Genomic DNA, 223,739 nt, shown 5'->3' with positions numbered 1-223,739 from the left:
ATGCTGCTGACCACGAACGAGCCCGGACCGCAGGCGGTACGGCAGGTGCTGACGCAGCTCATGGACTTCGACGAGGTCAACCGCTACATGATCGAGAAGGTCACCGCGATCAGCATCAGGTACGACGTCGGCGAGGGTCATCCTCTGCTCGGGCGGCGGCTGCGCGACGTACCGCTGCCGCAGGGACGCCTGTACGAGCTGATGCGTACCGGCAGGGGGTTGTTGCTGGACGGGACCGGGAAGCTGTCGGTGGACGGCTGGGCCGACCGGGTCGGGCTCGTCGCCGGCACCGGCGACGAGCTGGACGTGCCCGCGGCGCTGCTGCGGCCGGACGGTCACGTGGTCTGGGTGGGCGACGACCAGCGGACGCTGGAGGGCGCGCTGACCAGATGGTTCGGCGGCGGGACGGTTCGCGGGTAGCGACGGCGCACGGACTCGGCAATGATCAGCTTCATGTCCGACGACAACCTGGCCGACACCTGGCGTCGCATCATCCTGGGAGACGGCAAGTCCTGGGTCGTGTTCGCGCACGGCACGTGCGTCGTCCTGCCGGACCCCGCGCCGGGCGTCGACCTCGCCGCACAGGCCGTCGAGATCCTGCGCGAGTACGGCCCCGTCCACGTCGGCTCGCCGTCCGCGGACTTCGGTACCGTCACGCTCGATCCCGGCCCCGGCTGGGCGGTCTACGGCCATCACCACGACGTGTTGACCTACGTCGGCCCGGACGAGGTCTCGGACGACAGCGACCTTGCTGTCGGTCTGTACGGGCGCCACAAGCGAGATCGAGACGGCCATGAGCTGACCGTCGTCCACGTCGAGGACAAGCGGCCCCGCTGACGCGCGTCGGCGCTGCGGGTTCAACCGACAGCGGCGAAATAGGCTCCAGTCCGTGCACGGATTCACCGATGTCGACCGGCAGCCGGACCCGAAATCGTGGGTGGGCGTGCTCGACCGCCTGAGCGGCGAGCCCTTCTACCAGGCATACCAGCAGCGGGTACGCGAGTTGCTCCGCCCGTCGCCCGGCCGGCGCTACCTCGACGTCGGTGCGGGCACCGGGGCGAGCGCGGTCCGCCTGAGGGACGATCACGACGTCACCGTGCTGACGGTGGATCGTTCCCTGACCATGGCCGTCGCCATGCGAGCCCGTGGCTTGACCCGGTGCGCCGTCGCCGACGCCCACCGGCTGCCGTTCCTCGACGACTCGATCGACGGTGCCTGGGCCGACCGCACCGTGCAGCACCTCGCCGATCCCCGCGCCGCGATCAGGGAACTCGCCAGAGTCGTCCGCCCGGGTGGCCGGATAGTTCTCGCCGACCCCGACTACGACACGCAGGTACTCGACATCGCCGACCAGGATCTGGCCCGGCGCGTGCTGAGATTCCGGGCCGACGTCATGCTCCGCAACGGCACCCTGGCTCACCAGCACGCCGGCATTCTCGCCACGCTCGGCCTGGCCGAGGTCACCGTCGAGCCCCGGACGCTGCTGGTTCGGGACCCGAACGCCGCCGACAACGTTCTCGGCCTGCGCAGCTGGGCCGGTACGGCGGCTCAGCGCGGCGTACTCGACCCCGCCGAAGCTCGCGCGTTCGAGGAGCAGTTCGACGAGGCGGTCGAGGCAGGCCGGTTCACGTACGCGGTCACGTTCTTCCTCACCGCGGCCACCGTCTACTTCCACGAGCCGTCGCCGTAGCGCATCCCCGTTGACGTCGGTGCTTAGCATCGCGACGTGGACGAAAGTTGGGAACAACTTCACCCGCGACAACGCAAGCTGATTGGCGCGTTGATCATCCTCACCGCTTCTTCCGCCTTCATGTGCTGCGCCGCCTTCTATAACGGCACGACCGCGATTGGCCTCGCGAACCGCGGCCTCACCACAGACGCCACAGTCGTCGACGTCGACCGTCATGGACGCGCCAGCAAGGTCACCGTGGAGTTCACACCTCGTAGCGGCGAACCCCTGAGCGCGGAGTGCACGAGCTGCAGCCCCGAGCTCGACGAGGGCGACCGAGTACGCATCCGATACAACCCCGACGACCTCGCGCCGGGGGTGGAGGACGCCGAGAACCACGGCGCGCAGCGCGTCGCGGTATTCAACCTCGTGGCCGCCACCGCCCTGCTGTCGGGCGCTGGGTTTGCCGGGTGGCGCCTTCACCGAGACCGCCCAGTCTGATTCTGGGCACCGCCGGCTTGTGGCCGGTGTCAGCCGCCACACGGACGTCCCTGCCGGGTGTAGGCAGGCGGGATGCCGGGTACCTCGCGCCCCAACCCCGCACCCCTGCACAGGAGGACCCCATGACCGTCGTACTCGCCGTTGTCTGCAGCGACGGGGTGGTGATCGGCGCGGACTCCCAGATCACCGAGAGCGACCGCGGTCTGAGCTTCCCCGCGCAGAAGCTGCACCCGCTCGGCGACTGCGCCGCCTGGGGCGGCAGCGGCGCGCGCGGAGTGCTGAACGACCTGCGCCCCCTCCTCCAGGACTCGGCCACCGCCATCCTCGAAGCGCCGGACATCGGCGGCGAGCTGCAGGAGCGCGTCCTGCCCGTCTTCAAGAAGCACTACGAGAACTACATCCCGGACGTGCCCGGCGAGGGCTCCGGCGGCGGAGTGTCGGCCTACCTGCTCGCGGCCGGCTTCAGCCAGGGCGGGCCGTGGATCGTGGAGATCAACCCGAACGGGCTCATCGGCCGCTACGAGGACGTTGGCTTCCACGCCATCGGCTCCGGCGCGCCGATGGCTCAGCAGGCCGGCGCGCTGCTGTCCCACTTCCGGATGACCACGCGCACCGTCGAGTACGGCGTGGTGGGCGTGGTGCGGGTGCTGGAGGCGCTGGAGCAGACCTCGCCGTCGGTCGGCAGGCCGTTCAGCGTCGCGTGCATCCGGGAGGAAGGCGCCCACCATCTCGACGAGAAGGAGATCGCCAAGGCGCTGAAGGACGTCCAGCGCTGGCGTGACCTCGAACAGAAAGCGCTCGACCAGCTGTTCGACTGACGCGAGCGGGTTCGAAAAAGGCCGCCTCCCACCAGGGAGACGGCCTTTGAACCGGGTGGAGCTGAGGGGAGTTGAACCCCTTACACCTTCTCCGGGCAGAGATCATCGCGAGTCGGGCACTCCTGCGGCGCGACCTGCACAACCGTCCTCAAGACCTCTCGACGTTTTACACGGTTTGTCGCTCTGATTTGTGCCGGATCTGGGCCCGATGATCTTCACGACAGGGGCTCGCCTCAGCTCTGCCATCGGCGGCCACCACGACCGCTTGACCCCCAGAGATCGGCAGCCAGGTCCCGTCCGATGGCCACCGCTGGCCGGTGGTCCGGTACCGCTCCTAGCCGCTCTGCTTAGTCCGGTCGGTTGCTGTACTTCGCTGCTGTACCGCTCCGCCGACCTGCGGTCATGCTGGCCGGCTATTTCTTAAAGAGCCCGATGATGCTGACCACAGTGCCAACCACGAAGCTCAGGGTGGCGATCTTTGCTTGACCTCCGGTCCAAAGTCCTTCGGTCTTCTGACGCCACCCCAGGGACCACCACTCGCGCCCCAGCTTCTGCCACTTGTGCTGCCGGAGGTGGCACCCCAGGACCAACCCAGTTGAGTTGTTGCGGCAGAACTCAACGACGCTGCCGCGCTTCCGGTTGATCGCGCCGCAGTACACCGGAGCCTGGAAGAGGACGAAGAAGAGCAGAAGGCCCAAAAGCACCCCGTATGTGGCCGGACCAAACTTGGCGTTGCCCAGGGATAGGAGGAGCACGGCCAAGACCGCGTAACCCCAGTACTGCCAAAGCTTTGACTTACCGCGGGACGCCATGTCGCAGACGGTACTGACGTCTGCGCGGAACGTGAAGATCTTCCAAGCGTCGATGATCTGACAGACACAACCACTTCCAGCGGTATTGATCGCGTTGGCAGGCAGAAGCGATCAACGGGGCTTCACGCCTCCCGACCCGGGACTCAGGCAGCCAGCGTTGGTCAACCTCTGTCGCTACTGGTTTTCCTTCAACGGCCTGGCAACGGCATGATCTTGGCGCAAGGAAAAGTAGGTGCCGCCAGACAGCCTGGCGGCACGGTCGGCCAGCGGCAGCAGCGGCGATCACTTGCGCCAGGCCGCCGCTGCCGCCTGAACAGCCAGCGTGGCCCCACTCCCCTGTGCCTGTCGATGTGCTCACACAGATTGCCGATGTCATGGGCCGCCTTGCGCCCGAAGATCTTGTCTAGCCATCGTGCGTTGTCCACGTCCCGTCCGCCTGATAGGCAAGGCTGACGGCCCGATCGGGCACGGATCGGGCACGCCTTCCCGGGAGTACCCCATGACTGGCGCACGCGCAGTAGAGTCGGGGTGTGACCGAGCCCGCACCCTTCGTCGAGCTGCGCATGAAAGGACAGCGGTTCGATCACCCTGGCATGCCCGTGGAAGCCCTCTCCGAGCTGGTCGCATACAGAGAGCTTCTCGTCGAGGTGGCAAAAGCCTTGTTCCTCCGCAACAATCCCGGCAGGCAACGCGTCCCGAAGGGATTTGTTGAGCGACTGCGTCTGCGCTTGAGGCGGGTGGACGAGGGCAGCGCGCTACCGGTGCTCGAACGACTTGATACCGACGCTGAGGGATTTTTCCCAAGGGAGGACGAGTTCGTAGTTGCACGCCGTCTGATAGAGGCTGCAATTTCATCCGTCGCAAGTGAGGACACTCTCCCATCGGACTTTCCCGAGGATGTTGTCGGATACTTCAACAGATTCGGGCGCAGTCTGCTGCCTGGCGATTCCATCGAACTGCGAGAGCCCGGACACGAGCGGGGCGCGGTCTACACCGCCAATGTTAGGCGCCGCTTGCTGTTGTCGCGCTCCAGCACTTATCGCGTCAATGCAAACCTCCTGGGCCGGATCGTTGAAATAGACGCCGAAGACTCGGCCTTCAACCTTCGCACGCTGACAAATAACGTGGTCCGGTGTCATTTCGAGTCGGAACTATTCCCGTTCATTCGTAATGCACTGCTACCCGATGGCGCGGGGCCCGCAGTTAGAGTTAGCGGTGAAGCGGTCCTCGATAGGATCGATAAAGTCGTTCGCATGGAGGTCACGGAAGCGGGATACGCGGATGAGGCCGACGAAGCATCGGATACGTTGGACTTCGATGGCGATGCGGAGGGCATACCCCCGCAGCGGACCTTCCGTGCTATCCCGCGTCAAAGCGACCCCGCAGCTAAGGTAAACCGGCGGATCGATGAGCTCGAGTCGTTGGGGCCGGGATGGCTGGATGGCGAAGGAGAGCCCCCGGCACAAGAGGTGCTAGCCCATCTCCGTCAGCTCGCCCTCGTGCTGGCTGCCCCAACCCACCCGCCGGTACGCATCTATCCCACCCCGGAGGGCGGAGTCCAGCTGGAGTGGACGAACGGAACACACGAGTACAGCATTGAGGTCCACGCAGACCTAAGCGCATACGTCGTCCAGGTTGATACGGCAACGGACGACTTGCGCGAACGACTGTACAAGTCGCTAAATGAAGAATCCCTCACCAACATTCTCCTCGGCGGTGTGACCGTATGACTCAACCCGGCCCCTCAGTTCGGCTGGACGACGACGAACTTCTCGTGGAGGACGCTGCCGAGTTTGTTTGGAGACAGGTTCACCCGCAGTTTCTGTCGGACGGCCAGCCGTCGAGCCAAGCCTTCAAACCCACTCCGAAGGATGAGGGCAAGCTCTCGGTGAGTCGGCAGTCGGTGACCGCGGAAGAGGCCTTCGAGCAGTACGAGCACTCTTCCGCTGGCACATGGGGCGTTCGAGTCGGCGAGGTAGCGGAGGCTGGGACCCGTGTAGTAGATGACTCTGCGAAGCCTGAAACACCGAAGGCCCATGCCTATATCGACTTTCGCGGCTTCACAAGGGGTCAGGTCGAACGGATCGCAAAGACGCTGAGGTCAGCTGCCAACGCACACGGCTGCCGGTACTCACCGCCAGCCAGGACCACTATTGACGGGTGAGTCCCCTCCCACCTGATCTGCGCAGGTAGCCGAGAATCTGGTTCGCTCCCGCCATCGACGGTCGTGCCTTGATTACTGTCTGGGCTCCCGCTCGCGCTCGTTCTCTTCCCCTTCATCGGCCTGCTAGCCATCCCGTCGGCCTTCGTCCGCACCTCGGTGGAGTGGGTGGGGCCTGCCCGGTCAAGGTGGAGCACCCCACTGTCTGACCGACCTTGACCGGGCAGGCCCCACCTGCTCGGCTTGCCCGGACGAAGGTTGTCGGGATGGCGCCACCATCCCAGAGCGCCTGAGCGCCCCGCCGGAGGCACTGTCTGTGTCTCGTTCAACGTGAAGCCCCGGAACTGCCATCGATCATGGCGGCCCGGGGCTTCTTCGTATGTCGCGCCGCCGGCGGGCTGTCACCGTCGCGCTGGCGGCCGAAGGCCAGAGGCGCGGCGGCGGGCCATCGGCCCGGCCCAGGTTCGGGGGCGCGAGCGGCCTGCGAAGCGGGCCGCCTTGATCCCGTAAAGAAAGTTCTCACACCTGCTCAACACCGCTCAGCACTCAGCAGCACTCAGCACTGATGGTCTGAACCAGCCCCAGGTCCGCTACATCAACCTCGCTGGTCAGTAATCCATGTTGTCAATCACGGCCTGCCGGTATTCGTGGTACTCCAGGAAGCCCCCGAAGTCGTTCTCCTGCTGAGCTTCTGCCAACACCGTGCGGAACACCTCGTCGAAGCGGACGTCTAGGCCTGAATCGATCCATCGCATTGCGTCCGGGAGTTCGGAGGCCAGCCATGCATCGAATTCGTCAAACAAGTCGAAGACATCCGCGATCTCGGTTTCGGTCACCGGAAGGAACGAGAACATCGGACTACTGCGCACCTTGGTCAGCCCGACCGGGACAGCTCCTAGGCCAGGCGTATGGAGGTATATCGTCGCACCATGGCCCTTCTCGAATCCCCCGTGTGAGTATGGATTTCGCCACCTCTCGACAACATCGGTGAGGCGCTGTCGGAAACGAGCCGCTTCACCCTGCGTGCCCAGCAGACGCTCGAACTTCTCACCCCACCGCGAGCCGATTACGTGCGTAAGGTCGTCTGCAGCGGGGTCAAACCCGCTGAATGCCAACGCAAGTACGAGGTCGTGCTCTAGCCGACTGAGATACGCAGTAATCGCGGCGACCATGTCGTGAAACGCGTTCATTTGCATCTGGAACTTGCCGCTCTTGAACGTTATGGCTGCGCCCAGGAGCGAACCTTCGACCGGCCCGTGCACAATCCGCTCGTCCTCGATGACGGCCGGCTCAATCGCGCGCTCACGGAAGTACCTATACGCCCGGTCAAGCGACATGTGCTGGTTCACCACCGTGGCGTCACCCTTGCCCAGCAGCTGCGGCGCTGCATCTAGGATCAGCGTCTCGACGGTACGCATCGATGACCGAAGCTGCTTGATAATTTGGGCCTGAGTCTTCCGCGCTTCCTCCTTTCGGGCCTCCGTCTGAAGGTAGAGCCGCAGGCCAAACTTTTGGTGCGCCAGCTCGCACCACTCACCGCGGTACGTAAAGTTCACCCACCACGCGACCTTCTCCGCGGGCCCGTGCGCCTCGATGCCGATGAGGTTGAGTGCAAATTTGAGCAATGCTGGGAGCGGCGCCTCGTGCGGGTCAAGCGTGACTTTGTAGGACGTCCCTTGCCGCACGTGGTGGTCGGCAACCGGACCGAAGTCTCGCAACGCGGTCCTTTTCAGCCGTTCTCCTGCTTGTGCAGCCCCTGGCAGTGAATCCACCCCGACAGTATCTCGACGCTTCGCAACCCTGTTTCCGATGACCCGGACTGCCCAAGTGAGGGGAAGGTCCTCCGTGGCGGAGAGCCCTGGTCCTCAACGTCGGCAGAGATCCGCCCGGGCGTGCACCCACACCCAAGCGCCGGTTGGTGCCGCTGCTGTTCACCGACGAGCTGGGCCGGCCGATCCATGACCAGCGCTGGTCCACGATGTGGCGGAGGTGGTGCAGGGCGGCAGGCTGACCCGATGAGGGCACCTTCCACTCGCTGCGGCACTACTTCGCCACCCGCCTGATCACCTCGGGTGCCGACCCCACGGACGTGCAGAACGCGCTACGGCACTCCAGCCTGCGGATCATGCTGGAGACCTACGTCCACTGGTGGCCGAAGAAGGACCGCCGCCGCAACATCATCAGCGGCGCGCTGCGGGAGGCGAGCGCCAAACGAAAGCGGGGCCCGAAGGCCCCGGATTCTCGCTGAGTTGTGCCGGATCTGTGCCCGCTGATCTTGCTAGCGGCATTTCCCCTGGTCAACGGTGTTACTGGTGGAGCTGAGGGGATTTGAACCCCTGACCCCCTCGATGCGAACGAGGTGCGCTACCGGTCTGCGCCACAGCCCCTCCGCCGGCGAACCGGCGTCGGTCCCACCCAGCTTTCACCGGGTGGGCCGGCGACAAGGCTAACAGGTAGCGCCCCCACGACGCGAACCGCCCCACCGCCCACGTAGATCTTGGAAGAAAGCGGCTCCCAGAGCGACCCATTTCTTCCAAGATCGCCCGCCGCGGGCGACGAGGGCCGCGCCGGGCGAGGGCGTCAGGCGCCTCGGCCGGACTGGTAGGGGCGTCCGCGCAGGCCACCCGCCCGCCGGTAGGACACCGAGCCGCCGCTCGCCGCGGGCGGCAGGTCCGCGGGACGGTCCAGCCCCATCGCCGTACGCCGGACCGCCTCGCGCTGGGCGGCCAGCCGGCGCTGCGCCTCCCGCCGGGCCGCCGCGCGCCGGGCCTGCTCGCGGCGCACCTCGGCCTGGCGGGCGGCCAGCCAGGCCGCCTCCCGGGCGTCCGCGCGCCGCCGCCGACGTTCGGCGAGGGCACGCTGCCGCAGGTGTACGACGTACGCAACGAGCAGCGTGCCGGTGACCGAGACGCTGATCCAGAACCCGGGTCCGACAAGTACCACGCCGCCCAGTTCCACCAGGTTGAGCAGCAGCAGCGCGGCGAGCACCCGGCGCCGGCGGTAGATCGCCGGGGTGTGCCGCCGCCGGGGCGAGTTCCGTCGGCGGGACTGGGCCGGGACGGCGGAGACGGGCCGGAGCCGGCCGGAACGGCGGCGCAGCGGTGGCGCGGAGACCGGGCGGGCGAGACTACCCGTGTCGGAGTCTTCACTGAGGGTCACCACGAGGGAGCGGGGCGGGTGCAGCGGCCGTCGCCCGGGCACGGTGCGCCGTCGACGCTGGCGCTGGAGCACCCGCGCCGTCGACTGCGCCCGCTCCGCCACCAGCCGCTCGGTGGCGTCGTACCGGCGGACCAGCGCCGGAGCGAGGGCGAGCAGACCGGCGGCGGCGAGGACGGCGAGGAGCACCGACGTGGGCACCCTCACCCCTCCCGTCACCAAAGTTCTCCGGCGAGCGCCGCCCGCCGCAACTTGTTCCGTCGACCGTCGTTTACGGCGCACTTCATGCGGGCGGGCAGCGCTTGCCGCAGCTTGCAGTTACTTGAGGTTACGGGCCGTCGACCCAGTTCACAGTGCGCCGCGCCGTGCGGGCGCGTCAGCGGCGGTTGTCACGTACGCGGTGCCACCGCGCCAGCAAGCCGCCCTCGGCGACTACTTCCTCGCCGGTCATCGCGTATCCGATGTGGTCGCGCCACGCGCCGTCGATGTGCATGTAGCGCACGTGATAGGCCTCCTCGCGGAAGCCGAGCTTCTCCACCACCCGGCGGGACGGCATGTTCTCCGGCCGGATGTTCACCTCGATCCGGTGCAGGCCACCGGGACCGAAGGCGTGGTCCACGGCGAGCGCGACAGCGGTCGGGATCACGCCCCGGCCGGCCACCCGGGAGTCCACCCAGTAGCCCACGTACCCGGAACAGAACGCCCGCCGCACGATGCTGCCGATGTTGACGTGGCCGACCAGCCGCTCGCTGCCGTCCTCCCGCAGGCACACCGCGAACGGCATGCCCTCACCGCTGCGCGCGGACTTGCGCTGGTCCGCGTGGACCAGCCGGAACGCCGCCGGCGAGTTGGTCTCGTACCAGCCGCCGGGCACGTGCGACTCCCACGGCGCCAGCCACTCGCGGTTCGCGCGCCGGATCTCCGACCAGGCGCCGGCGTCCGATCGCCGGTACGGCCGCAGCACCACCGGGCCGTCCACGAGCACCGCCGGCCACCCCGGAGCCCGCCAGAACCTCACCGGGCTTGCCTTTCGCTCGCGACTACGGGGCTCGCAAGCTCACTCCTCGCGCTCACCGGCGCCGGTCCAGCAGGAGCACGTCGACGGTGGACCCCGCGGCGGCGGTGGTGACCCGCTCGCCCAGCACCAGCAGACCGTTCGCGTCGGACAGGCCGGAGAGCGTGTACGGGCCACCGGCGAGCGGCTGCACCGTGTACCCGCCGCCACGCCGCTCGGCCACGTGCGCGGGCCGGAACTCGCGCAGCCCCACCGGGGACGAGACCGTCTCCAGCAGGTGCGCGCGGACGCTCGGCCGGAACACCGGCTCGGCGCCGGCCAGCAGCTGGATCGCCGGGCGGGCCAGCACCTCGAAGCCGATCAGCGCCGCGCCGGGCTCACCGGGAAGACACACCACCGGCACCTCCTCGGCGCCGACCGTACCGAACCCGAGAGCCGTTCCCGGATAGAGGGCCACCTCTGTGAAGGTGACCGGCCCGGCCCGGCCGCCCTCGCGGCGGGACAGGATGCGGCGCACCATGTCGCCCGGGCCGGTACCGGTGCCGCCGGTGGTGATGATCAGGTCGGCCCGCAGCGTCTGGTCGTCCAGCAGGCCGCGCAGCGCCTCCGGGTCGTCGTCGCAGATCCCCACCCGGTACGCGAGCCCGCCCGCCTCGGCCGCCGCAGCGGTGAGCGCGTGCGAGTTGGTGTCGACCACCTGCCCGGGCTGGCTGCCCCGGCCCACGTCGACCAGCTCGTCGCCGGTGGCCACGATGACCACGCGCGGACTGGGCCGCACCACGACGTGCCCGATGCCGGTGGCGGCGAACACCGCCACCAGCGCCGGTGAGACGTACGCGCCGGCGCGGGCGAGCAGTGTGCCGGCGACCAGTTCCTCCCCGGCGCGGCGCAGCCCGTACCCCCGTTTGGGGGCGCGGAAGATCTCGACGGCGGCCATGCCCTGGTCGGTCCACTCCACCGGGACGACCACGTCGGCGCCGATCGGCAGCGGCGCGCCCGCCGCGACCGAGAAGCACGATCCGGGGGTGAGCCGAACCGGCCGCCAGCTCGCCGCGCCCAGGTCACCGACGACGTTGAGCCGGATGCTGCGGCCACCGGGCATACCGGAGGGGCCGGGACGTAGCCCGGCCCCCGACTCCCACCGGAGATGTCCTCCCAGCGCGCGGCGTACCCGTCCACCGCCGCCTGGTCGAAGGCGGGGTACGAGTGCGGGGCGACCACGTCCTCGGCGAGCACGTTGCCGTACGCCTGGGTCAGGTCGAGGTCGAGTGGAGGCAGCGCGCGTAACCTGCGCAGCACACTGCCCAGGTAGTCGGCGAGCGGCGTCAACTCGTTCGCGGCCGCCTCGGCGTCGGCCGTCGCGGTCATGTATCGGCACCGCCGGACGCGTCACGCATGCCGTTGAGGATCGCCGCCGTGACCGTCTCGTCGCCGTTGTTGACGAACTCGGCCAGCCACTTGCGGAACTCGGCGCCCAGGTCCTCCCGCTCGGCCGCGATCTGCACCACAGTCTGCAGGTAGCCCAGCGGCATGCCGGTGTCGTAGCGGGTGCCCCGGTAGACGATGGCGTGTACCGGCACCCCCTCGGTACGCAGCAGCTCCATCGCGTCGGTCAGCTGGATCTCGCCGCCGCTGCCCGGGTCGGTACGCCGGATCGCGTCGAAGATCTTCCCCGGGAGCACGTACCGCCCGAGGACCGCCAGGTTGCTGGGCGCTTCCTCCGGACTGGGCTTCTCCACCATGCCGGTGACCTTGACGACCTCGGCGATGTCGCCGTACTCCGACTCGGCGGGCTCGACCGACGCGATGCCGTAACGGCTGGTCTCGGCCGGGTCGACCTCGAAGAAGGCGAGCACCACGCCACCGGTGCGGGCCTGGAGCTCCAGCATGGCCGGCAGCAGCGGCTCGGAGGGCTTGACGAACTCGTCGCCGAGCAGCACCGCGAAGGGCGCGTCGCCGACGTGCGACTCGGCGTACCCGACGGCGTGGCCGAGGCCGAGCTGCTCCGGCTGGCGGACCGTGTAGATCGCTGCGAGTTCCTCGGTGCGCTTGACCTCGGCCAGCAGCTCGGGCTTCTTGGCGAGCCGTTCCTCCAGGTCGGGCCGGCGGTCGAAGTGGTCGACCATCGAGGTCTTGCCGCGACCGGTGATCAGCAGGATGTCGTCGATGCCGGCCTGCGCGGCCTCCTCGACGATGTACTGCAGCACCGGCCGGTCGACGACCGGCAGCAGTTCCTTGGGAACCGCCTTGGTGGCCGGCAGGAACCGGGTGGCCAGGCCGGCGGCCGGGATCACGGCCTTGACCGCGCGGGAGCGACCGCGGGTCGCTGAGGGGTTCGCTGAGTGCTCCGACATGTCGCGAGACTATCGGCCACGGCTCTGCCGCGGCGGGTGAGGACCGGAAGACGCGCCGCCCTGGACGGTGCCCGGCGCGTCCGCCGTGCCCGCCCGGGGCAGCCCGTCCGGCGGGCTGACGGTCACGGCCACCACCGGGATCTCCTGGGTGGGAACCGGATCGGGCGCGGGGGCCAGCCGGTAGCCGTCGCGTCCGGCGGCCTTCGCCGCGTACAGCGCGTCGTCGGCGGCGTCGAGCACCTGCTGGCCGTCGACGGCGTGGTCCGGGTAGACGGCGATGCCGATGGAGACGGTCACCGGCACGTGCACCGGTTCGTCGGTGCTTCCCTCGACAGTCACCGGCTGGTCCCGTACGACCGCGCCGAGCCGCTCGGCGACGATCGTGGCGCCCCGCGCGTCGGTCTCCGGCAGCAGCACCACGAACTCCTCGCCGCCCTGCCGGAACGCCAGGTCCACCTCGCGGATCACGCCGCGTACCCGGCGCGCGAACTCGACCAGCACGGCGTCCCCGGCGGCGTGCCCCCAGGTGTCGTTGACGCGCTTGAACCGGTCGAGGTCGAGCGCGAGCACGCTGAGCATCCGGCCGAACCGGTTCGCCCGCTCCACCTCCCGGCGGATCGACTCGCGCAGGTAGCGGTAGTTCCACAACCCGGTCAGCGGGTCGGTGAGGGAGAGCCGCTGGGCCTCCTCGTGCACCCGGACGTTCTCCACCGCGACCGCCGCGTGCCCGGCGAACGTCCGCAGCGTCACCACGTCGTCGTCGTGGAACTCGGGACCGCCGAGCCGGTCGTAGAGCACGAGCACGCCGAGCGCGGCGCAGGCCGAGCCGGGCGGGTCGCCGTCGGCGGGCGGGTGGCCGGGACGGTCCGGGCCGCGCGACTCGGCGCCGCCGGGCGTGGCGAACGGCACCGCCACGTACGTCTCGCAGGACGGCTCCCCGGTCGGGGCGTCGGGTGGGGTCCACCGGCCGCGCAGCGGCTCACCGGTGGCGGCGACCGCGCCGAGCACCCCGGCGCCGACCGCGACCCGCAGCGTCGCCGGGTCGGCCGGGTCGCTCGTGGGCCAGCGTCCCGTCAGCCCTTCGACGCACCGGCCGACGAGCACGCCCTCGGCGTCGACGAGCAGCACCGCGCCGGCCCGGGCGCCGGTGGCGGCGATCGCGCTGTCCAGGATCACCCGCAGGATGCGTTGCAGGTCGTGCGTGCTGGCGAGCGTGTCGCCGAGCACGGCGAGGTGGTTGCGCAGCTGGTCCCGGCTGCTGGTCAGCGCCGCCACGTAACTGCCGGTCTCCCGGGCCATCCGGTTGAACGCGCTGGCCAGCCGCCCGATCTCGTCCCGGCTGCGCACCGGCACCCGGGCGCTCAGGTCGCCCTGCGCCACCCGGTCCACCGCCCCGGCCAGCTCGCCCAGCGGCCGGGTGGTCACCCGGGCGAGCCGCCACGCGGTCAGCACGGCCAGCAGGGCGGCCAGCGCCACCGCCGCGATCAGCGCGCCGTACAGGCCGGGTGGGCGCTCGCCGGGAATCGAGAGCACCAGCGGCAGCGGTTGACCGGGCATCGGGCCCACCCGGCGCACGTACCGGCCGTCGCCCGTCCCGGCCACGCCGTTCCCGCGCGCCTTGCCGGCGGCGGCCAGCACCGCTGCGCGTACCCCCTGCTCTTCGGTCGTGTGGGTGATCTGCCCGGGGGCGTCGAGGAGGGTGACCGCGACGCCGGTGACGGCGGCGAGCCGCGCCACGAAGGCCCGGTCGACGGGCTGCGCGGCGGCGACCGCGCCGAGGTCGGCGCCGGCCGGGTCGCGCAGCCGCACCTGGGCGGAGAGCGCGCCGATCGGGGTGGCGGGGGCACCGGCGCAGTCCTGCCAGCGCCCGGGCGGACCGCCCGCCGTGGCGTAGCTGGTGCGGCCGGCGGCGTCGGCGATCAGCACGCCGGCGGCGAGCCCCCGGCCGACCACCTGGTCGGCCGCACGCGGCCGGGCGACCGGGTCGGCCACCAGCGCGACCGCGTCGGCCGCCGCGCGCAGTTGCTGGCAGAGCGCGTCGATCGAGGTACGCACACCGGCCGCGGCCAGACCCAGTCGCTCGGTGGCGCGGCTCCGGTCGACGGCGCTCAACGTCGCCCCGACGAAGAGCGCGCCGAGCAGGACGGGGCCGAGCACCACCGCGAGGAAGGCTGCCGTCAACCGCCCGCGTAGCGTCAAGCTTCCCCCCGGAAGTTCCGCGCCCCTTGGTGCGATGCTGACACAGAGCGACCATTAGGCAAGCGTTGCGTCAGGAGTGTTGCGTGCCGGAATTTTCGGATGAAGCGCACGATGCGAAGCAGAAGATGCGCGTCGCGCTGCTCGCCGCCCGCCGGTCGCTGTCCGCGCCCGAGCGCGCGGTCGCGGCGGCCGCCGTCCAGGCCGAGCTGGTGACCCTGGTACGCCGGCTGCGACCGGCCAGGATGAGCGCGTACGTGCCGGTCGCCTCCGAGCCCGGCGGGGACGACCTGCCCGAGGTGCTGCGGGCCGCGCTGCCGCCCGACGCCGAGCTGCTGCTGCCGGTGCTCTGCGACGACCTGGACCTGGACTGGGCCCCCTACACCGGGCGGGAGTCGCTGCGCGCCGCCGGCCGGGGCATGCGCGAGCCGACCGCGCCGACCCGGGGCCGCGCCGCAGTGGCCGCGGCGGGACTCGTAGTGGTGCCGGCGGTAGCGGTGGACCGCCGGGGCATCCGGCTGGGCCGCGGCGGCGGCTCGTACGACCGGGCGCTCGCCCGGGTGCCCGCCACCGTGCCGACGGTGGCTCTCCTGCACGACGGCGAGCTGGTCGAGGCGGTCCCCGCCCAGCCGCACGACCGCCCGGTGCACTGTGTGATCACTCCGGCGGACGGGTTGGTGGCCGTCCCGGGTGTGGGCCCGGGCGCTTCCGCTGGACGAACCCGGGGGTCATGACGCACCATTGGCACTCGAATACCACGAGTGCCAACAGGCCGTGCCAAGATCCGGAGGAGAACGTGCCCACGTACCAGTACGCCTGCACCGCGTGCGGCCACCAGCTCGAGGCGGTGCAGTCCTTCTCGGACGACCCGCTGACCGAGTGCCCGGCGTGTGAGGGGCGGCTGCGAAAGCTCTTCAACTCGGTGGGCATCGTGTTCAAGGGCTCCGGCTTCTACCGCACGGACTCCCGTACGTCCGGGTCCGACAACGGGAGCAGCGCCGCGAACAAGCCGGCCAAGTCCGAGTCGTCCTCGTCGTCCGGTTCGACGTCGTCTGGTTCGTCCTCGTCCGGTTCGTCGTCGTCCTCTTCTTCGGGGTCGTCGTCCGGTTCGGGTTCCGGCTCTGGTTCGGGTTCCGGCTCGGGTTCGGGGTCGACGGCGAGCAAGGCGCCGGCGGCTTCCAGCTCTTCCTGACCAACGCTTTCGCGCTCGTGGCCGTCCCGTTTCCGGGGCGGCCACGTTGCGTATGGCCGCCGTGTCCGTGCCAGGGCTCACCACCTCGGCGAAGTGGCTGCATCAACCCGCCCGGAAAACACCACTTCCCCGAACTGGCGGCCCCGGCCGCCCCGGATGCGACCACCTCCCCGAAGTGGTGAGGTCTGGCACCGCCCGGGCGGCGGGTTATCCACAGGGGCAGACGACGGGGCGGCGGGAGACTGCGGCCCGGTTCTAGCCTGCGGGTCGGATGGTCGGCTGACAGCGGGAGGCAGCGGTGGCGGGTGGCGAGGCGACGTTGCGTCCGGTCCGCTGGCGCGGATTGCCGCGACGCCGGACGCTACTGCGGGTGGCACTCGTCGCGGTGCTGCTGGGACTGGCCGCGGCGGTGCTCCAGACACCTCCGTCCTGCCAACCCGGGGCTCCCCCGGCCGCCTCGACGACGCCGGCCGGTCCGCCGCCCGACGGGCCACGCGCGTTGCCGGCCGGTGCGGTCGGTGTGCCGATCCGGCTGGCCGAGCCGGCCGCCCTCGCGGTGCTGCGTCCAGGTGCCCGGGTCGACCTGATGGTGGTGCCCGCCGGCGGGTCGGCTGACCCCACGCTGCTGGCGCCGCGTGCGCTGGTGCTCGACGTGGTCGGCGCCGCCGGGGCGGTCGACGGGTCCTCCGCGCTCTACCTGGCGCTGCCGCCCGAGCAGGCGCGCCGGGCGGTCGGGTTGCCGGAGGGCAGCCGCTTCGCCGTGGTCGTACGCGGGTGACGCGGAGCCGCGGTCAGTCCCAGTGCGGCGGGCGCTCGGCGAGCAGCCAGTCGTCGTTGCCGCCGGGGCGCTCGCCCCAGCCGCGGTCGGTGTCGTCGGTGGTCTGTTCGGGCAGCACCACGAAGTCTTCGCTGAGGTCGACCACGCGGTCGTCGTCGCCGCGCGGTGCCCGGATGCCGGGGTCGGTCACGAGCAGCAACGATACCGCCGGAACGGCGGCCACCTCGACCCCGCGACGTCCGGCGCCGCCAGGGCTGCGATCGGGAACAGCCCGGCGCGGACTGCACCATGATCCCGAACAGCCAGACAAAGACCGGGCGCGACCCTGAACGGCCACTCGATCCCGTCGGGCCCGGCAGCGGGTCGGAGCCCCGCCGCCAAGAGGTACGCGCCGAGGTGTCGGTGTCGGGCGGCCGACCGGCCGGGGCGTTGGTAGCGTCGGACGGCGTGACGACGCCGAGCGGTGGCAGCCCCGACGACGAGACCTGGCGACGCCCGGAGCAACAGGCCACGGGCGAGGAGAACGACGCCGGGGCGTCCCGCCCGGGCGGGTCGGGCTCCGGCCAGGCCGCCCCAGGGCCTGTGGGCGACCCAGGGCCTGTGGGCGACCCCGCCGATTCCGGACCCGTGGGCCGCCCGGCCGACCACGGACCCGTGAGCCACCCCGCCGACCACGCCGGGTGGGACGCGCCCGGACCCGGCGAAGCCGGGAGCCAGCCGGCCGGGGTCGGCGCCGCTGGAACGGGAGTCACCGCCGCCGACACCTCCGGGGCGTCCGGGCCGAACAGCCCGTGGTCGCGCGAGGCGGCCACCGAGAGCCCGTGGGCCAAGCCGGAGTCGGCCGGCGGCTGGACGGTGGCCGGCGGGCCCTGGCCGGGCCGGTCCGCCGGTGACCCGGCTGCCGGTGGCTACGCCGGACCGCCGCCGAGCACGCCTCCGCCGCCCGGCTGGCGGCCACCGGTGCACGTCCAGCCGGCGCCGCCCCGCCGGCTTCCGCCGCAGGACATGGCCGCGATGGATCAGGCGGAGCAGCGCGCGCAGCGGCTCACCTACGGCGTCGGGGCAGTCGTCGCCGTGGTGCTGGTGCTGCTCACCTGCCTGCTCTGCTCGCGGCTGCTGTTCTGAGCGGCAACGCTCAGACGATGCCGTCCCACACCATCTTGGCGCCGCTGTCACCGGTCAGGTAGACGTACACGAGCGCGAAGCCCGCCAGCACCGCCACCGCGACGGTGAGCACGATCGGCAGCCAGCGGGGCAGGTTCCGGGCGCGGGCGAACCTGCTCGCCGACAGCACCAGCAGCAGCGCCGCGGCGCCGAGACCGAGCGAGAACCAGAACAGGGTGTCGCCGTACTCGGCGTGCTCACTGATCTGCTGGAGCCGGTCCGGCGGGTAGCCCTTCGCGCGCAGGATCCCCTCCAGCTCCTCGCCGGACTCCGTCGCGACCCAGGCGACCGCCGGGGTGATCACGGCCAGCGCGGCGACCGCCCAGTCCAGCCGGTGCCGCCAGCGCGGCAGCAATCCGTACGCGATGGCGAACAGCGCCAGCAGCGGCACGAGCACCACCACCGCGTGAATGACGAGCACGTGCAGCGGCAGACCGTTGAATTCCCTGAACACCGACACCTCCGGCGAGTGGGTGGTTAGGCGCGCACAGCGTACGTCGCGAGGCTGTGTAACCCCACACACGCAGACGCGGCCCCGCCGGTTCACCTGTGGCCCCGGCCACCCGCGAGCACGCTCGCTTGTCGGCCTGTCACCTGCGTGCTGTCATGGATTCATGTCCACGGGTGAGGAACTGCTCCGGTCGAGGGGCCTACGGGTCACGCGACCGCGTCTCGCCGTGCTGGACGTGCTCTCCGCCGGTGGGCACCTGGAGGTCGACGAGATCACCCGCCGGGTCCGTCAGCGGATCGACTCCGTTTCCACCCAGGCCGTCTACGACGTGCTCGGCGCGCTGTCCCGGGCCGGGCTGTCCCGCCGGATCGAGCCGGCCGGCAGCCCCGCGCGGTACGAGGCGCGGGTCGGCGACAACCACCACCACGTGGTGTGCCGGGGCTGCGGCGAGATCGCCGACGTCGACTGCGCGGTGGGCAGCGCGCCCTGCCTCGACCCGAACGTGGCGCACGGCTTCGAGCTGGACGAGGCCGAGGTGACCTTCTGGGGTCTCTGCCCGGCCTGCCAGTCGCGCCGCTCCGCCGACGACTGAGCGAGCACCGAGGGCGCCGCACCGAGGACACCGACCCGGGGGTGACCGGCGAAGACCGTGGCACTCTTGATCGGTGGACACTGACGACCTCGGCCTGTTCGGTCCGGGTTCGGTCACGTGGAAGGTGCACGAGGAACCGATCCTGATCGTCGCCGGCCTGCGCTCGCTCTACCTCCAGGCGCTGCATCCGCGTGCGATGGCGGGCGTCGCGCAGAACAGCAACTACCGCTCGGACGCCTGGGGCCGGCTGGTCCGCACGGCGACGTACGTGGGGACGACGATCTACGGCACCACGGCCGAGGCGCAGGCGGCCGGGCGGCGGGTGCGTGCGCGGCACGCCCGGATGCGCGCCACCGACCCGTTCACCGGCGAGGAGTTCCGCGTCGACGAGCCGGAGCTGCTGCGCTGGGTGCACGTCACCGAGATCGAGTCGTTCGTGAGCACCGCCCGGCGTGCCGGTCTGGCGCTCACCGACGACGAGGTGGACGGCTACTACACCGAGCAGCGCCGGTCGGCGGCCCTGGTGGGGCTGGACCCGGACGACGTGCCGGGCACCGCCGCCGAGGTGGCCGACTACTACCGGGACGTACGCCCGCAGTTGCGGATGACCCGGGAGGCGGCCGAGACGGCGCTGTTCCTGACCGCGCCGCCGATCCCGTGGAAGCTCAGCCTGCCGGCGCGGGTCGGTCTGAATCTGGGGCCGCCGCGCTGGGCGTACCTGGGTATCGCCGCCACCGCGCTGGGGATGCTGCCGCCGTGGGCGTTGCGGCTCTACGGCGGGCTGGGCCTGCCCACCACCGCGCTGTCGGCGGACCTGAGCGCGCGGGCGCTGCGGCTGGCGCTGGCCGCCGTGCCCCGGCGCTACCGCGAGGGCCCGTTGCAGCAGGCCGCGAAGGAACGCGCCGCGCGCCTGGCCGCGGCCTAAAGGCGACCCGCGTTCAGGCCGGGTCGGCGAATCGCTCGACGGCGGACCAGGGCTCCTTGCCGGGGGTCTGCGCGCCGGTCGGGCAGGTGCGCCGGTAGTCGCACCAGCCGCACCGCGGCCCCGGCTCGGTGGGGAACGCCGCGTCGGGGTCGGTGCCGTCGGCCACCGCGCGTTCGGCGGCCATGATGTCGCGGGCGGTGTCCTCGGCGCGGGTGAGCTGCCGATGCAGGGACTCCGGCGTGTGCTCGTGCGCGGCGACGGTGCCGGTGGGCAGGTGGTGCAGCTCGACCCGGCGGCACGGCTTGCGGAATACCCGCTCGGCCGCGTATGCGTAGAGCGCGAGCGCCTGCGAGCCGCGCGCGTCGTCGGTGTCGAGGCCGGTGCGACCGGTCTTGTAGTCGACGATGACCAGCTCGGGCCGCCCGTCCGGGCCGGGGCGCGAGTCGATCCGGTCGGTGCGGCCGTTGAACGCGAGCACCGCGGTCTTCACCGCGACGACCCGTTCCACGCCGACCGGCTCGTCGGCCGGGTCGAGGCCCGCCACGTAGCTCTCCAGCCAGGTCAGCGCCCGCCGGAAGGCGTCGCGTTCCTGCTCGTCGTCGCGGTAGCCCTCGCGGACCCAGGTGCCCTTGAGCAGCGTGCCGAGCACCTCGGGGCGGCGGCGGTCGGGGGCCAGCGCGTACCAGTTCTTCAGCGCGGTGTGGACGCTCGCGCCGAGCGAGTTGTGCGCCCACGGCGGGCCCTTGGGCGGCGCGGGCCGGTCCACGTAGGCGTAGCGGTAGCGGCGGGGACAGTCCGCGTACGCGCCGAGTTTGCTCGGTGTGCAGACGAACAGGCGCTCCGGCATGCCCTCGAAGCCGAGCTGCTCGGACTGCTCGGCGCGCGGTCGGGGAGCCCGGGAGCCACTGGCTGCTGACTGTCGTCGCACCCCTGAGATCCTGCCACCCCGGTACGACAGCGGACGAAGCGCTCAGGCGTTGTTGAGGTACTGGGTCACGAACGCGGCGATCGCGTCGGCGATGAGCTGCACGGCGATGGCGGCCAGCAGCAGGCCGGCGATGCGGGTCAGCACCTCGATGCCGCCGGGGCGCAGCACCTTGACGATCCCGCCGGAGAAGCGCAGCACCACCCAGACGGTGACCATCACCGCGACGATGGCCAGCCCGATGGCCAGGTAGTCGACGCCGCCGCCGGCCTGCTGGACGAAGAGCATGGTGGCCACGATGGCGCCCGGCCCGGCCAGCAGCGGGGTGCCGAGCGGCACCAGCGCGATGTTGGAGGTGACCTGCTGGCTCGGGTCGTCCGACTTGCCGGTCAGCAGTTCCAGCGCGACCAGGATCAGCAGCAGGCCGCCCGCGGCCTGGAGCGCGGGCAGGTCGACGTGCAGGTACGCCAGGATCGTCTGCCCCGCCACCGCGAAGATCACGATGACCCCGAGCGCCAGCGCCACGGCCTGCCAGGCGGCCCGGTTCCGGTCGCGCGCCGTCAACGGCCCGGTGAGCGCGAGGAAGATGGGCATCATTCCGGGCGGGTCGACGATCACCAGCAGGGTCACGAAGACCTCGCCGAAGAGCTTGAGATCCACGCGGACACGGTAGCCGTGCCGCCGGAGCGCTTCAGCTCGAAGCGACAGGGGTCACCCCGCGGGCCAGCGCGACGATCCGCTCGTACGCCTCGGGTCCGGTGGTGTGCGCGCCGAGCCGGACGGTCTTGTGCGTGCCGTGGAAGTCGGACGAGCCGGTGACCAGCAGCCCGAGCTCGGCGGCGAGCCGGCGGACGTGCTCCCGCTCGGCCGCGTCGTGATCCTCGTGGTCGGCCTCCAGGCCGGCCAGGCCGGCCGCGGCCAGGTCCGCGATCAGCTCGTCCGGCACGATCCGGCCGCGCCGGCTGGCTCTCGGGTGGGCGAAGACGGGCACGCCGCCGGCCGCCCGCACCAGCGCCACCGCGCGGAACACCTCGATGTCGTCCTTGGGCAGCCGGTACCGCTCGCCGAGCCAGTCCGGCCCGAACGCCTCGCTCGTGGTGGCGACCAGTCCGGCCCGGATCAGCGCCTGCGCGATGTGCGGGCGGCCCACGGTGCCGCCGTCCGCGCCGGCCAGGATCTCCGTCCAGCTCACCTGGATGCCGTCGGCCTGGAGCAGCCGCACGATGCGCTCGCCGCGTTCCTCGCGGGCCTGCCGGACCCGGGCCAGCTCCGCGGCCAGTTCCGGCTCGGCCGGGTCGAAGAGGTACGCGAGCAGGTGCAGCGGGATCGCCGGCTCGACGCCGAACCAGCGGCAGGAGATCTCCGCGCCGCGGATCAGGGTGAGGCCGGGCGGCAGCGCGGCGACAGCCGGCGCCCAGCCGGCGGTGGTGTCGTGGTCGGTGAGCGCCACCACGTCGAGCCCGGCGTCGGCGGCGGCCCGGACCAGCTCGGGCGGGGTCAGCGTGCCGTCGCTGGCGGTGGAGTGGGTGTGCAGGTCGATGCGGGCCGGATCGCTCACCCGCCCGACGCTACGCGCCTTCCGGAGCGGCGGGGACGTCGGCCACCACCACCGGCCGGTCCCCCGGCGCCAGCCCTTCGACAGGCGACGCCGTGGGCCGGTCCCCGGCCAGCACCCGCTCCGGCTTGACCCGGACCAGCCCGCCGGTCGCGTCCACGTGCAGCGCCACGCCCGCGTGGGTCCAGGCCACGTCGCCGGCCAGCACCGGGCCGGCCGGGTGCGCGGCCGGGGAGGCGCCCGGGTCGGCCAGGTCGACCAGCAGGGCGGAGCGGGCGTTGCCGTTCGCGAGCAGCCACCGGCCGTCGGCGGACACCCCGCCGAGTCCGTCGGCGGCCAGCTTCACCCCGCATCCGGTACGCACCGGCGCGAGGTCGCGGGCCGGGTCGAGCAGGGCCAGGCAGTGCTGCCCGGGCCGGTCGGCGGTGATCAGGCCGACCAGGCGGCCGTCGGGCCGGGTGCCGTAGACGGCGCGCACGTCCGGGTTCGCGGGCGCCGGCTGCCCACCGAGCGCGCGTTCCCAGACGCTCACCCCGCCCTCGCCGGGCTGCTGGATCAGCACGGCGTCGCCGGCGAACCCGACCGGCACGGCGCCGTCGGGCGCGGGGGTCCGGACCGGCGCGATGAGCTGCCCGGCGACCACCCCGGCGGCGATCACCTCGGGGCCGTCCCGCCAGGCGACCTGCCGCCCGTCCGGGGAGATCGCGACCGCCTCCGCGGCGGCGAGCATGACCTGCGGCGCGGTGCCGTTGGCCGGCACCCACCAGAGGGTACGACCGGCGGCGGTGGCGGCCGAGGTCATCAGCCAGCCCTCGCGGTCGTGGACGCGCTGCGCCCGTTCGACGCCGCTGACCCCGGTCAGCTGCCGCCGTTCGCCGCCACTGGTGTCCAGCCGGTCGCCGACGAGCAGGTCGAGTTCGGCGCGGACCGGCCCGAAGCGGGTGATCGGGGGCCCCGAGGCCAGCGGGGACGGGGTGAGCCCGGGCGGGTCGCCGAGCACGACTGTGGGGGTGCCGCCGTCGCCGCCGGAGGCGCTGAACTGGGCCACGCCGGTGGTGACGAACACGGTGGCGACGCCGGCCAGGGCCAGGCCGGTGAGCGTACGCCGCCGGCCGGTGCGGCGTGCCCGGCGCAGCACCTCTCCGGCCGGGTCGACTGGTAGCGGCCGGGACGTGGCAACGCGGCGGGACAGCGTCTCCCGCAGCGCCCGCTCCAGCTCGTCGTCGCTCACGGCCAATGGACGCTCCGGGCCACCGGTCCGGTTGTCACAGTCGTGCCGGATGCCGGTCATCGGCTCTCCGCCGGGATCGGAACGGCGGGGCGGACCGGGGCCGCCGGTGGCGGTACCGGCCGCGGCACCCGGGCTGCGGGTCGCGGCGCCGGGGTCCTTGGCACGGACTGCTCGTTTCCGCGCGCGGGCGGCCCCGGCCGGCCGGCCGGGGCGGGCGGCGGAGACGCGGGCTCGGGCAGGCTCAGGGCCGCCTCGGAGCCCAGGCGGCGACGCAGCGTGTTGAGCGCCCGGGAGGTCTGGCTCTTGACGGTGCCCGGGGAGATCTCCAGCAGCGCGGCGGTCTGCGCCTCGGACATGTCCTCGTAGAAGCGCAGCACCAGTACGGCCCGCTGCCGGGCGGGCAGCGCCTGCAGGTGCCGCCAGAGCGCGTCCCGGTCGAGTTGCTGCTCGATCTCGTCGACGCCGGCGTGCTCCGGCAGCACCTCGGTGGGGCGCTCGCCGTGCCAGCGGCGCCGCCACCAGCTGGTGGACGTGTTGACCAGGACCCGGCGGGCGTACGGCTCGATGGCCTCGATCCCGCCGAGCCGCTTCCAGGCCAGGTAGGTCTTCGTGAGCGCGGTCTGGAGCAGGTCCTCGGCGGTGGCCCAGTCACCGGCGAGCAGGTAGGCGGTGCGCAGCAGCGCGCCGGACCGGGCCGCGACGAATTCGCGGAACTCCTCCTCCAGCGGATCTCTGCTCACCACGCTCATCTCCCCCCGTCCTGCCTGGCAGGATGCCACGGCCCGGTCGGTCAGGTCGATGGCGGAAGGTGTGCAGTTCATCCGATGTTCGGACGAAAACTTTCAAGCTCCGTCGTCGGCCTTCGCCTCGTCGGCCTCCTTGCCCAGCCGTGCCTCGACCGCCTGCGGCTCGTACATCTCCTCGACCACGCGCAGGTAGAGCTCGTTCGGGTTGGGCAAGTTCTTGATCACCCGGAGTGCCTGTTCCTGGCCGGCGGACTCCAGCACGAACGTGCCGTAGTTGAGCGCGCGGCCGGTCGGGCTCTGCTCGTACTTCATGTCGGTGACCCGGGTGAGCGGCATCATCGCGACCTGGCGGGTGATGATCCCGTTGACCACCATCACCCGCTTGTTGGTGAGGATGAACCGGTCGTACCACCAGTCGGCGACCTTCCAGGCGACCCAGCCCATCACGCCGAACCAGAGCAGCACGGCGACGGTGGTCAGCGCGCCGACGTCCCGCCCGGCGAGGAAGCCGGAGAGGTAGCCGAGCACGAACGTGGCCGCCACGCCGACGATGATCGGGGTGGTGAGGTGGATCCAGTGCCGCTTCCACTCGCCCCGGTAGCGCTCGGTGGGGAAGAGGTAACGCGCCACGAGCGAGCTGGGCTCGTCCTCCAACGGCAGCACCCGGCGGGGTGCCATGCCGGTGGCGTCGGACCGCAGCCCGGCCAGCTCCTCCTCGGAGATCGGCTGGTCCGGGAAGCCGTCCGGATCCCGTGCCCAGGCCCGGCCGGACCGCCCCTCACCGGTGTACGCGCTGCCGTAGCCGGCGTCGTCCGCGTCCGCGTACGGGCCGGGGCCGTAGGCGCTGGGCGGCTCGTCCGGGTCGATCCGGGGGATCGGCTCGGTGTCGCGCTCCCGGCGTGCCCGGTCGGGGTCGTCCGGGTCGAAGGGTGGACCGGAGGGGCTTCCCATGGGCGGCTAGGCGACGAGGTTGGTGAAGAAGTCGCCGAAGCCCTGCGCGATGTCCATGATGCCGCCGCCGAGAGACTTGAAGACGTCGGCGGCGGAGTTGGGCCGGTACGCAACGAAGAAGATCAAGAATGCGATGCCGGCCCAGGTGAGGACCTTCTTGACCATAGCGGGCCATCCTCTCGCGCGGCGCCGGGTCCGTTTACCGCAGCGGCACCCAGAGTATCAGCATGGTGTCTTACCGTGAATATCTGCGTCCGCTCTCCGACTCACCGGTGCGGGCGGTCAGGCCCGTCCGTGCAGGTACGGAGACGGTGCGCCGTACACGAGTTCGGGCGGTGTCCACTCGGTGAGGTCGTGCAGCACGACTTCTTCCGCGAGGAGGTGACCCGCACTCGCCGGCCAGGCTATCGCATGGAGCCACATTCCCCGAGCCTCGCCGGCGTACGCGCTTCGATCCGTTTCGGAGCGTACGAGCCACAGTGGAGTCGGATGGCCGCCCACGCGGATCTTCGCGTGCGGCAGCCGCTCGGGATGACCAGGGCCGGGATCGGTCAACGCCTCCTCCACCTGGGGACCGGGATCGGGGCCGGGCAGTCCCGCGAAGCGGGAACCGAGACCGATGCCGGGTTCCTCGGCGACGAAGATCAGGTCGGCCGGTCCACCGTCCAGCGGGGCCGGTCCGGCGCAGGCGACCAGCGTGGCCCGGACTCCAGCGCGTTCGTCGCCCGCCCAGGCCACGCCGGTGAGCGTCCAACCCGGTGGGAGCGGCCACGGGCACCACAGCGGCATCCGGAGCCGGCCGGTCGGGTCGGGGTCGGCCGCCATCCGCTCGACCACGCTGGCCATGATCTCGTCGTTGATGCGCTCGGGCACGTGCAGCGGCGCGACCGGGCCGCAGCGCAGGCACCGGTGCTCGGCGTGCATCAGGTCCGGCTCGCGTACCGGCCCGGCGCATCTCGGACAACTCACCGCGACAGTCACACCCTCACCGTCGCCCCCGCACGGCGGGGCGTCAAGCGGGGCGGGCCGACCGGCGTGGGATTTCCGTCCGGTGGTGGAACCGCGGCGTCAGTCCGGCGGCGGCCCGGCGTACGACCGGATCCAGGCGTGCATGGCGATGCCGCTGGCCACGCCCGCGTTGATGGACCGGGTCGAGCCGTACTGGGCGATCGAGAAGAGCGCGTCGCAGGCCGACCGCGCCACCGGGGACAGGCCGGGTCCCTCCTGACCGAAGAGGAGCACGCAGCGGCGCGGCAGCACGGCGGTCTCCATCGGCCGTGAGCCGGGCAGGTTGTCGATCCCGACCACCGGCAGGCTCTCGTCCCGCGCCCAGGCGACGAACTCCTCGATCGTCGGGTGGTGCCGGACGTGCTGGTAGCGGTCGGTCACCATGGCGCCCCGGCGGTTCCACCGCCGCCGCCCGACGATGTGCACCTCGGCGGCGAGGAAGGCGTTGGCGTTGCGGACCACGGTCCCGATGTTGAAGTCGTGCTGCCAGTTCTCGATCGCCACGTGGAACTCGTGCCGCCGCCGGTCCAGATCGGCCACGACCGCCTCGCGCCGCCAGTAGCGGTACCGGTCCACCACGTTGCGCCGGTCACCGGCGACGAGCAACTCCGGGTCGTAGCGCGGGTCGTCCGGCGGGTCACCGGGCCACGGTCCCACACCCACGTCGAGCTGGTCGTCGGTCACGGTTGCCGAGGGTACGGCCCGGCGGCGCCGCGCGTCAGCGCAGGTCGAGCGCGCCGCCCAGCCGGTCGAGGAAACGCCGGTCGGCGGGACTCGGCGTGGTCTGCCCGGCGCGGCACACGCGGGCGGCGACCGACTCCACCCACTGCCGGTACGCCGCCGAGTCGGCCGGATCGGCGCGGCGGCGCAGCACCCGTACCGCGGCCCGGGCGGCGGCCAGCAGGTCGACCAGGTCGGTCAGGCGCTCGTCCCGCTCGGTTGCGCCGTCGTGGCGGGCGTAGATGGCGGCCACCACGGCGCGGACGAGATCACTGTCGAAGGCGCGTCCGGCGGCCACCGCGTCCAGACCGGCGAGGCCGGCGGCGACACCGCGCGGCGGACGCCCGGGCCCGGGCGCCGCGGCGGCGACCAGCACGCGGCCGGGCAGGTCGGTGAGCAGGTCCCACTCCGTCGCGGAGTACGCGGCGGTGGTGAGCGGCGCGGCGCGGCGACCGGCGGAAGGCGGCTCTACGGCTTCGGAGTGGCTCATGGGCACCTCCAGCCCGAGCATATGCCTCCGGACGAGATCCGGGCCCCGTCCCCGCCGAACGGAGAACGAGGCCCGGTGAGCCGGACGGACGCGGGTCAGCGCGGCTCGGGGAAGCTGGGACGCTCCGGGTCGACGCCGTCCGGGACGGCGGCGGCCGCGTACTCCTTCTTGGGGACCATGACCTTGCGGCGGAACACGCAGACCAGCGTGCCGTCCTGGTTGTAGCCGCGGGTCTCGACGGCGACCACGCCCCGGTCGGGCTTGGAGGCCGACTCCCGCTTGTCCAGGACCGTCGTCTCGCCGTAGATGGTGTCGCCGTGGAACGTCGGCGCGACGTGCCGCAGCGACTCGATCTCCAGGTTGGCGATCGCCTTGCCGCTGACGTCCGGCACGGACATGCCGAGCAGCAGCGAGTAGATGTAGTTGCCGACCACCACGTTGCGCTTGAACTGCGAGGCGGACTCGGCGTAGTGCGCGTCCATGTGCAGCGGGTGGTGGTTCATGGTGAGCAGGCAGAAGAGGTGGTCGTCGTACTCGGTGACCGTCTTGCCCGGCCAGTGCCGGTAGACCGCGCCGACCTCGAACTCCTCGTAGTAGCGGCCGAACTGCATCCTTGTCCCCTTCGACAGGCGGCGATGGAGTTCGGCACAGCATGCCTTATCGCTTGTTAAGGCGAGGTGCGGGGCGCTCACGCGGCGGAAATGTCACACCGGGGGCCACCGAGGTCCGGACGCAATGAGCGGCGGGGCCCTCCCCGGCACCCGCCGCCCACGCTCTGATGCGAAGAATTCTGCCGTACGGCGCACCACATCAACAGAGACGGAGGTCACATTTACCTTTTCGTAACACTACGGAAAGTCACCGACGCACTGTCGGTAAGCGATCTCCGCAGGCTGGATAGATGCTCGTCAAGCCCGAAGTTACTGATTCGTAGCCAGAACTGTGCGTGATCTCCTTGGAAACGCTCCCATCACGTCCCGTCACGCAAGTGCGGCATGCATTTGCGTTCCGCACGAGCGGCCCGCACAGATAGAGTTCGATGTGCCCAGGGTCACCGTCCGGGCGCTGTGCGTTTCGCCCCCACCGTGCCGGGAATTCGGACGGACTGACCCTGGTTCCACCGGGCGTACGACAATCCGCGGTGATCGGAGAGAGCAATGGCAACGGTTGAGCTGACCACGGCCAACTTTGACGAGGTGACCGGCCAGGACGGGATCGTCCTGCTCGACTTCTGGGCGGACTGGTGCGGCCCGTGCAAGCGCTTCGCCCCGGTCTACGAGCGGTCCTCGGAGAAGCACCCGGACATCGCCTTCGGCAAGGTCGACACCGAGGCGCAGCAGGAGCTGGCGGCGAAGTTCAACATCAGCTCCATCCCGACGATCATGGCGATCCGTGACGGCGTGATCGTGTTCGCCCAGCCGGGCGCGCTGCCGGAGTCCGCGCTGGAGAACCTGATCGAGCAGGTCCAGGCGCTGGACATGGACGACGTCCGCAAGAAGCTGGCCGAGCACAACCACTGACGTACCCGACGCCGCCGGACGACCCCGCCAGGGGCCGGCCGGCGGCGTTTCCACGCCCGCCGCACCGCCGGGACGGACAGTGAGGAATGGCCGACTGAGGGACACTTTCGGCCGCTTCACTCCCGTATCGTCACCATGCGATGGAGACCTTGACCGCCCGCGGGCGCGCGGTCCGAGTGGGCGCCACCCTGCTCGGCCTGGCGCTGCTGCTCCTGGGCACCGTGCGCGGCACCGACGACGACTTCCCGTTCGGGCCGTTCCGGATGTACTCCACCTCCGACCCGCCGAACGCGCCCGCCCCGGACACCCGGGTCGAGGGCGTGGACCGCACCGGCGCGGTGGTCCCGCTCGGCCAGGACGCCACCGGCATCCGCCGCGCCGAGATAGAGGGCCAGCAGAACCGCTACGCCGCCGACCCGAGCCTGCTGCGGACCGTCGCCGACGCGTACGCCGAACGCCACCCCGACGCCCCCGACCTGGTCGAGGTGCGCATCGTGGTCCGCTGGTTCGACATCCAGGGCGGCCGCCCGACCGGCAGGTGGACCGACGAGACGGCCGTGCGCTGGGAGACCGGCGGATGACCGCCTGGCTGACCGAGGCGGTCCCGCGCGGCCGGATCGCCGCGTTCCGCACCCTGGTCTACCTCTTCGTCGCCGCCGACCTGGTGGTGTTCACACCCTGGGTACGCACCCGGGTCGACGTGCCCGGCGACCTCTACCAGCCGCTGCTCGTCGGCCGGCTGCTCCCGCTGCCCACCCCCACCCCCGCCCTGGTCGGCGTGGTGTTCTGGGCGCTGCTGGTCACCGCGCTGCTCGCCGCCACCGGCCGGGCGCACCGGCTGCTCGGCTGGACGGTCTTCGCGCTGTACTTCGAGTGGATGATCGTGGCGATGAGCTACGGCAAGGTCGACCACGACCGCTTCGCGCTCCTCGTGGCGCTGGCCGTGCTGCCCACCGCCGGCCGCGCCCGGCACGGCGACCCGACCCGTACCGAGGCGGGCGGCTGGGCGCTGCGGGTCACCCAGATCTCGGTCATCTGCACGTACTTCCTCGCCGCCTGGGCCAAGTTCCGCTTCGGCGGCCTGGACTGGGCGAACGGTTCGGTGCTGGCCCGCGCGATCATCCGGCGCGGCACCGACCTCGCCGACCTGATCGCGCAGGTGCCGCACCTGCTGATCGTGGCGCAGTTCGGCATCCTGGCGTTCGAGCTGCTCAGCCCGCTGGTGTTCGTGCTGCCGGCGCGGTGGCGGACGATGACCGTCGGCTTCTTCTACTCGTTCCACCTGGTGACCATCGCGACGATCACCATCTCGTTCGCGCCGCACCTGGTGGCGATGACCAGCTTCCTGGCGCTGGAGAAGGTCCGTCCGGTGGTGTTCGTCCGGCGCCTGCTCGGCCGTCCGCCGCCCGCCGCGCCGACGGCGCCCGCGACGGCGCCCCTCTCGCCGGCACCGGCCCCCGACCCGTCCTCGACCGCGCCCGCCTGACCACGGCCACCCGGCCGGTCAGGCGGTCGGGCCCGGGCGTCCGGTCGGGCCGTACAGCCGTTCCCGGGCCTCCTGCGGCAGCGCGCACGCGGCCGTGCCGCCCGGCAGCCGGTGCCGGTTGCGGGCCACCCAGCGGTACGCGGGCCAGGCCGCCGCGCGTACCGGGGGAAGGCGCAGTCCGGCCCCGGCGAACCGCCAGAGCGGGCCGCTGTCGCCGAGCAGCCGGGCGATGGCGTCCGGCCCGGCGGCGCGGGAGCCGTCGGCGCCCACCCACTGGACCGCCTCCTCGCACTCGGCCTCCGTCAGGCCCAGCGCCGCCAGGTCGGCGAACTGCCACGGGACCACCCGGGCGCCGGTCGGGATCCGACGCTCGATGAACTGCGCGCACCGGGTGCAGAAGGCGCAGTCGCCGTCGTAGACGAAGGTCGACGTCTCCATGCCCCCATCCTGCCCCGCCCCGGGGCGCGGCGGCGCGCGGTGTCCGCAGCGTCACTTGCGCTTTGTTCGTACACGTGTTCGAATGAGCTCCATGCGCTGGGACAACCTCTCCGCTCCCCCGGACGAGGGGACTCCCGATCGGGCGGCGCCGGCGGCTCCACCCCTGCCGCTGGCGCTGCCCGGCGCCGTCGCCCGCACCTTCGACACCCCGGGCTTCGCCGGCATGACGTTCTACGAGGTACGCGCCAAGTCGATCATCAACCGGGTGCCCGGCCAGTCGCGTGTGCCGTTCGAGTGGACGATCAACCCCTACCGGGGCTGCTCACACGCCTGCGTCTACTGCCTGGGCGGGGACACGCCGATCCTGATGGCCGACGGGCGCACCAGGGCGATCAGCGAACTGGAGCCCGGCGACCGGATCTACGGCACCCGGCGGCGCGGCGCCTACCGCCACTACGTCGTCACCACGGTGCTCGACAAGTGGTCCACTGTGAAGCGCGCCTACCGGGTCACCCTGGCCGACGGCACCACGCTCGTCGCCAGCGGCGACCACCGGTTCCTGACCGAACGCGGCTGGAAACACGTCACCGGGAGCATGCGGGGCGGCGGCCGCCGTCCCCACCTGACCACCCGCAACCGCCTGCTGGGCACCGGCCGGTTCGCGGTGGCGCCGAAGCGCTCGGCCGACTACCGCCGGGGTTACCTGCACGCCCTGATCCGCGACGACGACCGGGCCGCCGCCCGGTTCCGGCTGGCCACCGCCGAGGCGGAGGCGCTGGAGCGGGCCGAACGCTACCTGGCCGACGCGGGGGTCACCGTCGAGCGGGCCACAGTCACCCGGGTCGGCCGCCGCCCGACGACCACAGTGGTACGCACGTCCGGGCCGGCCGAGGTCGTCACCGGCCTGCTGCGCCCGCCGGGCGAGACGACAGACGACTGGTCGCTGGGCTACCTGGCCGGCATGTTCGACGCCACCGGCACCTGCCACCGGGGCGTGTTCCGGATCAGCGTCGCGGACGACGGGAGCCAGGCCCGCACGTCCGGCGCGCTGGAGCGTTTCGGCTTCCGGTGGGCGCTCGACGTGCCGGGCATGCCGGGCGCAGCGCGTCAGCTCCGGCTGACCGGCGGGCTGCCCGAGCGGCTGCGCTTCTTCCACCTCACCGATCCGGCCGTCACGGCCCGGCGCTCGATCGAGGGCATGGCGCTCAAGTGCGGGGCGCACCTCCAGGTGACCACCGTCGAGGATCTCGGCCTGGAGCTTCCGCTGTGGGACATCACCACCGGCACCGGCGACTTCATCGCCAACGGCGTGGTCAGCCACAACTGCTTCGCCCGCAACACGCACACCTACCTCGACCTGGACGCGGGCGCCGACTTCGACCGCAAGGTGATCGTCAAGGTCAACGCGGGCGAGTTGGTCCGCCGCGAGCTGGCCGCCCCGCGCTGGCGCGGCGCGCACGTCGCCATGGGCACCAACGTGGACTGTTACCAGCGGGCCGAGGGGCGCTATCGCCTGATGCCGCCGATCATCGAGGCGCTGCGGGACTTCGCGAACCCGTTCTCGATCCTGACCAAGGGCACGCTGCTGCTGCGCGACCTGCCGCTGCTGCGCCAGGCGGCGGAGGTGACCCGGGTCGGGGTGTCGTACTCGGTGGGATTCGTGGACGAGGCGCTCTGGCGGGCGGCCGAGCCTGGTACGCCGAGCCCCCGCCGCCGCCTCGACGCGGTCCGTCAGCTCGCCGACGCCGGCTTCGAGGTGGGTGTGCTGATGGCGCCGATCCTGCCGGGCCTCAGCGACGACGAGGAGTCGATCGACGCCACCGTCGCGGCCGTCGCCGCCTCCGGCGCGGCAAGTGTGACGCCGTTGCCGCTGCACCTGCGGCCCGGCGCCAGGGAGTGGTACGCCCGCTGGCTGGCTCGGGAGTTCCCCCACCTGGTGCCCCGCTACCGGCGGCTCTACCAGGCCGGCTCGTACGCGCCGCAGGCGTACCAGCGGGAGGTGACCGCGCGGGTGCGGATGGCGGCACGCCGGCACGGGCTGCACCGGGGCGAGACCGGCGACAACAGGCGGCTGCCCGAGACCCCGCCGCCCGCGCCGGCCGCCGAACAGCTCTCCCTGCTCTAGCGGTAATGCCCCTGAGGTTGACCCCTGAACTTCCGTGTGTTGACCCACTCCAGCGCCAAGTGTGCGATTATCGCACCATGGCTGATGGTTGGGTCTGGCCCCTCGTCGGTGAGCAGGTACGGCGAGCCCGGTTGTCGCTGGGGATCTCGCAGCAGGATCTCGCGGCGATGGTGGGGCTGGACCGCACAATGCTGGCCAAGGTTGAGGCTGGCAGCCGCCGTTTGGACGGCATGGAGCTGGCTCGGCTTTCCAGGGCACTAAGAGTGTCGATGGAGTACTTGATTCAGCCGCCGCCGGCGGTGTTGTCCCGACGAGCGGCCCCGTTGACCGAGGAAACGGACACTCAGGCAGCACGATCGTCGGAACGCCTCGAAATCGCCATGGTTGAGTGGCTGCGCAACGTCCAGCAGTTGCTGGATCTTGGCGTATTGCTTACCCGTCCGCTGCTTCGCTACCCGCACTCAGTGGAATCCGAGGATGATGCGCGTCAGACAGCCCGGTGGCTGCGACAGCGGTTCGGGCTCGGCGATGCACCGATCGGCAGCATCATGGACGTCTGTGAGCGCGCAGGTCAGTGGGTACTGGTCACCGACCTTCCAGGCGACGGAGCATCGCTCGTCGAGGGCGACATCGCGGTTGCTGTCGTAAGCACTACGGGCGACCCTGGCCGCCGTCGGGCTACCGCTGCACACGAGTTGGGGCATCTCATCATTGGTGATGAGTATTCTGCCGACCTCGGCGTGAGTGCCTCGCGTGCAGAACGGGAGGCGGTGATTGATGCCTTCGCCGCAGAACTGCTGCTGCCCGTGCAAGCGATTGCCGCAGCCGGAGCCCCCGGGACGGTGAGCCGGGACCAGATCGTGAGCTATGCGGCTCGATACCGTACCTCTTGGTTGCTGGCGTTGCGGCAGGCTGAGCAGGCAGGGACCATCGACGCAGAGACGCGTAGATCCTGGAGCCAGGTTCGGCCCACGCATGTGGAGTTCATGGAGGCATTGGGCTGGGCGCCGCAGCCCGACCTTGTGTCGGTGCGGGTACCGCCCGCCTACGCACAGGCCGTGATGGACGCGTGGCGGAACAGGCGCATCACCCGGGCGAGGGCTCTGGAGTTGATGCATGGCCACATCGCCGACGAGGATCTGCCGCAGGAGGACGACCTGGAGGTCGCGCCGTGAGCCTGTCGGCGCAAGCCAACCCCGTCCTTGTACTCGACACGATGGTTCTCAGCCACTTCACTCTCGCTGACCGGCTGGACGTCTTGCAGGACCTGCTGCTCGATGCCGATTGTTGGACGACTCAGGTGGTTCGGGAGGAGTTGCGGGCGGGATCTGCGGATCATCGTGAACTGGCCGTCGCTTGCGAGGCGGATTGGCTGACCACTGCCCAGTTAGACACCCTCGATGAGGTGCGGTGCTTCACCAAATGGGCCGCGCGGCTCGGCTCGGGTGAGCGCGACCTTGGGGAGGCGTCCGTCCTCGCTGCCGCCGAACTGCGATGCTCGTCTGCCCTGCTCGGGAGCTGAGTTTCCCGCCTTCGCCCGTAAGCACAACCTCCTATAGTCACTACTGAAAGCTTCTTGACCTAACGGGAGGGTAGCGACTCGCGCGACGCGGCGGCTTCGGACTCCTTGTAGAACAACGTCCTGAACCGCCGATCATGGGCCACCCGCCAACAACTACGGATCGCGATCGTGACCTGGATCGAACGGACCTATCACCGCCGCCGACGCCAGCGGTCGCTGTCCGGGTTGACCCCGTTGAATTCGAGGCCATCATGCACCCACCGGCCAGTCAGGCCGCGTGACTACACCTGTCACCTGCCGGTGCAGACCCACAACGCTGCTGAGCATTACCTCTAGCGGGGAGGACCCGCGCCGGCGGGGCTAGGCTCGGGGAATGCGTTCCGCTCAGCAGATCCTCGCCGACTCCGCCGTGATCGCCGTCGTGGGCGCCTCCCGCGATCCGGGCAAGGCCGCGCACCGCGTACCGCTGGAGATGCAGCGGCACGGCTGGCGGATCATTCCGGTCAACCCGACTGTGGACGAGCTGTTCGGCGAGAAGGCGTACCCGACGCTGGCCGACATCCCGCACCCGGTCGACCTGGTCGACGTGTTCCGCCCGGCGCGGGACGCGGTCGACGTGGTCCGGCAGGCGGTGGCGATCGGCGCCCCGGCGGTGTGGTTGCAGCTCGGCATCTTCTCGGACGAGGCGCGCCGGATCGCCGAGGAGGCGGGCCTCGACTACGTCGAGGACAGGTGCCTCATCGTGGAGCGGGCCGCCGCCGGACTGACCCGTACCTCCGGCCCGACGGCCGACTGACGGCGCGGCACGCGGCGCGTACCCTTCCGGGCATGTCCGGTCCCGGCCCGATGGCTGCGGCGGTGCCCGACCGCGACGGGTTGTGGTCCCGCCGGTTGTTCGCGCTCCTGGCCGGTACGGCGGTGGCCGCGGTGAGCGGCCGGGTTCTCCTCGCGCTGGATCCGTCGCACCTCGACGCGGCTCGTGGCGTGGTGTGGCTGGTGATGCTGGGGCACCTGGCGCAGCGGTACTGGCGGCCACGGCGGACCGGCCGGCTGATCTGGCGGCCCCGGGTGGCCGGGCCGCACGGCGCCGAACCGGGGCTGGTCGCCCGGCGGTCGGCGGCGGGATGGCTGGGGCTGACCGCGGACGTGACAGCGGGTGTCGTGGTGGCCCTCGGCGGTTTCTCGGTCCTGACCGAGCGCTGGCCGCAGGTCGAGGCGGGGCGACCGCCGGTGCTGGCCGCGGTGGCTCTCGGCCTGGGCTGGGTGGTCTACGCGGAGACGCGGTTCACCGGCCGGCTGGCGTTGACCGGCGGCGGGCTCCGGTACGGCGGGGACTGGTACCCGTGGTCGGAGATCCGGGGCGTCCGGCGCTCCGGCGAGCGCGCCGGCGGTGTGCACCTCCGGCTGGAACCGGAGCGGCTGCCCCGGACGGTGGTCGGCGGACGCGACCTGGCCGTGCCGGACGAACGGCTCATCGCCGCGATCGAGGCGTTCCGGACCACGCCGGAGGCGCTGGCGGTGGGGTTGCCGGTGACACCCCCGGCGCCGGCCCCCGGCGTGGCGGAACGCTGAACGCTACTGCTTGTACTGCTTGAGCAGGCCGCGCGAGATGATCGTCTTCTGGATCTCCGAGGTGCCCTCGCCGATCAGCAGGAACGGCGCCTCGCGCATCAGGCGCTCGATCTCGTACTCCTTGGAGTAGCCGTAGCCGCCGTGGATCCGGAACGCCTCCTGGACCACCTCGGCGCAGTACTCGGAGGCGAGCAGCTTGGCCATGCCGGCCTCGACGTCGTTGCGCTGGCCGGCGTCCTTGAGCCGGGCCGCGTTGACCATGAGCGCGTGCGCGGCCTCGATCTTCGTACCCATCTCGGCGAGCTTGAACGCGACGGCCTGGTGCCGGGCGAGCGGCTGGCCGAAGGTGTGGCGCTGCTGGGCGTACGCGACGGCCAGCTCGAACGCCCGGATCGAGATGCCGCAGGCGCGGGCCGCGACGTTGACCCGGCCGACCTCGATGCCGTCCATCATCTGGTAGAAGCCGCGGCCGACCTTCTCCTCGCCGCCGAGCACGGCGGAGGCGGGCACGGTGACGCCGTCGAGCACCATCTCGGTGGTCTCGACGCCCTTGTAGCCCATCTTGTCGATCTTGCCGGGGATGGTGAGGCCGGGCGCGGTCTCACCGAAGCCGGGCTCCTTCTCCAGCAGGAAGGTGCTCATGTTGCCGTAGACCGAGTCGGCCCCGGTGTCGGTCTTGACCAGGGTGGCCACCACCGACGAGTACGCGCCGTTGGTCAGCCACATCTTCTGGCCGTTGAGGACGTAGTTGTCGCCGTCGCGGACGGCCTTCGACTTGATCGCCGAGACGTCCGAGCCGCACTCGGGCTCGGACATCGAGAACGCGCCGCGCACCTCGCCGGTGGCCATCCGGGGCAGCAGCCGGGCCTTCTGGTCGGCGGAGCCGTGCTGCGAGATCAGGTACGCCACGATGAAGTGCGTGTTGACGATGCCGGAGATCGACATCCAGCCCCGGGACAGCTCCTCGACCACGAGCGCGTAGGTCAGCAGGGACTCGCCCAGCCCGCCGTACTCCTCGTCGATGGTGAGGCCGAACAGCCCCATCTCGCGCATGCCGTCGAGGATGTCGCTCGGGTACTCGTCGGCGTGCTCCAGCCGCTGCGCGTGCGGAATGATCTCTTTGTCGGCGAACTCCCGGACAGTTTCCAGAATCGACCGCTGCACGTCGGTCAGTCCGGGCGTCTGGGCGAGTCGGGCCATCTCAGCCTCCGGGGTCGTCGGCGCATTACTCAGGGGTAACTGAACGCTCGGTCAGTATCGGCCCCGGGACCGGCGCAGCCAAGGTGACCAGTCCCTACAACCGCTGTGAAAAGGTTCACCGCTACGGGTAGCGTCCGCAAGAGAGAGGGCCCGTTCACCTGGGGAAAAGGGGCGCGCGTGACTGACGAGCAGCCACCCTCACCGTACGAGCCGCCGCCGCACGGCCAGCCGTACGGGCAGCCGCAGTACGGCCAGCAGCATCCGCAGTGGGGCCAGCAGCCCCCGTACGCCCCGCAGCCGCCCTACGGCCAGTACGGCCCACCCGGGCCGGGGCCACGCCCCGGCGGCACGAACGTGCTCGCCATCCTGTCACTGGTCTTCGCGTTCGTCTTCGCGCCCGCCGGCATCGTCTGCGGCCACCTGGCGAAGCGGCAGATCCGGCAGACCGGCGAGGACGGCGACCAGCTCGCCACCTGGGGACTGATCCTCAGCTACATCTTCACCGCGATCGGCCTGGTGGCCTGCTGCGGCTGGATCGGGCTGGCGATCTGGGCCAACTCCGACAACGGCACCTACTGAGGCTCAGCGGAACTGCGCCTCCCGGACGCTGTTGCCACCGTCGACCACGAGCATCTGCCCGGTGATGTACGACGCGGCCGGCGAGCAGAGGAACGCGATCGCCGCGGCCACCTCGTCCGGCGTGCCGGGACGGCCGACCGGCGTACCCAGGCCCTGCTTGATCTCGGCCATGGTGGACGCCGCGGTGTGGATGATGCCCGGCGCCACCGCGTTCACAGTCACCCCGTCGGCGATCATCTCCATCGCCAGCGCCCGGGTCAGCCCGACCACGCCGGCCTTGGCCGCCGCGTAGGCCGCCTCGGTGGGCAGCGCGTTGACCGGCCCGGCGGTGGCGGCCAGGTTGACGATCCGGCCCCAGCCCCGCTCGGCCATGCCACCGATGAACGCCCGGCTGCACAGGAACGCGGTGGTCAGGTTCCTGTCGATCTCGCCGCGCCACTCGTCGTACGTCAGCTGGGCCACCGGCCGCAGCACCTCCGGGCTGGCCCGGCTGGCCAGGCCCGCGTTGTTCACCAGCACCTCGACGTCGCCGAGCTGCTCGGCCACCGCGTCGGCGAGCGCGCCCACCTCCGACTCGTCGGTGAGGTCGGCGACGAAGCCGGTGACGCCCAGCTCGCCCGCGCGCTCGTGGATGCGCCGGGTGGTGGAGACGATCGCCACCCGGGCGCCCAGGTCGGACAGCCGGCGCGCGGTCGCGTACCCGATGCCGTCGGCGCTGCCCGCGCCGGTGACCAGCGCGACCCGGCCGTCCAGCCGCATGGTGGCCGGTTCCGGCAGCGGCGCCGACCGTTCGGAGTCGGCGGCGCCGACCGGCTCGCCGCCACGCGGGCGCCGCACCGACCCCGGCCGGCTCATGTCCCGTCGCGACCGACCCCCACGCGCGTCAAGTGCCATGCCGAGGATCCTGCCCGGTACCGACCCGCCGGGCAACGCGCGCCCGGAAAGAGGGTGCTCCGTGTCGCGAGCCGGTGGCTACCCTGAGCCGACCACGTACCTGGAGATGATCAGATGAGCTATCCCCCACCGCCCGGTGGTTGGCAGGACCCCTCGGCGGCCGGGCCGCACTCGGCGCCGCCGGCCGACCCGATCATGCCCGCGATCCCGAACCAGCCGGGCCAGGCCGACCCGTACGCGCCGGTCGCCGATCCCTACGCGCCGGTCGCCGACCCGTACGCGGGCGTGAAGTCCCCGTACGCCCCACCCGGCGGCGACCCGTACGCCGCCGCGATGCCCGGCTACCCGCCCCCGGGCACCTACCCGCCGCCGGGGGCCTATCCCGGCTACGCGATGCCGCCGGCCCGCACCAACACGATGGCCATCGTGGCGCTGGTCCTGTCGCTCGTCGGCTTCGCCTCGTGCATCACCGCGCCGATCGGCGCGATCATGGGCCACGTCGCGCGCAAGCAGATCCGGGAGACCGGTGAGCAGGGCGAGGGCATGGCCACGGCGGCCATCATCGTGGGCTGGATCCTGACCGCTCTGCTGGTCGCCGGCATCATCTTCTACATCGTGATGATCGTGATCGCGATCGGCGCGTCCAGCGCCAGCAGCAGCTACTGACGCCACCGGGCCGCCCCCGGGCGCGGGGGCGGCCCGACGCGCGATCAGGCCGAGGGCGGCGTGAACGAGGACGTACGGGACATACCGGCGGCGCGGCCCTTGGCGGCGATCACCAGGGCCATCTTGCGGGACGCCTCGTCGATCATCTCGTCGCCGAGCATCACCGCGCCGAGCTTCCCGCCCGCCTCCGAGGTGTAGTAGTCGTAGGCGTCGAGGATCAGCTCGGCGTGGTCGTAGTCGGCCTGCGCCGGCGAGTAGACCTCGTTCGCCGCGTCGATCTGGCCGGGGTGCAGCACCCACTTGCCGTCGAAGCCCAGCGCCGCCGAGCGCTTCGCCACCTCGCGGAACGCGTCCACGTCGCGGATCTGCAGGAACGGGCCGTCGATGGCCTGCTTGTCGTGCATCCGCGCGGCCATCAGGATGCGCATCAGGATGTAGTGGTACGGGTCGCCCGGGTAGTCCGGGATCAGCGCGCCGACCACCAGGGACTTCATGTTGATCGAGGCCATGAAGTCGGCCGGGCCGAAGATGATCGTCTCGACCCGGGGCGAGGCGCCGGCGATGGCGTCCACGTTCACCAGCCCGGCCGCGTTCTCGATCTGCGCCTCGATGCCGATCCGGCCCACCTCCAGGCCGAGCGTCTTCTCGATCTGGGTGAGCAGCAGGTCCAGCCAGTGCACCTGCTCGGCGTTCTGCACCTTCGGCAGCATGATGCAGTCCAGGTTCGCCCCGGCGCCCTCGACCACCTCGATGACGTCCCGGTAGGTCCACGGCGTGGTCAGGTCGTTCACCCGGACCACGCGGGTCTTGCCCGCCCAGTCGCCCTCGTTCAGCGTCGCCACGATGTTCTTGCGCGCGTCCGGCTTGGCCAGCGGGGCGACCGCGTCCTCCAGGTCCAGGAAGACCTGGTCGGCGGGAAGGCCCTGGGCCTTGCCGAGCATCTTGACGCTGGAGCCGGGCACCGCCAGGCAGGATCGGCGGGGACGACCGACAGCGGTCATGGGTGCGCTCCTTCCAGCGTCCGGCGCAGGCGCCGGCGCAGCGGTGGATTTCGAGAACTTAACGATCCCAAAGGGCGTGGTGACGCCACGGTAACCTCGTGCCGTGACCGGGGTGAATGGACCTGTGGAAGATCTCACTGAGCGTCGGATCGTGGTGCTGACCGGGGCGAGCTCCGGCATCGGCCTGGCCGCCGCGGAGGAGCTGGCGCGCCGCGGTGACCAGGTGGTGCTGGTCGGCCGGGACCCGGCCCGGCTGCGCGCCGCGGGCGAGCGGGTCCGCGAGTGCTGCGGCGAGCAGCCGGAGCTGTTCCGCGCCGACTTCGCGGTGCTCGACGACGTACGCGGGCTCGCCGAACGCCTGCGCGAGCGCTACGACCGGATCGACGTGCTCGCCAACAACGCCGGCGCGATCGTGCTGGAGCCGATCACCACGGTCGACGGTTTCGAGCTGAGCATGCAGGCCAACCACCTCGCCCCGTTCCTGCTCAGCAACCTGCTGCGGGACCGGATCGGGCGGATGGTGGTCACCGGCTCGGACGCGCACCGCAGCGGCGTGCTCGACCCCGACGACCTCAACTCCGCGCTGCGCTCGTACCGGCCGTTCCGCGCGTACGGCACCAGCAAGCAGGCGAACATCCTGTTCACCGCCGAGGCGGCCCGGCGCTGGCCGGAGGTGCCCGCGCACGTGTTCCACCCGGGCGTGGTGCGGACCCGCTTCGGCAACGAGAGCCGGATCGTGGCGCTCGGCATGCGGCTGCTGCCGTTCCGCAGCCCGGAGAAGGGTGCCGAGACGCTGGTCTGGCTCGCTTGCCAGGATCCGTCCCGGCTGACGAACGGCGGCTACTACGCCGACCGCATGCCGCACCGGCCCCGGCCCAAGGCGGCCGACCCGGCGCTGGCCGCGCGGCTCTGGACGGCCAGCGCGAAGGCCGTCGGCGTCGACGCCTGAGCGGGTCACCACGACCGCCGGTCCGCTGGGACACTCGACGCCATGACGACGGGAAACGAGGTCCTGCTGGTCGCGCTGGTCGACCTGAGCGCCGACGCGGACGCCGGGCGGCGGTACGAGGACGCGGTGCTGGCGCTGCTCGGCCGGCACGGCGGCGAGTTGCAACGGCGGCTGCGTACCGGCGACGGGGAGACCGAGGTGCACGTGATCCGGTTCGCCGCCCGCGCCGGGCTGGACGCGTTCCTGGTCGACCCGGACCGCGTCGCGCTGCGCGCCGAGCTGGGCGACGCCGCGCCCGCCACCCGCGTGCTTGAGGTACGCGACGTCTGAGCTGCGCCTTCTCCCTCACTTCATCACGCGGGGACGCCGAGAACAAGACTTGATCTTGGGGCTGGCGAGGCGCAGTGTCGGGGCATGGACTTCGATCCTCTGGCCACCGCCCGCCGCGCACTCTGGATCGGCGGCGCGCAGTGGGCCGGCAAGACGACACTCGCGGTCACGTTGGCACTGCGGTACGGGCTGACCGCGTACCTCTACGACCGCCACGACGCGCGAGGGCACGACGACCGGCGGATCGCCGACCGGATCCGACGGGGTGAGCCGCCGGACGGCCCGGACGCGGAGGCCACCTGGGTGACGACCGACCCCAAGCGGATGGCAGCCGAGACCCTCGCCGGATTTCCGCGCCGCTTCGAGTGGGTGCTCGACGACCTGAGCGCGCTGGTGAGCGGTCGCCGGGTGGTCGCCGAGGGCTGGGGGCTGCGGCCCGAACTGGTTGCCCCGATCGTCGAGTCGACAGGGCAGATGGTGGTGCTGGTGCCGACGCCGGAGTTCCGCGCGTACCAGGTGGAACGGCTGCCGCGGGCGATGGCCCGGCATCCCGGCGTGAGCGACCCGGAGCGGGCGTGGCGTCATCGGATCGCGCGCGACGAGCTGGTCGCCGCCGACGCGGTCGCCGCCGCCCGGGCGCTCGGGGTACGCGTGATCGAGGTGGACCTCGACCGGGACGCCGAGGCGGTTGCAGCGCTGGTCGCCGACCACTTCGCCGGATACCTCTGAGCGTCACCGCGACACGTGCACCGGAACGCTCGTCACCACCACGCCGGGCAGCGCCCGCAACGCGGTCCGCAGCCGCTGCTCGGCGCGGCTGTGCAGCAGCCGGTACCGACGTCGGCGCAGCACCACCTCCGGCACGATCACGGTGAGCGTCAGGTCCGGGCTCGCGGCGTGCAGCGCCTCCAGGTAGTGCGCCAGCGGGCCGATCACCGACCGGTACGGCGACACGATCGTCTCCAGCTTCAGGTGGTCGCCCCAGGCCCGCCACTGGTCCCGGAACCGGTCCGCCTCGTCCTGCGCCGGAGCGAGGTGCACGGCGAGCGTCGGCCGCCCGAGCGAGGTCGCGTACGCCAGCGCGCGCAGCGACGCCCGGTTCAGCCGGGCCACCGGCACCACCACCAGGTGGCGTACCTGCTGGGGCAGCTCGTCGCACTCGGCGGGCGGCGCGGACGGCGGCGAGTGCAGCACCAGCGCGCGGTGCAGCCGGTCGTAGTGCCCGTGGATCCGGCGGAACAGCAACACCAGCAGTGGCACCGCGAGCACCACCACCCAGGCGCCCTCGGCGAACTTGGCTACCGCCGCGGTCAGCAGCACCAGGCCGGACAGCGTCGCGCCGACCGCGTTGACCGCTAGCCGGCGACGCCAGCCCGGCCCCCGGCGGCGCCGCCAGTGCACCACCATGCCGGTCTGGGACAGCGTGAAGGCGAGGAAGACGCCCACCGCGTAGAGCGGGATCAGCCGCTCGGTGTGCCCGCCGAACGCGACGAACACCACCGCTGCGGTCAGCGCCAGCGCCACCAGCCCGTTGCTGAACGCCAGCCGGTCGCCCATGTGCAGGAACCGGCGCGGCGCGTGCCCGTCCCGGGCCATGAAGAACAGCAGCCGGGGAAAGTCGTTGAACGCCGTGTTCGCCGCGAGCAGCAGGATCAGCGCGGTCGTGGCCTGCAGGATCGCGTACCCGGGACCGCTGGGGAACGTGACCCGGCCGAGCTGGGACAGCAGCGTCTCGTCCGCGCGGGGCGCCAGACCGTCGAGGTGGATCAGCCCGATCAGGCCGGCGAACAGCGTCACCAGCATGGCGACCATCCAGCCCAGCGTGGTGCGGGCGTTGCGCCACTCCGTCGGGCGGAACGCGGGCACCGCGTTCGAGACCGCCTCGATGCCGGTCATCGACACCGCCCCGGAGGAGAACGCCCGCAGCACCAGCAGCAGGCCCAGCCCCTCGGCCGCGGGCGCCGAGGGCGGCGGCAGCGGCGCGAAACCCCGCGAGGCGGCCTTCGCGTACCCGACCGCCAGCACCACGAGCAGCACCACCACGAACGCGTACGTGGGCAGCACGAAGATGTTCCCGGCGGTGCGTACGCCACGCAGGTTGCCGGCGAGCAGCACGGCGATCACCAGCACCCCGAGCGGCACGGTCCACCGGCCGAGGCCGGGCAGCGCCGACGTGACCGCGTGCACCCCGGCCGCGATCGACACCGACACGGTCAGCACGTAGTCGAGCATCAGCCCGGCCGCGGCGGCGAGTCCCGGCGTACGCCCGAGGTTGTCCCCCGCGACGATGTACGAGCCGGCGCCGTGCGGATAGGCCGGGATGGTCTGCCGGTAGGACAGGCCGACCGCGACCATCAGCACCACCAGCACGGCGGCCAGCGGCAGGGCCAGCCCGAGCGCGGCGCTCCCGGCCAGCACCAGCACCGCGAGCATCGCCTCCGGCCCGTACGCGACGGAGCTGAGCAGATCCGAGGAGAGCACAGGCAGCGCGACCAGCTTGCGCATCCGCTCGTAGAGCACCGACGCGCTGGACAACGGCGGACCGATCAGGGTCCGGCGGACCCGGGCGACCGACCGGCCGGCCCGGTTGCCGGGCAGGTCCGCCGCGCCGGTGGCGACCAGTTCCCCCGGCTGCGCCACGGTGAACATGTCGATCGGCGCCAGCCGGCCGAAGCGGGTGGGCGCCGGATGGTGGTCGTGCCGGCCCAGCGTCGGGTCGACCGGCAGGTCGTCGGCGCGGCGCGGGCCGCGCCACCGCTCGCCGATCCGGCCGAGGGCCGCCCGTTCCTCGTCGCCGAGCGGCGGGAACTCGGCCGAGGGCGTGACGACCGTGCCCGCCTGTGCCGCGTCGTCCCGCTCCGCCCCCACCCTGAGCACTTTCGTGCAAACGGGACCGTCCAGGGGCCGGAACGGCGCGACTTCGCCCCGACCGGCTCAGTCGGGCGCGTCGCCGGGTCGCCGCGCCCGCTCCGCGTCGCCCAGCGGGTCCGGGTCGGCGGGCGCCGCGACCGGCGTGGCACGGCGACCGGCCCGCGCCCCGCCGAGCACCACCACCGCCACGCCGGCCAGCAGCAACGCCAGGCCGGGCAGGGCCAGCGGCCGGGGCAGCTGGCCCAGCCACACCCAGCCGATCACTGCCGCGCCGGGCGCCTCCAGCAGGATCAGCACGCTCACAGTGGTCGCGGAGACCCGGTGCAGGGCGTAGTTGAACATCGAGTGGCCGAGCAGTTGGGCGCCGGCCACCAGTCCGAGGATCGCCAGCCAGGTCGTGCCCTCGAAGCCGTGCAGGCGTACCCCTCCGACCAGGCACACCACCAGCAGGACCAGCGCGCACACGCCGTAGCAGACGGTGGTGTAGGTGGTGGTGCTGATGCTGGCCCGGGCCCGCTCACCGAAGGCGGTGTAGACGGCCGCGAACAGGCCGCCGACCACCGCGAGCAGGTCACCGGCGAACGCCCGGCCCGAGACGCCGAAGTCCGCGCCGGTGGCGAGCGCCGCGCCGAGCACGGCCACCGCGATGCCGGCCCACACCGCCGCCGGCAGCCGCCGCCCCTGCCAGCGGGCGATCAGGCCCTGCCAGACCGGCTGCGTCGCGCCGAGCGCGGTAGCGGCCGCGACCGAGGTGAGCTGCGCGCTCGGCATCCAGGTGGCGAAGTGGGCAGCCAGCGCGACCCCGGCGAGTACGCAGTAGAGGCCCTCACGCCGGCCCGGCCCGACCGTCAGGGCGCGCAGCTCGGCCCGTCGACGGGTCAGCGCCACCGGCCCGAGGACCGCAGCCGACAACGCGGTACGCCAGAACGCGACAGCGAGCGCCGAGGCGGCGGCGAACGCCACGAGCGGTGCCGAGGACGACACCGAGGCGACAGCCAGGGCGAGCGCGCCCACCGTCAACACGTCGAGCGGCGGGCGATGCGGAACGGTCGGCACGAGCGGTAATCCTCACACGAACACCCGACCGACACGGAAAGTCAGCACTCCGTTACGATCATGCGTCCCGGCGATCTCCCCCCTCGACGTCCGGAGGCGTTCCCTCATGCCCAGATTCCAGGCCGTGCTGTTCGATTTCTTCGGCACCCTGACCCACGGCGCGCGGCGTGGAGCCGCCCACATCGCCACCGCCGAACTGCTCGGCTGCTCCCCCGAGGCCCTGATGGAGGTGCTGGACAGCAGCTTCTACGAACGGGCCAGCGGCTCCTTCGGTAACGCCGAGTCCACCATGCGCCGGGTGTGCGCCCGGCTCGGCGTCCACCCGTCCGACGCGGCGGTACGCGCCGCCGTCGCCTCCCGGCACCTTGCGGTACGCGCCGACACCCGGCTGCGCGCCGAGGCGGTCCCGGTGCTGGCCGCGCTGCGTCGCCGGGGCGTCGGCACCGGGCTGGTCAGCGACTGCACGCACGAGCTGCCGGCGTTCCTGCCGCAGCTCCCGGTCGCGCCGCTGCTCGACGCCCAGATCTTCTCGGTACGCCTCGGGCGCTGCAAACCGGACCCGGAGCTCTACCTCGCCGCGTGTTACCGGCTCGGCCAGGCGCCGGCCGACTGCCTCTACGTCGGCGACGGCGACAGCCAGGAACTGACCGGCGCGGAACGGGCCGGGCTGAGCGCGGTCCGGCTGGCCGCGCCGGATCTGGCCGGCCATGTGGTCCTCAACGCCGACCACGGCTTCGACGGGCCGTCGCTGACCTCGCTGACGGACGTGCTCGGCCTGCTCGACCCGGTCCCCGTCGCCTGACCGGGCCCGTCGGACGCGGGGCGTCGGACGTGGCCGGGTCGGATCGGGCGGCCGCCTGACGCCCCGGCGGTTCGCGGTCAGCGGCGGCGGACGCGGTGCAGGCGGAACGGCTTGCGGACGGCCCGCACCACGGGGGCCGGCCGGGGCTGCTCACTCAGCGAGCTGTCCGGCAGGTCGGCGCCGGTCACGACGGCGCCGACGGGCGCGAGCCGGTTGAGCGCGCATCCCTGCGCCACCCATCGCTCCACCAGCTCGGCGGCGGCCCCTGAGGCGTTGAGCCGCTTCGCCGCGACCAGCGGCGCGGCCGTGTCCCACTCCTCGGTGCCGGGTCGCAGCCGGGTCACCCGCGCCGACCAGGTGACGATCCGTCCGCCGTGGTCGCCGCGCAACGTGACCTCGGCGGTCTCGCTGTCGGCCAGCCCGGGGGCGGCCTGCTCACCGGGGCCGGTGACCACCAGCAGCGTGCCGTCCAGCGGGAGGCACCACAGCGCGTACGCCGGGCCGCCGCCACTGCTCACCCAGCAGACAGCGGCCTTCTTCACCGCCTCGTCCACCAGCGGAGGAGTCACCCGCTCGTCCACCTCGTCACTCACCCCGCCATCCTCCCCCATCCCGGCCCGTCCCACCCCATCCCGCCTTGTTGATCAAGGAGTTCGTGTCCTCCAGAGGCCCGTTCGCCGACACGAACTCCTTGATCAACAAGGCGGGATGGGGTGGGGTGGGGTGGGGTCAGCCGATGAACGGGGGGACGGTGATCTCGCCTCGGGCCACCGGCATCACCTGGCCGGAGACGGTCGCTCCCAGCGCCAGCCCGCCGGAGGCGGTCACCGTGCAGGTCAGCGTGGAGGGGCGGTGGATCTCGATGCCCTGCCGAACGGTGTACTCCGCGCGCCCCTCGCCGGGCAGCAGCCCGCTCGCGACCAGCCACACGCCCAGCCCGAGAGCGGCCGAGCCGGTCGCCGGGTCCTCGGGCACGCCGAGCCCCGGCACGAAGACCCGGGCGTGCGCGGTTTGCGAATCGGCGTCCCAGGAGAAGAGGCTGACGTGCTCAACGCCGTACCGCTCCGCCGCCGTCGTGTTCAACCGTGCCCGGGCCACCGCGTCCGGGCGTACCGGAAGGTAGGGGAACTCCAGGCCGCACCCGGCGACGCGCGGCGGCGGGCCGACGTGGTCGGGGCCGGTGAGGCCGACCATCTCCAGCAGCGGTTCCGGGTCGAGTTCCGGGCCGAGCGTGGGCGTGCCGCCGGTGAGCGTCGCGCCGGTGGCAGTCACCTCGATCGGCAGGACGCCGGCGCCGCACTCCTGGGTGACCCGGCCCGCGCCGAAGACGCCACGCCGGCTCGCGGTCACCGCGGCGCCGACGCTCGGGTGCCCGGCGAAGGGCAGTTCGTCGGCGGGGGTGAAGATCCGCGCCCGGTAGGTGGCGCCGACCTGTGTCGGCGGGAGCACGAAGACCGTCTCGGACAGGTTGAACTCCAGCGCGAGCGCCTGCATCTGCTCGGTGGCCAGCCCTTCCGCGCCGAACACCACAGCCAGCGGGTTGCCGGCGAAGGGGCGGTCGGTGAAGACGTCCACGATCTCGTAGCCCAAGGTCGACATGCTGTTAGAGAGTAGGCCCTTAGGCTGGTGCCCGTGAGCACGCCGAACCGGGTCTACCTCGCTCGACTCGCCGGAGTCGCCGTTTTCGACCCGAACGGCGATCAGGTCGGCCGCGTCCGGGACGCGGTGGCGCGGATGCGCGCGACCCAGCGACCGCCGGAGGTGGTCGGCCTGGTCGCGGAGATGCCGATGCGACGGCGCATCTTCCTGTCCATCAACCGGATCACCTCCATCGATCCCGACGGGGTGGTGCTCGGCAGCGGCACGCTCAACCTGCGCCGGTTCGAGAAGCGCCCGAACGAGCTGCTGGTGCTCCAGGAACTGCTCGACCGCCGGGTCCAGGTCGAGGGCGGCCGGGCCGGCTCCGTGGTGGACGTGGCCATGGAGTGCAGCCGCGGCGGCGAGTGGACGCTGAGCCGGGTCGCCGTGCGCGAGCACACCGGCCGGCTCACCCGGCGCGGCCACCTCCACCAGGTCGAGTGGGACCGGGTGCACGGCCTCGGCGCGGTCGGCGACAACCGGGGTACGGCGAACCTGCTCGCCGTCCTGGAGGACATGCGCCCCGCCGACCTCGCCAACGCCCTCCAGGACCTGCCCGACGCCCGGCGCAACGAGGTGGCCGCAGCGCTCGACGACGAGCGCCTGGCCGATGTGCTCAGCGAGCTGCCCGAGCACGACCAGGTGGAGATCCTGGCCGCGCTGGACCGCCAGCGCGCCGCCGACGTGCTGGAGGAGATGGAGCCGGACGACGCCGCCGACCTGCTCAACGAGCTGCCCCCGCCGGAGCAGGACGTGCTGCTCGACCTGATGGAGCCGGACGAGGCCGACCCGGTACGCCAGTTGCTGCGCTACGCCTCCGGCACCGCCGGCAGCGTGATGACCTCGGAGCCGGTGATCCTGCCGCCAGACGCCACGGTGGCCGAGGCGCTGGCCCGGATCCGGGAGCCGCAGCTCTCGCCGGCGGTGGCCGCCCAGGTCTTCGTGACCCGCGCCCCGCTGACCACGCCCACCGGCCGCTACCTGGGCATGGTGCACTTCCAGCGGCTGCTGCGGGAACCGCCGGCGGATCTGCTCGGCGGGATCGTGGTGAACGACATCGACCCGCTGCGGACATCGACCCCGCTGCCCGAGATCACCCGCCGGATGGCCACGTACGACATGGTCGGCATGCCGGTGGTGGACCGGAACAACCGCCTGGTCGGCGCGGTGACAGTGGACGACGTGCTCGACCACTCCCTGCCGCGGGACTGGCGGGACCGGGACGCGGTATCCCCCTCGTCCGCCACCGACGACGGCCCCCTGGACGGCGACGATGAGTGATCAGCGACGGGGCGACCGGCTGGACCAGCCGCGCACCCCACGGAACCTGCGCCTGCGCCGAGTCGACGCGGAGACGTTCGGCCGCTGGGCCGAGGGCATCGCCCGGGGCATGGGCACGGCGAACTTCCTCGTCTACATGACGCTGATCCTGGTGGCCTGGTTCCTGTGGAACACGCTGGCCCCGGCGAACCTGCGCTTCGACCCGTACACCTTCACGTTCTTGACCTTGGTCCTGTCCCTGCAGGCGTCCTACGCGGCGCCGTTGATCCTGCTCGCGCAGAACCGGCAGGCGGACCGGGACCGGATCGCGCTGGACGAGGACCGGCGGCGGGCCACGCTGCAGAAGGCCGACACGGAGTACCTGGCGCGGGAAATCGCCGCGCTGCGGATCGCGATGGGTGACGTGGCGACCCGGGACTTCCTCCGCTCGGAGCTGACCCGGCTGGGCGAGGAACTGGACGAGGCGGCCGAGCGGCGGCGCAAGCTGGAGCGGCGGCAGCAGGAGCGGGAGGCCCGCAGGACGGCCGGCACCGAGCGGCTGGACGAGCCCCGGGACGAGCTGGACGGGGACTTCGCGCGGGACGGTCGCTACGAGGGCTGACCGGCCATCGAATCGCTCACACCGCCCCCGCCAGCGGCGGTGGCCGATGACCCGCGACGTAGCATTGCGGGCATGTCAGCACCCGTCAGCACCGTCTCCGACGCGATCCAGGCCGCCCTGGCCACCGTCAACGACCCGGAGATCCGCCGGCCGATCACCGAACTCGGCATGGTCCAGTCCGCCGAGCGGGACGACGACGGCGTGGTCCGGGTGGAGCTGCTGCTCACCGTGGCCGGCTGCCCGCTGAAGGACAAGCTGCGCAGCGACATCACCGCCGCCGTGGGCGCGGTGCCCGGCGTGAGCGGCGTGGAGATCGTCTTCGGGGTGATGAGCCCGGAGCAGCGCCAGGAGCTGCAGTCGAAGCTGCGCGGCGGTGGCGCCACTGCCGAGCCGGTGATCCCGTTCGCCCAGCCCGGCTCGCGGACCCGCGTCTACGCGGTGGCCAGCGGCAAGGGCGGTGTCGGCAAGTCGAGCGTGACCGTCAACCTGGCCGCCGCGCTGGCGTCGCGGGGACTGTCGGTGGGTGTGGTGGACGCGGACATCTACGGCCACTCGGTGCCCCGGATGCTCGGCGCCGACGGCGCGCCGACCCGCGTCGAAGACATGATCATGCCGCCGCAGTCGCACGGCGTGAAGGTCATCTCGATCGGCATGTTCACCCCCGGCAACGCCGCCGTGGTCTGGCGCGGGCCGATGCTGCACCGGGCGCTCCAGCAGTTCCTCGCCGACGTCTACTGGGGCGACCTGGACGTCCTCCTGCTCGACCTGCCGCCGGGCACCGGCGACATCGCGATCTCGGTGGCCCAGTTGCTGCCGAACGCGGAGATCCTGGTGGTCACCACGCCGCAGGCGGCCGCCGCGGAGGTGGCCGAGCGGGCCGGCGCGATCGCGTTGCAGACCCACCAGCGGGTGGTCGGCGTCATCGAGAACATGTCGTGGCTGGAGATGCCGGACGGCTCCCGGATGGAGGTCTTCGGGGCCGGTGGCGGCGCGGCGGTGGCCGAGTCGCTGACCCGGACCATCGGCGCGCAGGTGCCGGTGCTGGGGCAGATCCCGCTGGACACCCGGGTACGCGAGGGCGGCGACGCCGGTCAGCCGATCGTGCTGGCGCAGCCGGACGCTCCCGCCGCGAAGGCCCTGTTCCAGGTCGCCGACCGCCTGGCCGTACGCCGCGAGTCCCTGCTCGGCAAGCCCCTGGGCCTGAAGCCCGCCGGCCGCTAGCTCCCACCGCTCCCCAACCGCCCCTTCCCGCCGCACGCGAGAGGGGGCGGTCCCTTTTCCGGCTCAGGTGGCGTCGTCGTAGGACGGGCGGGGGGCCGGCGGGGTGGGGGTGCTGGTCGCGACGCTGGGGGTACGCAGGTCGGCGGCCTTCGCGACGTCCTTCAGCTCGTCGTGCACGCCGGTGACGTCCGAGCGCAGGTTGTCGTACATGCTCTGCAGCGGCTTGCGGATCGCCTGCTCGTCGTCCTCGCTGAGCAGGTGCTTGCGGATGAACGCCTTGGGGTGCAGGTCCTCCAGCTGGATGTCCGTACCCAGCTCGCGGCTCAGGTCGCCGGTGGCGTTGCGCGCCATGCTGCGCAGGTTGCGGACCATCCGGAGACCGTCGTTGATGACGTTGGGCAGCCGGTCCCCGAAGATCAACAGCGCCAGGAGCAGCAGGACGCCGATCTCCCACCAGTTCAGGTTCTCGAACACCGCGGCCTCCTCGTCCGTGTCCACGGCAAGACTACGCACGTCAGGTGACCATCCGGGAGGGGGTGACCGGTGCTCACTTCGCGTCGGCGGCGAGCGTCACCGAGGCGTTCTGCCGCGCCGACCCCCGCCGGTACTCGACAGTCACCACCGACCCGGGCGCGTACTTGCGCACCAGCGCCACCAGATCGGTCGGGTCGGTCATCGGATGGCCGTCCAGCCGCAGCACCACGTCCCCGGTGCGCAGCCCGGCGGCCGCCGCCGGACCGGCCGGCTCGACCGCGTTGAGGCGTACCCCGCCGCCGGTGGCGCCGGTGCCGCCGACCTGGGCGCCGATCACCGTACGCCGGGCCTTGCCGGTGCCGATGATGTCCTCGGTGATCCGCTTCGCCTGGTTGATCGGGATGGCGAAGGCGAGACCGATGTTGCCGGCCTCCTGCCCGTCGGCCACCAGTGACTTGATCGTCGAGTTCACCCCGACCACCCGGCCGGCGCCGTCCACGAGCGGGCCGCCGGAGTTGCCGTGGTTGACCGCGGCGTCGGTCTGGATCGCCGCGTAGTAGCGGGTCGGCCCGCCCGGCTCGCCGGCCTGCATCGTCCGGTCCAGCGCGCTCACGATGCCGGCGGTGACGGTGTTGGCGAGCGACAGCGGCGAGCCGATCGCGAGCACCGGGTCACCGACAGCGAGCGCGTCGGAGTCGCCGAACTGCACCGGCGTCAGCCCGGAGCGGGAGACCTTGATCACTGCGATGTCCGACTCCGGGTCCTGCCCGACCACGGTGCCCGCGGCGGTGCTGCCGTCGTTGAACACGACCGTCGCCTTTCCGGGGCCGTCGGCGACCACGTGGTCGTTCGTGACGATGTGCCCCTCGGCGCTGACCACGAAGCCGGAGCCCTCGCTGGTGCCGCCGAGACTGACCACCCGGATGGTGACCACGCTGGGCAGGACCCGCTCGGCGACGCCCGCGAGCGACTCGGGCTTGCGCTGGGCCAGCGCCGGGGCCTGCCCCGACTGCGCGCCGAGCGTCGGCACGTCACCGCCGCGCAGGAGGGCGTACGTCAGGGCGCTGCCCAGGGAACCGGCCAGCAACGCGGTGACCAGGGAAATCAGCACCATCTGGCGCAGTCCCGGCCGGGTCGGCAGGTCCGGATCGGTGACCGGCTCCGGCTCACCCGCGCCCGGTGTCGGTGCCGCCGGAACGACCACGGCGGCCGGCGCGTACGGGTCCCGCCACGGGTCGGCGAGCGCGTCCGACCACCACGGCGACGTCGCCTGACCCGGGGCGTCCTGCGCGGGTCGTCCCGGCGCCGGTCCACCCGGTGCCGGTGATCCGCCGGGCCGGCGCCAGTCCCAGCCGTCGGTCACGTCGGTGCCTCCCACTCCGTCCCCCTCGCCCCGCGCCGGAGACCGGCGGAGCCGGACGACCGTGACGCGCGGGACGCATCCAGGATTACACGGATGACGCGAATGGAGTCAGGGGTTGCCCTCCGTGACCGCTTCACAGCGGACTCGCGGCTGCGCGGGTACCGGCCCGCCTCTACGCTCACAGTGCATACCGCCCCTCGCACCAGTCCGCCCCCGGAGGTGTCCCATCGCCACGGTCGCCGGTCACGGCAGTTCGACGGCCCAGGCGCTTCACTTCGCCGAGTCGTACGTCACCGAGGACCTCGTGCTGCGCACGGCCCGCGCCCTCGCCCACGAGGTGGGCCTGGAGGCGGTCACGCCCGGGTCGGGAGCCGCCCTGCGGCTGCTCGCCGCCGCCGGCAACGCCCGGGCGGTGGTGGAGATCGGCACCGGCACCGGGGTGAGCGGCATCTGGCTGCTGCGCGGCATGCGCCCGGACGGGGTGCTCACCACGATCGACGTCGAGGTGGAGTACCAGCGCATCGCCCGGCGGCTGTTCCAGGAGGCGGGTTTCCCGTCGGGGCGTACCCGGATCATCACCGGCCGGGCCCTCGACGTGCTGCCCCGCCTCGCGGACGGCGCCTACGACCTGGTCTTCGTGGACGCGGCGGCCACCGGCTTCGCCGCGTACGTGGACGCGGCGCTGCGGCTGCTGCGCCCCGGCGGGGTGCTCGCGCTCAACGGCGCGCTCGCGGCCGGCCGGGTCGGCGATCCGGCCGCGCGGGACGTCGAGACGGTCACCGTGCGGGAGGCCATCAAGGCGATCCGCGAGTCGGAGAACTGGGTGCCCGCGCTGCTGCCGGTCGGCCACGGCCTGCTCGCCGCCGTGAAGAGCTGAATCATGCCCCGGCACGCCTGATTCAGCCCAGCGTCGCCAGCCAGCGCAGCAACCCGCGTACGCCCCAGCCGGTGGCGCCCTTGACCAGTTCGCCGTGCGTGTCGTCGGACCACGACGGCGCGGACATGTCCAGGTGCGCCCACCGGTCCCGCAGGTCACCGGTGAACTCCCGCAGGTACAGCGCGGCCACCACCGAGCCGGCGCCCTGCGCCGGTGAGCTGTGCAGGTCGGCGACGTCGCTGGCCAGGTGTTCGACGTAGTCGTCGGCGAGCGGCATCCGCCAGGCCCGCTCACCGGCCGCGGTGATCGCGTCGAGCAGGTCGCCGGCCAGGGCGTCGTTCTCGCTGTAGAGCGCCGCGTGCCGCTTGCCGAGGGCCACCGCGTTCGCGCCGGTCAGCGTGGCCAGGTCGATCAGCAGGTCGGGCTTCAGCTCGCGGACCGCGTACGCCATCGCGTCGGCGAGGACCAGCCGGCCCTCCGCGTCGGAGTTGGTGCTCTCGCTGGTCAGCCCGCCGTAGTGCCGGATCACGTCGCCGGGGCGGAACGCCGACCCGCTGACCATGTTCTCGGCGAGCGGGGCCAGCGTGGTGACCCGTACCGGAAGCCCCAGTTCGGCGGCGCCGAGCGTCGCGGCGATCACCGCGGCGGCGCCGGCCATGTCCTTGCGCATGAGCTTCATGGCGGGCACCGGTTTGATCGAGATGCCGCCGGTGTCGAACGTGATGCCCTTGCCGACGAGGACCACGTGGGTGCGCGCGCCGTCGGGCCGCCAGTCCAGCTCGACCAGGCGGGGGCCGCTGGCGGAGCCGCCGCCGACGGCCAGGATGCCGCCGAAGCCCTCGGCCGCCAGCTCCTGCGGACCGCGTACCCGCAGGTGCAGGCCGGTCCGGCCGGACGCGGCGCCGGCCACCTGCTCGGCGAACCACTCCGGGTTCTTGGTGGACGAGGGCGTGTTCGTGAGGTCCCGGGCCAGGCGGGTCATCTCGGCGGTGGTCCGGGCGGCGTCGAGCGTGCCCGCGAGCGCCTCCGGGTCGTCGACGAGCACCAGCGCCTCGGCCAGGGCCGGGCGTCCGCCGGACTCGGTGAGGCGGAAGCGGTACGAGCCGAGCAGCAGGCCCTCGGCCAGGCCGCGCAGCGCCTCGGTCGCCTCGCCGGGAAGCGCGATGGTGATCTGCGTCTCATCCTTCGCCGCGCGGGCCAGCGCGGCGCCCGCGGTGCGCCAGTCGCGCTCGTCGCCGGACCCGACGCCGAGCAGCCACAGCCGTGCCGGAGCGCCGCCGGGACGCAGGTGCTCGCGTACCTCACCGGCGGCGCCGGTGAGCCGGGTGGCGGGCAGCAGGGCGGCGGCCTCGGCCCGGACGTCGTCGCCGGGCGCGACGGCGGTCGGGACCAGTTCGGCCGGAGAGCCGGACGAGTCCACGGAGTCGGGCTTCCCGGGACGGACGGGCAGGACGAGAGCGTCGGACCCCGCGGGCCCACTCACCAGACGAATGACCAGCACGCTGGACCGTACCTCCGAAATGGTTTCAACGGGGACGTTTCATCGCTCACCCGCAGAGAAGGCCCTGAGCCACCGGCGGTGCCGGTGGCTCAGGGTATGACGAACCGCCCGCGCGGCGGACGCCACGCGGACACTCCTCGAATCAGCCCGCTGCCGCCTTCAGCGCGTCACCCAGCGCGGTGGCCTCGTCGGGAGTCATCTCGACGACGAGCCGGCCACCACCCTCCAGCGGGACACGCATGACGATGCCCCGGCCCTCCTTGGTGACTTCCAGCGGACCGTCGCCCGTCCGCGGCTTCATCGCCGCCATGTTGTCTCCCCTCAGACCTACACCAGGGTCGGTGAGTTGCCCCACAGCCACTTCGCCAACGCCAACCGCAACCATCACGGGAGGCTCGACCAACGATTTTCCCTGATGAACACCGCCGGACCCAAACCGAAGCAGCATTGATGTAACAGCATCTAGCTTATCTTGGATAGGCCTGTCACAATGTGCGGTCATGCAGGCACGGTCGGCACTCTTCGACCTGTACGGCGACCACCTCCGGGCCCGAGGTGGCCGCGCACCCGTCGCCGCCCTGGTCAAGCTGCTCGCCCCGCTCGGGATCGCCCCACCGGCGGTGCGCACCGCGGTCAGCCGGATGGTCCGCCAGGGCTGGCTGGAACCACTCCGGCTCGCCTCCGGACCCGGGTATTCGATCACCCCGAAGGCGGCCCGTCGACTCGACGAGGCGGCGTCGCGGATCTACCGGACCGGACGGCACAGCTGGGACGGACGGTTCGACCTCCTGGTGCTCACCCCGCCCGCGTCCCGCCGCGACCGGCAGCGGCTCGCCGCCAACCTCAGCTTCCTCGGCTACGGCACGCTCGACGACTGCACCTGGGTCGCCACCCGCGCCGGCGAGGACGTCGACCTGCTGCTCGACGAGGCGGGCGTGCGCTACGAGCGCTTCACCGCCGCCCACACCTCCGGCACGCCCGGCGCGATGGGCGTGGTCCGCCGCGCCTGGGACCTGGCCGAGATCGGCCGGGCGTACGAGCGTTTCGTCGCCGAGCAGAAGCCGCTCCTGTCCGGCGTCACGGTGCGCAGCAGCGACGAGGACGCGTACGCGGCCCGGTTCCGGCTCGTGCACGCGTGGCGTACGTTCCTGTTCCGGGACCCGCAGCTGCCACCGGCGCTGCTACCCGAGCGGTGGCCGGGCACCAGCGCGGCCAGCTTCTTCGACCGGCACGCCGCCCGGCTCCGGCCGGCCGCCGACCGGTACGTCGAGCAGTGCCTCGACGCGAGCAACCGCCTGGCACGACAGAAGGGTCGTTAGAAACGTGACCGAGCCGCTGCTCGTCGACCGCACCGACGCCGTCGTCACCCTGACGCTGAACCGCCCGACGGCGATGAACTCGCTCGACGTGGCGCTCAAGGAGGCGCTCCGGGACACCCTGGCCGAGCTGGAGACCGACCGCTCCTGCCGGGCCGTGGTGCTGACCGGCGCGGGCGGCTCGTTCAGCGCCGGGCAGGACCTGCGCGAGCACGTGCAGACGCTGGACTCGGCCGACGCCGACCCGCTGGGCACGGTCCGGGCGCACTACAACCCGATCGCCGCCCGGCTGGCCAACCTGCCCAAGCCGGTGGTCGCCGCGGTGCGCGGCATGGCCGCCGGGGCGGGCGCCTCACTGGCCCTGCTCGCCGACTTCCGCATCGGCGGCCCGAAGACCCGTTTCCTGATGGCCTTCGCCGGGGTGGGGCTGGCCGCCGACACCGGCGCGTCCTGGACGCTGCCCCGGCTGGTCGGCCACGCCAAGGCCGTCGAGCTGCTGATGCTCGCCGAGCCGGTGAGCGCCGACGACGCCTGCCGGCTGGGCCTGCTGAACCGGCTGGTGGACGACGACGAGCAGGTGCTCCCGGCCGCGCAGGAGCTGGCCGCGCGGCTCGCCGCCGGCCCGACCGTCGCGTACGGGGCGATCAAGCGCCAGCTCTCCATCGCCGACGCCGGCACGCTCGCCGACGCGCTGGCCGCCGAGGCGCAGGCGCAGGCGATCTGCGGCGCCACCGCCGACCACCACGCCGCCACCAAGGCGTTCGTCAACAAGCAGAAGCCGGTCTTCGAGGGCCGCTGAACCGGGCCGGGGCGGGCGCCGGGCACCCCTCGCGCGCCCGCTCAGCGGGCCACGTAGCCGCCGTCGATGGGGATCGTGTGCCCGGTGACCCAGGCCGCGTCGTCGGAGGCGAGGAAGAGCACCACGCCCGCCACGTCGTCGGCGGTCGGGATGCCGGGCTTCGGGTTGAACGACTCCATCTGCCGGCGCATCTGCTCCGGGTCCGGCGCGTTCGCGATGAAGTGCTCCACGAGCGGGGTCATCACCACTGTCGGGGCGACCGCGTTGACGCGTACGCCCCGGGCGGCGTACTCGACGGCCGCGGACCGGGTCAGCCCGACGATGCCGGCCTTGGTGAACGTGTACGGCGAGATGTTGTCCTGCGCGGTCAGCCCGGCCGTGGACGAGGTGTTGACGATCGCGCCGCCGCCGGAGCGCAGCATCGCGTCGATGCCGTACCGCAGCACGTAGAACACGCCGTCGCCGTTGATCCGGCGGACCTTCTCCCAGTTCGCCAGGTCCATCTCGTGCAGCGCCTGCTGCTGCCCGTCGATGCCGGCGTTGTTGAAGATCACGTCGAGCCGGCCGTACCGCGCGACCGCCTCGGCGATGCCGCGCTCGACGGAGGTGGCGTCGCCGGTGTCCATGGTCACCGCGAGCGCGTCCGGCAGGCTCGACGCCACCCGTTCGGCGCCCTCGGTGTTGATGTCCGCGATCACCAGCTTGCCGCCCTCGGCGGCGAACCGGCGCGCCGTCGCCTCGCCCAGGCCGGACGCTCCGCCGGTCACCAGCACGACCCTGTCCCGGAACCGCATGGCACCCCCTTGACCACGCCGGCCGGCGCCGGCCCTCGTCCCGGACGCTACCGCCCGGGACGGGGGGTCAGTCGTCCTCTTCCGGATCCTGGTTGGCCTCGACGCCGAGCACGAACGCCTGCATGGCCAGCTCGTCGCCGTAGGGCGAGACGAACGCCGGCAGCTCCCGCGGGCCCAGCTCCTGCACGTAGGACCAGAAGATCCGGACCGCCTCGGCCCGCGACGCCGCCTCGATCGGCAGGTCCAGGCTGACCAGCCAGGTGCTGCGGGCCGGCGGCGGGCCGAGCCGGTCGGCCAGCGCCCGCCAGCGGGCCGGGTCGAGCGCGACCACCGGTCCGTCCGGCGCCGGGCCGTCGACCGGAACCGGCTCGTCCAGCGCCCGCCGGGTGTACGCGACCACGAGCGGCCCGGCCGCCAGGTCGGACTGCGGATCGTCCGGGTCCTCCCGGGTCCCGGACGCCGCGAGCGCGACCCGGCCGAGCGCGACCAGCCGCAGCGGCTCGTCGACCAGCACCGCCACCCGGTCGCCGGGGCGCGGGCGAGCCGCTGCGGCCGGCCCGGTCAGCTCCAGCACGTCGTGGTGCACCAGCCGCTCGGCCTCGAAGCGCTCGGCGGGCAGCAGCACCGCCCAGGCGCCGGTAGTGGTCTCACCGTCGGTCGTCCCGCTCGTACGCGGCTCGGTGTCGGTCATGTCCCAATCCCATCACGCCGGAGGTGGCGCGCTCGGTCACACCCCGGCCCGGTCACCGCTCACGTGACAGTCGGCCAGGTGGTCGTCGACCATGCCGGTGGCCTGCATCAGCGCGTAGGCGGTGGTGGGGCCGACGAACCGGAAGCCCCGCTTCTTGAGCGCCTTGGCCATCGCGGCGGACTCCGGGCTGGTGGCCGGCACCTCGGCGAAGGACCGGGGGCGCGCCGCCCGGGGCGGCGGCGCGAACGACCAGAGCAGCGCGGAGAGGCCCTCGGGCAGCTCCGACGCGGCCCGGGCGTTGGCGATCGCCGCCTCGATCTTGGCCCGGTTGCGGACGATCCCCGCGTCGGCCATCAGCCGGGCCACGTCGGACTCGCCGTAGCGGGCCACCGACTCGATCCGGAACCCGGCGAAGGCGTCCCGGAACGCCTGCCGCTTGCGCAGGATGGTCAGCCAGGACAGGCCGGACTGGAACGCCTCCAGCGTCAGCCGCTCGTAGAGCGCGTCGTCGCCGCGCAGCGGCCGGCCCCACTCCTCGTCGTGGTAGACGGCGTAGTCGGGGGTGCTCGCTCCCCACGCGCAGCGCGGCAGCCCGTCGGGGCCGTTCACCAGGTCAGTCACGGCGTCCACGATAGGCCGGGCCACCGACAGCCCCGCCGCGCCGACCGCCGGTCAGGGCAGCCGGCCCTGCTCGACCAGCCGGGCGAACTTCTTCAACGCCTGGGTGAGGCTGAACTTCGAGCCGGGCCAGAGCACCGGCCAGGCCACCCGCCCGGCCGGGCCACCCGGCAGGTGGAACCACTCGTGCCAGACCACCTGGGTGCGGTCGCGGTCCATCGGGGTGCAGCGCAGCACGCCGGGGCCGCGCAGCAGCTTGCCGCAGTGCACCACGCCGACCTCGTACGGGGCGTCGACCCGGACCACACGCATCTCGTCCCGGAGCACGGCCGGGCCGAGCGCGGTGACCGCCTCGACCAGGCTGCCCTCACCGCCGTCACCCTCGACCACCCGGACCCGGGTCAGCGGGATCCAGTCCGACTGGCGTTCCCAGGCGGTGAGCGCGGCGAAGACGCGATCGGCCGGCGCGTCGACGATCACGGTGGCGGTGACCTCGCCGGCGCCGCGCCGGGACGCCTCGGTGAAGTCGTCGGCCGGGCGGCCGGCGCCGGTCACGCGGACTCCGACCGGACCACCGAACCGCGCTCCCGGTCGTCGTCGGCCGAGCCGGCAGCGATCCCGTTCGCCGGGGAGACGGTGTCCTCGGTCGCCGCGGCGGCGGGGGCCTCCGCCACGCCCGGCTCGGCCGGGGTGCCTCCCGGCTGTCCGTCGGCGTCGGTACGGGACGGCTGCTCGGGCGCGGACAGGTCGATCACCACCGGCTCCGGGTCGGACGGGTCGACCGCCTGCTCGGTCTCGGGCCGGGTCGCGGCGGCCTCCTCGCGCGCCCGGCGCAGCGCGTCGGCGTCCTCGGTGCGGCCGTCGCGCAGGGCCGCGTTCTCCGCCTCCAACACGCTGATCAGCTCGGACTTGTAGCCGATGTCGTACGCCGCGCGGCGCAGCGCGGAGTCGACCTGGGCCATCCGGTAGCCGCGCAGCGCCGTGTCGAAGCGGACGCCTGTCACGTCCGACTCGTCGAGCGGACGGCTGCCCGGCAGGGGCACGGCCCGCCCGTCCGGCTCGGCCGGTGTCAGGCCCGGATCCTTGCCGGAGACCAGCACCGTCACGCCGAACACCACCGCCGCGACTGTCAGCGCGACGACCAAGAGGAGCAGAACCTCACCCATGCACAGATCGTGGCATGCGGGCCGGGATCGGGCGAGCCCTCCGGGACGTCCGGTCGGTAAATGCGTCCGACGCACGGGACCGGCAGGGGTGGCGCACACGGGACCGGATAGCGTCGGACCGGCCGGCGAGCGCGGGCGACGAGGAGGCGGGCATGACCGGGGCGTTGCGGCTGGGCGGACGGACGTTCGGCCCCGGTGAGCTGGTGGTGATGGCGATCGTCAACCGCACGCCCGACTCGTTCTTCGACCGGGGCGCCACGTTCGCCCAGGACAGCGCGCTGCGCGCGGTGGAGCGCGCGGTCGACGAGGGCGCCGAGATCATCGACATCGGCGGGGTGAAGGCCGGCCCGGGCGACGAGGTGGACGTGGCCGAGGAGATCCGGCGGACGGTGGACACCATCGCCGCGGTCCGGTCCGCCTTCCCCGAGGTGGTCGTCTCCATCGACACCTGGCGGGCCGAGGTGGCGGTGGAGGCGGTGGCGGCCGGCGCGGACCTGCTCAACGACACCTGGTCGGGGGCGGATCCGGCGCTGGCCCGGGTCGCCGCGGCGACCGGCGCCGGGCTGGTCTGCTCGCACGCCGGCGGGCTCGCGCCGCGTACCCGGCCGCACCGGGCCCACTTCGACGACGTGGTGGCCGACGTGCTCACCACGGTGACCGGGCTGGCCGAACGCGCGGCCGGGCTGGGCGTACGCCGGGACGGCATCCTGATCGACCCGGCGCACGACTTCGGCAAGAACACCCGGCACTCGCTGGAGATCACCCGGCGGCTGGCGGAGCTGTCCGACACCGGCTGGCCGCTGCTGGTGGCCCTGTCGAACAAGGACTTCATCGGCGAGACGCTCGACCTGCCGGTGCCCGAGCGGTTGGAGGGGACGCTCGCCGCCACCGCGGTCTCGGCCTGGCTCGGCGCCCGGGTGTTCCGCGCCCACCAGGTCCGCGAGACCCGCCGGGTGCTGGACATGGTGGCCTCGATCCGGGGCGACCGGCCGCCGGCGGCGACCCGGCGCGGGCTGGCCTAGGAGGTCAGGTGACGCGCGGCGCCTGACGGGTCAGGTCCAGCGCAGGACGCCGCGCCGCCAGGCGTAGAGGATGCCGAGCGCGACGATCGCCACGAAGACGCCCATCTCGACCACGGTGGTGGCGCCGAAGCCGGGCCGGTCGAACACCAGCGCCCAGGGGAACAGGAAGACCGCCTCGACCGCGAAGAGCACGTACAGGTAGGCGTAGACGTAGTAGCGGATCTGCATCTGGGCCCAGTCGCCGCCGACCGGGTCGATGCCGCACTCGTACGTGGCCCGTTTGCCCCACGGCTCGGCCGGGCGGCTCGGACGTAACACCCGGTTCGCGGAGAACGCCGTCACGAAGAAGAGCACGGCGGCGAGCAGTAGCAGACCGAGCGTGGCGTACGAGCCGAGATATCCGGTCACGAGCGGAGCGTACCGGTCCCGTCCAGATGTCCCGGACACGTTACGAATTCGTTTCCTGGCAGGACTAGTGCCTGAAGGCAAGCATCACCGAATAATGGGACACCTTGACCCGCCCCGGAGGACAGATGGCCCGCCTGCGCGTTCGACCCGTTCGGCGGGCCGCGCTCCGTCGTACCCTCGCACTGCTGGTGCCCGCGTTGGTCGCGGCGGCGGTGGCGGTGGCGCCGGCCGGAGCCACGGCCGCCGCCGGAGGTCCGGCCGGCCTGGCCCGGGTGATCGAACCCGCCGATCCAGCCGGCGAGCCGACCGAACCGGTCCCCACCGCGGACCCGGGAACCAGCTCGCCCGCACCGCCGCCCACCGAGGCGCCGCCACCCCCGAGCACGCCTCCGCCGCCGGTCACCACCGCGCCGGCCCCGCCGGTCAGCAGCCCGCCCGCCGAACCGGCGCCGACCAGCGCGGCCCCGAACACCACCAGCGCGCCGCCGCCGGTCGTGCCGCCGGTCCAGCCCCCGCCGCCACCCTCGGCCCAGCCGCCCGGCGGGCCGCTCGGGGTACGGGTGAACACCGAGGACGTGGTGCTCACCCCCGACTACTGGAATGCCGACAGCACGGTTGCCACGCTGCGGGTGACGGTGACGAACACCGGCGGCCGGGCGGAGCGGATCACGCTCGCCTACACGCTGCCGCCCGGGCTGACCGACGCGGGCACGCCGGGCTGCCAGCCGACCGGCGGCGCCAACCACAGCTGCGTCGGGTGGGACGCCGAGCCGGGCGCCCGGTTCAGCGCGACCATCCGGGTACGGGTCGACGGCGACGCCTGGCGGACCATGCCGCTGACCGGTTCCGTGCAGGTCACCGCCGTCGCGCCGGGGGTCAGCGGAGCGGCGTACGACGACGAGGGCTTCCCGGTGCTCTTCCCGCCCGGGCCGCCGGTGCCCGGGATCTCGCTGCGCGCCGACGAGGTGCTGTTCGACATCAGTGGCGCGCCCAGCACGCTCACCGTCCGGCTCGGCAACACCGGCGAGGTCGACGCCGCGGGCCGTGTCGAGGTGCTCCTGCCGGCCGGTGTGACTGCCGGCGACACCGGGAGCGGCTGCGCCGCGGTGACGCCCGACCGGACCCGGTGCGAGCTGGGCGTCCTGCCGGCCGGGCGGACCGCGACCCTGCGGTTGACGCTCGCCGCCTCGGCCGAGGCGCAGCGCCGTGCCCCGCTGGCCGGCGCGGTGATCGGCCGGCTGGACCCGCGCAGCGGGCGGGAGCGGCAGGTGCAGATGAGCTTCCGGATCAGCGCCGCCGCGGCGGACGCCACCCCGCCGGTGGGCGTGCCGGGTCCGACCGCCTCGCAGGGCGTGCTCGCCGCCGGTGGCGGGCCGGCCGACGACGACGCCTCGACCCGGCGGACCGCGATCGCGCTGATCGCCGTGTCCGGCCTCCTGGTCGTGCTCGCGCTGACGCTGGCGACCCGCTCGCTGCGCCGCCGCAGTGACATCACGGTGCCGGAGCGGCCGGCAACCGACCGGTGATCATGAATACGTGGTGATCTGGGTTACGGACCCAGGTACTAAACGCTGCAAAGCGGGGCATACAGCGGCCCGAACCAGTCCCATACGTCGGACCTCGACCAAGGTGGCCCTAACGTGGCGACGTAGGCTCTGACGTGAGAATCGGAGCGGGCCGGGCCGGCAGGGGCGACGGCGCTCAGCGAAGCGAGGTGCGGGTGTGACCAAGCAGATCCGTCAACTGGACCGGGTGGTCATCCGGTTCGCCGGGGACTCCGGCGACGGCATGCAGCTCACCGGCGACCGGTTCACGTCGGAGACGGCGCAGCTGGGCAACGACATCTCCACGTTGCCCAACTTCCCGGCCGAGATCCGCGCCCCCGCCGGCACCCTCCCCGGCGTCTCCAGCTTCCAGGTGCACTTCGCCGACTACGACATCCTGACCCCGGGTGACGCGCCGAACGTGCTGGTGGCGATGAACCCGGCCGCGCTCAAGGCCAACCTGGCCGACCTGCCGCGCGGGGCGGACATCATCGTCAACACCGACGAGTTCACCCGGCGCAACCTGGCGAAGGTCGGCTACGCGACCAGCCCGCTGGACGACGACTCGCTCGACGGGTACGCGGTGCACCCGGTGGCGCTCACCTCGATGACGATCGGCGCGCTGGCCGAGCACGACGTCTCCAAGAAGGACGCCGAGCGCGCCAAGAACATGTTCGCGCTCGGGCTGCTGAGCTGGATGTACTCCCGCCCGTACGAGTCCACGCTGCGCTTCCTGGAGCGCAAGTTCGCGGCCCGCCCCGAGCTGGTGGCGGCGAACGTGGCCGCGTTCCGGGCCGGCTGGAACTTCGGCGAGACCACCGAGGACTTCTCCGTCCGGTACGAGGTCAAGCCGGCCAAGATGCTGCCCGGCACCTACCGGAACATCACCGGCAACGCGGCGCTGTCGCTGGGCCTGGTCGCCGCCGGGGTGCGCTCCGGGCTGCCGGTGTTCCTCGGCGCGTACCCGATCACGCCGGCCTCGGACATCCTGCACGAGCTGAGCAAGCACAAGAAGTTCGGCGTGGTCACCATGCAGGCCGAGGACGAGATCGCCGCGGTCGGCGCGGCGCTCGGCGCGTCGTACGGCGGCTCGCTCGGCGTCACCACGACGAGCGGTCCCGGTGTGGCGCTGAAGAGCGAGACGATCTCCCTCGCGGTGGCGCTGGAGCTGCCGCTGGTCATCGTCGACGTGCAGCGGGCCGGGCCGTCCACCGGCATGCCGACCAAGACCGAGCAGGCCGACCTGAACATGGCCCTGTACGGCCGGCACGGCGAGGCGCCGGTCGCGGTGATCGCGCCGAAGTCGCCGTCGGACTGCTTCCACGCGGCGCTGGAGGCGGCCCGGATCGCGCTGACCTACCGCACGCCGGTGATCCTGCTGTCGGACAACTACGTCGCCAACGGCTCCGAGCCGTGGCTGCTGCCGGACGTGGAGTCGCTGCCCGACCTGCGGGTCGAGTTCGCCACGAAGCCCAACGGCGAGGACGGCACCACCTTCCTGCCGTACCTGCGCGACCCGCAGACGCTGGCCCGCCCGTGGGCGGTGCCCGGCACGGCCGGTCTGGAGCACCGGATCGGCGGCCTGGAGAAGGCCGACAAGACCGGCGACATCTCGTACGACCCGGCCAACCACGACTTCATGGTGCGGACCCGCGCGGCCCGGATCGAGACCATCCCGGTGCCGGCCGTCGAGGTGGAGGACCCGGACGGCGACGCCCGGGTGCTGGTGCTGGGCTGGGGCTCCACGTACGGCCCGATCGGCGCGGCCTGCCGTGGCCTGCGCCAGCGCGGGCACTCGGTGGCCCAGGCGCACCTGCGGCACCTGGCCCCGATGCCGGCCAACCTCGGTGAGGTGCTGGCCCGGTACGACAAGGTGGTCGTGCCGGAGATGAACCTCGGCCAGCTCGCCCACGTGATCCGGGCGAAGTACCTGGTCGACGCGATCGGCTACAACCAGGTCCGCGGTCTGCCGTTCACCGCCGCCGAGCTGGAGACGATGCTGGAAGAGGTCCTGAAGAATGTCTGAGCCCGTCGCCCTCAAGCTCACCGCCAAGGACTTCAAGTCCGACCAGGAGGTGCGCTGGTGCCCCGGCTGCGGCGACTACGCCATCCTGGCGGCCGTGCAGGGCTTCATGCCGGAGCTGAACATCCCCCGGGAGAACATCGTCTTCGTCTCGGGCATCGGCTGCTCGTCGCGCTTCCCGTACTACATGAACACGTACGGGATGCACTCGATCCACGGGCGCGCCCCGGCGATCGCCACCGGCCTGTCGGTGTCCCGGCCGGACCTGTCGGTCTGGGTGGTCACCGGTGACGGCGACGCGCTCTCCATCGGCGGCAACCACCTGATCCACGCGCTGCGCCGCAACGTCAACCTGAAGATCCTGCTGTTCAACAACCGGATCTACGGGTTGACCAAGGGCCAGTACTCGCCGACTTCCGAGGTCGGCAAGATCACCAAGTCGACGCCGGTCGGTTCGGCGGACGCGCCGTTCAACCCGCTGTCGCTGGCGCTCGGCGCCGAGGCCACGTTCGTGGCCCGGACGATCGACTCGGACCGCAAGCACCTCCAGTCGGTGCTGCGGGCCGCCGCCCAGCACGAGGGCTCCGCGTTCGTGGAGATCTACCAGAACTGCAACATCTTCAACGACGGCGCGTTCGACACGCTGAAGGAGCCGGCCACCCGGGACGACTTCCTGATCCGGCTGGAGCACGGGCAGCCGATCACGTTCGGCAAGGACGGGCAGTTCTGCGTCGTCCACCCGCCGGGCGGCTTCGGCCTGGAGGTCCGGGAGACCGCGAACACGCCGGCCGAGGAGATCGTGGTGCACGACGCGGGCGTGGCCGACCCGGCGTACGCGTTCGCGCTGTCCCGGCTGCCCGGCCTGGATCTGAGCAACACCCCGATCGGCGTGTTCCGGTCGGTGGGCCGCCCCTCCTACGACAGCGTGGTGCAGGAGCAGGTCGCGGCCGCCAAGGCGAGCGTGGACAAGACCCCGGAGCAGCAGCTCGCCGCGCTGCTCGGCAGCGGCGACACTTGGACGATCCTCTGATCCGCCGCTGACGCGTCACGCGAGAGGGCGGGCCGTTCCCCCGTGGAGCGGCCCGCCCTCTCGCGTGTGACGCAGCCCGGTCAGGCGGCCGCCGAGGCGGGCACCCACAGGTCGTCGACGGCCCGCTCGGCCGCGGCGAGGCTCTGCTCGAACAGCGGGATCAGCTCGGCCATCGCCGGGTTGACCGGGGCCAGGGTCAGCTCGGCGCAGATGAACCGCGGCTCCAGGCCGGTCAGGGACAGGCCGTGCGGCAGCCACGGCTCGGCGTGGTCCCAGCCCTCGCGCGGGGTGCCCGGGCCGTACCCGCCGCCGCGGCTGACCAGGACGACGAACTGGCGGTCGCCGAGCAGCCCGGCGTTCGTCACCGGGTCGTAGGCGATGCCGGGGGCGATCAGGTGGTCGACCCAGGACTTCACGCTGCTGGGCGCGCCGTAGTTGTAGAGCGGGAGCCCGAGCAGGACCGTGTCGGCCTGCTTCACCTCGGCCACGACCTCCTCGGTCAGCCGCCAGGACGCCGCCTGATCGGGGGTGTGCTGATCCGGTGGCACCATGCGCGCGAGGCCGCTCGCGGTGTTCAGGTGCGGCAGCGGGTTCTGTCCCAGGTCCCGGTAGGTGACGGTGCCGTCCGGGTGGGCGGCGCGCCAGGCGGCGGCCGCGCGGGCGGTGAGCCGCCGGCTGATCGACCGCTCCCCGGTGATGCTGGAGTCGATGTGCAGCAGGTGTGCCATTGGTGATTCCTCCTCCGACGATCGTTCGTGTAGAACCAACTATTTATAGCAGGTCGATGTTCCTCGGAGCGCGTAAACTGGGTCACATGTCCGCCGCACCGGTCGAGGAGTCCGAGCGCCGCTCCGGGCCCCTGCTCGACCACCTGGCCCGGCGGATGCGGCTGCGCTCGGAGTCGGTGCTGGCCCCACTGGGCCTGCGCCCCCGCCACCTGGTGGCGCTCACCGTGCTGCGCGACTCCGGCGGCATCAGCCAGCAGGCGCTCGCCGGCACGCTCCAGCTCGACAGCACGAACGTGGTCGGGCTGCTCAACGACCTGGAGGCGGACGGCCTGGCCGAGCGCCGCCGCTCCCCGGAGGACCGCCGCCGGCACGAGGTACGCCTCACCGAGGCGGGCACGAAGCGACTGCGCGAGGCCGAGTGCGCGCTCGCCGGAGCCGAGGAGGAAGTTCTCGGCGCGCTGGCGCCCGGCGAGCGGGACCTGCTCTACGACCTGCTGCGACGGGCCACCCAGGGCCGGTCGTCGACCTGCGGCGAAGTGATGGCGGAGGGCGGCCCGGGCGCCTGCTGACCGCCGGCGCTCAGCGGAACCGGGTCAGAGCGCCGTGGTGGCCTGCGGCCGGTCGTCGCGGACGTGGACCAGCATGTCGCCGGTCTCGATCACCGCTCCGGCACGGTCGTTGAGCGTAACCACCTTGCCCCGGCGGACCAGCGCGATGACCAGCGACTCCAGCTCACGCGGAGAACGGCCCACCTCGTCGCGCTCGGCCGACCGCATCGCCAGCGCCATGCCCTGCCCCGGGGTGAGCAGGTCCTCCACCACGTCGATCAGGGGCGGGGCCGAGGTGGACAGGCCGAGCAGCCGCCCGGCCGTGGCCGACGAGACGATCACGTGGTGCGCGCCGCTCTGCTTGAGCAGCGGCGCGTTCTCCGCCTCGCGTACCGCCGCGATGATCCGCACCTGACCGGCGGTGAGCTGCCGGACCGTGAGCGCCACCAGCACCGAGGCGTCGTCGCTGTCGGTCGCGATGATGACCGACTTCGCGGTACGCACGTGCGCCTGCTCCAGCACCGACGAGCGGGTCGCCGAGCCCTCGATCGTCACCAGGCCGTTCGAGGTGGCCTGCCGAAGCGCTGGGCCACTGCGCTCGACCACCACGATCTTGGACTTGTCCGTGCCGTTCTCCAGCAGGGCGGAGACCGCGCTGCGGCCCTTGGTGCCGTAGCCGCAGATGATGACGTGGTCCTTCACGGTTCTCCTCCACCGCGACAGGCGACGCCCGGTGCGGTACTGCTCGGTCAGGACTTCCAGGGTGGTGCCGACCAGGATGATCAGGAAGAGCACCCGGGCGGGGGTGACGAACAGGACGTTCGCCAGTCGCGCCGACGAGCTGACCGGCGTGATGTCGCCGTACCCGGTGGTGGAGAGCGAGACCACCACGTAGTAGAAGCAGTCGAGCAGGCTCAGGCCGCTGTCGTCGACGTCGCGGTAGCCGTCGCGGTCGAGCCACACCACGAACACCGTGGCGAAGACCAGGCCGAGAGCGGCGAGCAGGCGCAGGCTCAGCGCGCTCAGCGGCCCTCGCCGCTGCGCGGGAAAATGGATCACCGTCGGTCCTGCTCCGCCACCTGCACGCCCACAAGATAACGGGTACGCGGGGACGCGGCCCGCCGGGTGACGATCGGAACCCGTCGGGGCCGCTGCCGGAGGCGTGGAGAGGGCATGATGGGTAAGTCCGGGGCGCCCGACCGCGAGGAGGCCGGTATGTCGTTGCTGCGACGGGTGATCGGTGGGGTGCTCCGGCGCATCCGCCTGCGCCAGGGCCGCACGCTGCGCGAGGTGGCCCAGGCCGCCGGCGTCTCCCTGCCCTACCTCTCCGAGGTCGAGCGCGGACGCAAGGAGGCCTCCTCCGAGGTGCTCGCCGCGATCTGCCGGGCGCTCGGGATCCACCTCGCCGACCTGCTCGAAGAAGCCCGTGACGAGCTGCGCCGCGAGCGGCCGACGCCGGTCGTCCCCGGAGTCTCGGCGGCCCGGTTCGACCGGGTGCCGGTCGCCCGCACCGGGCCGCAGCTGCGGGTCGGCCCGCCCCGGCTGTCCGTCACGCGCCGTCCGGCCGTGTCGTCCCGGCCGCCCGTGTCCCGCCGGCCCGCCGTCTCGCTCCGGCCGCACGTCGCCCGTCGGCCGGTCACCGCCACGCCGCTGCTCGGCGGCACGCTGCGGCCCCTGGGCCCCGGGCCGGCGCCGCTCGGCGCGCCCCTCGGCGCCGCCACGCCGATCGGGTTCGGTGGCGGCATCCGGATCTGGCCGGCCCCCTCCGCCCCGACCGCCCGCCCCCGTCCGCGTACCTCCGTCACGCTGGCCCGGCGGCGGGCCCGCGCGGGCCGGCGGCGGCCGGTCGCCGCGTAGCTTCTGCCGAGGGCGGATCTGCCCCGGGCAGAAAGCCTGGGCCGCGACCGTGCGCCCGGCGGACGCTGGAGACCGCCGGGTTCCCGGGCGGTCCACCGTCCACCGGCGGTACGGAGGTGCGCGGTGATGGGTGGCATCTGGATGCTCGACGATCGGCAGGCGGTGTTCGACGACCGGGTCTTCGAGCGGCTGCTGAAGGAACGGATCATCTTCCTCGGCACCGAGGTCACCGAGGCGTCGGCGAATCAGATCTGCGCGCAGATCCTGCTCCTCGCGGCCGAGGACCCGGAGCGCGACATCTTCCTCTACATCAACTCGCCCGGCGGCTCGGTGAGCGCCGGCATGGCCATCTACGACACCATGCGGTACGTCAAGAACGACGTCGCGACGCTGGCGCTCGGGATCGCCGGCTCGATGGGGCAGTTCCTGCTCTGCGCCGGGACGGCCGGCAAGCGGTTCGCGCTGCCGCACACCCGGATCCTGATGCACCAGCCCTCCGGCGGGATGGGCGGCACGGCCTCCGACATCACCATCCAGGCCGAGAACATGCTGCACGTGAAGCGGACCATGCAGGAGCTCATCGCGCGGCACAGCGGGCGCACGCTGGAGCAGATCCAGCGCGACTGGGACCGGGACCGCTGGTTCACCGCCGAGGAGGCCCGCGAGTACGGCCTGATCGACCAGGTGCTCTCCCGCGTCGACCAGCTCGCCGGGTGAGCCGGGCGGCCCGGCCGGATCACCGGCCGGGCCGCCGCTGACGTCACGGGTAGCTGACCACGGTGCTGGTGCCGTACGAGCCGACGACCGGGGTGCCGACGTCGTTTATCGTGCGCTCGATCCCGCCGCTGCCGTCGAGGAACACGGTGATCGCGTCGTGGAACCGCACCCCGGCCCGGCGCGGCGCCTCGATCCCCCTGTCACAGCGGATGTCCACGCCCTGGTTGAAGTACGAGTAGACGCCCAGTCCCCACGCCTCGTGCGTGCGGACGTGGTCGGCCACCTTGTACGAGGCCCAGCCGTTGCCGGTCGGGCTGCGCCAGGCCGCCTGGCTCGGCGGGTCGTAGGGCAGCTCGCTCTGGTAGAACACGGTCCGGCCGCGCTCGCCGTTCCAGATGGTCTGCCAGCGCTGGTAGTGCTCGACGAAGAGCCCGTACGCGGTCACGTCGTCGCCGTTGACGATCACGCCGGTGGCGGCGGTGTTCACGGTCCAGCCGATCGTCCCGGCCCGGCCGTGGTCGCCGCGCCAGGCCCAGATGTTGTCGATCAGCGTGTGCCGGCTGTGCACCACCAGGCTGGTCACCGCCCGCCCGGCGTACGGGCCGCCGATGCGGAAGAAGACGTCCTGCAGCGAGATCGGGTTCGTGGCGTGCGACCGGTGGCAGTGCCGCGTACCGACCTCGACCAGCACCGGCGACTCGACCGGCCCGGCGTCCACCAGCACCCCGGCGATGCGGACCCCGTCCACGTCCTCGATCCGCAGCGCCGCGTCCCCGCGGTCCGGCACCAGGCTCGGCATGCCGAGGCCGAGCACGACGGTGTCCGGACGGCGTACCCGCAGGGCCCGGTCCAGGTGGTAGACGCCGGGGGTGAGCAGCAGGTGCCGGCCCCGGGCCAGTTCCGCGTTGATCCGCTTCGCCGAGTCGGTGGGCCGGGCCAGGAAGAACGCGGACAGCGGCAGCGACGGCACCGGCGCGCCGCCGGTGGCCCAGGTGGTGCCGGCGGTGTTCCGGCGCAGACGCGGTACGGCGACTCGCCAGGCGCCCCGGGCGTCGACGAACAGGTACGGCTTCTCCCGGGTCACCGGGCTGGTCGGCAGCGTCGTGTACGGCGGGTCGGGGAAGCCCTGGGCGGGCGCGCCGATCACGCCGGAGAAGACCTGGTTCCACACGCCGTTGGTCCACTCGCCGCCGAGTTCGCTGTCGCGGGTGAGCCACTGCTGCTGGGAGCCGTTGATGGTGATGCCGTCCACCTTGGAGTCGGCGATGTAGCCGCCGCTGGAGTAGCCGCCGTTGCCGGGTTCCAGCCACAGCACACCCTTGACGTGCACCCGGCGCATCGGCGACGCCTGGGAGACGGCCCATTGGTTCGACCAGTCGGTCGGGGTGACCGCGAGGTTCTCCGCCGAGCGCCAGAAGTTGGTGAGCGCGGAGATGCCGGCGGGCGAGTTCGGGTCCGGCTGCCCGACCACCCGGACCGCGCCGTGGATCTCCACGTCGTCCGGGTGGGCGCCGAGACCAGCGACAGTCGTGTAGTAGCCGAGCCGGGCGTCCACCTCGTAGCGGCCGGGCTTGAACAGCACGGCGTACCTGTCGAAGCCCATCTCGTTGCGTTCCTGGGCGGTGAAGAGCCGGTCCAGCGTGGACTGGATCTCCTCCACCGGCGTGCCGGGGTCGTACACGAAGACGTTGGGGCCGAAGTCGGGCTCGCGTGCCGGGCGCGCGGCCGGGGACGCGGCGGCGGCGCCGGCCGGGAGGCCGAGGGCGGTGAGCGAGGCCGCGGAGGCGGTGAGCGTGAGGAAACGGCGGCGGGAGGGGTCGGGTGATCGCATCTGCCTGCCTGTTCGGTGGATGGGACGGGAGAGCGCTCTCTCGGCTGTTCCTACCTCATCACCGTCGATACCGCCAGAGCCCCGCCGGTTCCGGAACCGGCGGGGCTCTGCGTCGTACGTCGGTCAGGCGCGCCCGGCGCGCTGCTTCACCAGGTCGTCGACGAGCCGCTCCACGTAGTCGGCGGTGTCCTCCCACCGGGTGACCGCGTGGCAGCGGATGTCCATGGCCTTGACCGGGTAGTCGTTGCCGCCCACGTCCAGCCGGTCCCCCACGAAGAGCACGTTGTCGATGGTCAGGTCCAGGTGCTCCAGCAGCTTCCGCATGCCGTACGCCTTGTCCACACCCTTGCGGGTGACGTCGATCGAGGTCGAGCCGCCGCCACGGACCTCCAGGTCGGGCAGCTTCGCCGCGACCGCGTCCCGCAGCCGCCGCTTCTTGTCGCCGTCCGGGTCCCAGCCGTACTTCTCGGCCGGCGGCGCGGACTGACCCAGCGCGGAGAACGTGATCTGGCTGCCCCGGTCCTCGATGATGTCGCCCCAGGTCTTTGTTTCCCACAGACCCAGCGCCTGCGCCGACTCGGTCAGCGCGGCAACGACACGTGCCTTGTCGGCCTCGCTCAGATCCTCGGCGTAGACCTGCCGCCAGTCCCCGTCGGACCAGCGGTAGTACCGGGTACCGCAGGTGGGCATCAGGTGCAGCCGCTCGCGCTGCTGCTCGGTGAGGTCGAGGTGGGCCAGCACCTGCGACTGGAACTGCTCGAACCGACCACCGGAGATGATGAGTACGTCCACCTCGGTGAGCAGGTGGCCGAGCAGCTCCGCCATCCGACGATCGATCTGGGACTTGGAAATCGCCAGGGTGTCGTCCAGGTCGAACGCCACCACTCGAAGATCGTTCACGAATACCTCATGTCGTCGCGGACAGGCCAGAACTAGCAGGGTACCGACGCACCCTGGCGCCGACCTGGAGGGCCCGGACCGGAGGGCTCACCAGACCACGCGGCCCTCATGACGGAGCGTAACAGCGGCTCCGCAGCGGGTTCGGGCCTTCCGGAACCGGGCTCGACGGTGAAATGCGGTCGACAGCGTCCGGCGCCGATCGCCATGGTGAGCGGATGCGCCAGGACGAGATCTGGAACGGCGAGACCGCCGAGCGGTACGACACACCGGGCACGGGGATGTTCGCGCCGGAGGTGCTCGACCCGGCCGTGGACCGGCTCGCCGCGCTCGCCGGCGACGGGCCGGTGCTGGAGTTCGCCATCGGCACGGGCCGGGTGGCAGTCCCCCTGGCCGGACGCGGCGTGCGGGTCAGCGGCATCGAACTCTCCGCACCGATGGTGGAGCGACTGCGGACGAAGGCCGATGCGGCGACGATCCCGGTGGTGATCGGCGACATGGCCACCGCCACCTCACCCGGGGAGTACAGCCTGGTCTACCTCGTCTACAACACCATCTCCAACCTGCTCGAACAGGCCGAACAGGTGGCGTGCTTCCGCAACGCCGCCCGCCACCTCAAGCCCGGCGGCCGGTTCGTGATCGAGCTGGAGGTGCCGGAGCTGCGCGTACTGCCGCCCGGGCAGCGGGCGGCGGTCTTCGCGAGCGAGCCCGGATACGTCGGCGTGGACACCTACGACGTGCTGCGGCAACACCTCGTCTCGCACCACTTCGAGTTCGGCGACGGCCGCGAGGCGCGCGTCTTCCGCAGCCCGCACCGCTACGTCTGGCCGTCCGAGCTGGACCTGATGGGCGAGTTGGCCGGCTTCACCCTGGAGCATCGGTACGCGGACTGGTCCGGCACGGAGTTCACCGCCGAATCGCGCTCCCACGTGTCGATCTACCGGCTCCCGGCCCGACCCACGCACCTCGCGTCGCATTGATTCATTGACTTCGATCACTCACCGTCGATAGCCTCGCGTCGACAATTACCTTCATCGATGGAGGCTGAGCGGTGAGAATTTTACGACTGCGCGAGGCGCTCGTCGCGCTCGTGACGACCGCCCTGGTGACCACCACAGCGGCAACACCCGCCACGGCCGCGCCCGGCAGCGGCCTGTCCACGCTGGCGAGTTCGTCCACCTTCCCGCTGGCCGACCCGGACACCCTGCTGGCGAAGGACGGCTCCTACGTCACCTACGGCACCACAGTCGGCGCCGGCACCGGCGCGCGCTGCGGCGCGACCGGCAGACTGTACGTACCCGTCCTCGTCCACGGCTCCGGCAGCAGCGTCGGCATGGCCGACTGCGCCTCGCACGACGCGCTGCCCTCCGGCCCGGGCGCCTGGGCCGAGCCCGGCGGCGCGGTCTGGGCACCCGGCGTCGCCCGCTTCGGCAACCGGTTCTTCATGTTCTACACCGCCTCCCGCAAGGGCTCCGGCCAGAAGTGCATCGGACGGGCCGTCTCCGACAGCGCCCGCGGCCCCTTCCAGAACCAGGGCGAGTGGGCCTGCCCGGACGCCGGGCGGTGGGCACTCGACGCGAACCCCTTCGTGGCCGGCGGGAACCTGTACGTGACCTACCGGGACGACGCCATCGCCTCCGGCGCCGAGACCGGCATCTCCACGGTCCGCACCGATAGTGAGGGCCGCGCGATCTGGGACACCCGCCGGGACATGCTCAAGAGCACCGACATCACCTGGGACACCGCCAAGATCAGCGGCGGTACGCACGTGGTGGAGAACCCGGCGATGTGGAAGGCCGCCGACGGCGACTGGTACCTGATGTACTCGGGCAACAACTGGGACAGCGCGCGCTACTCCACCGGCATCGCCCGCTGCGGCGCGACTCCCCTGCCCGGCTCCCGCTGCACCCCCATCCGCGAAGGCGTGTCCCGGCCCTTCTTCGGCTACACCGGCAGCGCCGGACTCAACCCGATCCGCGGCCTGCCCGGCAACCACCAGGGCCCCGGCGGGATGGACGTCTTCGACGCCGCCGATGGCACCGCGCGCGTCGTGTGGCACTGGTGGAACGGCTCCACCCGCTTCCCGATGACCGGCGTCCTGACCCGCCCCTCCACCGGCTTCCTCGTCTCGTAGTCGGCGCGCTTGCCGACACGACTGCTCACCGTAAGCTTCGGGATGGTCACGTTCGGTAGAACTCGTTCACGGAAAATTGCATTTGGCAAGAGGTGGCACCGAAATTTTCTCGATGCGATGCATCTGCTTGTCAGGTACCCGACAGTGAATTGCCCGCTCTTGTGCTAGCTGTCCGGCGAGAGGATGCTCGAACCGTCGAACGGCACTGCGTCGCCTCACACAGAGGGCGGCGCCCGGCTGCCACCGGACGCCGCATTCGACTCCACCGCTGCAACGGAAGGAGTCACGTTGACTGTAATCCCTCACGGGTCAGACTTCGAGACACCAGAGGACGAGGACGAAACCGTTGCCGAGCCGACCGACCGGCACCGGCTCATCCTGGCGTACATCAAGACGCTCAGTCCGATCATCGCCGCCGTCGTCGCCTGCATCGGGACGCTGGTGGCAGCGCTGGTCCGCTGACCCGCCGGCCCCGCGCTCCGGCTCCGGCCGGACGCGGGGCCGTCCGCGTCACCGCCTCGTCGCCGGTTCGTCGTCCAATGTCGCCGGCGCGCCGCGTCGCGGCCACTGTCACCGGCGGGCTGCGTCGCCGTCCGGCAGCCGCCGGGACCTGACCTCCGCCAGGATCAGGACCGCCAGGAGCACCACGAACAGCCCTGCCGACCCGGCCACCAGGGGATTGACGTAACCGGGCACCAGGTCGGGGCCGCACGTGGTGTCGCGCAGCGGCCACATGCTCGACGACCCGTCAGCCGACGCGCCGATGCGGTGGCTGTAGCCTTCCGGCCGCCGCAGCATGCAAGCGTCATCGGGATCCAGGATCCCGAAGGTCGTCGCCGCCAACCCGCGACCGTAAGCGGCGGCCCCGGTGAACGCCGCACCGGCGGCCAGGAACCATCCCGCCCGCCTCAGCGCCCATGCCCTGCCCCGGAGGTGCGGGTCGCGACGGAGCGCCAACAGTGCGACCACCACGAACACGAGGGCAGCGGCCGCGAACACCGGCCAGGCCAGAGCGAGCAGCACAAGTGCGAAGAAGACGAGAAACATCGACGTGCAACCTACCGCTCCAGGCGTCGTCGTACCGGCCCCGATCACCTCGCCGGATGGTCAGCATGCGCAACTCTTGTCGCCGGGCTCGGACTTGACCGTGTGCGCATCGGCTATCTGGCCGCCCACCTCACCTGGCACCTCGCGACGGGCACTGTCACCTTGCTCGTTTGTGGCCCGGGAGAGTCGCCTACTCGCCGCTGGAACCCCGGGTGAGCACGTGAGCCGGGACGGCCGAACAGAGCGTGCCCCGCCGCCCCGGCCATGATCAGAACCGCGACGAACGGTCGGGAAATGAGTGAATGCAGGCACCGCCGGCAGGGTTTTCACCCGCTTCCGCACTGACCGGCAACGATTCCGAGACGGAGCCCCTTCGCGCGTCCTCTACACGGGTGGACGCTGCCGTCCCGTCGGGAACGAAGTGACGTACGGCAATCGCAACCGCACGTCCCGCGCCGGCCAACTCATGCAGCAGAACGCGTCAGCGGTCGGACGACATTCCACCAGCAACGGCTGAGGAGATCATCGGCTGAAGCGGGGATGGTTATAGATGGCCCGGCTGAGCAGACTCGCCGTATACGCGGTTACGCACAGTCTCCCGAAGGGTCCCATCAGTGAGCTACAGCGCTCCGCCGCCCCCCGGTTACCCAGCTACGCATTTGCAGCAGCCTCCGAAGAAGCGCCCCGTGCGGCTCATCATCGCAGCGGCCGTCGGCGGTGTCTTGGTGCTCTGCTGCGGCGGAGTGACCATCGCTGCGGCAGTCGGCGGTGGCGACTCACCCCCCGCAAGGAGCGCCGCCGCGGAGGCGACCGCTGCCGCGTCCGTCCCGGCAGAAAGCCCTACAGCAGCACCGTCGGTGGAGATCACCACCGCAGCACCCACTACCCCAACACCCACCACCGCAGCTCCTACGACAACAACACCGAAGCCGAAGCCGAAGGCCACCACCAAGGCGCCGACCGAGCCGAAGGTGTCCGTAGAGCAGGAGAACGCCATCAGGGCCGCCTCCGACTACCTGCAATATCAAGCGTTCTCCCGCTCCGGCCTGATCAAGCAGTTGGAGTTCGAGGGCTACCCGAGGAAGATCGCAACCCAGGCCGTGGATTCTCTGAAGGTTGACTACAAGAAACAGGCTGCCAAGATGGCGAAGGACTACCTCGACACCCAGCCGTTCTCTCGTTCGGGCCTGATCAAGCAGTTGGAATTCGAGGGGTACACGCACGCACAGGCCGTCTACGGTGTCGATCAGGTGATGTGAGAAGGGCATGCGGGTGCCTGTTGCGGCTTTGTCCATGGCGGGTGGCAGGCTCTGGCATGGCTCGCCGTGTCACCTACGGTCGACCGCAGACCATGTCAGTCGGTCGTAGGAGCGCCCCGCATCCGGCGCCTGCCTCGCGCCTCCGGCCAGTTCAAGGCCAGGTTCATCTAGTGGCGGCCGTTGGCGTCTGTGCGGAATTCGGGGTCAGCAAGGACGACCTGTTGCAGTTCTTCGAACGGGTCAGCGACGAGCGAGGGTGGCCGCTGCTGTCAGTCCCGCTCACACAACCGCGTTGCTGCAGCAGATCTCGGCGAGGCGATCGGGCACGCAAGCTCCGGAAGGCGGCACAGTGATCGTTGATCAAACACCTGACCTGGTGCCCCCGGCAGGATTCGAACCTGCGACACACGGTTTAGGAAACCGATGCTCTATCCCCTGAGCTACGAGGGCGCGAGGGCCTAGTCTAGCGACCTGGGGGTTCACCTGGGGTGGCAGGGAGTGGCCCGCGTTCACCCACGTTCCCCAGAACCCCGTTCGCCCAGCCCAGGACCACACCCGGAGTCTCAATGTGACTCCGGTTGATCTTGGCGGGCACGGTGGAGTAGCCGGCGGGATCACGGTCTCGCCGACGGGGAGCAGTCTGGTTCAGGCAGCCGCGCGGATCGCTAGTGCCGGTCGGATGAAGGTTTTGCGGTCGCGGATGAGTGCCCAGAGAACGTCGACACGTCGTCGCGCGAGGGCGAGTATGGCTTGACGGTGGTTCTTGCCTTCGGCGCGTTTCTTTTCGTAGTAGGAGCGCGATGTGGGGCATTCTCGAGCAGCGGTGAATGCGGCCATCCAGAGAATGTGCCGCAACCTGCGGTGGTAGCGGCGGGGCTGCCGATGGTTGCCGGAGACCGTTCCGGAGTCGCGGGAGACGGGTGCCAGGCCGGCGTGGGCGGCGAGTTTGGTGGGGCTGTCGTATTCGGTCATGCCGGCGGTGTGGACGAGTAGTTCGGCGGTCAGTAGTGGGCCCATGCCGGGCAGGCTCCCGATGATCGGCGCGAGGGGGTGCTGGTCGAGCTGTTCGGCGATGAGGTCGTCGACGGCGGCGATGCGTTGGTCGATGGCGAGGATCTCGGTGGCCATCTGCCCGACGACCACGGCGGCGGCACGCTGGCCGGGCAGGGTGACGGTTTGCTGCCGGGCGGCGGCGACCATCGCCTCGGCGACTTGGACTGCGTTCTTGACGTGCCCGCGCCGGAGCAGGGCGGTGATCCGGTCGACGCCGGCATGGCGGATCGCGGCCGGTGTCTGCCAGCAGGCGAGGACCATCATCGGGGCTTTGCGGTTCAGGTCCACCGCCCGCTCCAGGGCAGGGCTGATCCCGGTGAGCAGCTCCTGCAACCGGAACAGGGTGGCGACACGCTGCCCGACGAGGTCGGCGCGGTAGCTGGTCAGGACGGTGAGTTCGGCGAGGAGCCGGTCGGAGGGTTCCAGGATCGGAATGTCGGGGCGCATACGGATGGTCTGGGCGATGACGACCGCGTCGCGGGCGTCGGTCTTGTTCTCTCCGGCGAACGCCGCGGCCATGTGGAACGCGACGGTGCCGGAGACGTAGCGGACCTGGACCTGCCGCCGCCACAGCAGGGTCAACAGCAGGGCGGACAGGCCGGTGGTGACGTCGACCGCCCAGCACACCGGCCGGCCGTGCGTCGACACCTCCGCCATGACCGCCAGGAGGGCGGTTTCGTCGTTGGCGACCCGGCGGGAGTAGACGAGCTGGCCGTCGCCGTCGACGGCGGCTACATGGTGGTGGGTCTTGCCGATGTCCACGCCGATCCACAGCTTCGCCACCGTCGTGCTCTCCTTCGTCGGTCGGTTTGCTCGAATGTGCCTCGTCTGGGATTCGGGTTTGCCGGCATCTTCTAACGATGCGAACGCAGGTCGCGGGTCTCCATCAGCGGTCTACCGAATCTCGCAGACGACGAAGCGGCGGGTGGCATCTCCTACCGTGAGCCAAGCGATCTGGGCGAAACACACGCAGCCATACCCACCGCCTCCGGGCATCAGGGTCTACGGCCACCAGGGCCGCGCCCGTTCAACCAGCCCGTCCGCAAGGCGAGAGCGGGCGGCACCTCGAAGTTCAGCCACGATCACGGCGGAACACACACAGCCATACCCACTCCCGGCCCCTGCGGGCACGGCGACCCCAGCCTCCCGCCGTCGCCAGCCTGCGCCTCGGACACGATGTGCGAGACCTGCGAGCATCAGCGCTCCATCGAGCGCTGGGCAGGCGTACAGCATGGCTGCCCATGGTCGCCGGTCCACCGGCCGCCGATCCCGCGACCAGGCTGATTCCCACGCCAGCCGTCGTTGCAGCGGCTTGAATAGCGGTGTGCAGATCAGCAAGGACGGGCGGGACTGGCGCATCGGGACCGCCGCCGACGTGGGTTGGATCGCTGGTAACACGACTGCCGGCGTCTCGATCACCACCGCCATCCCGCCGGTCTTCGACGCCTATGCCGCCACGTACCAGACCGACGAAGTCACCGCCGCCGCCTACGAGCACGCCCTGGTCGAGGACCTCGGCGCGCACACCCCCGACCAGCCGTGGTGGTTGGCATACCTCGACACCGGCGCCCACGACGTCGTCTTCCCGCACGCTCGGAGGGTGTTCCTCTACTGGAACTGGCCGTACGTGCTGGTCGAGGCCGGCCCCGAGCAAGCCCTCACCTGGCGCACCGGTGGGCACATCCGCCATCCGCACGGCGCGCTACCCGACCTGTTCTTCCCGGCCGACCGGTCATGGCTGGTCTCTGCCCTCTGGGACGACACCTGGACCTGCCTCGGCGGCCCGGAACAACTGATCCGCACCCTCGAACGTGACCCCCTGGCCAACGCCCGTCAGGTCCGACTCGACGAAGACGCGCTGCCACCGGGGCTGACCCGCGAGTGAGACCCAACGCCCAACCCGATTGCGCCACCCTCTCTGCCTTATCGCCCCAGCCATCTGCCGAAGCCGCACGTGTCGCCGCGAGGGGCCGACACGCCGGCAGTCGTCTACATTCAGGTGAGCTGTATATAAAGATGGTCTATAGTTCCGGTCATGGCGATGCAGGAACCGACGTTTTTCATCCTGACCGCGCTGGTGCGCGCCACCCCGCTGCACGGCTACGGGATCATCCAGGCCGTCGATCAGCTGTCGGACGGGCGGGTGAAGCTGAAGGCCGGGACGCTGTACGCGGCGCTGGACCGGCTCAGTGCGGAGGGCCTGATCGCCGTCGACCGGGAAGAGGCCGTGGGTGGGCGGCTGCGTCGCTACTACGTGCTGTCCGACGACGGCCGGGCGGCGCTCGAAGCCGCGGTGGCACGGCTTGAGTCGAACGCCCAGGTGGCCACGTCCCGGCTGCGCGAGGCGTTCGGCTTCACCGGGGGTGTTCGGCATGCGTGACCTGGAGCGCGCCTACCGTCGTCTGCTCTGGGCGTACCCCGGCTTCTACCGGCGCGAACGCGGACCGGAAATCCTCACCACTCTGCTCGACGCGGCCGAACCGGGGCAGGTCCGGCCATCGCGCGGCGAGGCGGCCCACCTGTTGGTGAACGGTCTGCGGTACCGGTTCGTGCCGCCCACCTGGATCGGCCGGCTCGCGACCGGCCTCGTCGCGATCTGGGCGGCCGTGGTGCTCAGCGGGGCCGGCGCCCTCGCCGTCTGGGCGCTCGCCAACCCCGAGGAACCCGACCTTGCCGCCTTCAGCGACGAGTTGGTCGGCCGCCCGGCCTCGTCCGCTTACGAGCTCCCGGGCGGCAACCTCCTCGACATGGCCTACGCCTACCGCACGTACGGCGAGTTCCAGGATTTCGCGATGGAGGGCTGGGGCGGCGGGCGGCCGGCGCCGATGGGCCGGAGCCGGATCTACGAGCAGGTCACCGACACATCGGCCGTCCTGGCCGACGTTCACCAGCAACTGACGAGCGCGGGCTGGCGCACCGGCGCCCTCAACCAGGTCGGAGCCAGCAGCCAGGACGACGTGAACAGCGCGCGCGGAGTCTTCTGGGCCTCTCGAGACGGGGTGCTGTTGCGCGTGTCCGGATACGACAACCAGACTGGTGTCACGGTCGGCGCCTACCCGGTCGAGCCTCGCGGCGTGCTCGCCGGCGCGGTCACCGGGTTTCTCATCGGACTGATCGTGGTGTGGCAGGCGATGACCTGGATGGCTCACCGGATCGCCCGCACCTCACGGCCGGCACGGCGGCTGATCCTGCTGCTCGGCCTACCGGCCCTCCTGGCCTGCACGGTGAACACCCTGGACAACGTGCTGAGCACGCTCCCCGATCCGGGCAGCGCCAACGTGCTGTTCGCGGCCGATCACATGTACCCGCTGGCCAACCAGATCGCTAACCCACTGGCGGCCACCGTCATCGCGCTCGCGCTGACCGGCATCCTCAGCGTGATTGCTGCGGCAGCCCGAATCAACCAGCTTCGACCCGCGAGCACAGCAACGTGACCGCTGAGGTCACCGAAAGCTGAGCCAAACTTCCCGCTGTCCAACCGCCCGATTGCCTGATTCGGGTTCGACCACGATCTGGTGGGGCCACGAGTCGTTCGAACTTCGCGCGTAGCGCGTCGGCGTGCTTGGCGGTGGCGCCGTCGCCGATGCCCTCGACGCGCCTCCCGCCGATGGTGGTATTTGCCTGCGGCAAGGATCGGCCGGTCTGCGGGGCAGAAGACAGTCTTGGTCATGCCCAGCGTCCTGCGTCTAATCAGGACGGGGTGGTAGTGCCGGTCAGCCGTCAGAATCGCAGGTACCGTCGTGCCCACGGTTCCTCAGGCGGTCACTTCTCGCAGCACGTTCCGGGTGAGCCGTACGTATTCCGGGCTGCACGCCCCGTCGATGCCGGCGGTATCAGCGCGCCGGCTGAGTTCGGCGAGGAAGTCGTCGATCGAGGCGAACCCGGGCGGCGGCTTCAGCAGCCACAGCCGGCCCCGAGGCCGGCCGGTGATGCCCGCGTCGGCCAGCAGGGCATCGTTGTCGTTCTCGACCTCGTTGCGGGACTCCCAGCTTGACCGCACGGTCCGCTCCCGCAGCACCTCGTACGTCTTCGGGTCCAGCTCAGTCCAGGTCTCGTAGCGGCTTGCCCGGTCCGGCACCCAGGTGCGCAGCTGCGGGGGCCACACCGCGGGAAGGAAGACCAGCATCGGAGCATCGGGGGCCAACTGCCAGCCCCGCGCGGTCAGTTCGCGTACCTCCGGCAGCTGCTCCGGTGTCAAGCCATCCGCGTCCGTGTCGGCGGCCCTGGCCACAGCGGGATCAGGCGGTTGGTCGATGCCCCAGGCGTATCCGGTGTCCATTTTCGCAGCGTACGGCCGTGCCTGCGCCACCACGGCCGACGTCCGATGAGGCCAGTTCCGTAACGGCGACGGGCTGCCTTCGTACGGCGGCGAGAACCTCGGTGGTCATGTCCTGGCGGCTCAGACTCCGTGCTGACGCAAGGCGGGGCCCCCGATCAGCGTCTCGGACGGTGGCGGCGGCCAGCCGAGGCACGGGACCCTCGGTGCAGGTATGCGGCGACACCGATGACGAAGATCGTGGCAGCGGCGAGCCAGGACGTTGTGGAGGTTGAGGGTTGAATCGGCCAGGCCCACGCAGCAACGGCGGTGCCGGTCTGACGCGGAGCGGCGGCGTAGACGGCGCACACGTAGACGAAGGCGGGCAGCCACGCCAGCCGCGCGCCGAGCAGCACCGCCCCGCCGGCGACCAGTCCGATACAACCGAGAGCATTGCGCACCAGTGCATGTGCACCGTACGTGTCGGGTGCCCGCAGTCCGGCAAGGCTGAGCACCGTGGCGGTGACGAAGGCGGCGACGAGTAGGTGACCGGCTCGCCAGGCCCGCCACGGCAGGGGTGTGCTGCGTTCGAGGTCCTCGTCGGCGCCGGCGAGGGTGGGGCCGAGCAGGAGTGCGGCCAGCAGCGGTGCGAGTGCGACCACGGGGACGCGGGCGGCGGGCCCGTCGAAGTAGGGCCGGCTGGCGAGCCATGTTCCGGCGGCCCAGGCGAGCAGCGCGATGACGCCGACATCGACCACGAACGTGGTCGCGCCGCGGGAGCGCAGATGAAGCGTGAGCAGGCGGCTGGTCACGGCTGCTCGCCGAGGCGAATCAGCGCCGGGATGTCGCATCGGTGGGCGGCGTCGAGGTAGGCGGCGAACCAGGAACGCTGCGCCGGCTCCGGCAGTGCGCGGAGCACGGTGAGGGGCACGTCGTCCGGGGTGGCTGCCTCGTCGAGCATCCAGTCGGTGGCCAGGGTGTCGGTCCGGTACACCCGCATGTCGATGTTGCGTGTCCCGGAGGGGTCCTCGCATCTGGTCCGGGTCACCTGCCGGAAGTCCGCCCGCAGGTTCTTGCGGCTGGCCAGGCCGCCCAGGGCGGTGGACTGGTAGTCGAGGTTGAGCCAGACCGTGCCGTCGTCCCGTTCGATGGACTGACCGGCCGGCTGCGCGGCCTGGTCGGCTGCCCGCCGGGGTGCTCCGGGTATCCCGTCGAGACGTCCCAGGATCGGCTGCACGACTGTGGCGACGTCGTCGATCAGGAACGCGTTGATCCGGGAGAGGCACATCTGCGGGCCGCTGCTCGTGCACACTAGCTCGACCGCGGCCGGGTCGGCCGGGAGGCGGTGGGTGCCCGGGCCGGTGGTGATCGGCACGGCGACGGCGAGTCCGCCGGCCAGCAGGGCTGCTCGCTGCTGCCGTGCGGCGGCGGCGAGCAGCAGGACCGTCAGGGCCACCAGCCAGGCTGCCTGCAACGCGGTGATCCGGCCGGGGACGCGCGAGTACACCGCCCAGCCGCCGTAGACGGGCGAGAGCCACGCGCCGGGCGTGCCGTCCCAGTAGGTGATGATGGCCAGGCCCAGGTAGGTGGCGAGGCCGGCGATCGGGGCCGCCACCCGAAGCGGTACGAGCCGCCCGACGAGGACGCCAATCGCGGCGGCGGCGGCCAGGGCGAGGACACCGACGGTCAACGTCCACCACCAGCCTCCGCCGGCGTAGGTCGCGACCCGGGCGACCAGCACCGCCGCCCCGGCGAACGCGACCAGCAGCCCGGCGACACCGGCCACGGTGACGGCGAACCAGGCCATCACCAGTGGTTGCCAGCCCGGGCGGGGGGTGGAGGCGATCAGCTCGTCGATGTCGCGCCGCCGTTCCCTGCCGGACTGCCACGCCCCGGCAGCGATCATGAGAGCGCACAGGATCAGCAGCGACACCCGCAGGTAGTTGGCAAGGCCCGCCCACCGGCCGGCCCAGTCGTCCGGGTGCACGGCCAGCATCCACACTCCGGCACCGAACATCGCCACCGCAGCAAGTGGTGCAGTACCCCGGCGTAGCTCCACCCTCAGCGCGCGCCTCACCGCGGTGCCGTCCGCGCGCCACGCAGCACCGCCGTGTAACCGCGCTCAATCGGGGAGTCGCCGCTGTCGCCGTCCCCACCGGCGGCGATCAGCTCGTCGGGGAGGCCGGTGAAGACCAGCCGTCCCCTGTCGACCAGGTTGACCCGGGTGCACGCCGCCACGACGTCCTCGACCAGGTGCGTGCTGACCAGGACCACGGCATCCAGGCCCAGCTCCCGCAGCAGCGCCCGGAACTGCACCCGCTGCTCCGGGTCCAGACCGGCGGTCGGCTCGTCCAACAGCAGCAGCCGAGGGTCGTTCACGATGGCCTGGGCGATGCCAGCGCGGCGCAGCATCCCGCCGGAGAGGTGCTTCATCCGGTCGTCGGCGCGCTCCAGCAGACCGACCCGCTCGATCACCCGGTCCACCGCCAGTGGAATCCGCGCCGGCGGCATCTCCTTGAGCCAGGCGAAGTACTCAACGAACTCCCGCACGGTGAAGCGCGGGTAGAACCCGAATGCCTGCGGCAGGTAACCCAACTGGCGGCGCGCCTGCCGCAACGCCGATGGGTCGCCGAGGTGGTGGCCCAGCAGCCGCACCTCGCCTCGATCGGGGCGCAGGACCGTGGCCAGGACCCGCATCAGGGTGGTCTTCCCGGCGCCGTTCGGGCCGAGCAACCCGTGCACCCCCACACCGAGATCGAGGTCCAGGTCGTCGAGGACGATCCGCTTGCCGTAGCTGACCCGCAGGCCGTCGACGCTCACCGTCGTCATGCCGGTTGCCTTCCCACGCGTTCCCGACGCACGTACACCACCGCCGCGGCCGCCGCGGTGACGCCCAGCCAGCCCGGGCCGGCCGACACCAGGACCGCCAGACCGCCGACCGGCGGCGCCAGCACCACCACCGCCCACGCCCCCGCCACCACCAGCGCGGCGTACGCGGGCTCGACCAACGAGCCGAGCGCCAACGTCAGTGCGGTCAACGCGACACAGGGAAGCAGCCACCACCCCGGCGTACCGATACCCGTCACCGCGCCGGCCAGGACCGCGACGGGCGCGGCGACCGCGAGGACCGCCAGCGTGCGCCACAGCACGATCCGCAGGCCGCCCTGCGGTGTCCCCGCGATCAGCTCATGCAGCGGATCCGTTCGCGGCCCGTACGACAGGGCCGTACCGACAGCGGGCAGTGCCGGCGCGATCAGCAGGAGCAACCACGGCGGAACCACCGTCGGGCTGACCGCCAACCCCGCGGTGAGCACCCCGGTGACCGCCACCGACAGCAACCACGCCGCCCGCGCTGCGGGCCCCGCACCCACCAACACCCTGATCCGCCGCCACCCGGTCGCCCGTCGCACCCGCCCCTGCCGCGGCAACCGGCCGCCCAGCGACACCGCGACCGCCTCCACCACAGAAGCCGTCGACGCGTCCGAGGCGATGCTCGTCCGGCAGGCCGCACAGCGGTCGAGGTGCGCCTCCACCGACCACGCGTCCACGTCAGCGAGACGTCCCTCGACGTACGCCGCCAGCACCCCGGCGTCAACGTGAAACCCGGTCATGACAGGGCCGCCCTCAACTCGCGGCGCGCCCGCATCGCCCGGGTCTTCACCGTGCCCTCCGGCACACCCAGCAACACCGCGGCCTCCCGCACCGTCAGACCGTCCAGCACCGTCGCCTGCAACACCGCCCGCAACTCCGGAGCCAGCCGATGCAGCGCACGCTCCAACTCGGCGTCGTACGCGCCCGCCAAGACCTCGTCCTCCGCCGACGGAGACCACGCCAACACGTCGTCGCCCGGCACCCCCACACTCTGCGGACGGGCCAACGCGCGACGCCGCGCGTCGATCAACCGACCGGCGGCCACCGACCACAGCCAGCCCACCGCCGCACCGTCCCCGCGGTAGCCGGCCGCGGCCCGCCACACCGTCAGGAACGTCTCCTGCACCACCTCCCGGACCAACTCCGGATCCCGGCACCGGCGGCGCAGACGCAGCACCAACCACGGCGCGTTACGCGCATACAGCACGTCGAACGCCCCACGGTCACCCTTCCCGACGAGACGCAACAGCTCCTCGTCGTCCACGTCCATCACGCAAGGTTAGGACGCATCACCCGGCGAAACGGTTCTCTCCACCGCGCCACACCCATCGCGGACACCCATGACGGTCTGCGTTCTCTACGCTGCTCCCATGGCAGCGTGTCCCGAGCTGACCAGGCCGCTCCCCCACGCGGGGTCCGGTCACGGTCTCTCCGGGGCAACCCCGGGGACGCGACACTCACCTCGGCAGCACACCACAGGTGCGTCGGCACGCTCCGCGAGCCTGTGCACCCGCACGACCGGGCATCGTCGGGACACGCTGCCACCATCGGCCCGATCGTGACCACCAATCACGCCCTGGCCACCGCGCTCGCCGACGCGTTCCTCGCCGGCAAGGGCTGGCGCCGTGCCGATCTCGTCGACCAGGGTGGGCTCGTCCTCGGCGTGCGACGCCGCTGGCTGTGGCCGGTCGCCGACGCGGTGCTGGCCGCCTACCCACGCCCACCCACCGACCGGCCACGCGAGCTCGCCACGTTCCTGAGCACCCTCGACCCGCTGCGCGCGGCAGTCGCCGCCGCCCGCCAGCACCAGCGGCCGATCGTCCTCCACACGCGCCCAGTGACGCCGACCCGCACCGTCCGCCGTCCCTGGCACAATCCGGTCATCGACACGGTCGGCGACCTGGCCGCGACGCTCGACCTGAGCATTGAGTACCTCGACTGGTACGCCGACCGACGCGCCATGAACCGACGCGCCACCGCCCACCGGCTGCACCACTACCACTACCGCTGGACCGCGGGTGGCCGGCTCATCGAGGCACCGAAGTCCCGGCTGCGCGCCCTGCAACGCCGGCTCCTCACCGAGGTCCTCGGCCCCATCCCGGTCCACCCCGCCGCCCACGGCTTCGTACCCGGCCGCTCCGCCCACACCTTCGCCGCCGCCCACACCGCACAGCCGGTCGTCGTCCGGATCGACCTGCTCGCCTTCTTCACCCACATCCCCGCCACCCGCGCCTACGGACTGTTCCGCACCGCCGGCTACCCCGAACCCGTCGCCCACACCCTCACCGGACTCTGCACCACCCGCACCCCGAACCCCGTCCTGCGCCGCGCACCCACCGACCTACCGGAGCGGGCGGCGCGGCTCGCCGCGCTGCGCACCGGTCACCTGCCCCAAGGCGCGCCCACCTCACCCGCGCTGGCGAACCTGTGTGCCTACCGACTCGACCGACGCCTCACCGGCCTCGCCGACGCCTTCGAGATCACCTACACCCGCTACGCCGACGACCTCGCCTTCTCCGGCGACCTCACCACCCGCCGCATCCACGACCTGATCGCCGCCGTCACCCACATCGCCCGCGACGAGGGCTTCGAAGTCCACACAGGTAAGACCCGTGTCCGTGGCCGAGCCGACCGGCAACTCCTCGCCGGACTCGTCGTCAACCACCACCCCGCCACACCACGCGACGACTACGACCGGCTCCGCGCCATCCTCCACAACGCCGCCCGCACCGGCCTCGCCGCGCAGAACAGGACCGGCCACCCCGACTTCGCCCAATACCTCATCGGGCGAGTTGCCTGGGTCGGTCATCACCACCCGGCACGCGCAGCCAAACTCACCGCGCTACTGGCCCAGGCACTCGCGGCACCGTAGACTGACGCGGCGCGGCAACTTCGCGAGATTTGGCAAGGACGCGTCGAACCGACCGAGGCAGGACCTGAGCAGGACTTACGCCTATTCTGCTGATCTTCAGCAAGCGAGCACAGCAAGGACCGCGTGCGACCCATTAATATGCAAGAAGAATAGGAACCGGCAGGTAGTCAGCCTCCGGGTACAGATAGAGCGTCGTCTTAGGAAACCGATGCTCTATCCCCTGAGCTACGAGGGCGCGAGTGCCCAGTCTAGCGGCCTGCCGGTTCACCCGGGGTGGCAGGGAGTGGCCCACGTTCACCCACGTCGTCGCCCTGGTCAGGGCCGACCGATGACCACACCCCGAGCACACGGACCCCGGCAGCGACCCGGCCCGTTGACCCGCCGTGGCATCCGGTGGCACCGGTTGCCCCACGGTGGCATCCGCTCTCGAGCACACACCGCGCACATCATCGAAGGTCCGGAGTCGGGTCTCGGGTCGCCCGCCGATAGACGTTGCTCGGCGCGGACAAGGACGTCGGCGCCGGGGTTGTTGAGGCGCTGGCCGGTTCTGGCGGAGATCGGTTACGGTAACGTCGCTTTGCGTCAATGCAGCCGTCGTGTCCGTACGGGGTTGTGAAGGGACGGGCGTCATGATCGATCCGCAGCGGGTAGACGATGCGAAGCGGGCACTGGGTGCAAGGCTTGCCGCCTGGCGCAACGTGCGTGGGCTGACCCAGTTGGCATTGGCGAGGCGGGTGCCGGTTTCCCGGACCACGATCGCGGGCGTCGAGCGCGGGCAGCAATGCCCGGACCGGATCTTCTGGCAGCGCTGTGAAGCGGCCCTAGCCGCTGGTGGAGAGTTGCTGGCCGACTACGACGACTATCGGCGCCTGAAGCAGCAGCTTGATCAGGAGAAAGTCGAAGCGGCACAACGCATGCGGTGGGGCGAAGTCGAGGACCGCTCACTACCGGCTGGCACTCACGGTGTCCCGGTGACGGATCCGGCACGGGAGTCGTTGCGCGACCTCGCCGCCACGGATCTGACGGCCGGTGGTCCGAACGGCCTGACGGCACCACTCGCGCGGGTCGCCGGTGCCGCGGTGGCAGGTGAGACGGACTTTCACGATGGTGACGCGGTTACGCTTGCGGTCATGTCCGATGGGCAGGCGATGTCATTGCGGGTAAGCCGGAGGGCTCTGCTGGAACTGGCCGCTGGCCTCACCGCCGTGCCGGTTGTCACCACCACAGGCGTTTCTCACCCACGGTCCGTCGACCCTGCCGTTGTCGATCACTTCGCGGAGCTTCGCGCGCTCCTCGTACAAGCGGACGACCTGCTGGGTGGCCTCACCATCCTGTCGACCGTCGAACAGCAGATCGCGCTGATCGCCGCCCTGCGTCGGCAGACACGTGGACAGCTTCGTAACCGGCTTCTCAGCACCGAGGCACGGTGGAGCGAGTTCGCGGGTTGGCTCAGCGACGATCTCGGCGACCGGGCCGCGGGCGACCGCTGGCTGGACCGCGCGGGAAGCATGGCGCAGGAAGCCGACGATCAGGAGTTCTGGGCGTACGTCCTGACCCGTAAGGCACAGCGGATGGTGGGAACCGGGGACGAGGACTGTGTCGTCGGGCTGGCCCGTGCCGCTTCCCGCCTGCCCGACACGCCCCCGCTCCTGCACGCCTTCGCCGCCATCCAGCAGGCGCACGGCAGCGCCATCGCGCAGGACGCCTCCGCTTTCCAGGCCGCGGTCGAGCGTGCCCACACACTCGTGGCGACCGCCAGGCCGCCGAGCGGGGGAAGCAGTGCCCTCGGTTCGTTCTGCACCCGGCCGTACCTTGCGGCGCAGGAGGGCGAGGGATGGCTCCGCCTCAACCAACCGCGTCGGGCCATCGACAGCTTCACCAACGCCGTCAACACGTGGCCCGACCGCTACCGACGCGAACGGGGCGTGTACCTCTCCCGCACGGCGCACGCCTACCTGGCGGCTTCGGAACCAGGCCAGGCCGCCACCGTCGCGGCTGAAGCGTTGACCACGGCTACCACGACGGGCTCGGTTCGGGTCCGCCGAAACGTCACCACCCTGGCCCGGCGACTCGAACCCTTCTCCAGCCAGCCGGAAGTGCGACAGCTCCTCGACCAGCTGGCCACCAGCGGATGAGTCACCAACTACCCGATCAGGTCCGTACGCCGCATGTCGCCTTCGTCGGCCGCGCCAACATCGACATCACCGTGCGGATCCCCCAACGGCCCGTCGCTGGCCGGACGACGTTCGCCTCGTCACCCGCGACGACCACACCGGGCGGCAAGAGCCTCAACCAGGCTTTGGCCGCACGACAAGCGGGCGTCCGCGCCAGCCTGATCACCAACGTCGGCGACGACGAATGGGGCGCCTCCCTGAGCCGAGCCCTCACCAACGCGGCCATCGACATGTCCTTCCTTCAAGTCGTGCCATCGGCTCCGACCGGTACCGCGATCATCGAGATCACCCCCGACGGCGAGAACTACATCGTCCTCGCACACTCCACAGAGACTGAGCTCGCCAGCGAGCATGTGCGCAACGCACTTCAGCAGCTACGAGCTCCGATCGTGGTAACCCAGCTCGATCTCCAGCCCGATGCCGTTGACGCCGTCTTCCGGCATCACCACGCAGAGACGCTCATCGGCAACCTCGTGCCACATCCCTCGCTCGGTCTGACCGCCCTGGCCCCACTCGACCTGTTCGTTTCGAACGAGGCCGAAGCGGCAGCGATACTGGGCCGCCACCATGCCAATCCGTCGATCGCAGCGCAGGAACTCCGCAAGCTGGGCCCACGAGCGGTGGTGGTGACCGCTGGCGCTCGCGGCGCCGCCTACAGCGATGCCGACCACACCGCACTCGTCCCCGCATCACACGTCAAGGCCATCAACACCAGCGGGGCCGGTGACGCCTTCCTCGGCACCCTCGCCGCACGACTCGCTCACAACGTGCCGCTACCCCACGCAGTCGCCAAAGGCGTCGCCGCCGCAACAACCTTCGTGCAGGTCGACAGACGCTAGGCGACTAGGTCGGGACGACGGTGACATCGCTGGCCTTCATGGTTGCCAGACGCCCGCACTGATCCGAGTCTCCACAAGATCGCGAGGGACGATCGGTTCGAACTCGAGTGCGTATCCGACAAGGCCTCTGGCAGCGGCATGCCTGGCACACCGACTGCGGTCAGCAGAACGGCCAGCCTCCCAGGGTCCTGCTCGAAGAGGATGTCGCTGAAGGCATCGAGGCTTCCGCTCGGGTTGCGTGACAGAGCAGCTGCGAGAACTCGTAGACGAAGCCGGCAAAGTCGACGAGCGACGCTCCGTCGATTACGAGCACAGGGGTTTACAACGATGCCGCAAGGGGTCTCGCCGGCAAGAGGGCCTCCAAGGCAGGATAATGCAGCGCTGCGCGCGGCCACGACTACAACGGACAGACGGAATGGACTTTCCCCAGCAGCCGTGTCGCCAATGGCCGCCGCCGCGAGATGGTCAGCCCTGCCTACTTTCTATACCCGGCGGTGACTGCTCCTGCTCTACCCTTGGGAAGAATTGGTGCCATTCAAGTCCAACATCTGCCCGAATGCGTTAAGAGCCGAGCGGCTAGTCACATCATTAGCAGGCGCTCGCATTCGCCATTCGGATACTTGATCAGCAGGCTTCGGCCATCGCCGCGCTTTAGGACATCTTGCACTAGATCATATACTTGAATTGCGCGGTTGATGGTGTCCGTTCTGGTATCTCCCGACTTCCGGACGGCACTATCGAGCGCCAACATTGACCTTTGAGTAAAATTGACGGTTACACGGGTTAGCGGCCCGCTGCTCCCACTCGCACCTCCAGACGCAACTGCCGGAGGGGTGATGCCGCCATCGGACTCACGCCGTTTCGGAACGCCGCCATTGCCCGCTTCAACAGACCCCTTCGCTGGCATATATATCCCCTTCTCCCATGCCCGGTACTCTTTATCGCTGCTGACAGTTCCCAGGAAAATTTAAGACACTTCGCGTTACCAATGGGCGCCCGTCAACAGACTCACGGGTTCAGGGCTGCTAGTCAACCGTCCCTCCAAGCTGGAACATCGCACACCATGTGCGACGGGTCTTGCGATGCACGTTGAGACCATGACAATGGGCCTAGGAGTCTCGTCCTACGACCCATGTCGGTCAGTCTTTATGCACAGCGACCGCACCCGATCCAACACGCAGGAAGGAAGTGAAGCTTGTTCGCTTGCACGATTGGGGTTATGCAGTGAACCAGGGGCGTTGCCCGTCCCAGCAGATTGACCAAGAGCTCAACCTGGCCGATCACACTGACCCCATCGAGTCCGAACCGTCGGACAAGGCACGCGTCTGGGCGCATCACCGAACAGAAAGATCAACGGAAGGGAATTTCTTCGCAACCTGGTGGCGATTCGCCATTGAGATAAAGTTTCTGCCTTCGAAGCGAACGGCTCGACACGCCCTAACCCTATCCGGGCTACTGGTAGCCGCAATCGCCGCAGCGGTTACATGGGTTGCCGCTTCGGTGAATGAAATTCCCGACGCCATTTCCGTGCCTACACCGATACTGGTCCCGTTGATCCTTCTAGCAGTTAGGGCAATCGTGACGAAAGGTCGGCGATAACTGGCCCGACTGCACACTTCGGACGCCAAGGCCAGGATCGACCGAAGCGGTTCAACCATCACGCACCAGCACTTTACTTGGGGCCGGACGATGTGTCCGGCCCCGCCAGCGCTTCACGACCATTGGGCACTAGCCCCCTCTGTGAGGAGTCTGCTGTGTCTTGAACTTGCAAGCGCCGCGCGACTGGGCGCATCGACCTCTGTTGGCGGTACCGCAGATGGTGGTACGGGTTCGACCGGGCGTGGCCACTGCTCGCCTGGCGGCACGGGGGCACGGCCGAAGATGGCTTCCGCGGCTGCTTGGGCGAGGACGGCCTGGGTTGTGGCGGGTATCCCGATCCGGTTCCAGTGGAAGATCACGTGCTCTGCGATCACGGCGCGTAGCCCACGGGTGAGTTTTCCTGTGTCGCGTAGGTGGCGGAGGGCTGTGCCGGCGTTCTCGAAGGCGGTCTGCCAGTCGCTGGTGGTGCGGGTGGTGCCGAGTTGCAGGTGACGGACCTTGCCGGTGAAGGCTTCCCAGGTGGCGGGGTCGGCGGCGGGGGGCCAGGTGCGGTGTTCCAGGCGGTGTCGGGCGACTCGCGCCCATACGTCGCCTTGTTCGTTGAGGTCGAGTCCGGTGGCGCGCATGAGTGCCGTGCACAGGATGAGGGAGCGTTCCCGTCGGTCTGCCGGCTGATGGTGAAGGTAGGTGAGGAGGTGGCGGCTGTCGTGGTGGAACAGGGTGTGTGCGGTGTCCATCGCGTCGGGGCCGCCGAAGGCGTGGATCTCGGGTTCGTAGATGTCGCTGGTCCAGGCGCGCGTTCCGGTGAGCAGGTCGTGTACCGGGCCGGGGTCGGTGTCGGGCGTGGTGGGCAGGTAGCGGATGCGCCACGGTCCTTTGCGGATGAACCACCAGGAGGTGATGAGGCCGGCGGTCTCGGCGGCGGGTAGGACGCGGTGGAGGTGGGGTATCGCGTGTTGTTCGCGTTCGTGGCGGCTCTGGCCAGGGTAGGTGATGTTCACCTGTTGCCAGGGGGTCTCCTTCATGGCGGGCCTTTCGTCAGCTGAGTAGGAGGCAGGCGTCCCACGAGGTTGAGGTTGTGGAGGCTGCGGCCAGGGCGTGACCGGCTGTGCCGTCAAGTAGTCCGGTGGGTTCGTCCGCGGCGGGGGTGGCGTGCAGGTGGAGGCGGGTCAGTGGGGCGAGGGGTGTCGGGGTGAGTGCGTCGGCGGCGATGCGCCGGCCGGTGGCGAGGAGGCCGGCGGTGCCGTGGCAGAGGCTGCGGTCGGTGAGACGGCGGATCTGTGCGGGGTCGTTCACGCAGGTGGTGAACGCCGTCTCGGCGAGGAGCTGCCGGGCGGTGTCGTGCAGGGCGAGGGCGGCCAGTTGTTGGGCGCGGGCGATTCCGGGGGTGCCGTAGCACCAGGAGGGGCGTAGTGGGTGTTGTTGTGCGGGTGCGCCGTGGTGCAGGTCGTCGAGGGTGAGGGTCTGCGGCCACCAGATGGTGTCGGCGGTGTGCTGCTGCCAGGTGTCCAGCCATCGGCATATCCGCAGGATCGCCTCGGTGTGTCCGTCGACGGTGATGCCGGCGCGGTGGGTGAGGGCGAGTAGCGCGAGTGGGCCGGTGATGCCGTGGGCGATCCCGTGGTTGGCGTGGCCTCCTGGTGGTGGTGGCTGGTGTCGGTCGGGTCCGTTCGCGCACCACCAGCCGGGGAGGTCGTTGACCGGTTCGGTGAGCCGGACCAGGTAGGTGAGTACCTGGCGGAGCAGGTCGTGGTCGCCGAGGCGGTGCAGGGCGACGCCGAGGCCGGTCAGGCCGCGGATGAGGTCGTACTCGGCGTAGTGGGGCCGCTGGTGGGAGTCGATGCGGCGGTGGGCGGCGTGCAGCCGTCGGCGGGTGACCGTGGCGGTCCCGGTGGCGGCGATCGATCGTGCTCGGGTGAGGCCGGGTTGGTTGGGGGTGGCGAGGACGAAGGCGAGTGCGGGTGCGCCGTAGAAGAGGCTGGCGCCTGCGGCGATGCTGACGCCGTTGGCGGTGGCGGCCCGCAGTGCCGCGTGGGCGGCGGGCCGGTTGCCGGTTTCCAGGTGTAGAAGGGCGACGCCGGCCGCCCCTTCGGCGAGGGACTGTGCTGCGGTCACGGCGTCGCCTGGCGGGTGCGGGCGACGGCGCGGGCCAGGCGGAGGCAGTGCCGTTCGGAGGCGGGGTCGACGCCGATCATGCGGGCGTGGTGCAGGTGCAGAATGTCGGTCAGTACCTGGTCGAGGTCGAGGTTGTCGGCGTGGGCCAGTGTCCGGTAGGTGGCCAGTGCCTTGTCCAGGTCGTCGTCGCGGTAGGGGGTGCGGGCGAGGTCGAGCTGGACGGGTTCGAGTCGGGGGCCGCGGTGGTGGGGGACGTGTTCGGCGAGCCAACGCGGCCCGTCGCCGGTGAAGGCGTCCGCGATGGCGATCATCGTGGCGGCGGTGCTGGCCTGGCGGTCGCCGGTCAGCCGCTGCAGGGTGGCGCGGGAGTCAGCGGCGAAGACCGCTTCGGCGGCGGTGAGGGTGGGGCCGGTGCCGTGGCGGGTCTCGGGCCGGTAGGTGCGCAGGCTGTAGTCGTGCAGGACGCGTTTGTGCTCCAGTTGTTGCGCCCATTCGGCGAGGCATGCGGCGGTGGCAGCGAAGGTGGTGTCCTGGAGTGGGATGCGTAGCCGCAGGTGGGGCTCGGGGTCCGGGTACCGGAGGAACCACCAGCCCGCCGCCGGGAGGTTGCCGGTCCGGTGGGCGAGGTCGGTGAGGATGTCGTCGGCCCGGCCGTACAGGCGGGCCTCCAACCACGGTGACTGGCCGGGCCGATGCTGTTGTGCGGTCACGGCCCGCGCTGGTCGGCTCGGGTGGGTGGCCGGACGGGTGTGCGCGAGGGTGAGGAGGAGTTCGGCGGGTCGGCCGCCGATCCAGCCGGCCGGGCCGGGAGCCTCGGTGAGGGTGGTGCGGGCGTGCCGGTCGACGTGCCGGCGCAGCACTGCCAGGTGGGTGTTGTCGTTCAGGTCCAGACGTACCTGCACGTCGTCGGCGCCGACCAGGACCTCGTCCGGGAGCCGGTGCTGTTCACGGTATCGCTGCCAGGCGTCGCGCCAGTGGGACCATGCCAGGGTGCGGGCGGGGAGCGCGGTCCGGTCGATGGTCCAGCGGGCGGGGTGCACGATGCTGCGTCCGCGTCGCAGGCGTGGCAGGAACGGCAGGCTACGCGCGTGCCCCCAGTCGAATCGGCTGCACGGAGCCGTCCACGCCGTCCAGATCTCGGTCAGGAACCGCATCAGGGGCTGCTGGAGGTCGGGTAGCAGCACGCTGTTGAGCAGCAGCGGCTCGACCGGTCGCCCGGAGGTCCGCGACACCAGCCACAGCCGCTGGCCGTCGCCGGTCACCGCGAGGTCCGCGAGCGTCCACGGCGGGTCCGGGTGGAAGTCGCCGACGGGCAGGACGGGCAGCACCGCAGGTGTCCGGGCGACCGCGGCCAAGCGGGCATCCAGCGGCGGGCCGGACAGTTGCACCGTGTCCGCGCCGGGCAGGGCGGTCGGCAGGTTCCGGTAGACGTGCCGGAACGACGCCAGCTCGGCGGGAGAAAGCAGGTGCAGGAACCGGCCGGCGGCGACCCCGGCGTGGCGGGCTCCGCTGACCACCGTCAACGTGAACGCGCCTCGGTCCAGGTCCTGTGGGGTCGCGGCGGCGAGGGTGAACCGTAGTTCGGTGTGTGGGATCGGCGGCCGGTCGTCATCTCCTCGTAGGCGGCCTGTCAGCTCGTCGTCGAGGATCACCTCCGTACAGTCGTTCAGCGCCGACTGCTGGGCGAGCTGCGCGAGGAGCCGGTCGCGGGCGGTGAACACCGCAGGTACACGCCGGGTGGAACCCCGGTATCCGGCGGGAAAGCCCAGAACGTTCAGGACGTCGCGTAACGGCACGGCCGCGCCCGGGCCCCACCGCTGAATGAACGCGCCGTGGTATTCCGCCCATCCCGGCAGGGGCGCTGCCACCGCCACCAGCGTCGACGCGGCACGGGCCGCCTCGTGGAGCACCGCCGGTGGCAGCGTCACCGAGGCGTCGACACGCAGGTCGACCGCGACCCGGTCGCCGGGATCGGGCATCGGGACGTGACGGGCCAGGTGGGAGGCCGGGTCGGTGACAGTCGTCGCCGGCCGCAGCGCCGACAGCAGGACACCCGCCTGGACGAGCGACGCCAACATCCGTTCGGCCGCCCCGGTAGCGGCGGGCAGCGGCCCGGCGACCCGGGCGGCGAGGTCACCGAACATGACCGGGGAACGCGCCGCGCGGATCGCCGCCCGCACCGGCCTGGTCAGACGGATCTCTATGTCCCACCTGCGGTCGCCGTCGCCGCGCAGGCAGGGCAGCACCCACACCTCGCCGCGCTGGTACCCCACCGAGTTCGTCACCACCGCGACGTCGCGCAGCGCCGCCAGGTCCTGCTCGGCGCGCCCGGTGTGCTCGGCGACGAACGTCCCGTCAGGGCGGGTCACCACCTGATGCGCCTCGCCCCACCGAACCGATGCGCGGGCGCCGAACTCGACCGGAGCCACCCCGGCGAAGGTGCCGAACGGTGTCGCCCGGGTGGTCCACCTCAGCAGGTACCGGACCGTCGAGTCGACCATGCGCCCGAACCGGCGGTCGGTGGTCGGCGCACTGGCCACGGTCCGGGTGATCTGTTCGGCCAACTGGGGTGTGGCAGCGGCGACGGCGGTGGCGAATCCCGGCAGCGCCCACACTGCGGCCAGCCACTGCCGCCACTGCTCGGGCTGATCCGTCGTCAGGTCGGGCCACGCGGGCAGGGTCAGACCGCTGGGGTAGGCGGCAACTCTGATCAGCGCCGCACCGGCCGTGGGGAACATGAACGCACCCTCGAAGACGGGGGCCCGGCGCTGGAGACGCCGGGCCCGGGGTGGATCGTCAGGGACGGTTACTTGCTGCCGCCGGAACAGGCGTTCGAGCCCGTGTTGCCCGAGCCGCAGCCGTCGTCGGTGCTGGTGGCGTACCCGCTGGCAGCGGGGCCGGCGTCCACCAGGGTGATGTCCAGGTCGAACTCCTCGAGTTCCATGGTCTCCACTCGCGTGTTCCTTCCTATGCGGAGGTGAAGGTGAGGACGAGGCGACTGTGTCGCTTGTCCAGCACCGTCCCGGCCGGCAGGGCGCCGTCGGGAGTACCTGCGGGTAGGACGTGCAGCACCGGAGAGGGCTCGCCAGCGTCCACCCACGCGCGCATGTGCCCGGCCATCCGTCCCGCCGCCGCGGCGGCGTCGGGCCTGTGAGCGCAGGCGCCGAGGTCGAACGTGTCGTCGGTCCAGCGCAGCGTCGACCGGTAGGAGAACGTCCCCTCGTGCAGGGCGGCGGGCGTACCGAACCGCCAGGCAGGGGCGACGATGCCGGCGTCGACGGCCTCCTGCTGCGCCGAGAGCACCACGAACTGGTCGACCTCATCGGCGAGGCGGGCCGCCAGCCACAGGTCCAGGTCGGCCAGGACGCTACGAGGCGGCAGGCCCACCCCTGCCCATGCCTGCTCCTGCGGCTGCGACAGCAGCCCACCGACCGATTCCGGGTCGACCTGCTGGCCCTCATCCAGCCGCAGGTGGACACCGGCGGCGATGTCGACATACCGCATCTCGTGGGCTCCGGTGCCCCGCATCGCCACGAACCCGCAGAGGCGCTGGCTGTGGCTGACCAGCCGGTCACCGACCCGGCGCAGCGCCCACGACCGGGTCATCCCGAACGTCCGTAGCGGCACCACCAGCACGCCGTCCTCGGCGAGCTGCGCGATCCACGCCGCGGGGATGTCCCACGCCCCGGCCGTCACGATGATCAGGTCGTAGCAGCGCCCCAGGTCGATCGGCTGCTCCGCGTCCGCGCACACCACGCTGACATCGCCGTAACCTGCCACCGCCAGACACGCCACCGCCCGCTCGGTCACCTCCGGGTCGATGTCCACGGTCGTGACCGAACCCGACGGCCCGACCAGCTCGCGCAGCAGCGACGCGTTGTAGCCGCCCGATCCGATCTCCAGCACGTGCCGGCCGTGCAGGCCACCGGTGAGGGCGTCAGCCGCCTGCCCGAGCATCTCCGCGATCAGCCACGGCGCGGACACCGAACTGACGGTCTCATCACCGAGCCGCTTGGTGACGACCGCGGTGTCGCTGCGGTACGCCTCCTCCATCGGGACACCCGGCGTGTACAGCTCGCGGGGAACCACCCGCAGTGCCGCCTCGACCTCGGGCCGCATCGTCAGCCCCTTGGCCGCATGGTCAGCGACCAGCTGGTCGACCATCGCGTCACGGAGGTCGTCGCTGCTCATCGTGTCGACGCTCATGTGCGCGTCACTCTCCTGTTCGTCAGGACCGCCGCCGTTGCGGACGGCCCGCACTTTCCGTTATCCGCCAAGGACGAACACGGCCTCAGACGCCCGAGGACTGTTCCCCTGCTGGGCAGGACGCAGGCCGAACTCACCGGGTGCCCAACCGGCAAGGCGACGCAAGGCGGCCCGGGTTCGATCAAGCCGCAGTCAACGTGAGGTCCGAGCCGTCCCGGCCACCAGCGGTCCCGGATTCCTCGGCAGCGGCGAGAAACTGCGGTACAGGGTCACACGGATCAACTCCCCTCGGGTTGGGCGGTGCCGGGGACCCCTGAGCGGCGGGCGCCGAGCGGTCATGTCCACCACTCAACGCCGGTCTGACCGTGTCGAACACCCTCGACACGGGATTTCGACACGGTCAGACCGGCCCCAGCGCCTCTCGGGGGCCGACTACGACAGGCGGGCGGACAGCCTGTGGAGTTCGTCGAGGATCACGTTCCAGCGGAAGGGCTGATCGTCGTGAGCTGGTCGCAGCGCCTCGGTGGCGGTGAGGCGTACGCCGTGGTCGGCGAGGAGCCGCAGGTGGGCGTCGAACGCGGGGTGGCGGGCGAGGGTGGGTTTGACGTACGGGGAGACGATGATCGGCATGCCTGCGCCGAGAGCTTCGTTGAGGATGCCGAGGGCCAGACTGTCGTTGATGCCGGTGGCCCACTTGTTGATGGTGTTGAACGTCGCCGGAACGACCGCGACGGCATCGGCGCGTGGCAGGACGCTCGGTTCGTCAGGATGCCGCTGCCGGTAGCTGACGGGCCTGCCCGTAACGGCGGCCAGCCGATCGTTGGGAAGCCAGGTGTGCGCGGTTTCGGTCGCGATGACGTACACATCCCAGCCGTCGCGCCGCACCGCCTCGACCAGCTCGACGATGCGGCGGGCCGGTGGCGCGGCACAGACCACCAGGTAGAGCAGACGGGCATTCGCGGATCCGGACGTCACGCGGCGATTCCGGCGCGTTCGGCGAGTGCCCGCAGGCCGGGGGTGACGGCGCGCCGCTCACGGGTGAGCAGGTCGCCGATCAGATGGCGCGTCCGGCCGTGCACGTGCACCGTCTGCGGCGCGATGCGTTCGGCTTCGAGCAGGTGCAGCACGGCTGCGGGATCGTTGCCGGGCGAGCAGGCGTAGGCGGCGGCGAGGTCGAGGTGGACCCGGGCGCGGCGGCTCACCAGGGCCGCCGGCAGCGACGAGGTGTCGAGCTGTTCTCCAAGGTGGATCGCCAGCTGAGGCTGGTCCGTTCGGGCGGCGATGCTGATGCGGTGGATCATCACGTTCGTCGGACCGAACCCGGTCCACAGGTCGTTACGATCGGCGCCGAGCCGCCGGGCCAGGGCGTTCGCGTCGTCGAGGTGCCGCTCGACAGCGGCGGGCTGGGCCTGCCGGGCGGCGATCAGCGCCGCGAGCAGAGTCAACGCCCCGTGGGCCGACAGGACACGCGGACCCGTCGACGCGGAGTCCCTCGTGTCCGTCACACCATCGAGAGCGGCCAGCACCACCTCCTCGGCATCGCCGACGCGGTCCGGCATCGCCAGCAGCGCAGTACCCACCGAGAACGCCGCCGCAGCGACGAGCGCAACATCCTCGGCCTGCTCGGCGGCGACACGAGCGGCACGGTCCGCCGCCACCCAGGCAAGGCTGGGATCGCCGAGTTTCACGGTGAGTTTGGCGGCGGCGAGATTCGCCGCCGCCAGCGACCCGACGGCCAGGGCGCGCTGCGTGCCGGTGCAGGTCCGGGTCAACAGGTTCGCCTGCTCGAACGTGTCGGGCAACGCCCGGACCGCCTCGGCATAGTTGCCACGCTGGTAAAGGCTATGGAGATGGGCCACCCGCTGACGGACCTCCGAAAGCGTGAGAGGCTCGACCGGCTGTTTCGGTGCGGCAGGTGCGAGCAGGTGCCGGCGCAGCTCGGCCAGCAGTCGCGACCTGGCATCGTGGTCGGCTTCCTCGCCACGGCCTGCTACCGCGTTGACGACTGAGACCTGCCCGGTTCGTGTGGTGCGGCCCGCCTCCGGGCGCTCGCCGTGGAACCGGTCCGGCGGGCGTCGATTGTCGCCGACTTCGCCGTACCTTTCGCCTGTGGCCTCGCCGGCTGCCATCACCGCCTCGGGTACCGCTCCCCACCGCGCCCGCTGTGCCGCCTCGGCCTGCTGTGCCTGGAACCGGGACTGGAGGTGTCGGTAGGCGTCGTAGGCGGCGAGTAGCTCGCCCTGGGCGTCCAGCAGGGTGTCGCACTGCAGCCAGAAGATCCGGTCCACGACCTGCCGGCCCCGCTCGACCATTCCCAGGGTGCTGCGCGTCGTGTGCACCTGGCGTGCGAGGGCTTCCTGAATGAGTCCCCTCGACCTACGCAGGGCGGCGAGCTTACGGCCGAGATCGTCCCTGGCCTGTTGAAGATCCTGGCGATCAATCATGGGCTCGCCTTTCCGTTCGCATCGACCTGCGTCGAGCCGACTGTTGCGGCGCCCCGACGCACGGCGATTCGACGTTAGCGGATCGCACGCGACCTGGGCGTGGAGCTGGTGCGAATGGCGTGCTGGCCTGGCAGAGAGGGCGCCTGTGTCGAAAACCGGGGAGCGGGGTTGGCACCTCGAACGTCAGCCACGATCACGGCGGAACACACTTCAGCCATCCCCACTCCCGGCCCAACGGGCACGGCAACCTCAGCCTGCCGCCGTCACCGACAGACACCCCGGACACGATGTGCGAGTTCGGTGGGCATCGGCCCTCTTCGACGAGCGCGGAAGAGCGTGCGGTGATGCCCATAAAGGGCGCGCGGCGCCAGCCCTGCCGCAGGGGCTTTCGGCGGTTCAGTAGCCCCACCGGTGCCGGACGCGGGTTTCGCGTACCGGGATTTCGGGGTGGGGACTTCGGGTTCGTCGCCTACGCCGACACCGACACCGCCCAGGACGTTCTGGCCCGCGTTGTCGGCGGCGACACCGACCCGGCCGCCCAGACGACCCCCTCGCACGCGCCGGCGAGTTGTGGTGGCTTTCCCGCGCCGTACGGGCCAAGTACGCCGCCATCTCCCGCGCCGTGCCGCTGCTGCTCGCCGGGTATGCCGGTGCCGCCGCCACCGCAGCCTGGCATCTGGGCCCGGTGACCGCGATGACCGTGACCACCACCCTCGTCGTGCAGGACCCCGTCGACGCCTACGAACTGTTCGCCCACGCCCGCACCACGCTCGGGCTGCCCCTGGACGGCCGATGGCACCTGGTCGACCACGGCCATGTCCACATGCTGCAGACTCTGCCCGGACAGGGCGCACCGGCCCTGGCTAGCGTGCACTTCTCCGTCGACGGCAGCCGGCACCCCGGCGAGCCCGACGCCGGGATCCCCGGCGGCTACGCCCTGCTCGCCTTCACCACCGACAGCGCTGACACCAACAGGACCCAGCGCCGGCACCGCGACCTCGCCGGCCAGACCGGCGCGTGGCTGACCCACCGACGGCTTCGCTGGACCTGGTCACACGCCGACGGGCCCTTCACGACCAACCACGCCGGCCCCATCCGCAGGGGCTTTAGTAACGATCTTGCGACCAGGGGCCAAATAGTTGATCTTTTTGGGGGTCTGCGCGGTCCCTGATCGCTGCCACGATGGTTGACCGCTGTGAGTCGATCTCCTCTGAGCATCGGCGAGCTGGTCGAGCACTGGACCCTTGTCCCTGCTGAGCTGGACCTGGTTGCGTCCAAGCATGGCGAGATACGGCCGGGTTCGCGCTGTTGCGGAGGTTCTACGACCGGTACGGCCGCTTCCCGCGAGGTTGGGCAGATCTGCGCCCGGAGGCGATGGACTTCGCCTCTCGCCAGGTCAAGGCGGAGCCGGGTTACTTGGCGTTCTACGGAGACCAGGGCCAGCGGATCCATCACACCCCCAATCGGCTAGATCAACCCGACAACGCACCCAGAATCCAATCCACGGATTCAGGCTAAGGTCCGGTCCGGCAGCGGAACAGGGGCGCAGGACCTGCGGCAGGGTGGGGCGAGCGCCCCACCCTGCCGTTGAACTCAGCCGATCTGCAGGGTCACGTCGTCCAGCACGAAGCTGGTCTGCAGGTAGGCGTCCTCGGTGCCGGTGAAGGTCAGCGTGACCGTCTGGCCGGCGTACGCGCCGAGGTTGACGGTGCGCTGCGTGTAGCCCGTGGCAGCGTTCATGTTGGACAGCGACGCCACGGTGGTGCCGTTGGCCTTGATCGTGAACACGTCGTAGGCGAGCGCCCAGTACTCGCTCGTGTCGATGTGCAGCCAGTAGGTCAGTACCGCACTGGTGCAGCCCGACGGGATGGTGACGGTCTGGCTGATGGCCTCGGTCGCGGTGTAGCCGTTTCCGCCGAGCCACGCGTACCGGGTGCCGCTGCGCGGCACCTGCCCGATAGAGGTGCCGATCACGCCGGTGGAGCCGGTCCACGGCGAGGTGCCGCTTTCGAAACCGCCGTTGAGGATCAGCTGGGCGGCGGTGCAGCCGCCCGGCCCGCCGGTCACGGTCAGCGTGTACGTGGTGCTGTGCGACACCGAACCCGCGCCGGTGATGGTGATGGTGTAGGTGCCGCCGGCCACCGACGAGCCGACCGCGATGGTGGCGGTCGACGAGCTGCCGGAGGTGACCGACGACGGGCTGAACGAGACCGTTACGCCCGTGGGGGCGCCGCTGGCGGTCAGGGTAACCGTCTGGGCGCTGCCCGAGGTGGTGGCGGTGCCGACGGTGGTCGTGGTGCTGGACCCCGCGTTCACGGTGCCCGACGCGGGGCTGGCCGAGATCGAGAAGTCGTTGGTCGGCGTCGAGGTGCCGACCGCCCGGTTCCACAGCGTGTAGGCGATGCCGTCGGCAGCCCGGTTCAGCGCGGTGGCGTCGATGTTGCTGAGGGTGTCGCACGAGGAGTGGTAGCAGGAGTCGTAGGACTGACCGGCCGTGCCGCCCCACTTCGACGCCTGGGCCGACGTCTTGGTGGCGCTGGCGCCCATCGCGTAACCGGAGGTCGGGATGCCCGCGTTCTGGAACGAGTAGTCGTCGGAACGGCCCTGGCCCTCGACGTTCTCCTCCGGCTGCAGGCTGAGGGAGTCCCAGTACGCCTTCATCGGCTGCGACGCGGTCGAGGTGATGTTGTTGATGAAGTAGCCGCCGTTCTTCGACGCGATCATGTCGAAGTTGTAGTAGGCCTTGATCGCCGTTCGCTGGGTACTGGTCAGCGAGTTGACGTAGAACTTGGAGCCGTTGAGGCCCTGTTCCTCGTCGGTCCACCAGCCGAAGCGGACCTTGTTCAGCATGGTCGGGTTCTGCGCGGCCAGCGCGAGGGCGACCTCGAGCAGCGCCGCCGAGCCGGAGCCGTTGTCGTTCATGCCCGGACCGGCCGAGACGCCGTCCAGGTGGGCGCCGAACATGTAGACGTTGCTCGCGTTACCGCCCGGCCACTCGGCGATCAGGTTCGGGCCTGCACCGCTGGTGCAGCCGGAGGTGCAGGGCTGCTCGGTGACGGTGAAGCCGGCGGCCTGCAGCTTGCCCTTGACGTACGCCACCGACTGCAGGTAGCCCTGGCCGGTCGAGCGGCGGGTGCCGCCGTTGTTGGTGGCGATGGTGCTGAGCTGTGTCAGGTGCGCCTGCACGTTGGCGACGTCGATGTCCGGCGCGGTGCCACCGGGGGTGCCGCCGTTGACCGTCAGCGTGTACTGGGCCGTGTGGGTGACCGACCCGGTGCCGGTCACGGTGATGGTGTACGTGCCCGCGGCCGCGCCGGACGTGGTCGCCACCGTCATCGTGGAGCTGCCGCCCGAGGTGACCGACGACGGGCTGAACGACACGGTGACCCCCGACGGGGCACCCGAGGAGGTCAGCGACACGGTCTGCGCGCTGCCGGAGACGGTGGCGGTGTTGACCGTCGCGGTCACCGAGGAGCCCGCGTTGACGCCGCCCGAGGTGGGGCTGATCGACATCGAGAAGTCGGTGCTGGTCGCGGTGCAGGTCGGGTCGCCGGTCTGGGCCGGGACCGCGACCGCGTTCCACGCGTCCTTGGTCCGGTTGAACAGGACGCACGAGGAGTCCAGGTTCTTCGCGGCGGTCAGGGTCGCGGTGCGGTACTTCTTGTGGGTCATGCCGGAGGTCTTGAGCAGCATGCCGCCGTAGAAGATCTTTCCGGCGGACTGGATGCCGACGCCGGTGACCGACGACGGGCCGCCCGAGCAGATGGGGCTGTTCGGCTTGCCGCCGCCCGGCGCGCTGCCCTCGGCGAGCAGGTAGAACCAGTGGTTGAGCGGGCCGGCGGCCGCGTGTACCTCGGTGTTCGGGATCGACGAGGAGTAGCAGTTCGGGTGGCCACCGACCAGCGAAGGGTTGTACATGTTGCGGATCGGGCCGCTGCCGACGAGGTCGATCTCCTCACCGACCAGGTAGTCCGGGTCGTCGTAGGTGGCGGACTGGTTGGCGTATGCCTCGGTCAGGGCGCCGAAGATGTCGCCGGTGGCTTCGCCGAGGCCGGCTTCGGAGCTGGTGCCGCCGGGGGTGTTCTGGTCGAGGCCGTGGCCGAACTCGTGGCCGACCACGTCCATCGACGAGATCCAGTTGCCTGCCGAGTTCTTGCCGATCGTGATCGTGGAGCCGTCCCAGTAGGCGTTCTGCTCGTTCAGGCCGACCTTGATCGGCCAGCTGCCACCGTTGCCGTTGTGCCCGTTGCGGCCCAGCCAGGCCGACAGCATGTCCCATTCCTTCTGCGCCGAGTACAGTGCGTCGACGCAGCCGGTCTCCTTGCTGGTGCCCACCCCGTTGCCCCAGCTGTCGTCCGCGCCGGAGAAGACGGTACTGGTGCTGTAGTCCTGGCAGTTCAGGCCGGTGCGCGTGGTGTCGCGCAGGTAGTACGTGCTGCCCGACTGCGACGTGGTGATCGACAACGGGCTGGGCCCGTTCCACTTGCCGGTGCCGGAACCGGCCGCGGCGTCCTCCTGCTTGGCCAGCACCTGGCCGGTGCGCGCGTCCACGAAGACATGCAGGTGGCTGGGCGCCGAGGCGGTGCGCCCGGCGACGACGACCTCCCACGCGAGGCGGGCGGTGCTGTCCTTGACGTGCACCACCAGGGTGCGCGACTCGACCCGGTCGACCTTCGCGAGCAGGCTCTTGGCGGTCTGCTCGGCACGGTCGACGGCGACCGTCGGCACCACCGACACGTTGATCTTCGTCTTGGTGGCGGCCGAGATCGCCCGGATCGCGCCCTTGCCGTCGGCGAGCACGGCGGCGTCGCCGCCGACCACCGGCAGGCCCCGGTAGGTGCGTGTGTAGGCGATGGAGAACAGCCCGTCGACCCACGGGATCACCATGCGCCGGTCGTACTGCTCGAAGGGGCCTTTCGCCAGCGCGTCGTGACCGCCGTCGGCGGCCCGGTCGGCCGCGGAGATCGCCAGCGACAGCGGGCTCTGCGCAACCGTGGGTGTAGGGGGCGGGGTGGCTGCGGTCGACTGGGTGGCCACCCCGGTCACGGTGCCCAGGGTAAGCGCAACCGCGACAGCGGCCGCCATGGCAGTTCTTCGATACATCGCAATCCTCCCGCCGAGATGGGTTGAGGGGTGTGGCAGCAGGGCCCGTGTTGATGGGATCTCCGGCAACCGGTGACAGCTCGGCTTTGGCGATGACACTAGGAACGGCGGAGGCTGGCCGAAATCAGGGCAACCCCTTGCTCTGGTGCGCGAAGGACCGTCGGGCGCACTATGATCCGGTGCCAGATTCTGCGACGGCAGTGAATGCGCATCAGGGGGCCACCGGCACCATGCTGCCGGTGGTACCGGGCGTCGTGCGCGGCGCCCGTCGGGTGGTGCTGTTCGGTCCGCCCGGGATCGGCAAGACCGCTGCGGCCGGTGTACTCGGGCAGCAGCTGGGCATGCCTGTCCTAAGGCTGGCTCCGAGCCCACAGGACGCCCAGGTCCCCTACACCGGACTGCTCGAACTCGCACTGGCCCTCCAACCGCTGCCGGCCGCGCGGGAACTCGCGACCGGAATCGACAAGGCCGTCGGAGTGCCGGGCTCTGCCGATCCCGCCGGGACCGCTCTACGGCTGCGCCGGTTGACCGCCACCCTGCTGCTGGACACCCCGCCTCTGACACTGGTGGTGGACAACGCCCAGTGGCTGGATACGGCCAGCGCGGCCGTCTTGCGTTGGGCACTGCGCCTGGCTCCCGACCTTCCCGTCATAGCCGCAGAGCGAATCTGGCGCCCGGGGAGCGAAGGCCACTGGTGCGGCGAGGACCCCTGTGCGGTACGCATCCCGGCGCTGACACCCGATCAGGTCGCAACCCTGCTGTCGCCGTACCGGCTAACCCCCTACGAGGTCACGCAGACCCACATCCGCAGCGGAGGGAACCCGGCCCTAGCCCTCGCATTCGCCGGGGCCCGCAGCCGCGCCACCGACCTGCCGGCCGCTCAGGGTCTCGTAGACGACCTGGTCCTGCCGCCGGCCGCCCGCCGACTGGTGAACGAATGGCTGGGCACTGTGTCGGCCGAAGTTCAGGAACTGTTGACGGTCGCCGCACTCGACGACCGGCCCGACCGCGAACTGCTGAGCCGCCTCGCCGGCCCGCCCGCCGACAACCTTCTCGCAGAGGCCGAGGCAGCCGGACTGATCAACATCGGGCAGGTCGACGGGAAGATCCGGTTCGCCGCCTCCGCGATCGGTGCCGAACTCGCGGCCCGACCGCCGGTCGCCACACGCAGGCTCCTGCACGCCCGCCTGGCCGAAGCCAGCCGCGACAGCATCCGCCGCGACCGTCACACCACGCTGGCGGCCGACACCAACGACCCGCAGTCGGCCGACTGCGCCGACCGCGCCGCCGCCCGCGCCCGGCTGCGCGGAGAACCCGCACTAGCGGCCGAGCTCTCCCTGCTCGCCGCCGAACGTACCCCGGAGACCGACGCCGACCTGCTCACCGAACGGGCGCTGACCGCCGTACGCGACGCCGCCCACAACGGCGACCTGCCCCGCGGCCAGGCTGCCGTCCGCCTCGTCCTGCACCACGACAGCAGCCCCGCCAACCGCGTCAACGCCCTCATCTCCCTGATCGACTCAGGCGGACAGCACCTGCACAACGGCGACAAGCTGTTCGCCGACGCACTTCACGAAGCGGCCGGACATCCGGACCTGACCGCGCAGATCCTCGTCCGCCAGGCGATCTGGGCCAACGTCAACGGCGATCCCGACCGGGCGTGCGCCCAGGCTGCCCGGGCCGCCAGCCTCGCCCGGAGCGCTGGCGACACCGCCACCACCGCCATGGCCCTCACGATGCAGGCCCGCATCCAACGCATCCTCGGCCGCCCCCAAGCCGAGACCACGCTCGGCCACGCCCTGTCCCTGCCACGCAGCACTCACATCCCCGTCAACGCCAGGCCCGAACAGCTCTCCGCCCGGCACGCCATCTTCGACGACCGTCTGGACGAAGCCCGCAGCGCACTGCTGCCTCTGCTCGTCGAAGCCGAGCGGACCGGAGACGCCGAAGCCACCGTGGATGTCCTGCGCAGCCTCGCCGAAGTCGAGATCCGCGCCGGACGGTGCGGACTGGCCCTCGACTACGCCGGCCGCGCCCTGTCGCTTACCGACAGAGCCGCCTTGGACCCCGCCCCAACGTGCTACACCTCCGCCCTGGTCGAGGGCACCGCCTCGTGCACCGACTCCGCCCTCGCTCACGCACGCCGCGGGGCGGACACCTCCCGCCGGGAGGACAACAAAGTCTTCCTCTCCCGAAACCTCTTCGTCCTCGGACATCTTCTCCTGGTCACCGGGCGTCCGAAAGAAGCCCTGGAGGCGCTGGAAGAGGTCCGTACGCTTGAGAAGCGCCAGCAGGTCCGCGACCCGTCCGTCCTGCGCTGGCACGCCGACCTCGCCCAAGCCCTCATCTCCCTCGGCTACCTCGACCAAGCCCGCAAACTGCTGACCGATACCCGTCGCACCGCGACTGATCTAGATAGAAGCTGCGTCCTCCCCGTGCTCGACCGCTCCCAGGCACTCCTGGAAGCCACCCTGGGCAACTACGATGCGGCCGCCGACCTCCTCACCGCAGCAGCCGACCACCTCCGCCACCTGCCCATCGAACACGGTCGAACCCTCCTGGCCCTCAGCCACACCGAACGACGCGGACGCCGACGCGCCAGCGCCCGCACCGCGGCGCAGAGCGCCGCCGACCTCTTCAGCACGCACCAGGCACACCCCTGGATCGAAGCCGCCACCCGCACCCTCCACCAACTGGAGCCCGTCCCCGCGCACAGCAGTACGCTCCCCTGCCTCACCTCCGCCGAACAGCGCTGCGTCGAGCTCGCCGCCAGCGGAGCGACCAACCGCGACATCGCCACCGCCCTCACCATCAGTGTCAAAACAGTCGAAGCAAACCTCACCCGCGTCTACCGGAAGCTCGGCATCCACTCACGCGTCCAACTCGCGCACCTTGCAGCCCTGACGGCAGCGCCGGCAGAAGCCCTGCAGCCCGGCCTGGCGCATCAGCCTGGCAACGCGTTTGCGCCCACTTCCGACTCCGGTGCCCAGGCGTAACTCGGCGTGCGGCGTAAAGGAGCGGGTTGGGCGAGGATCGCACGTGCTTCCCCGGACAGCATCCTCGCTACGTCAAGTCGCAAAATGCCGTGACGAGGATTTAGAATCGAGAAAGTTGACACAAAAAGCAACAGAGGCGGCCGGTTTGCTACTGTAACCGCCAGCAACGGAGCGCAGCAGCTATCCAATGCGACCAACAAACAGAGGTAATGAACGGCTGAATCGCAGGCAGTCGGCCTACCGACATGCATAGATGACGGTCTTAGGAAACCGATGCTCTATCCCCTGAGCTACGAGGGCGCGAGGGCACAGTCTAGCGACCTGGGGTTCACCTGGGGTGGCAGGGAGTGGCCCCCGTTCACCCACGTTCCCCGGACCGCCGTTCTCCCAGCCCAGGAGCACACCTGAGCACACGAACCCCGGTTTGCGGCCGGCGGTCGGCCATGGTGACCCTCGTTGGCACCGGTCCACCCCGGTCGGCATCCGCTGGAGGAGTCTCCAGGTGACTCTGGTTGATCTTGGCGGGCAGGATGAAGTGGCCGGCGTCGACTGTCTGGGGCGTCACGCTGACACGCCGCACCGGCCCTCCACGATCCTTGCCACACCTTGGCGACGGTCAGCGAAGAACCATGCGTCAGGTGTCGAGGCCTGCGAGGTTGAGGCGTTCGAGCAAACTGGGCTTGCGGGCATGCGCCGCCCGGAGCTCGGCCAGCCGGTGCTGGAACGACGAACTGTCCCCGTCGCGTTCGCTGAGTTCGCGCAGGTCGATGAGGAGTTGCACGGCGGTGTCGTACTCGCGGGGTTTCTTGGTGGCGATGAGCTCGTCGACTCGCTGCCAGGCGGCGGGTTGGTCGACTGCGAGGGTGTCGAGGTGCCGTTGCCGGGCTGCTGCGGCGGACCGTTCGCGGCGGATCCGGTCGCGTTCGCGTTGCTCAGCGTCCCGTCGTTCCCGTTCGGCGCGCAACCCCGCGGCGGTGGAGAGCAGTTCCCCGGCGGTACGGGCGGCTGCCGGGGTGGGCGTATCAGTGCGGTGTGCGTCGCGGTAGCGGCGCAGCAGTCGGTTGCGCAGGTGGCTGTCGCCGCCGGTGATCAGGTCGGTCAGGATGGCGTCCTTGTCCCGAGCGGGCAGCCCGACGACCCAGGTGCGTAGTTGCGCAGCGGTCGGTTCGCCGGAGGTGGCCGGCGGCGGTCCGGCCGCCGCGGCCGCGATCAGGTCGGGGTCGATGCGTAGGAACTCGGCGACGGCGGTGAGGGACGCGTCGAGGGTCCCCAGCCGGGCGGGGACGGGCGGTTCAGGCTCGTCGTCGGCGATCTCGGCGGACTGTACGCAGCGCAGCCAGGCCAGGTACAGCAGGCGCAGGTCGCCGGCGGCGAGGCGGGCCCGGACCGGGATGACGGAGGCGAGGAGGCCGTGGCCGTCGAGGTCCCACTCGTCGGTGCCGTCCTCGTCCTCGTCGTGCAGGTCGATGATGACGTGCTTGCCGGTGGTCCACGCGGATGCGCTGTCCCCTTGGCAGTACTGGGAGACGGTGTCGGGGTCGAGCACGTGTTTCGGTAGCCGCAGCATGAGCTGGCGGGTGCCCCAGTTCGTCAGGTACAGGTGCGCGTCGAAGTACCGCTCCATCAGCGTGCGCGGGTCGCCCTTGAAGTCGCCCCACTCGTAGGTGTTGACGAAGCTGGTGGCGGTGATGTCGGCCCGGGTCGACAGCGACCGAAGCTCGGCCCGCTCCCGGCCGGTGAGGGGCCGGTCGACGGCGGTGAACTCGTAGTACTGGTACTCGCTCACCGTGGCCTACCGTCCGGCCCAGTGCCGGTAGGCGTCGATCCACGCGGCGCCGTCCGGCGCGGGGGTGAGCAACGGCAGGTCGAGGAGATCGATCCTCTGCCGGTGGCGACCTCGGGCGCAGACCGCGACGATGTTGTCCGCCGCCAGCTCGGCCTTCCGTACGGTGGCCTCGACGCCGAGGACGGTGGTGGTGAACGGCACCGCCAGATGCTCCTCGATCATGGTGAACAGGCCGGCGCGCTCGTCCTCATGACCGTCCGTGTCGGCGGTGGCTTCCTCGATCATCGCCTCCAGCGCGGCGTTGTCCTTCGATGCCATCGGCGGAGGATAGCGGACCGGTGCCGGGATGTTCGACGCCCGATGCGCGAGGATGGTCGGCATGGGTTCGGTGGCCGAGTTCGTCGATCTTCGGCGGGAGGTGGAGCGGTTACGGGCAGAGAACGCCCGACTGGGACGTCTGCTGGAGCTGCGCGGCCAGGACACGACTGCGGCGCCGGAGCAGTTGTCCGCGCCGGTTGAGCCGCCAGGGCTGGTCACCATGGCTTCGCCGACTCGGGACAAGCTGGCGTTGTTCGCCGACCGGTTCCGGGCCCGGGCCGACGTGTACGCCGTGCGGTGGGACAACGCCCGTACCGGCGCTGCCGGGTGGATGCCCGCAGTCGCCGGTGGCTGGCGTAAGGGTATGGACCGGCGCGGTGCCACCTACCTGCCCCGCACGACGGAGGTCGTCGCGGCGCATCTGGTCGGCGACGTGTTCATGGGCCTATACCCGCTGATGCCCGGCAACACCTGCCACTTCGTCGTGGCCGACTTCGACGGGCCGACGGCGATGCTCGACGCCCTCGCGTACGTGAAGGCGGCGCGAGCCAGCGCGGTGCCGGCCGCGTTGGAGGTCTCCCAGTCAGGCCGTGGTGCCCACGTGTGGGTCTTCTTCACCGGTGCTGTTGCCGCGGCCACCGCGCGGGCCGTCGGCACGGTCCTGCTGCGGGAGGCGATGGTGCTGCGCGGGTCGATGGACCTCCGCTCGTACGACCGGCGCTTGTGCTCCAAGGCGCGATGAGCACCCGCGAACGGCGGACAGTCGTTGACCGGCTCGACGGCGCCAAGGCCGGCCTGCTCGTCATCGGCACCACGCCGTTCATCGGTGAGGGCTTCGACGCCCCCGCCCTCGACACCCTCTTCCTCGCCGGCCCGATCTCCTACGACGGCCTACTCGTCCAATGCGCCGGCCGCGTCATCCGCGCCGCGCCCGGCAAGGACCTCGCCGAGGTCCACGACTACCACGACCCGGCCACTCCCATCCTCGCCGCCTCACTCCCACGCCGCATGCCCGGATACCGGGCCCTCGGCTTCACCAGAACATGAGTACATCCCCTCGCGATCATCATGACTGGTCCGCCGGCTTCCGAAGAATGACGTACGCCAAGCGTGCTGGGCCTAGCCTGGTAGGCTAAAGGCCATGGGCCGGTTCTCCGAGGATGAGCTGCAGGCGGTTGTCTCCCGGTATGAGGCGACGCGGGCCGCCGCGCTGACCGAGCGGGACGAGCAGCTGCGGGCGTTTCACGCGGCCGGATGGCGGCCGGTGGATCTGCAGCGCGTCACCGGGTACAGCCGGGAGACGATCCGTCAGGCGCTACGACCGGAAGTCCGGCGGGCGACGAACCTCAGCCGGCGCAGGATGTCACCCCAGCCGCCAGCGGACTACCAGCCCTACGGCGACCGGAAGCCCTACGTGGTGGCCGAAACCCTCGCCGATCTGCACGGCCCGACCGACGGCTCCGTGACGCTTCCGCGTCACCTCGACTGGTCCGGGCATGCCGAGTACGACCTGAACCGGCCCGCACGCCTGGCCAGCATGTACAAGGTGGTGCTCACCGAAGCCAGCACCGTCGAGGACCTGCACACCTGGCTCGATGCCGACCTCCTCCGGCGGCTCTGGCCCACTCTCTGGCTGCCATCCCAGCTCCGCCAACGCTGGGAGGACGCCTTCCCCGAACTCGCCGCCACACGCAGCAACGCGGCATAGCGGTGGACCCCTTCCACGAACGCCTCGCCCGTACCGGGCTCGCGGCGGCCGACCGATACGGCTTCGCGCTGGCCGGCGGTTACGCGGTCCAGGCCGCTGGGCTCCTGGAGCGGCCCAGCGAGGACGTCGACCTGTTCACCGCCTGGGACCGCCGCGACGAATTCACCGCCGCAGTCGCCGCCGTCGTACACGCCTACCGAGACGACGGCCTCACCGTCGAGACCGAGCGGCAGTACGACACCTTCGCCCGGCTCACAGTCACCGATGGCGCGCGGGTTTCCAAGGTCGAACTCGGCGTGGACTGGCGCGCCAACGAACCGATCCTCATGGCGATCGGACCCGTCCTCCACCCCGACGACGCGGTCGCGAACAAGATGAGCGCCCTCTACGGACGAGCGTTCGCCCGCGACTTCATCGACATCGACGCCACGCTCCGATCCGGCCGCTACACCCGCGACGCCCTCCTCGCCCTCGCGCAGCGCGCCGACCGTGGGTTCGACCCGCGCATCTTCGCCGACGCCCTCGCACAAGCCACCCAGCTCGATTCCGACGACTTCGCCCAGTACGGCGTCACCGGCCCAGCGCTGGACGATCTCTTAAGCCGATTCGCGGAGTGGCGCCGCGAACTGCTCGACTACGAGGAAGGGTGACTCGGCTTCCGACTCACGGCAACGTTGAGCCTGCACCCGCAGTACCCACACGTTCACCTACGTTCCTCGGACCGTCGTTCGCCCAGCCCAGGACCACCCGCGGAGCACACGAACCCCGGGTTGCGACCGGCGGTCGGTCGCGGTGACCCGCGTCGGCACCGGTTGACCCGGGTTGGCATCCGCTTGAGCAGTCTCCATGTGACTTCAATTGATCTCGGCGGGCAGGGTGGGCCGGCTGGCGCGGATGGGGTTGCGTCGGCGGCGAGCAGCCTGGTTCAGGCTGCGGCGCGGATCACCGGTGCCGGTCGAGTGAATTCTTAAGGTCGCGGATGAGTGCCCGGACAACGTCAACGCGCGTCACCAGGCGAGAGCGAGGATGGCTTGCCGATGGTTTCTTTCCTTGCTCGCGCGGTCCGCCCATCAACACCGAGAGATCGGAGTGTGCAATCGCCGAAATGCCCGGCCCGTTGGGTTGTCCCGCGACCGGCCGGGCTGGCTGCGCGACCGGCAGCCTGGCCGATGGCGGTTACCGCATCGGACTCGAGGCCCGGGACACCGTCACCGGCCAGATCCTCGGCCGGGCCGACGTTACGCACGGGCGGGAACAGCGGGCCCACACCACCTCAAGGTGATCAACCAGCGCGCGTACTCCGGCGGTATCTACCGTGGCGCGGGCGCAAAGTGCGCTGGGCACGGCGACCTCCAGGTCGCCGTGCCCGCGGGTCTGCGCGCCGTGGAACAGATCCACCACCTGGCCAGCCGTGACGTACCACGGAACTGCGGAGGCGTTCGGCCAGAACGGCGCGGATGTCAAGCCCTCACGCGTCGACATCAGGAGGGCGCACGACCACCAGCCTGAAGCGGACGAGGGATCCGGCCAGACAAGAGAGTCGTCTGCTCGTCGAGGGACGGGCGGTCGCCCTCACCCACCCGCGCCGAACCATCCGTCGGAACCTCGGGGACCGGCGTTCCCTCGCACTCCGCTCCCCGTTTCGGCAGCTTTCCGTTCAGCAGGTAGTCGTCGATGGCGGCGTCGACGCAGGCGTTGGTGCCGTGGACGACGTGGTAGCCATCGCGCGGAACGCTGAGGAGCCGGTGCCCGAGCAGGTCCGCCATCGCCCGACCGCCCTCGTACGGCGTCTGCGGGTCGAACTCCTCCTGCACGACCAGCCCTGTCGGGTAGCCGCTGCGGCGCAGCTTCACCAGCGGCTCGACACGCTCCACCGAGCCGAAGGTGCACTCACGCGGAGAAACCGCCGAAGCACCCCAGCCGTAGGGGAAGTGCTCGGAGAAGTAGCGCATGTCCGCGTAGTACACCTTGAGGTCGGCGGGCCATTCGGCCTCGCAGTTGACTGCCTCCCAGACGCCGTTGCTGGTCGGCGGCGGGTCGGCCTGGATCTCTTGCTGAAGAGCCAACGCCCGGCCCAGGTCACCCGGCACGTCCGAGGGTGTCTCGACCTGCTGACGCAGCCGGCTCGCCGTCGCTGCGAAGAAGTCCCAGTACGCCACCTCGTTGGTGGCCCCGATGAGGCCGTCGAACTCGGTGCCGTCGTACACGAAATCACCCTGGTCGATCGGGCGTTGCTCCAGCTTCGCCCGGGTCCGTTCGATCGTGGCGCGCACCTGCGACCGGGTGGTTCCCAGCCCGTAGATTCCGTTGCGCTCGGCCACCCACGTCATCCAGGCGTCGGCGGTCCTACGTTGGGCGATTGCCTGTTGCTTCCACGCCTCCCGCCATATCCATTGCGGGTGGATCGCGGAGTCCAGGACGTTGCGGTTCAGTCGCTTCGGAAAAAGCGTGCCGTAGACGGCCGACACGTACGTGCCGTAGGACTTCCCCATCAGGTTCAGCTGACGCTCACCCAGGACCGCGCGGACGATGTCGAGATCTCTGGCGTTGTTGGCGGTGGTGAAGTAGGGACGCCGGGCACCGTCCGCGCGTTCGCATTGCTGATCACGCCTGCGGAACTCCTCGGTGTACGCCCGCATCTGCGCGTCGGTGAAGCGCGTCCTGCCGGACAACTGCACGCTCGTGCCCTCGCACAGCAGAGGCTGTGACTGCCCGACACCGCGCGGGTTGTACCCGATGATGTCGTACCGCGTTGACAGCGCCTCGTACGCCGGGTCCTCCGGCGCGTAGATTCCCTGCCCGCCCGGCCCGCCGGGGACCTCGACCAGTACGCCGAGCCGGTTCGGCTGATCGCTCGCCAGGCGCCGGGAGAGCTCGACGGTCTCCCGGGGGCCGTCCGGCCGCCGGTAGTCCAACGGCACCCGCACAGTCGTGCACTCCACCGCCGGGGACGCGCTCCCGGCACGGGGAAGCGCAGACGCCGAAGCATCCGGTGACCGCCTCGGTGGCACCGGCGGGCGGGGGCAGGGTCCCCACGCAGGACGCTGCGCGTAGAACTCCGCCAGTCCGACCGGCACCGCGTCGGACTTCGGCGCGGTGTTCGCCTCGGCGAGAGGCACCACCTGTACGCACAGAGCCGCTGTCGCCGTGGCAATCAGACCGGCCTTTGCTCTCCGTCTCATCCCAAGCCCTCATTCTTCGCGGCAGGAGCCGCTGAAGCGGCCCTGCGGAACAGCACCGTCGTGGTGCCGGCGCTGGCCGTCATGGCCGCAGCGCGGTCGCGGCCGGAGTCCAGGTCGACTCGTCCTCGACGTCGGCGACCGTGATCCCCTTGGCGATCTTCTCCAGCTCGACCTGCGGCAGCGTGTTACCGGCACTATCGGGGCTGACCTCGACTACGACTGCGCCGTCGGCGCTCCGGAACTGGCACCAGATGCCGACCTGCGGGCCGTCCCACCCAGGCCGGTCGGGTACGTCGTAGCACTTCGTCACACCGGGCTCCGGCGTCTGGTTCGCGCTGCTGCTCGGGATGACCGAGATGTGGAACCCGTCTTTGATGCCACCCTCGCTCGCCTCGTACGGTGCGGTCAGCCCGGTGGTGGGCGCGGCGGACCTGGTGTACGTCGCGCCGCCGTAGTCGCCGCCGCGGGCCGAGGCGATGCCGCCGAGGCCCGCCGTGGCGTGGGTGCCGATCTGCAACGGCACGTAACCGTCCGGCAGGTAGCCCACCGTGAAGGGCACCAGGGCCGGCGTCGGCCTGCTGGGCTTCAGGCCTTCGACCAGGCCGCCCAGCTCCTCGAAGCTCGGCGTGGCCTTGTCGCCGGAGTACGACGTGACAGCCGCCCAGGCGTTGTCGGCGTACTCCCAGGCGAAGAGCTTGTTGCCGCCATCCACCGGGCGCTGCGGGTCAAGGCCGACCGGCAGCGTCGCCTGCACGGCCCTGCGCCCGGCCACGGTGACGTTCGCGCCGTCCTTGATCCCGGCCGGGTCGAAGGCACCGGGCCGGTAGACGGTCAGGTACGCCAAGAGGGCCGGCTTCCCGTTTTCCTTGTTCCGCAAGAACGCGTCGCCCTGCTCCTCCACCTCCTGGCGGGTCATGGGCTTGTCGTTCGAGGTGTGACCGTCGGAGTAGACGGGAGCGATCTGGTACGCGGTGGACGCGACGATCGGGTCCTGCACATGCAGCGTGCCGGCGTCGTACCCGGTGAAGGTGAAGGTGAACGACGCGGCGTCGGGCCACTCGGCCCCGGCCGGCTCGGACGCCGCCGCACCGGCCACGAACGGCGCGGCCGGGGGGCTCTGCTGCGCACCCAGAGCCGGTACCACGAACGCACCGGCGACCACGGCCACGACGAGGCCCGCCGCGCCGGCTGACGCGAATCCGGCCCGACGGCGGCGCTGCGCCCGCCGCCCTGCCGTGATGATGTCGTCGACGGTGCGGGACATCGGCGGCTCATCGCCCGTTACCGCGTCCACGAGATCATGCAACCGCATGGGTCCACTCCTTTATCGATGGTCCGTTGAGATCGGTACGGTCGCCGCCGAGTGACTCGCGCAGCTTCGCCAGGCCACGGGACACCTGACTCTTGGCCGTGCCCACCGTGCAGTTCAGGACGCTGGCGGTGTCCTCCAGGCTCAGATCCAGGTAGTGCCGGAGAACGACCGCGGCTCGCTGCCGGGGTGGCACCGAGTCGAGCGCCGCCCGCAGGCGCATCCGCTCGTCGCTCGCGCCAGCGGGGTCGCGCAGCGCGATGTCCGGCATGGCGTCACCGGCCGACCGCTCGCGCCGCCACGGCCGACGGGTCTCGTCGACCGCGGCCCGGTAGACCATGGTCTTGACGTAGAGATCGGGCCGGTCCAGCTTCCGCCAGCGGGGATAGAGCTTGACCAGAGCATTGGCCACGGCGTCCTCCGCCGCGTGCCAGTCGCCGCAGGTCACGTACGCCAGCTTGCGCAGTGACGCCATTTCTGACGTCACGAACTCGCGGAATGCTTGCTCGTCTTCGGCTATCAAGTGCGCTGCCTCCTCGTGACGGAGGTAGAACGGAACCGCCCACCCGGAAAGTTGCACCGCTCGAAGAAGTTGGCGGATCGACAGGATGATCGAGCGGGTTCTACGGTCGCGCCGACGCGCTCTGAAGAGAGCATCGTCGCGGTCGAGCAGGTAGTGGTACGGGGCACTCCGAGGACCGAGAGGGCGTGGTCTGCTGATCTTCAGCACCGGGCGCGAGGTGCCGGTTCGGGGTCCGGCCGACGGCGCTGGTTCAGTGGCTCCGAACGCGACATCAATACCTGCGTGGCGAGTAGCTTGCGTATGCGGGTGAGGGCGACTGTCCCCACCCGGTCGTAGGGCAACTCCAATCGCAGCCCCTGGTCTGCGCTGCGAAGGTCTGCCGTGATCTCGTCTGGACGGAACGTGCCGCCCCAGCCGTTGAGTCCTCCGCGCTGGTTGGTGCTGAGGGAAGCCATGCCGGAGATGCAGGCGCCGTCGGCCAGGATCAGCCTCGCAGGACCGGAGTCACTGAGCTTGCTTCCCTGCGGAGGCGTGCCCGGATCCACGCCGTGCTCGGCCACCGGCGGCCGACAGCCGCCTCGACCGCCGGTTACGAACAGCAACATCCCGGCCGATGGCCGGGATACGAAGAGGCGCGCAAGCAGGAGTACGTGCTACCAGGACCGAGCCGGGAGCGGGCCGGCCAGTCTGCCGCCGTGGCCCACGCTACTGCTTCTCGTTCTGCCGCAGGGCTTCCTCAAGCTGGTCTTCCAGGATGATGATCCGACAGGCGGCTTCCAGTGCGGTGCCCTGATCCACCATCTCGCGGGCCCGGGCGGCCAGGCGCAACTGGTAGCGGGAGTAGCGGCGGTGCCCGCCGGCAGAGCGGTGCGGGTTGATCAGTTTCGCCTCGTCCAGGCGGCGCAGGAAGTCCTGCGTGGTGCCGAGCATCTCTGCGGCCTGACCGATGGTGTAGGCCGGAGTGTTCTCGTCGCCGAACATGTCGTCGGGGTTTCGCCCCATGTCACCTCCACATCGAGGGCCCCGGCGCATAAGCGCCGGGGCCCAGGGTTAACGGGTCAGAACACCATCTACCGACAGGAAAGTCGGCTTGTCGTATCCGCACCAGCCATCGAAGGCTTCGGGTGCGAGGATCGCATATGCGTGACCGGAGACCACCTCTCGTTCGATGGAAACTGCGGTGTCCGCCGAGCCTGGAATGACAGCTGCTGGCGGGCGATCCAACGGTGTACGGCCCTCCCTTTCCTCTGCTACTTCTCACCCTTGCGGTCGTACGGTCCGCCGGCGCCGGAACCCACGCGACTTCATGGCCCCGACACGTGCGGCGAACATCAGCTGGAGCCCTGAGCAAGCCTTGGCCCCACCTGCGTGCCCCATCGTGCGTCACACGTTGGGGCTGACGTGCTCCTACTGCCGTTCCAGGCGGAACGAATTCCGCTTCTCACCGTCCGTCGTGACCTCACGGCCGGGCGGCCCCGTCTGCGTCTTGACGGATCTTCTCTCTCGACTCGAAGAAGATTATTCCACGCTGCAGAGGATGTCTAGTCGTTCCGACCCAGATTTTCTGGTCGACCGCCGTCAGGGTCAGCGGTGTGTCCCAGCAGGCACGTGCGGGCCGCGCCGGCGGCTGAGCCCACCGCGCACCTCATCGAAGACCACAACGGTCCCGGAAGTGTCGGCGTCGGCCGCTAGCCTGCCGGCGTGACGAAGATCGATACAGAGAAGGCCACGCTGTGCGAGTTCCTCGGATATCAGCGAGCCAGCGTCCGAGCCATCCTGGCTGATCTGGACCCGACCGCGCTGCGGACGTCCGTCCTGCCCTCCGGCTGGTCGCCGCTCGGCCTGGTGGAGCACCTCGGTCACGCGGAGCGCCACTGGTTCCAGGAGGTCTTTCGCGGTTCGGTGGAGCCACTGCCCTGGCCGGACGAGAACACACCGCTGCGCACGTCTCGATCGCCGGACCAGGTCTTCGACTTCTATCGCGACCAGTGCCGGATCTCCGACGCGATCATCGCCGCGGCGCCGTTGACGGCGGAACCAGTCGGCCGGCACCCGGAGGAGCCGCTGGCGTCGCAGACCACTGACCTGCGTCGGATTGTTCTGCACGTCATCGAGGAGACCGCCCGACATGCCGGCCACCTGGATGTCGTGCGCGAACTCGTCGACGGGCGAACCGGGCTGGGCCCGCGCTGAGCCGGGCGAGCACCGGCTCAGGTCACGACGCGGACGCCGGGCCAGCGTTCGGCGGGGCGGTGACGGGCCAGTCGCTGCCGGGAGATCTCCGGGCTGACCCGGGCCCGGTTGCGTCGCCACACGCCGTCGAGCAGGTCGTCGAGGCCGTGCGGCGCACACACCGCGATCTCGTCGTACGTGTCGAGGCGTACAGCCACGGCGGTGGCGTACTCGGGCCAGGTGGCGACCGCGTCGGCGACGGTGCGCAGCGGTGCCACCGGGCCACCGCCGAACTTGGCGGGATACCAGGTGTGCACGGCGGCCTGGTTCTTCGCCTCCCACGGCGGATCCGACCAGCCCACCACCAGTCGCCGGGTGGCCCGGTCGTCGTTGTCGCGGCTCAGGTCCGCCGGGTCGAGGAAGACCACGTCGACGTCGCGCACGGACGAGGGGTCGAACCCGTGGCCGTACCGCTCGCCCCAGACGAGGTCGCGGATGACGCCCGCGCCGATCCAGGCCTCCGGGAGGCCGCAGTCCCGAACGACGCCCAGCGCCCGGATCAGCCAGGGGCTGCGCCGCACCAGGTCCCGCAGTTCGTCCTCCCGCATCGGTTCTCCTGAGATCAGGTGGGGGTCGCCGGGCCGGGTACGAGGTTGAGCACCCGCATCGCGACGTCGACCGAGGCCTGGAGGTCTTCGCGGCTCGCGCCGGCTGCGGCGTGCACGGCGTGGCCCTCGCTGAGCGCCATCACGAACCGGGCGAGCGCCCGGCTGTCGACGCCTTCCGGGAGGTCGCCTTCCTTCGCCGCGCGGGACAGCCGTTCCTCCAGAGCGGTCTCGGTGGCGGCCCGGCCGGCGGCCAGCATCTCGGAGATGCGGGTGTTCTCCGGGGAACAGGAGAGCCCTCCTTGGATGGAGAGGCAGCCGGCGGGGTGGTCGTCGGCGGTGAGCGCGTCGGCGCTGGCGCGCAGGAAGCTCTCCACGGCGGCGTACGCGGTGGGTTGTTCTAGTGCGGCGCGGGCGTTGGCCAGGTTGGTCTCGTGGTAGCGGGCGAAGGCACGCCGGAACAGCTCCTCCTTGCTGCCGAAGGTGGCGTACAGGCTCGGCCGGTTGATGCCCATGGCGCTGGTGAGGGAGCTGAGCGACGCGCCTTCGTAACCGTGCCGCCAGAAGACCTCGGCGGCCCGGTCGAGGACCGTCTGCTCGTCGAAGGCTCGCGGCCGTCCCGGTGTCGAAGTGCCCATGCACCTACTCTACCGCTCGGTACAGAAGTGACGCAGCGCACCAACCGATCGGTACAGAACCTTGCTACGGTGACGTCACAACCGATCAGTACAAAAGACCGAGGGAGACGCATGACCGTCACGTTGATCACCGGCGCGAACAAGGGCATCGGTTTCGCGACCGCCAGGCAGCTTCTGGACCTGGGGCACATCGTCTACGTCGGGGCGCGCGACAAGCGCAAGGGCGAGGAAGCGGCGGCGGCGTCGGGCGCGCGGTTCCTGCACCTGGACGTGACCGACGACGCCTCGGTGACCGAGGCCCTGTCGACCATCGACGCGGGCCACGGCCGGCTCGACGTCCTGGTGAACAACGCGGGCGTCGCCGAGGACGGCACCGTGGACGGACCCACAGCGCTGCGGGTGTTCGACACCAACGTGGTCGGGATCATCCGGGTCACCGAGGCGGCACTGCCCCTGCTGCGCAGATCCGCCAACCCCACGGTGGTCACGGTGTCGAGCAGCGCGGGCTCCTTCTGGGCGACGAACAATCCCGACCGGCCGGAGTTCGATCTCGGGTTCCCGCTCTACTCGGCGTCCAAGGCGGCCGCCACCATGATCACCCTCAAGTACGCCCGGTCCCAGCCGGGCATCAAGTTCAACGCGGTCGAGCCGGGCTTCACCGCCACCGACATGACCGCCGCGCTCGGCGGCGGCAGGTCACCGGCCGAGAGCGCCCGGATCGTCGTACGTCTGGCGACGCTGCCCACGGACGGCCCGACCGGGACGCTCCAGGACGAGTTCGGGCACCTGAACTGGTAGCCGCGACCGACAGCCGGGAGGGGAACCCATGACAACCATCGGCATCATCGGCGCGGGCGAGGTCGGCAGCCAGATCGCACGGGCGGCGATCGCGGCCGGGTACTCGGTCGTCATCGCCAACTCGCGCGGGCCCGAGACGTTGGCGGGCCTCGTCACCGAGCTGGGTCCGTCGGCGCGGGCGGCGTACGCCAGGGAGGCCGCGGCGGCGGGCGACTTCGCCGTCGTCGCCGTACCTCTGAAGGTCGTCAACGACATGCCGGCCGAGGAACTCGCGGGCAAGATCGTCCTGGACACGAACAACTACATGGTCTGGCGCGACGGGAACATCCCGGTCCTCGACTCGGGCGAGAAGACGGTCCACGAGCTACGCCAGGAACAGCTTCCCGCGTCGAAGGTCGCCAAGGCATTCACCCACATCCAGGCGCCCCGCCTGCTCACCTCCGCCCGGCCCGCGGGCGCCAGTGACCGGCTGGCGCTCTCCGTCTCCAGCAACTTCCCGGAGGCGGTTGCTCTGGTGACGCGGCTGTACGACCAGTTCGGCTTCGACACCGTGGACAACAGCCCGCTGAGCGAATCGTGGCGCACCGGCCCGGGTCAGCCCGCGTGGATCCGGCACGCGCACCAGAACCGTGAGGAGCTGGCCCTCAACCTGAGGAGAGCGCGGCGCCACGCGCCGGCGTGACTCTCGTCGTCAGCGCGCGGTGGACTCCAGGCCCCGCTCGCGGGCGGGCTCCTCCGCGGCGAACGGGCTGCGCAGGCGGGTCATGGAGGCGGCGCTGATGTCCGCGGCCGGACTGCGCTCCTCGTCGGTGACCCTGCCCCCCTCGATGCTGAAGGGATTCAGGGCGAACGTCTTGTCGGGCACGTCGTGCTCCAAGGGAATCTGCACGGCAGCACTCGACTCAGTCGTCGCGGCTGGGAAACCGTGGGAAGGGCAGGGGGTCGGCGATCAGCCGTCGACATCCCGCATCGACAGCCTAACCCCCGTCGGCCGCCTGGGCGAGCCACGTCGACCAGGAGCACGGGGACGGGCCCGGCGCGGAGGAGTGTTCCTCCGTGCCGGGCCCGCAGGTGTCGTGCGGGTCAGGCGGCGCAGGTGGCCGTCGCGCCCTGACCGGTGCCGGTGCCCTGGAAGCCGAAGTTGGTCGTCTGCCCGGCGCCGACCTGGCCGTTGTAGCCGACGTTCGTGAACCGGACGGTGCCGCTGGTGCCGCTGGCCTGGGCGTTCCAGGTGCCGGTGATCGCCGCGCCGCCGGGCAGCGCGACGGTCACGGTCCAGCCGTTGATGCTCGCCGAGCCGGCGGTGACGTTCACGCTCGCGGTGAAGCCGCCGTTCCACTGGTTGATCGCGACCGACGCGGAGCAGCCGTTACCGCCCGGCGGCGGCGTGGTCGGGGGCGCCGTGGTCGGCGGCGCGGTCGTCGGCGGCGCGGTGGTGGGCGGAGCAGTGGTCGGCGGGTTGGTCGTCGGCGGCGCGGTGGTGGGCGGGTTGGGCGCGCCGTTGGCCAGGCTGAAGGCCAGGTCCGGCTGGAACGAACCGGCCGTGTAGCGGCAGCCGTCCGCCTCACCCGGCGGCTTCACCCAGAGGTACGCATCGATGTTGGCGTCGCCGGTGTTCGTCGTGGGGTACTGCCCGATGCGCCGGTCGGTGTTGTCGTCGGCGCACCAGTCCCCGGCCGCTCCGCCGTTGCGGCTGGTGTCGATGACCTGCCGCTTGCCGGAGATGCCCATGCCGTTGAGGGCGGAGATGACGGCCCGGCCGAAGTTCGCCTCGCTGGACGTGGGGTTGAAGTTCGACACGTTGGTGAAGAAGCCGTCGGCGTACTGCACGCCGGCCGCGCGGAGCCGGTTGGCCGTGTCGTTCGCGCTGTTCCAGGTGGAGTGGCCGCCGTCGAGGTACACCTTGGCGTTGGGGTTGGCCGACTTGATGGTCTGGGTCGCCGTGGTGAGCGCCTGGTTGCGGGCGTTCAGCTCGCTGGTGCTCAGGCAGGTCTGCAGGGCCAGCGAGTCGGTCTCCAGGATGATCAGGACCGTCTGGTTGCCGAGCCCGCGGGCGAAGTTGGACACCCAGGTCTGGTACTGGTTGAGGTCCGGCGCTCCACCGGCGCTGGCGCCGCCGCAGTCGCGGTTGGTGATCTCGTACACCGACAGCACCGGGATCTGCTGCGCCGAGTTGGCGGCGCCGATGAAGCTGGAGACCTCGGACTGGATGGTCGACGGGTTGAAGTTGGCGTACCAGCGGGCCTGCGGCTGGCTGGCGATCTTGTCGCGGATGACGGCGGCGCGGGAGTCGCCCGGGTTGGCGGCGACCCAGCGGACGACTGCCGAGGACGGGTCGCGGTAGAGCGATCCGGACACGGTGCCGGCGGACGCGCCGCCGACGGCGAGGCCGACGCCGGCGGCGGCGAGACCCGCTACGGCCGCCACGCTGATGGCCGCTGACCTGCGGCGGGCGGAGAGGATAGCCACGACGTGTTTCCTCCTGATCACATCGACGTATCTAAGTTCGTGGGAGCGTTCCCACGACGGTAACGGAGGCGGACGTCGATGCCAAGATGTGAACGTCGGTCACTGACCCGTAATCTTGCGACGGTCGACGAAGCGGCGGGAGGAAGACCAGGCATGACGGCGCTATCAGGCCAGGACCTACCCAGGCCGGCGGACGAGGACCTGCGGACGCTGTTCGGCAAGTCCATCGCCGTCTTCGCGGCGCTCGCCGGGCCGACGCACGTGGTGGAGGCGGCGAACCCGGCATTCTTCGCCGCCATCGGTGAGGAACGCGCACGTACCGGAGTTCCGCTCGCCGAGTTGATGCCGGAACTGGACGGCCAGGGCTTCATCGCCCTGCTGGACGAGGTCTACCGGACGGGCGAGTCCTACACCGGTCACGACGCCCGGATCATGCTGGGCACCGGCTCGCACGCGCGGGAGGCGTTCTTCGACTTCACCTACGAGGCGCGCCGCGACCCCGCCGGCACGGTGACCGGGATCCGCGTGATCGGAGTGGAGACCACGCAGGTCAAGCACGCGCAACGGCTGATGGCCGAACACCGCGCCATGCTGGAGCAGATCGCCCGGCAGGCGCCCCTGACCGAGGTGCTCGACGGGATGGCCCGCTGCATCGAGAACCTCGCGCCGCAGGAGGTGCTCGTCTCCGTCCTGCTCGCCGACGCCGACGGCCGGCACCTGCGCCACGGCGCCGCGCCCAGCCTGCCCGACTTCTACAACGAGGCCATCGACGGGATCGCCACCGGTGAGGGCGTCGGATCGTGCGGCACCGCCGCGCACCGGCGGGAGCCGGTCGTCGTCACCGACATCGCCACCGACCCGTTCTGGGCCGACTTCCGCGATCTGGCCGAGCGGGCCGGACTCGCCGCCTGCTGGTCCACGCCGATCCTGGCCCGCGACGGCAGCCTGCTCGGCACGTTCGCCATGTACCACCGCACCCCGCGCGTCCCGCGGGACACCGATCTGGCCCTCGCCCGGGTCTTCACCGGCACCGCCGCCCTGGCCATCGAACGTCACCACATCGAACAGGCGAAGTCCGAAGCGGACGCCCGCGCGCGAGCCGCCCACGACGAGCTGGCCCGGGTGGTGCGGGCGGAGCGGGAGCTACGGGCCGAGGCGGAACAGCGCGCCGCCGCAGCGGCGGAACTCACCGCCCGGCTGCGCGCCGCCGCCGCCGCGCAGGCCGCCACTCCCCGCCCCGAGCGGTGTCAGCTCGGCGGCAGCGACGGCTGCGCCGCGCCCGCCGAGATCAAGGTCGCCGACTCGTGGGGCGACTCGGCGTGGGGCTGCCCGGTGCACGTCGAGGAAGCCGTCATCAACGTCCGTTCGGTCTTCATCGCCAACGAGGAGCTCGGCGGCCTGTCCGCCTACCTCGACCGCTGACGCTCTCAGAGCTGCACGACGTGGCCCACCCGGGGCGGCGTACGGCCGGCGAGGACGTCGAGCCAGGCGTCCCGCAGCGCCTCCGGACCGGCGCCGGCCCGCACGTCGAGCCATCCGCTCACCACCTGCGAGAACCGCTGCCAGGCGTCGGCGAACCGGACGTCGAGGCCGTCGCGGCCCCAGTCCCGGCTGCGCTTGCGCATCTGGACCGGCGCGAAGAAGACCTCCTCGGCGGCGTCGGCGTTCGGCGTCTGCCGGGTCAGGCCGACGGCGATGTCCCGGACGAGCCGGTCGCCGAGGTGGGCCCGCAGGGCGGCCCGGTGCGCGGGCGCGCCGGACAGGTCGAGGTAGACCGTCGGCACGACGTCGAGCGCCGCGATGTCGTCGTACGCGAGGACATCGTCGTAGCAGCCGAGCGACCTGGTGAAGGCGAGGTTGCCGGGTGAGGTGAGCCCGATCAGGCGATGGCCGCGGCCGTGCAGCTCGAACGCGGCGGCGTACGCCGTCTTGCTCGACGCCGACGACAGCACCAGCGATTCCGCGCCGTACCAGTCGTTGTCGACGACCTGGTCGGCGAGCATGAACGAGGTGAAGAACAGCGGCCGGAACAGGATCAGCAGGTCCTCCTGCTCCGCCCGGTACGCGGGGTCGCCGGTGGTCGACCGGTAGGAGTTGTACGGCGAGGGCAGCCCGGCCCGGTGCGGGCTGGCGTCCCGGAAGCCGGTCCCGTCCACCCGCTCCGGGCGTACCACCAGGTGGCCGGCGGGCGGCAGGTAGCCGTAGACCCGCACGCCCGGCTCAACTCCTGACACTGTGGATGCAACCACCTCGGCGAAGCCCCACAGCGGCGGCAGTCCCCACCGCCGGTCGAGCCCGCGCGGCTCGGGCGGGAAGAACTCCCAGTAGCGCATCGCCTCGCCGAGCACCGCGTACGTCACGTTGTTGGCGGTCAGGCCGACCCGGTCCACGCGCAGCAGCGCCTCCCCGTCGGCGAGGGCGGGCGCCGCGCCGTCGGCGAGCGTGGTGCGGGAGAGGTCGTCACGGGCCACAGCGAACGTCCACGAGTCAGCCATGGCCTGACGCTAGGCAGCAGCGAAACCGGAGACAAGTGCACTGGGAGTGCAAAATCCCACTCGGCGGGGTGCGCCGGCCCGACCGGCGCTCGGGTCACCGCGTCGGCCGGGCCGGGGCCGGGAGCTGGTGCCGGCGGATCAGCCGCTGCCCGATGAACGTGCGCCAGACCCGGTCGGCGACCGCCGGTTCGACGATCCAGAGCCGACGCTGCGCCTCGGCGAGCGTGAGCGGCGTGCTGAACAGGTCCAGGAACAGACGGCTGCTGCGGTTGAGCGCGAACACCTGGCCGTCGGTGCGGCGGAACAGGTGCCGGTTCGCCGGCAGGTCGCCGGGGACGCCCTCCTGCTCGTCGGACCGGATCCGCCGGTACGCGTCCCAGACCTGCTCGTCGTCGCGGTCCACGAACGCGCCGTTGGCGAGGAACTCGGTCCGGTCGTCGGTGTCGTGCCGCACCCGGTCGTGGGCGAGCACACCACGTACCGCGGTGCCGTACCGGTCGTGGTAGAAGAACGTGTGCGGGGTGTCGGTGCTGCCCAGCCAGGGACGGTGGAAGTGTCCCGGGTTGAGGTCGGCCTTGGCCCGGGCGACCTCGGCCTGCGCCGCCTCGGTCACCGGCTCGTCGTACCGGAGCATCCGGACGATGTCCGAACCCTCCACCGGCCGTACGTTCGTGATGCCGAACCGGTCCGGCTCCTTGGCGACGATGGCGCCCGGGGTCAGCATGAAGTCGCCGAGCCCGCCGAGGGTCCACAGGTCGGGGTTGTCGCGCAGGAACGCGATGCTGTCCAGCGCCTCCTCGCGGGTCTCGGTGGGAAAGCCGGTGAAGCCCATCATCTGCACGCCGATGTTGGCCTTCGTCATCGCGGTCATGGTGCGCCGTACCTGCTCCGGTCTGGTGCCCTTGTCGATCAGGTCGAGGATGCGCTGGTTGCCGGACTCGAAACCGACCGACACGGCCACGCATCCGCTGCGCCGCAGCAGCTCGCAGCGCTCGTCCGACCAGTACTTCTCCAGCCGGATCTCGGCGCCCCAGCGGAAGTCGAGCCCGCGCTCCACGACCTGCTCGGCGAAGCGCAGGATGGTCGCGGGAGCGAGCACGTCCACGGAGAAGTAGATGAACTTGGCGAACTTCGACAGCTCGGTGACGTCCGTGATCATCTTGCCGACCGTGTCCTGCCGCCACGGGCTCGTCGGGCCGTCGGTGTTCAGGCCGTAGTCGCAGAACGTGCACTTGTTCCAGTAGCAGCCGCGGGTCGGCGAGTAGTAGACGAACCGTTCCGGGCTGAGGTAGAGGTCCCAGGGCAGACCGGAGAAGTCCGGGACCGGCACCTGCGCCAGACGCTCGTAGCGCAGGGGCAGCTGGCGCTGGCGGCCGTACTTGGGGTGCAGGCGGACGTTGGGGTGCCCGGCCGGCAGGGTGCCGGTCGCCACCGCGTCCAGGATCTCCGTGTACGCGCTCTCCCCCTCCCCGACCACGATCGCGTCGAAGTCGGCGAGCACCTGGAAGACGTACTCGGGTCTGCTGGCGCACTTCCAGACGTCGGAGATCTCCGTGCCACCCGCGACGAGGAAGACGTCCGGGCAGGCCCGGCGGACGAGCCGGGCGATCCAGAGCGCGAACGGAAGCTGCCACTGATAGGTGGCGCTGATCCCGATCACCTGGTGGCCACCGGCGGCCAGCCGCGGGATCAGCACGTCCTCGTAGTACGGCTGGAAGGGCTTGTTGAGCCGGCCGAGCAGCGCCTCGTCGGTCAGCGCGGCCACCGAGCCGATCGAGATCATCGGCGGTGGCTGCAGCCGGAAGCCGGCGCGGAACTGCCCGGGGAACCCGACCGCGCCGAGCGCGTCCATCCAGGAGATCACGCCTTCGACCGCGTCCTGGTAGTGCCGGTAGTCGTAGAACAGGTTCGGATCCTGCAACACCCCGATCGACCGGCGCAGCCGCTCCGGATCGGGGCCGGGCAGGCCGAGGTGGTTCGCCCGGGCCATCAGCGCGTCCGGGCCGCTGAGGTCGTCGGTCGAGGACCGGGACAGCTCCCGTCGCAGCCACTCGTACGCCGACGGCGTGTACGAGTGGTGGAACGCCTCGATGTTGGCGTCGATGATCTCCGCCGGCCGGTGCCCCTGTGCCCGGGCGTACGAGTCGAGGTAGTTCAGGGAGTGGTACCCCGAGGTGGGGTCGGTCAGCGGGGGGTAGACCAGTGCCGCCTTCACCGTTCCGCTCATCGACGCCTCCTCAGCCGACCTGGGCCGTGCAACCGGCCGGAATGTCCTCCTGCGCGCCCTGCGCCACCGCCGGCAGTCGCGGGGCGCCGAACGCCTTGACGTACGCCACGAGCGGCTCGGCGGCGTACCGGAACGACGCCAGGCCGTCGAAGCCCCGGTCCCACGCCGCCGACTCCAGCCCGTCGGCGTCGCAGCCCCACAACCGCGCGAAGCACTCGTCGACCACCTCGGTGCGGAAGTGGAGCCGGCCGCCCGGGCGGCGGTGTCCCGTCGTACGCGGGACGAGCGTCTCGTTCAGCGACGCCGCGGTCGCCGCGACCTGCCGCGCCGCGGCGAGCAACGCGGGGGTACGCAGCGGCGCCGCGACCATCCACAGCGCCAGGCTGCGGTACGGCGTGGTGCCGAACGCCCGCACCAGCACCCGCAGCACCGCCTCGCGGTCGCCGATGCCCCGTTCCCGGTCGGTGAGCCAGTCCCACCCACCCGGCGCCGTGCCGGTCAGGCCGCGCTCGCACGCCGCCTGGTGGGCGCGTTCCTCGACCGCCGGGTCGGCGATGTCGACCTCGGCCAGCCCGGCCAGCACCCCACGCCGGTGCCAGGCCGGCGCCTCGGGGTGCAGCAGCATCAGCACCGCCGCGGCGTCCCGGTCGCTGACCCAGTGCCCACCGACCGACTTCCCGGCGAACCGCGACCGCCAGCTGTCGAGGAAGCGGGTGTGGAGGTTGTCGATCGGCTGGTCGCCGGCGTGCGCCGGGCACAGCTCCGGCGCGTCTGCCGCCGCCATCGACAGCAGCAGCCGCGCATCGGCGCCCTTGGCGTCCCAGGGGTCGTGCCGGCGCCAGGTCAGGAACCGGTCCACCACGGCCGCGGCCCCGGGTGGCGCGGAGCGCTCCAGCGCGCGGTACGACCGCCGCCGGAACGGCAGGTCCCGGGCGACGTCGAGCAACAGCGTGGCCTCGGCCTGGCCGAGCACCCCGGCGGCGACGGCGCGGCGCAGCTCGACCCGGATGTTCACGAGCGGCTCGCTCAACGTGCGGTGGCCCTCCTCGGCGGGCCCGTGCACCACCGCCACCTCGTCGTCGCCGGTGACGACACCGTCGCGGTAGAGCTGGAACACCTCGCCCACGCCACGCATGCCGAACGGCCACAGCTCGGCGGCGCGCAGCGCACCCATGCTGGCCGCGCCGGCCACTGTCACCCCGCGGTCGAGCAGGTCGAGGATCTCCCGGTGGCGTACGGGCGGGTGTTGCAGGAAGAACCCGTCGACGACGAGGACCCGGTCGCCGGGGCCGACGTCCAGGCGGAGCAGGTCGCCGTGCGCGACGGGCGGCAGCACCACCGCGTCGGGCAGCAGCCGGCCGACCTCGTCGGCCGGCAGGCTCGGACCGATGAAGACGACGTCAGTCACGGGGCACTCCTGGTCGGGTACTCAGGGCCCGCTCGTCGAACATCCGCAGGCCGGGGGCGAACACCTTGCTCACCGGGATGCCGATGTCGTCGTGCGTCAGGTCGACGCTGAACGGCTCGACGCCGGTTATCCGCTGCACCCGCGACGCGAGCTCGCGCAGCACCTGGGTCACGTCCCCGGCGGGCGGGGGGTCGCGGCGGACCGGCCGGACCGGCCGGTCGACGGTGGGTGGCGGCACCGGCGGCGCGCCGACGTCGTGGTACGCGGTGGCGTCGATGTCGTCCCGGGCCCCGGAGACCATGACCAGCCGCGACTGTGCCGCCTCCGACATGGCCCGGCCGACAGCGATCTCCGGATCCACGTGGCAGCCGAAGCCGCCGAAGGTGACCGGCAGGTCGGGGGACCAGATCGAGGCGGCGTAGCAGGGCACGCCGACCGCGTTCGTGATGTCGCAGACCTCCACCCAGCAGCCGGCCCGCACCAGCGCCTCGTGCACGGTGCGGGTCATCGCGTTCGTGGCGGTGCCCGGGTCGGTGTAGGTGCGCTCGGCGAGCGGCGAGGTGCAGTACGGGGCGATGCAGTCGCGCTCGACGACCTCCAGCAGGGCGTGCAGGCTGGCCTCGGCGAAGGTGTTGCCGGTGGCCAGCCCGTTGCTGCTGGGGGTGAACAGGGCGCGGTCCCAGCCCCGCCGGACGGTGAAGTCGAGTTCGATCGTGGCGCGCGGCACCAGGCAGGGCGCTCCGGTCACCAGCCCACGGCCGGCCACCCAGTCGAGTTCGACGGCGGGGGTCAGGGGCGACCGCTCCGCCAGGTGCAGCCACCGGACGTCGTACGGCAGGTCGAGCGCCTCGGCCGGGGACCGGACGGCGGTCCCCGGCCGGAGGTTCTCGGCATGCCAGGACTCGATGCTCTCCATCACCGCGCTGACCCGGGACTGCGTCGCCGTGGCGCCGGTGCCGACGCTCACCGCCATGGTGGCTCCGACCGGCCGGTAGGCGACGTGCACCGGTAGGCCGATCTCGTCGAGCCGGGTGATGTCGGCGACCCGGGTGATCCGGAACCGGTCGAGCATGCCGCCGACCCGTGCCCAGGTCTGCTCCACAGTGGCCGTCCGGTAGGTGCCGGATCGGAACGCGATGGTCTCGGTCGTGTCAGTCATCGAGGCTCCCGGCGGGGTGCGGAGGGGAACTCAGACGATGAGGACGGCGATGATGTTGACGTTGTTGTCGGCCGCCGGCGCCACGCCACCGGCGACGGTCTCCAGCTCGGCCTCGGTCAGCTCGTTGAGGTCGACCAGCGGCACCTCGGGCACGTGCAGCACGTGCCGGCCGGGCGTACCGGACCAGTCGGCGACGATCTGCTCCTTGGTGTAGAGCGTGGCGGGCTGGGCGCGGTCGACCTCGACGGTGGCGCCGGGGGCGACCGGTAGGCCGGCCGCCGTCGCGTAGCCGGTCGGGTCGGCGAGGAGCCGCTGCAGTTCCTCGTCGCTGCGCCACACCGCGGTGACCAGTTCCGAGTACTTGGTCACGAATCTCGCGCCGTATTCCTGCTCGTCGTTGCTCATCGTTCGGTCCTTTCCTGGGGCTGCGGGCCGGGCGGTTAATTGCTGTGGCGAGAACGCTAGGAAGATCGAGGTTCGGCAATCAAGGATTTCCGCTGACTGCCATCAGAATCTGCCGTGCCGGCCGGCGGGCGGCAGACATCGGTGTCAGGTGCAGCAGCACGGGCAGCAGCACGCGCAGCTGGAGTCCAGGCCGGCGACGACGCTGTCCAGCTCGTCCTCGGCCAGCTCCGCCTCGGCCACCGGCAGCAGCGAGGGCACGAAGAGCACGAAGGCGCCGCTGGACTCCGCCAGCTCCCACGACTTGACCTGCACCTCGAGGTCCGGATCGGCGTCGGCGACGTCCCGGACCACCCGGACCTGCACCTCTTCGGGCAGGTGAAGGCCGTAGCCGGCGAGGAACCCCCGCGGGTCCCGGTCGAGCGCCTGCTCCTTGGCCGGGTCGGCCCAGACGTCGGCGACCAGCCGGCTGTACGCGGCCACGAAGACCGCTCGATCGACATTTGTCACACCCCTGCTCCCTTCGACGGTCGGCCGCCCACGACGACACCGGGGGCGGCGACAGGCAGCGCGGGAGGGTCCGGGCCGCCGGTTCCGATTCATCGTGGGCCACCGGCCGTTCCGGCCCGCCCGACGAGTGGGAATTTCATCGAATGCGGCCGCGACAGGTCCGCGCCGCGGCGAAAGCCGGGTAATGGAAATCAACGGCGTGACGCGGATTGGCGATTCTAATGATTGTCATCAGTGTGAACAAGTAGTAATTCCTCGCCTGTCACCCGCGCGGCGCCCGCACCTACGCTGCGATCGTCGGATCGCCCACCGTGACAGCGGTCCGGCGGCTGCCGTGTTCCGTCACCGAGTGCTGCCGGAGGCCACCGTGACCATCGACGAGGTGACGACGACACCCGGCGGCCCGGCCGGGTACAGCGTGGACGAACTCGCCCGCAAGGTCGGCATGTCGCCGCGCAACATCCGCGCCCACCAGGCCCGGCGGCTGCTGCCCCCACCGGTTCGGCACGGCCGGGCCGCGCTCTACGACGACTCCCACGTCCGCCGGCTGGACGCGATCCTCGCCCTGCAGCGGCAGGGCTTCAACCTGGTCTCCATCGAGGCCATGCTCGGGGTCCGGGCCGGTGACGAGGCGCCGGACGGGCTGACCGCGATGCTGCAGCGCCTGGCCGCCGACCGTCCCGCGCTGGCCCATGCGCTGAGCCGGCACGGCGTGATCGGACGAGCCGACGACGGCACCGTCCGCACCTCCCGGCCACGTCCGCTGCGCGCCGCCCTGGACCTGCATCGGGTACGGGTGGGCACGGTGCCGGCGTTGCAGACCCTCAGCGAGGTGCTGGACAGCCTCCGGCCGGTCGCCGACGATCTGGTCGCCGCCGTCACCGCCCGGCTGCTGGCCCTCGCGCCGGAGCTGGTGCGCAGCGGCAACCGATCGTCCTGGGCCGACCTCGACCGGGAGACCCTGCTGTTGACCCAGGGCGTGGTCGGCGTGCTCACCGAGGCGTTCCGGCTGGCCGTGGAGAACCAGGCCGAGGCGCACATCGCGGAACTGCTGGAGAACCACCTCGGCACGGACGTGTGCGTGGAGGACGGCGCGGTCATCGACAACGGCTGACCGGCCCTCAGCCCGTCGCGGGCTGCCCGTCCGGCTGCCGGCTCTCCACCACGGCGTCGGACCGTTCCGGCTGGTCCACGAGTTGCCGTCGCGCCAGCCGGTGGAACAGCCCGTCGGGCTGGTCCATCAACTCGTCGTAGGTGCCCCGCTGGACGATCCGCCCCGCTTCGAGCACCACGATGGTGTCCGCCGCGCGGACCGTGGACAGCCGGTGGGCGATCACCAGCCGGGTCGCGGCCAGGTCCGCGGTGCTCCTGGTGACCACCTCCTGGGTCCGGTTGTCCAGCGCGCTCGTCGCCTCGTCGAGGAAGATGATCCGGGGCCGGGGAGCCAGCGCGCGGGCGATCAGCACCCGCTGACGCTGCCCGACGGAGAGCGTCCCGCCGCCGAACGGCACCATGGTGCTCATCCCCATCGGCAGCGCCTCCAGGTCGTCGGCGAGGCCGGCCATCCGCGCCGCCTCCCAGACCTGGTCCAGCGGGAAGCTGCCGGCGCCGCAGATGTTGTCCCGCACCGAGCCGGCGAAGAGCTGGCCGTCCTGCAGGACCACCCCGCACTGCCGGCGGACCGCGTGCACGTCGAGTTCGGCGAGGTCCTGGCCGTCGTAGAGCACCGCGCCCTGCTGCTGGCGTTCGAAACCGAGCAGCAACCGGAGCAGTGTGGACTTCCCGCAGCCGCTCGGCCCGACGATGGCGACGAACTCACCCGGGCGCACGTGCAGGTCGATGTCGACGAGCACCGGCGGCTCGTCCGGCTGGTAGGCGAAGGTGACCCGGTGCAGTGCGACCTCACCGCGCAGCTCGCCCGGGTCCACCCGGTCCGGCCGGGCCTCGGGGTCGGCGCGCAGGATGTCCCGCAGGCCGCCCAGGCGGGGCACCGCCGCGATCACTTCGACCCCGGCCGACACCAGCACGAGCAGCGCGCCGAGCAGCATCGCGAAGCTGACGTTGAGGACGAAGAAGTCGGCCGGCGTGACCCGGCCGGCGAGCGGTCCCATCAGCACGGCGAACAGGACCAGTTGACCGGCGACCGGGAGCACCGTGGCGAACGCGACCAGGCCCGCCTGGCTCTGCCGGACCCGTTGCAGCGCCGCCCGGGCCACCGCGGCCACCTCCGACCAGCGGGCGTGCGCCCGGGCCTCGGCGGCCGCCACCTTGATCTTGACGATTCCCCCGAGCAACTGGTTGGTCATCGCCGCCGCCCGGTGCTCGGCCGGAAGCGCGATCCGTTGCCGGCGGACGATCAGGACGGCGAACGCGCCGAAGGCCAGCATGGTGACGGCGACGATCCCCGCCCCCCACAGCCCGAGCACGGGCTCGACCACCAGGAGCAGGCCGAGGGTCACCGCGACGGTCGCGGCCGCGGAGACGAGCTGCGGCAGCAGCGCGCTCAGCGCCTCGCCGACGAACGAGATCCCCAACATCGAGTTGGCGATCTCACCACTGCTGCGACCGGTGAAGAACCGGGCGGGCAGCCGCATGAGCCGGTCCCAGAGCGCCAGGTGCGCGCCGGACTGCAACCGGCCCTCCAACCGCAGCAGCCGCAGGTTCTGCACCACGCCGACCAGTCCCGCGACCACAGCGGCGCTGAGCATCAGCGCGAGGAAACCGAACAGGCCGTCCACCTCGCCCTGCCGGGCCAACTGGCCCAGCACCTCGCCGGTGGCCAGCGGCACGCCCAGGCCCAGCAGCGCCACGCAGGCGGCGGCGACGAGCAGCCCGCGCACGTCGCGGGCCGCACCGACGAGCCCGGCCCGCAGCAGGTGGCGCATCCGGGCGGCCTGCGGCAGCGGCGCCTGCACCTGGGTCGCCTCGGCGGCGAACGTCGCGGCGACCGTCGCGTCGATCGGCCCGTACGCCCGGGTCTCCGGGTCGACGTGGTGGTAGCGGCCCCGGCGGAACACCAGCGGCACCGCGACGGCACGGGACGGGTCGTCGCCGGTCCGCCACCCCACGAGCGGCCCCAGGTCCCGCCGCCACCACCGGTCCGGAAGCCGCACCTCGCGCAGGAACAGGCTGGACGCCCGGGACACCGCACGCACCGCCACCCGGTCGTCAAGTGGCGCGCCGCTGCGGTCGGCCGGCTCGTTGACCGGGCTGCCCATCCCCTCGGTGACCACCCGGACCACCGAGGCCGCCCGCCCGTACCTGTCGAAGCCGGCCTCGGTGTCCGGAACCGGGAGCGCACCGCCCGCGCCGATCACCCCGAGCGACCGGCGGGCCGCCGCGGCGAGCACCTCGGCGTCGATCTGCCGGCGCCGCTCCACGCCGCTCAGCAGGGCCGCGTCGGCCTCCTCGACGCGGGTCTCCACCATCCGCAGCAGCCGCACCACGTGCTGGTCGACCGCCGACCGGAGCTGACCGCTGACCAGCAGGTCCCAGCTGCCGTGGCTCTCCACCGCGCACGGCGACTCGGCCACCACCCAGTCCCGCTCGGCGACCAGCAACAGCTCCCGCTCCCCCGACATCTCCGCCGGACCGCCGTCGTTGCGGCGCAACTGCCCGCCGGCGCTGCGCAGCCACCAGGCACCGCCGGTGGAGACGAGGGCGCTCCCCTGTGCCAGCGACACGATCTCGCGCCCGCTCAGGGTGGACGCCTCCCGGGGCGCCTGCCCGCGGCGCAGCGCGTCGGCGACGGCCACCAGCACCAGGTCCACCGCCGCGACCAGCTCCGCCGCGGCGCGCCGCGCCCGCGGCGACACCTCCTCGTCCGCCGGGAGGCCGGGCCGTACCTGCCGCTCCAGCAGCGACAGGTGGGGCCGGGACAGCCCGCGCAGGTCCGTGCCGGGCAGCGGCACCAGGATCAGCTGCCACACACCGATCGCGGTGGACGTCGGCACCAGGCCACCCGCCGGCAGCCGGGCCACGTGGTGCCGGCGCGACGGGTTCGTCCCGGCCCGGCGCACCGCGAACAGGTCGGCCTCGCCGCCGGTCACCAGCCAGCCCGCCACCGTGTCGTCGAGCCGGCAGACCTGGCGTACGCCGTCGGCGCAGAAGCCGATCAGATTGCCGGGCGAGGGATTCTCCACCGCGCCGCTCATCAGCGTCTCCTCGGGTCGTCGTGGTCAGTGGTCCCGGACCAGGCGCGCGTACGCGCCGTCGCGGGCGACCAGTTGCTCGTGGGTGCCGCGCTCCACCTCCCGGCCGCCGTCCAGCACGACGATCAGGTCGCAGTCGCGGACCGTGGACAGGCGGTGGGCCACGATCAGGCAGGTCGCCCCCCGCCGCCGCAGGTGCCTGTCGATCTGGCGTTCGGTCTCGGCGTCCAGCGCGCTGGTCGCCTCGTCGAGCACGAGAACCCGGGGATTGCGGACGAGCGCGCGGGCGATCTCGAGCCGCTGCCGCTGCCCGCCGGAGAAGTTGCGGGCGTTCTCCCGTACCGGGCTGGCCAGGCCGCCCGGCCGGGCCGCCACCTCGTCGTAGAGGCAGGCGTCGGTCAGCGCGGTGACGACGTCCTCGTCCGCGACTGTGAGGTCCCACATGGTGACGTTGTCCCGCACCGTGCCCTCGAACAGCCGCTGGTCCTGGTCCACCATGGCCACCGTGGCCGCCCAGAGGCCGTCGTCGGTCCCCGGCCGTTCGAGGCCGTCCACGGTGACCCGCCCGGTCCACGGGCGGTAGAGCCCGGCCACCAGCCGGCCCACTGTCGACTTGCCGCTGCCCGACCGCCCGACGAGCGCCACCCGGGCACCCGGCGGCAGGTCCAGGCTGAAGTTCTCCAGCAGCGGCCGGCCCAGCGGGTTGTAGCCGAAGGTCACGTCCTCGATGCGCAGGTGCCCCTCCATCGGCGCCAACGGCCCCGCGGGCCGGTCCCCGGCCGACGGCAGCGGGTACCGCTCCACGTCCCGCAGCCGGTTGAGGTCGGCGCTCATGTCCTGCAGCCGCGAGCCCAGCGCGGTCAGGTTGCCCAACGGCCGGTTCATCGCGGCGGCCAGGCTCTGCATGCCGACCAGCACGCCGACGCTCATCGCCTCCGCCACCACCTGCCGGCTGCCCAGCCCCAGCAGCACGGCGGTGGTCCCGGAGGCGAGGAACGCGGGCAGGACGGAGAGCACAGCGGTGGGCACCCCCAGCCGCTGCTGGCGGGTGGCGACTGTGGCGTGGCGCGCCGCGAACCGGGCCACGGCGCGTTCCTCCTCGCCGCCGGCCTTCACCGTCTCGATCATCTGGACCGTGGTGTAGACGGTGGTCACCAGCTTGCTGCGGTCCGCCTGGAGTCCGGCGACGGCTGTCGACCGGGTCGAGGCGACGTAACGCAGCACGCTCACGTTCAGCCCGGCGAGGACCGCCGCGCAGAGTCCGAGCAGCAGGTCGTACTGGCAGAGCAGCGCCCCGTACGCCAGCACCAGGCCGGTGTCCACCACCGTGGTGGCCGCGCGGCGGGTGAGCACCTCGGCGACCACCTCGTTGCCCCGGACCCGCTGGCTGAGGTCGGCGGCCTGCCGCTGGTCGAAGAAGGCCGGCGGCAGCCGCAGCAGATGTCGGAAGAACCGGGCCGCGCTGCTCAGGGCGAGCGCCGTCTCCGCGCGTACGGTCAGGCGTTGCTGGAGCAGGCCGGCCAGGAAGGTCAGCACGGTGGCCACCGCCACCGCCGCCACCAGGCCGGCGAACGCGGCCCGGTCCTCCTGGAGCAGCACCCGGTCGACGAAGACCTTCGCCATCACCGGGATGGTCAAGCCGACCACGGCGATCAGCAGGCCGAGCAGCAGCATCTGCGCGATCGCCGAGCCCGGGCCGCGCCACCGTTCGGCCAGCGCCCGCACCAGCCGGTAGCGGGTGCCGCCCGGCCGGAACTCCGGGCCGGGCTCCATGGTGAGCACGATGCCGGTGAAGGCGCCGTCGAACTCCTCCCAGCTCACCGCGCGGGGGCCGGTGGCCGGATCGTTTATGAAGACCTTGCGGCCGAGCCCCTCCAGCACCACGAAGTGCTCGAACCGCCAGAACAGCACCGCCGGCAGCGCCACCGTGGCCAGGCCGGCCAGGTCCATCTGGAAGCCCTTCGCCACCATCCCGTACCGGCGGGCGCCCCGGAGCACAGTGGCCGCTGTGGAGCCGTCCCGGCTCACCCCGCACACCCGGCGCAGCTCCTCCAGGGGTACGTGCCGGCCGTGGTGGGCGAGCAGGATGCCGAGCGCGGCGGCGCCGCACTCCACCGCCTCCATCTGGATCAGGGTGGGCGTACGGACCCGTCGACGCCGGATGCGGGGAGGCTCCGGCGTTCCGGTGGCGGCGGTCGGGGGCGCGCTCATCGTCCCAGCAACCAGTCGATCGGGTGTTCCTGGTCCACTGTGAACCAGGCGGTGACCTCGCTGGCCGAGTTGAGCTGGAACGGCGGCGGGGACTTGGTCCAGCGCAGGCCACCCGGGGCCGCCGGGTCGGGCTCCAGGGTGACTGTCACCCGGACCACGCTGCCCCGGGCGAGCAGCCGCCGGACGTCCGGCCCGGTGCCCAGGAAGGCGCGCAGCGAGGCCTCGGTCTCCGGGAAGGCGCCGATGGTGGTCACCCGGCCGGCCAGGGTGCCGAACACGTTGCGGGGCGCCGCCGCGGCGGCCACCTCGACGGGTACGCCCGGTTGCAGCAGGGGCGCGGCGACGGCGGGAGCGTAGACGACGGCCTGCAACGCGTCCCCGGCGGTGTCGAGCCGTTCCAGGTCGGCCAGGTGCGTGCCGGGGGTGACGATCTCGCCCTCCGAGACCAGCCAGGCCACGACGTACGCGTCACCCGGCGCGTTCTCCACCCGCACCTTGCCGTCCATGGTGCGCAGGCTGTAGAGGGGCGTGCCCTTCGTGACCCGCTGGTGCGGCGACGCCCACACCTTGGTGACCTGGCCGCTGTCGAGCGCGTCGAGGGCGGAGATCCCGTTGGAGTGGATCAGCACCCCGGCGGCCTCGACGGTCCGGGGCACCACGGTACGCACCGACCAGACCCCGGCGGCCACCACGACGATGACCAGCGCCACGGTGGCCAGCCAGTTCGGCACCGTGGTCAGCCGGACCGCGCGGTCGAGCTGCTCGGGCGCCTCCAGCTGACGCAGCGCCTGCCGCCGGAACTTCACGGCCGGGCCCCCGTGTCGGCGGGACGGCGGGAGCCGAGCAGGAAGTCGGCCACGCTCGGTTCGACGAGCGGATCGAGCCCGGACAACTCGGCGAAGGCCTGGGAGTCCCCGGCGCCGAGGGCGCACGGCGCCAGCCCCATGGCGGTGGCGACGAGGTACATCTGCTGGGTCAGCACACCCGCGTCCTTGAGAATCATGGCGTAGCTCATCCCTTCGTACTTCCACATCAGCCGCTGGACCCGGGCGGTGACCACCAGGACCGTCTGCGGCGGCCGGGGCATGGCGCCGGCCGCCCGGGCGTACGCCAGCAGCCGGTCGGCGGCCGCGCCCCAGCCGGCGACCGGCTCCAGCCGGTGCCCGACGCCGTCGTAGTGGTAGAGCCCGGGGTCGAGCCCGGCGCAGCGTGCGACAAGCGGATAGATCTCCAGCTCGTAGACGCCGCCGCCGCCCGGGTAGGGCCGGTGGCCCACCTCCTGTCCACCGGCCTCGCCGACGACCGTGGTGTGCTGCGACCGGTACAGGAACTCGGCCAGCCGCTCCAGGGGCAGCGGCGAGGTGTCGTCGTGTTCGCGCACGCTGCGCCGGTCCGCGACGACCTGGCTGAACGCGGGATCCGCCTTGGCGATCGTCGCCAGGTCGGGCAGCGGCAGCTCGACCGCCCGGCCCCCGTCGTACGGGCGGCGCAGCGGCTGCGGCGCGAAGCGTTCCCGCATCCGGTAGGTGCCGCCCACCGGCAGCGCGTGCCGGCCGGCCCGGGAGCGGTGGTGCAGCCGCAGCTCCTCCGGCGACCAGTAGGCGAGCGGCGCGTCGTCGTGCTCCGCCTCGTACTCGGCGTCGGTGACCAGGATCCGGGCGGTGGCCAGCTCGTCGAGCACCCGCCCGGCGGCCTCCGGCTGCACGCCGAGCATGCGGGCCACCGTGTCGGGTCCGAGGCCCGGCACGGCGGCGGCCAGCACCGCGCCGAGGGCGGCGTCGGCGCAACCGACGGTGAGGGTGCTCAGCGACGACGCGGCCACCAGCATCCCCCGATCGTGCTGGAGGGTGGCGAAGCGGGAGAGCCGGTAGCGGACCCCCGGGGTGTGCGGGCGGCTCTCCGGCAGGCTGCCCCGGCCCAGCCCGGTGGGCACGAGGTCGAGCAGCGCCCGGTCGTCGACCTGGACGCGGCGCTCCAGCCAGGAGTGGGCGAGCAGCCGGCGCAGCAGCAACTGCGCCGGCAGCACCCGGCTCTCCCCCTCCAGGCCGCTGATCAGCCGGCCGACCTCGACGTCGCCGACCCAGTCGGCGGCGAGGCGCAGCAGCAGCGCCCGCCGGCCCATGCCGGGTCGCTCCAGGGTGAGCCGGAAGCGGGTCTGCCGCAGCAGCAGCGAGCCGTCCTCACCGAGCCGCAGCTCCGCGTCACGGCGCAGCCGGTACGACTCCTGGACCGGAGGACCGCCGCCGGCGCCGTTCACGACGACCGCCGCCGACCGGTCGGGTCCGCCACTGTGGTCATCCCCCACCATCCCTTCCACGTTCACCGGCGGGCCGGGAGCGCCGGCTAGAAGAACACGTTCAGCGGGTTGGCCGACGTCTCGTCGGCGGCCAGCGGGTCCCGGCCGAGGCGGCCCGGCACGTCCCACAGCCGGCCGGGGCCGAGCCGGCGCCAGAAGTGCCGCAGGCCCGGCACGACGACCTTCACCACGGCCAGGTCGACGTCCGGGCGGGACTGGTCGACGACGATCACCTCCAGGCCGGCCCGCTCCGCCCGGCGTACGCACCGGCGCACGTCGTCGCCCACGTCGCCGGTGGTCAGCGTCGGGTGGTCGGCGGCGGTGCGCGGCGGCCGGGTCGGATCCGGGGACAGCCACTGCTGTTCGGCGACCCGCACCGTGCCGAACCAGCGCGCGGTGTCCGGGTCGTCGCCGCCGTACCGGTTGCGCTCGGAGGTGGGTCCGGGCACGGCGGGCAGGAACTGGTTCACCTCGGTGAGCGCCCGGGTCAGCGCGACCCGCGCGTCCAGGTGCGCGCCGAAGCCGACCAGGACGTCCTCCGTCCCGCCGTCGGCCCGCCGGGACACCGCGGCGAACGTGGGTACGCCGAGGTCGGCGGTCAGATCGAGGGCCCACAGCTCGCGGCTCAGGGCGGTGGCGTGGTGGTCGACGCAGGCGGTGGTCCACGGGTCGGCGAACGAGGCGAGGTCCACGCCGGGCATCCGGGAGCGGTGGTACCACCACAGGGCGACGCTGTCCCGCTCCACGAGTTCGCAGAAGCCCTGCAGGATCGCCTCGGACAGGTTGCCGCCTGCCGCGCAGCCGTTCGAGTCGGCCGAGCACACCCCCAGCCCGGTCAGCTCCGGGTGGCCGTACCAGCAGTACGCGGCGGGCAGCTCGCGCGGCGTCTGCCGGGTCAGCGACCAGCCCGTCGTCCAGTCCAGCTCCACGTCGTCGGGCAACGGGCGGGGAACGCGGTGCAGATGGCCGAGGTCGCGGTTGAGCCGGTCCCGGTCGGCGTACTGGCGGTCCGAGAACAGCAGCAGCTCGCGCAGGTGCACCGCGCGGTCCGGACCGAGCTGCCGGTAGGTCGCCCGGTGCACCGGTCGGTCGCCACGCCACACCCCGCAGTAGCGCTCCACCGCCTCCCCGATCGCGCTCATCCGGGCCTGGAGGTCGGTCCGGCCCTTGCCGCCGCTCTGCCCGCGCAGGTTGCGGCGCAGCCCGGCGAGCTCGCGGGGCTGGGCGAAGTTGTGCCCGGCGGAGTAGGTGTGGGTGACGCCGTTGTCGGTCGCCTCCAGCGGGGTCAGCCGGCTCACCACGCCCAGGTACCGGCTGACGTGGTGGGCGAGTGCCGCGTACGTCTCGGCGGGTTCCCGGGTACGGGAGTCTCCGGCCCGGCTGGGCTGGGCGCCGCTCGGTGGCAGGTCGATCCGGGGCTCGGCCTTGCGGACGAGGTCCGGGTCGCCGCACGCGGGGCACTGCGGTTGGCGTACGAGCTGGTGGCTCTCCGTGCTCAGGTCCCGGGTGTCCAGGGCCACCATCCGGCCGGTGAGGCGGGGCGACGTACCCCGCACGGCGAGCACGGCGAGTTCGGCGGCGAGCAGGCCGGCGGCGGTGGTGGCCAGTCCGGGCAGGACCGCCCGTCCGGGCTGCGGCAGCGGACCGGCCAGGTCCTGCCCGCCGAGGAACGCGTTCACCTGCTCGTTCTCCTGCCAGCGTTGCCGCAGGCAGGCCCAGCAGCCGGTACGGCCCGGCACCAGGTGCGGGCCGAGGAAGACGACGTTGCCGTGCGGCCGGGCCAGGGTCCAGGCGCGACCGGCGGCCAGGTGGCGGTCGTTCATCGACGCCAGCGGGGGGTCGAGCATCGACGACGGCAGCACCAGCACCTGGGCGTCGTCCGGGCCGGGGTCCGGTCCGTCCGGCCCGACCACTGTCACGGCGAGTCCGAGGGCGCGCAGCGCGTCGGCGGTCTCGGCCACCCGGGGCGCCCCGAGGTCCACGACGGTGACCGGGCCACCGGCCATCCACCGCCGCCCCGCCTCGGGCGGGACGCCCCGGGCGTCCCAGCCGGCGGCCTCGGCCGGCGAGGTGTGCGCCGGGCCGGACGTGAGCAGGCCGTGGTCACGCAGCCGGGCGAGGGCGGTGGCGACGGCGGCGACCGGGTGCCGGGTGGCCAGCCGGGCCACCACGTCGGCCAGCGGCGCGGCGCCGTCGAGCTGGTCGGCCAGGTCCGCGGCGACCGGATCGTCGACGAGCAGGCTGCGGGTCTCCCCCAGCACCACGAGCGGGCCGTCGGGCAGCCGCACCGGCACGTAGTCCGATCGGAAGCGCGGACGCCACATGGTTCCTCCCGAGCCTGGTGGCCGGGCCGCGGGTACCACCGGCCCCGCCGGCGATCACGGCTGCTGTCATCGTCGCGGTCCGCGGCCTCCGATCCCGAGTGATGCCACCGGTTTCTGCCGTCGGCGGGGTCGGTGCGCGGTCAGCCGGCGGTGACCGTCAACGCGGTGTCGTTGAGTCCCAGCACCGACGTGCCGGTGGTCTGCTCCGGTACGAGCAGCAGGAATGTCTCCACCCGGTTGACCCGGATGGATTTTCCGCTCACCGCCGTGCGATGACCGGTGGCGATCAGGTCCGGGCTCTGCGGCACCATCCGGACGGTGGCCGGACCGCCGGGCGCCGGGCGCAGCGTGTCGGTGGCGTGGACGGTCAGGAAGGTCAGCGTGCCGGTCGGCGTCGTGACCGCGCAGTCCGACCACTCCGCCCGGTCCAGGGTTCGCCGGACCTCCGCGCCGACGCCGGCGAGTTGCTGCCCGTAGACCTCCCAGCCGCCGGCGAACTGGCCGTCGAGCAGCGGGCTGGACGCGATCAGGGACCGGTTGCCGGTGGTCGACCCGATGCTGCGGGCGAACACCTCGGCGGCGAGCGCCCGGCGGCTGGTCTCGTCCAGGGCGGTGCCGCCCTCGGTGGCCGGCCGGCCGTCGATGCTCCGGGCGGCCACCAGCGCAGGCTGGGTGACCTGGACGTTGTGGCTGAGCTTCCACTGGCCGTCCGTGCCGAGCACGAACTGGCTGACGTCGGTGGGGGCCAGCTCTGAGCCGGCCAGCTTGAGGGTGGCCGTGACGAGGAAGCACGCCGGGTCGCCGGGCGGCACCGCGAACGCCGGGTTGATGTGCTGGAACGACGGTTGCGCCTGCTGGTTGTAGGCGGCCCGGCGGACCGCGGCGACGCTGAGGTCCAGCGAGGGCGGAACCTCCTGGGTCCGCAGCGTCTCGATGTCGCCGGCCACCGAGGCGGCCGAGTCGGCCTGGTCGAAGGCGGTGAGCACCAGCGCGGCCCGGTCCCGGCCGAAGCCGGCCGAGCCCTCGGGCGCGGGGGTGGCCGCGTCCACCGGTTCGCCGCCACAGCCGGTCAGCATCAGCAGCGCCGCAGCGGCGGCGGCGAACGGCATCGCCGGCACCGGCGCGGCGAGGGTACGCGGGCTCCTGACGGATCTTCTGCCCAGCATCTCGTCCTCCATCCACAGCCGGTGCGCGGGAATCGCGCCCGATGCAGTCGAGTATGTGAGCGACCGTCGGCCCGGGCCGGTGGCGGCGCGGCCTCGTGCTACCCGGTCCGCGGGCGTTGCACGGAACGATGTCATCCGGCCCGGACAGCGGTCACCGATCGGTGTCGTCGAGCCGGGCGACCCAGGCGACCAGGCCCGACCGGGACGCGACGCCCGCTTTGCGATAGATCCGGGTCAGGTGCGCTTCCACCGTGCGCGGGCTGATGTTGAGCTGCCGCCCGATCAGCCGGCTGGTGACTCCGGTCGTCGCCAGCCGCGCGATGTGCCATTCCCGGTCGGTCAGCGCGGCGGCCTCGCGCGGGCCGACCGGACGCGCCAGTCGCAGGGCGACCCGTTCCGTACCGCACCACCCGGCCAGTTCCAGCGCCCGGCGGCGGGCCCGCGCCGCCGGGCCGGGCTGGTCCGCGGCTTCGGCCGCCCGGGCCAGGGAGGCCAGCGCGAGGCTGCGCCGCAGCGCCATGCCGCCGGAGCGGAACAGGTCGGCAGCGGTCTCCAGGTGGAGCTGCGCCGCCGGGACCTCGCCGCGGGCGAGCAGCACCTCGCCGTACGCCGACTCGGCGAAGCCCCGCTGCCCCGGCAGGCCCACCTGCTCCGCCTCGGCCATCGCCTGCCGGGCCTGCCGCTCGGCGTCGTCCACCTCGCCCGCGGCGAGCGCGGCGGCGCAGAGCAGCTCGTGCCACATCGGACGGAGGGTTGTCTGGAGGCGGCTGAGCCGGCTGTCGCCGCCGGCCGAGCGCACCAGTTCGGCACAGGTCGCCGGATCACCGGCCAGCAGCGCCGCCGTCGCCAGCGCGGTCGCGGCGGTACGACCGCACCAGGTGGCGGGGTCGGTGGCGATTCCGACGGCGCTGCGGGCCAGCGCCACCGCCCGGTCGTCGTCCCGAGGACCGCCACGCCAGGCGGTCGCCTCCGCCTCGAACGCCAGGGCGAAGCTCAGCAGGTGGCGGCTGCCGATGCGCCGGGCGACGATGCCGGCCTCGGTGGCCAGTCCGATGGCCGTGCTCAGCCGGCCGGCGTGGTACGCCACCTCGGTGCGCGCGAGCAGAAGCTGACACAACCCGTCGTCGCGGTGCGAGGCGCGGACGAGCGTCAGCCCGCGGTCGAGGTGCCGCACCGCGTCGGCCTGCCGTTCGAGGTACAGCTCGGTCAGGCCGAGCGCGGTGAGGCAGTCGGGATGGTCCCGCAGGTCCCGGTCCGGCAGCGAGTCGACGATCCGGGCGCCGGCGTCGAGCAGCCCACGGGCGTCGTCGAGCGCGCCGTCGTGCACGGCGGCCAGGCCGCGTACGGCCAGGAGGCCGGCCCGGTCCACGCCCGGGCCGCCGGGATCCGCGGTGAGCGCGTCGGGCAGCCCGGCCACGGGGCGGCCGGCCAGGATGCCGGCGACGCCGATCTCGGTGGCGAGCCGGTAGCCGCCGGCGGGCCCGGTGCCGGCCGGCAGCGCGGCCAGCTCGCGCCGGCTGATCGCCACCGCCTCCGCGTAGTTGCCGAGCAGGCGTTCCACGCGCGCCCACAGGGCTACCGCCTGGGCCCGTCGTCCCTCCGGGTCGGCGGGGAACAGCGGCACGATCTCCTGGAGCAGTGCCCGGCTCTCGGCCAGGTCGCCCGCCTCGCCGGTGACCTGGGCCAGCGCGAGTGACACGTCGCGGCGACGTTGGGCTTCACCGGCCGTTGGCCGCAGCGCCCGCAACGCCAGCCGCAGCCAGCGGATGGCCAGGTCCGGTGTCTCGCGCCGGATCTCCTGGGCGGCCCGGGAGAGCACGTCGACGCAACGTCCGGCCCAGCGGCCGTTCGGCAGGGCAAGCAGGCGCTCGGCGTAGCGGGCCCGGTCCGCGGCTGGCGCGCCCAGGTCGACGAGCGCGGTGAGCGCTCGCGCGCAGGCGTCCACCCGCCACGCCGGGTCGGTGTCCTGGGCGACCGCCATCCGCAGCACCGGGTGCCGGAAGGCGAAGCGTCCGGTGCCGGGGACGCGGCGGATCAGGTCGAGCCGGGCCAACCGCCAGCCGGCCGCGACCGCCAGTGCCGCCGGCACCTGCGCGACCTCGGCCAGCAGGTCCGGGGCGAAGGGCGCATCCACTATCGCTCCGGCTCGCAGGCAGGCCAGTTCGACGGACGGCAGGTCGGCCCACTCGCGGCGCAGCACGGCCACCGCCGCGTCGGGCAGCCGAACACCAGGCGCCTCCCGGAGCGGGTCGGCGGCGGCCGGAGCGGGGCCGGCCGGGAGCGCCGCCAGGTAACCGGGGTTGCCGCCGGTCAGGTCGTACCGGGCTCGCAGCTCCGCCTGGTCGACGTGGGGGTGCAGGAGCGCGACCTCGGCGAGGCCGAGCGGGCGGAGTTCGATCCGGTCGCGGGACGTCGGTTCCGGATCGGCGTTCTCGTCGGATTCCGGTGGGCCGAACGGCATCGGGGTCGCCATCTGGCGCGGGCGGTAGACGAGCACGAGCAGCAGCGGCGCGGGCACCGGATACCTCAGGAGGTGGGCGATCAGGCCGGTGGAGGGGGCGTCCGCCCAGTGCAGGTCGTCGAGGACCAGCACCAGTCCGTCCCGGGCGGCCAGGCCGATCAGCCGGCGGGCCGCCTGGTAGGTCCGGAACCGCCGGGCGTCCGACGCCGGTGGCACCGCGCCAGCGGGCTCCGCCCAGGTCGGCGCGGGTCGCCCGGCACGCAGTCCGCGGCGGGGTGGCTGGCCCTTCGTGAGGGCGTGCCGGAACACATGGAAGGGAACTCCTCGCTCGTCCGGCGCGCACGTCCCGACGGCCCACGGGACCGTGGGGGCGCATCGTTCCAGGGCCTCGCGGACGAAGCGGGTCTTGCCGATGCCCGGCTCTCCGACCACTTCGCAGACCATCTGCCGGCCGTGGCCGAGCGCGGCGGCCTGGGCTTTTCCGATACGCGCCAACTGTGCTCCCCGCCCGACGAAGCACGGGCCCGTTGGCGCATTTTCCAGCCCAGGTGTCATCACGCAGATCAGACGCTTTCCGGCACTCCATAGGGGATGGTCGCACTATACCGTCGGAGCATCGGGAGATGTCGAAGATCTCGAATACGGCAGGCCTTTGTTTCACCGGATGTCGGAACGCCGATTCTTTCCGACATCGCACCACAACCCACAGAAAGGGACTGGTCACCACAATGACGGAACGATACCGACATCACTACGATTACGTGCGGCCGCATGAACCACCCGAAGCGGTCAAATCTCTACTCCACCGTCGGCCGACATTGTCACTTCCGCCAATCTTTGAAGGCGGATCAGAAATGGCGACCGGAAACGGATGCCGCGCCGTCGAGCCGCGCGCGACAGCGCCGGCCTCGGAACCCCGCCACCCGGAAGATCCACTTCCGGGTACCCCCGATGCATAGATCCTTCACCGTCGCATCGATAGTCGTAGACAACTTTCACCGCCGTCGATAGCCTCCATTCAGTGACACATGTCGATAAGGAGGCTCCATGCGACGGCTCATGCTCTCCTGCGCCCTGGCGGCCATCGGCGCCTGGGCAACAGCCCCGGCACCCGCGACCGCCGCTCCCCGCCCGGCACCCGGCCCCGTCGCCGACGCCGTGACCGCGAAGCTTCTCGGCTCGGCCGACGCCGCCGCCCGTACGGCGGACGCGCAGCAGGCCCGGATCAGCGTCACCCGCACGAACGGCCGGTGGGCCTTCGGCACCGCGGTGCTGCCGGCGGACCGGTCCGCCGACGCGCACCCCACCGGCTCGGTCTTCCTCGCCCGGGCCGACGCCAGGGGCTGGACCGTCGCGTTCGACGGGGAGGCCGCGTTCGGCGACCTGGCCGCCGCGTCGCCGCTGGTGAGCGAGACCGAGAAGGCCGTCTTCACCACGCCCGTCACACCGACGTACGCGGGCAGCGACTTCCGTACCGGCATGGCGCTGCCGTTCGCGGTCGGGCAGACGTGGACGCTCACCTCCGGGCCGCACGGCTGGGGCGGCGCCGCCGCGCCGTGGAGTTCGGTCGACCTCGCCGGCGGCGACCAGGTCGTCCGCGCCGCGCGGGCCGGCACCGCGTACACGATGTGCACCGGCTGGATCCGGGTCATCCACGACCGGGGCTACTCGACGGACTACTACCACCTGTGGAACAGCATCTCCGTCAACGGCGCGGGCGTCGCCCAGGGCGCGTTCCTGGGCAACACCGGCACCGATGTCACCTGCGGCGGCTCCGCCACCGGCCGGCACGTGCACTTCGGACTGCGGCAGAACTCGGCGTACGTCCCGATCGCCGGGCACGGCATCGGCAAGTGGGACTTCGTCAGCGGCGCGGCGGCGTACCAGGGCGGCGCCCGGCACGGGTCCGCCTACGTCGGCGCGGGCGGCGGCGTCTACAACTACGGCGCGCTCGGCTTCAACCAGGGCGTCGTCGACGCCAACGGCGGCGGCACGCTGACCCGGCGCTCCGGACCGGGCACCGGGTACGGCGTCCTCGGGTCGGTCGCCGACGGCGCCACCGTCACCGTCTCCTGCTCTGCCAACGGCACCTCGCACACCGGCCGCTACGGCACCACGGCGCTGTGGGACCGGCTCAGCGACGGCAGCTGGGTGTCCGACGCCTACCTCTCCACCGGTGTCAACGGGCCGGTAAACGGCTGGTGCTGATCGTGCGCGTGGATCATGGCACTGCTACCTTCCGGACGCATGGACGACTCCCCTCGCTGGTACCGCCCGGTCCCTGACCTGCTGCTCACGGTCGGCAGCGCCACCGCGCTGCTCGGCTACCTGATCCCGTGGTTCCGCGCCAGCCGCATGCACCAGTGGTCGTACTCGGGCTGGGCCTATCTGGAGACCGAGGGCGGCTGGACCTGGCTGGTCGTGGTGGCCCTGGCGATTGCCGTCCTGGCCGGCTTCTGGGCCGGGCGGAGCGTGGCGTGCGCCAAGCTCTCGGTCGGCGCGGCGGTGGCCGGGATGTTCCTCGCCGGCGCGGTGGTCGCGGTGAGCCTGGGCGCGCTGCCGGAGCGCGACAGCATCAACTGGGTCGGTGAGCTGCCGTTCGAGATGGGGATGCCGCTCATGGCGGTCGGATTCGGGACCGTCGTCGCCGGGGCGCTGGGCACCGTACGCCGCCCGGTTCAGGAGTGACGCGACGTCACGCCGCCGGCAGGTCCACCACCCGGGTGGCCCAGCGGGCCATGAGCGCCGGGTCGTGGGTGATGACCAGGACCCCGGCGCCCTGCCGGCGCTGGTAGTCGCCGATGACGGCGGCGACGTGCGCCTGGGTGGAGGCGTCGAGCATCGCGGTGGCCTCGTCGCAGAGCAGGTAGTCCGGCCGGTGCACCAGGGCGCGGGCGAGGCAGGCGCGCTGCAGCTGCCCGTCGCTGACCGCGTGCGGGCGGCGGGTCAGCAGGTCGGCTGTCAGCCCGACCAGGTCGGCCAGTTCCGCCGTACGGGCGGCGGCCTGCTCGCGCGGCGTGCCGGTGGCACGTAGCGGCTCGGCGACGATGTCGGCGAGGCTGAGCCGCGGGTCGGTGGCGGCGCGCGGGCTCTGGAACAGGATCGCGACACGCGTGCGGACGGAGGCGGGCAGCCGGTGCCGGGCGCCCGGGACGGGACTCCCGTCGAGCGTGAGGTGCCCGCTGTCCGGTGCGTGCAGCAGGGCGAAGACGCGGGCGAGTGTGGACTTGCCGCTGCCAGACGGTCCACGTAGCCCGACCGTCTCGCCGGGGGCGATGCGCAGGTCGACCCGGTCGAGGACGCGCTGCCGGCCGTACGCGACGGAGACCTGGTGCGCGGCGAGCCCGGCGGCCGGCGCGGCGCCCGGGGCGACGGCGTCGGTGGCGTCCGGAACCGTGACCGTCATGCCGGTACCTCCTCGCGCAGCGGATGGTGGCAGGCGACCCGGCCCGCGCCCTCGGCGTCGAGGCGGGGCACTGTCGCGCAGGTGTCGGTGGCGCGGGCGCAGCGCGGGGCGAAGGCGCAGCCGCCGGGCAGGTCGGTGAGCGCCGGCGGGTGGCCGGGTACCGGCACGAACGCGCGGTCGGGCAGCGCGTCGAGCAGCCCGGCGGTGTACGGGTGGGCCGGGGCGTCGAACAGCGCCCCGGTGGGGCGGTGCTCGACGATCCGGCTGGCGTACATCACGGCCACGGTGTCCGCGACGCGGCGCGCGGCGGCCAGGTCGTGCGTGATGAGCAGGACGGCCGCGCCGGTGTCGCAGCGGCGGCGCAGCAGGTCCAGCGTGTGGTCGACGAGCGGCCGGTCCAGGCCGGTGGTGGGTTCGTCGGCGAGCAGCACCGGCGGGTCGGGTGCGAGCGCCAGCGCGGTGGCGAGCCGCTGGGCCATGCCGCCGGACAGTTCGTGCGGGTACCGGTCCAGATCGGCCGGGTCGAGGCCGACGTCGGCGGCGATCCGGTCGGCGGCGGCCGGCGCGTCGCGGCGGGTGTGCCCGTGCGCGCGCAGCGTCTCCTCCAGCAGCTTCCGCCCGGTACGCACCGGGGTGAGCGCGGTGGCGGGACTCTGCGGGACCAGCCCGACGCCCCGGCCGCGTACGTGCCGGGCGAGGTGCCGCTCCCCCGCGCCGATCAGGTCGACGTCGTCGCGTCCCGGCGCGCGCAGGCGGGCGTGCCCGGTGACTGCGGCGTTGCGCGGCAGCAGGCCGAGCAGGGCGTGCGCGAGGACGGACTTGCCGCACCCGGACTCGCCGACCACCGCCAGCAGCTCGCCGGGCCGCAGCGTGAGGCTGAGGTCGGTGACGGCGTGCACGAGCGCGTCACGCAGCCGGAAGCGGACGGTCAGCCCGTCGACGGTCAGCAGCGCCGGGGCGGTCACAGCTGCAGCTCCGCCCGTACGCGCGGGTCGAGGCGGTCGCGCCACCGGCCGGTGAGCACGGCGAGCGCCAGCGTGGCCGCCACGAGCAGGAGGCCGGGGACGATGCTGGCCCACCAGGCGCCGGTGAGCAGCGACCGCTGCCCGTCGTTGATCATGTTACCGATCGAGGCGAGGTGCGGCGGCAGGCCGAGGCCGAGGAAGGACAGCGCGGTCTCGTGCCAGACGGCGTGCGGCACCATCAGCGTTGTCGCCAGCGCCAGGCGCGGCAGCACGTGCGGCAGCAGGTGCCGGGTGAGCACCCGGGCCCGGTTCGCGCCGCCGGAGATGGCGGCGTCCACGAACGGCCGGTTGCGCAGGCTGAGCAGCTCGGAGCGGACGATCCGGGCGGTGGACAGCCAGTGTGTCAACGCGATGGACGCGATCACCGCGCCCAGGCTGGGGCGCAGCATCGCCACGATGAAGATGCCCAGCAGCAGGTGCGGCAGCGCGGCGACGGTGTCCACGACGCGCATGAGCGCCCGGTCGACCCAGCCGCCGACGCTGCCGGCGAGCGCGCCGACCAGCCCGCCGATGACCGCGGCGACGAGCGCCGCGACCGCGCCGACAAGCAGCGAGACGCGCAGGCCGTAGAGGCTGCGCAACGCCACGTCGCGGCCGAGGTCGTCGGTGCCGGCCAGGTTGTCGGCCGACGGCGCGAGCCGGGTACGGGAGAGGTCGACGGCGCTCTGGTCCAGCGGCCACAGGACCGGGGCGAGCAGCGCGGCGGCCACCACACCGGCGAGCACCACGACGGCGACAGTCGTGCCCGCGCTGCCGGGGCGGCGCAGGCGCCGGACGCGCGCGGGGAGGGCGAGGTCAGTCATCGAGGCGTACCCGGGGGTCGGCGGCGGCGTAGGCGAGGTCGGTGAGCAAATTCGCGGTCAGCACCACGACGGCGGTGGCCAGGGTGGTGGCCGCGAGCAGCGGGAAGTCGGCGCCCAGCGCCGCCTCGACGGTGACCGCGCCGAGGCCGGGCAGCGAGAACACGGTCTCCACCAGGACCGCGCCGCCGACGAGTTCGGGCAGGTGCGTGCCGACCAGGGTGAGGAACGGCAGCAGTGCGGTCCGCAGCGCGTGTCCGAACAGGACGACCCGGCCGGGCAGTCCCCGGGCGCGGGCGGCCAGGACGTGGTCGTCGCGCAGGCTCTCGGCGACCGCGTCACGGACGAACAGGACGAACCACGGGGCCTGGGAGATCGCCAGCACCGTCACCGGCAGCACCAGGTGCCGGGCCACGTCGGCCGGGTCGGTGCTCGTGGCGGTGATGTCGGTGAGCCCGCCGGCGGGCAGCCAGCCGAGGCTGAGGGCGAACACGGCGATCGCCGCGAGGCCGATCCAGAACACCGGCATGGACTGCACGGCGTACGAGACGGCGCGCAGCGCCCGGTCGAACCAGCCGCCACGGCGGTACGCGGCCAGCGTGCCCAGCAGCACGCTCGCCACCAGCACCAGGGCCAGCGCGGTGCCGACGAGCAGCAGCGTCCATCCGGCCCGGGAGGCCAGCACCGAGGTGACCGGCTCGTGCCGGCTCGTCGACCAGCCCAGGTCGCCGCGCAGCAGGTTGCCGACCCAGCGGGCGTACTGCACCGGCAGCGGGTCGTCGACACCCCAGTTGGCGCGGATCTGCGCCAGGTTCTCCTCGCTGGTGGTGAACGCCGCCGCGCCCGCGTACTGCTGGGCCGGGTCGATCGGGGAGGCGGCGCCCAGGGCGAACATGCCCATGCTGGTGGCGGCCAGCACCGGCACGGCGACCAGCAGCCGCCGCCGGACCACAGTGCCCGCCCCGGCCAGCCGCCGCCGTCCGGTCACGATTCTCTCGTCCAGGTGTGCACGTTCCACCAGATGCTGTTGGCGACGTCGTGCTCGTGCGGCTCGACCCGCGGCGTCACCCCGGTCACGGCGTCCTTCAGCACGTAGGTGTGCTGGAGGTAGGTGAGGAACACCCACGGCACGTCGGCGGCGAGCTGCTTCTGGAACGTGGCGTACGCGGCCTTGCGGGCGGCCGGGTCGGCGTTGTCCCGGCCGGCCTGCAACGCGGCGTCGGTGACCGCCGAGCGGTACGAGCCGGGGTTGAAGAAGCCCTGCCCGGCGAAGGCCGAGCTGAACAGCTTGTAGGAGACGAAGTCCGGATCGTACGGCGTGCCGTAGCCCATGATCAGCGCGTCGCGCTTCATCCGCGGGGTGATCGCGTCCCAGGTCAGGCCCTCCGGGGTGACAGTGATCCCGACCTTCTTCGCGTCGGCGGTGACGGCCAGTGCGAGTTCCTTGCGCAGGCTGTCGGTGGCCGGGTAAAGGATCGTGAATGCGGCCTGCCGCCCGTCCTTGACCCGGATGCCGTCCGGGCCGGGCTTCCACCCGGCGGCGTCCAGCTCCGCCGTGGCGGCGGCGACGTCGGCGCCGGGCTTGCCGGCGATCGTCGGCTCGGCGTACTCCGACGTGGGCGGCACCGGCCCGAACGCGGGCTCCCCCGCGCCGCCGAGCACGCCGGTCACCATGGCCTGCCGGTCCACCGCGACGTTCAGCGCCTTCCGGATCGCGGGGTCGCCGGTGACCGGGTTGCCCATCGGCAGCATGACGCCCCGGTAGTCGGCGGTCGGCACCTTGTGCACCCGGTAGCCGTCGCGGCTCTCGAAGCCGGAGGCGAGCTTCGGCGCCAGCTCCGCCGCGTCGAACTCGCCGGCCCGCATCCGCTGGGCCCGGACGTTGTCGTCGGCGACGAACGCCACCACCACGCCCGAGTTCGCCGGTTTGCCGTCCCAGTACGTCTCGTTCGCCGCGAGCACGAGCCGGTCACCCGGGGTCCAGGAGGTGAACCGGTACGGGCCGGTGCCGACCGGCTTGCGGTTGAAGGCCGCCTTGTTGATGTCCTGCCCGGCGAAGGCCTTCGCCGGGACGATCCCCAGCGCCAGCCGCTGCAGGAACGGCGCGTACGCGTACTTCAGCGTGAACACGACCGTCGCCGGGTCGGGCGCGGTGACGGAGGCGAGCATGTCCAGATCGGACCGCAGCGTGGAGTCGACGGCCGGGTCGAGCACCGCCTGGTAGGTGAACACCACGTCCTGTGCGGTCAGCGGGCTGCCGTCGTGGAACAGCACGCCTTCGCGCAGCTTCGCGGTGACTGTCTTCCCGTCCGCCGAGACGGTGGGCAGCTCGCGGGCCAGGGCGGGCACCAGCTCGTTGCGGGCGTCCCGGGCGACCAGCCCGTCGAAGATCAGCGACGCGCCGTCGACGCCGTAGTTGAGCACCGGGTTGAGCGTGTCCGGCTCGCCCGCGGTGGCGACCACGAGCGTGCCGGAGTTGCCCGGGCCGCCGGTCGACGCCGTGGGTGACGAGCAGCCGGCGGCGACGAGCAGGGCGGCGGCGAGCACCGCTGCCACGCGTACGGGCTTGGGTCTGATCGCCACCGGCAACCCCTCGAACACTCGTCTGCGGATGGCAGCCGGGCGGGCGCTCCGGCGAGGATCGATCATCGCGTGCCCGAGCGCCCGCTACCGCCACTCTTCTGTAGTTGCCAACTATATGCAATACCGGCCGGTCGATGGCGGTGACCCGCCGGCCCCCGGTCTCGCTCACAAGGCGGCCGCGCTGCCCGCTGAATATGCTCAAGGGGTGGAGGACAGCGAGCAGGCGGTGCTGACCGGGATGTTGCAGTCGGCGGAGGACGCCGCCCCGGTGCAGGCGGTCGAGGCCGTCACCGGCGTCATCGCCACGGCGCTGAACGCGCGCGGCGTCTCGCTGCTGATCGCCGACCTCAGCGGTCGCGCGCTGGTGCGGCTGACCCACCAGCCGGACGGCGGCGGCGCCGGGCGACGCCACGGCGAGGAGGAGGCCGAGGTCCTCCCGTTCGACGGCGGGCCCTACGAACGCGCCCTCCGTCAGCAGGCCCCCGAGGTCGTCCCCGGCGACGGCACGTGGACCGTGCTGGCGCCGGTCACCGACCGCGGTGAGGCGATCGGCCTGCTGGAGATCGACCTGCCCGACGAGCCGGACGGCGACGTGGTGAACTGGGTCGCCCGGACCGCGCACGCGCTGGCGTTCGTGGTCATCGCCAACCGCAGGCACACCGACCTGTTCGAGTGGGGACAGCGCACCACCCCCTTCACCCTCTCCGCCGAGATCCAGCGCCGGCTGCTGCCCGCCTCGTTCACCTGCGAGGCCGGCGCCTTCGCTCTCTCCGGCTGGCTGGAACCCGCCGCGAGCGTCGGCGGCGACACCTTCGACTACAGCCTGGCCCGGGACCTGCTGCACCTCAGCGTCACCGACGCGATGGGCCACGGCGTGGCGAGCGCGCTCACCGCCACCCTCGGCGTGGGCAGCCTGCGCAACACCCGCCGGCGCGGCCTCGGTCTCGTCGCGCAGGCCGAGGAGGCCAACCGGGCGGTCGCGGAGCACGCCAACGTACGCGGCGCGTACGTCACCGCCGTGCTGGGCCGTATCGACCTGACCACCGGGCGCTGCGAGCTGCTGAACGCGGGGCACGTCCCGCCGCTGCTGGTCCGGGACGGCCGGGTCGTACCCGTGGAACTGCCGGGCAACTTCCCGTTCGGGATGTTCCCCGGCGAGAGCTACCGCAGCGCGGAGCTACCGCTGCTGCCCGGCGACCGGCTGGTGGTGGTCACCGACGGCATGCGCGAACGCAACGCCGCGGACCTCGACCTGGCCGCCGCCCTGCTCCGCCTCGCCCACCTGCATCCCCGCGAGGCGGTCCGGGCACTGTCCGACGCGATGCTGGAGATCGCCGGGCCGGCTCTGGCCGACGACGCCACACTGCTCGTCGTCGACTGGTACGGCGGCCACGGGCCACGCCGCAGCACCGCCGGCGCGGACAGCGCCCGCGTCAGCCCGGACTAGGAGCGCTCAGCGCACCGCCGTCGGTGAGCCGTCCTCGGCCTCGCGGACCGTGCCGAAGAGCGGGATGACGCGGTCCACCGAGGTGATCGAGAAGACGTTGCGGATCGACTGGCGTACGACGGCCAGACCGAGCCAGCCGTCGCGCTCCCGCAGGTTCTTGTAGACGAGCACCAGCGCGCCCAAGCCGCTGGAATCCACGAATCCGACCTGGGTCAGGTCGACGACCACCGTCCGCGCACCGGTCTCCACCACCTCGAGCAGCCGGTCACGCAACTGAGGCGCACTGGCCATGTCCAGATCGCCGACGACCTCGATCACCGGGCCGACGCGCCCCTGCCGGGTCGTCACCGAGAACTCCACCACGCCCCCTCAACCGCGCCACCGACGGCACCACACTTCTACCCACCGTGCCAGATATCCGCCCTGATCGCCTCCCGTAGGTGCGCGACGGCTCAGCGGCCGCGCCGCGACGTGGTGGAGGACACCTCAGTGCCGGTCGAGCCCGGTACCGGAGCGGGGATCCACACCTCGGCGGCGGCCCGGCGGCGCTCGGCGAGGCGTACCGCCGGCCGCATCGCCAGGCCGGCGAGCACGAACAGCCCGCCGAGCACCAGCCAGCCCGGGGTGCCCCAGCCGAGCAGCAGCGAGGTCAGCAGCACCGGGCCGAGCATCCGGGCGAGCTGCGGCGCCATGCCGAAGAAGCCCTGGTACTGCCCCTGCCGGTCGGGTCGGGCCAGGGTGAAGCCGACCTCCCAGCCGCTGGCCGCCTGCACCATCTCGCCGAACACCTGCACCAGTGCCGCGCCCAGCAGCACCGCCGAGGCCACCCACGCGCCGCCGACCATCCCGGAGACCGCGTACGCGCCGCAAGCGACAAGCAGCACCCAACCGGCGTGCCCGCTGGCCCGCGCCGCCGTGCCCGGATCGGTCACCCGGCGGGCCACCCGGACCTGCCACAGCACCACGCACAGCATGTTCACGGTGAGCACGATCGCGCCCATCGGCGCCGGGGCGTCGGTCCGTTCCGCGATCCACAGTGGCAACGCCAGGCTGAGCAGCGGCATGTTCAGGCACATCACCGCGTTCAGCAGGGTGATCAGCGCGTACGGGCGGTCGCGCAGCACAGCCAGCCGGCCCGGCTCGGGTCCGGCCGGGACCGGTGCCGCCGCCTCGGGCAGCCGGCGCACCAGCAGGGCCGCGGCCAGGAAGCTCGCCGCGTCGAGCGCGAAGGCGGACAGGTACGCCGGGCGGCTGTCCGCCCAGAGCACGAGCGCGCCCAGCCCGGCCCCGGCGGCCAGGCCGGCGTTCGAGACCGACTGCAACCGGGCCCGTACCGCGGTGCGCCGCGCGGGCTCGATCAGCCCGACCAGCAGCGCCTGCCGGCTGGCGGTGAGCCCGGCTTGGCAGGCGGCGTAGCAACATGCGAGCAGCACGAACAGCGGGAAGGAACGGATCACGAGGAAGCCGCTGAGTGCGGCGGCGGTGGCGACGGCGAAGACGACTGTCATCCGCCGCGCGCCGTAGCGGTCTGCCAGCTGGCCGGCGGGCACCCCGGCGAGGATGCCCGTCGACCAGCCCACGGTGAGGGCGATCCCGACCTGCGCCGGGGACAACCCGACCACCCGGATGAAGAACAGCGCCGAGCAGGCGTAGAACGCGCCGTCACCCACCGAGTTGGCGAGCTGGGCCAGGGCCAGCACCCGGACCCGGCGGCCGGTGTCGACATCGGTCATTGCTCGTCCCCCGTTCGCCGTGCTCCTTCCTCCATCCAAGACCTGCGGATTGGCTCACAGAAGCGCCGATTCCAGGCGATTCGATTGGGCCAATGTAGGGTCGTCGCGGTGGACGTACACGTGAGCCTGGCCGGCCCCGGCGACCGCGCCACCCGGATCCACAGGCAGTTGCTGGAGGCGATCCTGGACGGCCGGCTGCGGCCCGGCGAACGACTGCCACCGACCCGCGAGCTGGCCCGGCGGCTCGACGTCTCCCGCAACACGGTCGCCGTCGCCTACGAGCGGCTGACCGCCGAGGGCCTGCTCACCGCCCGGGTCGGCGCGGGGACGTTCGTCGCCGGCGAGCCGGTCGCCCGCGCCCGGCCCCGTCCGGCGCCGGCCGGTGGCGTACGCCCCCGGGGGTTCTGGGCGTCCGCCGCGCCGGCCCCCACCGCCGCGCCCCGACCGGGCCACGACTTCCGGGCCGGCACCCCTGACACCGGGCTGTTCCCGCTGGCCACCTGGCGGCGGCTGGTCGCCGGGGAACTGCGCACCGCGACGATCCGGGGCGGATACGCCGACCCGGCCGGGCACCAGGGCCTGCGTACCGCCGTCGCCCGTTACGTGGGACTCGCCCGCGCGGTACGGGCCGCGCCCGAGGACGTCGTCGTCACCCACGGCGCCCAGCAGGCGTTGGACCTGATCGCCCGGGTGGTGCTCGAACCGGGCGACCGGGTGGCGGTGGAGGAGCCCGGCTATCCCCCCGCCCGGCGGCTGTTCGCCGGCCACGGCGCGCGGGTCGTGCCGGTGCCCGTCGACGACCAGGGCCTCGACGTTCGCGCGCTACCAGGCGACGCGCGGCTGGTCTACGTCACCCCGTCCCACCAGTTCCCGCTGGGCGTCCGGATGTCCCCGGCCCGCCGGGCGGCGCTGCTGGACTGGGCGGCGGCCCGGGACGCGGTGGTCGTGGAGGACGACTACGACACCGAGTTCCGCTTCTCGGCCCGCCCGCTGGACCCGTTGCAGACGCTGGACCGGGCCGGGAAGGTCGTCTACGTCGGCACGTTCTCCAAGACCCTGCTGCCCATGCTGCGCCTCGGTTTCCTGGTCGCCCCGGCGTCGCTTCGCCCGGCGCTGCTGGCCGCCCGGCAGCTCACCGACTGGCACGGCGACCACACCACTCAGGCCGCGCTGGCCCGGTTCATCGACTCCGGCGAACTGGCCCGGCACATCCGCAAGGCGACCCGGGTGTACGCCGAGCGGCGCGACCTGATCGACGCCGCGTTGCGATCCGACCTCGCCGACTGGCTCGACCCGGTGCCGTCGACGGCGGGCCTGCACCTGTGCGCGCGGCTGCGCCCGGAGACCGGCGTCGACCTGCCGGAAGTCGTCGCCCGGGCGGCGGAGGCCGGCGTCACGGTACGCGAGATCGCCGGTTACCGGGCGGGCCCGCCCGGCCCGACCGGTCTGGTGCTCGGCTACGGCGCCGTCGGCACCGCCGACGTGCCCGACGGGCTCCGGTTGCTCGCGCGCAGCTTCCGCGGCTGACCGTCGGCGACGCGGATTCCTCCGGGCTTCGAGCAACCCCGGGAGCCTCACCTGGCGTGACTATCCCGAATCTGATCGGAGGTCCGGATGAGTGATCGCGACACGGCGTTCGCGGAGTACTTCTCGGCGAGGCACCGCGCCATGCGCGCCACCGCGTATCTGCTCTGCGGTGACTGGCACCGCGCGGAGGACCTGGTCCAGACCGGGTTCACCAAGCTGTACCTGGTCTGGAACCGGGTCGACCGGCACGACGCGCTCGACTCCTACGTGCGCCAGATCATCGTCCGGTCCTTCCTCGACGAACGGCGGCGGGGCTGGTGGCGGCGGGAACGGGTGGGCACGCCCGACGCCGATCCACCGGCGCCCGCGAGTCCGTCCGAGGACCGGCTCGTGGTGCTCCAGGCGCTCGCCGCCGTACCGCCCCGGCAGCGCGCCGTCCTGGTCCTCCGCTACTGGGAGGACCTGCCGGTCGACGAGGTGGCGGCGCTGCTGAACTGCTCGCCGGGAACGGTGAAGAGCCAGTCCGCCCGGGGCCTGGACACGTTGCGCGGCCTCCTGTCACCCATGCACTCATCGAGCGAGAAGGGGCAACGATGAACGGAGACCAGCTGCGCGAGGCGCTTCGCGACGAGATGCTCGGCGTCGCCGCGCCGCCGCGACCGAGCACGGACGGCATGCTGCGCTCCGCCCGCCGGGCACGCAACCGGCGCCGGGTCATCCGGGCGTGTGCCGGATCGGCGACGGCGGTACTCGCCGTCGCGGGTGTCGTGGCCCTCGCCACCCCGGACGGCGGCGACCGGCGCCCGCCCGCCGCGCTGCCGCAGACCGCCCCGTCGCCGGACGACAGCGCCGAGCCGATGCCGACCGGGCCCGACGGCCTGCCCCAGGAGGACCGCACCGCGCGGGCGGGCACCCGGTACCACAAGGCCGTCCTGCTGCTCGACCAGCTCGTCACAGTGGTGCCCGCCGGCTACACCGCTGAGAAGACCGTCTCCAGCAAGACCGGGAAGGAGACGCTGGGCACGCACGAGGCCAACTTCATCGGACGGGCCGACGGCGCCGAGCTGTGGAGCTACACGGCCTCGGTCGACGTGGCGAAGGGGACGTGGAGGGGACGCCTGCTCACCGAGGTGCACACACCGGGGAACCCGCTGCCGACCGAACCGTGTGGCCTGGCGCGCGCGTTCTGGGGCATGGGGGGCATGGGGGGCGAGTGCCAGCCGATGACCGTCGGCGACGCGACTGTGGGTGTGGTGGTTCGTCCCGGCGCGGACGACCGGTTCGACCAGTGGGCGGCCTACCGGCACCCCGACGGCATGGTGGTCTTCGTGGCGCAGGGCGCGTACGACAGGCAGACATCCGCGTCCCCGCTGCCGTTCACCGCGCGCGAACTGGCGACGCTCGCCGTCGACCAGCGGCTGCACCTTGGGTAGCCCCGAGGTGGGCGCGGCTGAACTACCCTCGCGCCGGTGAACACTGTGGAGATCGATGCGCCAGTCGTCGGTGTGACCGTCTACCCGGACCGCGCGCGGGTCACCCGCCGGGGTGGCCTCCGGCTCGCCGCAGGGGAACATCGGGTACGCGTCGCGCCGCTCCCGCTGGGCCTGCGGCGGGACTCGATCCGGGTGGGCGGTCACGGCCCGGCCACCGTGCTCGGTGTCGACGTGACCGCCCACCGGCAGGCCCGCAGCACCGACGCGCAGGTCGTCGAGCTGGAACGGCGGCGGCGGGAACTCGCCGACGAGGTGGCCGAGGTCGAGGACACGGACGCGATCGAGGCCCAGCGCGGCGAGTTCCTCACCCGGCTGGCCGAGCGCGCCGGTGGCACGTACGCCCGGGCCCTGGCCGCCGGCGACGCGGCCCCGGCCGACGTCGCGGCCTTCACCGAGTCGGTGTCCGGTCAGCTCGCCGAGTCCCGGGCCCGGCGGCGCGGGCTGGCCCGGCGGCGCACCGACCTGGCGGAGGAGCTGGCCGCCGTCGACCGCGAGCTGGCGGCGGCGCGCGGCAAGCGGACGCCGGACCGGCTGGCCGCCGAGGTGTCGGTCTCGGTGGACGCCGACGACGCCGAGGTGGAGCTGGAGCTGACCTACCTGGTGGACGGCGCCCGCTGGACCCCCTCCTACGACCTGCGGCTGGTCGGCGACACCATGACCGTCACCTGGTTCGGGCTGATCAGCCAGGGCACCGGGGAGGACTGGCCGGAGTGCGAACTCCTGCTCTCCACCGCCCGCCCGGCGGCGGCGAGCGGCGTACCCGAACTGTCGCCCTGGTATCTCGACCGGCTCCGCCCGCAGCCGCCGATGGCCGTGTCGGCCGCGTCGTTCGACGGGACGTTGCCACCCCCGGCGCCCGGCGCCGCGCCGCCGCCGGGCCGGGCCGGCGCGGCCCGGTCGGCGGCGGTCCGGCCGGCCGTGCGGGAGAACGTGGCCGAGGTCGAGCAGGGCGTCACGGCGGCGACCTACCGGCCCGCCCGGCCGGTGGCGGTGCCGGCCGACGGCAGCGCGCACCGGGTGACGGTCGCGGCGCTGGAGCTGCCGGCCCGGCTGGACCACGTCAGCGTGCCGGTACGCGCCGCCGAGGCGCACCTGCGGGCGACGGTACGCAACACGTCCGACCACACGCTGCTGCCCGGCCCGGCGTCGGTGTTCCACGGCGCGGACTTCGTCGCGGCGACGCGGTTGACCATGTGGGCGCCGGGCGAGGAGACCGAGCTGGCGCTGGGGGTCGACGACCGGGTACGGGTGGAGCGGAAGCTGCACCGGCGCACCGAGAGCAGGGCGACGCTCGGGTCGACGCGGCGGCGGGAGGTGGAGTACCGGATGACTGTCGCGAACCACACGCCCCGCCCGGCCACTGTCGAGGTGCGCGACCAGTTGCCGGTTTCCCGGGACGAGTCCGTGGTGGTACGCGAGACGACGCTGACGCCGCCGCCCGCCGAGCGTACGGAGCTGGGCGAGCTGACCTGGCGGCTGTCGCTCGCGCCGGGCGAGAGCGGCGAGATCGCGCTGGGCTTCCGGGTGGAGCTGGCCAAGGGCGTCGAGCTGACCGGCTGGCGGGAGTAGCCGCACGCAGGCGTTAGGAAGGGCCCCTTCTTATGCAGAATGCGTTAAGAAGGGGCCCTTCCTTCGGTCCGGTCAGACGCGGCGACGACCGTACAGGCCGGCGAAGATCGCGACGCCGATGGCCGCGAAGCCGACCTGGAGCGCCAGCTCGATCCAGTCGATGCCGGGAGTGTCGGCGACGCCGAACGCGCCGGCCACCAGGGTGCCGACGAGCGCGGCGACCACACCGATGAGCAGGGTCAGCCAGATCGGGATGTTCTGCTTGCCCGGCACCACCAGGCGCCCGAGCGCACCGATGACCAGGCCGATGATGAGCGCGGTGAAGAAGCCCGTGATCTCCACGAGAGGCGTCCCTTCCCTCGGATGTGTTGGCGCCTCGCTGGTTGCCCCGATCAACCGTCCGGCCAAACGTACGGTCCGATTTCGTCACAGAACTGTCATGACCGGGCCGGTCAGTGCTCCGAGTGCTGGCGGCGGCGCGGCGCGCCGGGCGGCTCGTCCCGGTCGATGCGCAGTTCCCGCTCCAACTCGGCGATGACCATGCGCAGGTCGTCCAGGCGCTGACTGATCGCGATCCGGTCCACCTCGTCCGGTATCCCGTCGCCGTCTTCGTCGTAGTCCGGCGCCAGCCCTTCGGTCATCTCCAGCCGGCGCGCCTCCTCCATCGAGTTGACGATGACCGCGATGAGGATGTTCAGCAGCAGGTTGACCGCGATCATCACGAAGCTGACGTAGTAGAGAAGCGTCCACGGTGACACCTCAAGGCCCTGTTCCAGCAGGTCCGGCAACGTCTCCAGGGACAGCAGCACGAACAGCGTGACGAGGGAACGGCCGATGTCGCCGTACTGCTCGGGGTAACGGTCGCCGAAGATCAGCCAGCCGGCCATGCCGTACACGTAGAGCGTGACGGCGGCGAGCGCGAGGAACCCGGCGACGCCGGGCAGGCTGCGCCACAGCGCCGTGACGATGGTCCGCAGGCCGGGCGAGAAGCGGACCAGCCGCAGCACCCGGGCGACCCGGATGAACCGCAGCACGCCCGAGTCGCCGTGCAGTCCCGGGATGAAGATGGCCGCGGTGACCAGCAGGTCGAAGACGTTCCAGCCGTGCCGGAAGAAGTCCTGCGGACGGCGGCCGTACGCGAGGATCCGGATGGTGATCTCCAGGACGAAGGCCGCCCGGAACATCAGCTCCGTCCACCGCAGCACCGGCCCGGCGGCGCCCAGGTTCGGGTACGTCTCGATACCCAGCACCACTCCGTTGGCCATGATGAGCACCACGATGGCCACCTCGAACGGCCGGGACGCGACGAGCCGGGCACAGTGGCCCGCCAGCCCTCGCCTCCCCGTGCTCGTCCGGCGACCGCCGCGCGGGGTCGGCACCGTGTCCCCGATCAGCGCCTACCTCCACGACACGAGGTCCGGGCAACGTACGGACGACGGGGGGTAGTCACCCGGACACTTTAGTGGATCACCGACGGCGCGCGGTCACGGCCGAGGCCCGGCCGGCCCGGCTCACAGCCAGCCGCGGCGCTTGAACAGCAGATAGAGCGCGCCGCAGACGGCGAGCATCAGGGCGAGCGCGAACAGATAGCCGTACCGCCAGCCCAGCTCCGGCATGTGCCCGAAGTTCATCCCGTACACGGTGCCGATCAGGGTCGGCGCGAACAGGATGGCGGCCCAGGCGGAGACCCGCTTGATCTCCTCGTTCTGCTCGAAGCTGGCGGCGGTCAGGCTGCGCATCTCCTCGTTCTGCGCCTGTGAGACCAGTGTGGCGTTGACGGTGAGGATGTTCTGGAGCAGGTGCCGGAACCCGTCCACCCGCTCCACCACCTGGGTGAGGTGGTCGGCCACGTCGCGCAGCCGACGGCGCAGCTCCTCGTCCGTGCCGTACTTGTCGAACCCGTGTGCCAGCTCGTCCACCACCTTCAGCAGCGGGCGGGCGGCCCGCTGGAACTGGATCACCTCGCGGCTCAGCTCGTAGATGCGGCGGCTGGCGTTCGGGTCGCCGCCGAACACCTCGGTCTCGACCTCGTCGATGTCGTTCTCCAGCCCGGCCACCACCGGCGCGTAGCCGTCCACCACCCGGTCGAGCACGGCGTAGAGCACCGCTTCCGGGCCGAGCGCGAGCACGTTCGGCTCGGCCTCCAGCCGCCGTCGTACGCCGGCCAGGTCGGGCGTGCCGCCGTGCCGCACGGTGATCACGAATCCGGGCCCGAGGAACAGGTGCAGCTCGGCGAACTCGACCGCGTCCCGCTCGTCCAGGTATCGGGCGGCGCGCAGCACCACGAACAGGGTGTCGCCGTAGCGTTCCAGCTTGGGGCGCTGATGGGCGTTGATCGCGTCCTCGACGGCCAGGTCGGGGAGCTGGAACTCGGCGGCGAGCGAGGCGATCTGCTCGCGGCCCGGCCGGAGCAGCCCGATCCAGGCCATCGCGTCGTCGAGCTGCTGCAGGCAGCGGTACGTGTCGGCGAGGCTGACCGGCGACGCCCGCCGTACCCCGCCGACGTAGACGCCGCTGTCGACCAGCCCGTCGGGGCGCTCCGGCTCCGCCGCGCCGGCGTCGATGGCGTGTTCGTCCAGTTGCCGGCCGAACCCCTCCGAGGACCGGTTGCCCGCCATGCCCCTCCCCCGCAGCCCGACCGGCTCGCCGAGTCCCCCGCCGAGGCGGTCGCAAACGTCAGGGGCGGTAGCGGTAGCCCATCCCCGGCTCGGTGATCAGGTGCCGGGGCCGGGCCGGGTCGTCCTCCAGCTTGCGCCGCAACTGGGCCATGTACTGCCGCAGGTAGTTCGTCTCCTGGTGGTACTCCGGCCCCCACACGTCGTGCAGCAGCTGGCGCTGGCTGACCAGCTTGCCCGGGTTGCGCAGCAGCTTCTCCAGCATCGCCCACTGGGTGGGGGTCAGCTTGACCTCGACGCCGTCGTCCCGGGTGACGGTCCGGTCGGCCAGGTCGACCGTGTTGCGGCCGATCCGCAGCGCTGGCACGGCGGGCGTGGCCGGGGCGAGCCGCCGGGTCACCGCCCTGATGCGGGCCAGCAGCTCGTCCACCCCGAACGGCTTGGTGACGTAGTCGTCGGCGCCCGCGTCGAGCGCGGCCACCTTGTCCTCGCTGCCGGCCCGGCCGGAGAGCACGATGATCGGCACGGCGGTCCAGCCGCGCAGGCCCCGGATCACCTCGGTGCCGTCCAGATCCGGCAGGCCCAGGTCGAGCACCACCAGGTCCGGCGGGTGCCCGGCGGCGGCCTTGAGCGCGGCGGCGCCGCTGCCTGCGACCTCCACGTCGTAGCCCCGGGCGCGCAGGTTGATCCGCAGGGCGCGCAGGATCTGCGGCTCGTCGTCGACGACCAGGATCCGGGTCATTCCTGCGGCCCTTCCGCGTGCGGGGCGGCCGGCAGCCGCAACACCATGGTGAGTCCGCCGCCGGGCGTGGTCTCCGGGGTGATGCTGCCACCCATCGCCTCGGCGAGGCCCCGGGACAGCGCCAGCCCGAGGCCGACGCCGGTCTGGTTGTCCCGGTCGCCGAGGCGCTGGAACGGCAGGAAGACGTGCTCCCACTGGTCCTCCGGGATGCCCGGCCCGGTGTCGATCACCCGCAGCTCGACCTGCCCGGCGTGCGCGCTGCCGGTGATCGTCGGCGGGCGGCCGGGCGGGCTGTGCCGCAGCGCGTTCGACACCACGTTTACGAGCACGCGCTCCAGCAGGCCCGGGTCGGCCAGCGCCGCCGGCAGGTCGGCCGGGATGTCCGTGGTCACCTCGGCCGCCGCCGGGCCCAGTTCGTCGAGGGCCCGGGGTACGGCGTCCTCCAGCCCGATCGCGGTGGTGGTGACGCCCAGCGCGCCGGCCTGCAGGCGGCTCATGTCGAGCAGGTTCGCCACCAGCCGGCCCAGCCGGTCCAGCGACTCGTCGGCGGTGGCCAGCAGTTCCTCCCGGTCGTCCGGGTCGAACTCGACGTCGTGGCTGCGCAGGCTGCTCACCGCGGCCTTGGCCGACGCCAGCGGCGTACGCAGGTCGTGGCTGACCGCCGCGAGCAGCGCGGTGCGCATCCGGTCGGCGGCGGCCAGCGGGCGGGCGGTGGCGGCCTCCTCGGCCAGCCGTTCCTGGCGCAGCGCGACGGCGGCCTGCGCGGCGAACGCCTCCACCACCCGGCGGTCGGCCGCCTCCAGCCGCCGGCCGGCGAGCACCACGCTGAGCCGGTCGTCGACCGGCACCACCGTCTCGCCCGCGCCCGGGCTACCGGGCGGCCGCTCGCCGACGCTCGCCACCACCCGCCAGGCGTCCGCGTCCCGGGCGCGCGCCGGGCGTCCGCCGGCCTCGTCGGTCAGCTCCAGCACGCTCACCGCGCGCAACCCGAACGTCTCCCGCAGCCGGTCCAGCAGGGCGGGCAGCGGCCGCTCGCCGCGCAGCACGCTGCCCGCGACGGTGGCCAGGGTCTGCGCGTCGGCGGAGGCCCGGGCCGCCTCCCGGGTACGCCGGGCCGCCACGTCGACCACCCAGCTCACCGCGATGGCGACACCGACGAACACACCGAGGGCGAGCAGGTTGTCCGCCTCGGCGATGGTCAGCGTCCGGTACGGCGGGGTGAAGAACCAGTTGAGCAGCAGCGAGCCGCCGAGCGCGGCGACCAGCGCCGGCCAGAGCCCGCCGACCAGCGCCACGCCCACCACACCGGCGAGGAACAGCAGGATGTCGTTTGTGAGCGTGAGGTCGGGCAGCGTCCGCAGCAGCAGCGTGAGCAGGGGCATGCCGAGCAACGCGAGCGCGTACCCGATCAGTCGCCGGCGTCGCGACAGCGCGGCGGGCACCGACGTGCCCCGGCGCCCACGGCCCGCCTCGGGGTGGGTGACCAGGTGCACGTCGATCGGGCCGGACAGCGCGGTGGTGGTTACGCCGACGCCCCGGGCGAACACCTGCGCGAACCGGCCCCGGCGGCTCGCGCCGAGCACGAGCTGGGTGGCGTTGACGCCCCGGGCGAAGTCCAGCAGTGACGCCGGGATGTCGGTGCCGAGCACCTGGTGGTACGTGCCGCCGAGGCTCTCCACCAGCACCCGCTGCCGGGCCAGCTGGGCCGGGTCGGCGCCGGCCAGCCCGTCGCTGCGGGCGACGTGCACGGCGAGCAGGTCGGCGCCCTTGCTGCGGGCGGCGATCCGGGCCGCCCGGCGGATCAGCGTCTCGCCCTCCGGGCCGCCGGTCAGCGCGACGACCACCCGTTCCCGCGCCTCCCAGGTGTCGGAGATGCCCTGCTGGGCCCGGTACGCGTCGAGCTGCTCGTCGACCTTGTCGGCCAGCCAGAGCAGCGCCAGTTCGCGCAGCGCGGTGAGGTTGCCGACCCGGAAGTAGTTGCCGAGCGCGGCGTCGATCTTGTCGGGCCGGTAGATGTTGCCGTGCGCCATCCGGCGGCGCAGCGCCTCCGGCGTCATGTCCACCAGCTCGACCTGCTCGGCGGCGCGGACCACCTGGTCCGGCACGGTCTCGCGCTGGGTGGTGCCGGTGATCTGCGCGACCACGTCGTTGAGCGACTCCAGGTGCTGCACGTTGACCGTGGACAGCACGCTGATGCCGGCGTCGAGCAGCTCCTGCACGTCCTGCCAGCGCTTCTCGTGCCGGGAGCCGGGCACGTTGGTGTGGGCCAGCTCGTCCACCACGACGACCTCGGGCCGCCGGGCCAGCACGGCGTCCAGGTCCATCTCGGTGAACTCGACGCCCCGGTACGTCATCGGGCGGCGCGGCACCACCTCCAGGTCGCCGATCATCTCGGCGGTGTGCCGGCGCCCGTGCGTCTCGACCAGGCCGATCACCACGTCGGTGCCGCGCTCGGCCCGGCGCTGGGCCTCCTCCAGCATCGCGTACGTCTTGCCGACGCCCGGGGCGGCCCCGAGATAGATCCGCAGTTCACCCCTGCCCACGCCCCCATCCTCCCTGAGTGCAAGGAAGGGCCCCCTGTTAACGCCTCGCGAGGTGAAGGGGGCCCTTCTTAACACTTCCGTCAGCGCGCCGGGAACGCCTCGTCCAGCGCGAGGTTGAGTTCCAGCACGTTCACCCCCGGCTCGCCCATGAAGCCCAGCGCCCGACCGGTGGTGTGCTCGGCGACCAGCCGCCGTACCGCCGCCGGGTCCGCACCGCGCTCCCGCGCCACCCGGGCCACCTGGAGCCGGGCGTACGCCGGGGAGATGTGCGGGTCGAGGCCGCTGCCGCTGGCGGTGACCGCGTCGGCCGGTACGGCGGGCCGGGCCGGGGCGTCCCCGCGGACCGGGGTGACGATGCCGCCCTCGGCCACGTAGTCGTGACCGGGCCGCGCCGCCTCCACCGGTACGCCCTGCCAGGTGGTGACGAACGGCGTCGCGGGCGCGGCCTGGTTGACGCTCACCACGCGGGTGATCCGGCCAGTGAGTCCGTCGGCGCGGAACACGGCGAGCACCGCGCCCACCCCGTCCGGCGTGCAGTACGGGCGCCGCCCGTCCACGCCGTCCAGTTCGCCGACCGCCTTGCTGCGGGCGCAGACCTGGGTGAGCAGGCTCGACGTGGAGTCGGCGGGGTCGGCGGAGAGCGTGTCCACCACGCTCTCCGGGCCGAGGTTGCCGGCCGCGGTGGCGGTCGGGTCGTAGCCGTCCCCGGCGGCCGACGGGCGGGACTGGAAGTAGCGCGGGATCGGGTTGCCGTCCGCGTCGGTGAACGACTGGCCGATCAGCGAGCTGCCGACGGTACGGCCGTCGACGGTGAGCAGTGACCCGTCGGCCCTGCCGTCGAGGCCTGGGAGCCGGCCGGCGGCGACCAGGGCGAGCGGGTAGAGCAGGCCGAGCAGCACGGTGAAGACGAGCACCGCGCGCAAGGCGGCCAGGTGCTGGGAGAGCCAACTGGGAAGGCGCATCACGAGATCCCCGGGACGAACTGGACGAGCAGGTCGATGAGCTTGATGCCGACGAACGGCACCACGATGCCGCCGAGGCCGTAGAGCCACAGGTTGCGGCGCAGCAGCGCGGACGCGCTGGCCGGGCGGTACCGCACACCGCGCAGGGCCAGCGGGATCAGCGCCACGATGACTATCGCGTTGAAGACGACGGCGGAGAGGATCGCCGACTCGGGGCTGGCCAGGCGCATGATGTTCAGCCGGTCCAGCGACGGGTAGATGCCGGCGAACATGGCCGGGATGATCGCGAAGTACTTCGCGATGTCGTTGGCGATGCTGAACGTCGTCAGCGCGCCCCGGGTGATCAGCAACTGCTTGCCGATCTCCACGATCTCGATCAGCTTGGTCGGGTCGGAGTCGAGGTCGACCATGTTGCCGGCCTCCTTCGCGGCCGACGTGCCGGTGTTCATGGCGACGCCGACGTCCGCCTGGGCCAGCGCGGGCGCGTCGTTCGTGCCGTCGCCGGTCATGGCGACGAGCCGGCCGCCCTCCTGCTCCTTCTTGATCAGGGCGAGCTTGTCCTCCGGCGTGGCCTCGGCGAGGAAGTCGTCCACGCCCGCCTCGTCGGCGATCGCCTTCGCGGTACGCGGGTTGTCGCCGGTGATCATCACGGTCCGGATGCCCATCCGGCGCATCTCGTCGAAGCGCTCCCGCATGCCGGCCTTCACCACGTCCTTGAGGTGGATGACGCCGAGCGCCCGGGCCGGTTCGCCCGTCACGTGCTCGGCCACCACCAGCGGCGTACCGCCGGTGCCGCTGATCGCGTCGACCAGTTCACCGACCTGTTCGGTCGGGTGACCGCCGTTGTCGCGTACCCACTTCATCACCGCGGCGGCGGCGCCCTTGCGGACGTGCCGGACGCCGCCGCCGGCGTCGAGGTCGACGCCGCTCATCCGGGTCTGCGCGGTGAACGGCACGAACGTGGCGTGCGGGATGAGGCCGGGCTCGCGCTCGCGCAGCCCGTACTCGTTCTTCGCGAGCACCACCACCGAGCGGCCCTCGGGGGTCTCGTCGGCCAGGCTGGACAGCTGCGCCGCGTCGGCGAGCGTGGCCGCGTCGACCCCGGTGACCGGCAGGAACTCGGCGGCCTGCCGGTTGCCGAGCGTGATCGTGCCGGTCTTGTCCAGCAGCAGCGTGTTGACGTCGCCCGCCGCCTCGACCGCCCGGCCGCTCATCGCCAGCACGTTGCGCTGCACGAGCCGGTCCATGCCGGCGATGCCGATAGCGGACAGCAGCGCGCCGATGGTGGTCGGGATGAGACAGACCAGCAGCGACACGAGGACGACGCCGGTGACGCCGGAGTCGGTGATCGCCGCGGTGTCCGGCGCGGCGGCCTGGTAGCCCTTCGCGAAGATCGCCATGGGCTGGAGCGTGACGACGGCGAGCAGGAAGACGATCGTCAGCGCGGCCAGCAGGATGTTCAGCGCGATCTCGTTCGGCGTCTTCTGCCGGTTGGCGCCCTCGACCAGCGCGATCATCCGGTCGATGAAGCTCTCGCCCGGCTTCTGGGTGATCCGCACGACGATCCGGTCGGAGAGCACCCGGGTGCCGCCGGTGACCGCGCTGCGGTCGCCGCCGGACTCCCGGATCACCGGGGCGGACTCGCCGGTGATCGCCGACTCGTCGACGCTGGCGATGCCCTCCACCACGTCGCCGTCACCGGGAATGACCTGCCCGGCCTCGACCAGGACGACGTCACCCTGGCGCAGTTGCGGCGCGGGCACCGCCTCGTCCCGGTACGCGTTCGCGGCGGCGCCCGGAGTCCAGCCGACCAACCGGGTGGCGACGGTGTCCTGCTTGGCCCGGCGCAGCGTGTCGGCCTGCGCCTTGCCACGCCCCTCGGCGACCGCCTCGGCCAGGTTCGCGAAGATCACCGTGAGCCAGAGCCAGACCGTGATCGCCACGGCGAACACCGACGGGTCGGTCACCGCGAGCACAGTGGTGAACAGCGCGCCGATCTCCACGATCAGCATCACCGGGTTGCGCCACAGCGTGCGCGGGTCGAGCTTGCGCAGCGCGTCCGGCAGCGACGCGATCAGCTGGCGAGGGTCGAGCAGCCCGCCGCCGACCCGGTCGTCGCGGCGCCCCGGCGTACCGGCCACCGGCGCGTCGGCGGTCTGAACAGGTGCTGTCATGTCCTTGTCTCTCATGGTGGTCACAGCCCTTCGGCCAGCGGGCCGAGCGCGAGCGCGGGAAGGAAGGTGAGCGCGACGAGGACCACCGTGACGCCGACGACCATGCCGACGAACAGCGGCCGGTGGGTCGGCAGGGTGCCCTCGGAGGCGGGTGTGGGTTGCTGGCGGGCCAGCGAGCCGGCCAGCGCGAGCACGAAGATGATCGGCAGGAACCGGCCGAGCAGCATGCAGAGCCCGAGCGCGGTGTTCCACCACTGCGTGTTCACGGTGATGCCGGCGAACGCGGAGCCGTTGTTGTTGCTGGCCGACGTGAACGCGTAGAGCACTTCGGACAGCCCGTGCGGCCCGACGTTCAGCGCTGTCGAGGCGTTGCCGGTGGCGAACGCTGCGGCGGTGCCGGTGAGCACCAGCGCCGGGGTGATCAGGAAGTACATCGAGGCGAACTTGATCTCGCGCGAGCCGATCTTCTTGCCCAGGTACTCCGGGGTGCGCCCGACCATCAGCCCGGCCACGAACACCGTGATCACCGCGAGGATCAGCAGCCCGTACAGGCCCGCGCCGACGCCGCCGGGCGCGACCTCGCCGAGCATCATGTTGCCCAGCGTCATCATGCCGCCCAGCGCGGTGTACGAGTCGTGGAACGAGTTGACCGCGCCGGTCGAGGTGAGCGTGGTGGCCGCCGCGAACGTGGCCGAATTCGACACGTCGAAGCGCACCTCCTTGCCCTCCATCGCCGCGCCGACCGCCTGCGGCACCGTGCCGTCGCCGGTCAGCTCGAAGACGTTGGTGAGGGTGATGCTGGCGAGCGCCAGGATCGCCATCACGGCGACGATCGCGTAGCCCTGCCGCTTCTGCCCAACCATCCGGCCGAAGACCCGGGGCAGGCTGAACGGGATCACCAGGATCAGGAAGATCTCCAGCCAGTTCGTCCACGCGGTCGGGTTCTCGAACGGGTGGGAGCTGTTGACGTTGTAGAAGCCGCCGCCGTTGGTGCCCAGCTCCTTGATGACCTCCTGGCTCGCCACCGGTCCGCCGGTGACGGTCTGGGCGCCGCCGGTCAGCGTGGTCACGTCGGTGCCGCCGGAGAGGTTCTGCACCACGCCGCCGAGCATCAGCGCGAGCGCGCCGAGCACCGCGATCGGCAGCAGGATCCGCAGCGTGACCCGGGTCAGGTCGACCCAGAAGTTGCCCAGCTCGCCGGTGCGGCTACGGGCGAAGCCCCGGACCAGCGCCACCGCCACGGCGATGCCGACGGCGGCCGAGACGAAGTTCTGCACCGCCAGGCCGGCCATCTGCACCAGGTGGCCCATCGTCGACTCACCCGAGTACCACTGCCAGTTCGTGTTGGTCACGAACGACACAGCGGTGTTCCAGGCGCCGTGCGGCACCACCGGGTCGAAGCCCAGCGAGAGCCACAGGTGGTTCTGCAGCCGCTGGAACGCGTACAGGAACAGCAGGGAGACGGCCGAGAAGGCCAGCACCGAGCGGGCGTACACGCCCCAGGTCTGCTCGGCGGCCGGGTCGACCCCGACCAGGCGGTAGATCCCCCGCTCGACGCGGGACGACCGGGTTCCGGCCACCACCCGGTACATGTGGTCGCCGAACGGCCGGTGCACGGCGACCAGCGCCACCACCAGCGACAGGACGAAGAGCACGCCGGCTGTGGTCATGCTCATCAGAAGCGCTCCGGGAACAGCAGGGCGACGACCAGGAACACGCCCAACCCGATCGCCAGCACCAGGCCGACGGCGTTGACGGCGCTCACAGCTTCTCCACGCCCCTCACCACGAGGGCGAGAGCCGCGAACAGCCCCACCGTCAGCAACACGAACAGCACGTCAGACACGGCTGATCTCTCCTAGCGGAAGATGTCCTCGCGACCGCCTCCCGGCCGCGCCGGGCAATCACAACGCCGTATCCGCCGGACCGACAGGGGTCTTGACGCGACCATCACGCGCGACGGCGGTTTCTTGACGCGCTTTTCACGCCGCCTCCGTGGGCGGTGATCCGGGTCACCGGACGGGCCTCGGCCCCGATCGACCGGAGGTGCCGGTAGCCGGTGCCGAGCACCGCGGCGAACCCGATCGGCACGGCCTGGGACCAGGCGTCACCCGGGCCGGTCAGCTCGCCGTAGCGGTGGGCGAGGAACCCGACGAAGACCGCCGCACCCAGCGCGGCCACCGCCGCGACCGCGCGCAGATCGGCCACCACAGCGGCGTACGCCCCGACGACGCCCGCCATCACCAGGACCCGCCCGGGCCGCTCGTCGGGTGTGAACACCCCGGCCGCCACCAGCGCCGCGCCGACCACCACGACGGCGCCGGCGGCCACCCGGAATCCGGTGCACCCGTCCGCCCGTTCTCGTCCCATGTCCGCCTCCCGCGTCGGTACGTCCCTCGCGGGCCATACCAGCCGGGCCGGGTGGGCACGGTCGACGGCTTTGACGGATCCGGTACGGGCGGGCCGGGACTTTTCACGCCGCCTTCACGGACCGCCCGGCGCGGGGACCGTGACGGGCCGGTCCGCCGCCTACGCTGGCCCGGTGACCACCGAACTGACAGTGCTGTCGGACGAGCTGGGCGCCGACCTGATCGTCCGGACCGCCACCGGTTACCGGCTGCCGCTCACCGACGCGCAGGTGGACGTGAAGGCGGTGCTGCGGGTGCTCGACGGCTGCGAGCAGGTGGTGCGAGGCGTCACGGAGCCCGTGACGGCCGGCGGGATCAGCGCGGTTTCACGACGGTTTCACGCCGCCGGGCCACCCGTCGATCGCGCGGTGCACGGGCCTCGTGACTGAGCGCGCGGTCAGCGGGGCATCGCCCGCCAGCCGGAGCCGCTCGCCCGCCACGCCCCGGCGAGGATGCTCGCCGAGCCGCGGCTCGGGCACTGCTGGATGCGGGACCGGCCGCTGGCCCCACCGATCTGCGCCTGGACCTGCCACTGGCTTCCGTCGGTGCGGATGTAGACGTCGCGCCGTCCGCGAGGGTTGCTGACGCCGTTCCACCAGTGTTCCTCGACCACCATGCCGTGACCGTACCGCAGGAGACCCGGAGCAGCACAGACGCAAATTGGTTGCCACCGTCGGCCGTACGGCGGGACGCTCCCCGGATGACAGCACCGGACCTGCCGCGCCAGTTCACCATCCGCGAGGGCGACCTGCGGATCCTCAACCCGTTCGACGACGTCAAGCTGGCCACGCTGGGCCGCGCGATCCGGCTGCGCCCCGGTGACGAGCTGCTCGATCTGTGCAGCGGGAAGGGCGAGCTGCTCTGCACCTGGGCCCGCGACCACGGGATCACCGGCACCGGCGTCGACATCAGCAGAGCCTTCACCGCCGCCGCCCGGGAACGCGCCGCCGAACTCGGCGTCACCGACCGGGTACGTTTCGTGCACGGCGACGCGGCTGCGTACTCGCCGGAGCGGCCGGTCGACGTGGCCGCCTGCGTCGGCGCCACCTGGATCGGCGACGGGGTGCCGGGCACGCTGGAGCTGCTCGGCCGGGCGCTGCGGCCGGGCGGCATGGCGCTCGTCGGGGAGCCCTACTGGCGGCGTGACCCGCCGGACGAGGAGGCCGTCACCGGGTCGCACGCCCGGTCCCGGGACGAGTTCCAGGATCTGCCCGGTCTGGTCCGGCTCTTCGGCGAGTGCGGCTGGGACCTGGTCGAGATGGTCCTCGCCGACCAGGACAGCTGGGACCGGTACGCCGCCGCGCACTGGCTGAACCTGCGTCGCTGGCTGGACGCCAATCCGGACGACGAACTGGCCCCGGAGCTGCGCCGGGAGCTGACCGAGGACCCGCTGCGATACGTCCGTTTCCAGCGCGAGTACCTGGGGTGGGGAGTGTTCGCGCTGCTGCGCCGGTGAGCTGCTTAACGAACGGCTACGCAGGGTAAAGACAGATCATGGGACAGTTGCGCACCTCGCCTCCGCCGCCGGAGGCCACTGAGCTGGAGCAATGGGTGCTGGACAGTCCCGAGGATCTGCGCGGTCTGCGCGCCTCGCTGCGGGACGCGCTGAACCGGCACGGGCTGGTGCAGGGCGAGGACCTGGACGAGGTCCCGCACCTGGTCGTGCTGGTCGCCACCGAGCTGGCCAGCAACGCGCTGCGGCACGGACGGCCGCCGACCATCGTCACGCTGCTCGCCACCGACGACCGGTTCCTGCTGGACGTCGCCGACCACGACGTCAGCTCGGTGCCGGAGCTGACCGACATCAGCCCGACCGACTCGGGCGGGCGCGGACTGTTCCTCGCCCAGTCGGTCTCGCTCGACGTCGGCTGGTACGCCACCGACGCCACCAAGAACATCTGGGCCGCGTTCTCCCGCTGACGGCCCGCCGCCGGTTCAGCGGTCGCCGGCCGGGACGGGGTCGTCGTACTGGCCGGGCGGTCCGGTGAGCGGTTCGGCGCCCACGATCGGCCACGGGTTCGGCGTGCACCCGTGCAGCCCGAGCGTCTGCTGCACCATCACCGGCGCCGGACCGCCGGCCCGGGGGCACAGCTCGTGTCCCCGGCCCAGCCGGTGGCCGACCTCGTGGTTGAGCAGGTACTCCCGGTAGCGGGAGAGGTCGGCCACGTGCGGCACCCCGTACACCCAGCGGGCCACGTTGATCACCACCCGGTCGCCGTTGCGGCAGGACGTGTAGGTGTCGTTCGGGTCGCCGCAGAGCCGTCCCCGGGTCACCGGCGTGGTGAGCAGCACGGTGAAGTCGGCCCGGTCGTCGCGGCCCACCCGTTGCAGCCGCCACCGGCCGTCGCCGGTCCAGCCCCGCCGGTCGGCGAGCGTCGCCGCCACCTCACTGGCGAAGCGTTCCACGTCCACGTTGCGGATGCCGTCCTCGACGGCGACCCGGTAGCGCAGCAGTTCGCCGGAGCGCCCGGCCACCGCGCCGACGGTGTCGGCGGTGCGGAAGGTGCCGCCGCCCCGGGTCGGATAGACGATGCCGGGTACCACCCGCCCGGCCGCCGGGACCGGCGTCGGCACCGTCGTCGGCGCGGGACGCGCGTCCGGCGGGGTCGGTGCCGCCGCCTGCACGGTCCGCCGCACGTCCACGCGGTCCAGCAGGTCCGGGTGCCGGGCGGCGTACCCGCCGGCGGCGAGCGCGGCCCCGACCAGTACCACCGCCAGGATGCGCAGTGATCGCGGCCTCCGCCGTCGCCGGTGCAGCCCTCGGTCGTACCCGCCCACGTCGATCTCCGTCCGTCGCCCCCACGCGCTCGGGCAGGAGTACGGACGGCAGGCCCGGACGGTTGAACGGGCCGGCCGGGTACCGTCGGTGCCGGGGTGAGCGAGAGGCCGCCTGCCGGAGTTCAGGGAGAGCCACCCGTGTCACCAGCCGACCGACTGCTCGACGACGCCGTCGCGACGGCGCGCGGCACCGACGTACGCGCCGCCGAGCGGGCCCTCGACGGGCTGGTGGTGGCCGACGGCGCGGCGGTGGACGCGGCGCTACTCGCCCGGCTCACGCGGGACGTGGGCCGGCTCTGGCCGCGTGGCTGGCAGCCCGCCGACCTGGATCGGCTCGCCGTCCGGCGGCTGACCCCGCGCGGCGCCCGCCTGCTGCGCGACGCCATGGCCGCACAGCGGCGCACGCTGCCCGCGCCGGTCCCGGACTGGTTCGACGCACAGCTCACCGACCTGGGCGCGACCTGGGACGGCGACGCGGGCTGGCTGGACCGGCGCGCCGACGGCGACCGGATCACCACGTTGCGGGACGCGGTCGACGCGCTCGTCCTGGTGGCGGGGCTGCCGCCGATCGCGGCGCTGCGGCCGCCGCCCGGCTCGGCGGGCACCGCACCCGCCGCCGCGACGCCGAGCGGCTCCCGGATGCTCGACCGGGTACGCGCGCTGCTCGCCAAGGCCGAGTCGACCGCCTACCCGGCCGAGGCGGAGGCGTTCACCGCCAAGGCGCAGGAGCTGATGGCCCGGCACAGCATCGACGCGGCGCTGCTCGACGCCGCCGCCGAGCGCTCCGGCGGTCCGGGCGGCGTCCGGATCGGGGTCGACGCCCCGTACGCGGCGGCGAAGGCGCTGCTGGTCCAGGAGGTGGCGGCGGCGAACCGGTGCGAGTCGGTCTGGTCCGACGACCTGGGCTTCGCCACCGTGCTCGGCTTCCCGGCCGACCTGGCGGCGGTGGAGTTGCTGCACACCTCGCTGCTGGTGCAGGCCACCTCCGCGATGCTGCGCGGCCGGCGCGAGCGCGGAAAGGCAGGCGGGCGGCGCACCAAGGGCTACGACGAGTCGTTCCTCAACGCGTTCGCGCTGCGGATCGGCGACCGGCTGCGGGAGGCCAGCGCGGCGGCGGCCGGACAGAGCGACGACGACCGCCTGCTGCCGGTGCTCGCGGCCCGCTCGGACGCCGTCCGGGAGCGGGTCGACCAGCTCTTTCCCGGCACCACGCGGCACCGGCTCCAGGTGCGCGACGAACAGGGCTGGGTCTCCGGCACCAGCGCCGCCGACCGCGCCTCGCTCGATCCGGGCCGCCCGGCACGCCGCCCGGTGCGCGGTTCTCGCTGACTTCCTGGCCGATGATGTCGGTTCGGGCGGACCGGCTCCGACCCGTCTGCGAGGCGCCACCGACGGTGGCCCGAACCCGAGGAGTGCACGGTGAAGTACATGCTGCTGATCTGGAACCGGCCCGGCTTCGTGGAGGAGCTGTCCGAGGCGGAACGCAACGCGATCTTCGGCGAGGTCGACGAGATCATGAAGGAGCTGTCCGAGTCCGGTGAGCTGGTCGGCGGTGAGGCGCTGGCGCACCCGTCGCAGGCCCGTACGGCCCGTCCGGCCGCCGGTGGCGGCACCGAGATCACCGACGGGCCGTTCGTGGAGAGCAAGGAGCAGTTCGCGGGTTACCTGACCGTCGACTGCGAGACACCGGAGCGGGCTGCCGAGATCGCCGCGCGCTGGCCGGACGTGCGGCACGGTTTCGGCGTGCTGGAGGTGCGCGCGGTGATGGAGCAGGCCGGGACGGAGATGTGACCTCACCTGCGGTCGAGGACCTGCTGCGCACGCTCGCGCCGCAGGTCCTCGGCGTGCTCGTGCGCCGGCACGGCCAGTTCTACGCCTGCGAGGACGCGGTCCAGGAGGCGCTGCTGGCTGCCGCCGTCCAGTGGCCGGAGCAGGGCCTGCCGGACCATCCCCGAGCGTGGCTGGTCACCGTCGCCACCCGCCGGCTCACCGACGAGTGGCGCGGTGAGCACGCCCGCCGGGCACGCGAGGTCGCGGTGGCGGTCCGGCAGCCCGCGTACGCGACTGTCGCGCCGCCCGCCGACGAGGAGCCGCCCGGCGGGGACGACACGCTGAAGCTGCTGTTCCTCTGCTGTCATCCGGCGCTGCCGGTCAGCGCGCAGGTGGCGCTCACGCTGCGTGCGGTGGGCGGGTTGAGCACCGCGGAGATCGCCCGCGCGTACCTGGTGCCGGAGGCGACCATGAGCCAGCGGATCCGGCGCGCGAAGCAGCGGATCGAGGCGGCCGGCGCGCGTTTCACGCTGCCCTCGCCGGCCGACCGGGACGAGCGGCTGGGCGCGGTGCTGCGCGTGCTCTACCTGGTCTTCAACGAGGGGTACGCGGCGTCGAGCGGCGAGGCGCTGCACCGGGCGGAGCTGACCGCCGAGGCGATCCGGCTGGCCCGGGAGCTGCGCCGGCTGCTCCCGGACGACGGCGAGGTGGCCGGGCTGCTGGCGCTGATGCTGCTCACCGACGCGCACCGGGCGGCGCGTACCGGGCCGGACGGCGAGCTGGTGCCGCTGGCCGAGCAGGACCGCGGCCGGTGGGACCGGGCTGCGATCGAGGAGGGGGTGGCGCTGGTGACCGAGGCGCTGACCTGGTCGTCGCCGGGCCCGTACCAGGTGCAGGCGGCCATCGCGGCGGTGCACGCGGAGGCGCCCACCGCCGGGACCACCGACTGGCCGCAGATCGTCTCGCTCTACCGGGTGCTGGCCCACCTCGCGCCGAACCCGATGGTCACGCTGAACCAGGCGGTCGCGGTGGCCATGGTGGACGGCCCGCGCGCCGGGCTCGCGCTGCTGGAGCCGCTCGACGCCGACGGCCGGACCGCCGGCCACCACCGGCTCACCGCTGTCCGCGCGCATCTGCTCGACCTGGCCGGGGACCGGGCGGACGCGCGGGCCGCGTACCTGGCCGCCGCCCGGGCCACCACGAGCCTGCCGGAACGGCGGTACCTGCAGGCCCGCGCCGCCCGCCTGGCCGGTGACGGGCCGCGCTGATCCGCGCCCGGACAGCACGCCGGGCCGGCCCGTGGGCCGACCCGGTGGGTGTGCGTCGCGTACGTCAGCTCTTGAAGGCGTCCTTGATCTTCTCGGCGGCCTGCTTGAGCTTGGCGCCGGCCTGGTCGTTGCGGCCCTCGGCCTCCAGGCGCTCGTTGTCCGTGGCGCGGCCGACGCCCTCCTTGACCTTGCCGGAGACGTCCTGCGACGTGTTGTCGATCTTGTCGTCGAGACCCATGATGACCTCCACTGATGCGATTGCCTGACGACAACTGGTTACCCCGTCGACCGCCCGCCCAATCCCCTCACCCGATCGGGCGGAAGCGCCGCAGCCGCAGGCTGTTGCCCACCACGAAGACCGACGAGAAGGCCATCGCCGCCCCGGCGAGCATCGGGTTGAGCAGCCCGGCGGCCGCCAGCGGCAGCGCCGCGACGTTGTAGGCGAACGCCCAGAACAGGTTTCCCTTGATGATCGCCAGCGTGCGCCGGGAGAGCCGGATGGCGTCCGCGGCGGCGGTCAGGTCACCCCGGACCAGCGTCAGGTCGGCGGCCTCGATGGCCGCGTCGGTGCCGGTGCCCATGGCCAGCCCGAGGTCGGCCCGGGCCAGCGCGGCGGCGTCGTTGACCCCGTCGCCGACCATCGCGACCACCCGGCCCTCGCCCTGCAGCCGCTCGACCACCGCGACCTTCTCGGCGGGCAGCACCTCCGCGATCACCTCGTCGATGCCGACCTCGGCGGCCACCGCCTTCGCCACCGTGGCGTTGTCGCCGGTGAGCAGCACCGGGGTGAGCCCCAGTTCGCGCAGCCGCGCGACGGCCGTCCGGCTGGTCGGCTTCACCGCGTCGGCCACCGCGAGCACGCCCCGGGCCCGCCCGTCCCAGCCGGCCAGGATCGCCGTCCGGCCGGCGGCCTCCGCGCCGGTCGCGGCCCGCGCGATCTCCTCGGGTACGTCGAGACCCCGCTCGCGCAGCAGCCGTGCCCGGCCGACCACCACGGTCCGGCCGTCCACGGTGCCGGTCACGCCCAGCCCTTCGGCGTTGGCGAACCCGCCGACCGGCGGCAACGGTCCGGCTTCGGCCGCGGCCTCGGCGACGGCCCGCGCGATCGGGTGCTCGGAGGCGGCCTCCAGCGCGCCGGCCACCCGGAGCAGTTCGTCGGCGTCCTCGCCGTCGGCGGGCAGCACCTCGGCCAGCGCCATCCGGCCGGTGGTGACGGTGCCGGTCTTGTCCAGCACCACGGTGTCGACCCGGCGGGTGGACTCCAGCATCTCCGGCCCCTTGATCAGCACCCCGAGCTGCGCGCCGCGTCCGGTGCCGACGAGCAGCGCGGTCGGCGTGGCCAGGCCGAGCGCGCACGGGCAGGCGATGATCAGCACGGCCACCGCGGCGGTGAACGCGGCGGTCGTACCGGAGCCGGTGCCGAGCCACCAGCCGAGCGTGCCGGCGGCCAGCGCGATCACGATCGGCACGAAGACGCCGGAGATCCGGTCGGCGAGCCGCTGCACCGCCGCCTTGCCGGTCTGCGCCTGCTCCACGAGCCGTGCCATCTGGGCGAGCTGGGTGTCGCCGCCGACCCGGGTGGCCCGGACGACCAGCCGGCCACCGGCGTTCACAGTCGCGCCGGTCACGGTGTCGCCCGTCCCCACCTCCACCGGCACCGACTCGCCGGTGAGCATGCTGGCGTCGACGGCCGAGGTGCCCTCCTCGACCACGCCGTCGGTGGCGATCTTCTCGCCGGGCCGGACCACGAACCGGTCGCCGACCGCGAGCCGGTCGACCGGGACCCGGACCTCCTGGCCGCCGCGCAGCACCGCGACGTCCTTGGCCCCGAGTTCGAGCAGGGCGCGCAGCGCCGCCCCGGCGGTGCGCTTGGAGCGGGCCTCGAAGTACCGCCCGGCCAGGATGAACACCGTCACCCCGGCGGCGGCCTCCAGGTAGATGTTGCCGGCGCCGTCGCCCCGGGTGATGTCGAGGCTGAACGGGTGCTTCATCCCGGGCATGCCGGCGTCGCCGAGGAACAGCGCCCAGAGCGACCAGCCGAACGCGGCGAGCGTGCCCAGCGAGACGAGCGTGTCCATGGTCGCCGCGCCGTGCCGCAGGTTGACCAGCGCGGCGCGGTGGAACGGCAGCCCGCCCCAGACCACCACGGGGGCGGCCAGCGTGAGCGAGGCCCACTGCCAGTAGTCGAACTGCCAGGCCGGGACCATGGCGAGCACGATCACCGGCAGCGTGAGCACGGCGGAGACCCAGAGCCGGGTACGCGCGACGCGCAGCTCGTCCGCCGGCTCCCCGGCCGCTGCGGCCGCCTGCTCGGGCGGGGGCGGCACCACGGCGGTGTAGCCGGTCTTCTCGACGGTGGCGATCAGGTCGGCCGGCGCGATGTCGTCGGCGTACCGGACGGTGGCCTTCTCGGTGGCGTAGTTCACTGTCGCCTCGACGCCGTCCATCCGGTTGAGCTTCTTCTCGATCCGGGCGGCACAGGACGCGCAGGTCATCCCGCCGATCGCCAGTTCGATCAGGTTCGGCGCGGTGGGCAGCGTCTTTCCCGTGGCAGTCATCGCGGCACCTCCGGCGCTCAACTGTGCCCGTGCCCCGGCGTGCCGTGTCCGGCGTCCGGGGTCGGTGCGGTGGTGGATACCGGCGCGGTCCGGTCGCCGGCCAGCACGGTGAATTCGGCGGTGTGCACCGCGTCGCCGTGCCGGAAGTCCAGGTAGAGACGGTACGCCCCGGCCGAGGGCACCTCGGCGGCGAACGTGATCGCCGGACCGGCGGGGGTGCGCCCGTCGCCGGGTGTGCCCTCCGGGTGCACGTGCAGGTACGCCAGGTCGCCCTGCCGCAGCGCCACCAGGTGCCCGTACGCGCCGAGGTAGGGCTGAAGGTCGGTGACCGGTCGCCCGTCGCGGCTGACGGAGAGCGTGAGCCGGCTGGTCCGGCCCGGCTCCGGCGTGCCGGTCAGCATGACTGTGTAGCCGTCGACGGTGGTGCTGGTCACCGGCGCCGGCAGCGGCCGGGCGGCCAGCTCGCCGGGGACCGTGACGTCCAGGCCGAGGGTCAGCGGCTCGCCGCCTTCGGGCGTGAAGTCGGCGAACGCCCGCCACACCCCGGGGCCGTCGAGCGGGGAGGCGACCCGCCAGGTGCCGTCGCCGGCCATCTCCGGGTGGACGTGCCGGAAGCCGGACAGGTCCCGGCGCGCGACGATCAGGTGCATGCGCTTGTCGTGGGCCACCTCGAAGCGGGTGACCGGCGTGCCGTCCGGGCCGGTGATCCGGAAGGCGAACTGCCCGGCCGGCGCGGTGGCGGGCTGGAGCGTGTAGCCGCCTTCGGAGACGAGCAGCCCGCCGGGCAGGTGCGCGTCGGCGCCGTTCTCGTCACCGTGACCGGTGTCGCCGGTCCCGTGGTCGCTGCCGCTGTCGTCGTGGCGGGTCTCGGCGGCCGGGGCGACGGGATCGGCCAGGTTGCCGATCCCGTACGCCGCGCCGAAGACCGCCACGAGGCCGAGCGCGAAGCCGCTGAGCTTCGTCGCCGTGTTCATGGTTTCTCCTCGGTTCTGCGGGTCCCGTGGACCCGTCACGCACCGACGAGGTCGTAGCCGGCCTCGTCGACCGCCGCGCGGACGGCGTCCGTGTCCAGCGGGTTCTGACTGGTGACGGTGACCCGGCCGGTGGCCAGGTCGACCTGGACGCCGGTGACGCCCGGAAGCGCGCTCAGCTCGGTGCTCACCGAGTTGACGCAGTGGCCGCAGGTCATGCCGCTCACCTGGTAGGTGCTCTCCATGTCGCCCTCCGATCTCATACCCCCTGGGGGTACAGCCGGAACGTTAGCATACCCCCGAGGGGTACGCTATCCTCGTTCTCATGACCGCTCCGTCCAGCCCGACCCGGGGCTACACCGCCAGCAAGGACCAGCTCCTCGCCCGGCTCCGCCGGATCGAGGGTCAGGTCCGTGGCATCGAGAAGATGGTCGAGGACGACCGTTACTGCATCGACGTGCTGACCCAGATCTCGGCCATCCAGGCGGCGCTGGACAAGGTCGGCCTCGGCCTGCTCGACGGGCACGCGCGGCACTGCATGCACGAGGGCGCCGCCGAGGGCCGGGCCGACGAGATGGCGACCGAGATGATGGCCGCCGTCGGCCGCCTGATGAAGCGCGGCTGAACGGGACCTCCGCCCCTCCGAGCAGGGCACATCGACCCGCGCCGACGCGCCCGTGCGGCCGTACCGTCGAAGTGGCGGGCAGGCCGGCCCCGGCGGACCCGCAGTGACGGACGGAGGGCGGCCCGATGATGTGGCAGAGCCCGATGATGGGCTGGATGTGGATCTGGTCCCTGGCGGTGCTGGCGGTGCTGGCAGGGCTCCTCTGGCTGGCCGTGCGGTGGACCGGCCCGCAGCGGTCCGGGCCGACGGCGGCCCGGCGCATCCTCGACGAGCGGTACGCCCGCGGCGAGATCGACGAGGACGAGTACCGGCGACGCCGGGCCGGACTGGCCTGACCCGCGCGGGCGCGCGTCACCGGTCACGGTGTCCGGGAGCACCCAGCCGGGCTGCCTACCATGTCGGAGCGACGACCCGGACGTGGTCGACACGTCCGCGCCGGCCCGGTGACCAGACCGGTCCGGCGGACCAGGCGTCGCCGCGACCGTTGGGAGAGACGCCTTGGGTGCCGACCACACCCGCCCCGCACCGCCCACGCCACCGGGCGTACGGCGGCTGCTCGTCGCCGTGGTGGTGCCGCTGTTCGCGCTCACCGTGATCGCCGCGCTGGTGCTCTGGCCCCGGCAGGACCGGGAGCCGGTCGGCGGCGCGGACGTCCCCCGCTACCACGGCACCGTGACCCGGGTGGTCACCGAACCCTGCCCGCCGACGCCGGAGGCCCCGGAGGGCGCGGGCGGCCCCTGCGGCACCGCGACCGTCGCCGCCGAGCAGGGCCCGGACGCGGGACGGCAGGTCGAGACGCCGCTCCCGGCCGGACCGGGCGCGCCCCGGGTCGAGGTCGGCGACAAGATCGTCCTGGTCGAGCTGATCGACCCGGCCGATCCTTCGGTGAAGTCCTACAACATCGCCGAGCACCAGCGCGGCACACCGCTGATCTGGCTGCTGGTGCTCTTCGCCGCCGCGATCGTGGCGTTCGGCCGCTGGCGCGGGCTCGCCGCGCTCGGCGGCCTGGCGGCCAGCTTCGCCATCCTGCTCGGCTTCGTGCTGCCCGGCATCGGTGGCGGCCAGCCGCCGCTGCTGGTGGCGATCGTGGGCGCCGCGTTGATCATGTTCGTGGTGCTCTACCTGACGCACGGGATCACCGCGCAGACGTCGGTGGCGGTGCTCGGCACGCTCGGCAGCCTGGTGATCACCGGCGTGCTCGGCCTGCTCGCCACGTCCGCCACCCACCTGACCGGCTTCGGCAGCGAGGACGCCACCACGCTGTCCATGTTCCAGGGCGACGTGGACCTGCACGGACTGCTGCTGGCGGGCATCATCATCGGCTCGCTGGGCGTGCTGGACGACGTCACCGTCACCCAGGCGGCCACCGTCACCGAACTCGCGCACGCCAACCCGGGGCTGTCCCGGCGGCAGCTCTACCGGGCGGCGACCCGCGTCGGCCGGGCCCACATCGCGTCCACCGTCAACACCATCGTGCTGGCGTACGCGGGCGCGTCGCTGCCACTGCTGCTCCTGCTGGTCGCCGACTCCCGCCCGGTGAGCCAGATCCTCACCAGCGAGTTCCTCGCCCAGGAGATCGTCCGCAGCGCGGTGGCCACGCTCGGCCTGATCGCCGCCGTACCGCTGACGACCGCACTGGCCGCGATCGTGACCACCGCCGGACGGCGCGCGCCCGGTCCGGAGCCGGCGTCGCCCGTGCCCCCGCCGCCCCGTCCGCCGGCCGGACGCGACGACGCGCTGGAGGCGCTCGGCGGCGGAAAGAGTACGGAGGCGACATGGTGACACTCCGCACGGTGACCATCGATTTCAAACGCGACGCTGGTCACGGTGCGCCACGGCGAAATCTCGCTATTGGTCGGCTTCCGGACGTAGATCCGCAGGAGTGCTGTCGGGTAACCTCGCTGCCGGTCACCGCCGAAGGCGCGCACCGGCGCCAGCGGTGCCGCCGCCCAATCGCCTGCGGGCGAGCCGGGGAACCAGGTACATGGGGTGAATCCGCGCGAGCGGTAGGGGCCACTTCCGTCCCGAACCCGTCAGCTAACCCGGTCGGCGGCCGACGGAAGGGAACACTGTGACGCCACCCCTGCGCCGCTGGCTGACACCCCTGGTGGCCGTGCTGGCCTCGCTGGCAGTGCTGGCCGGGCCGAACTCGGCGACGGCGGCCCCCGCCGCGGCGGCCCCGAAGCCGTCCGGGCACGAGGAGGACGGCGAACCACCGCTCATCACCGAGGCGATCGACAGCGCCAACCGGAACTTCCTCCAGGCGAAGGCGAAGCTGGCCAAGTCGCAGGACCGCCAGCGGCGGCTGGCCGCCGAGGTACAGGCGGCACAGGCCGAACTCGAGGCGCTCAGCCCGCAGGTCAACCAGCTCGCCGCCCAGTCCTACCGGACCGGCCGGATGGGCGCGATGGCGATGCTGCTGGAGAGCAACTCGCCCGACTCGTTCGTCCGCCGCGTCAACGCCCTGGACGAGCTGAACCTCCTCAACGCGCAGCGCCTGGCCGCCATCAACGCGGTCAAGAACCGCGCCGAGACGGCCAAGATCGCGCTCGACGCCGAGGTGCGCGAGCAGGAGAAGCAGAAGAACGCGATGGAGCGCGAGAAGGTGCAGGCCGAACGCGCCCTCAAGCTCGTCGGCGGCCTCGGCTTCACCGGCGGCCTGGTCGACGCCACCTCACCGGTCGCCAAGATCGGCCCCGGCCGCACCGCCGACGGCGGCTGGAAGGCCGAGTCGTGCAGCGAGAACGACCCGACCACCTCGGGCTGCATCACGCCGCGGACGCTGCACGCCTACAAGGAGGTCCGGCGCGCCGGCTACACGCGCTTCGTGGGCTGTTACCGGCCGGGCGGGCCATGGGAGCACCCCAAGGGCAAGGCGTGCGACTGGTCGCTGCAGAACAGCGGCTTCTCACCCTGGCACAACAACGACACCCGCAAGTACGGCAACGACGTGGCCGCCTTCCTCATCCGCAACGCCGACCGGCTGGGCATCTACTACGTGATCTGGAACCGGCAGATCTGGTTCCCGGCCACCGGCTGGAGGTCGTACAGCGGGCCGTCGAACCACACCGACCACGTCCACATGTCGATGCTCTGACCTGGACGCAGCAAGAAGGGGCCGCCCCCGTGGGCGGCCCCTTCGTCGTCCGGCGCTCCGGTCAGCCGGCCAGCGCCGCGTCCGCGTCCGCCGGCGACGAGGGAGCGGGCAGTGACGCCGGGACCTGCGCCACTGTCCGCACCTCGCCGCCGGAGAGCCGGTACGACATCCCCGCCACCGTGCACCGGCCCGCCGCGACCCGCTCGGCCAGCACGGAGGACCGGGCCAGCAGCGTCTCCACGGTCTGCGCGATGTGGACGTCGATGATGCCGTCGAGGTCGTCGATGCCCTGCCGGGCGGCGCGCAGCAGGCTGGGCGAGACCGCGTCCACCACCGCTCCCAGGTGCCCGGCCGGAGCGGCGCCGGTCCGGACCCCCTCCCGGGCGGCCTGGACCGCGCCGCAGGAGTCGTGCCCGAGCACCACCACGAGCGGCGTGCCCAGCACGGTGACCGCGTACTCGACGCTGCCGAGCACCTCGGGCCCGGCGGTGTGCCCGGCGGTACGCACCACGAAGAGGTCACCGAGACCCCGATCGAAGATGATCTCCGCGGCGAGCCGCGAGTCGGAGCAGCCGACGATCACCGCGAAGGGGTGCTGGCCGTCGGCCACCGCCGCCCGGTGCCCGGCGTCCTGATTCGGATGCTGCGGCACACCGGTGACGAACCGGTGGTTGCCGGCACGCAGCTCGGCGAGCGCCTGCTCCGGGCTTCTCGGCGTCATCTGCCTCACCTCGTCTACCTGCGGAACGACCAGGCCGGACGGCCTCGCGACTTCACGGTCACACGGCGTCAGGGGCACGTCAAGATTCGTGATACGCATTTCATACTTTCCCGTGCCGGCCCGCGTCCGATTCGGGTCGGCAGCGTCGATGGCCATAGCATGGCCACCATGGCGACGACACCAGGTGAGGACGGGAGCCGCCGCAACTGGACCTTCCTCACCAATCACGGACATGTGCTGCTGGCGATCGCGCGCAACCCCACGGCGCGGCTGCGGGACGTGGCCGACGAGGTGGGCGTCACCGAGCGGGCGGCCCAGGCCATCGTCGCCGACCTGGAAGCCGGGGGATACCTGCGGCGCACCCGCGTGGGGCGGCGCAACGAGTACACGATCAACCCGAAGGGACGCTTCCGGCACCCGGCGGAGGCCGACCAGCAGGTCGGCGCCCTGCTGGCCCTCTTCGCCGCCGAGCCGGCCGGGGACGTCACCGCCGACCGGTGACCGGTTCCCGCTACCGCGTGCGCCCGCGCGGGCCGGCGCGACGGTAATCTCACCGCGTGCGCGACAGCTTGCGGCCGGGCGCGACAAAGAGGCGCGCCCGGGCCGGACACCCGATCCGGACCGTCCTCTCGGCAGCGGCGGCAGCCGCTCTGCTCGGCGGCGCGCTGGCGGTGCCCGCGCCCGCCGTGGCCGCCCCGAAGTGCGGGCCGACCGGCGGCCCCGCGCCCACCGAGACGCCGTGGGCGCTGAGCCGCCTCGACCCGGCCTCCGCCTGGCGGGTCGGCAAGGGCGCGGGGATCACCGTCGCCGTGATCGACTCCGGGGTCTCACCGTCGCATCCCCTGCTGCGCGGGCGGGTGCTCCCCGGCGAGGACTTCAACCAGCTCGTCCGGCTTCAGGGCCAGTGTGACCTGGTCGGGCACGGCACCATGGTGGCCGGCATCATCGCCGGGCGGGAGGGCACCGGCTCGCCGTACACCGGCATCGCGCCGGAGGCCCGCATCCTGCCGCTGCGCGTGCTGGCCGAGAACAAGGAGAACTTCGACCCGGACGTGCCGGGCGAGATCGGCAAGGCGATCCGCTGGGCGGTCGACAACGACGCCGACGTGATCAACCTGTCCCTGGTCACGCTCGACGACCCGCAGCTGAAATCGGCGGTGCAGTACGCGCTCGGCAAGGACGTGGTGGTCGTCGCCTCCGCCGGCAACCGGCAGGAGAACCGGGAGGACCGGCCGGCCTATCCGGCCGCGTACCCGGGGGTCATCGCCGTCGCCGGTGTGGACGAGCAGGGCGGCCACGTCGGCAGCTCGGTCAGCGGGGACTATGTGGACATCGCCGGCCCCGGGCTGAACATCCTCGGGCCCGCGCCGCAGGGGTCCGGCTACCGGGCCGAGCCGCAGGGCGGCACGAGCTTCGCCACCGCGTACGTCTCCGGTGTCGCCGCGCTGGTGCGGGCCGCGCACCCCGACATCAGCGCCGACGAGGTCGCCTACCGGCTGACCCGCACCGCCGACAACCCGCCCGACGGGCACAACGCCGACGTCGGCTACGGGATGGTCAACCCCTACCGGGCGGTGACCAGCCTGCTCGGCACCCGCACGGACCCGCCGCTGGGCGCCATGCCGCCGCCGGCGCCGCCCACCGATCCGCTGGCCTGGCAGCGCACCGTCGCGATCTGGGTCGCCGTCGTCGGCGGCCTGCTCGCCGGGGTCCTGCTGACGCTGCGGCCGATCCTGACCCGCGGCCGGCGACGCGGATGGCGCCCCGGCCGGCGGGACGTCCCGCAGGACGCCTGACCGACCGCCTCGCGCCGCACGGCCGGGCCGGAAATACACGAGACAGGGCCGGAATACACGACGGCTCCGCCCGGCACGAGCCGGAGCGGAGCCGTCGTGGACCGGTCGGGGGTCAGCTGCCCCAGACCTTGGAGTTGCTCATCTCCGTGGTCATGTAGTTCTCGCGCGCGATGCCCACCGCGCCGCCGATCTCGTTCAGGACCTTGTTGATGTCCCGCACGGCGGCGTCCCACTGGGCCTGGTGCTGCTGGTAGGCGGCCCGGTCCTGGCCCTCCCACTCGAGCTTGGTCAGCATCGCCCGCAGCGTGTCCAGCTTCTCGTCGATGATCCGCGAGATGGCCTGCATCTGCTGGTTGCTGCTCTCCAGAACAGCGTAGTCAACCTTGATGCTCATCGATTCCTCCTCTGCCTGTCTTCGCGGATCACGGGTTGAGAGCAGCGTGGAACTTGTCCAGCATCTGCTGCTGCTCTTCGTCGTTGACCTGGTGCGTGGTGCCCGACTTGTCGAGCAGGTCCGCGATGTTGTCCATCGCGGTCAGCAGCTTGTTCGTGTCCTCGGTCCAGCGAGTCATCAGGCTCTGGAAGCCCGTGGACGCCTGGCCCTTCCAGGCCATCGCGAGGTCGTCGACCACGTTCCACAGCTTCTTGAGCTCACCGTCAACCTCGCTGCGCGTGGACCGCACGTCACTCGCGGCGGTGTGCAGAGTCGCTGCACTGACCTCGAACGCCATGCTTCACACCCTTCCGTCTTTTGTGGCGGCGGTTCCGCCGCGCCCTCCCCCGCGGCAAGGCGAACACACCCCACCGACGGACACTTCATCCGAACCGTAGCGGACGATGTCCAACCCGCGCAGCCCTGCCGGCCCATCGACGTACTCCGACAGCCCGGAATCGGCAAGGCGATCCGGCGCTGTCCGTACGAGTTGGACGGTCCGTCCCGAGGTCAGGGCCGCTCACGTGCGGCTTTGACGATCGTCGACACACCGAAGGCCAGCACCGCGACCAGCAGTACCACCACGATCCACAGCAGCGGCTTCTCGAACGCGCGCTCGAACGTCAGCACCAGCAGCGCCGCGCAGGCGCTCAGCGAGACCACCTCGGCGGCCCGCCGCAGCCGCGCCGAGCGGGTCAGCACGGCGAACAGCATCAGGAGCACGAAGACCGGGATGGTCAGCAGGACGTACAGGAACAGTACGAAGATCAGAGTGTCCATGCCCCGCTCCCGTCACCTGTAGAACGCGGAGTCCCGAACCCAGTCGATCTTGATGTCCTTGATGTCCGGGTCGGAGCCGGCGGGCGCCCAGCCGGGCCGGGAGTCCGCGGTGAACGTGAACCGGCTGTCCGTGTGGAACGCGGCCATCAGCGCGTGCAGCAACGCGCTGATCTCGCCGAAGACCAGGACCAGGATCGCGGCGGTGGCGGCCAGGCCGGCGATGCCGATGGCCTGGGCCAGCGCGGTGGTCGCGGGGAAGAACTGGAGCGCGATCGAGGCGATCACCGCGACCAGGATCGGCATGAGCGCCTGCGCCAGGCCGGACACCGCGTCGTTGTACGCGTCCCGGGCCGCGGTGAGCGTGTCGCGGTTGGCGGCGAACGCCTCGGCCAGCGAGTTGATCTCCGCGCCGAGCTTGCGCATGAACTGGTCGAACGCGTCCCGGTCGTCGAAGTCCCACTCCGACGCCTCCGGCGGGACCGCCGCCATCGCCGCGCCGAACTGGTCCGCGCCGAGCAGGCGGGCCGCCTCGTCCCACTTCTTGATGGACTCGTTCACCTGCTGGTTGTCGAAGGACTCCAGGTAGAGGATGGTGCCGATCAGCGCCGCCGAGGCGGCGATCCAGACCAGGTTGCCCCGGGCGATGGCCGCGGCCGACCGCACCGGCGCCGTGGTCTGGGCGACCGACACCGAGCCGGTCACCGTCCCCGAGGCGTTGGCGATGAGGATCTCCGGTGGCATCAGGCGTCCTTCCCCTGGCGGGCCCAGCCGGTCACTTGACCACCCAGGGCTGATCCGACTTCTCCCAGTTCTGCGCGCTCTGTTCGAGCTGCGCGGCGGCCTTGCGCAGATGCTCCGCGCCGGTGCGGACGTTGTCGAGGTGCCCGTCCACGGCCGCGTTGTGCCGCTCCACCGCCCCGGTGCCGAACCAGCTCAGCGCGCCGCCGGGCAGCTTGACCTCGGCCAGCAGCGCCTCGACGTTGCGCAGGTACTGGATCGGCCCGTCCGGGGCGTCGAGTATCCGGCTCGCCTTCCGGATCGCGTCGACGTCGACGGTGTTCGGCATCGTCGTCCCCTCTCGCTCAGCGCCGCAGATTGCGGGTCGGGTCGGACAGATCCACCCCGAACTGACGGAACCAGTCCTCCGGGGTCAGCGTGCCGTCCTGCGCCCGGCGGACCGTCTCGGAGTCGCCGAGCATCTCGCCCAGCATCTCCCGCTGCCGCTCCTCGAAGGCCGCGTACGCGGCGTCGATCGCGGCCTGCATCGACTCGGCCAGGGAGAAGCTGTCCAGCCGCATGGCCCGCGCGTTCAGCTCGATGCCGCCGACCTTCATGTCGCCGTCCACGGTCACCCGCACCAGCCCGTCCGGGCTCTCCCCGGTGACCCGCAGCTCCGCACGCTGCCGCTGGAGCTCGGCCAGCCGCCGCTGCTGCTCCTGCGCCTGCCGCAACAGGCCCTCCAGGGCTCCACCGATACCCGACGGGCTGCTCAACTCCGGCTCTCCCCGTAATCGCGACGATCGATCGGGCCGACGCTACCGGAAGTGACGCCCGCCGTCCGTCCCGTCAGACCGGTTCCGTCCAGGCGGTCTGGATCAGCTGCTGGCCGTCGCGGCGGCGCACCAGCGTGCCCCGGCCCGGCGGCTGCGGGGTCGGCCGCAGGTTGCCGAAGACCGCGCCCTCCTCCCGGCTGCCGGACATGAGCAGTCCCGGCGAGTCCAGCTCACGCAGACGCTGCAGCACCGGCTCGTACAGCGCCCGGGCCACACCACCGACCCGCCGCGTGACGATCAGGTGCAGGCCGATGTCCCGCGCCTGCGGCAGCAGCTCGTGCAGCGCGCTGAGCGGATTGCTGCCGCCGGAGGCGACCAGGTCGTAGTCGTCCACCAGGATGTAGAGGTCCGGCCCCTTCCACCAGCTCCGGTCGCGCAGCTGCGCGGTGGTCACGTCCGGGCCGGGCAGCCGGTTCTGCAACGCGCTGCGGATCGAGCCGAGACCCTGGCTGAACACCTGGTTCGACGGCGCGTAGTCGAGCAGGTGGTCCCCCTCGACCGCGCCGAGCAGGCCGCGCCGGTAGTCGGCGATGACCAGCCGCGCCTGGGCCGGGGTGTACCGCTCGGCGATCCCCCGGGCGATCAGCCGCAGCAGGTTCGTCTTGCCGCACTCGGCGTCGCCGAACACGGTCAGGTGCGGCTCGCTCGCCAGGTCCAGGTGGACCGGGGCGAGCGCCGACTCGTTGACGCCGATCGGGATGCCCGGCACGGACCGGTCGACCACCTTCGCCAGCTCGGTGACCGCCAGCTTGCGCGGCAGCAGCCGGACCTTCGGCGCCGGACGGCCCGGCCAGTTCGCCGCGACGTGCCCGGCCAGCGCCACCGACGCCTCGGTCAGGTCCTCGATGTCGCGCTTGCCGTCGATCCGCGAGATCGCGGTCAGGAAGTGCAGCTTGTCCCGGGTCAGGCCGCGACCCGGCGCGCCGACCGGCACGTTCTGCGCGGCCCGCCGGTCGATCTCCGACTCCGACGGGTCACCGAGCCGCAGCTCCAGCTTGGTGCCGAGCAGGTCCCGCATGTTGATCCGGATCTCCGCCCAGCGCACCGCCGTGATCACCACGTGGACGCCGAAGCCGAGGCCCCGGTTGGCCAGGTTGGTGATGGTCTGCTCCAGCTCCTCGTACTCCTGGCGCAGCGTGTTCCAGCCGTCCACCACGAGGAAGACGTCACCGAACGGGTCGTCGGCGAACTCACCGGCCGCGCGGCGGCGCCGGTAGCTGGCCACCGAGTCGATGCCGTGCTGGGTGAACCGGTTCTCCCGCTCGTCGATAACCGCGACCACCTCGGCGACCGTCCGCCGGACCGCCTCGGTGTCCCGCCGCCCCGCCACGCCCGAGGTGTGCGGCAGCCCGTCCAGGCTGCGCAGCGCGCCACCACCGAAGTCGAGGCAGAAGAACTGCACCTCGCGCGGCGTGTGGGTGAGCGCCAGCGAGGCCAGCATCGAGCGCAACATCGTGCTCTTGCCGCTCAGCGACGCGCCGACGATCACCACGTTGCCGCCGGCCCCGGCCAGGTCGACCATCATCGGGTCGCGGCGCTGCTCGTACGGGCGGTCCACGATGCCGACCGGCACGGCGAGCCGGCCGCGGCCCGGCCAGTCGGCGGTGGTCAGGCCGTACGTCGGGTGCACGCTCAGCTTCGGCAGCAGCTCGGCCAGCCCGGACGGCTCGGCCAGCGGCGGCAGCCAGACCTGGTGTGCCGGCTTGCCGCGGCCCTTGAGCTGGTCGATCAGCACGTCCAGCATGGCCACCGCCTTGCCGTCGCCCGACTGCTCCGGCTCCGGCGTGGCCTCCGCCGGACTCGGCAGCGCCGGCGCCGGCACGTAGTCGATGCCGTACGGGACGATCCGCCGCTGCACCTGCGCCCGGGTGGAGCGCTGCGCCTGCCCCGGCGCCTGGTACGGGCCGGACACGTACGCCGCACGGAACCGCAGCATCGTGGCGGTGTCGGTCTTCAGGTAACCGTGACCCGGCGCGCTGGGCAGCTCGTACGCGTCCGGCACGCCCAGCACGATCCGGCTCTCCACCGCCGAGAACGTGCGCAGACCGATCCGGTACGACAGGTGCGTGTCCAGGCCGCGCAGCTTGCCCTCCTCCAGCCGCTGCGAGGCGAGCAGCAGGTGCACGCCGAGCGACCGGCCGAGGCGGCCGATCATCACGAACAGGTCGATGAAGTCCGGCTTGGCGGCCAGCAGCTCGGAGAACTCGTCACAGATGATCAGCAGGCTCGGCATCGGCTCCAGCGGCTCACCGGCCGCCCGCGCCTTCTCGTAGTCGTAACGGGAGACGTAGTTGCCGGCCGCCCGCAGCACCTCCTGCCGGCGGTTCATCTCACCGGCGAGCGCGTCCCGCATGCGGTCCACCAGCGGCAGCTCGTCCGAGAGGTTGGTGATCACCGCGCTGGTGTGCGGCAGCGCGTCCAGCGAGGCGAACGTCGCACCGCCCTTGAAGTCGACCAGGACGAAGTTCAGCTCCTCCGAGGAGTGCGTCACGGCCAGCGCGGCGACCACCGTACGCAGCAGTTCGCTCTTGCCGGAGCCGGTCGCGCCGATCACCAGACCGTGCGGGCCCATGCCCTCGTGCGCGGACTCCTTGAAGTCCAGCTCGACCACGTTGCCGTCCGGGCCCAGGCCGAGCGGGATGCGCAGCCGGTCGCGGTGGCTGCGCGGCCGCCAGGTCTGCCGGACGTCCACGGTGGCCGCGTCGCCGACACCGAGCAGGTCGGGCAGCTCCATGCTGCGGGCCAGCGGCTCCTCGGTGCTCGCGCCCTGCTGCTGGGAGAGCCGGAACGGGGCGATCTGCCGGGCCAGCCCCTCGGCGGCGGACAGGGACAGCCGGTCCGGGCTGCCGAGCCGGGACGTGGCGGTGCCGCGGACCAGGTCCAGGCCGGTGCCGTCGCCGGCGTCCAGGCAGAGCAGCCAGCGCCCGGCGTCGCGGGGCACCGTGCCGGACAGGTCGACCACTGTGGTGCCGAGCAGGCCCGGCCCGGTCAGCGCGCAGGTCGCCGAGACCTCGCCGCCGTCCAGCACCACCACCACGTGCGGCGCGGTGGTCAGCGGCTTCGCCTCCGGCGCGAACCGGGGCCGCCCGCCCAGCTCCTGGGCCAGCGCGGTCTCCGCCTCGTCCAGCGCGGCGAACACCATCCGGCGCGCGCCCGCCGCGTCGGTACGCCCCGGGTGCTGGGCGTGCGGCAGCCACTTCACCCAGTCCCAGACCGGCTGCCGGTCCGGCGCGGCCACGACGACGACCAGCAGGTCCTCCGGGGCGTGGAACGTGACGAGCTGCCCCAGCGCGGCCCGGGCCAGGTCGAGCACCGGCTCCCGGTCGCCGCGCAACGCGATCCGGCTGAACGCGCGCAGCGACAACGCGGTCGGCAGGTCCGGCACGCTGGAGTGGGCCCGGACGAACCGGCGCAGCGCGATCGCGCTCATCGGCTCCAGGTCCTCCACCGGCTTGGTCTCCGGCGGCACGATCTCCACCGCCAGCCGCTGCGGGCCGAGCGCGATCCGCACCTCGCCGAAGTCGTCCTCGGTGATCCGCCGCTCCCACAGCCGGCGGGAGGCGGCGATCGACCAGAGCGCGTCCGGCTCCGGGTGCCGCCAGGTCATCGCGGCGCGCTGCTGCTCGGCGGCCCGGCGGGTGCGCTTGCGCATCTGCGCCAGGTAGCGCATGTAGTCGCGCCGCTGCGCGTTCAGCTCGGCCTTGTCGTTGCCGCCATTGCCGAGCGTGCCGATCGCCATGCCCAACATGGACACACCGAACAGGCCACCCGCGACGTACGTCATCATGCCGCCGCCGCGGCCGGCGTAGAGGAAGGCCATCGCGCCGACGCCGCAGAGCATCGGCAGGATCATCAGCACCTGCCCCATGCCCTTGGCCTTCGGCTCCGGCAGCTCGGGCGGGGACTCCAGCAGCACCTCGCCGCGCGGCAGCGCGGGCCCCGGTTGACGCGGAAGCCGGCGGAACACCACCGTACTCACGGCTCTCCCCTCCCCAGAAGCGGCCCTGATCGTGGTCTGCCACCGCCGGTGAGCGTCGGGTGGGCAACCTGTGCGACCGCCATCGTAGGTAATCTCCCGGAGGCGTCGTGGACCCGTGGGGGCGGCGCCGTGGGCCGAGCGGATCGTTTGCGAGCAACGAGGAGGCCACTGTGGCGACGAAGACGGCGACCGGTGGGCTGAGCCGGATCACCATCGTGGCGCCACGTACCAGGATGGATCTGGCGCTGCCGTCCGACGTGCCGCTCGCCGACCTGCTGCCCACGCTGCTGCGCTACGCGGGCGAGGACCTGGCCGACGAGGGTGTGCGGCACGGCGGCTGGGCCCTGTCCCGGCTCGGCGGCCAGCCGCTCGACGGTGGCCGTACCGCCGCCCAGCTCGGGGTCCGCGACGGCGAGGTGCTCTACTTCAACCCCCGTGCCGCGACCGCCCCGGAGATCGTCTTCGACGACGTGGTGGACGCGGTCGCCACCTCCACCACCCAGCGGGCGGGCGCCTGGCAGGTGGGCACCACGCGGGCGTTCGCGGTCCTCCTGGCCGCCTCCGCGCTTGCCGGCGGCGCGGTGGCGGCGCTGTTCACCGGCCCGCCGCACCTGCCCGGCGCGGCGGCCGCCTTCGTGGTCGCGGTGGCGCTGCTGGTCGGCGCCGCGGTGCTGTCCCGGGCGGCCGGAGACAGTCGCACCGGCGCGGTGCTGGCCCTGGTCGGGATCGGCTACGCGGGCGTCGGCGGCCTGCTGGTGCTCGCCGGTGAGCGGACGCTCGGCGAACTGGCCGCCCCGCACGTCCTGCTCGCCGGCACCGCCGTGGTGGTGTTCGGCGCGATCGCCGCGCTCGCCGTCGGCGACCGCCTGCCGCTGTTCCTCGGCGCGGTCGGCGTGGGGGCGGCGGTCGGGCTCGGCGCGGTGCTCAGCCTGGCCTTCGGCATCGGCGCGGCGGCGTCGGCGGCAGTGGTGGCGACAGTCGCCTTCGGCGCGCTGCCGGCGCTGCCGATGCTCGCCTACCGCCTCGCCCGGCTGCCGGTGCCGTCCATCCCCACCGGGCCGGACGACCTGAAGACCGACACCGAGTCGGTGGACGGGCCGTCGGTGCTGCGCAACAGCGAGCGCGCCGACGGTTTCCTCACCGGCCTGCTCTGGACCGTCTCGCTGCTGGTGCTCGGCGGCGAGGTGGTGCTGGCCGAGGACGGCCGCCTGCCGGCGGTCCTGCTCTGCCTGGTCCTGGCGCTGCTGTCGCTGCTGCGGGCGCGCCCGTTCCTCGGCCGCGGGCAGCGTACGCCGGTGCTGCTGTCCGGCACCGTCGGCCTGGGACTGGTCGCCGCCGCCACGTTCGCCGCCGGCTCGCTGGCGGTCCGGCTCGGGCTGGTCCTCGGCGGCCTGGCCGTGGTGGCCGTGATCAGCCTGGTCTACGGCCTGACCGTGGCCGGCAAGCGGATCTCGCCGGTCTGGGGCCGGACCCTGGACATCGTCGAGATCCTGCTGATCATCGCGCTGGTGCCGCTCGCCGTGTGGGTGTGCGGGATGTACGGCTGGATCGTCAACCTTCGACCGTGACGGTCCCCATCGCCGTGCCGACCGGCGCGGTGGCGTAGACGCCGGGACCGTGCTGGCCGTCCAGCGGGCGGGCCGGCACACCCGCGCGCCCGGCCATGTCCCGGACCGCCTTCACCAGCGCCTCGGCGTGCCCGTCCATGGCCGCCACCCGCAGCAGCGGCGGAACCCGCCGGCCGCCCGGGAGCACCACGGCGGCGACCGTGTGCGACGGCGCCGAGGTGGCGGTGACCGCGTCCACGAGCGCGCCGAGCGAGCCGTTGGGGCGTACCCGCAGGGCCAGGCAGCGCTGCGTCCAGCCGCCCCCGCGCACGCTGGTCCACGTCTCCACCGGCGCCTCCGGCGCCAGGTCGAGCCCGGCGCCGGACACCACCGCCGCGTGCAGCTCGTCCCGCCCGAGCACGCGGTGGCCGAGACCGGCGGCGTTGAGCGCCTTGCCGAGCCGGCCCACCCCGGCCGCCACCGTCCGGTGCACGCCGCGCAGGCCGCCGCCCCGGCTCACCGTTTCGGCCCGCGCGTCGGCCACCGACAGTCGCAGCGCCACCCACACGGTCCGGTACGCCGACGGCGGCGCGCCGGGGGCCGGGTACCAGACCAGCGTGTGCGAGACGACCTGGGTCTGGGTGACCGGGCCGGAGAAGTCGGCGAGCACGGCGAGCGCGCGGTCCACCACGGCGGCCTCGATCGAGCCCGCGGGCGCGCCGGGCCGGCCGGTGAGCGCCAGCGCGGCGAACCAGCCCCGGTCGTCCTGCCCGATGCCGAGGCGGGTGCCGCGCTCAGTCAGCTCCACCACTGTCAGTTCCGGGGCGAGCGCGGCCAGCCGGGGGTCGCCGCCCGGCGTCGCGCCCCGGGCCCGGTCGCGGCGGCGGCGCAGCCGGCGGCGGAGCATCAGGTCCTCGTACCACCATCGGCCGCCCCGGCGCGCGAACGCCGCGACCACTGCCAGCAGCGCCAGCCCGCCCACCACCCCGAGCAGCCAGGGCGGGCCGGCGGTGGCGAACCAGACCGCCAGCGCGGCGCACTCCACCACGACGAGCTGCCCGACCACGACCGGGCCGAGCCGGCCCCGGCGGCGCTTGTCGGCCGGGGTGACCGGCCGGTCCACCGGTACGGCGGGGGCGGTGGCCGTACGACCGGGTGGCGCCTGCAGCTGCGTCATCGGTGAGCGTCCCTTCTGGACATCCTGGACATCCGCCGGCGGGGTGCGGCGTTCGGGCGGCGGACGGGGTCCGGCGCACCCCCGGTGGCCCCTTATCGTAGGGAAGCCCGCGACGCCGCTCGGCCCTGTCGTCGTTGGACCCACCCCGCCGGAGGTTAGTCATGCGGACCCGCCGCGATCAGGTCCAGGCGTACCGCTTCGTCACCCGCCGCATCGTCTCGGCGCTGCTGTCGGGCGACCCGGAGACCAACGACCTGCCGATGCGCCGCCTCGGCATGGCGGTGTTCGGCAGCGTGATCGCGGCCGCCGTGGTGCTCGGCGGGGTGGGCGCGTACGGGCAGCTCACCAGCAACTCGGCGCCGCTGGAGCCGAACACGCTGGTGATCGAGCGGGAGACCGGCGCGACGTACTACTTCGGCGAGGACCGGGTGCTGCGCCCGACGCTCAACTACGCCTCGGCGCGGCTGATCGTCAACGACGCGGCGGCGAAGCCCCGCACCATGTCCCAGGCGTCCATCAAGGACCGGCCGCGCGGCCGGCTGGTCGGCATCGTGGGCGCCCCCGACGACTTGCCGGACCGCAAGTCCCTGGTCGGGCTCCCCTGGTCGGTGTGCGACGTGCCCGACCCGAACGACACGCAGCGCTCCACCACGCACCTGGTGATCGACCGGACGCTGCCCGGCGGCACCGCGCTCACCGACCGGGCCGTCGTGGTGCGCACCGGCGACGCCCGCTACCTGCTCACCGGCGGCTCGCGGCTGCGTGTCGCCGGCGACGACCAGGCGCTGGTGGCGTTGAAGATGGCCGGCGTCACGAATCTCACCGTCGGGCAGCAGCTGCTGAACGCGGTGCCGGTGGGCCCGGTGCTGCGTAAGCCCACGATCGACGGGGACGGCGGCGCGAGCGGGCTCACGGTGGGCGGCCGGCCGGCCCGGATCGGCCAGGTCTACCAGGCGGCCGGCCAGTACTACGTGCTCACCCGGCAGGGCCTGGCCACGGTCCGGGAGGTGACCGCGCTGCTGCTGCTCGGCCGGGGTGGCGAGGTGGCGCAGATCACGCCGGACGAGGCGGGTCGGCTCCTCACCGACCAGCGGCTGGAGCCGGACGGCCTGCCCGCCCGGCTGCCGACGCCGCACGAGGTCCGCCCGGGGCGCACGGTGCTCTGCGCCACCTACCGGCCCGGCCCGCCCGGCCAGCCGCCGACCACCACGCTTGAGGTCTTCGACTCCCCGCCGGCCGAGCTGACCGAGGCGACCGCGATGCCCTCGCGGCAGGGCGGCCGGGACGCGGTACGCACCGCCGAGAACGTGCTGCTGCCCGGCGGCAAGGGCGTGCTGGCGCAGGCCACGGCCGGAGAGAGCGGCAAGCCGGCGGCCGGGTCGACGGTCTACCTGATCACCGCCCAGGGCATCCGCTTTCCGCTCGGCACCGCCGGGGGCGACGCGAAGAGCGCCCTCGGGTACGGCGACGTGACCCCGCTGGCCGTACCCGCCTCGCTGCTGGCGCTGGTGCCGACCGGCCCGACGCTGTCGCGCCAGGACGCGATGGCGTACTTCGATGCCTCGACCCCGGCGGCGCCCACCGCGACCCCCTCCACCGGCGGCGCCGCGGCCCAGGTCCAGGGCGGTTGACCGGCCCCGCCCGGGTCCGATGTGGATGGGGCCTGTCACGGGTCGCCCGGGTTGGCGCGTTTCGACTAACCTGAGTGCGGCGAAGGTTATCGACGATGACTACGGGGATGCAGCCATGACGGGGCGCACGACAGTAGACGTACTGTCCCTGGAGGACTTCCACCAGCGACTTGAGCGGCGGCTGGACGAGGCGGAGTCGGTGTTGCGCAAGCTGAACACCCAGATGCAGTGCCGCCCGCCCGCGCTCGGCACGTTCACCGACGCGACCGACAACGCACGTCGCTACTCCGAGACGCACCAGAGCTACGTCAACCACGTCGACCGGCTGCGCCGGGCGATCCTGGCCGCCCGCGAGGCGACCCACAAGATCATGACGAACTACAAGACCGCCGAGGCCCGCAACGCCGCCGCCGCGGCCGACATCGCCGCCGCCCTCTCGGGGCTGAACGAGGCGATGAAGCAGCCGAAGGAGGACCCGCGTGTCTGAGTACACCCGGCGCTACGAGCACGTCAGCCACGAGGAGCTCTACCAGGGCGTCAACGCCGGCGACCCGAAGCAGATCGAGGCGCTCAGCGCCCAGTGGACCTCCCTCAAGAGCACGCTCGACGACCTCGGCCGCGACCTCACCGCCGACCTGGAGGCGCTGTCCAAGAGCTGGACCGGCGACGCCGCGCGCGAGTTCACCAGGCGGCTGGACATGGTCGTGCGCTACTCCGGCAACCTCGCCGAGGGCATGACGGGCATCCGGCAGGGCCTCGACATGATGTCCAGCGAGCTGCGGGCCGCGCAGTCCAAGGCGGAGAGCCCGGAGAAGACCGACGACAACGACAAGCTGCTCTCCGGCGCCGGCAAGGGCTTCCTGCTCGGCGGCGCCCCCGGCGCGGTGATCGGCGGGATCGTCGGCCACCAGCAGGACAAGGCCGAGCAGGAGAAGGCGCACCAGCGGATGGTGCAGGTCGTGGCGAAGCTCGCCGAGGGCTACGACTTCTCGGCGTACGGCCGGATCGTCGTGCCGGACCCGCCCGAGGTCGAACTGCCCGGCAACACCAGCAACGGCGACCCGACGCTGCAGAACGGTCCCTCGGTCAAGACGCCGTCGTCCGGCCCGAACCTGGGCAGTTTCGGCCCGGGAGCGAGCGCCACCGCCACCACGTCGGGCGTGCACCACACGGCGCCGACCAGCGGCACGCCCGGTGCGGGCGCCCCGGGCGCGGGCACACCGGGCGGCAACCCCGGCGCGGGCGCTCCGGGCTCGGTCACCACCGGCGGAACCGTCGACCCGGGCGGCACCTCGCTGGCCGGCGCCGGCCCGTTGACCGGCACCACCGGCGGCCCGACGATCGGCGGCAGCGCGGGCTTCGGCTCCGGCGGCGGCCCCGCCACGATGACGGCCGGCGGGGGCAGCGGCGGGCTCTACGGCGCCCCCGGCGTGCTCAGCACCGGGTCGCTCGCGGGCACCGGTCCCAACTCTGCGTCCTCGGCCCGGTTCGGCGGCGCGCCCGGCGCGGAGAACCGCGCGGCGGCCGGCACCGGCCGGCTCACCTCCGGTCGCGGCCTGGTGGTCGAGGCCGGGGGCAGGTCCGGCGAGCGGGCCGGCGGCACCGGGCGGCCCGCGATGGCCGGCCGTGGCGGCGTGCTCGGTGGTCGCGGCAGCCACGGCGACGACGAGTCCGACGGCCGGCTGACCTGGCTCACCGAGGACGAGATGGTCTGGGGCGACGGCGACGGCGCTCCGCCGCCGGTGCTCGGCGGCAACTGACAGCGGCATCGAGGCAGCGGTCCGTCCACAGCGACCCGTGGGACGGCTCACGTAACCAGCAAGATCTTTGAGCTGCGAAATCGTCCGCTGACCGATAGGTTGAATTGGTGCTGCCCGTAGCGTTCGCCCCGTCCACCTGGACGGCGACGCTGCGCCGGATCGCCCGCACGGCCGTGGCCGGCCTGGTGCTGATCGTCGGCCTCCAGGGCATCGCCGCCGCACCCGCCCATGCCACCGTGACCGAGCAGTCCGTCGCGGTCACTGTCGCCTCCGCCGCCGCGCCGAGCGTGATCGCGTCTCCGGTTCCGGCCGAGGTCGGCCTGACGACGGTCGCGGCGGGCGGCACGACGGCCGACGGCGCGCCGCGGTCCACCTCCGGTCCCGCCGCCGACGCGGCCGGCACCGAATCCACAGCCGCCGGGCGGGTGCCCGGCGTCGAGGCCGTCGCCGTCGCCGACCCGGCTCGGGCAGCCATCGCCCGCCGCGGTCCGCCGCGCGCCTGACCGGGCCACCTTTCCGGTACGCCCCGGCGCGGCCACACCTGCCGCACCCGCGCGCCCTGCCGCGTCTCCGTAGCGAGACGCACCCACCCGGATGACCGGGCCACAAACCGTTGTTCGTCAGTCGTTCCACCTTGAGGTGCTGGTGATGCAGACCGTCTTCTCCACCGTCCTGCCCGACGTCCCCGCTGCCGCCGTGATCTGGCTGGCTCTGCTCGCCGTGGCCGCCACAGTGGTCGCCGCCCTGATCGTCCGCCCGTCCCGGTTCCGCTCGGAGCTTGTCGACCGGATCAGTGACGCCGCCCGGCCGAGCAGCATCGATCAGGCCGAGCGGGCCCGCGTACAGGATCGGGAGCGGGACCGGTACGCCGACGAGGTGGCGGTGGCCGCCGCCCGCGCGGCGGCGACCGCCGAGCGGAGCCGGACGGAGTGGCTGACCGCCCAGGAGGAGGCCGAGGCGGCCTGGCAGGCGTACCAGGCGGCGGAGGACGACGTGCGGCGCCTGGCCGCCGCCGCGGCGCTGCCGCTGCCCCGGACCGCCCGGACCCCGGCCGAGTACGCGGACCGGGAGCGCTGGCTGCACCGGGCGGCGATGGACGCCCAGTGGCGCAACGAGATCACGGTGCGGCAGCTCAGCGACATCCTCGGCGGGAACGGCTGGGACCCGAGCCGGCACCCGGTGGAGCAGGAGCTGCTGCTGCGCCGGCTGGTTCGGGACAACCTCGCCGCCCGGCACCGGGCCGCCACGCAGCGGGAACAGGCCGCCTGGCAGGCCGCCGAGCGGGCCGCGGCGGCGGCGCAGAGCCTGCGCGACGAGGCGTTCGCGGCGCTGCACCCGGCCCCTGAGCCGCAGGCGGAGCTGTCCATCGTCGGGTTCGCCGGGCCGGAGACCACCCGGGAACTGCCGACCGGTTCGGCCGCCGTCGACATCACCCGCGAGCTGACCCCGGTTGCCCGGGGACGGGCGGCCGTGGCGGCCTGAGCGCCCCGGGCCACGACCCGGGGCGTCACGGCCACGACCCGCGGGCGGCATCGACCCGGCTCGGCTAGCGTGAGGGCGTGTCCCGTGAAGCCTGGGTGCTCGTCGTACTCGCCGCCGTCGTCGCGGCGGCCATGCTGGCCGGGGCGGTCGTGCTCGCCGTCCGGCTGGTCCGCACCCGCCGCATGCTCGGCGCGCTCGGCGCCGGCGGCAAGGTCGCGTTCTACGGCGCGCTGATCTACACGATCCTGCCGGTGGACCTGCTGCCCGACCCGATCTACCTGGACGACATGGGCGTGCTGGCCGGCGCGCTGTTCTACCTGGGCCGGCTGGCCGTCAAGCATCGTGCCGCCCAGGTGGAACAGCGGGCCACCGGGAAGTCCCCGGCGCTGCCGCCCGGCGCGGCGCCCCGCCGATGAGACACGCGAACGAGGAGACGGCATGGCGGGACGGCACCGGTTGGATCCGCACGACGGGCGGGTGGCCCGCTTCTTCGCGGACCGGCATCTCGCCACGCTGACCACGCTGCGCGCCGACGGCACCCCGCACGTCGTACCGGTGGGGGTGACCTTCGACCCGGAGGCCGGCCTGGCCCGGGTGATCACCTCCGCGGGGTCGGCCAAGGCGCGGCACGTCGCCGCGGCCGGACCGGACGGCACTCCGGTGGCGGTCTGCCAGGTCGACGGCCGCTGGTGGCTGACCGTGGAGGGCCGGGCGGCGCTGCGCGGCGACCCGGCTTCGGTGGCCGAGGCCGAACGGCGGTACGCCGAGCGTTATCGCACCCCGCGTCCGAATCCGGAGCGGGTGGTCATCGAGATCGCGGTGACCCGGCTCCTGGGCAGCCTGCCCGACTGAGGCGCTCTGTCCGGTTTCGCGGTGGCCCCGGTCACGCCCGGAAATGAGGCCCGGAAGCAGGGCGGTTGAACTCTCCGTACGCCGAGCGCCACTCCTGGTGCCGCGTCTCCCGCACGGAGCCGTCGACCCCCGAATGGAGCCTCGACATGAACCCGATCATCCGCAAGTGCCTGCTCTCCGTCGCCGGTCTCGCCGCTGCCGGCGGTGCCGTCGCCGGCCCGGCCGCCGCCCACGCGGCCCCGGTCAAGGGCAAGGGTGACCGCACCGCCGACTACGAGTACCAGGCTCAGCCGAACTTCTTCTACTGTGGTCCCGCCTCGGCCCGCATCGCGCTCTCGGCCGAGGGCAAGGACGTGAGCCAGGACGAGCTGGCCGCGAAGCTGGGCACCACCCAGAACGGCACCGACTCCGCCATCGACATCACCCGCGTGCTCAACGAGTACACCGGCGGCAAGTACCGGACCACCGAGATCCGCGACGACGTGGCCACCCCGGAGCAGGTGGCACGCCTGCGCGCGGACATCCGGACCGCCGTGGACGACGACCGGCCGGTGGTGGCGAACATCCTGGGCGGCGCCCGGGACATCGACGGGGTGGAGCACAGCTACCCCGGCCACTACCTGACCGTGGTGCGGTACGAGGGCGACGCCGACACCGTCCTCATCGCCGACCCCGCCCGGCCGGACACGCCGACGTACTGGATGGACGTGACCGAGCTGGCCAACTGGATCGCTGGACGCGGCTACAGCTCCTGACCCCGACGCCACGGCGGCCACGCTCCCTGAGGGGGCGTGGCCGCCGTCGTGTCCGGCGCCGGTGCGGGTGTACGGGGTCAGCGCCCGGTGTCACCCTCGCCGGTCCGCTGCTGCGCCATGTCGACGCCCTTGTCGATCTGGGCGTCGTACTTGCCGCCGGTGCGCTTGTCGGCCGCGTCACCCGCCTTCTCGATGCCCTGGTCGACCTGCTTGTCATGCTTGTCGGCGAAGTCCTTGGCCTTGTCCATGAAGTCGCTCATGTCGGATCTCCCTTCGATACGTTGGAAGCCTTCCCTGGGGCTGGGGGCACAAACACCGGGTGGGCGATTCCCGCCGGGGTGTCGGATCGACGTGCGTCGGGTACCAACGGCCACGATCGAGGAGGCGACGTGGACGCTGATGGATCCGAGCCGACGCGGCCGGCACCGACGACCGGCCCCCGGCAGACCTGGGCGGGGCTGCCCTGGCCGGTACGGACCGCTGTCACCTGGAGCGCCTGTCTCCTCGTGGTGACGGCCGGGTTGTGGCTGCTGGGGCAGATCGCGGTGCTGCTCGCGCCGCTGGCGGTGGCGCTGGCCGGCACGCTCTTCCTCACCGCGCTGCTCGATCCGGTCCTGGTACGCCTGCGCCGGCTGCGGGCGCCGGCCGGGCTCGCCGCGCTGCTCACCGTCCTGCTGTTGCTCGGCATCCTGGGTGGTGCCGGCGTCCTGGTCTGGAATCTCACCGCGAGCCAGTTCGGCGAGCTGAGCCAGCAACTCGATGAGGGGCTGCAACGCACCCGCGACTTCGTCACCTCCAGCCTGCCGGTCACCGATCAGCAGCTCGACCGGCTGGTGGAGCAGATCCGGCAGGGCCTGAGCAGCGGGACGCCCGACCCGGTGGCCGGGGCGCGCAAGGCAGCCGAGGTGGCCGGCGCGATCCTGCTCGCGCTGGTGCTGCTGTTCTTCCTGCTCAAGGACGGCCGTTCGATGTGGCACTGGGTGTTGCGCCGGCTGACCGGTCCGCGCCGGGAGCTGACCGCCGAGGCGGGCCGGGCCGGCTGGCGCACGCTCGGCGCGTACAGCCGGGGCACGATGATCATCGCGGCCATCGACGCCATCGGCATCGGACTGGCGCTTGTCGTGTTGCGGGTCCCGCTGGCCCTGCCGCTCGCCCTGATCACGTTCCTCGGCGGCTTCGTGCCGATCATCGGTGCCACGGTGGCCGGCGCGGTGGCGGTGCTCGTCGCGCTCGCCGCGAACGGTCCCACCACGGCTCTGCTCACGCTCGCCGCGGTGATCGCCGTCCAGCAGATCGAGGGCAACCTGCTGGAGCCACTGGTGATGCGGCGGCAGGTGCAACTGCATCCGGCGGTCATCCTGGTGGTGGTCACCGCCGGCACGCTGGTCGCCGGGGTGGCCGGCGCGTTCGTGTCGGTGCCGATCGCGGCGGTGCTCTGGCGGGTGCTGGACACCGTGCAGCGGCACCGCGCCGAAACCGGCCGCGCCGCCGGGCCGGACCCGGCCGTCGAAGCCGCGGGCTGACGGGCTGCCGCTCAGGCGGGGTGCGGCTGGCGCAGGTGGGTGGTGAACCAGGTACCTGCCTGGTCGGCCACCTGCTCCAGCGTGCCGGGCTCCTCGAACAGGTGGGTGGCGCCGGGCACGATCCGCAGCTCCGCCACCTCGCCGAGCGCGTCCCGGGCCTGCTCGTTGAGCACGATCACCTGCTCGTCCAGGCCGCCGACGAGCAGCAGCGTCGGTGCGCGTACCGCGGTCAGTGAGCTGCCGGCCAGGTCGGGCCGGCCGCCCCGGGAGACCACCGCGGCCACCCGGTCCGGCCGGGCCGCCGCGGCGACCAGGGCGGCGGCGGCGCCGGTGCTGGCGCCGAACAGCCCGATCGGGAGCCGCCCCAGCTCCGGGTCGGCGCCCATCCAGTCGACGATTCCGGCCAGGCGCTCGGCCAGCATCCCGATGTCGAAGCGCAGTTCGGCGGTGACCTCGTCCCGCGCCTCCTCGTCGGCGGTCAGCAGGTCGACCAGCACGGTGGCCAGCCCACGGTCGTTGAGCGCGCGCCCGACGGCCGTGTTGCGCGGGCTGTGCCGCGAGCTGCCGCTCCCGTGCGCGAACAGCACCACCCCACCGGCCCCGCCGGGCACACTGACATCCCCGACGAGCCCTCCGTCGACAACAGGCACCGAAACCTCACGCATATCCCTCCACCCCCCCGCCCACCCGATACCCCCCAACCGCACGATCATGAAGTTGACGGCCCAGAAAGCGCTTCCCCACGCCGCCAACTTCATGATCACGCCCATCCGGGCAAGACCACGGGAGATCTTGGTACGAAACGGCCCCTGGAGGGGCCGTTTCGTACCAAGATCCACGGGGACGCCACCCCAGCCCCACCGGACCCCGCCCCGACGGGGTCGATCATGAAGTTGGCGGCAGATTTGGAGATCCACAACGCCGTCAACCTCATGATCGACGGGGACAGCCAGCGGGGATCCCGGCGGGGAACGCCGCGCGGGGACGCCGCGCGGGGAACGCCGCGCGGGGAGGCCGCGCGTGCGGGGTTGCGTTGACGTCGGCGGCAAGGTTTAGCGTCGATTCACCAGGCAGGGACGGGGGCGGCGGATGCGGATCGGGGAGCTGGCGCGGCGGGCCGGTACGAGCACCCGCACCCTGCGCTACTACGAGACCCACGGCCTGGTCCGGCCGGGCCGGTCCGCCAACGGGTACCGGGTCTACGACGAGGCGGAACTGCGCGTCGTCCGCGAGATCCGCTCCCTGCTGGCGATCGGGTTCGGCCTGGACGACATCCGCCCGTTCGTCGCCTGCCTGCGCGCGGGGAACGACTCCGGTGACGTCTGCCCCGATTCGGTGGCGGTGCTGCGGCGCAAGCTCGCCGAGGTGGACGACTACCTCGACCGGCTCGGCGACGTCCGCCGCCGCCTGCACGACCAGCTCGCCCACGCGATCGCCCAACGGGAGGAAACATGCCTCAGGACACGGGGACCGGCCGGCTGACCCCGGTCACCGACGACACCTTTACGGCCACCGTGCTGGCCGCCGACCGGCCCGTGGTGGTCGACTTCTGGGCCGAGTGGTGCCCGCCGTGCCGGGTGGTGTCGAAGCACCTGGCCGAGCTGGCCGAGGAGTTCGGCGACGCGCTGCGCTTCGTCACCCTCAACACCGACGAGAACCCGGCCACCACCCGCGCCCACCGGATCATGTCCGCGCCGACCATGCTGGTGTTCCGGGACGGCGAGGTGGTCGGCTCGATCGTCGGCTCCCGCCCCAAGGACCACCTGCGGCGCAGCTTCGCCCGCCACCTGGACGGTTGAGCCGCCGCCGGGCGGGAACGCGCGGGGTGACCACGGACCCCGACGGATCGCGAGGATCGTCATGGCGAAACAGGACAGGTCCCGGGAACAGGAACTCACCGACCAGGAGCGCCGCAAGCGGGAGCTTGAGGGCTCGCCGGACTGGGCCGACCGCGCCTCGACGGCGCGGACATCCGACGATCCGCGGGCCACGGCGCCGCGCGACGCCGGCGGGCGCCCGTCCAACGGCCGCCAGTTCTGAGGGTACGCGTACCGAGCGGTCCCGCCTCTTTCGGGCGGGACCGCTACATGCGTTCCGGCAGGTGCATCAGCGGCGCGCGGCCCTGCGGCTGCTCCGGCTGCGGCTCGGTCGGGTGCTCGGGCGGGATCGGCACGGTGACCGGCTGCGCCGAGGTGACCCGCAGCGGCTCGCCGTGGTGCCGCAGCTCCACCACCGTGTCCGGGCCGCCGTTGCGCAGCGAGTACGTGGTCTGGTGCGGCCGCACGTCGACGCGCAGTCGCATCCCGCGCCACTGGAGCGAGAACTCCAGTCGGCTGAGGCGGCTGGAGAGCCGGGGCGCGAAGGAGAGCGTCCCGTCGTGGTCCCGCAGGCCGCCGAATCCGGCGACGAGCGCGATCCAGGCGCCGGCCAGGGACGCCATGTGCACGCCGTCGCGGGTGTTCTCGTTCAGGTCGTGCAGGTCCATCAGCGCGGCCTCGCGCAGGTAGCGGTGGGCCAGTTCGAGGAAGCCGACCTCGGCCGCGAGCACCGCCTGGGTGCAGGCGCTCAACGACGAGTCGCGTACGGTGCGCCGCTCGTAGTAGACGAAGTTGCGCAGTTTCTCGGCGGCGCTGAACGCGTCGCCCCGCCAGTGCATGGCCAACACCAGGTCGGCCTGCTTGACGACCTGCTTGCGGTAGAGGTCGAAGTACGGGTAGTGCAGCAGCAGCGGGTACTTCTCCGGTGGCGTGTGCTCGAAGTCCCACTCCTGGAACCGGGTGAACCCCTCGACCTGCTCGTGCACCTCGGTCTCGGCGTCGTACGGGACGTGCATGTCGTTCGCGGCGTCCCGCCACGCGGCGGCTTCCTCCTCGGTGACGCCGAGGTCGAGGGCCTGGTCCCGGTAGCGCATCGCGCAGTCCGCGGCGGTACGCAGGTTCCGCTGCGCCATCAGGTTGGTGTAGACGTTGTCGTTCTTCACGGCTGTGTACTCGTCGGGGCCGGTCACGCCGTCGATGTGGAACTGCCCGGCCCGGTCGTGGTGGCCGAGGGATCGCCACAGCCGGGCGGTCTCGACAAGCAGTTCCAGTCCGATCTCGCGTTCCAGTGTCTCGTCGCCGGTGACCAGCACGTAGCGGCGCAGCGCGTCGGCGACGTCGGCGGCGATGTGGAACGCGGCGGTTCCGGCCGGCCAGTACGCCGACGACTCGGGTCCTTCGATGGTGCGCCACGGGAAGGCGGCGCCTTCGAGGTTCAGCGTGCGGGCCCGCTCCTGGGCCTGGGCGAGCGTGGCGTGCCGCCACTGCAGCGCGTCGCGGACCGCGCCGGGCTGGGTGTACGTGAGCACCGGCAGCACGAACATCTCGGTGTCCCAGAATGCGTGGCCGTCGTACCCGGGGCCGGTGAGGCCCTTGGCGGAGATCGGCCGCCGTTCCCCGCGGGCGCCGGCCTGGAGCACGTGGAAGAGGCCGAAGCGGACGGCCTGCTGGACCTCCGGGTCGCCTTCGACGCGCACGTCGGCGGCGTCCCAGAACGCGTCGAGGTATTCCCGCTGCGCCCGGCGCAGCCCGTCCCAGCCGTCGAGCCGGGCCGCGGCGAGCGCCGCGCCGACCTGGTCGCGCAGCGCCGGCAGCGACCGGCGGCTGGACCAGCCGTACGTGAGGTACTTGATCACGTGCAGCTTCTCGCCGGGCTTGAGCACGCAGCCGATGGTGGTGCGGACCCAGTCCTCGTACCCTTCGCTCTCGATCGTGGTGCGTTCGGGGCCGTGCACGTCGTGGCCCATGGCGGCGGCGACCCGCAGGCCGCTGACCTTGGTCCGGTGGATGAGCAGGCCGCCGTCGTCGGTGGTGAGTTCCTCCTCGGCCTGCAGCGGTGACTCCAGTACGGCGGCCACCCGGGGGTCGCGGCTCTGCGGCGGCAGCGTCTCGTTGGCCACCAGCTCGGACTGGAGGATCAGCCGCAGCGGCCCGTCGACCGGCTCCACCTCGTAGTGGATGGCGGCGACCGAGCGCTGGGTGAACGACACCAGCCGGGTGGTGCGGACCTTGACCTCGCGCCCGGCCGGGGAACGCCAGTGCAGGTCGCGTTGGAGCGTTCCGGCGCGCATGTCGAGGACCCGCTCGTGGGCGAGCACCTCGCCGTAGCGGACGTCGAGCGGTTCGTCGTCCACGAGCAGCCGGATCAGTTTGCCGTTGGTGACGTTGACGATGGTCTGCCCGGACTCGGGGAAGCCGAAGCCGGCTTCCGCGTACGGCAGCGGGCGCAGCTCGTAGAAGGAGTTCAGGTAGGTGCCGGGCAGGCCGTGCGGCTCGCCCTCGTCGAGGTTGCCGCGCAGCCCGATGTGCCCGTTGGAGAGCGCGAACACCGACTCGGACTGGGCCAGCACGTCCATGTCGAGGCGTACCTCCCGGACATGCCAGGGCTCGACCGGATACGCCCGTTCCCGGATCACGCGGCCGGCTCCGCCGCGAGCAGTTCGGCGAGGTCGGTGACCACCACGTCGGCGCCGTGCGCCAGCAGTTCGTCGGCCTGGCCGACCCGGTCGACGCCGATCACGTACCCGAATCCGCCGGCCCGTCCGGCGGCCACGCCGGCGAGGGCGTCCTCGAAGACGGCGGCCTGCGCCGGTTCGACGCCGAGCAGCCGCGCGCCTTCCAGGAACGTGTCCGGGTCCGGTTTGCCGCGCAGCCCGTTCGCGCGGGCGACCACGCCGTCGACCCGCGCCTCCAGCCAGCGGTCCAGCCCGGCGGCGTGCACCACGGCGGCGCAGTTGGCGCTGGCCGAGACGACCGCCCGCCGCAGCCCGGCCGCGGTGGCGGCCTCCAGGTAGCGAACCGAACCTTCGTACGCCTCGACGCCGTACTGCTCGATCCGCTGGAGCAGGACGACGTTCTTGCGGTTGCCGAGGCCGTTGACCGTGTCCGCCTCGGGTGGGTCGTCGGGTGAGCCCTCGGGCAGGGTGATGCCGCGCGAGGCCAGGAACGTGCGCACCCCGTCGGCGCGCGGTCTGCCGTCCACGTAACGGTTGTAGTCCGGTCCGGGGTCGAACGGTTGGAACGGCTCGCCGGTTTCGACGGACCGTCGCCGCAGGTAGGCGTCGAACGTCTCCGCCCAGGCGGCGTTGTGCACCTTGGCGGTCTGCGTCAGCACACCGTCCAGATCGAAGAGACACGCGCTCACGTGCGCGGGGAGGCCCAGCATCGCTTGAATCTATCCGGCGCTCGCCCCGGGCAAACCCGTTCAGGGCTCAGCGGTTCGGGCGCAGCGTCCAGATCACGGTGAGCGAGGAGGTGAGCGTGCCGTCCTCGGTGCGCACCTCCACCTCGACCGGGAACTCGGGCCGTCGCCCGGCGTCCAGCTCGGCCAGCACCTCGGCGGGGACACCGCCGAGCCGCGCCGTCGCCAGCACCGGCCCCACCGCCACCTTGAGGTAGCGGATGGTCGCGGTCACGGCCAGGGGTACGGCCCGGTCGAGCACCTGCCCGAACGCGGCCAGGACAACCGCGCCCGAGGCGCTCTCCCCCAGCGTGAACATGGCCCCGGCATGCGGGCCGCCCACGTGGTTGTGGTGCGCCGGGTCGTCGGGGAGCCGGACCACGGCCCGGACCCCGCCCTCGGCCTCGGGCGCCACCTCGACGAACTCGATCCCGAGCGTGCGGGCGAACGGCACGGCGTCGAGGAGACCGGCCGCGACCTGGCGAGAGTCGATGCTCATGCCCGAACGCTACTCGCCGGTAACTTTTCCGGCAAGACACCGGAACACGTTGGCCGAATGTCACTAAATAAGTGACATCCACATCGCCTGACGCTAGCCTTGTCTCTTATTAAGAGACATTGGGACATGAGATGATCTACGCCACCCCAGAACTCAACGATCGCGACGAGACCGTCCTGGCCGAGGTGCATGACATGCGCCGCATGCTCGCCGATGTCCTGCGCACTCCTCGCCGGTGGACCGGTGGCCTCCGGCGCACGATGTTGGCCCGCGCGATTCTCGGCTCCAACAGCATCGAGGGCTACGTGGTCGCCGAGGACGACGCCGCCGCCGCGCTAGACGGCGAGGAGCCGCTGAGCGCCGACCACCGGACCTTCGCCGAGATCCGGGGCTATCGGCAGGCTCTGGGATACGTGCTGCAAACCGCCGGGGATCCGCACTTCCGGTTCGACACGTCGGTGATCCGCAGCATGCACTACATGATGCTCTCGCACGATCTGGGCAAGAGCCCGGGGCAATATCGCAAGGGCCCGATCTACGTCCACGATGAGCGAACCGATGAGCGGGTGTACGAGGGCGCGGACGCCGACCACGTGCCTCACCTCATGGAGGAGCTAACCGAAGATCTACGGTCGGATGTCACCGCCTCTCCGCTCGTCAAAGCAGCCATGGCGCATCTGAACCTGGTGATGATCCATCCGTTCCGTGATGGCAACGGGCGAATGGCACGCGCCCTTCAGACGTTGGTGCTCTCCCGACGCGCGATCGTCGAGCCTGCTTTCTCCAGCATTGAGGAATGGCTGGGCAGCAACACCGAGGACTACTACCGGGTGTTGGCGGTTACCGGACGTGGCCGCTGGAACCCCGAAGGTTCGGCGCACCTCTGGGTGTCGTTCAACCTGCGCGCCCATCACATGCAGGCGCAGACCGTCGCTCGCCGCTTCGAGGAGGCGTCCGGCATCTGGTCGGAGTTGGACGCGATCGTTGCCGAGAACAGGCTCCCTGAGCGGGTGACCGATCTCCTCTACGAGGCAGTCCTGGGCTATCGCATCCGTCGCTCCGGGTACGTCAAACTTGCCGATGTCGAGGACAGGACCGCATCTCGGGATCTGGCCAGCCTTGTCGAGCAGGGCCTTCTGGAAGCACGAGGTGAGCGGCGGGGCAGGCATTACGTCGCCGGCCCCACGCTGGTGACGGTGCGGGAAAGAGTCCATGCTCAGCGCAAACCGATCAGCGACCCCTATCCGGCCATGCCGGTCGTTCTCGCAACCGAGGCTGCCAATACGACCGGCTCAGGTGAACGCTTGTAACCACGGCTTATTTCACGGCGCTGTCGCGGCGTTTCGGCGGCTGTCGACTCCGGGTAGCGAATGGCCCATGAACCGCGATCTCGCGCGCGGGCTGACGGTGGCGTGGGCGCTCCCGGAGTTCCGCGACGGGCTGCGTCACCTCGTCGACCTCGACGAGGTGACAGTGCTGCTGGCCGCACTGTCCCTTCCGGACCGCGACCGCGAGGTCGAGCGCAGCGCGCTGGGCCTGCTGCGGTCCGGGCTCGACAGCACCGAGGTCCGGGAGGCGGTGTTGCTGCTGCTGGAGCGGGACACCGTACGCCGGCCGCTCGTCGCCGCGTCAGTGGAGCCGCTCGCCGACCGTCCCGGCCTGGTCACCGCCGTCACGTCCGCGGCCGAGGACCCCCGGGTACGCCACGAGGTAAGGGCGATGCTGGACAGCCCCGGCGTCCGCGAGCTGATCTGGCGGGCGGCCGACGACCAGGTGAGCGACAACCGGTTCGGGCTGGTCCGCCGGGCGGCGGTGCTGTTCGTCCGGCACCCGAGCGCGCGGCGACTGGCGTGGGCGCTCCGCCGGCACGGCGTGCTCCGCGAACTGCGCCGCAAGGCGTGATCCGGAGCCGCATCACCTGATCGGGCCGGTCAGCTCCGCACAGCGGGGCCGGCCCTCGACAGCTCGGCCGTCACTCGTAGCCCATGGCGGGGATGATCTCGCCCAGTTCCCGCTCGACGTACGCGCGGGTGCCGGCGTCGAACTGGTCGTCGCGGTGCGCGAGCCTGCCCGCCTGGAACGTCGACGCGGTGACGGCGTCCTCGACGCCGAGCCGTTCGAACAGGGCGCGCCGCTGCCCGGCCCAGTCGGCCGCGAGGTCTTCCGCCTTCACCTCGACGTACCGCCGGCTCGTCAGGTCGGCGGCGTTCCTCCTGGCCAGCCATCGCTGGTAGACAGGCACGAGGTAGGCCAGCGCCCCGTCGACTGTTGACGGCGCCCACGGCTGGGCCAGGTGGGAGGCGAGCACGGAGACCGGGTGCCGCGTGATGTGCACGATCGTCGCCTCGGGAAACAGCTCCCAGAGGAAGTCCATGGCGAAGAGGTTGAACGGCGTCTTCTCGCACCACGTCGGCTTGCCCGCGTCGGCCGCCGCGCCGCCGAACAGCGTCTCGACCAGGCCGCGCAGGACGGCGATCAGCTCGGCCCGGTCGCGGAAGTACCTCGGCACGACCCGTCGTCGGCCCGTCGGCCCGAACGGCCCGGTGGGCCGGTCGCCGTCGCCGAAGCCCGCCGCGGGCGCGGGCTCCTCGAAGGCGTCCGCGATCAACAGCGGCCAGAGCTGGTGTACGGCATCCCGGTAGCGCCGTTCGCCGACCAGCTCGGGCACGGTCTTGCCACGATCGTCACGCCGTCCGGGCACCCGTACGGTGAGGAAGTCGCTGAGCCGCTGCAGGGCGTCCTCGCCGACGATGGGGTCGTACCGTTCGGTGAGCGCGTCGGCCAGGTCCCGCAGGCCGCCGGGTTCGACGATGAACTTGGTTTCCATCGGGATCCGGTGGATCAGCGGGTGCTGGCCGATGACGTCGGCGATCCGCGAGGTGCCCGAACGACCTGTGCCCGCGACGAAGACCGGTGAGGGGGACGGCATGGGCGGCAGTGAAACTCCCGGCCGGGCGCAGGGGCAATCCATTTATCCCCGCCGGGAGCTGATCGGCCTCCTGGCCGACGCGGTCGGGTCCGTCACCGTGCCGTACCCGACCCGGGTCGCGGTCGACGGGCCGCCCGCTGCCGGCAAGACCACGCTCGCCGACGAGCTGGCCGCCGTCCTGCGCGCCCGGGGCCGGTACGTCATCCGCGCGACGGTGGACGACTTCCTCTTCCCCCGCGCCCGGCGTTACCGGCGAGGCGAGTTCTCGGCCGAGGGCTGCTACGTCGACACCCACGATCACGGGTCGCTGAACCGGGTGCTGCTCGATCCGCTCGGCCCGGGCGGAGATCGACGCTTCCGGCACACGGTCTACGACCACGCGACGGATACGGTGCTGTCCCCGCCGCCCACGACCGCTCCGGCGGACGCCGTGCTGGTGTTCGACGGTGTCTTCCTCCTGCGCCCGGAACTGGTCGACCGGTGGGAGCTGCGCGTCTTCGTGTCCACCGCGCTCGACAAGACGGTGGACCGTGCCGTGATCCGCGAGAGCCGCGTGTCGACGAGAGCCGACGTCGAGCGGCGCTGGCACGAGCGGTACCTTCCCGCCCAGCGGCTCTACTTCGCCACTGCCCGCCCGGCCGAGCACGCCGACGTCGTCGTGCACAACGACGACCCCGGGCGGCCGATGTGGGAGATCCGGGCGGGCGGGGATGGCAGGCTGGCAGCCATGGACAGGAATCGGGTGGCCGCCTGGATCGCGGCGTACGAGCAGGCGTGGCGCACACCGGGCACTGCGGCGCTCGGCACGATGTTCACGCCCGACGCGACCTACCAGCAGGGGCCGTACCGGGATCCGGTGGTCGGCCTGCCCGCCATCGTCCGCATGTGGGACAGCGAACGCGACGGACCCGACGAGGTCTTCCAGATGACCTCGGAGGTCGTCGCGGTCGACGGCGACACCGCTGTGGCCCGGGTGCAGGTCCGGTACGGCGACCCGGTCCACCAGGAGTGGCGCGACCTCTGGATCATGCGGTTCGCCGAGGACGGCCGCTGCCAGTCGTTCGAGGAGTGGCCGTTCGCGCCGGAACGGCGGACCACCGCCGCCGGGTGACGACGGCGGTCGCTGCCTAACCCCGCTTCGCGTACGCGACGAACGCCGCCCAGCTCGACGACGTGAACCTCAGCGCCGGCCCCTGCCGGTCCTTGCTGTCCCGCACCCCCACCACGCCGGGCAGATTGTCCGCCACCTCCACGCAGTCGCCGCCATTACCGCTGCTGCGGGTGCTCTTGCGCCAGATCGCGCCGGTCAACTCCATCGCTTCGCCGCCTCCGAGATCGCCGCCAGAGTCTCCCCGTGCGGCATCGCCTCCGCACGGCACGACGTCCAGCTCTGCCACTCATTGATGAGCCGAGCACGAACGCTGATCGTCGGGCCAGCGTTCGCGACCCGGCTGCCGGTTGACCGCTACGGGTCAGGCGCGCTTGGCGTACGCGACGAACGCCGCCCAGCTCGACGACGTGAACGTCAGCGCCGGCCCCTGCCGGTCCTTGCTGTCCCGCACCCCCACCACGCCGGGCAGGTTGTCCGCCACCTCCACGCAGTTGCCGGAATTGCCGCTGCTGCGGGTGCTCTTGCGCCAGATCGCGCCGGTCAACTCCATCGCTTCGCCGCCTCCGAAATCGCCGCCAGAGTCGCCCCGTGCGGCATCGCCTCCGCGCGGACGGACTCCCAGGTCTGTCGCAGTAAGTTCACGTCCACCGTCCGCTCCACGATTGTGCCGTGCAACTGGTTATCGAGGTAGCCCACGTCGTCGCCGTCGGCGGGGGTGGCGAGCACGAACGCACCGTTGAGCCCGGGATAGGCGCCGACCGTCTCCGGGACCAGGTGTAGGTGCACACGCGGCCGGCGGCCCATCTCGACCAGATGCTCCAACTGCTCGCGCATCACCTTCGGCCCGCCGACCGCCCGGCTCAGCACCGAGTGGTCGAGCACCGCCACGAACTGCGGCGGCGCGGGCCGATCCAGCACCGGCTGGCGGGCCAGCCGCGCGGCTACCTGCTGCTCCATCGCTTCACCGACGAGTGGACTCGCGCCCTCGTGCAACGCACGGATGTACTCCTCGGTCTGCAACAACCCGGGAACAACCAGCGGCTCGAAGCTACGCAGTGAGGCAGCTTCCTGCTCGATGCTCACCCACTCGCGGAACCACGGCATCAGCGCCTCCTGCATCAGCGCGTCCCGGATCCGCACCAGCAGGCCGCCGCCGTTCAGCACCTCGTCGCAGCGCTCGGTGAACTCGGCGCGCGGCGCGCGGCGGCACTGCTCGACGGCCGCCACCAGCGACGCCGAATAGCTCACCCGCTCGCCCAGCGCCTCCTGGGTAAGCCCCGCATCGGTACGTAACCGACGTAGCTCACCGGCGAACAGTTCCCACAACGGCACACGGATCATCTGCACACCTCTGCACACGGCTGCACACGGAAATCGGCCGGTCGGACGGCCGGGAAGGTGGGGGTGGAACGCCTTCCGACCCTAGCGGCGCGGTGACGAGACTGTCACGCAGTGGAATCGAATTCGTCCGATTCCCGCTACCGAGAGGAGTTGCGCCGTGCGACTGCGCTGGTTCCGCTGCCGGGGTGCGTCGGCACCGACACTGCCCCAGCGGGTACGGGGCGACAATCTGCCGGACTGGATGCGGCAGCCCACCCGTCCACTCCCGACGATGGGTCCCGGCCGGGTCGGCAACCTCACCCCGGCCCAGCAGTGGCGGGCGAACGGCGGTCGCTGGCCGGTCCCGGAGCAGCGCGGCGGCGACGCCGGCAACCGGCGGGACGGCCACCACGAGGAGCCTCGGTGATCAGCCACCAGCTCGGGCAGCCGCCGGACGGACCCAAGCCGGATCGACCTCGGCCGTACCCGTTGCACGCCACCCCGCACACGCCGCTGCGTCCGATGTGGTGCTGCCGGGCCTGCGGCCAGCCGTGGCCGTGCCCGACGGCCCGTCTGCTGCTGCGCAGCGAGTACGAGGACAACCGGATCGGGCTGTCCATCTACCTGTGCGGGCTGCTGTACGAGGCGACGCGCGACCTCTACCGGCTGAACCCGAACGACGCGCCCGCCCCGGCCGACATGTTCGCCCGCTTCGTCGGCTGGGGCCCGTACCGCCGTCACCCGCCCGTCCCTCCGGGCGGCGGCTGTTAATAAGGGGCCCTTCCTCTACCGGAGGCGTTAACAGGGTGCCCTTCCTTTCACCGCCAGCCGACGTCGATGCGGTCGCCTCGCTCGTCGAAGAAGTGCAGCGCGTCCATCCGCACCTGCACGGCGAGCGGGTGCCCGGGCGACACCTGCGGGTACGGCGCGAGCCGTACCGCCAGTTCCGCCGGACGACGGTGGTGGCGGCCCGGGTCGGGCAGCACGCTCGTGCGGTTGCCGCCACCCCCGCCGGCCTCCGGTGCCGGGGCTGACGCCTCCGTCGCGCGGCCGGTGAGCCGCTGCATCACCTGGTTGAACCGGCGCAGGCCGCGCTGGCCCGGTGCGGCCTGCTCCACCTGGGTGCCCATCTCGTCGACCACGATCGCGGTGGCGCCGATGTCGAGGAACGCGAGTGACTCGTGGCCGTGGTGCTCCAGGTAGCGGATGCGCCCGTGCAGCACGTCACCGGCGGTGTCCGGGGCGACCGGGGTGAGCGCCTCGGCCCGCATGCCGACCACGATCCGCTCGCCGTGGTAGTGCGCCACCGCCCGGCTGCGGATGTCGTCCCAGGGCAGGTAGAGCGACTGCTCGCCGAGGTTCAGCGCGACGTACCGGTCGAGGTGCACGTAGACCGACGCCTCCAGCAGGTTCATCCGGGGGCTGCCCAGGAACGCGGCGACGTAGAGCGTGGCCGGCCGCCCGTACACCTGGGTGGGGGTGCCCACGTCCTGGAGCACGCCCTTGCGCATGATCGCGACGCGGTCGGCCATGGTCAGCGCCTCGGCCTGGTCGTGGGTGACGTAGATGGTGGTGACGCCGAGTTCGCGGGTGAGGCCGGAGATCTCCGCCCGCAGTTCGGCGCGCAGCCCGCTGTCCAGGTTCGACAGCGGCTCGTCCATGAGGAACAGGCCGGGCCGGCGCACTATCGCCCGCCCCATGGCGACCCGCTGCCGCTGGCCGCCGGAGAGCTGGCTGGGTTTGCGCGCGAGTACGTCGCCGATGCCGAGCGCGCTCGCCACGTCCTGGATCCGCTCGCCGCGCGGGCCGGGCTCGATGCCGGAGAGCCGCAGCGGGAAGCCGATGTTGTCGCCGACCGTCATGTGCGGATAGAGCGCGAAGTCCTGGAAGACCATGGCGATCTTCCGGTCGCGTGGCGGCAGGTCGTTGGCCAGCTCACCGCCGAGCAGGATCGCGCCGGAGGACGGGTCCTCCAGCCCGGCGACCATGCGCAGCACCGTCGACTTCCCGCAGCCCGACGGGCCGAGCAGCACCATGAACTCGCCGTCGTTGACGTCCAGATTGATGGTGTCGACCGCGACTGTTCCATCCGGGAACACCTTGGTGACATCCTTGAGCGCGACGGTCGCCACCGCCACCTCCCCAGTTTTCTCTCCCCAAACCCGGGAATGACTGTGACCAGGATCATCTGATTCGCACATCGGGTAAACGTGCCATGTTCGGCTCGTGACAGTCCTATTAAGCGGTATTCGCCGGGCTCCGCAGTTAAGTGACCTGCCGGTAACCACTTTTACGGCATTTCGCCGAGGAACACGCGGCGTACCACGCGCTCGGCGGCGTGCCCGTCGTCCAGCGCGCAGAACCGCGACCGGAACGCCGCCCGGGCCCGCTCGGCCGCCTCGTCGTCGACCGCGCCGGACCGGAACACGTCGAGCAGCCCGGGGAAGTCCAGCGCGACGGTGCCCGGCGGCTCGGCCAGCAGGTCGAAGTAGACGCCCCGGGCCACCCGGTAGGCGTCCCAGTCCGGCGCGTAGACCACTATCGGCCGGTCCAGCACCGCGTAGTCGAACATCGCCGAGGAATAGTCGGTGATCAGTACGTCCGCCGCCAGGTAGAGGTCCTCCACCCGGTCGTACGCGCTCACGTCCAGCACGCCGTCCGCCGCCGGTCCCCGGGGATGCCGCTCCCGGTCGTGGAAGTAGTGGCTGCGCATCAGCAGCCGGCCCCGGGGCCCGAGCACGTCGAGCATCCGGTCCGGGTCGAACGGTGGCCGCCACCCGGGCAGGTGCTCGCGGTGCGTCGGCGCGTAGAGCACCACGTACTCGTCGGGTGCGATGCCCAGCGCGGCGCGGACCTGGCCGCGGTCCTCGGCGGTGGCCAGCGCCAGCCGGTCGTTGCGCGGGTAGCCGACCTCGAGCGTGGTGTAGTCCGCCGGGTACGCCCGCTCCCACATCTGCGTGGAGAAGCTGTTCGACGTGATGCTGTAGTCCCAGCGGTCGACCCGGCGCAGCAGGCCGGCGAAGTCCATCCCCATCGCGCCCACCGGGTAGCGCTGCTGGTCCAGCCCCATCACCTTGACCGGCGTGCCGTGGTGGGTCTGCACGTGCACCGAGCCCGGCCGCTTGCGGACGAAGTCCGGGAAGTTGACGTTGTTGACCAGCCAGCGGGCACGCGCCAGCACGCGGTGGTACTCGCGGGTGCCGGCCACCACGTACTCGACACCAGGCGGCAGCGCGGCCACCCGGTCGCGGCGGACGATCCAGACGCCGCGCACCTGCGGCGCGAGCCGGCGGGCCGCCTCGTAGATCGCCGCCGGGTTGCACGAGTAGCCCCGGTACCAGTAGGCCGCGTACACGGCGAGCGTCGGGTCGACCGGCCGGTGCAGCTCGGCCCGGTAGTACTCGCCCAGCGCCAGGTCACGGGCCCGCCGGGCGGCACGCCGCACCACCGGCGTGACCCGTCGCCGGGCCCGCCGCGCGGTCCGCCGGGCCGTCTCCGTCGCCTGGTGCGCCTCGCGCAACGCGCTGAACGTCCGCCATCGGCCGGCCGCCACCAGCCGGTGCTTGAGCCCTTCCGGGCCGGGCGGGACCGGGTAGCCCTCGGGCGGCAGGAACCGCACGTAGTCGGCGTGCATCTGGGCGAAGAACGGCGCGCGCAGCTCGGGGGCGATCCGGTCGCCGTTGCCGAGCACCGTCAGGTAGTGCCAGATCATCCGCTCGAAGACCGCCGGTCGCAGCCCGGTCACCCGCCAGCGGTCCATCAGCCCGAACACCCGGTGCCACTGGGCGAAGACCTCGAAGTGCCGGTCCCCCCGGGTCTTCGTGATCGCGCCGGTGCGGCGCTGCCGGTAGTTCAGGCAGATCCGGTCGAGTACGCCGATCCGCCCGGCGGCCATCAGCGCCGGATAGCTGAACGAGACGTCCTCGTACC

The 223,739-nt window shown here is 72.1% G+C and carries 222 protein-coding genes, 2 tRNA genes, 6 pseudogenes and 1 riboswitch (2 of these 231 only partly in view); of the genes and pseudogenes, 102 read left to right on the top strand and 128 right to left on the bottom strand.

The features are described 5' to 3' along the window. The 5 genes from rox to PVK74_RS24840 form a co-directional block, all read left to right on the top strand. Positions 1 to 420: the end of a rifampin monooxygenase gene (gene rox, locus PVK74_RS24860; protein WP_274477356.1), read on the top strand. The gene continues 1,014 nt to the left of window position 1, outside the view; the window shows 420 of its 1,434 coding nt (coding positions 1,015-1,434); the start codon falls outside the window, past its left edge; it ends in the stop codon at positions 418 to 420. 33 nt (positions 421 to 453) lie between these two features. Next, the gene (locus tag PVK74_RS24855) at positions 454 to 837 is read left to right on the top strand and encodes a hypothetical protein (protein ID WP_181373821.1); all 384 of its coding nucleotides are present in this window, start codon (positions 454 to 456) and stop codon (positions 835 to 837) included. Positions 838 to 889: 52 nt separating this feature from the next. After that, positions 890 to 1,690 (top strand): methyltransferase domain-containing protein, encoded by an 801-nt coding sequence (locus PVK74_RS24850; protein ID WP_274477355.1) that lies wholly within the window; start codon positions 890 to 892, stop codon positions 1,688 to 1,690. A gap of 36 nt (positions 1,691 to 1,726) precedes the next feature. Then, a complete protein-coding gene (locus tag PVK74_RS24845; protein ID WP_140946572.1) occupies positions 1,727 to 2,170 on the top strand; it encodes a DUF3592 domain-containing protein in 444 nt (147 codons plus the stop codon). 122 nt (positions 2,171 to 2,292) lie between these two features. Continuing rightward, complete coding sequence (locus PVK74_RS24840; protein WP_069087203.1) at positions 2,293 to 2,988, top strand: Ntn hydrolase family protein; 696 nt, start codon at positions 2,293 to 2,295, stop codon at positions 2,986 to 2,988. Between the two features lie 413 nt (positions 2,989 to 3,401). Here PVK74_RS24840 and PVK74_RS24835 read toward each other — a convergent pair whose 3' ends face one another. After that, the gene (locus tag PVK74_RS24835; RefSeq protein WP_274477353.1) at positions 3,402 to 3,800 is read right to left on the bottom strand and encodes a hypothetical protein; all 399 of its coding nucleotides are present in this window, start codon (positions 3,798 to 3,800) and stop codon (positions 3,402 to 3,404) included. 530 nt (positions 3,801 to 4,330) lie between these two features. Here PVK74_RS24835 and PVK74_RS24830 point away from each other — a divergent pair. Then, the gene (locus PVK74_RS24830; RefSeq protein ID WP_274477351.1) at positions 4,331 to 5,530 is read left to right on the top strand and encodes a hypothetical protein; all 1,200 of its coding nucleotides are present in this window, start codon (positions 4,331 to 4,333) and stop codon (positions 5,528 to 5,530) included. After that, complete coding sequence (locus PVK74_RS24825) at positions 5,527 to 5,964, top strand: hypothetical protein (RefSeq protein ID WP_274477350.1); 438 nt, start codon at positions 5,527 to 5,529, stop codon at positions 5,962 to 5,964. The genes PVK74_RS24830 and PVK74_RS24825 overlap by 4 nt, the downstream gene beginning before the upstream one ends. A 605-nt stretch (positions 5,965 to 6,569) precedes the next feature. Here the strand turns inward: PVK74_RS24825 and PVK74_RS24820 are convergent. Further along, complete coding sequence (locus PVK74_RS24820) at positions 6,570 to 7,733, bottom strand: hypothetical protein (protein ID WP_274477348.1); 1,164 nt, start codon at positions 7,731 to 7,733, stop codon at positions 6,570 to 6,572. A 263-nt stretch (positions 7,734 to 7,996) separates the two neighbouring features. Between PVK74_RS24820 and PVK74_RS31165 the strand changes: the two are divergent. Together PVK74_RS31165 and PVK74_RS24815 are read left to right on the top strand one after the other, a co-directional pair. After that, positions 7,997 to 8,050 (top strand): annotated as a pseudogene (locus PVK74_RS31165) (hypothetical protein); the annotation flags it as partial. Between the two features lie 36 nt (positions 8,051 to 8,086). Beyond that, the gene (locus PVK74_RS24815; RefSeq protein ID WP_274477346.1) at positions 8,087 to 8,209 is read left to right on the top strand and encodes a hypothetical protein; all 123 of its coding nucleotides are present in this window, start codon (positions 8,087 to 8,089) and stop codon (positions 8,207 to 8,209) included. Between the two features lie 62 nt (positions 8,210 to 8,271). On the opposite strand, the gene PVK74_RS24810 is transcribed toward PVK74_RS24815, so the two are convergent. From PVK74_RS24810 to PVK74_RS24785, 6 genes and pseudogenes are all read right to left on the bottom strand, one after another. Then, positions 8,272 to 8,348 (bottom strand) — tRNA-Ala (locus PVK74_RS24810). A 193-nt stretch (positions 8,349 to 8,541) separates the two neighbouring features. Continuing rightward, entirely contained in the window at positions 8,542 to 9,324 is a 783-nt protein-coding gene (sepX, locus tag PVK74_RS24805) for a divisome protein SepX/GlpR (RefSeq protein WP_176722722.1), read from the bottom strand. Positions 9,325 to 9,493: 169 nt separating this feature from the next. Beyond that, on the bottom strand, positions 9,494 to 10,135 hold the full coding sequence (locus tag PVK74_RS24800) for a GNAT family N-acetyltransferase (RefSeq protein ID WP_113972084.1): 642 nt from the start codon (positions 10,133 to 10,135) through the stop codon (positions 9,494 to 9,496). Between the two features lie 52 nt (positions 10,136 to 10,187). Then, positions 10,188 to 11,500, bottom strand: a pseudogene (locus tag PVK74_RS24795) (molybdopterin molybdotransferase MoeA). Continuing rightward, entirely contained in the window at positions 11,497 to 12,486 is a 990-nt protein-coding gene (locus PVK74_RS24790) for a UTP--glucose-1-phosphate uridylyltransferase (protein WP_274477345.1), read from the bottom strand. Before PVK74_RS24790 ends, PVK74_RS24795 begins: the two are co-directional and overlap by 4 nt. Before the next feature lie 9 nt (positions 12,487 to 12,495). Then, entirely contained in the window at positions 12,496 to 14,685 is a 2,190-nt protein-coding gene (locus tag PVK74_RS24785; protein ID WP_197494933.1) for a GGDEF domain-containing protein, read from the bottom strand. A gap of 83 nt (positions 14,686 to 14,768) precedes the next feature. Between PVK74_RS24785 and PVK74_RS24780 the strand changes: the two genes are divergently transcribed. Further along, positions 14,769 to 15,416 (top strand): 5-formyltetrahydrofolate cyclo-ligase, encoded by a 648-nt coding sequence (locus tag PVK74_RS24780; RefSeq protein WP_043326862.1) that lies wholly within the window; start codon positions 14,769 to 14,771, stop codon positions 15,414 to 15,416. Further along, positions 15,413 to 15,571 (top strand): annotated as a pseudogene (locus PVK74_RS24775) (FmdB family zinc ribbon protein); the annotation flags it as partial. The gene PVK74_RS24780 and the pseudogene PVK74_RS24775, both read left to right, overlap by 4 nt. 62 nt (positions 15,572 to 15,633) lie before the next feature. Here PVK74_RS24775 and PVK74_RS24770 read toward each other — a convergent pair. Then, positions 15,634 to 15,846 (bottom strand): hypothetical protein, encoded by a 213-nt coding sequence (locus PVK74_RS24770; protein WP_274477344.1) that lies wholly within the window; start codon positions 15,844 to 15,846, stop codon positions 15,634 to 15,636. A gap of 398 nt (positions 15,847 to 16,244) precedes the next feature. Here PVK74_RS24770 and PVK74_RS24765 point away from each other — a divergent pair, with 398 nt between their 5' ends. Next, positions 16,245 to 16,652, top strand: coding sequence for a flagellar biosynthesis protein FlgA (locus PVK74_RS24765; RefSeq protein ID WP_223201247.1), 408 nt, complete (start codon positions 16,245 to 16,247; stop codon positions 16,650 to 16,652). A 13-nt stretch (positions 16,653 to 16,665) separates the two neighbouring features. On the opposite strand, the gene PVK74_RS24760 is transcribed toward PVK74_RS24765, so the two are convergent. Next, positions 16,666 to 16,842 (bottom strand): hypothetical protein, encoded by a 177-nt coding sequence (locus tag PVK74_RS24760; protein WP_166455806.1) that lies wholly within the window; start codon positions 16,840 to 16,842, stop codon positions 16,666 to 16,668. 464 nt (positions 16,843 to 17,306) lie between these two features. Between PVK74_RS24760 and PVK74_RS24755 the strand changes: the two genes are divergently transcribed. Continuing rightward, positions 17,307 to 17,777 carry a hypothetical protein gene (locus tag PVK74_RS24755; RefSeq protein WP_274477343.1) on the top strand — a complete coding sequence of 157 codons (471 nt, stop codon included), beginning with the start codon at positions 17,307 to 17,309 and terminating at the stop codon, positions 17,775 to 17,777. 10 nt (positions 17,778 to 17,787) lie between these two features. On the opposite strand, the gene PVK74_RS24750 is transcribed toward PVK74_RS24755, so the two are convergent. Further along, a complete protein-coding gene (locus PVK74_RS24750; RefSeq protein WP_043330667.1) occupies positions 17,788 to 18,270 on the bottom strand; it encodes a DUF2231 domain-containing protein in 483 nt (160 codons plus the stop codon). A 160-nt stretch (positions 18,271 to 18,430) separates the two neighbouring features. Here PVK74_RS24750 and PVK74_RS24745 point away from each other — a divergent pair, with 160 nt between their 5' ends. Continuing rightward, entirely contained in the window at positions 18,431 to 18,859 is a 429-nt protein-coding gene (locus PVK74_RS24745; protein ID WP_030501115.1) for a Fur family transcriptional regulator, read from the top strand. Between the two features lie 73 nt (positions 18,860 to 18,932). Then, positions 18,933 to 19,784 carry an oxygenase MpaB family protein gene (locus tag PVK74_RS24740; protein WP_274477340.1) on the top strand — a complete coding sequence of 284 codons (852 nt, stop codon included), beginning with the start codon at positions 18,933 to 18,935 and terminating at the stop codon, positions 19,782 to 19,784. Positions 19,785 to 19,797: 13 nt separating this feature from the next. Here the strand turns inward: PVK74_RS24740 and PVK74_RS24735 are convergent, their stop codons facing one another. The 11 genes from PVK74_RS24735 to PVK74_RS24685 all read right to left on the bottom strand — a co-directional run bounded on the left by PVK74_RS24735 (position 19,798) and on the right by PVK74_RS24685 (position 28,021). Then, positions 19,798 to 20,631 (bottom strand): RecB family exonuclease, encoded by an 834-nt coding sequence (locus PVK74_RS24735; protein WP_274479316.1) that lies wholly within the window; start codon positions 20,629 to 20,631, stop codon positions 19,798 to 19,800. Between the two features lie 123 nt (positions 20,632 to 20,754). Continuing rightward, positions 20,755 to 21,369, bottom strand: coding sequence for a MarC family protein (locus PVK74_RS24730; protein WP_064447588.1), 615 nt, complete (start codon positions 21,367 to 21,369; stop codon positions 20,755 to 20,757). 31 nt (positions 21,370 to 21,400) lie between these two features. After that, complete coding sequence (locus PVK74_RS24725) at positions 21,401 to 22,267, bottom strand: PHP domain-containing protein (RefSeq protein ID WP_064447587.1); 867 nt, start codon at positions 22,265 to 22,267, stop codon at positions 21,401 to 21,403. A gap of 10 nt (positions 22,268 to 22,277) precedes the next feature. Then, positions 22,278 to 23,495, bottom strand: a complete 1,218-nt coding sequence (locus PVK74_RS24720) for a TolB-like translocation protein (RefSeq protein ID WP_223201248.1) — start codon at positions 23,493 to 23,495, stop codon at positions 22,278 to 22,280. Between the two features lie 56 nt (positions 23,496 to 23,551). Beyond that, entirely contained in the window at positions 23,552 to 24,244 is a 693-nt protein-coding gene (locus PVK74_RS24715; RefSeq protein WP_064447586.1) for a SigE family RNA polymerase sigma factor, read from the bottom strand. Between the two features lie 93 nt (positions 24,245 to 24,337). Then, positions 24,338 to 25,192 (bottom strand): PH domain-containing protein, encoded by an 855-nt coding sequence (locus PVK74_RS24710; protein WP_043326880.1) that lies wholly within the window; start codon positions 25,190 to 25,192, stop codon positions 24,338 to 24,340. Between the two features lie 6 nt (positions 25,193 to 25,198). Next, a complete protein-coding gene (locus tag PVK74_RS24705; protein WP_013283898.1) occupies positions 25,199 to 25,357 on the bottom strand; it encodes a hypothetical protein in 159 nt (52 codons plus the stop codon). A gap of 117 nt (positions 25,358 to 25,474) precedes the next feature. Beyond that, positions 25,475 to 26,161: a TFIIB-type zinc ribbon-containing protein gene (locus tag PVK74_RS24700; RefSeq protein WP_307189064.1), complete on the bottom strand. Its 687-nt coding sequence runs from the start codon at positions 26,159 to 26,161 to the stop codon at positions 25,475 to 25,477. Positions 26,162 to 26,260: 99 nt separating this feature from the next. Next, positions 26,261 to 26,884 carry a TrmH family RNA methyltransferase gene (locus PVK74_RS24695; protein WP_043326883.1) on the bottom strand — a complete coding sequence of 208 codons (624 nt, stop codon included), beginning with the start codon at positions 26,882 to 26,884 and terminating at the stop codon, positions 26,261 to 26,263. Positions 26,885 to 26,918: 34 nt separating this feature from the next. Continuing rightward, positions 26,919 to 27,410, bottom strand: coding sequence for a hypothetical protein (locus tag PVK74_RS24690; RefSeq protein ID WP_043330668.1), 492 nt, complete (start codon positions 27,408 to 27,410; stop codon positions 26,919 to 26,921). Positions 27,411 to 27,505: 95 nt separating this feature from the next. Continuing rightward, positions 27,506 to 28,021: a MaoC family dehydratase gene (locus PVK74_RS24685; RefSeq protein WP_013283894.1), complete on the bottom strand. Its 516-nt coding sequence runs from the start codon at positions 28,019 to 28,021 to the stop codon at positions 27,506 to 27,508. Between the two features lie 546 nt (positions 28,022 to 28,567). Here PVK74_RS24685 and trxA point away from each other — a divergent pair. From trxA to PVK74_RS24670, 3 genes are all read left to right on the top strand, one after another. Continuing rightward, positions 28,568 to 28,930 carry a thioredoxin gene (gene trxA, locus PVK74_RS24680; protein WP_018789069.1) on the top strand — a complete coding sequence of 121 codons (363 nt, stop codon included), beginning with the start codon at positions 28,568 to 28,570 and terminating at the stop codon, positions 28,928 to 28,930. 140 nt (positions 28,931 to 29,070) lie between these two features. Continuing rightward, positions 29,071 to 29,511, top strand: coding sequence for a hypothetical protein (locus tag PVK74_RS24675; RefSeq protein ID WP_064447585.1), 441 nt, complete (start codon positions 29,071 to 29,073; stop codon positions 29,509 to 29,511). After that, positions 29,508 to 30,416, top strand: a complete 909-nt coding sequence (locus PVK74_RS24670) for an HTTM domain-containing protein (RefSeq protein WP_043326888.1) — start codon at positions 29,508 to 29,510, stop codon at positions 30,414 to 30,416. The genes PVK74_RS24675 and PVK74_RS24670 overlap by 4 nt, the downstream gene beginning before the upstream one ends. 18 nt (positions 30,417 to 30,434) lie before the next feature. Here PVK74_RS24670 and PVK74_RS24665 read toward each other — a convergent pair whose 3' ends face one another. Further along, the gene (locus tag PVK74_RS24665; RefSeq protein ID WP_043326890.1) at positions 30,435 to 30,854 is read right to left on the bottom strand and encodes a thiol-disulfide oxidoreductase DCC family protein; all 420 of its coding nucleotides are present in this window, start codon (positions 30,852 to 30,854) and stop codon (positions 30,435 to 30,437) included. On the opposite strand from PVK74_RS24665, the gene PVK74_RS24660 reads away from it, so the two are divergent. The 6 genes and pseudogenes from PVK74_RS24660 (at position 30,853) to PVK74_RS24635 (ending at position 36,073) form a co-directional block, all read left to right on the top strand. Beyond that, a complete protein-coding gene (locus PVK74_RS24660; RefSeq protein WP_338020351.1) occupies positions 30,853 to 32,979 on the top strand; it encodes an intein-containing Rv2578c family radical SAM protein in 2,127 nt (708 codons plus the stop codon). The genes PVK74_RS24665 and PVK74_RS24660 overlap by 2 nt on opposite strands. A 77-nt stretch (positions 32,980 to 33,056) precedes the next feature. Continuing rightward, the gene (locus PVK74_RS24655) at positions 33,057 to 34,154 is read left to right on the top strand and encodes a helix-turn-helix domain-containing protein (RefSeq protein WP_274477337.1); all 1,098 of its coding nucleotides are present in this window, start codon (positions 33,057 to 33,059) and stop codon (positions 34,152 to 34,154) included. After that, positions 34,151 to 34,501, top strand: a complete 351-nt coding sequence (locus tag PVK74_RS24650) for a PIN domain-containing protein (RefSeq protein WP_069087210.1) — start codon at positions 34,151 to 34,153, stop codon at positions 34,499 to 34,501. Before PVK74_RS24655 ends, PVK74_RS24650 begins: the two co-directional genes overlap by 4 nt. Before the next feature lie 114 nt (positions 34,502 to 34,615). Next, positions 34,616 to 34,738: pseudogene (locus PVK74_RS24645) on the top strand (IS3 family transposase); the annotation flags it as partial. Positions 34,739 to 34,874: 136 nt separating this feature from the next. Then, positions 34,875 to 35,297, top strand: coding sequence for a CoA-binding protein (locus PVK74_RS24640; protein WP_166455799.1), 423 nt, complete (start codon positions 34,875 to 34,877; stop codon positions 35,295 to 35,297). 32 nt (positions 35,298 to 35,329) lie between these two features. After that, on the top strand, positions 35,330 to 36,073 hold the full coding sequence (locus PVK74_RS24635; RefSeq protein ID WP_274477336.1) for a hypothetical protein: 744 nt from the start codon (positions 35,330 to 35,332) through the stop codon (positions 36,071 to 36,073). A 3-nt stretch (positions 36,074 to 36,076) separates the two neighbouring features. Here PVK74_RS24635 and PVK74_RS24630 read toward each other — a convergent pair whose 3' ends face one another. After that, positions 36,077 to 37,273: an acyl-CoA dehydrogenase family protein gene (locus tag PVK74_RS24630; RefSeq protein ID WP_013283885.1), complete on the bottom strand. Its 1,197-nt coding sequence runs from the start codon at positions 37,271 to 37,273 to the stop codon at positions 36,077 to 36,079. Positions 37,274 to 37,450: 177 nt separating this feature from the next. Here PVK74_RS24630 and PVK74_RS24625 point away from each other — a divergent pair, with 177 nt between their 5' ends. Then, positions 37,451 to 37,852 carry a DUF4190 domain-containing protein gene (locus PVK74_RS24625; protein ID WP_043326898.1) on the top strand — a complete coding sequence of 134 codons (402 nt, stop codon included), beginning with the start codon at positions 37,451 to 37,453 and terminating at the stop codon, positions 37,850 to 37,852. 3 nt (positions 37,853 to 37,855) lie between these two features. Here the strand turns inward: PVK74_RS24625 and PVK74_RS24620 are convergent, their stop codons facing one another. After that, positions 37,856 to 38,746 (bottom strand): SDR family NAD(P)-dependent oxidoreductase, encoded by an 891-nt coding sequence (locus tag PVK74_RS24620; protein ID WP_104113814.1) that lies wholly within the window; start codon positions 38,744 to 38,746, stop codon positions 37,856 to 37,858. 114 nt (positions 38,747 to 38,860) lie between these two features. On the opposite strand from PVK74_RS24620, the gene PVK74_RS24615 reads away from it, so the two are divergent. After that, positions 38,861 to 39,412 carry a DUF4190 domain-containing protein gene (locus PVK74_RS24615; RefSeq protein ID WP_113972091.1) on the top strand — a complete coding sequence of 184 codons (552 nt, stop codon included), beginning with the start codon at positions 38,861 to 38,863 and terminating at the stop codon, positions 39,410 to 39,412. Positions 39,413 to 39,456: 44 nt separating this feature from the next. Here the strand turns inward: PVK74_RS24615 and PVK74_RS24610 are convergent, their stop codons facing one another. After that, a complete protein-coding gene (locus PVK74_RS24610) occupies positions 39,457 to 40,413 on the bottom strand; it encodes an HpcH/HpaI aldolase/citrate lyase family protein (RefSeq protein WP_043326903.1) in 957 nt (318 codons plus the stop codon). Between the two features lie 124 nt (positions 40,414 to 40,537). On the opposite strand from PVK74_RS24610, the gene PVK74_RS24605 reads away from it, so the two are divergent. The 3 genes from PVK74_RS24605 to PVK74_RS24595 all read left to right on the top strand — a co-directional run bounded on the left by PVK74_RS24605 (position 40,538) and on the right by PVK74_RS24595 (position 42,421). After that, on the top strand, positions 40,538 to 41,362 hold the full coding sequence (locus PVK74_RS24605; RefSeq protein ID WP_274477333.1) for an SDR family NAD(P)-dependent oxidoreductase: 825 nt from the start codon (positions 40,538 to 40,540) through the stop codon (positions 41,360 to 41,362). A 42-nt stretch (positions 41,363 to 41,404) separates the two neighbouring features. Further along, complete coding sequence (locus PVK74_RS24600) at positions 41,405 to 41,692, top strand: hypothetical protein (RefSeq protein WP_043326906.1); 288 nt, start codon at positions 41,405 to 41,407, stop codon at positions 41,690 to 41,692. 84 nt (positions 41,693 to 41,776) lie between these two features. Beyond that, the gene (locus tag PVK74_RS24595) at positions 41,777 to 42,421 is read left to right on the top strand and encodes a hypothetical protein (protein ID WP_274477330.1); all 645 of its coding nucleotides are present in this window, start codon (positions 41,777 to 41,779) and stop codon (positions 42,419 to 42,421) included. Between the two features lie 3 nt (positions 42,422 to 42,424). Here PVK74_RS24595 and PVK74_RS24590 read toward each other — a convergent pair whose 3' ends face one another. Further along, the gene (locus PVK74_RS24590) at positions 42,425 to 44,560 is read right to left on the bottom strand and encodes an APC family permease (RefSeq protein WP_274477329.1); all 2,136 of its coding nucleotides are present in this window, start codon (positions 44,558 to 44,560) and stop codon (positions 42,425 to 42,427) included. A 66-nt stretch (positions 44,561 to 44,626) separates the two neighbouring features. Further along, entirely contained in the window at positions 44,627 to 45,619 is a 993-nt protein-coding gene (locus PVK74_RS24585) for a DMT family transporter (protein ID WP_069087213.1), read from the bottom strand. Positions 45,620 to 45,725: 106 nt separating this feature from the next. Between PVK74_RS24585 and PVK74_RS24580 the strand changes: the two genes are divergently transcribed. Continuing rightward, entirely contained in the window at positions 45,726 to 46,421 is a 696-nt protein-coding gene (locus tag PVK74_RS24580; protein ID WP_043326914.1) for an HAD family hydrolase, read from the top strand. 77 nt (positions 46,422 to 46,498) lie between these two features. On the opposite strand, the gene PVK74_RS24575 is transcribed toward PVK74_RS24580, so the two are convergent. Both PVK74_RS24575 and PVK74_RS24570 read right to left on the bottom strand, forming a co-directional pair. Further along, positions 46,499 to 47,032: a hypothetical protein gene (locus tag PVK74_RS24575; RefSeq protein ID WP_210872297.1), complete on the bottom strand. Its 534-nt coding sequence runs from the start codon at positions 47,030 to 47,032 to the stop codon at positions 46,499 to 46,501. Positions 47,033 to 47,150: 118 nt separating this feature from the next. Beyond that, positions 47,151 to 48,020, bottom strand: a complete 870-nt coding sequence (locus PVK74_RS24570; RefSeq protein ID WP_043326917.1) for a PhzF family phenazine biosynthesis protein — start codon at positions 48,018 to 48,020, stop codon at positions 47,151 to 47,153. A 33-nt stretch (positions 48,021 to 48,053) separates the two neighbouring features. On the opposite strand from PVK74_RS24570, the gene PVK74_RS24565 reads away from it, so the two are divergent. The 3 genes from PVK74_RS24565 to PVK74_RS24555 all read left to right on the top strand — a co-directional run bounded on the left by PVK74_RS24565 (position 48,054) and on the right by PVK74_RS24555 (position 51,162). Beyond that, positions 48,054 to 49,340: a magnesium transporter MgtE N-terminal domain-containing protein gene (locus PVK74_RS24565; protein WP_274477328.1), complete on the top strand. Its 1,287-nt coding sequence runs from the start codon at positions 48,054 to 48,056 to the stop codon at positions 49,338 to 49,340. Continuing rightward, positions 49,333 to 49,941 carry a DUF1003 domain-containing protein gene (locus PVK74_RS24560; RefSeq protein WP_274477327.1) on the top strand — a complete coding sequence of 203 codons (609 nt, stop codon included), beginning with the start codon at positions 49,333 to 49,335 and terminating at the stop codon, positions 49,939 to 49,941. The genes PVK74_RS24565 and PVK74_RS24560 overlap by 8 nt, the downstream gene beginning before the upstream one ends. A 72-nt stretch (positions 49,942 to 50,013) precedes the next feature. Next, entirely contained in the window at positions 50,014 to 51,162 is a 1,149-nt protein-coding gene (locus PVK74_RS24555; RefSeq protein WP_030501083.1) for an Mrp/NBP35 family ATP-binding protein, read from the top strand. Between the two features lie 63 nt (positions 51,163 to 51,225). On the opposite strand, the gene PVK74_RS24550 is transcribed toward PVK74_RS24555, so the two are convergent. Next, positions 51,226 to 51,636, bottom strand: a complete 411-nt coding sequence (locus tag PVK74_RS24550) for a twin-arginine translocase TatA/TatE family subunit (RefSeq protein WP_043330672.1) — start codon at positions 51,634 to 51,636, stop codon at positions 51,226 to 51,228. A 73-nt stretch (positions 51,637 to 51,709) separates the two neighbouring features. Further along, a complete protein-coding gene (locus PVK74_RS24545) occupies positions 51,710 to 53,014 on the bottom strand; it encodes a S1C family serine protease (protein ID WP_176722725.1) in 1,305 nt (434 codons plus the stop codon). 289 nt (positions 53,015 to 53,303) lie between these two features. On the opposite strand from PVK74_RS24545, the gene PVK74_RS24540 reads away from it, so the two are divergent. Further along, positions 53,304 to 53,876, top strand: coding sequence for an O-methyltransferase (locus PVK74_RS24540; RefSeq protein WP_043326924.1), 573 nt, complete (start codon positions 53,304 to 53,306; stop codon positions 53,874 to 53,876). Positions 53,877 to 53,898: 22 nt separating this feature from the next. On the opposite strand, the gene PVK74_RS24535 is transcribed toward PVK74_RS24540, so the two are convergent. Beyond that, the gene (locus tag PVK74_RS24535) at positions 53,899 to 55,377 is read right to left on the bottom strand and encodes a leucyl aminopeptidase family protein (protein ID WP_064447571.1); all 1,479 of its coding nucleotides are present in this window, start codon (positions 55,375 to 55,377) and stop codon (positions 53,899 to 53,901) included. Between the two features lie 142 nt (positions 55,378 to 55,519). Further along, positions 55,520 to 55,687 carry a DUF3117 domain-containing protein gene (locus PVK74_RS24530; protein WP_013283866.1) on the bottom strand — a complete coding sequence of 56 codons (168 nt, stop codon included), beginning with the start codon at positions 55,685 to 55,687 and terminating at the stop codon, positions 55,520 to 55,522. A gap of 190 nt (positions 55,688 to 55,877) precedes the next feature. Between PVK74_RS24530 and PVK74_RS24525 the strand changes: the two genes are divergently transcribed. Next, positions 55,878 to 56,696 carry a PaaX family transcriptional regulator gene (locus PVK74_RS24525; protein ID WP_043326925.1) on the top strand — a complete coding sequence of 273 codons (819 nt, stop codon included), beginning with the start codon at positions 55,878 to 55,880 and terminating at the stop codon, positions 56,694 to 56,696. Between the two features lie 4 nt (positions 56,697 to 56,700). Beyond that, positions 56,701 to 57,492: an enoyl-CoA hydratase/isomerase family protein gene (locus PVK74_RS24520; protein WP_043326927.1), complete on the top strand. Its 792-nt coding sequence runs from the start codon at positions 56,701 to 56,703 to the stop codon at positions 57,490 to 57,492. A gap of 41 nt (positions 57,493 to 57,533) precedes the next feature. Here PVK74_RS24520 and PVK74_RS24515 read toward each other — a convergent pair whose 3' ends face one another. From PVK74_RS24515 to PVK74_RS24495, 5 genes are all read right to left on the bottom strand, one after another. Further along, positions 57,534 to 58,286: an SDR family NAD(P)-dependent oxidoreductase gene (locus PVK74_RS24515; protein WP_043326929.1), complete on the bottom strand. Its 753-nt coding sequence runs from the start codon at positions 58,284 to 58,286 to the stop codon at positions 57,534 to 57,536. 67 nt (positions 58,287 to 58,353) lie between these two features. After that, positions 58,354 to 58,977 carry a hypothetical protein gene (locus PVK74_RS24510; protein ID WP_043326931.1) on the bottom strand — a complete coding sequence of 208 codons (624 nt, stop codon included), beginning with the start codon at positions 58,975 to 58,977 and terminating at the stop codon, positions 58,354 to 58,356. 36 nt (positions 58,978 to 59,013) lie between these two features. Beyond that, positions 59,014 to 59,598, bottom strand: a complete 585-nt coding sequence (locus PVK74_RS24505; protein WP_064447752.1) for a DNA-3-methyladenine glycosylase I — start codon at positions 59,596 to 59,598, stop codon at positions 59,014 to 59,016. A 51-nt stretch (positions 59,599 to 59,649) separates the two neighbouring features. Further along, entirely contained in the window at positions 59,650 to 60,150 is a 501-nt protein-coding gene (locus PVK74_RS24500; RefSeq protein ID WP_043326933.1) for an SRPBCC family protein, read from the bottom strand. Beyond that, complete coding sequence (locus PVK74_RS24495) at positions 60,147 to 60,761, bottom strand: DivIVA domain-containing protein (RefSeq protein WP_104115122.1); 615 nt, start codon at positions 60,759 to 60,761, stop codon at positions 60,147 to 60,149. Before PVK74_RS24495 ends, PVK74_RS24500 begins: the two co-directional genes overlap by 4 nt. Before the next feature lie 152 nt (positions 60,762 to 60,913). On the opposite strand from PVK74_RS24495, the gene folP reads away from it, so the two are divergent. Continuing rightward, entirely contained in the window at positions 60,914 to 61,783 is an 870-nt protein-coding gene (gene folP / locus PVK74_RS24490) for a dihydropteroate synthase (RefSeq protein ID WP_113972094.1), read from the top strand. A gap of 30 nt (positions 61,784 to 61,813) precedes the next feature. Here the strand turns inward: folP and PVK74_RS24485 are convergent, their stop codons facing one another. Beyond that, on the bottom strand, positions 61,814 to 62,191 hold the full coding sequence (locus PVK74_RS24485; protein WP_030501070.1) for an NADH-quinone oxidoreductase subunit A: 378 nt from the start codon (positions 62,189 to 62,191) through the stop codon (positions 61,814 to 61,816). A 188-nt stretch (positions 62,192 to 62,379) separates the two neighbouring features. Between PVK74_RS24485 and PVK74_RS24480 the strand changes: the two genes are divergently transcribed. The 3 genes from PVK74_RS24480 to PVK74_RS24470 all read left to right on the top strand — a co-directional run bounded on the left by PVK74_RS24480 (position 62,380) and on the right by PVK74_RS24470 (position 66,788). Continuing rightward, complete coding sequence (locus PVK74_RS24480) at positions 62,380 to 63,717, top strand: hypothetical protein (protein WP_274477312.1); 1,338 nt, start codon at positions 62,380 to 62,382, stop codon at positions 63,715 to 63,717. Between the two features lie 196 nt (positions 63,718 to 63,913). Beyond that, positions 63,914 to 65,761, top strand: a complete 1,848-nt coding sequence (locus tag PVK74_RS24475) for a 2-oxoacid:acceptor oxidoreductase subunit alpha (protein ID WP_113972096.1) — start codon at positions 63,914 to 63,916, stop codon at positions 65,759 to 65,761. Next, positions 65,754 to 66,788 (top strand): 2-oxoacid:ferredoxin oxidoreductase subunit beta, encoded by a 1,035-nt coding sequence (locus PVK74_RS24470; protein ID WP_043326944.1) that lies wholly within the window; start codon positions 65,754 to 65,756, stop codon positions 66,786 to 66,788. Before PVK74_RS24475 ends, PVK74_RS24470 begins: the two co-directional genes overlap by 8 nt. Positions 66,789 to 66,868: 80 nt before the next feature. Here the strand turns inward: PVK74_RS24470 and PVK74_RS24465 are convergent, their stop codons facing one another. Further along, entirely contained in the window at positions 66,869 to 67,516 is a 648-nt protein-coding gene (locus PVK74_RS24465; RefSeq protein WP_104115126.1) for an FMN-dependent NADH-azoreductase, read from the bottom strand. 86 nt (positions 67,517 to 67,602) lie between these two features. On the opposite strand from PVK74_RS24465, the gene PVK74_RS24460 reads away from it, so the two are divergent. After that, entirely contained in the window at positions 67,603 to 68,085 is a 483-nt protein-coding gene (locus tag PVK74_RS24460; protein ID WP_174536704.1) for a MarR family winged helix-turn-helix transcriptional regulator, read from the top strand. Between the two features lie 24 nt (positions 68,086 to 68,109). On the opposite strand, the gene PVK74_RS24455 is transcribed toward PVK74_RS24460, so the two are convergent. Further along, positions 68,110 to 69,123: a potassium channel family protein gene (locus PVK74_RS24455; protein WP_043326951.1), complete on the bottom strand. Its 1,014-nt coding sequence runs from the start codon at positions 69,121 to 69,123 to the stop codon at positions 68,110 to 68,112. A 156-nt stretch (positions 69,124 to 69,279) separates the two neighbouring features. Here PVK74_RS24455 and PVK74_RS24450 point away from each other — a divergent pair, with 156 nt between their 5' ends. Next, positions 69,280 to 69,921, top strand: coding sequence for a helix-turn-helix domain-containing protein (locus PVK74_RS24450; RefSeq protein ID WP_043330676.1), 642 nt, complete (start codon positions 69,280 to 69,282; stop codon positions 69,919 to 69,921). A 126-nt stretch (positions 69,922 to 70,047) separates the two neighbouring features. Further along, on the top strand, positions 70,048 to 70,638 hold the full coding sequence (locus PVK74_RS24445) for a ClpP family protease (protein ID WP_274477310.1): 591 nt from the start codon (positions 70,048 to 70,050) through the stop codon (positions 70,636 to 70,638). Positions 70,639 to 70,681: 43 nt separating this feature from the next. Here PVK74_RS24445 and PVK74_RS24440 read toward each other — a convergent pair whose 3' ends face one another. Further along, positions 70,682 to 72,469, bottom strand: coding sequence for an adenylyl cyclase (locus tag PVK74_RS24440; RefSeq protein WP_274477309.1), 1,788 nt, complete (start codon positions 72,467 to 72,469; stop codon positions 70,682 to 70,684). 123 nt (positions 72,470 to 72,592) lie between these two features. Beyond that, entirely contained in the window at positions 72,593 to 73,369 is a 777-nt protein-coding gene (locus tag PVK74_RS24435) for an HAD-IIB family hydrolase (protein WP_274477308.1), read from the bottom strand. A gap of 215 nt (positions 73,370 to 73,584) precedes the next feature. On the opposite strand from PVK74_RS24435, the gene PVK74_RS24430 reads away from it, so the two are divergent. From PVK74_RS24430 to PVK74_RS24420, 3 genes are all read left to right on the top strand, one after another. Continuing rightward, entirely contained in the window at positions 73,585 to 74,346 is a 762-nt protein-coding gene (locus PVK74_RS24430; protein ID WP_113972098.1) for a class I SAM-dependent methyltransferase, read from the top strand. Between the two features lie 71 nt (positions 74,347 to 74,417). Then, positions 74,418 to 75,500: a family 43 glycosylhydrolase gene (locus PVK74_RS24425; RefSeq protein WP_104115131.1), complete on the top strand. Its 1,083-nt coding sequence runs from the start codon at positions 74,418 to 74,420 to the stop codon at positions 75,498 to 75,500. Positions 75,501 to 75,788: 288 nt separating this feature from the next. Continuing rightward, positions 75,789 to 75,962 (top strand): hypothetical protein, encoded by a 174-nt coding sequence (locus tag PVK74_RS24420; RefSeq protein WP_013283846.1) that lies wholly within the window; start codon positions 75,789 to 75,791, stop codon positions 75,960 to 75,962. Positions 75,963 to 76,070: 108 nt separating this feature from the next. Here PVK74_RS24420 and PVK74_RS24415 read toward each other — a convergent pair whose 3' ends face one another. Continuing rightward, entirely contained in the window at positions 76,071 to 76,547 is a 477-nt protein-coding gene (locus PVK74_RS24415) for a hypothetical protein (protein ID WP_043326959.1), read from the bottom strand. A gap of 686 nt (positions 76,548 to 77,233) precedes the next feature. On the opposite strand from PVK74_RS24415, the gene PVK74_RS24410 reads away from it, so the two are divergent. Beyond that, positions 77,234 to 77,806 carry an Ltp family lipoprotein gene (locus tag PVK74_RS24410; protein WP_198033303.1) on the top strand — a complete coding sequence of 191 codons (573 nt, stop codon included), beginning with the start codon at positions 77,234 to 77,236 and terminating at the stop codon, positions 77,804 to 77,806. Positions 77,807 to 78,180: 374 nt separating this feature from the next. On the opposite strand, the gene PVK74_RS24405 is transcribed toward PVK74_RS24410, so the two are convergent. Together PVK74_RS24405 and PVK74_RS24400 are read right to left on the bottom strand one after the other, a co-directional pair. Next, positions 78,181 to 78,256 (bottom strand) — tRNA-Arg (locus PVK74_RS24405). Between the two features lie 195 nt (positions 78,257 to 78,451). Continuing rightward, positions 78,452 to 79,642, bottom strand: a complete 1,191-nt coding sequence (locus PVK74_RS24400) for an IS110 family RNA-guided transposase (RefSeq protein ID WP_210884102.1) — start codon at positions 79,640 to 79,642, stop codon at positions 78,452 to 78,454. Between the two features lie 541 nt (positions 79,643 to 80,183). Here PVK74_RS24400 and PVK74_RS24395 point away from each other — a divergent pair. The 3 genes from PVK74_RS24395 to PVK74_RS24385 all read left to right on the top strand — a co-directional run bounded on the left by PVK74_RS24395 (position 80,184) and on the right by PVK74_RS24385 (position 82,293). Beyond that, the gene (locus tag PVK74_RS24395) at positions 80,184 to 80,744 is read left to right on the top strand and encodes a hypothetical protein (protein WP_210884100.1); all 561 of its coding nucleotides are present in this window, start codon (positions 80,184 to 80,186) and stop codon (positions 80,742 to 80,744) included. A gap of 156 nt (positions 80,745 to 80,900) precedes the next feature. Then, positions 80,901 to 81,239 carry a PadR family transcriptional regulator gene (locus PVK74_RS24390; RefSeq protein WP_210884152.1) on the top strand — a complete coding sequence of 113 codons (339 nt, stop codon included), beginning with the start codon at positions 80,901 to 80,903 and terminating at the stop codon, positions 81,237 to 81,239. Continuing rightward, positions 81,232 to 82,293: a hypothetical protein gene (locus tag PVK74_RS24385; protein ID WP_210884098.1), complete on the top strand. Its 1,062-nt coding sequence runs from the start codon at positions 81,232 to 81,234 to the stop codon at positions 82,291 to 82,293. The genes PVK74_RS24390 and PVK74_RS24385 overlap by 8 nt, the downstream gene beginning before the upstream one ends. 320 nt (positions 82,294 to 82,613) lie before the next feature. Here the strand turns inward: PVK74_RS24385 and PVK74_RS24380 are convergent, their stop codons facing one another. The 6 genes from PVK74_RS24380 to PVK74_RS24355 all read right to left on the bottom strand — a co-directional run bounded on the left by PVK74_RS24380 (position 82,614) and on the right by PVK74_RS24355 (position 87,258). Continuing rightward, positions 82,614 to 83,138, bottom strand: coding sequence for a DUF5956 family protein (locus PVK74_RS24380; RefSeq protein WP_210884096.1), 525 nt, complete (start codon positions 83,136 to 83,138; stop codon positions 82,614 to 82,616). A gap of 155 nt (positions 83,139 to 83,293) precedes the next feature. Further along, positions 83,294 to 83,926 (bottom strand): hypothetical protein, encoded by a 633-nt coding sequence (locus PVK74_RS24375; RefSeq protein WP_210884094.1) that lies wholly within the window; start codon positions 83,924 to 83,926, stop codon positions 83,294 to 83,296. Continuing rightward, positions 83,923 to 85,191, bottom strand: a complete 1,269-nt coding sequence (locus PVK74_RS24370; protein ID WP_338020350.1) for a hypothetical protein — start codon at positions 85,189 to 85,191, stop codon at positions 83,923 to 83,925. The genes PVK74_RS24375 and PVK74_RS24370 overlap by 4 nt, the downstream gene beginning before the upstream one ends. After that, positions 85,188 to 85,943 carry an ATP-binding cassette domain-containing protein gene (locus tag PVK74_RS24365; RefSeq protein ID WP_091113556.1) on the bottom strand — a complete coding sequence of 252 codons (756 nt, stop codon included), beginning with the start codon at positions 85,941 to 85,943 and terminating at the stop codon, positions 85,188 to 85,190. Before PVK74_RS24365 ends, PVK74_RS24370 begins: the two co-directional genes overlap by 4 nt. Continuing rightward, positions 85,940 to 86,725: a zf-HC2 domain-containing protein gene (locus tag PVK74_RS24360; RefSeq protein WP_091113552.1), complete on the bottom strand. Its 786-nt coding sequence runs from the start codon at positions 86,723 to 86,725 to the stop codon at positions 85,940 to 85,942. The genes PVK74_RS24365 and PVK74_RS24360 overlap by 4 nt, the downstream gene beginning before the upstream one ends. Further along, positions 86,722 to 87,258: an RNA polymerase sigma factor gene (locus tag PVK74_RS24355; RefSeq protein WP_091113549.1), complete on the bottom strand. Its 537-nt coding sequence runs from the start codon at positions 87,256 to 87,258 to the stop codon at positions 86,722 to 86,724. The genes PVK74_RS24360 and PVK74_RS24355 overlap by 4 nt, the downstream gene beginning before the upstream one ends. Before the next feature lie 285 nt (positions 87,259 to 87,543). Between PVK74_RS24355 and PVK74_RS24350 the strand changes: the two genes are divergently transcribed. From PVK74_RS24350 to PVK74_RS24340, 3 genes are all read left to right on the top strand, one after another. Then, positions 87,544 to 88,857 carry a reverse transcriptase family protein gene (locus tag PVK74_RS24350; protein WP_128136113.1) on the top strand — a complete coding sequence of 438 codons (1,314 nt, stop codon included), beginning with the start codon at positions 87,544 to 87,546 and terminating at the stop codon, positions 88,855 to 88,857. A 629-nt stretch (positions 88,858 to 89,486) separates the two neighbouring features. After that, on the top strand, positions 89,487 to 90,992 hold the full coding sequence (locus PVK74_RS24345) for a helix-turn-helix transcriptional regulator (protein WP_046569661.1): 1,506 nt from the start codon (positions 89,487 to 89,489) through the stop codon (positions 90,990 to 90,992). Then, complete coding sequence (locus PVK74_RS24340) at positions 90,989 to 91,870, top strand: PfkB family carbohydrate kinase (protein WP_051611164.1); 882 nt, start codon at positions 90,989 to 90,991, stop codon at positions 91,868 to 91,870. Before PVK74_RS24345 ends, PVK74_RS24340 begins: the two co-directional genes overlap by 4 nt. Positions 91,871 to 93,582: 1,712 nt before the next feature. Here PVK74_RS24340 and PVK74_RS24335 read toward each other — a convergent pair. From PVK74_RS24335 to PVK74_RS24305, 7 genes are all read right to left on the bottom strand, one after another. Then, positions 93,583 to 94,494 carry a thiopeptide-type bacteriocin biosynthesis protein gene (locus tag PVK74_RS24335; protein WP_069089169.1) on the bottom strand — a complete coding sequence of 304 codons (912 nt, stop codon included), beginning with the start codon at positions 94,492 to 94,494 and terminating at the stop codon, positions 93,583 to 93,585. A 13-nt stretch (positions 94,495 to 94,507) separates the two neighbouring features. Further along, a complete protein-coding gene (locus PVK74_RS24330; RefSeq protein WP_043325490.1) occupies positions 94,508 to 95,584 on the bottom strand; it encodes a lanthionine synthetase C family protein in 1,077 nt (358 codons plus the stop codon). Beyond that, positions 95,581 to 98,322, bottom strand: coding sequence for a lantibiotic dehydratase (locus PVK74_RS24325; RefSeq protein ID WP_274477303.1), 2,742 nt, complete (start codon positions 98,320 to 98,322; stop codon positions 95,581 to 95,583). Before PVK74_RS24325 ends, PVK74_RS24330 begins: the two co-directional genes overlap by 4 nt. A gap of 68 nt (positions 98,323 to 98,390) precedes the next feature. Next, positions 98,391 to 98,528 (bottom strand): FxLD family lanthipeptide, encoded by a 138-nt coding sequence (locus tag PVK74_RS24320; RefSeq protein ID WP_082159628.1) that lies wholly within the window; start codon positions 98,526 to 98,528, stop codon positions 98,391 to 98,393. A gap of 23 nt (positions 98,529 to 98,551) precedes the next feature. Continuing rightward, a complete protein-coding gene (gene fxlM / locus PVK74_RS24315; protein ID WP_338020349.1) occupies positions 98,552 to 99,790 on the bottom strand; it encodes a methyltransferase, FxLD system in 1,239 nt (412 codons plus the stop codon). A 432-nt stretch (positions 99,791 to 100,222) separates the two neighbouring features. Continuing rightward, on the bottom strand, positions 100,223 to 100,765 hold the full coding sequence (locus PVK74_RS24310; RefSeq protein ID WP_046569670.1) for a flavoprotein: 543 nt from the start codon (positions 100,763 to 100,765) through the stop codon (positions 100,223 to 100,225). Beyond that, on the bottom strand, positions 100,762 to 102,234 hold the full coding sequence (locus PVK74_RS24305) for a helix-turn-helix transcriptional regulator (protein ID WP_051611166.1): 1,473 nt from the start codon (positions 102,232 to 102,234) through the stop codon (positions 100,762 to 100,764). Before PVK74_RS24305 ends, PVK74_RS24310 begins: the two co-directional genes overlap by 4 nt. Positions 102,235 to 102,856: 622 nt before the next feature. Between PVK74_RS24305 and PVK74_RS24300 the strand changes: the two genes are divergently transcribed. After that, complete coding sequence (locus tag PVK74_RS24300; protein ID WP_274477301.1) at positions 102,857 to 103,405, top strand: hypothetical protein; 549 nt, start codon at positions 102,857 to 102,859, stop codon at positions 103,403 to 103,405. A 422-nt stretch (positions 103,406 to 103,827) separates the two neighbouring features. Here the strand turns inward: PVK74_RS24300 and PVK74_RS24295 are convergent, their stop codons facing one another. After that, entirely contained in the window at positions 103,828 to 107,319 is a 3,492-nt protein-coding gene (locus PVK74_RS24295; protein WP_199495963.1) for a M28 family peptidase, read from the bottom strand. A 71-nt stretch (positions 107,320 to 107,390) separates the two neighbouring features. Between PVK74_RS24295 and PVK74_RS24290 the strand changes: the two are divergent. Then, positions 107,391 to 110,174: pseudogene (locus tag PVK74_RS24290) on the top strand (AAA family ATPase); the annotation flags it as partial. Positions 110,175 to 110,207: 33 nt separating this feature from the next. Here PVK74_RS24290 and PVK74_RS31235 read toward each other — a convergent pair. The 3 genes from PVK74_RS31235 to PVK74_RS24280 all read right to left on the bottom strand — a co-directional run bounded on the left by PVK74_RS31235 (position 110,208) and on the right by PVK74_RS24280 (position 112,437). Further along, the gene (locus tag PVK74_RS31235; RefSeq protein ID WP_223201434.1) at positions 110,208 to 110,327 is read right to left on the bottom strand and encodes an IS3 family transposase; all 120 of its coding nucleotides are present in this window, start codon (positions 110,325 to 110,327) and stop codon (positions 110,208 to 110,210) included. 640 nt (positions 110,328 to 110,967) lie between these two features. Beyond that, positions 110,968 to 112,119: a hypothetical protein gene (locus PVK74_RS24285; protein ID WP_274477300.1), complete on the bottom strand. Its 1,152-nt coding sequence runs from the start codon at positions 112,117 to 112,119 to the stop codon at positions 110,968 to 110,970. A gap of 6 nt (positions 112,120 to 112,125) precedes the next feature. Beyond that, positions 112,126 to 112,437: a hypothetical protein gene (locus PVK74_RS24280; protein ID WP_231915649.1), complete on the bottom strand. Its 312-nt coding sequence runs from the start codon at positions 112,435 to 112,437 to the stop codon at positions 112,126 to 112,128. 61 nt (positions 112,438 to 112,498) lie between these two features. Here PVK74_RS24280 and PVK74_RS24275 point away from each other — a divergent pair, with 61 nt between their 5' ends. The 4 genes from PVK74_RS24275 to PVK74_RS24260 all read left to right on the top strand — a co-directional run bounded on the left by PVK74_RS24275 (position 112,499) and on the right by PVK74_RS24260 (position 114,795). Further along, on the top strand, positions 112,499 to 113,179 hold the full coding sequence (locus PVK74_RS24275; protein ID WP_231915650.1) for a TOTE conflict system archaeo-eukaryotic primase domain-containing protein: 681 nt from the start codon (positions 112,499 to 112,501) through the stop codon (positions 113,177 to 113,179). Continuing rightward, positions 113,176 to 113,484: a helicase (end) gene (locus PVK74_RS24270; protein WP_082931159.1), complete on the top strand. Its 309-nt coding sequence runs from the start codon at positions 113,176 to 113,178 to the stop codon at positions 113,482 to 113,484. The genes PVK74_RS24275 and PVK74_RS24270 overlap by 4 nt, the downstream gene beginning before the upstream one ends. A gap of 94 nt (positions 113,485 to 113,578) precedes the next feature. Next, positions 113,579 to 114,145 carry a hypothetical protein gene (locus tag PVK74_RS24265; protein ID WP_064448560.1) on the top strand — a complete coding sequence of 189 codons (567 nt, stop codon included), beginning with the start codon at positions 113,579 to 113,581 and terminating at the stop codon, positions 114,143 to 114,145. 2 nt (positions 114,146 to 114,147) lie between these two features. Then, positions 114,148 to 114,795 (top strand): nucleotidyl transferase AbiEii/AbiGii toxin family protein, encoded by a 648-nt coding sequence (locus tag PVK74_RS24260; RefSeq protein ID WP_274477299.1) that lies wholly within the window; start codon positions 114,148 to 114,150, stop codon positions 114,793 to 114,795. A gap of 831 nt (positions 114,796 to 115,626) precedes the next feature. Here the strand turns inward: PVK74_RS24260 and PVK74_RS24255 are convergent. The 4 genes from PVK74_RS24255 to PVK74_RS24240 all read right to left on the bottom strand — a co-directional run bounded on the left by PVK74_RS24255 (position 115,627) and on the right by PVK74_RS24240 (position 120,161). Continuing rightward, the gene (locus PVK74_RS24255) at positions 115,627 to 117,066 is read right to left on the bottom strand and encodes an alpha/beta hydrolase (protein ID WP_274477298.1); all 1,440 of its coding nucleotides are present in this window, start codon (positions 117,064 to 117,066) and stop codon (positions 115,627 to 115,629) included. A gap of 340 nt (positions 117,067 to 117,406) precedes the next feature. After that, a complete protein-coding gene (locus PVK74_RS24250; RefSeq protein ID WP_274477297.1) occupies positions 117,407 to 118,639 on the bottom strand; it encodes a hypothetical protein in 1,233 nt (410 codons plus the stop codon). Continuing rightward, positions 118,626 to 119,159: a SigE family RNA polymerase sigma factor gene (locus tag PVK74_RS24245; protein ID WP_043330679.1), complete on the bottom strand. Its 534-nt coding sequence runs from the start codon at positions 119,157 to 119,159 to the stop codon at positions 118,626 to 118,628. Before PVK74_RS24245 ends, PVK74_RS24250 begins: the two co-directional genes overlap by 14 nt. Positions 119,160 to 119,864: 705 nt before the next feature. Next, positions 119,865 to 120,161 carry a helix-turn-helix domain-containing protein gene (locus PVK74_RS24240; protein WP_043326983.1) on the bottom strand — a complete coding sequence of 99 codons (297 nt, stop codon included), beginning with the start codon at positions 120,159 to 120,161 and terminating at the stop codon, positions 119,865 to 119,867. Between the two features lie 699 nt (positions 120,162 to 120,860). Between PVK74_RS24240 and PVK74_RS24235 the strand changes: the two genes are divergently transcribed. After that, positions 120,861 to 121,352, top strand: coding sequence for a DinB family protein (locus PVK74_RS24235; RefSeq protein WP_210884074.1), 492 nt, complete (start codon positions 120,861 to 120,863; stop codon positions 121,350 to 121,352). A gap of 17 nt (positions 121,353 to 121,369) precedes the next feature. Here the strand turns inward: PVK74_RS24235 and PVK74_RS24230 are convergent, their stop codons facing one another. Both PVK74_RS24230 and PVK74_RS24225 read right to left on the bottom strand, forming a co-directional pair. After that, positions 121,370 to 121,939 (bottom strand): nucleotidyltransferase family protein, encoded by a 570-nt coding sequence (locus PVK74_RS24230; protein ID WP_274477296.1) that lies wholly within the window; start codon positions 121,937 to 121,939, stop codon positions 121,370 to 121,372. Between the two features lie 14 nt (positions 121,940 to 121,953). Further along, a complete protein-coding gene (locus PVK74_RS24225) occupies positions 121,954 to 122,574 on the bottom strand; it encodes a TetR/AcrR family transcriptional regulator (RefSeq protein WP_104115840.1) in 621 nt (206 codons plus the stop codon). Between the two features lie 111 nt (positions 122,575 to 122,685). Between PVK74_RS24225 and PVK74_RS24220 the strand changes: the two genes are divergently transcribed. Together PVK74_RS24220 and PVK74_RS24215 are read left to right on the top strand one after the other, a co-directional pair. Further along, positions 122,686 to 123,372 (top strand): SDR family NAD(P)-dependent oxidoreductase, encoded by a 687-nt coding sequence (locus PVK74_RS24220; protein WP_274477294.1) that lies wholly within the window; start codon positions 122,686 to 122,688, stop codon positions 123,370 to 123,372. A gap of 28 nt (positions 123,373 to 123,400) precedes the next feature. Next, complete coding sequence (locus PVK74_RS24215; RefSeq protein WP_274477293.1) at positions 123,401 to 124,054, top strand: NADPH-dependent F420 reductase; 654 nt, start codon at positions 123,401 to 123,403, stop codon at positions 124,052 to 124,054. A gap of 9 nt (positions 124,055 to 124,063) precedes the next feature. Here the strand turns inward: PVK74_RS24215 and PVK74_RS24210 are convergent, their stop codons facing one another. Further along, positions 124,064 to 124,261, bottom strand: a complete 198-nt coding sequence (locus PVK74_RS24210) for a hypothetical protein (RefSeq protein ID WP_274477291.1) — start codon at positions 124,259 to 124,261, stop codon at positions 124,064 to 124,066. 194 nt (positions 124,262 to 124,455) lie between these two features. Next, complete coding sequence (locus PVK74_RS24205; protein ID WP_064448574.1) at positions 124,456 to 125,841, bottom strand: glycoside hydrolase family 6 protein; 1,386 nt, start codon at positions 125,839 to 125,841, stop codon at positions 124,456 to 124,458. A 153-nt stretch (positions 125,842 to 125,994) separates the two neighbouring features. Between PVK74_RS24205 and PVK74_RS24200 the strand changes: the two genes are divergently transcribed. Next, complete coding sequence (locus PVK74_RS24200) at positions 125,995 to 127,263, top strand: GAF domain-containing protein (RefSeq protein WP_064448575.1); 1,269 nt, start codon at positions 125,995 to 125,997, stop codon at positions 127,261 to 127,263. Between the two features lie 5 nt (positions 127,264 to 127,268). Here the strand turns inward: PVK74_RS24200 and PVK74_RS24195 are convergent, their stop codons facing one another. From PVK74_RS24195 to PVK74_RS24170, 6 genes are all read right to left on the bottom strand, one after another. Beyond that, positions 127,269 to 128,336 (bottom strand): DUF2855 family protein, encoded by a 1,068-nt coding sequence (locus PVK74_RS24195; RefSeq protein ID WP_274477290.1) that lies wholly within the window; start codon positions 128,334 to 128,336, stop codon positions 127,269 to 127,271. Between the two features lie 94 nt (positions 128,337 to 128,430). Next, complete coding sequence (locus PVK74_RS24190) at positions 128,431 to 130,563, bottom strand: B12-binding domain-containing radical SAM protein (RefSeq protein ID WP_274477289.1); 2,133 nt, start codon at positions 130,561 to 130,563, stop codon at positions 128,431 to 128,433. A 10-nt stretch (positions 130,564 to 130,573) separates the two neighbouring features. Beyond that, positions 130,574 to 131,971: a TfuA-like protein gene (locus tag PVK74_RS24185; RefSeq protein WP_274477287.1), complete on the bottom strand. Its 1,398-nt coding sequence runs from the start codon at positions 131,969 to 131,971 to the stop codon at positions 130,574 to 130,576. Then, complete coding sequence (locus PVK74_RS24180) at positions 131,964 to 133,130, bottom strand: YcaO-like family protein (protein ID WP_043327001.1); 1,167 nt, start codon at positions 133,128 to 133,130, stop codon at positions 131,964 to 131,966. The genes PVK74_RS24185 and PVK74_RS24180 overlap by 8 nt, the downstream gene beginning before the upstream one ends. 30 nt (positions 133,131 to 133,160) lie before the next feature. Beyond that, positions 133,161 to 133,535 (bottom strand): hypothetical protein, encoded by a 375-nt coding sequence (locus tag PVK74_RS24175; RefSeq protein ID WP_043327003.1) that lies wholly within the window; start codon positions 133,533 to 133,535, stop codon positions 133,161 to 133,163. Positions 133,536 to 133,679: 144 nt separating this feature from the next. Then, positions 133,680 to 134,042, bottom strand: a complete 363-nt coding sequence (locus tag PVK74_RS24170; protein ID WP_124778775.1) for a hypothetical protein — start codon at positions 134,040 to 134,042, stop codon at positions 133,680 to 133,682. Between the two features lie 334 nt (positions 134,043 to 134,376). Here PVK74_RS24170 and PVK74_RS24165 point away from each other — a divergent pair, with 334 nt between their 5' ends. Continuing rightward, a complete protein-coding gene (locus tag PVK74_RS24165) occupies positions 134,377 to 135,156 on the top strand; it encodes a MerR family transcriptional regulator (protein ID WP_274477286.1) in 780 nt (259 codons plus the stop codon). A gap of 7 nt (positions 135,157 to 135,163) precedes the next feature. Here the strand turns inward: PVK74_RS24165 and PVK74_RS24160 are convergent, their stop codons facing one another. The 7 genes from PVK74_RS24160 to PVK74_RS24130 form a co-directional block, all read right to left on the bottom strand. Then, complete coding sequence (locus PVK74_RS24160; RefSeq protein ID WP_274477284.1) at positions 135,164 to 138,196, bottom strand: ATP-binding cassette domain-containing protein; 3,033 nt, start codon at positions 138,194 to 138,196, stop codon at positions 135,164 to 135,166. 24 nt (positions 138,197 to 138,220) lie between these two features. Then, positions 138,221 to 140,404, bottom strand: a complete 2,184-nt coding sequence (locus PVK74_RS24155; protein ID WP_274477283.1) for an NHLP family bacteriocin export ABC transporter peptidase/permease/ATPase subunit — start codon at positions 140,402 to 140,404, stop codon at positions 138,221 to 138,223. After that, positions 140,401 to 141,210: an HlyD family efflux transporter periplasmic adaptor subunit gene (locus tag PVK74_RS24150; RefSeq protein WP_064448581.1), complete on the bottom strand. Its 810-nt coding sequence runs from the start codon at positions 141,208 to 141,210 to the stop codon at positions 140,401 to 140,403. The genes PVK74_RS24155 and PVK74_RS24150 overlap by 4 nt, the downstream gene beginning before the upstream one ends. Further along, a complete protein-coding gene (locus tag PVK74_RS24145; protein WP_274477282.1) occupies positions 141,207 to 142,712 on the bottom strand; it encodes a SagB/ThcOx family dehydrogenase in 1,506 nt (501 codons plus the stop codon). The genes PVK74_RS24150 and PVK74_RS24145 overlap by 4 nt, the downstream gene beginning before the upstream one ends. 35 nt (positions 142,713 to 142,747) lie before the next feature. Continuing rightward, positions 142,748 to 145,024, bottom strand: a complete 2,277-nt coding sequence (locus PVK74_RS24140) for a TOMM precursor leader peptide-binding protein (RefSeq protein ID WP_274477281.1) — start codon at positions 145,022 to 145,024, stop codon at positions 142,748 to 142,750. Between the two features lie 140 nt (positions 145,025 to 145,164). Continuing rightward, positions 145,165 to 146,190: a hypothetical protein gene (locus PVK74_RS24135; protein ID WP_124778776.1), complete on the bottom strand. Its 1,026-nt coding sequence runs from the start codon at positions 146,188 to 146,190 to the stop codon at positions 145,165 to 145,167. Positions 146,191 to 146,341: 151 nt separating this feature from the next. Beyond that, on the bottom strand, positions 146,342 to 149,146 hold the full coding sequence (locus PVK74_RS24130; RefSeq protein WP_274477280.1) for a helix-turn-helix transcriptional regulator: 2,805 nt from the start codon (positions 149,144 to 149,146) through the stop codon (positions 146,342 to 146,344). 552 nt (positions 149,147 to 149,698) lie between these two features. On the opposite strand from PVK74_RS24130, the gene PVK74_RS24125 reads away from it, so the two are divergent. Next, positions 149,699 to 150,859 carry a peptidoglycan DD-metalloendopeptidase family protein gene (locus tag PVK74_RS24125; protein WP_274477278.1) on the top strand — a complete coding sequence of 387 codons (1,161 nt, stop codon included), beginning with the start codon at positions 149,699 to 149,701 and terminating at the stop codon, positions 150,857 to 150,859. A 39-nt stretch (positions 150,860 to 150,898) separates the two neighbouring features. After that, positions 150,899 to 151,339 (top strand): hypothetical protein, encoded by a 441-nt coding sequence (locus tag PVK74_RS24120; RefSeq protein ID WP_274477277.1) that lies wholly within the window; start codon positions 150,899 to 150,901, stop codon positions 151,337 to 151,339. A gap of 7 nt (positions 151,340 to 151,346) precedes the next feature. Here the strand turns inward: PVK74_RS24120 and PVK74_RS24115 are convergent, their stop codons facing one another. From PVK74_RS24115 to PVK74_RS24095, 5 genes are read right to left on the bottom strand one after another with little or no spacing between them, the layout of a single operon-like run. Further along, positions 151,347 to 152,057 carry an ABC transporter ATP-binding protein gene (locus PVK74_RS24115; RefSeq protein WP_274477276.1) on the bottom strand — a complete coding sequence of 237 codons (711 nt, stop codon included), beginning with the start codon at positions 152,055 to 152,057 and terminating at the stop codon, positions 151,347 to 151,349. Next, positions 152,054 to 153,022 carry an ABC transporter ATP-binding protein gene (locus PVK74_RS24110; RefSeq protein ID WP_274477275.1) on the bottom strand — a complete coding sequence of 323 codons (969 nt, stop codon included), beginning with the start codon at positions 153,020 to 153,022 and terminating at the stop codon, positions 152,054 to 152,056. The genes PVK74_RS24115 and PVK74_RS24110 overlap by 4 nt, the downstream gene beginning before the upstream one ends. Next, the gene (locus PVK74_RS24105) at positions 153,019 to 153,885 is read right to left on the bottom strand and encodes an ABC transporter permease (RefSeq protein WP_113972122.1); all 867 of its coding nucleotides are present in this window, start codon (positions 153,883 to 153,885) and stop codon (positions 153,019 to 153,021) included. Before PVK74_RS24105 ends, PVK74_RS24110 begins: the two co-directional genes overlap by 4 nt. Continuing rightward, positions 153,878 to 154,870, bottom strand: coding sequence for an ABC transporter permease (locus PVK74_RS24100; protein ID WP_274477274.1), 993 nt, complete (start codon positions 154,868 to 154,870; stop codon positions 153,878 to 153,880). The genes PVK74_RS24105 and PVK74_RS24100 overlap by 8 nt, the downstream gene beginning before the upstream one ends. Next, entirely contained in the window at positions 154,867 to 156,465 is a 1,599-nt protein-coding gene (locus tag PVK74_RS24095; RefSeq protein ID WP_274477273.1) for an ABC transporter substrate-binding protein, read from the bottom strand. Before PVK74_RS24095 ends, PVK74_RS24100 begins: the two co-directional genes overlap by 4 nt. A 205-nt stretch (positions 156,466 to 156,670) precedes the next feature. Here PVK74_RS24095 and PVK74_RS24090 point away from each other — a divergent pair, with 205 nt between their 5' ends. Then, complete coding sequence (locus tag PVK74_RS24090; protein WP_274477272.1) at positions 156,671 to 157,912, top strand: PP2C family protein-serine/threonine phosphatase; 1,242 nt, start codon at positions 156,671 to 156,673, stop codon at positions 157,910 to 157,912. Positions 157,913 to 157,918: 6 nt separating this feature from the next. On the opposite strand, the gene PVK74_RS24085 is transcribed toward PVK74_RS24090, so the two are convergent. After that, a complete protein-coding gene (locus PVK74_RS24085) occupies positions 157,919 to 158,260 on the bottom strand; it encodes an STAS domain-containing protein (protein ID WP_231915651.1) in 342 nt (113 codons plus the stop codon). 104 nt (positions 158,261 to 158,364) lie between these two features. After that, entirely contained in the window at positions 158,365 to 159,645 is a 1,281-nt protein-coding gene (locus tag PVK74_RS24080) for an MFS transporter (protein WP_069087845.1), read from the bottom strand. Between the two features lie 108 nt (positions 159,646 to 159,753). Between PVK74_RS24080 and pdxR the strand changes: the two genes are divergently transcribed. The 4 genes from pdxR (at position 159,754) to PVK74_RS24060 (ending at position 164,234) form a co-directional block, all read left to right on the top strand. Next, entirely contained in the window at positions 159,754 to 161,172 is a 1,419-nt protein-coding gene (pdxR, locus tag PVK74_RS24075; RefSeq protein ID WP_166455761.1) for a MocR-like pyridoxine biosynthesis transcription factor PdxR, read from the top strand. Between the two features lie 87 nt (positions 161,173 to 161,259). Continuing rightward, positions 161,260 to 161,769, top strand: a complete 510-nt coding sequence (locus tag PVK74_RS24070; RefSeq protein ID WP_043327033.1) for a SigE family RNA polymerase sigma factor — start codon at positions 161,260 to 161,262, stop codon at positions 161,767 to 161,769. Then, the gene (locus PVK74_RS24065) at positions 161,766 to 162,605 is read left to right on the top strand and encodes a hypothetical protein (protein WP_064448593.1); all 840 of its coding nucleotides are present in this window, start codon (positions 161,766 to 161,768) and stop codon (positions 162,603 to 162,605) included. Before PVK74_RS24070 ends, PVK74_RS24065 begins: the two co-directional genes overlap by 4 nt. A gap of 36 nt (positions 162,606 to 162,641) precedes the next feature. Then, a complete protein-coding gene (locus tag PVK74_RS24060) occupies positions 162,642 to 164,234 on the top strand; it encodes a DUF4139 domain-containing protein (RefSeq protein WP_274477270.1) in 1,593 nt (530 codons plus the stop codon). A gap of 72 nt (positions 164,235 to 164,306) precedes the next feature. Here PVK74_RS24060 and PVK74_RS24055 read toward each other — a convergent pair whose 3' ends face one another. The 10 genes from PVK74_RS24055 to PVK74_RS24010 form a co-directional block, all read right to left on the bottom strand. After that, the gene (locus PVK74_RS24055; RefSeq protein WP_043327037.1) at positions 164,307 to 164,576 is read right to left on the bottom strand and encodes a GlsB/YeaQ/YmgE family stress response membrane protein; all 270 of its coding nucleotides are present in this window, start codon (positions 164,574 to 164,576) and stop codon (positions 164,307 to 164,309) included. Positions 164,577 to 164,686: 110 nt separating this feature from the next. Continuing rightward, positions 164,687 to 165,511, bottom strand: coding sequence for an ion transporter (locus PVK74_RS24050; protein WP_274477268.1), 825 nt, complete (start codon positions 165,509 to 165,511; stop codon positions 164,687 to 164,689). Between the two features lie 234 nt (positions 165,512 to 165,745). Next, positions 165,746 to 166,852 carry a magnesium and cobalt transport protein CorA gene (locus tag PVK74_RS24045; RefSeq protein WP_043327041.1) on the bottom strand — a complete coding sequence of 369 codons (1,107 nt, stop codon included), beginning with the start codon at positions 166,850 to 166,852 and terminating at the stop codon, positions 165,746 to 165,748. Positions 166,853 to 166,910: 58 nt separating this feature from the next. Further along, entirely contained in the window at positions 166,911 to 167,591 is a 681-nt protein-coding gene (locus PVK74_RS24040) for a response regulator (RefSeq protein ID WP_043327043.1), read from the bottom strand. Then, entirely contained in the window at positions 167,588 to 170,134 is a 2,547-nt protein-coding gene (locus tag PVK74_RS24035; protein ID WP_274477266.1) for a sensor histidine kinase, read from the bottom strand. The genes PVK74_RS24040 and PVK74_RS24035 overlap by 4 nt, the downstream gene beginning before the upstream one ends. Before the next feature lie 80 nt (positions 170,135 to 170,214). Further along, entirely contained in the window at positions 170,215 to 171,096 is an 882-nt protein-coding gene (locus PVK74_RS24030) for a potassium-transporting ATPase subunit C (protein ID WP_274477265.1), read from the bottom strand. After that, a complete protein-coding gene (gene kdpB / locus PVK74_RS24025) occupies positions 171,096 to 173,270 on the bottom strand; it encodes a potassium-transporting ATPase subunit KdpB (RefSeq protein WP_274477264.1) in 2,175 nt (724 codons plus the stop codon). Before kdpB ends, PVK74_RS24030 begins: the two co-directional genes overlap by 1 nt. Positions 173,271 to 173,290: 20 nt before the next feature. Then, the gene (kdpA, locus tag PVK74_RS24020; protein WP_274477263.1) at positions 173,291 to 174,946 is read right to left on the bottom strand and encodes a potassium-transporting ATPase subunit KdpA; all 1,656 of its coding nucleotides are present in this window, start codon (positions 174,944 to 174,946) and stop codon (positions 173,291 to 173,293) included. Further along, on the bottom strand, positions 174,946 to 175,035 hold the full coding sequence (gene kdpF, locus PVK74_RS24015) for a K(+)-transporting ATPase subunit F (RefSeq protein WP_036343797.1): 90 nt from the start codon (positions 175,033 to 175,035) through the stop codon (positions 174,946 to 174,948). Before kdpF ends, kdpA begins: the two co-directional genes overlap by 1 nt. Before the next feature lie 184 nt (positions 175,036 to 175,219). Beyond that, the gene (locus tag PVK74_RS24010; protein ID WP_223201253.1) at positions 175,220 to 175,639 is read right to left on the bottom strand and encodes a hypothetical protein; all 420 of its coding nucleotides are present in this window, start codon (positions 175,637 to 175,639) and stop codon (positions 175,220 to 175,222) included. Between the two features lie 172 nt (positions 175,640 to 175,811). Between PVK74_RS24010 and PVK74_RS24005 the strand changes: the two genes are divergently transcribed. Then, complete coding sequence (locus PVK74_RS24005; protein WP_274477259.1) at positions 175,812 to 176,066, top strand: hypothetical protein; 255 nt, start codon at positions 175,812 to 175,814, stop codon at positions 176,064 to 176,066. 8 nt (positions 176,067 to 176,074) lie between these two features. Here the strand turns inward: PVK74_RS24005 and PVK74_RS24000 are convergent, their stop codons facing one another. Continuing rightward, a complete protein-coding gene (locus PVK74_RS24000) occupies positions 176,075 to 176,293 on the bottom strand; it encodes a hypothetical protein (protein WP_030503492.1) in 219 nt (72 codons plus the stop codon). A gap of 84 nt (positions 176,294 to 176,377) precedes the next feature. Between PVK74_RS24000 and PVK74_RS23995 the strand changes: the two genes are divergently transcribed. Together PVK74_RS23995 and PVK74_RS23990 are read left to right on the top strand one after the other, a co-directional pair. Beyond that, complete coding sequence (locus PVK74_RS23995; protein WP_274477258.1) at positions 176,378 to 177,133, top strand: SAM-dependent methyltransferase; 756 nt, start codon at positions 176,378 to 176,380, stop codon at positions 177,131 to 177,133. Positions 177,134 to 177,171: 38 nt separating this feature from the next. Then, positions 177,172 to 177,597 (top strand): ATP-binding protein, encoded by a 426-nt coding sequence (locus tag PVK74_RS23990; protein WP_043327055.1) that lies wholly within the window; start codon positions 177,172 to 177,174, stop codon positions 177,595 to 177,597. A 15-nt stretch (positions 177,598 to 177,612) separates the two neighbouring features. Here the strand turns inward: PVK74_RS23990 and PVK74_RS23985 are convergent, their stop codons facing one another. After that, positions 177,613 to 178,455, bottom strand: coding sequence for a DUF3152 domain-containing protein (locus PVK74_RS23985; protein ID WP_274477257.1), 843 nt, complete (start codon positions 178,453 to 178,455; stop codon positions 177,613 to 177,615). A gap of 138 nt (positions 178,456 to 178,593) precedes the next feature. Here PVK74_RS23985 and PVK74_RS23980 point away from each other — a divergent pair, with 138 nt between their 5' ends. From PVK74_RS23980 to PVK74_RS23970, 3 genes are all read left to right on the top strand, one after another. After that, positions 178,594 to 179,784: a DUF2786 domain-containing protein gene (locus tag PVK74_RS23980; RefSeq protein ID WP_274477256.1), complete on the top strand. Its 1,191-nt coding sequence runs from the start codon at positions 178,594 to 178,596 to the stop codon at positions 179,782 to 179,784. Between the two features lie 99 nt (positions 179,785 to 179,883). Next, positions 179,884 to 180,246 (top strand): YciI family protein, encoded by a 363-nt coding sequence (locus PVK74_RS23975; protein WP_205796229.1) that lies wholly within the window; start codon positions 179,884 to 179,886, stop codon positions 180,244 to 180,246. After that, positions 180,243 to 181,493, top strand: coding sequence for an RNA polymerase sigma factor (locus tag PVK74_RS23970; protein WP_187692286.1), 1,251 nt, complete (start codon positions 180,243 to 180,245; stop codon positions 181,491 to 181,493). The genes PVK74_RS23975 and PVK74_RS23970 overlap by 4 nt, the downstream gene beginning before the upstream one ends. A gap of 64 nt (positions 181,494 to 181,557) precedes the next feature. Here the strand turns inward: PVK74_RS23970 and PVK74_RS23965 are convergent, their stop codons facing one another. From PVK74_RS23965 to PVK74_RS23950, 4 genes are all read right to left on the bottom strand, one after another. Continuing rightward, positions 181,558 to 181,731, bottom strand: a complete 174-nt coding sequence (locus PVK74_RS23965; protein ID WP_043330702.1) for a CsbD family protein — start codon at positions 181,729 to 181,731, stop codon at positions 181,558 to 181,560. A 67-nt stretch (positions 181,732 to 181,798) separates the two neighbouring features. Next, complete coding sequence (locus PVK74_RS23960) at positions 181,799 to 184,051, bottom strand: heavy metal translocating P-type ATPase (RefSeq protein WP_187692287.1); 2,253 nt, start codon at positions 184,049 to 184,051, stop codon at positions 181,799 to 181,801. A 17-nt stretch (positions 184,052 to 184,068) separates the two neighbouring features. Further along, positions 184,069 to 185,025, bottom strand: a complete 957-nt coding sequence (locus tag PVK74_RS23955) for a hypothetical protein (RefSeq protein ID WP_274477254.1) — start codon at positions 185,023 to 185,025, stop codon at positions 184,069 to 184,071. 35 nt (positions 185,026 to 185,060) lie between these two features. Beyond that, positions 185,061 to 185,267: a heavy-metal-associated domain-containing protein gene (locus PVK74_RS23950; protein WP_064448625.1), complete on the bottom strand. Its 207-nt coding sequence runs from the start codon at positions 185,265 to 185,267 to the stop codon at positions 185,061 to 185,063. An 80-nt stretch (positions 185,268 to 185,347) separates the two neighbouring features. Between PVK74_RS23950 and PVK74_RS23945 the strand changes: the two genes are divergently transcribed. The 4 genes from PVK74_RS23945 (at position 185,348) to PVK74_RS23930 (ending at position 188,744) form a co-directional block, all read left to right on the top strand. Further along, positions 185,348 to 185,647, top strand: a complete 300-nt coding sequence (locus PVK74_RS23945; RefSeq protein WP_013283780.1) for a metal-sensitive transcriptional regulator — start codon at positions 185,348 to 185,350, stop codon at positions 185,645 to 185,647. 125 nt (positions 185,648 to 185,772) lie between these two features. After that, complete coding sequence (locus PVK74_RS23940; protein ID WP_043327065.1) at positions 185,773 to 185,982, top strand: SHOCT domain-containing protein; 210 nt, start codon at positions 185,773 to 185,775, stop codon at positions 185,980 to 185,982. Positions 185,983 to 186,145: 163 nt separating this feature from the next. Beyond that, positions 186,146 to 187,429, top strand: coding sequence for a YibE/F family protein (locus PVK74_RS23935; protein WP_113972138.1), 1,284 nt, complete (start codon positions 186,146 to 186,148; stop codon positions 187,427 to 187,429). A gap of 154 nt (positions 187,430 to 187,583) precedes the next feature. Then, positions 187,584 to 187,714, top strand: a riboswitch (cyclic di-AMP (ydaO/yuaA leader). Between the two features lie 4 nt (positions 187,715 to 187,718). Further along, entirely contained in the window at positions 187,719 to 188,744 is a 1,026-nt protein-coding gene (locus tag PVK74_RS23930; RefSeq protein ID WP_043327069.1) for a coiled-coil domain-containing protein, read from the top strand. A 61-nt stretch (positions 188,745 to 188,805) separates the two neighbouring features. Here PVK74_RS23930 and PVK74_RS23925 read toward each other — a convergent pair whose 3' ends face one another. Further along, on the bottom strand, positions 188,806 to 189,465 hold the full coding sequence (locus PVK74_RS23925; protein ID WP_043327072.1) for a carbonic anhydrase: 660 nt from the start codon (positions 189,463 to 189,465) through the stop codon (positions 188,806 to 188,808). 159 nt (positions 189,466 to 189,624) lie between these two features. On the opposite strand from PVK74_RS23925, the gene PVK74_RS23920 reads away from it, so the two are divergent. Beyond that, a complete protein-coding gene (locus PVK74_RS23920; RefSeq protein WP_043327074.1) occupies positions 189,625 to 189,966 on the top strand; it encodes a helix-turn-helix transcriptional regulator in 342 nt (113 codons plus the stop codon). A 56-nt stretch (positions 189,967 to 190,022) separates the two neighbouring features. Continuing rightward, entirely contained in the window at positions 190,023 to 191,261 is a 1,239-nt protein-coding gene (mycP, locus tag PVK74_RS23915; RefSeq protein ID WP_274477251.1) for a type VII secretion-associated serine protease mycosin, read from the top strand. Positions 191,262 to 191,373: 112 nt separating this feature from the next. On the opposite strand, the gene PVK74_RS23910 is transcribed toward mycP, so the two are convergent. The 7 genes from PVK74_RS23910 to eccCa form a co-directional block, all read right to left on the bottom strand. Beyond that, positions 191,374 to 191,655, bottom strand: coding sequence for a WXG100 family type VII secretion target (locus PVK74_RS23910; protein ID WP_043327076.1), 282 nt, complete (start codon positions 191,653 to 191,655; stop codon positions 191,374 to 191,376). 28 nt (positions 191,656 to 191,683) lie between these two features. Continuing rightward, complete coding sequence (locus PVK74_RS23905; protein WP_043327078.1) at positions 191,684 to 191,992, bottom strand: WXG100 family type VII secretion target; 309 nt, start codon at positions 191,990 to 191,992, stop codon at positions 191,684 to 191,686. Positions 191,993 to 192,204: 212 nt separating this feature from the next. Continuing rightward, the gene (locus PVK74_RS23900; protein ID WP_043327079.1) at positions 192,205 to 192,474 is read right to left on the bottom strand and encodes a hypothetical protein; all 270 of its coding nucleotides are present in this window, start codon (positions 192,472 to 192,474) and stop codon (positions 192,205 to 192,207) included. 12 nt (positions 192,475 to 192,486) lie between these two features. Continuing rightward, complete coding sequence (locus PVK74_RS23895) at positions 192,487 to 193,215, bottom strand: hypothetical protein (RefSeq protein WP_043327081.1); 729 nt, start codon at positions 193,213 to 193,215, stop codon at positions 192,487 to 192,489. Between the two features lie 31 nt (positions 193,216 to 193,246). Next, on the bottom strand, positions 193,247 to 193,540 hold the full coding sequence (locus PVK74_RS23890) for a hypothetical protein (protein WP_274477250.1): 294 nt from the start codon (positions 193,538 to 193,540) through the stop codon (positions 193,247 to 193,249). A gap of 16 nt (positions 193,541 to 193,556) precedes the next feature. Beyond that, positions 193,557 to 193,967, bottom strand: a complete 411-nt coding sequence (locus PVK74_RS23885) for a YbaB/EbfC family nucleoid-associated protein (protein ID WP_069087834.1) — start codon at positions 193,965 to 193,967, stop codon at positions 193,557 to 193,559. 73 nt (positions 193,968 to 194,040) lie between these two features. Continuing rightward, positions 194,041 to 198,006 (bottom strand): type VII secretion protein EccCa, encoded by a 3,966-nt coding sequence (gene eccCa, locus PVK74_RS23880; protein WP_124778897.1) that lies wholly within the window; start codon positions 198,004 to 198,006, stop codon positions 194,041 to 194,043. Between the two features lie 170 nt (positions 198,007 to 198,176). Between eccCa and eccD the strand changes: the two genes are divergently transcribed. Then, entirely contained in the window at positions 198,177 to 199,574 is a 1,398-nt protein-coding gene (gene eccD, locus PVK74_RS23875; protein ID WP_064448608.1) for a type VII secretion integral membrane protein EccD, read from the top strand. On the opposite strand, the gene PVK74_RS23870 is transcribed toward eccD, so the two are convergent. Then, positions 199,558 to 200,730, bottom strand: coding sequence for a type VII secretion protein EccE (locus PVK74_RS23870; protein WP_064448609.1), 1,173 nt, complete (start codon positions 200,728 to 200,730; stop codon positions 199,558 to 199,560). The genes eccD and PVK74_RS23870 overlap by 17 nt on opposite strands. 161 nt (positions 200,731 to 200,891) lie before the next feature. On the opposite strand from PVK74_RS23870, the gene eccB reads away from it, so the two are divergent. From eccB to PVK74_RS23830, 8 genes are all read left to right on the top strand, one after another. Then, positions 200,892 to 202,361 carry a type VII secretion protein EccB gene (gene eccB / locus PVK74_RS23865; protein WP_166455750.1) on the top strand — a complete coding sequence of 490 codons (1,470 nt, stop codon included), beginning with the start codon at positions 200,892 to 200,894 and terminating at the stop codon, positions 202,359 to 202,361. A 115-nt stretch (positions 202,362 to 202,476) separates the two neighbouring features. After that, positions 202,477 to 202,848: a hypothetical protein gene (locus PVK74_RS23860; RefSeq protein WP_030503518.1), complete on the top strand. Its 372-nt coding sequence runs from the start codon at positions 202,477 to 202,479 to the stop codon at positions 202,846 to 202,848. Then, complete coding sequence (locus PVK74_RS23855; RefSeq protein WP_064448611.1) at positions 202,841 to 204,121, top strand: WXG100 family type VII secretion target; 1,281 nt, start codon at positions 202,841 to 202,843, stop codon at positions 204,119 to 204,121. Before PVK74_RS23860 ends, PVK74_RS23855 begins: the two co-directional genes overlap by 8 nt. A 107-nt stretch (positions 204,122 to 204,228) precedes the next feature. Then, positions 204,229 to 204,624 (top strand): hypothetical protein, encoded by a 396-nt coding sequence (locus tag PVK74_RS23850; RefSeq protein WP_043330706.1) that lies wholly within the window; start codon positions 204,229 to 204,231, stop codon positions 204,622 to 204,624. 145 nt (positions 204,625 to 204,769) lie between these two features. Continuing rightward, entirely contained in the window at positions 204,770 to 205,603 is an 834-nt protein-coding gene (locus PVK74_RS23845; protein WP_064448627.1) for a hypothetical protein, read from the top strand. Positions 205,604 to 205,680: 77 nt separating this feature from the next. Further along, complete coding sequence (locus PVK74_RS23840; protein WP_043327093.1) at positions 205,681 to 206,019, top strand: YkvA family protein; 339 nt, start codon at positions 205,681 to 205,683, stop codon at positions 206,017 to 206,019. A gap of 22 nt (positions 206,020 to 206,041) precedes the next feature. Further along, positions 206,042 to 206,455, top strand: a complete 414-nt coding sequence (locus PVK74_RS23835; RefSeq protein ID WP_104115880.1) for a pyridoxamine 5'-phosphate oxidase family protein — start codon at positions 206,042 to 206,044, stop codon at positions 206,453 to 206,455. A gap of 146 nt (positions 206,456 to 206,601) precedes the next feature. Then, positions 206,602 to 207,210 carry a C39 family peptidase gene (locus PVK74_RS23830; RefSeq protein ID WP_064448614.1) on the top strand — a complete coding sequence of 203 codons (609 nt, stop codon included), beginning with the start codon at positions 206,602 to 206,604 and terminating at the stop codon, positions 207,208 to 207,210. A gap of 77 nt (positions 207,211 to 207,287) precedes the next feature. Here PVK74_RS23830 and PVK74_RS23825 read toward each other — a convergent pair whose 3' ends face one another. Continuing rightward, complete coding sequence (locus PVK74_RS23825) at positions 207,288 to 207,470, bottom strand: antitoxin (RefSeq protein WP_043327099.1); 183 nt, start codon at positions 207,468 to 207,470, stop codon at positions 207,288 to 207,290. A 129-nt stretch (positions 207,471 to 207,599) separates the two neighbouring features. Between PVK74_RS23825 and PVK74_RS23820 the strand changes: the two genes are divergently transcribed. Next, the gene (locus PVK74_RS23820) at positions 207,600 to 208,733 is read left to right on the top strand and encodes an AI-2E family transporter (protein WP_274477249.1); all 1,134 of its coding nucleotides are present in this window, start codon (positions 207,600 to 207,602) and stop codon (positions 208,731 to 208,733) included. A gap of 11 nt (positions 208,734 to 208,744) precedes the next feature. Here PVK74_RS23820 and PVK74_RS23815 read toward each other — a convergent pair whose 3' ends face one another. After that, positions 208,745 to 209,398 (bottom strand): dienelactone hydrolase family protein, encoded by a 654-nt coding sequence (locus PVK74_RS23815; RefSeq protein ID WP_043327103.1) that lies wholly within the window; start codon positions 209,396 to 209,398, stop codon positions 208,745 to 208,747. Between the two features lie 424 nt (positions 209,399 to 209,822). Here PVK74_RS23815 and PVK74_RS23810 point away from each other — a divergent pair, with 424 nt between their 5' ends. The 3 genes from PVK74_RS23810 to PVK74_RS23800 all read left to right on the top strand — a co-directional run bounded on the left by PVK74_RS23810 (position 209,823) and on the right by PVK74_RS23800 (position 210,773). Then, positions 209,823 to 210,215, top strand: coding sequence for a MerR family transcriptional regulator (locus PVK74_RS23810; RefSeq protein WP_030503529.1), 393 nt, complete (start codon positions 209,823 to 209,825; stop codon positions 210,213 to 210,215). Then, positions 210,185 to 210,532 (top strand): thioredoxin family protein, encoded by a 348-nt coding sequence (locus PVK74_RS23805; RefSeq protein WP_064448789.1) that lies wholly within the window; start codon positions 210,185 to 210,187, stop codon positions 210,530 to 210,532. The genes PVK74_RS23810 and PVK74_RS23805 overlap by 31 nt, the downstream gene beginning before the upstream one ends. A 61-nt stretch (positions 210,533 to 210,593) precedes the next feature. After that, entirely contained in the window at positions 210,594 to 210,773 is a 180-nt protein-coding gene (locus tag PVK74_RS23800) for a hypothetical protein (protein ID WP_030503531.1), read from the top strand. A gap of 43 nt (positions 210,774 to 210,816) precedes the next feature. Here the strand turns inward: PVK74_RS23800 and PVK74_RS23795 are convergent, their stop codons facing one another. From PVK74_RS23795 to PVK74_RS23785, 3 genes are read right to left on the bottom strand one after another with little or no spacing between them, the layout of a single operon-like run. Beyond that, positions 210,817 to 213,186, bottom strand: a complete 2,370-nt coding sequence (locus PVK74_RS23795) for a glycoside hydrolase family 65 protein (RefSeq protein ID WP_043327109.1) — start codon at positions 213,184 to 213,186, stop codon at positions 210,817 to 210,819. Then, positions 213,183 to 213,935, bottom strand: coding sequence for an HAD family hydrolase (locus PVK74_RS23790; protein ID WP_274477247.1), 753 nt, complete (start codon positions 213,933 to 213,935; stop codon positions 213,183 to 213,185). Before PVK74_RS23790 ends, PVK74_RS23795 begins: the two co-directional genes overlap by 4 nt. Before the next feature lie 46 nt (positions 213,936 to 213,981). Further along, complete coding sequence (locus PVK74_RS23785; protein WP_030503534.1) at positions 213,982 to 214,449, bottom strand: DUF4442 domain-containing protein; 468 nt, start codon at positions 214,447 to 214,449, stop codon at positions 213,982 to 213,984. Between the two features lie 131 nt (positions 214,450 to 214,580). Between PVK74_RS23785 and PVK74_RS23780 the strand changes: the two genes are divergently transcribed. Then, positions 214,581 to 215,759, top strand: a complete 1,179-nt coding sequence (locus PVK74_RS23780; protein WP_274477246.1) for a Fic family protein — start codon at positions 214,581 to 214,583, stop codon at positions 215,757 to 215,759. Between the two features lie 67 nt (positions 215,760 to 215,826). After that, positions 215,827 to 216,351, top strand: a complete 525-nt coding sequence (locus PVK74_RS23775) for a hypothetical protein (RefSeq protein WP_209959767.1) — start codon at positions 215,827 to 215,829, stop codon at positions 216,349 to 216,351. 70 nt (positions 216,352 to 216,421) lie between these two features. Here PVK74_RS23775 and PVK74_RS23770 read toward each other — a convergent pair whose 3' ends face one another. Continuing rightward, the gene (locus tag PVK74_RS23770; protein WP_274477245.1) at positions 216,422 to 217,378 is read right to left on the bottom strand and encodes a sulfotransferase family protein; all 957 of its coding nucleotides are present in this window, start codon (positions 217,376 to 217,378) and stop codon (positions 216,422 to 216,424) included. On the opposite strand from PVK74_RS23770, the pseudogene PVK74_RS23765 reads away from it, so the two are divergent. Continuing rightward, positions 217,377 to 218,081, top strand: a pseudogene (locus tag PVK74_RS23765) (nucleoside/nucleotide kinase family protein); the annotation flags it as partial. The gene PVK74_RS23770 and the pseudogene PVK74_RS23765 sit on opposite strands and share 2 nt — an antisense overlap. Continuing rightward, positions 218,064 to 218,489 (top strand): YybH family protein, encoded by a 426-nt coding sequence (locus tag PVK74_RS23760; RefSeq protein ID WP_307849668.1) that lies wholly within the window; start codon positions 218,064 to 218,066, stop codon positions 218,487 to 218,489. The pseudogene PVK74_RS23765 and the gene PVK74_RS23760, both read left to right, overlap by 18 nt. Before the next feature lie 16 nt (positions 218,490 to 218,505). Here PVK74_RS23760 and PVK74_RS23755 read toward each other — a convergent pair whose 3' ends face one another. From PVK74_RS23755 to PVK74_RS23745, 3 genes are all read right to left on the bottom strand, one after another. Continuing rightward, positions 218,506 to 218,694, bottom strand: a complete 189-nt coding sequence (locus PVK74_RS23755; RefSeq protein ID WP_274477244.1) for a DUF397 domain-containing protein — start codon at positions 218,692 to 218,694, stop codon at positions 218,506 to 218,508. 156 nt (positions 218,695 to 218,850) lie between these two features. Next, a complete protein-coding gene (locus PVK74_RS23750; RefSeq protein ID WP_209959760.1) occupies positions 218,851 to 219,039 on the bottom strand; it encodes a DUF397 domain-containing protein in 189 nt (62 codons plus the stop codon). Next, a complete protein-coding gene (locus PVK74_RS23745) occupies positions 219,030 to 219,830 on the bottom strand; it encodes a helix-turn-helix domain-containing protein (protein ID WP_209959758.1) in 801 nt (266 codons plus the stop codon). Before PVK74_RS23745 ends, PVK74_RS23750 begins: the two co-directional genes overlap by 10 nt. 157 nt (positions 219,831 to 219,987) lie before the next feature. Between PVK74_RS23745 and PVK74_RS23740 the strand changes: the two genes are divergently transcribed. Further along, positions 219,988 to 220,236 (top strand): hypothetical protein, encoded by a 249-nt coding sequence (locus tag PVK74_RS23740; RefSeq protein WP_274477242.1) that lies wholly within the window; start codon positions 219,988 to 219,990, stop codon positions 220,234 to 220,236. Continuing rightward, the gene (locus PVK74_RS23735; RefSeq protein ID WP_043327125.1) at positions 220,233 to 220,580 is read left to right on the top strand and encodes a hypothetical protein; all 348 of its coding nucleotides are present in this window, start codon (positions 220,233 to 220,235) and stop codon (positions 220,578 to 220,580) included. The genes PVK74_RS23740 and PVK74_RS23735 overlap by 4 nt, the downstream gene beginning before the upstream one ends. Positions 220,581 to 220,627: 47 nt before the next feature. Here PVK74_RS23735 and PVK74_RS23730 read toward each other — a convergent pair whose 3' ends face one another. Beyond that, on the bottom strand, positions 220,628 to 221,941 hold the full coding sequence (locus PVK74_RS23730; RefSeq protein ID WP_043330711.1) for an ABC transporter ATP-binding protein: 1,314 nt from the start codon (positions 221,939 to 221,941) through the stop codon (positions 220,628 to 220,630). 158 nt (positions 221,942 to 222,099) lie between these two features. Then, positions 222,100 to 223,739: the 3' portion of a bifunctional glycosyltransferase/CDP-glycerol:glycerophosphate glycerophosphotransferase gene (locus tag PVK74_RS23725; RefSeq protein ID WP_274477241.1), read on the bottom strand. The gene runs 544 nt beyond the window's last position; the window shows 1,640 of its 2,184 coding nt (coding positions 545-2,184); its start codon lies beyond the right edge, outside the window; it ends in the stop codon at positions 222,100 to 222,102.

The sequence above is a fragment of the Micromonospora chalcea genome, assembly GCF_028768405.1.
GTDB lineage: Bacteria > Actinomycetota > Actinomycetes > Mycobacteriales > Micromonosporaceae > Micromonospora > Micromonospora chalcea.
The sequence above is the reverse complement of the archived record's forward strand: the minus strand, read 5'-3'. Positions and strand labels throughout refer to the sequence as shown.

Excerpts from the sequence above, each read along its gene's own strand:
- PVK74_RS24335 (WP_069089169.1), bottom strand. The coding sequence starts at position 94,494 with ATGAAGGAGACCCCCTGGCAACAGGTGAACATCACCTACCCTGGCCAG.
- PVK74_RS24365 (WP_091113556.1), bottom strand. The coding sequence starts at position 85,943 with ATGACGACGGTGAGCGTCGACGGCCTGCGGGTCAGCTACGGCAAGCGG.
- PVK74_RS23940 (WP_043327065.1), top strand. The coding sequence starts at position 185,773 with ATGATGTGGCAGAGCCCGATGATGGGCTGGATGTGGATCTGGTCCCTG.
- PVK74_RS24445 (WP_274477310.1), top strand. The coding sequence starts at position 70,048 with ATGGGTGGCATCTGGATGCTCGACGATCGGCAGGCGGTGTTCGACGAC.
- PVK74_RS24640 (WP_166455799.1), top strand. The coding sequence starts at position 34,875 with ATGCGTTCCGCTCAGCAGATCCTCGCCGACTCCGCCGTGATCGCCGTC.
- folP (WP_113972094.1), top strand. The coding sequence starts at position 60,914 with ATGACCGGGGCGTTGCGGCTGGGCGGACGGACGTTCGGCCCCGGTGAG.
- PVK74_RS24275 (WP_231915650.1), top strand. The coding sequence starts at position 112,499 with ATGGGTTCGGTGGCCGAGTTCGTCGATCTTCGGCGGGAGGTGGAGCGG.
- PVK74_RS24525 (WP_043326925.1), top strand. The coding sequence starts at position 55,878 with ATGCAGGCACGGTCGGCACTCTTCGACCTGTACGGCGACCACCTCCGG.
- PVK74_RS24555 (WP_030501083.1), top strand. The coding sequence starts at position 50,014 with ATGTCAGCACCCGTCAGCACCGTCTCCGACGCGATCCAGGCCGCCCTG.
- PVK74_RS24070 (WP_043327033.1), top strand. The coding sequence starts at position 161,260 with ATGAGTGATCGCGACACGGCGTTCGCGGAGTACTTCTCGGCGAGGCAC.
- PVK74_RS24120 (WP_274477277.1), top strand. The coding sequence starts at position 150,899 with ATGGACGACTCCCCTCGCTGGTACCGCCCGGTCCCTGACCTGCTGCTC.
- PVK74_RS24710 (WP_043326880.1), bottom strand. The coding sequence starts at position 25,192 with ATGGGAAGCCCCTCCGGTCCACCCTTCGACCCGGACGACCCCGACCGG.
- PVK74_RS24510 (WP_043326931.1), bottom strand. The coding sequence starts at position 58,977 with ATGACCGACACCGAGCCGCGTACGAGCGGGACGACCGACGGTGAGACC.
- PVK74_RS24705 (WP_013283898.1), bottom strand. The coding sequence starts at position 25,357 with ATGGTCAAGAAGGTCCTCACCTGGGCCGGCATCGCATTCTTGATCTTC.
- trxA (WP_018789069.1), top strand. The coding sequence starts at position 28,568 with ATGGCAACGGTTGAGCTGACCACGGCCAACTTTGACGAGGTGACCGGC.
- PVK74_RS24495 (WP_104115122.1), bottom strand. The coding sequence starts at position 60,761 with ATGGGTGAGGTTCTGCTCCTCTTGGTCGTCGCGCTGACAGTCGCGGCG.
- PVK74_RS24655 (WP_274477337.1), top strand. The coding sequence starts at position 33,057 with ATGGCTGATGGTTGGGTCTGGCCCCTCGTCGGTGAGCAGGTACGGCGA.
- PVK74_RS24450 (WP_043330676.1), top strand. The coding sequence starts at position 69,280 with ATGTCGTTGCTGCGACGGGTGATCGGTGGGGTGCTCCGGCGCATCCGC.
- PVK74_RS24145 (WP_274477282.1), bottom strand. The coding sequence starts at position 142,712 with ATGGTGGGGGATGACCACAGTGGCGGACCCGACCGGTCGGCGGCGGTC.
- PVK74_RS23925 (WP_043327072.1), bottom strand. The coding sequence starts at position 189,465 with ATGACGCCGAGAAGCCCGGAGCAGGCGCTCGCCGAGCTGCGTGCCGGC.
- PVK74_RS23860 (WP_030503518.1), top strand. The coding sequence starts at position 202,477 with ATGACGGGGCGCACGACAGTAGACGTACTGTCCCTGGAGGACTTCCAC.
- PVK74_RS23975 (WP_205796229.1), top strand. The coding sequence starts at position 179,884 with ATGCTGCTGATCTGGAACCGGCCCGGCTTCGTGGAGGAGCTGTCCGAG.
- PVK74_RS24440 (WP_274477309.1), bottom strand. The coding sequence starts at position 72,469 with ATGCGATCACCCGACCCCTCCCGCCGCCGTTTCCTCACGCTCACCGCC.
- PVK74_RS24125 (WP_274477278.1), top strand. The coding sequence starts at position 149,699 with ATGCGACGGCTCATGCTCTCCTGCGCCCTGGCGGCCATCGGCGCCTGG.
- PVK74_RS24345 (WP_046569661.1), top strand. The coding sequence starts at position 89,487 with ATGATCGATCCGCAGCGGGTAGACGATGCGAAGCGGGCACTGGGTGCA.
- PVK74_RS24155 (WP_274477283.1), bottom strand. The coding sequence starts at position 140,404 with ATGAGCGCGCCCCCGACCGCCGCCACCGGAACGCCGGAGCCTCCCCGC.
- PVK74_RS23910 (WP_043327076.1), bottom strand. The coding sequence starts at position 191,655 with ATGAGCATCAAGGTTGACTACGCTGTTCTGGAGAGCAGCAACCAGCAG.
- PVK74_RS23830 (WP_064448614.1), top strand. The coding sequence starts at position 206,602 with ATGAACCCGATCATCCGCAAGTGCCTGCTCTCCGTCGCCGGTCTCGCC.
- PVK74_RS23755 (WP_274477244.1), bottom strand. The coding sequence starts at position 218,694 with ATGGAGTTGACCGGCGCGATCTGGCGCAAGAGCACCCGCAGCAGCGGT.
- PVK74_RS24580 (WP_043326914.1), top strand. The coding sequence starts at position 45,726 with ATGCCCAGATTCCAGGCCGTGCTGTTCGATTTCTTCGGCACCCTGACC.
- PVK74_RS23945 (WP_013283780.1), top strand. The coding sequence starts at position 185,348 with ATGACCGCTCCGTCCAGCCCGACCCGGGGCTACACCGCCAGCAAGGAC.
- PVK74_RS24305 (WP_051611166.1), bottom strand. The coding sequence starts at position 102,234 with ATGATTGATCGCCAGGATCTTCAACAGGCCAGGGACGATCTCGGCCGT.
- PVK74_RS23895 (WP_043327081.1), bottom strand. The coding sequence starts at position 193,215 with ATGCCACCGGAGATCCTCATCGCCAACGCCTCGGGGACGGTGACCGGC.
- PVK74_RS24560 (WP_274477327.1), top strand. The coding sequence starts at position 49,333 with ATGAGTGATCAGCGACGGGGCGACCGGCTGGACCAGCCGCGCACCCCA.
- PVK74_RS23770 (WP_274477245.1), bottom strand. The coding sequence starts at position 217,378 with ATGCCGTCCCCCTCACCGGTCTTCGTCGCGGGCACAGGTCGTTCGGGC.
- PVK74_RS24190 (WP_274477289.1), bottom strand. The coding sequence starts at position 130,563 with ATGAGCGGAACGGTGAAGGCGGCACTGGTCTACCCCCCGCTGACCGAC.
- PVK74_RS23745 (WP_209959758.1), bottom strand. The coding sequence starts at position 219,830 with ATGATCCGTGTGCCGTTGTGGGAACTGTTCGCCGGTGAGCTACGTCGG.
- PVK74_RS24515 (WP_043326929.1), bottom strand. The coding sequence starts at position 58,286 with ATGCGGTTCCGGGACAGGGTCGTGCTGGTGACCGGCGGAGCGTCCGGC.
- PVK74_RS24115 (WP_274477276.1), bottom strand. The coding sequence starts at position 152,057 with ATGACGGTCACGGTTCCGGACGCCACCGACGCCGTCGCCCCGGGCGCC.
- PVK74_RS24660 (WP_338020351.1), top strand. The coding sequence starts at position 30,853 with ATGCCCCCATCCTGCCCCGCCCCGGGGCGCGGCGGCGCGCGGTGTCCG.
- PVK74_RS24390 (WP_210884152.1), top strand. The coding sequence starts at position 80,901 with ATGCAGGAACCGACGTTTTTCATCCTGACCGCGCTGGTGCGCGCCACC.
- PVK74_RS24105 (WP_113972122.1), bottom strand. The coding sequence starts at position 153,885 with ATGACTGACCTCGCCCTCCCCGCGCGCGTCCGGCGCCTGCGCCGCCCC.
- PVK74_RS24065 (WP_064448593.1), top strand. The coding sequence starts at position 161,766 with ATGAACGGAGACCAGCTGCGCGAGGCGCTTCGCGACGAGATGCTCGGC.
- PVK74_RS24670 (WP_043326888.1), top strand. The coding sequence starts at position 29,508 with ATGACCGCCTGGCTGACCGAGGCGGTCCCGCGCGGCCGGATCGCCGCG.
- PVK74_RS24815 (WP_274477346.1), top strand. The coding sequence starts at position 8,087 with ATGCTGGAGACCTACGTCCACTGGTGGCCGAAGAAGGACCGCCGCCGC.
- PVK74_RS23760 (WP_307849668.1), top strand. The coding sequence starts at position 218,064 with ATGTGGGAGATCCGGGCGGGCGGGGATGGCAGGCTGGCAGCCATGGAC.
- PVK74_RS24715 (WP_064447586.1), bottom strand. The coding sequence starts at position 24,244 with ATGAGCGTGGTGAGCAGAGATCCGCTGGAGGAGGAGTTCCGCGAATTC.
- PVK74_RS24195 (WP_274477290.1), bottom strand. The coding sequence starts at position 128,336 with ATGGCTGACTCGTGGACGTTCGCTGTGGCCCGTGACGACCTCTCCCGC.
- PVK74_RS24270 (WP_082931159.1), top strand. The coding sequence starts at position 113,176 with ATGAGCACCCGCGAACGGCGGACAGTCGTTGACCGGCTCGACGGCGCC.
- PVK74_RS24220 (WP_274477294.1), top strand. The coding sequence starts at position 122,686 with ATGACCGTCACGTTGATCACCGGCGCGAACAAGGGCATCGGTTTCGCG.
- PVK74_RS24630 (WP_013283885.1), bottom strand. The coding sequence starts at position 37,273 with ATGGCCCGACTCGCCCAGACGCCCGGACTGACCGACGTGCAGCGGTCG.
- PVK74_RS24250 (WP_274477297.1), bottom strand. The coding sequence starts at position 118,639 with ATGCGGTTGCATGATCTCGTGGACGCGGTAACGGGCGATGAGCCGCCG.
- PVK74_RS23995 (WP_274477258.1), top strand. The coding sequence starts at position 176,378 with ATGACAGCACCGGACCTGCCGCGCCAGTTCACCATCCGCGAGGGCGAC.
- fxlM (WP_338020349.1), bottom strand. The coding sequence starts at position 99,790 with ATGAGCGTCGACACGATGAGCAGCGACGACCTCCGTGACGCGATGGTC.
- PVK74_RS24320 (WP_082159628.1), bottom strand. The coding sequence starts at position 98,528 with ATGGAACTCGAGGAGTTCGACCTGGACATCACCCTGGTGGACGCCGGC.
- PVK74_RS23750 (WP_209959760.1), bottom strand. The coding sequence starts at position 219,039 with ATGGAGTTGACCGGCGCGATCTGGCGCAAGAGCACCCGCAGCAGCGGC.
- PVK74_RS23810 (WP_030503529.1), top strand. The coding sequence starts at position 209,823 with ATGCGGATCGGGGAGCTGGCGCGGCGGGCCGGTACGAGCACCCGCACC.
- PVK74_RS23990 (WP_043327055.1), top strand. The coding sequence starts at position 177,172 with ATGGGACAGTTGCGCACCTCGCCTCCGCCGCCGGAGGCCACTGAGCTG.
- PVK74_RS24470 (WP_043326944.1), top strand. The coding sequence starts at position 65,754 with ATGTCTGAGCCCGTCGCCCTCAAGCTCACCGCCAAGGACTTCAAGTCC.
- PVK74_RS23960 (WP_187692287.1), bottom strand. The coding sequence starts at position 184,051 with ATGACTGCCACGGGAAAGACGCTGCCCACCGCGCCGAACCTGATCGAA.
- eccB (WP_166455750.1), top strand. The coding sequence starts at position 200,892 with ATGCGGACCCGCCGCGATCAGGTCCAGGCGTACCGCTTCGTCACCCGC.
- PVK74_RS24135 (WP_124778776.1), bottom strand. The coding sequence starts at position 146,190 with ATGCTGGGCAGAAGATCCGTCAGGAGCCCGCGTACCCTCGCCGCGCCG.
- PVK74_RS24160 (WP_274477284.1), bottom strand. The coding sequence starts at position 138,196 with ATGAGCGGCGCGGTGGAGAATCCCTCGCCCGGCAATCTGATCGGCTTC.
- PVK74_RS24840 (WP_069087203.1), top strand. The coding sequence starts at position 2,293 with ATGACCGTCGTACTCGCCGTTGTCTGCAGCGACGGGGTGGTGATCGGC.
- PVK74_RS24175 (WP_043327003.1), bottom strand. The coding sequence starts at position 133,535 with ATGAGCAACGACGAGCAGGAATACGGCGCGAGATTCGTGACCAAGTAC.
- PVK74_RS24460 (WP_174536704.1), top strand. The coding sequence starts at position 67,603 with ATGTCCGCCGCACCGGTCGAGGAGTCCGAGCGCCGCTCCGGGCCCCTG.
- PVK74_RS24385 (WP_210884098.1), top strand. The coding sequence starts at position 81,232 with ATGCGTGACCTGGAGCGCGCCTACCGTCGTCTGCTCTGGGCGTACCCC.
- PVK74_RS24615 (WP_113972091.1), top strand. The coding sequence starts at position 38,861 with ATGAGCTATCCCCCACCGCCCGGTGGTTGGCAGGACCCCTCGGCGGCC.
- PVK74_RS24200 (WP_064448575.1), top strand. The coding sequence starts at position 125,995 with ATGACGGCGCTATCAGGCCAGGACCTACCCAGGCCGGCGGACGAGGAC.
- PVK74_RS23790 (WP_274477247.1), bottom strand. The coding sequence starts at position 213,935 with ATGCTGGGCCTCCCCGCGCACGTGAGCGCGTGTCTCTTCGATCTGGAC.
- PVK74_RS24040 (WP_043327043.1), bottom strand. The coding sequence starts at position 167,591 with ATGACCCGGATCCTGGTCGTCGACGACGAGCCGCAGATCCTGCGCGCC.
- PVK74_RS23775 (WP_209959767.1), top strand. The coding sequence starts at position 215,827 with ATGAACCGCGATCTCGCGCGCGGGCTGACGGTGGCGTGGGCGCTCCCG.
- PVK74_RS23800 (WP_030503531.1), top strand. The coding sequence starts at position 210,594 with ATGGCGAAACAGGACAGGTCCCGGGAACAGGAACTCACCGACCAGGAG.
- PVK74_RS24215 (WP_274477293.1), top strand. The coding sequence starts at position 123,401 with ATGACAACCATCGGCATCATCGGCGCGGGCGAGGTCGGCAGCCAGATC.
- PVK74_RS23950 (WP_064448625.1), bottom strand. The coding sequence starts at position 185,267 with ATGGAGAGCACCTACCAGGTGAGCGGCATGACCTGCGGCCACTGCGTC.
- PVK74_RS23835 (WP_104115880.1), top strand. The coding sequence starts at position 206,042 with ATGGCGGGACGGCACCGGTTGGATCCGCACGACGGGCGGGTGGCCCGC.
- PVK74_RS23890 (WP_274477250.1), bottom strand. The coding sequence starts at position 193,540 with ATGCCGAACACCGTCGACGTCGACGCGATCCGGAAGGCGAGCCGGATA.
- PVK74_RS24685 (WP_013283894.1), bottom strand. The coding sequence starts at position 28,021 with ATGCAGTTCGGCCGCTACTACGAGGAGTTCGAGGTCGGCGCGGTCTAC.
- PVK74_RS24360 (WP_091113552.1), bottom strand. The coding sequence starts at position 86,725 with ATGACCGGGTTTCACGTTGACGCCGGGGTGCTGGCGGCGTACGTCGAG.
- PVK74_RS24380 (WP_210884096.1), bottom strand. The coding sequence starts at position 83,138 with ATGGACACCGGATACGCCTGGGGCATCGACCAACCGCCTGATCCCGCT.
- PVK74_RS24735 (WP_274479316.1), bottom strand. The coding sequence starts at position 20,631 with ATGCCGGAGCGCCTGTTCGTCTGCACACCGAGCAAACTCGGCGCGTAC.
- PVK74_RS23785 (WP_030503534.1), bottom strand. The coding sequence starts at position 214,449 with ATGAGCATCGACTCTCGCCAGGTCGCGGCCGGTCTCCTCGACGCCGTG.
- PVK74_RS24240 (WP_043326983.1), bottom strand. The coding sequence starts at position 120,161 with ATGGGGCGAAACCCCGACGACATGTTCGGCGACGAGAACACTCCGGCC.
- PVK74_RS23955 (WP_274477254.1), bottom strand. The coding sequence starts at position 185,025 with ATGAACACGGCGACGAAGCTCAGCGGCTTCGCGCTCGGCCTCGTGGCG.
- PVK74_RS24000 (WP_030503492.1), bottom strand. The coding sequence starts at position 176,293 with ATGGTGGTCGAGGAACACTGGTGGAACGGCGTCAGCAACCCTCGCGGA.
- PVK74_RS24180 (WP_043327001.1), bottom strand. The coding sequence starts at position 133,130 with ATGACTGACACGACCGAGACCATCGCGTTCCGATCCGGCACCTACCGG.
- PVK74_RS24225 (WP_104115840.1), bottom strand. The coding sequence starts at position 122,574 with ATGGGCACTTCGACACCGGGACGGCCGCGAGCCTTCGACGAGCAGACG.
- PVK74_RS24325 (WP_274477303.1), bottom strand. The coding sequence starts at position 98,322 with ATGTTCCCCACGGCCGGTGCGGCGCTGATCAGAGTTGCCGCCTACCCC.
- PVK74_RS24080 (WP_069087845.1), bottom strand. The coding sequence starts at position 159,645 with ATGACCGATGTCGACACCGGCCGCCGGGTCCGGGTGCTGGCCCTGGCC.
- PVK74_RS24855 (WP_181373821.1), top strand. The coding sequence starts at position 454 with ATGTCCGACGACAACCTGGCCGACACCTGGCGTCGCATCATCCTGGGA.
- PVK74_RS24675 (WP_064447585.1), top strand. The coding sequence starts at position 29,071 with ATGGAGACCTTGACCGCCCGCGGGCGCGCGGTCCGAGTGGGCGCCACC.
- kdpB (WP_274477264.1), bottom strand. The coding sequence starts at position 173,270 with ATGACAGCACCTGTTCAGACCGCCGACGCGCCGGTGGCCGGTACGCCG.
- PVK74_RS24340 (WP_051611164.1), top strand. The coding sequence starts at position 90,989 with ATGAGTCACCAACTACCCGATCAGGTCCGTACGCCGCATGTCGCCTTC.
- PVK74_RS23825 (WP_043327099.1), bottom strand. The coding sequence starts at position 207,470 with ATGAGCGACTTCATGGACAAGGCCAAGGACTTCGCCGACAAGCATGAC.
- PVK74_RS24230 (WP_274477296.1), bottom strand. The coding sequence starts at position 121,939 with ATGCGGGAGGACGAACTGCGGGACCTGGTGCGGCGCAGCCCCTGGCTG.
- PVK74_RS23900 (WP_043327079.1), bottom strand. The coding sequence starts at position 192,474 with ATGGACACTCTGATCTTCGTACTGTTCCTGTACGTCCTGCTGACCATC.
- PVK74_RS24570 (WP_043326917.1), bottom strand. The coding sequence starts at position 48,020 with ATGTCGACCTTGGGCTACGAGATCGTGGACGTCTTCACCGACCGCCCC.
- PVK74_RS24030 (WP_274477265.1), bottom strand. The coding sequence starts at position 171,096 with ATGCGCCTTCCCAGTTGGCTCTCCCAGCACCTGGCCGCCTTGCGCGCG.
- PVK74_RS24610 (WP_043326903.1), bottom strand. The coding sequence starts at position 40,413 with ATGACCGCTGTCGGTCGTCCCCGCCGATCCTGCCTGGCGGTGCCCGGC.
- PVK74_RS23845 (WP_064448627.1), top strand. The coding sequence starts at position 204,770 with ATGCAGACCGTCTTCTCCACCGTCCTGCCCGACGTCCCCGCTGCCGCC.
- PVK74_RS24825 (WP_274477350.1), top strand. The coding sequence starts at position 5,527 with ATGACTCAACCCGGCCCCTCAGTTCGGCTGGACGACGACGAACTTCTC.
- PVK74_RS24265 (WP_064448560.1), top strand. The coding sequence starts at position 113,579 with ATGGGCCGGTTCTCCGAGGATGAGCTGCAGGCGGTTGTCTCCCGGTAT.
- PVK74_RS24430 (WP_113972098.1), top strand. The coding sequence starts at position 73,585 with ATGCGCCAGGACGAGATCTGGAACGGCGAGACCGCCGAGCGGTACGAC.
- PVK74_RS23920 (WP_043327074.1), top strand. The coding sequence starts at position 189,625 with ATGGCCACCATGGCGACGACACCAGGTGAGGACGGGAGCCGCCGCAAC.
- PVK74_RS24045 (WP_043327041.1), bottom strand. The coding sequence starts at position 166,852 with ATGGCGGGCAACCGGTCCTCGGAGGGGTTCGGCCGGCAACTGGACGAA.
- PVK74_RS24620 (WP_104113814.1), bottom strand. The coding sequence starts at position 38,746 with ATGGCACTTGACGCGCGTGGGGGTCGGTCGCGACGGGACATGAGCCGG.
- PVK74_RS23905 (WP_043327078.1), bottom strand. The coding sequence starts at position 191,992 with ATGGCGTTCGAGGTCAGTGCAGCGACTCTGCACACCGCCGCGAGTGAC.
- PVK74_RS24465 (WP_104115126.1), bottom strand. The coding sequence starts at position 67,516 with ATGGCACACCTGCTGCACATCGACTCCAGCATCACCGGGGAGCGGTCG.
- PVK74_RS24595 (WP_274477330.1), top strand. The coding sequence starts at position 41,777 with ATGGACTTCGATCCTCTGGCCACCGCCCGCCGCGCACTCTGGATCGGC.
- PVK74_RS24790 (WP_274477345.1), bottom strand. The coding sequence starts at position 12,486 with ATGTCGGAGCACTCAGCGAACCCCTCAGCGACCCGCGGTCGCTCCCGC.
- PVK74_RS24665 (WP_043326890.1), bottom strand. The coding sequence starts at position 30,854 with ATGGAGACGTCGACCTTCGTCTACGACGGCGACTGCGCCTTCTGCACC.
- PVK74_RS24745 (WP_030501115.1), top strand. The coding sequence starts at position 18,431 with ATGTCCACGGGTGAGGAACTGCTCCGGTCGAGGGGCCTACGGGTCACG.
- PVK74_RS24415 (WP_043326959.1), bottom strand. The coding sequence starts at position 76,547 with ATGTTTCTCGTCTTCTTCGCACTTGTGCTGCTCGCTCTGGCCTGGCCG.
- PVK74_RS24575 (WP_210872297.1), bottom strand. The coding sequence starts at position 47,032 with ATGGGGGAGGATGGCGGGGTGAGTGACGAGGTGGACGAGCGGGTGACT.
- PVK74_RS24690 (WP_043330668.1), bottom strand. The coding sequence starts at position 27,410 with ATGAGCCACTCCGAAGCCGTAGAGCCGCCTTCCGCCGGTCGCCGCGCC.
- PVK74_RS24140 (WP_274477281.1), bottom strand. The coding sequence starts at position 145,024 with ATGTGGCGTCCGCGCTTCCGATCGGACTACGTGCCGGTGCGGCTGCCC.
- PVK74_RS24280 (WP_231915649.1), bottom strand. The coding sequence starts at position 112,437 with ATGGCATCGAAGGACAACGCCGCGCTGGAGGCGATGATCGAGGAAGCC.
- PVK74_RS24835 (WP_274477353.1), bottom strand. The coding sequence starts at position 3,800 with ATGGCGTCCCGCGGTAAGTCAAAGCTTTGGCAGTACTGGGGTTACGCG.
- kdpA (WP_274477263.1), bottom strand. The coding sequence starts at position 174,946 with ATGAGCATGACCACAGCCGGCGTGCTCTTCGTCCTGTCGCTGGTGGTG.
- PVK74_RS23965 (WP_043330702.1), bottom strand. The coding sequence starts at position 181,731 with ATGGGTCTCGACGACAAGATCGACAACACGTCGCAGGACGTCTCCGGC.
- PVK74_RS24010 (WP_223201253.1), bottom strand. The coding sequence starts at position 175,639 with ATGGGACGAGAACGGGCGGACGGGTGCACCGGATTCCGGGTGGCCGCC.
- PVK74_RS24635 (WP_274477336.1), top strand. The coding sequence starts at position 35,330 with ATGTCCGGTCCCGGCCCGATGGCTGCGGCGGTGCCCGACCGCGACGGG.
- PVK74_RS23805 (WP_064448789.1), top strand. The coding sequence starts at position 210,185 with ATGCCTCAGGACACGGGGACCGGCCGGCTGACCCCGGTCACCGACGAC.
- PVK74_RS24295 (WP_199495963.1), bottom strand. The coding sequence starts at position 107,319 with ATGGCGGCCGCTGTCGCGGTTGCGCTTACCCTGGGCACCGTGACCGGG.
- PVK74_RS23815 (WP_043327103.1), bottom strand. The coding sequence starts at position 209,398 with ATGCGTGAGGTTTCGGTGCCTGTTGTCGACGGAGGGCTCGTCGGGGAT.
- PVK74_RS23870 (WP_064448609.1), bottom strand. The coding sequence starts at position 200,730 with ATGACGCAGCTGCAGGCGCCACCCGGTCGTACGGCCACCGCCCCCGCC.
- PVK74_RS23780 (WP_274477246.1), top strand. The coding sequence starts at position 214,581 with ATGATCTACGCCACCCCAGAACTCAACGATCGCGACGAGACCGTCCTG.
- PVK74_RS24530 (WP_013283866.1), bottom strand. The coding sequence starts at position 55,687 with ATGGCGGCGATGAAGCCGCGGACGGGCGACGGTCCGCTGGAAGTCACC.
- PVK74_RS24600 (WP_043326906.1), top strand. The coding sequence starts at position 41,405 with ATGACGACGGGAAACGAGGTCCTGCTGGTCGCGCTGGTCGACCTGAGC.